Annotated in this window: 168 protein-coding genes, 1 tRNA gene, 5 other RNA genes, 27 pseudogenes and 1 riboswitch (1 of these 202 running past the window's edge); of the genes and pseudogenes, 86 read left to right on the forward strand and 115 right to left on the reverse strand. The window is 62.1% G+C overall.

The genetic code is table 11. From position 1 onward, the window contains the following. Window positions 1-665 carry the 3' portion of a 7-cyano-7-deazaguanine synthase QueC gene (queC, locus tag PD885_RS15785; protein ID WP_002812092.1) on the forward strand. The gene continues 10 nt to the left of window position 1, outside the view, so 665 of the gene's 675 nt are visible here — the last part of the coding sequence; its start codon lies beyond the left edge, outside the window; it ends in the stop codon at window positions 663-665. A 47-nt stretch (window positions 666-712) separates the two neighbouring features. Further along, window positions 713-788 (forward strand) — tRNA-Lys (locus PD885_RS15790). Between the two features lie 146 nt (window positions 789-934). Here the strand turns inward: PD885_RS15790 and PD885_RS15795 are convergent. Further along, window positions 935-1,453, reverse strand: a pseudogene (locus PD885_RS15795) (tyrosine-type recombinase/integrase); the annotation flags it as partial. 71 nt (window positions 1,454-1,524) lie between these two features. Between PD885_RS15795 and PD885_RS15800 the strand changes: the two are divergent. The 3 genes and pseudogenes from PD885_RS15800 (at window position 1,525) to PD885_RS15810 (ending at window position 3,859) form a co-directional block, all read left to right on the forward strand. Further along, a pseudogene (locus tag PD885_RS15800) lies at window positions 1,525-2,650 on the forward strand (IS3 family transposase). A 148-nt stretch (window positions 2,651-2,798) separates the two neighbouring features. Then, window positions 2,799-3,107 (forward strand): GIY-YIG nuclease family protein, encoded by a 309-nt coding sequence (locus PD885_RS15805; RefSeq protein ID WP_002812098.1) that lies wholly within the window; start codon window positions 2,799-2,801, stop codon window positions 3,105-3,107. A gap of 44 nt (window positions 3,108-3,151) precedes the next feature. Beyond that, complete coding sequence (locus PD885_RS15810; RefSeq protein WP_002812100.1) at window positions 3,152-3,859, forward strand: glutathione S-transferase; 708 nt, start codon at window positions 3,152-3,154, stop codon at window positions 3,857-3,859. Window positions 3,860-4,101: 242 nt separating this feature from the next. Here the strand turns inward: PD885_RS15810 and PD885_RS15820 are convergent, their stop codons facing one another. Next, on the reverse strand, window positions 4,102-5,700 hold the full coding sequence (locus tag PD885_RS15820) for a hypothetical protein (RefSeq protein WP_002812105.1): 1,599 nt from the start codon (window positions 5,698-5,700) through the stop codon (window positions 4,102-4,104). Between the two features lie 319 nt (window positions 5,701-6,019). Between PD885_RS15820 and PD885_RS15825 the strand changes: the two genes are divergently transcribed. Next, a complete protein-coding gene (locus PD885_RS15825) occupies window positions 6,020-7,228 on the forward strand; it encodes an aldose 1-epimerase family protein (protein WP_002812107.1) in 1,209 nt (402 codons plus the stop codon). A 168-nt stretch (window positions 7,229-7,396) separates the two neighbouring features. Here PD885_RS15825 and PD885_RS15830 read toward each other — a convergent pair whose 3' ends face one another. Further along, window positions 7,397-7,864, reverse strand: coding sequence for a DUF3574 domain-containing protein (locus PD885_RS15830; RefSeq protein ID WP_002812110.1), 468 nt, complete (start codon window positions 7,862-7,864; stop codon window positions 7,397-7,399). A 202-nt stretch (window positions 7,865-8,066) separates the two neighbouring features. Here PD885_RS15830 and PD885_RS15835 point away from each other — a divergent pair, with 202 nt between their 5' ends. The 4 genes from PD885_RS15835 to otsA all read left to right on the forward strand — a co-directional run bounded on the left by PD885_RS15835 (window position 8,067) and on the right by otsA (window position 14,577). Next, entirely contained in the window at window positions 8,067-10,502 is a 2,436-nt protein-coding gene (locus tag PD885_RS15835) for a TonB-dependent receptor plug domain-containing protein (protein WP_002812118.1), read from the forward strand. A 128-nt stretch (window positions 10,503-10,630) separates the two neighbouring features. Continuing rightward, window positions 10,631-11,389, forward strand: a complete 759-nt coding sequence (gene otsB, locus PD885_RS15840) for a trehalose-phosphatase (protein WP_002812125.1) — start codon at window positions 10,631-10,633, stop codon at window positions 11,387-11,389. Between the two features lie 45 nt (window positions 11,390-11,434). After that, on the forward strand, window positions 11,435-13,213 hold the full coding sequence (locus PD885_RS15845; protein ID WP_002812127.1) for a glycoside hydrolase family 15 protein: 1,779 nt from the start codon (window positions 11,435-11,437) through the stop codon (window positions 13,211-13,213). Further along, window positions 13,210-14,577, forward strand: coding sequence for an alpha,alpha-trehalose-phosphate synthase (UDP-forming) (gene otsA / locus PD885_RS15850; protein WP_002812130.1), 1,368 nt, complete (start codon window positions 13,210-13,212; stop codon window positions 14,575-14,577). Before PD885_RS15845 ends, otsA begins: the two co-directional genes overlap by 4 nt. Window positions 14,578-14,818: 241 nt before the next feature. Here the strand turns inward: otsA and PD885_RS15855 are convergent. Next, a pseudogene (locus PD885_RS15855) lies at window positions 14,819-15,016 on the reverse strand (IS5/IS1182 family transposase); the annotation flags it as partial. Between the two features lie 41 nt (window positions 15,017-15,057). Between PD885_RS15855 and PD885_RS15860 the strand changes: the two are divergent. Then, a protein-coding gene (locus PD885_RS15860; RefSeq protein WP_088056986.1) for an IS5 family transposase occupies window positions 15,058-15,856 on the forward strand; the annotation gives its coding sequence in 2 pieces (ribosomal slippage) (window positions 15,058-15,329 and window positions 15,328-15,856; 801 coding nt in all). Between the two features lie 6 nt (window positions 15,857-15,862). On the opposite strand, the pseudogene PD885_RS15865 reads toward PD885_RS15860, so the two are convergent. After that, a pseudogene (locus PD885_RS15865) lies at window positions 15,863-16,966 on the reverse strand (IS5 family transposase); the annotation flags it as partial. A 6-nt stretch (window positions 16,967-16,972) separates the two neighbouring features. Then, window positions 16,973-17,095, reverse strand: coding sequence for a hypothetical protein (locus PD885_RS22435; RefSeq protein ID WP_276526627.1), 123 nt, complete (start codon window positions 17,093-17,095; stop codon window positions 16,973-16,975). A gap of 78 nt (window positions 17,096-17,173) precedes the next feature. Here PD885_RS22435 and PD885_RS15870 point away from each other — a divergent pair, with 78 nt between their 5' ends. After that, the gene (locus tag PD885_RS15870; RefSeq protein ID WP_324993793.1) at window positions 17,174-19,231 is read left to right on the forward strand and encodes a membrane-bound PQQ-dependent dehydrogenase, glucose/quinate/shikimate family; all 2,058 of its coding nucleotides are present in this window, start codon (window positions 17,174-17,176) and stop codon (window positions 19,229-19,231) included. A 665-nt stretch (window positions 19,232-19,896) separates the two neighbouring features. Here PD885_RS15870 and PD885_RS22815 read toward each other — a convergent pair. The 3 genes and pseudogenes from PD885_RS22815 to rluD form a co-directional block, all read right to left on the reverse strand. Further along, window positions 19,897-19,994 (reverse strand): annotated as a pseudogene (locus PD885_RS22815) (DUF4166 domain-containing protein); the annotation flags it as partial. Next, window positions 19,993-20,805 carry a peptidoglycan editing factor PgeF gene (gene pgeF / locus PD885_RS15880; protein WP_040762951.1) on the reverse strand — a complete coding sequence of 271 codons (813 nt, stop codon included), beginning with the start codon at window positions 20,803-20,805 and terminating at the stop codon, window positions 19,993-19,995. The gene pgeF and the pseudogene PD885_RS22815, both read right to left, overlap by 2 nt. Before the next feature lies 1 nt (window position 20,806). After that, window positions 20,807-21,802: a 23S rRNA pseudouridine(1911/1915/1917) synthase RluD gene (gene rluD / locus PD885_RS15885; RefSeq protein WP_002812245.1), complete on the reverse strand. Its 996-nt coding sequence runs from the start codon at window positions 21,800-21,802 to the stop codon at window positions 20,807-20,809. A 120-nt stretch (window positions 21,803-21,922) separates the two neighbouring features. Between rluD and PD885_RS15890 the strand changes: the two genes are divergently transcribed. Beyond that, window positions 21,923-22,804, forward strand: a complete 882-nt coding sequence (locus tag PD885_RS15890) for an outer membrane protein assembly factor BamD (protein ID WP_002812248.1) — start codon at window positions 21,923-21,925, stop codon at window positions 22,802-22,804. 163 nt (window positions 22,805-22,967) lie between these two features. Here PD885_RS15890 and PD885_RS15895 read toward each other — a convergent pair whose 3' ends face one another. From PD885_RS15895 to sucC, 4 genes and pseudogenes are all read right to left on the reverse strand, one after another. Then, window positions 22,968-24,608 (reverse strand): NAD+ synthase, encoded by a 1,641-nt coding sequence (locus tag PD885_RS15895; RefSeq protein ID WP_002812249.1) that lies wholly within the window; start codon window positions 24,606-24,608, stop codon window positions 22,968-22,970. A gap of 1 nt (window position 24,609) precedes the next feature. Further along, window positions 24,610-24,810 (reverse strand): annotated as a pseudogene (locus tag PD885_RS15900) (DUF559 domain-containing protein); the annotation flags it as partial. Between the two features lie 353 nt (window positions 24,811-25,163). Then, window positions 25,164-26,039, reverse strand: coding sequence for a succinate--CoA ligase subunit alpha (gene sucD, locus PD885_RS15905; protein ID WP_002812253.1), 876 nt, complete (start codon window positions 26,037-26,039; stop codon window positions 25,164-25,166). A 177-nt stretch (window positions 26,040-26,216) separates the two neighbouring features. Then, window positions 26,217-27,386, reverse strand: a complete 1,170-nt coding sequence (sucC, locus tag PD885_RS15910) for an ADP-forming succinate--CoA ligase subunit beta (RefSeq protein WP_002812255.1) — start codon at window positions 27,384-27,386, stop codon at window positions 26,217-26,219. A 233-nt stretch (window positions 27,387-27,619) separates the two neighbouring features. Here sucC and PD885_RS15915 point away from each other — a divergent pair, with 233 nt between their 5' ends. The 4 genes from PD885_RS15915 to PD885_RS15930 all read left to right on the forward strand — a co-directional run bounded on the left by PD885_RS15915 (window position 27,620) and on the right by PD885_RS15930 (window position 31,928). After that, a complete protein-coding gene (locus PD885_RS15915; RefSeq protein WP_002812258.1) occupies window positions 27,620-29,230 on the forward strand; it encodes a sensor histidine kinase in 1,611 nt (536 codons plus the stop codon). 459 nt (window positions 29,231-29,689) lie between these two features. After that, window positions 29,690-31,078 carry a sigma-54-dependent transcriptional regulator gene (locus PD885_RS15920; RefSeq protein ID WP_002812259.1) on the forward strand — a complete coding sequence of 463 codons (1,389 nt, stop codon included), beginning with the start codon at window positions 29,690-29,692 and terminating at the stop codon, window positions 31,076-31,078. 73 nt (window positions 31,079-31,151) lie between these two features. Then, window positions 31,152-31,334: a YhfG family protein gene (locus PD885_RS15925; protein WP_002812262.1), complete on the forward strand. Its 183-nt coding sequence runs from the start codon at window positions 31,152-31,154 to the stop codon at window positions 31,332-31,334. Between the two features lie 96 nt (window positions 31,335-31,430). Next, window positions 31,431-31,928 (forward strand): Fic/DOC family protein, encoded by a 498-nt coding sequence (locus tag PD885_RS15930; RefSeq protein WP_231892748.1) that lies wholly within the window; start codon window positions 31,431-31,433, stop codon window positions 31,926-31,928. A gap of 70 nt (window positions 31,929-31,998) precedes the next feature. Here PD885_RS15930 and PD885_RS15935 read toward each other — a convergent pair. The 5 genes and pseudogenes from PD885_RS15935 to PD885_RS15955 form a co-directional block, all read right to left on the reverse strand. Continuing rightward, window positions 31,999-33,366 (reverse strand): annotated as a pseudogene (locus tag PD885_RS15935) (IS5 family transposase). A gap of 151 nt (window positions 33,367-33,517) precedes the next feature. Continuing rightward, window positions 33,518-33,582, reverse strand: a non-coding RNA gene (locus PD885_RS15940) — sX9 sRNA. Between the two features lie 61 nt (window positions 33,583-33,643). Beyond that, the gene (gene pilB, locus PD885_RS15945; RefSeq protein WP_002812268.1) at window positions 33,644-35,380 is read right to left on the reverse strand and encodes a type IV-A pilus assembly ATPase PilB; all 1,737 of its coding nucleotides are present in this window, start codon (window positions 35,378-35,380) and stop codon (window positions 33,644-33,646) included. 69 nt (window positions 35,381-35,449) lie between these two features. After that, window positions 35,450-35,881, reverse strand: coding sequence for a pilin (locus tag PD885_RS15950; protein WP_040762952.1), 432 nt, complete (start codon window positions 35,879-35,881; stop codon window positions 35,450-35,452). A gap of 81 nt (window positions 35,882-35,962) precedes the next feature. Then, window positions 35,963-36,379, reverse strand: a complete 417-nt coding sequence (locus PD885_RS15955; RefSeq protein ID WP_002812272.1) for a pilin — start codon at window positions 36,377-36,379, stop codon at window positions 35,963-35,965. A 350-nt stretch (window positions 36,380-36,729) separates the two neighbouring features. Here PD885_RS15955 and PD885_RS15960 point away from each other — a divergent pair, with 350 nt between their 5' ends. From PD885_RS15960 to coaE, 3 genes are read left to right on the forward strand one after another with little or no spacing between them, the layout of a single operon-like run. Beyond that, window positions 36,730-37,986 (forward strand): type II secretion system F family protein, encoded by a 1,257-nt coding sequence (locus PD885_RS15960; RefSeq protein WP_040762949.1) that lies wholly within the window; start codon window positions 36,730-36,732, stop codon window positions 37,984-37,986. Between the two features lie 6 nt (window positions 37,987-37,992). Further along, window positions 37,993-38,856: a prepilin peptidase gene (locus tag PD885_RS15965; RefSeq protein WP_002812278.1), complete on the forward strand. Its 864-nt coding sequence runs from the start codon at window positions 37,993-37,995 to the stop codon at window positions 38,854-38,856. A 13-nt stretch (window positions 38,857-38,869) separates the two neighbouring features. Beyond that, entirely contained in the window at window positions 38,870-39,481 is a 612-nt protein-coding gene (gene coaE, locus PD885_RS15970) for a dephospho-CoA kinase (RefSeq protein ID WP_002812280.1), read from the forward strand. A gap of 759 nt (window positions 39,482-40,240) precedes the next feature. Here the strand turns inward: coaE and PD885_RS15975 are convergent. Beyond that, window positions 40,241-41,366 (reverse strand): annotated as a pseudogene (locus PD885_RS15975) (IS3 family transposase). Between the two features lie 215 nt (window positions 41,367-41,581). Continuing rightward, window positions 41,582-42,970 (reverse strand): IS5 family transposase, encoded by a 1,389-nt coding sequence (locus tag PD885_RS15980; RefSeq protein WP_088056987.1) that lies wholly within the window; start codon window positions 42,968-42,970, stop codon window positions 41,582-41,584. A 333-nt stretch (window positions 42,971-43,303) separates the two neighbouring features. Between PD885_RS15980 and PD885_RS15985 the strand changes: the two genes are divergently transcribed. Both PD885_RS15985 and PD885_RS22190 read left to right on the forward strand, forming a co-directional pair. Continuing rightward, window positions 43,304-44,110, forward strand: coding sequence for an IS5 family transposase (locus tag PD885_RS15985; RefSeq protein WP_002802516.1), 807 nt, complete (start codon window positions 43,304-43,306; stop codon window positions 44,108-44,110). A gap of 506 nt (window positions 44,111-44,616) precedes the next feature. After that, window positions 44,617-45,279, forward strand: a complete 663-nt coding sequence (locus PD885_RS22190) for a Ulp1 family isopeptidase (protein WP_231892747.1) — start codon at window positions 44,617-44,619, stop codon at window positions 45,277-45,279. A 1,085-nt stretch (window positions 45,280-46,364) separates the two neighbouring features. Here PD885_RS22190 and PD885_RS16000 read toward each other — a convergent pair. Continuing rightward, complete coding sequence (locus PD885_RS16000) at window positions 46,365-47,342, reverse strand: NAD(P)H-quinone oxidoreductase (RefSeq protein ID WP_088056988.1); 978 nt, start codon at window positions 47,340-47,342, stop codon at window positions 46,365-46,367. A 324-nt stretch (window positions 47,343-47,666) separates the two neighbouring features. Further along, the gene (locus tag PD885_RS16005) at window positions 47,667-47,903 is read right to left on the reverse strand and encodes a hypothetical protein (RefSeq protein WP_002812342.1); all 237 of its coding nucleotides are present in this window, start codon (window positions 47,901-47,903) and stop codon (window positions 47,667-47,669) included. Between the two features lie 88 nt (window positions 47,904-47,991). On the opposite strand from PD885_RS16005, the gene PD885_RS22440 reads away from it, so the two are divergent. From PD885_RS22440 to PD885_RS16015, 3 genes are all read left to right on the forward strand, one after another. After that, window positions 47,992-48,126 (forward strand): hypothetical protein, encoded by a 135-nt coding sequence (locus PD885_RS22440; RefSeq protein ID WP_257784595.1) that lies wholly within the window; start codon window positions 47,992-47,994, stop codon window positions 48,124-48,126. A gap of 183 nt (window positions 48,127-48,309) precedes the next feature. Then, window positions 48,310-49,137, forward strand: a complete 828-nt coding sequence (gene metF, locus PD885_RS16010) for a methylenetetrahydrofolate reductase [NAD(P)H] (RefSeq protein ID WP_002812344.1) — start codon at window positions 48,310-48,312, stop codon at window positions 49,135-49,137. Window positions 49,138-49,286: 149 nt separating this feature from the next. Next, a complete protein-coding gene (locus PD885_RS16015) occupies window positions 49,287-49,874 on the forward strand; it encodes a hypothetical protein (protein WP_052032164.1) in 588 nt (195 codons plus the stop codon). 189 nt (window positions 49,875-50,063) lie between these two features. On the opposite strand, the gene PD885_RS16020 is transcribed toward PD885_RS16015, so the two are convergent. The 4 genes and pseudogenes from PD885_RS16020 to PD885_RS16035 form a co-directional block, all read right to left on the reverse strand. After that, entirely contained in the window at window positions 50,064-51,011 is a 948-nt protein-coding gene (locus PD885_RS16020) for a Nudix family hydrolase (RefSeq protein ID WP_002812350.1), read from the reverse strand. Between the two features lie 179 nt (window positions 51,012-51,190). Beyond that, window positions 51,191-51,564: pseudogene (locus tag PD885_RS16025) on the reverse strand (VOC family protein). Window positions 51,565-51,724: 160 nt separating this feature from the next. Continuing rightward, window positions 51,725-54,463: a preprotein translocase subunit SecA gene (gene secA, locus PD885_RS16030; protein ID WP_002812356.1), complete on the reverse strand. Its 2,739-nt coding sequence runs from the start codon at window positions 54,461-54,463 to the stop codon at window positions 51,725-51,727. A 156-nt stretch (window positions 54,464-54,619) separates the two neighbouring features. Beyond that, window positions 54,620-55,564, reverse strand: a complete 945-nt coding sequence (locus PD885_RS16035; protein WP_002812359.1) for a M23 family metallopeptidase — start codon at window positions 55,562-55,564, stop codon at window positions 54,620-54,622. On the opposite strand from PD885_RS16035, the gene PD885_RS16040 reads away from it, so the two are divergent. After that, a complete protein-coding gene (locus tag PD885_RS16040) occupies window positions 55,565-56,011 on the forward strand; it encodes a DciA family protein (RefSeq protein ID WP_002812360.1) in 447 nt (148 codons plus the stop codon). Window positions 56,012-56,197: 186 nt separating this feature from the next. Here the strand turns inward: PD885_RS16040 and lpxC are convergent, their stop codons facing one another. The 15 genes from lpxC to mraZ form a co-directional block, all read right to left on the reverse strand. Beyond that, on the reverse strand, window positions 56,198-57,109 hold the full coding sequence (gene lpxC, locus PD885_RS16045) for a UDP-3-O-acyl-N-acetylglucosamine deacetylase (protein ID WP_002812368.1): 912 nt from the start codon (window positions 57,107-57,109) through the stop codon (window positions 56,198-56,200). Window positions 57,110-57,340: 231 nt separating this feature from the next. Further along, window positions 57,341-58,585 (reverse strand): cell division protein FtsZ, encoded by a 1,245-nt coding sequence (ftsZ, locus tag PD885_RS16050; protein ID WP_002812370.1) that lies wholly within the window; start codon window positions 58,583-58,585, stop codon window positions 57,341-57,343. A gap of 278 nt (window positions 58,586-58,863) precedes the next feature. Then, on the reverse strand, window positions 58,864-60,099 hold the full coding sequence (gene ftsA, locus PD885_RS16055) for a cell division protein FtsA (protein ID WP_002812371.1): 1,236 nt from the start codon (window positions 60,097-60,099) through the stop codon (window positions 58,864-58,866). After that, complete coding sequence (locus tag PD885_RS16060) at window positions 60,096-60,932, reverse strand: cell division protein FtsQ/DivIB (RefSeq protein WP_002812373.1); 837 nt, start codon at window positions 60,930-60,932, stop codon at window positions 60,096-60,098. Before PD885_RS16060 ends, ftsA begins: the two co-directional genes overlap by 4 nt. 124 nt (window positions 60,933-61,056) lie before the next feature. Then, window positions 61,057-61,980: a D-alanine--D-alanine ligase gene (locus tag PD885_RS16065; RefSeq protein ID WP_040762962.1), complete on the reverse strand. Its 924-nt coding sequence runs from the start codon at window positions 61,978-61,980 to the stop codon at window positions 61,057-61,059. Window positions 61,981-62,108: 128 nt separating this feature from the next. Further along, on the reverse strand, window positions 62,109-63,542 hold the full coding sequence (gene murC, locus PD885_RS16070) for a UDP-N-acetylmuramate--L-alanine ligase (protein ID WP_002812377.1): 1,434 nt from the start codon (window positions 63,540-63,542) through the stop codon (window positions 62,109-62,111). Continuing rightward, entirely contained in the window at window positions 63,539-64,816 is a 1,278-nt protein-coding gene (gene murG / locus PD885_RS16075) for an undecaprenyldiphospho-muramoylpentapeptide beta-N-acetylglucosaminyltransferase (protein ID WP_040762955.1), read from the reverse strand. Before murG ends, murC begins: the two co-directional genes overlap by 4 nt. Then, on the reverse strand, window positions 64,813-66,177 hold the full coding sequence (gene ftsW / locus PD885_RS16080) for a putative lipid II flippase FtsW (RefSeq protein ID WP_002812384.1): 1,365 nt from the start codon (window positions 66,175-66,177) through the stop codon (window positions 64,813-64,815). Before ftsW ends, murG begins: the two co-directional genes overlap by 4 nt. Continuing rightward, window positions 66,177-67,262, reverse strand: a complete 1,086-nt coding sequence (mraY, locus tag PD885_RS16085) for a phospho-N-acetylmuramoyl-pentapeptide-transferase (RefSeq protein WP_002812385.1) — start codon at window positions 67,260-67,262, stop codon at window positions 66,177-66,179. Before mraY ends, ftsW begins: the two co-directional genes overlap by 1 nt. Further along, complete coding sequence (locus tag PD885_RS16090) at window positions 67,252-68,775, reverse strand: UDP-N-acetylmuramoyl-tripeptide--D-alanyl-D-alanine ligase (RefSeq protein ID WP_088056989.1); 1,524 nt, start codon at window positions 68,773-68,775, stop codon at window positions 67,252-67,254. Before PD885_RS16090 ends, mraY begins: the two co-directional genes overlap by 11 nt. Beyond that, window positions 68,772-70,247: a UDP-N-acetylmuramoyl-L-alanyl-D-glutamate--2,6-diaminopimelate ligase gene (locus PD885_RS16095; RefSeq protein ID WP_172404528.1), complete on the reverse strand. Its 1,476-nt coding sequence runs from the start codon at window positions 70,245-70,247 to the stop codon at window positions 68,772-68,774. The genes PD885_RS16090 and PD885_RS16095 overlap by 4 nt, the downstream gene beginning before the upstream one ends. An 8-nt stretch (window positions 70,248-70,255) precedes the next feature. Then, entirely contained in the window at window positions 70,256-72,124 is a 1,869-nt protein-coding gene (locus PD885_RS16100) for a peptidoglycan D,D-transpeptidase FtsI family protein (protein WP_002812388.1), read from the reverse strand. A gap of 67 nt (window positions 72,125-72,191) precedes the next feature. Then, window positions 72,192-72,455: a cell division protein FtsL gene (gene ftsL / locus PD885_RS16105; protein WP_002812389.1), complete on the reverse strand. Its 264-nt coding sequence runs from the start codon at window positions 72,453-72,455 to the stop codon at window positions 72,192-72,194. Beyond that, window positions 72,452-73,495 (reverse strand): 16S rRNA (cytosine(1402)-N(4))-methyltransferase RsmH, encoded by a 1,044-nt coding sequence (gene rsmH / locus PD885_RS16110; protein WP_040762956.1) that lies wholly within the window; start codon window positions 73,493-73,495, stop codon window positions 72,452-72,454. The genes ftsL and rsmH overlap by 4 nt, the downstream gene beginning before the upstream one ends. A gap of 14 nt (window positions 73,496-73,509) precedes the next feature. Further along, window positions 73,510-73,992: a division/cell wall cluster transcriptional repressor MraZ gene (gene mraZ, locus PD885_RS16115; RefSeq protein WP_087946506.1), complete on the reverse strand. Its 483-nt coding sequence runs from the start codon at window positions 73,990-73,992 to the stop codon at window positions 73,510-73,512. A gap of 290 nt (window positions 73,993-74,282) precedes the next feature. Here mraZ and PD885_RS16120 point away from each other — a divergent pair, with 290 nt between their 5' ends. The 3 genes from PD885_RS16120 to PD885_RS16130 are packed head-to-tail and all read left to right on the forward strand — an operon-like array spanning window position 74,283 to window position 75,653. Continuing rightward, entirely contained in the window at window positions 74,283-75,050 is a 768-nt protein-coding gene (locus PD885_RS16120) for an NRDE family protein (protein WP_002812392.1), read from the forward strand. Between the two features lie 37 nt (window positions 75,051-75,087). Next, the gene (locus PD885_RS16125; RefSeq protein WP_002812393.1) at window positions 75,088-75,339 is read left to right on the forward strand and encodes a type II toxin-antitoxin system CcdA family antitoxin; all 252 of its coding nucleotides are present in this window, start codon (window positions 75,088-75,090) and stop codon (window positions 75,337-75,339) included. Continuing rightward, window positions 75,336-75,653 (forward strand): CcdB family protein, encoded by a 318-nt coding sequence (locus PD885_RS16130; RefSeq protein ID WP_002812394.1) that lies wholly within the window; start codon window positions 75,336-75,338, stop codon window positions 75,651-75,653. The genes PD885_RS16125 and PD885_RS16130 overlap by 4 nt, the downstream gene beginning before the upstream one ends. 255 nt (window positions 75,654-75,908) lie before the next feature. Here PD885_RS16130 and rnpB read toward each other — a convergent pair. Both rnpB and rsmI read right to left on the reverse strand, forming a co-directional pair. After that, window positions 75,909-76,258, reverse strand: an RNA gene (gene rnpB / locus PD885_RS16135) — RNase P RNA component class A. Between the two features lie 371 nt (window positions 76,259-76,629). Next, the gene (gene rsmI, locus PD885_RS16145; protein ID WP_002812399.1) at window positions 76,630-77,457 is read right to left on the reverse strand and encodes a 16S rRNA (cytidine(1402)-2'-O)-methyltransferase; all 828 of its coding nucleotides are present in this window, start codon (window positions 77,455-77,457) and stop codon (window positions 76,630-76,632) included. 82 nt (window positions 77,458-77,539) lie between these two features. On the opposite strand from rsmI, the gene PD885_RS16150 reads away from it, so the two are divergent. Next, complete coding sequence (locus PD885_RS16150; RefSeq protein WP_002812401.1) at window positions 77,540-79,270, forward strand: penicillin-binding protein activator; 1,731 nt, start codon at window positions 77,540-77,542, stop codon at window positions 79,268-79,270. A gap of 4 nt (window positions 79,271-79,274) precedes the next feature. After that, entirely contained in the window at window positions 79,275-79,643 is a 369-nt protein-coding gene (locus PD885_RS16155; RefSeq protein ID WP_002812403.1) for a YraN family protein, read from the forward strand. Window positions 79,644-79,887: 244 nt separating this feature from the next. Here PD885_RS16155 and PD885_RS16160 read toward each other — a convergent pair whose 3' ends face one another. After that, window positions 79,888-80,856, reverse strand: a complete 969-nt coding sequence (locus tag PD885_RS16160) for an IS5 family transposase (RefSeq protein WP_088056992.1) — start codon at window positions 80,854-80,856, stop codon at window positions 79,888-79,890. A 108-nt stretch (window positions 80,857-80,964) separates the two neighbouring features. Here PD885_RS16160 and PD885_RS16165 point away from each other — a divergent pair, with 108 nt between their 5' ends. Next, the gene (locus tag PD885_RS16165) at window positions 80,965-81,771 is read left to right on the forward strand and encodes an IS5 family transposase (protein WP_002802516.1); all 807 of its coding nucleotides are present in this window, start codon (window positions 80,965-80,967) and stop codon (window positions 81,769-81,771) included. 30 nt (window positions 81,772-81,801) lie between these two features. On the opposite strand, the gene PD885_RS16170 is transcribed toward PD885_RS16165, so the two are convergent. The 9 genes and pseudogenes from PD885_RS16170 to PD885_RS16210 all read right to left on the reverse strand — a co-directional run bounded on the left by PD885_RS16170 (window position 81,802) and on the right by PD885_RS16210 (window position 91,569). Continuing rightward, a complete protein-coding gene (locus PD885_RS16170) occupies window positions 81,802-83,169 on the reverse strand; it encodes an IS5 family transposase (protein ID WP_088056993.1) in 1,368 nt (455 codons plus the stop codon). 130 nt (window positions 83,170-83,299) lie between these two features. After that, window positions 83,300-84,085 (reverse strand): annotated as a pseudogene (locus tag PD885_RS16175) (IS5 family transposase). A gap of 550 nt (window positions 84,086-84,635) precedes the next feature. Next, window positions 84,636-85,442, reverse strand: coding sequence for an IS5 family transposase (locus tag PD885_RS16180; RefSeq protein ID WP_002801519.1), 807 nt, complete (start codon window positions 85,440-85,442; stop codon window positions 84,636-84,638). A gap of 171 nt (window positions 85,443-85,613) precedes the next feature. Continuing rightward, window positions 85,614-86,582, reverse strand: a complete 969-nt coding sequence (locus PD885_RS16185) for an IS5 family transposase (RefSeq protein ID WP_065975077.1) — start codon at window positions 86,580-86,582, stop codon at window positions 85,614-85,616. Window positions 86,583-86,644: 62 nt separating this feature from the next. Continuing rightward, the gene (locus PD885_RS16190) at window positions 86,645-88,543 is read right to left on the reverse strand and encodes a type IV pilus secretin PilQ (RefSeq protein ID WP_002812406.1); all 1,899 of its coding nucleotides are present in this window, start codon (window positions 88,541-88,543) and stop codon (window positions 86,645-86,647) included. A 14-nt stretch (window positions 88,544-88,557) separates the two neighbouring features. Next, the gene (locus tag PD885_RS16195; RefSeq protein WP_002812407.1) at window positions 88,558-89,097 is read right to left on the reverse strand and encodes a pilus assembly protein PilP; all 540 of its coding nucleotides are present in this window, start codon (window positions 89,095-89,097) and stop codon (window positions 88,558-88,560) included. Beyond that, window positions 89,094-89,759, reverse strand: a complete 666-nt coding sequence (locus PD885_RS16200; RefSeq protein WP_002812408.1) for a type IV pilus inner membrane component PilO — start codon at window positions 89,757-89,759, stop codon at window positions 89,094-89,096. Before PD885_RS16200 ends, PD885_RS16195 begins: the two co-directional genes overlap by 4 nt. Further along, window positions 89,756-90,511, reverse strand: coding sequence for a PilN domain-containing protein (locus tag PD885_RS16205; protein ID WP_002812409.1), 756 nt, complete (start codon window positions 90,509-90,511; stop codon window positions 89,756-89,758). Before PD885_RS16205 ends, PD885_RS16200 begins: the two co-directional genes overlap by 4 nt. Further along, window positions 90,511-91,569, reverse strand: coding sequence for a pilus assembly protein PilM (locus PD885_RS16210; protein WP_002812410.1), 1,059 nt, complete (start codon window positions 91,567-91,569; stop codon window positions 90,511-90,513). Before PD885_RS16210 ends, PD885_RS16205 begins: the two co-directional genes overlap by 1 nt. Before the next feature lie 214 nt (window positions 91,570-91,783). On the opposite strand from PD885_RS16210, the gene PD885_RS16215 reads away from it, so the two are divergent. Next, window positions 91,784-94,210, forward strand: coding sequence for a penicillin-binding protein 1A (locus tag PD885_RS16215; protein WP_002812411.1), 2,427 nt, complete (start codon window positions 91,784-91,786; stop codon window positions 94,208-94,210). Window positions 94,211-94,405: 195 nt separating this feature from the next. Continuing rightward, a complete protein-coding gene (locus PD885_RS16220) occupies window positions 94,406-95,056 on the forward strand; it encodes a hypothetical protein (RefSeq protein WP_002812412.1) in 651 nt (216 codons plus the stop codon). A 112-nt stretch (window positions 95,057-95,168) separates the two neighbouring features. Here PD885_RS16220 and PD885_RS16225 read toward each other — a convergent pair whose 3' ends face one another. The 10 genes from PD885_RS16225 to PD885_RS16270 form a co-directional block, all read right to left on the reverse strand. Then, the gene (locus PD885_RS16225) at window positions 95,169-96,458 is read right to left on the reverse strand and encodes a citrate synthase (protein ID WP_002812413.1); all 1,290 of its coding nucleotides are present in this window, start codon (window positions 96,456-96,458) and stop codon (window positions 95,169-95,171) included. A 224-nt stretch (window positions 96,459-96,682) separates the two neighbouring features. Next, window positions 96,683-96,925 (reverse strand): type B 50S ribosomal protein L31, encoded by a 243-nt coding sequence (locus tag PD885_RS16230; RefSeq protein WP_002812414.1) that lies wholly within the window; start codon window positions 96,923-96,925, stop codon window positions 96,683-96,685. A 71-nt stretch (window positions 96,926-96,996) separates the two neighbouring features. Further along, window positions 96,997-97,935, reverse strand: a complete 939-nt coding sequence (locus PD885_RS16235) for a nucleoside hydrolase (protein WP_002812415.1) — start codon at window positions 97,933-97,935, stop codon at window positions 96,997-96,999. Window positions 97,936-98,030: 95 nt separating this feature from the next. Further along, window positions 98,031-98,829, reverse strand: a protein-coding gene (locus tag PD885_RS16240; protein ID WP_087946428.1) for an IS5 family transposase whose coding sequence is annotated in 2 segments (ribosomal slippage) — window positions 98,031-98,559 and window positions 98,558-98,829 — 801 coding nt in all. Because the reading frame shifts where the segments join, the coding sequence is not laid out codon by codon here. Between the two features lie 77 nt (window positions 98,830-98,906). Further along, window positions 98,907-101,051 (reverse strand): ATP-dependent DNA helicase RecG, encoded by a 2,145-nt coding sequence (gene recG, locus PD885_RS16245; protein WP_002812416.1) that lies wholly within the window; start codon window positions 101,049-101,051, stop codon window positions 98,907-98,909. Window positions 101,052-101,081: 30 nt separating this feature from the next. Beyond that, window positions 101,082-101,462: a RidA family protein gene (locus PD885_RS16250; RefSeq protein WP_002812417.1), complete on the reverse strand. Its 381-nt coding sequence runs from the start codon at window positions 101,460-101,462 to the stop codon at window positions 101,082-101,084. Window positions 101,463-101,681: 219 nt separating this feature from the next. After that, complete coding sequence (locus PD885_RS16255; protein WP_002812421.1) at window positions 101,682-103,853, reverse strand: RelA/SpoT family protein; 2,172 nt, start codon at window positions 103,851-103,853, stop codon at window positions 101,682-101,684. A 127-nt stretch (window positions 103,854-103,980) separates the two neighbouring features. Then, window positions 103,981-104,280, reverse strand: coding sequence for a DNA-directed RNA polymerase subunit omega (gene rpoZ, locus PD885_RS16260; RefSeq protein WP_002812428.1), 300 nt, complete (start codon window positions 104,278-104,280; stop codon window positions 103,981-103,983). 142 nt (window positions 104,281-104,422) lie between these two features. Further along, complete coding sequence (gmk, locus tag PD885_RS16265) at window positions 104,423-105,034, reverse strand: guanylate kinase (RefSeq protein WP_002812429.1); 612 nt, start codon at window positions 105,032-105,034, stop codon at window positions 104,423-104,425. Window positions 105,035-105,186: 152 nt separating this feature from the next. Continuing rightward, the gene (locus PD885_RS16270) at window positions 105,187-106,047 is read right to left on the reverse strand and encodes a YicC/YloC family endoribonuclease (protein ID WP_002812431.1); all 861 of its coding nucleotides are present in this window, start codon (window positions 106,045-106,047) and stop codon (window positions 105,187-105,189) included. 111 nt (window positions 106,048-106,158) lie between these two features. On the opposite strand from PD885_RS16270, the gene rph reads away from it, so the two are divergent. The 6 genes and pseudogenes from rph (at window position 106,159) to pepQ (ending at window position 110,719) form a co-directional block, all read left to right on the forward strand. Then, window positions 106,159-106,884 (forward strand): ribonuclease PH, encoded by a 726-nt coding sequence (rph, locus tag PD885_RS16275; RefSeq protein ID WP_002812434.1) that lies wholly within the window; start codon window positions 106,159-106,161, stop codon window positions 106,882-106,884. 23 nt (window positions 106,885-106,907) lie between these two features. Then, window positions 106,908-107,507 (forward strand): RdgB/HAM1 family non-canonical purine NTP pyrophosphatase, encoded by a 600-nt coding sequence (rdgB, locus tag PD885_RS16280; RefSeq protein WP_002812435.1) that lies wholly within the window; start codon window positions 106,908-106,910, stop codon window positions 107,505-107,507. A gap of 6 nt (window positions 107,508-107,513) precedes the next feature. Next, window positions 107,514-108,671 (forward strand): radical SAM family heme chaperone HemW, encoded by a 1,158-nt coding sequence (hemW, locus tag PD885_RS16285; RefSeq protein ID WP_002812438.1) that lies wholly within the window; start codon window positions 107,514-107,516, stop codon window positions 108,669-108,671. 61 nt (window positions 108,672-108,732) lie between these two features. Continuing rightward, a pseudogene (locus PD885_RS16290) lies at window positions 108,733-109,171 on the forward strand (DUF1631 family protein); the annotation flags it as partial. A gap of 10 nt (window positions 109,172-109,181) precedes the next feature. Next, a pseudogene (locus PD885_RS16295) lies at window positions 109,182-109,325 on the forward strand (PilZ domain-containing protein); the annotation flags it as partial. 65 nt (window positions 109,326-109,390) lie between these two features. Further along, window positions 109,391-110,719, forward strand: a complete 1,329-nt coding sequence (gene pepQ / locus PD885_RS16300; protein WP_002812447.1) for a Xaa-Pro dipeptidase — start codon at window positions 109,391-109,393, stop codon at window positions 110,717-110,719. A gap of 281 nt (window positions 110,720-111,000) precedes the next feature. Here pepQ and PD885_RS16305 read toward each other — a convergent pair whose 3' ends face one another. Further along, complete coding sequence (locus tag PD885_RS16305; protein WP_002812450.1) at window positions 111,001-112,344, reverse strand: aminopeptidase P N-terminal domain-containing protein; 1,344 nt, start codon at window positions 112,342-112,344, stop codon at window positions 111,001-111,003. Between the two features lie 13 nt (window positions 112,345-112,357). Then, window positions 112,358-112,900, reverse strand: a complete 543-nt coding sequence (locus tag PD885_RS16310) for a YecA/YgfB family protein (RefSeq protein ID WP_002812454.1) — start codon at window positions 112,898-112,900, stop codon at window positions 112,358-112,360. A gap of 236 nt (window positions 112,901-113,136) precedes the next feature. Between PD885_RS16310 and PD885_RS16315 the strand changes: the two genes are divergently transcribed. The 8 genes from PD885_RS16315 (at window position 113,137) to PD885_RS16350 (ending at window position 118,016) form a co-directional block, all read left to right on the forward strand. Then, window positions 113,137-113,358 carry a TIGR02449 family protein gene (locus PD885_RS16315; protein ID WP_002812462.1) on the forward strand — a complete coding sequence of 74 codons (222 nt, stop codon included), beginning with the start codon at window positions 113,137-113,139 and terminating at the stop codon, window positions 113,356-113,358. Next, complete coding sequence (locus PD885_RS16320; protein ID WP_002812465.1) at window positions 113,355-113,654, forward strand: cell division protein ZapA; 300 nt, start codon at window positions 113,355-113,357, stop codon at window positions 113,652-113,654. Before PD885_RS16315 ends, PD885_RS16320 begins: the two co-directional genes overlap by 4 nt. Window positions 113,655-113,748: 94 nt before the next feature. Next, window positions 113,749-113,932: non-coding RNA, 6S RNA (gene ssrS, locus PD885_RS16325), on the forward strand. Window positions 113,933-114,307: 375 nt separating this feature from the next. After that, on the forward strand, window positions 114,308-114,934 hold the full coding sequence (locus PD885_RS16330) for a 5-formyltetrahydrofolate cyclo-ligase (RefSeq protein ID WP_082244323.1): 627 nt from the start codon (window positions 114,308-114,310) through the stop codon (window positions 114,932-114,934). Further along, the gene (locus tag PD885_RS16335) at window positions 114,931-115,401 is read left to right on the forward strand and encodes an EVE domain-containing protein (protein ID WP_002812469.1); all 471 of its coding nucleotides are present in this window, start codon (window positions 114,931-114,933) and stop codon (window positions 115,399-115,401) included. Before PD885_RS16330 ends, PD885_RS16335 begins: the two co-directional genes overlap by 4 nt. Before the next feature lie 89 nt (window positions 115,402-115,490). After that, entirely contained in the window at window positions 115,491-116,138 is a 648-nt protein-coding gene (gene rpiA / locus PD885_RS16340; RefSeq protein ID WP_002812471.1) for a ribose-5-phosphate isomerase RpiA, read from the forward strand. Window positions 116,139-116,512: 374 nt separating this feature from the next. After that, complete coding sequence (locus PD885_RS16345; RefSeq protein WP_088056994.1) at window positions 116,513-116,962, forward strand: DUF192 domain-containing protein; 450 nt, start codon at window positions 116,513-116,515, stop codon at window positions 116,960-116,962. A gap of 172 nt (window positions 116,963-117,134) precedes the next feature. Continuing rightward, on the forward strand, window positions 117,135-118,016 hold the full coding sequence (locus PD885_RS16350; RefSeq protein ID WP_002812475.1) for a SirB1 family protein: 882 nt from the start codon (window positions 117,135-117,137) through the stop codon (window positions 118,014-118,016). Window positions 118,017-118,107: 91 nt separating this feature from the next. Here the strand turns inward: PD885_RS16350 and PD885_RS16355 are convergent, their stop codons facing one another. Next, on the reverse strand, window positions 118,108-118,347 hold the full coding sequence (locus PD885_RS16355) for a rubredoxin (protein WP_040762957.1): 240 nt from the start codon (window positions 118,345-118,347) through the stop codon (window positions 118,108-118,110). A 23-nt stretch (window positions 118,348-118,370) separates the two neighbouring features. Here PD885_RS16355 and thiE point away from each other — a divergent pair, with 23 nt between their 5' ends. Further along, complete coding sequence (gene thiE, locus PD885_RS16360) at window positions 118,371-118,991, forward strand: thiamine phosphate synthase (protein WP_002812486.1); 621 nt, start codon at window positions 118,371-118,373, stop codon at window positions 118,989-118,991. 153 nt (window positions 118,992-119,144) lie between these two features. On the opposite strand, the pseudogene PD885_RS16365 reads toward thiE, so the two are convergent. After that, window positions 119,145-119,441: pseudogene (locus tag PD885_RS16365) on the reverse strand (hypothetical protein); the annotation flags it as partial. 198 nt (window positions 119,442-119,639) lie between these two features. Between PD885_RS16365 and hemL the strand changes: the two are divergent. Continuing rightward, window positions 119,640-120,929, forward strand: a complete 1,290-nt coding sequence (hemL, locus tag PD885_RS16370) for a glutamate-1-semialdehyde 2,1-aminomutase (RefSeq protein WP_088056995.1) — start codon at window positions 119,640-119,642, stop codon at window positions 120,927-120,929. Between the two features lie 151 nt (window positions 120,930-121,080). On the opposite strand, the gene PD885_RS16375 is transcribed toward hemL, so the two are convergent. Further along, window positions 121,081-122,307, reverse strand: coding sequence for an acetylornithine transaminase (locus PD885_RS16375; RefSeq protein ID WP_002812488.1), 1,227 nt, complete (start codon window positions 122,305-122,307; stop codon window positions 121,081-121,083). Window positions 122,308-122,379: 72 nt separating this feature from the next. On the opposite strand from PD885_RS16375, the pseudogene PD885_RS16380 reads away from it, so the two are divergent. Beyond that, window positions 122,380-122,768: pseudogene (locus tag PD885_RS16380) on the forward strand (ion transporter); the annotation flags it as partial. 328 nt (window positions 122,769-123,096) lie between these two features. Here PD885_RS16380 and PD885_RS16385 read toward each other — a convergent pair. From PD885_RS16385 to PD885_RS16400, 4 genes are all read right to left on the reverse strand, one after another. Next, window positions 123,097-124,065: an IS5 family transposase gene (locus PD885_RS16385; protein ID WP_088056996.1), complete on the reverse strand. Its 969-nt coding sequence runs from the start codon at window positions 124,063-124,065 to the stop codon at window positions 123,097-123,099. 51 nt (window positions 124,066-124,116) lie between these two features. Further along, window positions 124,117-124,386 (reverse strand): DUF3829 domain-containing protein, encoded by a 270-nt coding sequence (locus PD885_RS16390; RefSeq protein WP_002812489.1) that lies wholly within the window; start codon window positions 124,384-124,386, stop codon window positions 124,117-124,119. Window positions 124,387-124,749: 363 nt separating this feature from the next. Continuing rightward, window positions 124,750-125,565, reverse strand: coding sequence for an SDR family oxidoreductase (locus PD885_RS16395; protein WP_002812494.1), 816 nt, complete (start codon window positions 125,563-125,565; stop codon window positions 124,750-124,752). Between the two features lie 165 nt (window positions 125,566-125,730). Then, window positions 125,731-126,390 carry a serine/threonine-protein kinase gene (locus PD885_RS16400; protein WP_002812500.1) on the reverse strand — a complete coding sequence of 220 codons (660 nt, stop codon included), beginning with the start codon at window positions 126,388-126,390 and terminating at the stop codon, window positions 125,731-125,733. A 145-nt stretch (window positions 126,391-126,535) separates the two neighbouring features. On the opposite strand from PD885_RS16400, the gene PD885_RS16405 reads away from it, so the two are divergent. Beyond that, window positions 126,536-128,680, forward strand: a complete 2,145-nt coding sequence (locus tag PD885_RS16405; protein WP_088057134.1) for a bifunctional DedA family/phosphatase PAP2 family protein — start codon at window positions 126,536-126,538, stop codon at window positions 128,678-128,680. Here PD885_RS16405 and PD885_RS16410 read toward each other — a convergent pair. The 4 genes from PD885_RS16410 to PD885_RS16425 all read right to left on the reverse strand — a co-directional run bounded on the left by PD885_RS16410 (window position 128,675) and on the right by PD885_RS16425 (window position 131,727). Beyond that, window positions 128,675-128,749: non-coding RNA, sX9 sRNA (locus PD885_RS16410), on the reverse strand. The genes PD885_RS16405 and PD885_RS16410 overlap by 6 nt on opposite strands. Window positions 128,750-128,866: 117 nt before the next feature. Next, window positions 128,867-129,463, reverse strand: coding sequence for an LON peptidase substrate-binding domain-containing protein (locus tag PD885_RS16415; RefSeq protein WP_002812506.1), 597 nt, complete (start codon window positions 129,461-129,463; stop codon window positions 128,867-128,869). Then, entirely contained in the window at window positions 129,463-130,830 is a 1,368-nt protein-coding gene (gene mpl, locus PD885_RS16420; protein WP_172404481.1) for a UDP-N-acetylmuramate:L-alanyl-gamma-D-glutamyl-meso-diaminopimelate ligase, read from the reverse strand. Before mpl ends, PD885_RS16415 begins: the two co-directional genes overlap by 1 nt. A 333-nt stretch (window positions 130,831-131,163) precedes the next feature. Further along, the gene (locus tag PD885_RS16425) at window positions 131,164-131,727 is read right to left on the reverse strand and encodes an adenylate kinase (protein WP_002812509.1); all 564 of its coding nucleotides are present in this window, start codon (window positions 131,725-131,727) and stop codon (window positions 131,164-131,166) included. Window positions 131,728-131,885: 158 nt separating this feature from the next. Here PD885_RS16425 and PD885_RS16430 point away from each other — a divergent pair, with 158 nt between their 5' ends. Continuing rightward, window positions 131,886-133,148, forward strand: coding sequence for a 6-phosphofructokinase (locus tag PD885_RS16430; protein WP_002812512.1), 1,263 nt, complete (start codon window positions 131,886-131,888; stop codon window positions 133,146-133,148). Between the two features lie 99 nt (window positions 133,149-133,247). On the opposite strand, the gene PD885_RS16435 is transcribed toward PD885_RS16430, so the two are convergent. Next, a non-coding RNA gene (locus PD885_RS16435) (sX9 sRNA) lies at window positions 133,248-133,313 on the reverse strand. Between the two features lie 151 nt (window positions 133,314-133,464). On the opposite strand from PD885_RS16435, the pseudogene PD885_RS16440 reads away from it, so the two are divergent. Further along, window positions 133,465-133,743, forward strand: a pseudogene (locus PD885_RS16440) (type IV secretion system protein); the annotation flags it as partial. Window positions 133,744-133,792: 49 nt separating this feature from the next. On the opposite strand, the gene PD885_RS16445 reads toward PD885_RS16440, so the two are convergent. Next, a complete protein-coding gene (locus PD885_RS16445) occupies window positions 133,793-134,317 on the reverse strand; it encodes a hypothetical protein (protein ID WP_002804922.1) in 525 nt (174 codons plus the stop codon). A gap of 250 nt (window positions 134,318-134,567) precedes the next feature. Here PD885_RS16445 and PD885_RS16450 point away from each other — a divergent pair. Next, window positions 134,568-136,586 (forward strand): annotated as a pseudogene (locus PD885_RS16450) (sodium-translocating pyrophosphatase); the annotation flags it as partial. Between the two features lie 139 nt (window positions 136,587-136,725). On the opposite strand, the gene PD885_RS16455 reads toward PD885_RS16450, so the two are convergent. Continuing rightward, window positions 136,726-137,208 carry a hypothetical protein gene (locus PD885_RS16455; protein ID WP_082244217.1) on the reverse strand — a complete coding sequence of 161 codons (483 nt, stop codon included), beginning with the start codon at window positions 137,206-137,208 and terminating at the stop codon, window positions 136,726-136,728. A gap of 196 nt (window positions 137,209-137,404) precedes the next feature. On the opposite strand from PD885_RS16455, the gene ppa reads away from it, so the two are divergent. Both ppa and PD885_RS16465 read left to right on the forward strand, forming a co-directional pair. Further along, entirely contained in the window at window positions 137,405-137,941 is a 537-nt protein-coding gene (gene ppa / locus PD885_RS16460) for an inorganic diphosphatase (protein WP_002804918.1), read from the forward strand. A gap of 113 nt (window positions 137,942-138,054) precedes the next feature. Then, entirely contained in the window at window positions 138,055-139,203 is a 1,149-nt protein-coding gene (locus tag PD885_RS16465) for an HDOD domain-containing protein (protein WP_162138780.1), read from the forward strand. 324 nt (window positions 139,204-139,527) lie between these two features. On the opposite strand, the gene PD885_RS16470 is transcribed toward PD885_RS16465, so the two are convergent. The 8 genes and pseudogenes from PD885_RS16470 to PD885_RS16505 form a co-directional block, all read right to left on the reverse strand. After that, the gene (locus PD885_RS16470) at window positions 139,528-142,416 is read right to left on the reverse strand and encodes a TonB-dependent receptor plug domain-containing protein (RefSeq protein ID WP_002804911.1); all 2,889 of its coding nucleotides are present in this window, start codon (window positions 142,414-142,416) and stop codon (window positions 139,528-139,530) included. A 49-nt stretch (window positions 142,417-142,465) separates the two neighbouring features. Further along, window positions 142,466-143,359 (reverse strand): helix-turn-helix domain-containing protein, encoded by an 894-nt coding sequence (locus tag PD885_RS16475; RefSeq protein ID WP_002804910.1) that lies wholly within the window; start codon window positions 143,357-143,359, stop codon window positions 142,466-142,468. A 288-nt stretch (window positions 143,360-143,647) separates the two neighbouring features. Further along, a complete protein-coding gene (locus PD885_RS16480; protein ID WP_002807946.1) occupies window positions 143,648-144,616 on the reverse strand; it encodes an IS5 family transposase in 969 nt (322 codons plus the stop codon). A 63-nt stretch (window positions 144,617-144,679) separates the two neighbouring features. Continuing rightward, window positions 144,680-145,839: pseudogene (locus PD885_RS16485) on the reverse strand (winged helix-turn-helix domain-containing protein); the annotation flags it as partial. A gap of 423 nt (window positions 145,840-146,262) precedes the next feature. After that, window positions 146,263-148,140, reverse strand: a complete 1,878-nt coding sequence (thiC, locus tag PD885_RS16490; protein WP_002804909.1) for a phosphomethylpyrimidine synthase ThiC — start codon at window positions 148,138-148,140, stop codon at window positions 146,263-146,265. Between the two features lie 114 nt (window positions 148,141-148,254). Then, window positions 148,255-148,353: riboswitch (TPP riboswitch) on the reverse strand. A gap of 460 nt (window positions 148,354-148,813) precedes the next feature. Next, complete coding sequence (gene xopF1, locus PD885_RS16495; RefSeq protein WP_145954043.1) at window positions 148,814-150,853, reverse strand: type III secretion system effector XopF1; 2,040 nt, start codon at window positions 150,851-150,853, stop codon at window positions 148,814-148,816. 89 nt (window positions 150,854-150,942) lie between these two features. Further along, complete coding sequence (gene hap3 / locus PD885_RS16500; protein WP_082244214.1) at window positions 150,943-151,398, reverse strand: Hpa3 family type III secretion system protein; 456 nt, start codon at window positions 151,396-151,398, stop codon at window positions 150,943-150,945. 652 nt (window positions 151,399-152,050) lie between these two features. Continuing rightward, a pseudogene (locus tag PD885_RS16505) lies at window positions 152,051-153,924 on the reverse strand (methyl-accepting chemotaxis protein). Between the two features lie 828 nt (window positions 153,925-154,752). Here PD885_RS16505 and PD885_RS22445 point away from each other — a divergent pair. The 6 genes from PD885_RS22445 to PD885_RS16530 all read left to right on the forward strand — a co-directional run bounded on the left by PD885_RS22445 (window position 154,753) and on the right by PD885_RS16530 (window position 160,687). Next, a complete protein-coding gene (locus tag PD885_RS22445; RefSeq protein WP_257784594.1) occupies window positions 154,753-154,875 on the forward strand; it encodes a hypothetical protein in 123 nt (40 codons plus the stop codon). Window positions 154,876-154,925: 50 nt separating this feature from the next. Then, window positions 154,926-155,927, forward strand: coding sequence for a ketol-acid reductoisomerase (gene ilvC / locus PD885_RS16510; protein WP_002804902.1), 1,002 nt, complete (start codon window positions 154,926-154,928; stop codon window positions 155,925-155,927). Window positions 155,928-155,971: 44 nt separating this feature from the next. Then, entirely contained in the window at window positions 155,972-157,693 is a 1,722-nt protein-coding gene (ilvG, locus tag PD885_RS16515) for an acetolactate synthase 2 catalytic subunit (protein WP_002804901.1), read from the forward strand. Further along, on the forward strand, window positions 157,677-157,934 hold the full coding sequence (locus PD885_RS16520; protein ID WP_002804899.1) for an ACT domain-containing protein: 258 nt from the start codon (window positions 157,677-157,679) through the stop codon (window positions 157,932-157,934). Before ilvG ends, PD885_RS16520 begins: the two co-directional genes overlap by 17 nt. Window positions 157,935-158,009: 75 nt before the next feature. Further along, the gene (locus PD885_RS16525; protein ID WP_040762423.1) at window positions 158,010-159,128 is read left to right on the forward strand and encodes a threonine dehydratase; all 1,119 of its coding nucleotides are present in this window, start codon (window positions 158,010-158,012) and stop codon (window positions 159,126-159,128) included. Further along, window positions 159,125-160,687 (forward strand): 2-isopropylmalate synthase, encoded by a 1,563-nt coding sequence (locus tag PD885_RS16530; protein ID WP_002804896.1) that lies wholly within the window; start codon window positions 159,125-159,127, stop codon window positions 160,685-160,687. Before PD885_RS16525 ends, PD885_RS16530 begins: the two co-directional genes overlap by 4 nt. 94 nt (window positions 160,688-160,781) lie before the next feature. Here PD885_RS16530 and PD885_RS16535 read toward each other — a convergent pair. From PD885_RS16535 to leuC, 5 genes and pseudogenes are all read right to left on the reverse strand, one after another. Then, window positions 160,782-162,148 (reverse strand): annotated as a pseudogene (locus PD885_RS16535) (IS5 family transposase). A gap of 221 nt (window positions 162,149-162,369) precedes the next feature. After that, window positions 162,370-165,165, reverse strand: a complete 2,796-nt coding sequence (locus PD885_RS16540; protein ID WP_088056997.1) for a TonB-dependent receptor plug domain-containing protein — start codon at window positions 165,163-165,165, stop codon at window positions 162,370-162,372. A gap of 473 nt (window positions 165,166-165,638) precedes the next feature. After that, window positions 165,639-166,712 (reverse strand): 3-isopropylmalate dehydrogenase, encoded by a 1,074-nt coding sequence (leuB, locus tag PD885_RS16545; RefSeq protein WP_002804890.1) that lies wholly within the window; start codon window positions 166,710-166,712, stop codon window positions 165,639-165,641. Between the two features lie 94 nt (window positions 166,713-166,806). Continuing rightward, a complete protein-coding gene (gene leuD / locus PD885_RS16550) occupies window positions 166,807-167,454 on the reverse strand; it encodes a 3-isopropylmalate dehydratase small subunit (protein ID WP_002804887.1) in 648 nt (215 codons plus the stop codon). A gap of 65 nt (window positions 167,455-167,519) precedes the next feature. After that, window positions 167,520-168,968 carry a 3-isopropylmalate dehydratase large subunit gene (gene leuC, locus PD885_RS16555; RefSeq protein ID WP_088056998.1) on the reverse strand — a complete coding sequence of 483 codons (1,449 nt, stop codon included), beginning with the start codon at window positions 168,966-168,968 and terminating at the stop codon, window positions 167,520-167,522. A gap of 122 nt (window positions 168,969-169,090) precedes the next feature. Here leuC and PD885_RS16560 point away from each other — a divergent pair. The 4 genes and pseudogenes from PD885_RS16560 to PD885_RS16575 form a co-directional block, all read left to right on the forward strand. Continuing rightward, a pseudogene (locus PD885_RS16560) lies at window positions 169,091-169,210 on the forward strand (LysR family transcriptional regulator); the annotation flags it as partial. 169 nt (window positions 169,211-169,379) lie between these two features. After that, window positions 169,380-170,039: a TetR/AcrR family transcriptional regulator gene (locus tag PD885_RS16565; protein ID WP_002804884.1), complete on the forward strand. Its 660-nt coding sequence runs from the start codon at window positions 169,380-169,382 to the stop codon at window positions 170,037-170,039. A gap of 128 nt (window positions 170,040-170,167) precedes the next feature. Next, window positions 170,168-170,824 carry a protein-L-isoaspartate O-methyltransferase family protein gene (locus PD885_RS16570; RefSeq protein ID WP_088056999.1) on the forward strand — a complete coding sequence of 219 codons (657 nt, stop codon included), beginning with the start codon at window positions 170,168-170,170 and terminating at the stop codon, window positions 170,822-170,824. A 20-nt stretch (window positions 170,825-170,844) separates the two neighbouring features. Further along, window positions 170,845-172,218: a TolC family outer membrane protein gene (locus PD885_RS16575; RefSeq protein WP_002804881.1), complete on the forward strand. Its 1,374-nt coding sequence runs from the start codon at window positions 170,845-170,847 to the stop codon at window positions 172,216-172,218. Window positions 172,219-172,438: 220 nt separating this feature from the next. Here PD885_RS16575 and waaA read toward each other — a convergent pair whose 3' ends face one another. Beyond that, window positions 172,439-173,755 (reverse strand): lipid IV(A) 3-deoxy-D-manno-octulosonic acid transferase, encoded by a 1,317-nt coding sequence (gene waaA / locus PD885_RS16580; RefSeq protein WP_002804880.1) that lies wholly within the window; start codon window positions 173,753-173,755, stop codon window positions 172,439-172,441. 134 nt (window positions 173,756-173,889) lie between these two features. On the opposite strand from waaA, the gene PD885_RS16585 reads away from it, so the two are divergent. Beyond that, window positions 173,890-174,810: an LpxL/LpxP family Kdo(2)-lipid IV(A) lauroyl/palmitoleoyl acyltransferase gene (locus PD885_RS16585; protein ID WP_002804879.1), complete on the forward strand. Its 921-nt coding sequence runs from the start codon at window positions 173,890-173,892 to the stop codon at window positions 174,808-174,810. A gap of 61 nt (window positions 174,811-174,871) precedes the next feature. On the opposite strand, the gene PD885_RS16590 is transcribed toward PD885_RS16585, so the two are convergent. Genes PD885_RS16590 through PD885_RS16600 form a run of 3 tightly spaced genes read right to left on the reverse strand, consistent with a single transcriptional unit; the run spans window position 174,872 to window position 177,507 of the window. Further along, window positions 174,872-176,206, reverse strand: a complete 1,335-nt coding sequence (locus PD885_RS16590) for an O-antigen ligase family protein (protein ID WP_088057000.1) — start codon at window positions 176,204-176,206, stop codon at window positions 174,872-174,874. After that, window positions 176,187-177,299 carry a glycosyltransferase gene (locus PD885_RS16595; RefSeq protein ID WP_002804877.1) on the reverse strand — a complete coding sequence of 371 codons (1,113 nt, stop codon included), beginning with the start codon at window positions 177,297-177,299 and terminating at the stop codon, window positions 176,187-176,189. The genes PD885_RS16590 and PD885_RS16595 overlap by 20 nt, the downstream gene beginning before the upstream one ends. Before the next feature lie 10 nt (window positions 177,300-177,309). Continuing rightward, window positions 177,310-177,507 (reverse strand): zinc-finger domain-containing protein, encoded by a 198-nt coding sequence (locus PD885_RS16600; protein ID WP_002804876.1) that lies wholly within the window; start codon window positions 177,505-177,507, stop codon window positions 177,310-177,312. A gap of 253 nt (window positions 177,508-177,760) precedes the next feature. Between PD885_RS16600 and PD885_RS16605 the strand changes: the two are divergent. After that, window positions 177,761-178,348: pseudogene (locus PD885_RS16605) on the forward strand (glycoside hydrolase domain-containing protein); the annotation flags it as partial. A 261-nt stretch (window positions 178,349-178,609) separates the two neighbouring features. Here PD885_RS16605 and PD885_RS16610 read toward each other — a convergent pair. After that, the gene (locus PD885_RS16610) at window positions 178,610-180,928 is read right to left on the reverse strand and encodes an NADP-dependent malic enzyme (RefSeq protein ID WP_002804873.1); all 2,319 of its coding nucleotides are present in this window, start codon (window positions 180,926-180,928) and stop codon (window positions 178,610-178,612) included. Between the two features lie 199 nt (window positions 180,929-181,127). Further along, window positions 181,128-182,474 carry a dicarboxylate/amino acid:cation symporter gene (locus tag PD885_RS16615; protein WP_002804870.1) on the reverse strand — a complete coding sequence of 449 codons (1,347 nt, stop codon included), beginning with the start codon at window positions 182,472-182,474 and terminating at the stop codon, window positions 181,128-181,130. A 284-nt stretch (window positions 182,475-182,758) separates the two neighbouring features. Here PD885_RS16615 and PD885_RS16620 point away from each other — a divergent pair, with 284 nt between their 5' ends. Together PD885_RS16620 and PD885_RS16625 are read left to right on the forward strand one after the other, a co-directional pair. After that, window positions 182,759-183,931, forward strand: a complete 1,173-nt coding sequence (locus PD885_RS16620) for an OprO/OprP family phosphate-selective porin (protein WP_002804865.1) — start codon at window positions 182,759-182,761, stop codon at window positions 183,929-183,931. Window positions 183,932-184,145: 214 nt separating this feature from the next. Then, window positions 184,146-186,791 (forward strand): hybrid sensor histidine kinase/response regulator, encoded by a 2,646-nt coding sequence (locus tag PD885_RS16625; RefSeq protein WP_002804864.1) that lies wholly within the window; start codon window positions 184,146-184,148, stop codon window positions 186,789-186,791. A 179-nt stretch (window positions 186,792-186,970) separates the two neighbouring features. On the opposite strand, the pseudogene PD885_RS16630 reads toward PD885_RS16625, so the two are convergent. Then, a pseudogene (locus PD885_RS16630) lies at window positions 186,971-187,774 on the reverse strand (IS3 family transposase); the annotation flags it as partial. 66 nt (window positions 187,775-187,840) lie between these two features. Here PD885_RS16630 and PD885_RS16635 point away from each other — a divergent pair. From PD885_RS16635 to PD885_RS16640, 3 genes and pseudogenes are all read left to right on the forward strand, one after another. Then, window positions 187,841-188,966: pseudogene (locus PD885_RS16635) on the forward strand (IS3 family transposase). A 199-nt stretch (window positions 188,967-189,165) separates the two neighbouring features. Further along, the gene (locus PD885_RS22450; RefSeq protein ID WP_276526628.1) at window positions 189,166-189,294 is read left to right on the forward strand and encodes a hypothetical protein; all 129 of its coding nucleotides are present in this window, start codon (window positions 189,166-189,168) and stop codon (window positions 189,292-189,294) included. Then, window positions 189,295-190,590 carry an IS5 family transposase gene (locus tag PD885_RS16640; protein WP_231895780.1) on the forward strand — a complete coding sequence of 432 codons (1,296 nt, stop codon included), beginning with the start codon at window positions 189,295-189,297 and terminating at the stop codon, window positions 190,588-190,590. Between the two features lie 22 nt (window positions 190,591-190,612). Here the strand turns inward: PD885_RS16640 and PD885_RS16645 are convergent. Next, window positions 190,613-190,855: pseudogene (locus PD885_RS16645) on the reverse strand (transposase); the annotation flags it as partial. Between the two features lie 81 nt (window positions 190,856-190,936). Between PD885_RS16645 and PD885_RS16650 the strand changes: the two are divergent. Next, a complete protein-coding gene (locus PD885_RS16650; protein ID WP_231892713.1) occupies window positions 190,937-191,680 on the forward strand; it encodes a DUF1460 domain-containing protein in 744 nt (247 codons plus the stop codon). Window positions 191,681-191,860: 180 nt separating this feature from the next. On the opposite strand, the gene PD885_RS16655 is transcribed toward PD885_RS16650, so the two are convergent. The 4 genes from PD885_RS16655 to PD885_RS16670 all read right to left on the reverse strand — a co-directional run bounded on the left by PD885_RS16655 (window position 191,861) and on the right by PD885_RS16670 (window position 196,148). Continuing rightward, on the reverse strand, window positions 191,861-192,499 hold the full coding sequence (locus tag PD885_RS16655) for a response regulator (RefSeq protein WP_002804860.1): 639 nt from the start codon (window positions 192,497-192,499) through the stop codon (window positions 191,861-191,863). Window positions 192,500-193,019: 520 nt separating this feature from the next. After that, window positions 193,020-194,069: an ABC transporter substrate-binding protein gene (locus tag PD885_RS16660; RefSeq protein ID WP_040762417.1), complete on the reverse strand. Its 1,050-nt coding sequence runs from the start codon at window positions 194,067-194,069 to the stop codon at window positions 193,020-193,022. Next, on the reverse strand, window positions 194,069-195,454 hold the full coding sequence (locus tag PD885_RS16665) for a sensor histidine kinase (protein ID WP_002804857.1): 1,386 nt from the start codon (window positions 195,452-195,454) through the stop codon (window positions 194,069-194,071). Before PD885_RS16665 ends, PD885_RS16660 begins: the two co-directional genes overlap by 1 nt. Continuing rightward, on the reverse strand, window positions 195,447-196,148 hold the full coding sequence (locus tag PD885_RS16670) for a response regulator (protein ID WP_002804855.1): 702 nt from the start codon (window positions 196,146-196,148) through the stop codon (window positions 195,447-195,449). Before PD885_RS16670 ends, PD885_RS16665 begins: the two co-directional genes overlap by 8 nt. A gap of 241 nt (window positions 196,149-196,389) precedes the next feature. Between PD885_RS16670 and PD885_RS16675 the strand changes: the two genes are divergently transcribed. The 4 genes from PD885_RS16675 to PD885_RS16690 all read left to right on the forward strand — a co-directional run bounded on the left by PD885_RS16675 (window position 196,390) and on the right by PD885_RS16690 (window position 201,016). Then, window positions 196,390-197,583, forward strand: a complete 1,194-nt coding sequence (locus PD885_RS16675; protein WP_002804852.1) for an OprO/OprP family phosphate-selective porin — start codon at window positions 196,390-196,392, stop codon at window positions 197,581-197,583. Window positions 197,584-197,688: 105 nt separating this feature from the next. Further along, complete coding sequence (locus PD885_RS16680) at window positions 197,689-199,017, forward strand: CitMHS family transporter (RefSeq protein WP_002804850.1); 1,329 nt, start codon at window positions 197,689-197,691, stop codon at window positions 199,015-199,017. A 103-nt stretch (window positions 199,018-199,120) separates the two neighbouring features. Continuing rightward, complete coding sequence (phbB, locus tag PD885_RS16685) at window positions 199,121-199,861, forward strand: acetoacetyl-CoA reductase (protein WP_002804848.1); 741 nt, start codon at window positions 199,121-199,123, stop codon at window positions 199,859-199,861. 123 nt (window positions 199,862-199,984) lie between these two features. After that, window positions 199,985-201,016 carry a LacI family DNA-binding transcriptional regulator gene (locus PD885_RS16690; RefSeq protein WP_002804846.1) on the forward strand — a complete coding sequence of 344 codons (1,032 nt, stop codon included), beginning with the start codon at window positions 199,985-199,987 and terminating at the stop codon, window positions 201,014-201,016. 79 nt (window positions 201,017-201,095) lie between these two features. On the opposite strand, the gene PD885_RS16695 is transcribed toward PD885_RS16690, so the two are convergent. Beyond that, complete coding sequence (locus tag PD885_RS16695; protein ID WP_002804845.1) at window positions 201,096-202,412, reverse strand: MFS transporter; 1,317 nt, start codon at window positions 202,410-202,412, stop codon at window positions 201,096-201,098. A gap of 271 nt (window positions 202,413-202,683) precedes the next feature. On the opposite strand from PD885_RS16695, the gene PD885_RS16700 reads away from it, so the two are divergent. Further along, window positions 202,684-205,146 (forward strand): TonB-dependent receptor, encoded by a 2,463-nt coding sequence (locus tag PD885_RS16700; RefSeq protein WP_002804843.1) that lies wholly within the window; start codon window positions 202,684-202,686, stop codon window positions 205,144-205,146. A 34-nt stretch (window positions 205,147-205,180) separates the two neighbouring features. Continuing rightward, on the forward strand, window positions 205,181-207,100 hold the full coding sequence (locus tag PD885_RS16705) for an amylosucrase (RefSeq protein ID WP_002804841.1): 1,920 nt from the start codon (window positions 205,181-205,183) through the stop codon (window positions 207,098-207,100). Between the two features lie 45 nt (window positions 207,101-207,145). On the opposite strand, the gene PD885_RS16710 is transcribed toward PD885_RS16705, so the two are convergent. Both PD885_RS16710 and rsgA read right to left on the reverse strand, forming a co-directional pair. Beyond that, window positions 207,146-208,408: a flavohemoglobin expression-modulating QEGLA motif protein gene (locus tag PD885_RS16710; protein WP_088057001.1), complete on the reverse strand. Its 1,263-nt coding sequence runs from the start codon at window positions 208,406-208,408 to the stop codon at window positions 207,146-207,148. After that, the gene (rsgA, locus tag PD885_RS16715) at window positions 208,408-209,499 is read right to left on the reverse strand and encodes a ribosome small subunit-dependent GTPase A (protein WP_088057002.1); all 1,092 of its coding nucleotides are present in this window, start codon (window positions 209,497-209,499) and stop codon (window positions 208,408-208,410) included. Before rsgA ends, PD885_RS16710 begins: the two co-directional genes overlap by 1 nt. Window positions 209,500-209,781: 282 nt before the next feature. Between rsgA and PD885_RS16720 the strand changes: the two genes are divergently transcribed. Then, window positions 209,782-210,588, forward strand: coding sequence for an IS5 family transposase (locus tag PD885_RS16720; RefSeq protein WP_002801519.1), 807 nt, complete (start codon window positions 209,782-209,784; stop codon window positions 210,586-210,588). On the opposite strand, the gene PD885_RS21750 is transcribed toward PD885_RS16720, so the two are convergent. The 5 genes from PD885_RS21750 to PD885_RS16745 all read right to left on the reverse strand — a co-directional run bounded on the left by PD885_RS21750 (window position 210,539) and on the right by PD885_RS16745 (window position 223,289). After that, the gene (locus tag PD885_RS21750) at window positions 210,539-217,996 is read right to left on the reverse strand and encodes a calcium-binding protein (protein ID WP_088057003.1); all 7,458 of its coding nucleotides are present in this window, start codon (window positions 217,994-217,996) and stop codon (window positions 210,539-210,541) included. The genes PD885_RS16720 and PD885_RS21750 overlap by 50 nt on opposite strands. Window positions 217,997-218,028: 32 nt before the next feature. After that, window positions 218,029-218,835: an IS5 family transposase gene (locus tag PD885_RS16730; protein WP_002801519.1), complete on the reverse strand. Its 807-nt coding sequence runs from the start codon at window positions 218,833-218,835 to the stop codon at window positions 218,029-218,031. Window positions 218,836-218,947: 112 nt separating this feature from the next. Further along, window positions 218,948-219,541: a hypothetical protein gene (locus PD885_RS16735; RefSeq protein WP_145954042.1), complete on the reverse strand. Its 594-nt coding sequence runs from the start codon at window positions 219,539-219,541 to the stop codon at window positions 218,948-218,950. A gap of 164 nt (window positions 219,542-219,705) precedes the next feature. Next, entirely contained in the window at window positions 219,706-221,127 is a 1,422-nt protein-coding gene (locus PD885_RS16740; RefSeq protein ID WP_002804836.1) for an HlyD family type I secretion periplasmic adaptor subunit, read from the reverse strand. Further along, complete coding sequence (locus PD885_RS16745; protein WP_002804835.1) at window positions 221,124-223,289, reverse strand: type I secretion system permease/ATPase; 2,166 nt, start codon at window positions 223,287-223,289, stop codon at window positions 221,124-221,126. The genes PD885_RS16740 and PD885_RS16745 overlap by 4 nt, the downstream gene beginning before the upstream one ends. A 287-nt stretch (window positions 223,290-223,576) precedes the next feature. On the opposite strand from PD885_RS16745, the gene PD885_RS16750 reads away from it, so the two are divergent. The 3 genes and pseudogenes from PD885_RS16750 (at window position 223,577) to PD885_RS16760 (ending at window position 226,457) form a co-directional block, all read left to right on the forward strand. Then, window positions 223,577-224,848: a pyridoxal phosphate-dependent aminotransferase gene (locus PD885_RS16750; RefSeq protein WP_002804834.1), complete on the forward strand. Its 1,272-nt coding sequence runs from the start codon at window positions 223,577-223,579 to the stop codon at window positions 224,846-224,848. Beyond that, window positions 224,845-225,492, forward strand: a pseudogene (locus PD885_RS16755) (SGNH/GDSL hydrolase family protein); the annotation flags it as partial. The gene PD885_RS16750 and the pseudogene PD885_RS16755, both read left to right, overlap by 4 nt. Before the next feature lie 293 nt (window positions 225,493-225,785). After that, window positions 225,786-226,457 carry a methyltransferase gene (locus PD885_RS16760; protein ID WP_002804830.1) on the forward strand — a complete coding sequence of 224 codons (672 nt, stop codon included), beginning with the start codon at window positions 225,786-225,788 and terminating at the stop codon, window positions 226,455-226,457. Between the two features lie 258 nt (window positions 226,458-226,715). On the opposite strand, the gene PD885_RS16765 is transcribed toward PD885_RS16760, so the two are convergent. After that, on the reverse strand, window positions 226,716-227,507 hold the full coding sequence (locus PD885_RS16765) for a polysaccharide deacetylase family protein (protein ID WP_172402134.1): 792 nt from the start codon (window positions 227,505-227,507) through the stop codon (window positions 226,716-226,718). A 45-nt stretch (window positions 227,508-227,552) separates the two neighbouring features. Here PD885_RS16765 and grxD point away from each other — a divergent pair, with 45 nt between their 5' ends. Next, a complete protein-coding gene (gene grxD, locus PD885_RS16770; protein ID WP_002804828.1) occupies window positions 227,553-228,479 on the forward strand; it encodes a Grx4 family monothiol glutaredoxin in 927 nt (308 codons plus the stop codon). Window positions 228,480-228,605: 126 nt separating this feature from the next. On the opposite strand, the pseudogene PD885_RS16775 reads toward grxD, so the two are convergent. Both PD885_RS16775 and PD885_RS16780 read right to left on the reverse strand, forming a co-directional pair. Beyond that, window positions 228,606-229,731 (reverse strand): annotated as a pseudogene (locus PD885_RS16775) (IS3 family transposase). 68 nt (window positions 229,732-229,799) lie between these two features. Continuing rightward, a pseudogene (locus tag PD885_RS16780) lies at window positions 229,800-230,354 on the reverse strand (transposase); the annotation flags it as partial. Window positions 230,355-230,686: the final 332 nt, after the last annotated feature.

The raw sequence follows: 230,686 nt of genomic DNA on the forward strand, positions 1-230,686 counted from the left end.
CCGTTGTTCTGTTGTCCGGTGGCATGGACTCCGCCGCCGTCATCGCGCTCGCGCAGGAGCAAGGCTTTGCCGTGTACGCCTTGAGCCTGCGCTACGGCCAGCGCCACACCTCCGAACTGGACGCAGCCGCACGCGTCGCTGCCGCGCAAGGCGTCATTACACACAAGGTGCTGGATGTGGACCTGCGCAGCATCGGCGGCTCGGCGTTGACCGACGATATCGAAGTACCAGAGGCCGGCGGCGACGGCATTCCGGTCACCTATGTGCCCGCGCGCAACACCATCATGTTGTCGCTGGCGCTCGGTTGGGCCGAGGTGATCGGTGCCAACGACCTGTTCTGTGGCGTCAATGCGGTCGACTATTCCGGCTACCCCGACTGCCGGCCAGAGTTCGTGCGCGCATTCGAAGTACTTGCCAACCTGGCCACCAAAGCAGGCGTGGAAGGCGCCGGACTGCGCGTGCATGCGCCACTGCAGTTCCTCAGCAAGGCCGACATCGTCCGCGAAGGAGTGCGCCTGGGCGTGGACTTCGGCCTGACCGTCTCCTGCTACCGCGCCGACGCCAACGGACGCGCCTGCGGCCACTGCGACGCCTGTCGCCTACGCGCCGCCGGCTTCGCCGACGCCGGCGTCCCGGACCCCACGCATTACGCCATTTCGTCTTGACGCCCGTGTAGGGTAGAATGCGGACCCCGACGCAATGTCGGGGCAGTGGGCCGTTAGCTCAGTTGGTAGAGCAGAAGACTTTTAATCTTTTGGTCGATGGTTCGAATCCATCACGGCCCACCAATCAAATCAGGAACTTAGATGGCACCGAAGGTGCCTTTTTTGTGCGATTGGAAAAATGATTGGAAAAATAAACCAGAATGTCGTTGTTCCACGGCCCCCTACAGGGTCGCGCTGCAGCCACCAGTTCGGCCACTGCAGCGCGGTTGTCACTGTTTTTTTGGCGGGCTTACGACAGGCACCTGCTGGTCGTAACGCTGAGTCATTTGAGGCGACTTGTGCCCAGCGGCATCTTGCTTGTCTGCACGGGTCCCGACCGTATCAGTGATGCCGCGATGTTTGAGACCATGCAGCGAGAAGCGCTGGTCTTCCCTGATTACCTTCTCTCGAATCGCCATCTGCATCATCCGCTGCCATGCACTGTCCAGCGCCCCTTTGCTGAGGGGTGTACCTGACTGATTGACCAAAAGGCGGCGCTTCTCGGGCTTCAGCTCCACGGGGCGGCCGCGCGCCGACATTGCCTCTTTCCGATAGCCGACCAGCCACTGCCAAGCCTCCCTCAATTCGTCATTCCACGTGGTGATGTTGTCCCGAGAACCTTTGCGCCGGTTGCTCCGGATCCCGACCTCGTCAGCATGTGCGTCAGTGAGTTCGGTGACCTCAACCCCACGAAGGCGCAGGTTGTAAGCCAATTGCATCACCGCATGTAAGTACGGAGAGACGCTGCCGAGCGACGTCCCCCCGATTTTGAGTAGCGCCTCAGTTTGGAGTCCAATTCCCTACCCCGAGGAGATTGGACGTGAAGAAGCGCTTTACCGAAGAGCAGATCATTGGCTTCCTGCGCGAAGCCGAAGCAGGCGTGGCGATCAAAGACCTGTGCTGGCGCCATGGCTTCAGTGAGGCCTCGTACTCCCTGTGGCGCAGCAAGTTCGGCGGAATGAGCGTGCCCGATGCCAAGCGACTCAAGGACCTTGAGTCCGAAAACGCGCGGCTGAAGAAGTTGCTGGCCGAGCAGCTGTTCGAGAACGACCTGATCAAGGATGCGCTGCGAAAAAAGTGGTGAGCGCACCCGCGCGTCGTGCGCTGGTGCGCGAGTGGATCGGGTGCGGTGCCAGCGAGCGTCGCGCCTTGGCGGCGATCGGCATGAGCGCCAGTGCGCTGCGCTACTGCCCGCGCGAAGACCGCAACGTTGAGCTACGCGAGCGCATTCTTGCGCTGGCGCATCGCCATCGCCGCTATGGCGTGGGGATGATCTATCTCAAACTGCGACAGGAAGGACGCGTCGTGAACTACAAGCGTGTGGAGCGGTTGTACCGCGAACAGCAGTTGCAGGTCCGGCGCCGCAGGCGCAAGAAGGTGCCGGTGGGCGAGCGCCAACCATTGTTGCGGCCATCGCAGGCCAACCAGGTGTGGTCGATGGACTTCGTGTTCGACCGCACCGCCGAAGGCCGGGTGATCAAGTGTCTGGTGATCGTGGACGACGCAACCCACGAAGCGGTCGCCATCGACGTGGAGCGCGCGATCTCGGGACACGGCGTTGCGCGCGTGCTGGACCGACTGGCACACAGCCGTGGCCTGCCGCAGGTGATCCGCACCGAGCGCGAAGCCTGCCCTCGGGGCACAACAGCAAGGAGTTTTGCGGCAGGGCGATGGTCGCCTGGGCGCACGCCCGTGGTGTGCAGCTACGGCTCATCCAGCCGGGCAAACCGAACCAGAACGCCTACGTCGAATCGTTCAACGGCCGACTACGCGACGAATGCCTCAACGAGCACTGGTTCCCAACACTGCTGCACGCGCGCACCGAGATCGAACGCTGGCGACGCGAATACAACGAGGACCGACCCAAGAAAGCAATCGGCGGCATGACGCCGGCCGCTTATGCCCAACATCTGACAAACACCGATATCATCAGGCCCGGACTCTAAACCCGGCCGCTACTCAGGGCGGGGGGACGTCGCAGCCGAATGTTGAGGTGGTTATTCACTCACGCGCTGGAGTGAACGCCCACGACCGCCGCCACCACTCTCGACGTCGGGCACCGCACAACCGTCAACCAGTGGCGATAATGGGCCGATGGAAGCACCCAAGCCCTGGCACCTTTACCTGCTGCTATGTCGCAACGGCAGCTATTACGCCGGCATCACCAACGACGTGGAGCGGCGCTTCCAGGCGCACCTGCGTGGCACTGGCGCGCGCTACACGCGGGCAAATCCGCCGCTGGGAATGCTTGCCAGCCGCACGTACCCAGACCGTGCCAGCGCCTCGCGCGCGGAATGGGCGCTCAAGCGTCAACCGCGTGCACGCAAGCTGGCCTGGTTGCTGGCCCAGCCGCACCACGGTACCGAGTCACAGCGCACTGACACACCGATCACGCCCGCCTAGCCGCTTGTTTTTTACGCTGAGGCGTCCTCGATCGGGAGCAGCGCATGCATTACCAGCTGTATTACTGGACCGGCCTGCAAGGCCGCGGCGAATTCGTGCGGCTGGCGTTGGAAGATGTCGGCGCCGTCTACACCGACGTTGCGCGTGTGGAAGGCGATGACGCGATGAATGCCTTTTTGGAGGGTAATGAAGCGGGTGCGCAGCCGTTCGCGCCGCCGTTTCTCAAAGCGGGCGATGTCGTGGTGGCGCAGGTCGCGGCGATCCTGCATTTCATCGGCCCGCAGTTGCAGCTGGTGCCCGAATCGGAGGCACAGCGTCTGCAGGCGCTGCAATTGCAGCTGACCATTGCCGATCTGGTCGCAGAGGTGCACGACACCCATCATCCGATCGCCACCGTGCTGTATTACGAAGATCAGAAGACCGAGGCGGCCAAGCGTGCCAAGGACCTGCGTGACAATCGCCTGCCCAAGTTCCTGGGCTATTTCGAACAAATGCTGCAACGGGCTGGCGGCACACATGTGCTCGGCGCGCATTCGTATGTGGACCTGTCGCTGTTCCAGCTGATCAGCGGCTTGGACTACATGTTTCCCAAGCGTATGACGACGTTGGCGGGCAACCTGCCAAGCCTCAAGTCACTGCAGCAGCGTGTGGCCGAGCGGCCGCGCATTGCGACCTATCTTGCTTCCGAGCGACGCGTCGCCTTCAACACCAACGGTATCTTCCGTCACTACCCGGAGCTGGATGCGGCGTAGGTGAGACCGGCGCGGGCGCCTGCGCCCGCGTTCCAGGCCTGAAGCTCGGCTTGTTCCGGCTCAGCAGCGGAGCTTGCGTTTAGAAAACCAAAGCACGCACGGCCGAACCCAGTGCGGTCGTGTCATCGCATCCGATCTGAAGCTCGGCGGCACTGCAAAGTAGCTGCGCACCAAAGCCTGCGCATCCACGCTGATGAATGCGGCAACCGCTGGCGCATAGCGCGCAGCGTTGGCATGCTCGATCACGCCATGCTCGTTGCATCCTTACGTGCAGGCAGCAACGAGAGCAGCAGTAAAGTCAGCGCCAGCGCGACATAGGCGCCCACAAACTGCCAGCTGATCAGCCGCGCCAATCCTTGCAGCGACCACGGCAGATAGATGCCGCCGCGCGGGTCCACCGAGTGGATGAGGCCGAACAGCGTCAAGCCGGCCGCCACCAACAGGAACACCGCACCGCGCCGCAACCGGCCGTCGATCATCGCCGCCACCGTGGCGATCCATAGCATCGCGGTGATGATGAAACCGTTGCCCAGCGCGAAGATCACCGCCAGCTCCGGCAAGCCATGGCCATCGAGCTTGGTAGTCAGTGCGATCAGCCGATCCGGCGCGATCCAGCCCGGCGCCTTGATGGTCAGCAAGTAAGCCACCGACGGCAGAAATCCCAGCACCATCGCGCCAGCGTGATGTTTTGGCGTGGCCTGAAACGCCTGCGTGGTGATGTCGATCGACACGTACACGATGATCGGCGCCAGCACCGCCAACGGCAGCCACTGCACCATCCCGCTGATCACACCCAGCATGCCGCCGATGCCGACGAACACGCCGGTCAGCAACGTATAGCCGGAGCGCGCGCCCATCTGCTTGTACGCAGGCTGGCCAATGTACGGCGTGGTTTGCGCCACGCCACCGCACACGCCGGCCACCAGCGTGGCGAAAGCTTCCACCAACAGAATGTCGCGGGTGCGGTAATCATCGCCGGCCGCGCGTGCGCTCTCGCTGACGTTGATGCCACCGACCACCATCAACAGGCCGAACGGCAGCAGCAACGGCAAATACGTCACCGTTGCCGGCAAGCCATCGATAAAGCCCAGGTTCGGCAGCGGCAGCACGATCTGCGGCGGCGTCCATTCCGGTACGGCAAAACCCGGCGCGCCCAGGCCCGCCAACCCCAACCCGTAGTACAACGCGGTGCCGATCACGAACGCCACCAGCACGCCAGGCAACTTGGTCGGCAGCCGGCCTTTGGCCAGCAGCACGTAAAGCAGCAGGCCCAAGGTGACCAAGCCGGCCACCGGCGAGCGCAACGTTTCCAGCAGCGGCAGCAAGCCCATCAGCACCAGCGCGATGCCGGCGATCGAGCCGAGTAAAGCCGCACGCGGCAGCGCGCAGGTGACCGCTTCGCCGACGAACGACAGCACCAGTTTGAGCAGGCCCATCACCACCAGCGAGGCCATGCCGAGTTTCCATGCGGCGATCGCGGCGGCCTGCGGGTCCAACCCGTGCGCCTTGAAGCCGGCAAACGCCGGGCCGAGCACCAGCAGCGCCATGCCGATGCTGGTGGGCGCATCCAGGCCCAGCGGCATTGCGGTGACGTCGTCGCGCCCGGTACGGGCAGCCAGCCGGCGTGCCATCAAGGTATAGAGCAGATTGCCCACCAGCACGCCGAACGCGGTGCCGGGGAACATACGCCCGAACACTATCTCGGCCGGGAACTGGAACATTCCGACCAGCGCCATCGCGATGAAGCCGAGGATGGAAAGATTGTCGACGACCAGGCCAAAGAAGCCATTGAGGTCGCCGGCGACGAACCAGCGGGGCGAAGCGGTAGAAGCGGCAGACATGGGCAAGCGACTGCATGGGGTCGGGCGATGGTACCCGGAAGCGCGCTCGCGCAGCGCAGCCTCGGCAATCCAACGCAGGCGATCTTTTTTTTGCACGAGCTGGTGTAGCGGCGCGGTCCTGCCGGGCAGCAACACTGCGACATGAAGAACCATCCACCTGCGCATTGAAACGAAAAAGGCATTCCAACCGCTGCAGACGAAAAAAGCGCTCGCCTAGCGTAGCGACGCACAACCTGAGCAGCCGGAGCCGGGCGAACGGCTACTCTGACCATCGAGTGCGTTTAAACACACACGGCCGCCCCTCAAAACGGAGACCCCCATGATTCCTGTTCGCTCGCTCGTTGGTTGCATCGTTGTCGTCGTCGCCCTGCCAGCCCATGCCGTGGACTACACACTCATCGCGCCGGACAAACCCATCCAGGACTGGAGCATCGGCAACGATCAGCTTGGTTTCCACGATGGCCCACCCTTCAAAGTCAGCTTGCGCGGCCTCAATGGCGGCCGCCAGGAAGGCAGCGCACTGATCGAGATCGATACCGGAGCCATGCAATTAACCGTGGTGCCCACCCGCGGCATGAACGTTCTGCGCGCTCAGGCCGGTGCGTTGCGCCTCGGCTGGGACTCGCCGGTCAGCGAGGTGGTCAATCCCGCTTTCGTCAATCTGGAAAGCCGCGGTGGCCTGGGCTGGCTGGAGGGTTTCAACGAATTGGTGGCGCGTTGCGGATTCGAATGGGTCGGCCACCCTGGCGAAGATCGGGGAGAACTCCTGACCCTGCATGGGCGCGCGTCCTATTTGCCCGCACGCACTGTCGTGCTCAGCATCGACGACCAGCCACCGCACCGAATCAGCCTGAAAGGCGTACTGAGCGAGCAAGCTTTCAAGAAAGTCGATTTTCAGATCGATGCCGAACTGATCACCGAGCCTGGCACGACCGCTTTCACGCTGCATGACCGGCTTACCAATCGAAGCGACCAGCCTGCCGAATATCAGGTTCTCTACCACAGCAACTTCGGCGCGCCATTACTCGGAGAGGGGGCCCGCTTTGCAATGCCGGCGCGTGAAGTTTCTCCATTCAATGCGCGAGCGCAGCAGGAACTCGCCAATTGGCAAACGTTCCGCGGCCCGACAGCCGGGTATGGCGAGACGGTGTACAACATTTATCCCCTCGGTGATGACAGCGGGCAGAGCCTGGCGGTTCTGCATGACAAGAGCGCCCAGCGAGGCGTCGCACTGGCCTTCAACGTCAAGCAGTTGCCGGTATTCTCCCTGTGGAAGAATACCGACAGCCAAACCACCGGCTATGTCGCGGGTCTGGAGCCGGGCACCAGCTTCTCGTATAACCGCAGTTTGCAACGCGATCTCGGCCTGGTCCCCACGATTGAAGCCCGCGGGACGCGCGATTTCGTTCTTCACTATCGGCTGCTTCCTAGTGCAGCAGCCGTGCGAACAGCACTGCAAGACATCACGACATTGCAAAACGGTCATCCAGCCAAGGTACGGCAGACACCGCTGGCACAGGAGCGCTAGCGCACGCGCCTGACTGGCAGTGGCGAGGCGATTGCGCAATGCCACTGAACAGTGCGATTGGAGGTGTCGATGGCGCTACGGCGCCATCGACACAGACGCCGCTGCATTTGCTTGGCGAAGACGAAAAAGCAGCGATTGCCTGACGGTGGACCGCATGACGGGCCTTGCTCAGAACGACACGTCTACCGCCTGCCGCGACCACAACACCGACTGCTGACCGGTCGCCTGCTTCCAGGCCAGACGGATCGCCTCGATATCGTTGCGCCGCTGCGGGGTGTCTTCATGCAGGATCACCAGCACCTTGGTGCCGAGCCGGTTCGGCTCCTTGGCGCCGCGAAACAGCCACTGGCCGTAGGCATCGAAGACGCTTAACCCGTCCGGGAAGCGCGGGGTGACTTCCTTGTCCAGAAAGGCACGCCATTGGGTTTCGTCGATGGTACGGGTCTGCGGGCGATCGGCCGGGCCGGTTTCCTCGCCCACGCCAAAATACAGCTCGCTGCGCACCCAGCCATGCGCCGCGGCCGGCCGTGCCGCATCGCCTTGCAGGCTGGCGGTGGCCGGCGTGCCGCCGGACGTGGTAGCGCAGGCGGACAAAGCCAACGTGGCGGCAATCAGGCAGGACGGCAACACCTTCATCGACTTCTCCATAACCGGTCTGTGGCGGGCGTATGCAGGCCCGGCATCAGCTGATGCCGGGGTGCACAATGTGCCATCTCGCGCTTGCCTGAACGACGCGATAATCTCTTCCTATTCGGGTGATGTGGACACTTGGACCCTTTAGCGTCCCGGCCCGGCCGGATGCCCACCGCGCGGCGCGTTTGCAATTGCAGGAGAGAGCATGACCCGCCCCACCCTCACGGCTATCGGAATGGCCATCGCCACCGTGTTGAGCGCCAACGCGCAGGCACAGCAGGCAGCCCCAGGCGCCACCACGCTGGACACCGTGATCGTCACCGGCACCCGTGCCAGCGACCGCACGTTGCTGGAATCGACCGTGCCGGTGGACGTGCTCACCGCCGAGGACATCCGCAAGGCCGGCGTGGTCAACGGCGAACTCGGCAGCGCGCTGCAGGCGCTGTTGCCGTCGTTCAATATCCCGCGCCAGTCCAACTCCGGCGGCGCCGACCACATCCGCGCCGCACAGTTGCGCGGACTCTCGCCCGATCAAGTGCTGGTGCTGGTCAACGGCAAGCGCCGGCATACCTCCGCGCTGGTCAATACCGACAGCAAGATCGGCAAAGGCACCACGCCGGTGGATTTCAATTCCATCCCGATCAACGCGATCAAGCGCATCGAAGTGCTGCGCGACGGCGCGGGTGCGCAGTACGGCTCGGATGCGATCGCAGGCGTCATCAACGTGATCCTGGACGACAACCCCGCACGCGGCGAGCTGGATGCCAGCTTCGGCGCCTACAACACCGATGTGGAGCCGATCAACCGCCGCGTCACCGATGGCCAGACCAGCTATGCCAGCGCCAAGGTCGGCACCCTGCTCGGCGATGACGGGAGCTTCTTCAAAGTGGGCCTGGAACTGAAGAGTCGCGAGGCGACCAACCGCGCCGGCCTCGATCGGATTCCGCCGTTCGAAGAGCAGACCCTGGCCAATCTGGCGCTGGCCGGCCAGCGCAATTACGTGCTCGGCGATGGCGCCACCAAGGGTCTGAATGCTTGGCTCAACACCAAGATTGCCTTCAGCGACAGCGGCGAGTTCTACGCGTTCGGCGCCTACAACCAGCGCGACACCGAAGGCGCCAACTACTTCCGTTACCCGGATGGCAGCGCCAACTGGCGCGAGATTTACCCCAACGGCTATCGCCCCATTTCAGAAGGCGAAAATCGCGATCTGCAGGTCGTGGCCGGTGCACGCGGGCAGTTGGGCAACTGGGAGTACGACGCCAGCGTCAATGATGGCCGCAACGACTTCACCTACCGGCTGCGCAATTCGCTCAACGCCTCGCTCGGCCCGGGCAGCACCACGCGCTTCAAGACCGGCGATTTTGCGTTTGCGCAGACCATGGGCAATCTGGATCTGACCCGCGTGTTCGCCGCAGCCGGCGCCACCCATACCTTCGGCACCGGCGCCGAATTCCGCCGTGAGCACTACCGCACCCATGCCGGCGACCCGGCCAGCGCCGCCGCCGGCCCCTTCACCGATCGCCCGACCGGTTCGCAGGCCGGCGGCGGCCTCACCCCGCAGGACGAAGCCGACCTGTCGCGCAATGTCGCCAGCGCCTACGCCAACGTCTCCAGCCAGTTCGGCGCCAAGTTCTCCACCGACCTGGCCGGTCGCTACGAGCATTACCAAGACTTCGGCAGCCAGTGGGCTGGCAAGCTGGCCGCGCGCTACGCCTTCGCACAGGCGTTCGCGCTGCGTGGTGCCGTCTCCAGCAACGTGCGTGCGCCCTCGCTCAGCCAGATCGGCTATGAAGCCACCTCCACCGGCTACGATGCGGCCGGTCGCCTCACCCAGGGCCGCCTACTGTCGGTCAACAACCCGATCGCGCGCGCGCTCGGCGCCACCGATCTGAAGCCGGAAACATCGCTCAACTACAGCCTGGGCTTCACCAGCCAGCTAGGCGATCACTTCGACCTGTCGCTGGACATCTTCCAGATCGATATCGACGACCGCATTGCGCTGTCTGAAGACATCACCGGCGACAGCCTCACCGACTTCGTCCAGCAGAACTTCGGCGTTACCGGCGTGCAGAGCGCCAGCTATTTCCTCAACGCTGCCGACACCCGCACCCACGGCGCCGAACTGGTCGCCAACTGGCGCCAATACGTCTTCGGCGGCGACCTGCTGCTGACCGGAACCTACAGCTACGCCAAGACCGAGTTAACGAACGTCATCGCCACCCCGGCGCAATTGCTCGCACTGGACCCGAAGTACGTGCTGTTCGGCGTCGAAGAGAGCAACACGCTCACCGATGCCACGCCGCGCGCGCGTGCGGCGTTGGCGGCCAACTGGAACAACGCACACTGGACGCTGCAGACCCGCCTCAACCGCTACGGCAGCTCCACGCGCGTGTTCGACTTCGGCGGCGGTTTCGTGCCGCGCCAGACCTACGGCGCGCAATGGCAGCTCGACCTGGAAGCCGAGTACCACCTGGGCAACCAATGGACGCTGGCGATTGGCGGGCAGAATATCCTGGACAACTATTCTGACCGCTCCATCGACGACATCGCCTACTTCGGCAACCTGCCCTATGACGTGCTCTCGCCGATCGGCAGCAACGGTGCGTACTGGTACGGGCGAGTGCGGTACGCGTTCTGAAGCCGGGATGGAGAGTCGCGAGTCGGGATTGGAAAGAGCGGGCTTTTCTGGCCAATCCCCACTCCAAGCTCCCCATTCCCTGCCGTTCCATAACCTGAATCTCACACTCAATTGCGCACACTGGCGCGATGGCAGACGTGCACTCCCCCCTTCCGTCGCCGCCATTGCTGGACGATGCCTGTGCATTGTTTCTGGACGTGGACGGCACTCTTATCGAATTCGCCGACAGCCCCGAGGCAGTGCGGCTATTGCCCGAGGTCCGCGAGGCCATCGGGCACTTGAGCGATCGCCTCAATGGCGCAGTCGCATTGGTCAGCGGACGACCGCTATCGCAACTGGACGCATTGTTCGCCCCCCTGCTGCTCCCAGCCGCAGGCTTGCATGGGCACGAACTGCGCAGCGATATCGCTGCACGTGCCGCGATGCCGCAAGACACCTCCGAGCGGCTGCATGGCTTGCATCAACGCGCCGCAGCGCTCGCGCACAAATACCCTGGCGTGCTGGTCGAAGACAAAGGCGTCAGCGTCGCACTGCATTGGCGCGCAAAACCGCACGCCGGCCCCGACGTCCTCGCCTTCGCGCAGCAGGAGATCGCTCAGCTCTCCGGCTATCGCCTGCAACCTGGCGATCACGTAGTCGAATTCGTCCCGGAAGGCAGCAACAAAGGTCTGGCGGTCGAACAACTGATGCAGCACGGCGCATTCGCCGGCCGCACGCCGGTGTTCGTCGGCGACGATCTCACCGACGAATTCGGCTTCGAAGCGGCAAATCGTCTCGGCGGTTGGAGTGTGCTGGTCGGCAATCGCGCACAGACCAGCGCACATTTCCGCGTCGATGGCACGGCGGATGTGCATGCATGGTTACAGCAAAACGAGCGCAGCCTTTGATCGCAGCGCGCTTCCTTTCGTCCTACACAGGATCGTCCGCACTCCATGACCAAGCCAAACCTGGATCTGGGCGTTATAGGCAACTGCAGCTTCGGCGCATTGGTCGATCGGCAGGCAAATGTGGTGTGGAGTTGCCTGCCGGCCTTTGACGGCGACCCGGCGTTCTGCTCGTTGCTTTCGCCCAAGGGCGAAGGTGGCGACTTCGCCGTGGAGCTGGAAGATTTCGTCGACAGCGAGCAACACTACCTACCCAATACCGCAGTGCTTCGCACCGTCTTGCGCGATCACCACGGTGGCGAAGTGGAAGTCATCGACTTCGCACCGCGCTGGCGCAATAACGGCCGTTTCTATCGGCCGGTGAGCATCATCCGGCAGATTCGCCCGCTGGCTGGCAACCCGCGCATCGTGGTGCGGGCACGCCCGCTGGCCGATTGGGGTGGCCGTACCCCCGATACCACCTGGGGCAGCAATCACATCCGTTGGGTGTTGCCGGAATTCACTCTGCGCCTGACCACCGATGTACCGGTGCGGTTCGTGCGTGACGGTTTGCCGTTCGTACTCAGCCACCCGGTGAATCTGGTGTTGGGCGTCGATGAATCACTGACTCGCTCGCTCAGCGGCTATGTGCAGGAAGCGCAGGAACGCACCGAAGAATATTGGCGCGAATGGGTGCGTTATCTGTCGATCCCCTTGGACTGGCAGGACGCTGTGATCCGCAGTGCGATCACGCTCAAGTTGTGCCAGTACGAAGACAGCGGCGCGATCATTGCCGCAATGACCACTTCGATTCCGGAAGCGCCCAATACGCCGCGCAATTGGGATTACCGTTATTGCTGGTTGCGCGATGCAGCGTTCGTGGTGCGTGCGCTCAACCGGCTCGGCGCCACGCGTACGATGGAGCAGTTCATCGGCTACATCTTCAATATCGCCACCAGCGACGGCACCCTACAGCCGCTGTACGGTATCGGTTTCGAATCGCAGCTGGAAGAGCACGAAGTCGACACGATGGAGGGCTATCGCGGTATGGGCCCGGTGCGGCGTGGCAACCTGGCCTGGATCCAGCAGCAGCACGACGTCTACGGCAGCGTGGTGCTTGCCTCCACGCAACTGTTCTTCGATCTGCGTTTGAAGGATCCGGGCGATGCGGACACCTTCCGCCGCCTGGAGCCATTGGGCGAGCGCGCTTACGCGCTGCACAACGTGCCCGATGCCGGCCTGTGGGAATTCCGCGGCCGCGCCGAAGTGCATACCTATACCGCCGCGATGTGCTGGGCGGCCTGCGATCGCCTGTCCAAGATCGCCGACCGGCTTGTCCTGCCCGAGCGCAGTGTGTATTGGCGCGAACGCGCCGACAGCATTCGCGAGCGCGTGTTGTCTGAAGCCTGGAGCGAAGAACACGGCCACTTCACCGATACGCTCGGTGGCCACCGCCTGGATGCATCGCTGCTGTTGCTGGCCGATATCGGCATCGTCGCCAACGACGACAGCCGCTTCATGCGCACCGTGGAGGCGGTCGGTTGCGTGCTCAAGCATGGCGATGCGCTGTATCGCTACATCGCGCCGGATGACTTCGGTGAGCCGGAAACCAGCTTCACCATCTGCACGTTCTGGTACATCGACGCGCTGGCCGCGATCGGTCGCAAGGACGAGGCGCGTGAATTGTTCGAGCGCATTCTCTTGCGCCGCAATCACCTCGGCTTGCTATCCGAGGATCTATCGTTTGAAGACGGCGAAGCCTGGGGGAATTTCCCTCAGACCTATTCGCATGTGGGGTTGATCATTGCAGCGATGCGCTTGTCGCGGAGCTGGCAGGAGGCGTCATGAGTCGTTTGGTGGTGGTATCCAATCGCGTTGCAGTGCCCGGCGAGAACCGTGCCGGCGGTCTGGCGGTTGGCTTGTTGGCAGCGCTCAAAGAGCGCGGCGGTATGTGGTTCGGCTGGAGTGGCAAGACCGTACGCGGCGATAGCGGCGGCATGCACGAGCAGACCGAAGGCGACATTAAGTTCGTCACCATGGACCTCAACAAGCGCGACATGGATTCGTACTACAACGGCTTCGCCAATCGTACGCTGTGGCCGCTGCTGCACTTCCGTCTGGATCTGGTCGATTACGACCGCGCCACCCGCGAAGGCTATATGCGCGTCAACCGGCTGTTCGCCGAGAAACTGGCGCCATTGCTCAAAGATAGCGACACGCTGTGGATCCACGATTACCACATGATTCCGCTGGGCACGATGCTGCGCGAGCTGGGTGTGGGCTGCAAGATGGGCTTCTTCCTGCACGTACCGATGCCCTCGGCCGACTTGATGCAGGCCATGCCCGATCATGCGCGCTTGTTCAGCACCTTCTACGCCTACGATCTGGTCGGCTTCCAGACCCAGCGCGATGCCGAGCGTTTCAAGGCGTATGTGCGTCTGTTCGGCGGTGGCCGCATTCTGGAAGGCGATCTCGTCGAAGGCCCGGGCGGGCGTCGTTTCAGCGCTGCGGCCTTTCCGATCGGCATCGATACCGATCTGATCGCCAATCAGGCAAAGGCATCGGTCGGCAAGCAGGCGGTGCGCGATCTACGCGAAAGTCTGCGTGGCCGGCAATTGGCGATCGGCGTGGACCGTCTGGATTATTCCAAAGGATTGCCGGAGCGCTTTCAGGGTTTCGAGCGCTATCTGGAGCGTTACCCGGATCAATCCGGCAGCCTGACCTATCTGCAGATCGCACCGGTGTCGCGCGGCGACGTCAACGAATATCGCCAACTACGCGGGCAGCTGGAGCAGATCGCCGGCCACATCAACGGTGGGCACGCCGAGCCGGATTGGACACCGCTGCGCTACGTCAATCAGAACTTCAGCCACGCTACATTGACCGGTTTTTATCGTGCGGCCGCAGTTGGCCTGGTGACGCCATTACGCGATGGCATGAATCTGGTCGCCAAGGAGTTCGTGGCCGCGCAGGATCCTGCAAATCCGGGCGTGCTGGTGCTCTCGCTGTTGGCAGGTGCGGCGGATGAAATGAAAGAGGCATTGCTGGTCAATCCGCACGACCTGGACGGCGTGGCCGATGCGATCGCCACAGCAGCGAGCATGCCGCTGGCGACGCGCATCGAGCGCTGGCGGGCGATGATGGATCACCTGCGCAAGAACAACATCAATCATTGGCGCCAGCGCTATCTGCAAGCGCTTGCAGATATATGAGTTGATGTCGACGGGTTGTTTGACGCAATCCAGCGCGATGAAGTCACACCGCGCACTAAGACATGCCCTTCTCCTACCGGGACAGTGGCTCATTCACGGGGCGAAGCTGGCGCGTCGCACCGGATGAGGGTACCGCTGCACGTGGTGGTGAGAAGTCTTCATCGTCTGCGCTCCGACACAAGCAGCAATTTCGCTCGTCCGTTCGGATTTTGGATATTTCGTCGTCCCTGAAAAATCCCCTTCAAGCGCCAAGTGCCGTCGGTGACAGCGGCACGGCACTCAAGGATGACCATCCCATCGCCCGCATCCAGGCACGCAAAAACGCGATCCAGCGCAGCAGCCAGCGCAGGTTGTAGCCGGCCGCGCAGCCGAGCACGTGCAGCGCATCGCCTTGGGCACCTTTCAGCCTACAGCGACGCAACCGGCAGTCGTCTTTCAGAACCTGTTCACGATCTTTCCTGATTGGTGCAGACTCTGCGGATGCGCCAAAAAACCTATCCGAGCGACATGAGCCGGGAGCGTTTCGAACACATCCTCCCGATCCTGGAACAAGCGCGCAAGCGCACCAAGCCACGCCGAGTGGATATGTATGAGGTGTGGTGCGCAGTGTTGTACGTGCTGCGAACCGGTTGCCAATGGCGAGCGCTACCCAGCGACTTTCCGAAGTGGCGGACCGTGCACTCGTACTTTGCCAAGTGGGGCGAGTGCGACGATGAAGGAGTGAGCCTGCTGGAGCGGGCGCTCAAAAAATCAGGTTGGCGTGGCCCGCCAGAAACAGGAGCGCAACATCTTCAGCAGGTTCTTGATCGTGGACGCGCAGAGCGTCAAGAACACGGACACAGCCGGGCAAAAGGGATATGACGCGGGCAAAAAGGTGTCGGGCATCAAGCGGCATATCGCTGTTGATACCCAGGGGTTGCCCCATGCCATCGCGGTGACGACGGCGGAGGTGACCGACCGCAAAGGTGCGCTGCAGGCGCTGGAGCGCTGTCAGTCAAACTTGACGCATGTACAAAGCCTGCTGTGCGACAGTGGTTACACCGGAGTACCGTTTGCCGAAGGCGTACGAGAGATTCTAGGCGAGCAGCTCACGGTGCAGATTGCCAAGCGCAGCGAACTGCACACCTTCAAGGTCATGCCCAAGCGCTGGATCGTCGAGCGCAGTTTTGCCTGGCTGGAGAAAAACCGAAGGCTGTGGAAGAACTGCGAGCGCAAACTCAACACCAGCTTGCAGTTCATCCATCTGGCCTTCTTGGCGCTTCTACTCAAAAGATCGTGAACAGGCTCTCAGATGTCCGATCACCGGCTCCACCGCCTGCCGTCGCTTGATCCAGCGCCATTGCCGTCGCGTCAGCGTCTTGGCCTTGCCGCGATGCAGGACCTGCACGCCATCGACCTCGCGCCCGCGATCGCCCAGGTCCACGATCGCCACCGTCGGTTCTACGCTCACATCCTGCAGCAACCCGCGTGTCTGCTCCAGCTGCTCGGCCAAGGTATCGCCGTCGTACGGGTTGCCCGGGAAGCTGCGCGCACCCAAGACTAATCCCTTGCAGGCGGTGACCGCAATGCCGACCTTGACGCCGAATTCGTACGCTTGACGCGCCTTGCCCTTGCCGATGCATTCCACTTCTGGGGCATGCAATGCGTAGAGTTTTTGTTTGTCCTTCGGACGCTGCGTGTACAGCCGTTGCGCACGTTCCAGCCAGACAGCGATGCGCTCGCGCACGCCGGTGTTTACCTGATCGAGTTTGCGTTGGATGTCGCGCACGAGCCGTCCCAGCACTGTGCGTTGACGTCGCAGGACGCGCCGCATCCGCTTGAACTGGCGCGCATGCGCATACCGACCTGCCTTGCGGCTCAGGGCCGGGCCTTGCCGCGCGTAGCTCTGCCGCAATCCGATGCCGTGCCGCTTGGCCAGTAACACCAGCTTCTTGCGTGCCACCTCCAGCAAACGGCTGTCGGTCGGATAGGCGATCGCCTTTTCCTGCGCCGTGGTGTCCACGATCACCCGCGACAACTCGCGTGCGTCTACCGCCTGCATCGCATGCGCGGCGTTGATGGTGTGCGCCAGCAGCTCTTCCATCCCGGCCTCACCCAGGCGCTACCGCCAGCGCGTCAGCGAGCTGGCATCGCACGGCAAACGCGTCTGGAACACGACCTCACCGGTGAAGAACTGCCAGTACGGATTCTCCAGCCAGCGCTCGCACACCGCTTCATCGGACAGGTCGTAGGCGTGTTTGAGGTAGAGCAAACCGGCAATCAGTCGCACCGGCAATGCCGGCCGACCGCCACCGGCCTGGGTGGCCGGCAAGCGCGATGAAAGTGCTTGCTCCAACGCCGTCCACGGCATCCGTTGGCTCAGCCGCGCCAGCGGATGACGCAGATCGATCTGGTTCTACAGCCGCGAACGAAACAACTCATCGGCAGGCATGTGCTCGGCAGCAGGACGGCGTGTACGCATGGGCGGAAACTGCCAGAAACCAGCCTTCAGCGTAGCGAACACTGGTAGTTCTGGCACGCCGGTGCAGACATCAAGGCCTTGCGGTCGTTGGGTGGTTGGGGTTTTTCAGGTGCGACAATTTCCGGTGTATCGGGCGTGCAGCTTGGAACGGTGCCGCGCAATGTCGAGCTGGCAGATGCCTCCAAGCTGCCGGCCGAGAACGCAACGCCATTCAGCCGCGCTGCTGTGCCAAGCCCGGGCGGCAGCGTCGCCGCCTATCACGATGCCAGCAATTGGACCGCGTATGCCGGCTCCAACCTGTCCAGCCACTACACCCCAGGCGCGCAAATCACTCCGGACAACGTCAAGCAGCTCAAGGTGGCGTGGGAATTCCACACTGGCGATCTGAAGCCGAAGGATTCCAAGCTGGGCTACGCGTTCCAGAACACCCCGCTCAAGGTCGGCGACCTGCTGTACATCTGCACCCCGACCCAGAAAGCAATCGCGGTGGAAGCGGCCAACGGCAAGCAGCGCTGGCGCTTCGACCCGCAGACCGACCCGAAGGCGATGGCCAGCGTTGCCGCTACCACTTGCCGCGGCGTGTCGTACTACCAGGCGCCGCAAGGCACCGCCGAGTGCCCGACGCGGATTTTCTGGCCGATGGTCGATGGCCGTCTCGGCGCACTGGATGCGCAGACCCGCAAGTTGTGCGCCAGCTTCGGCGCGCACGGTTATCTCGATCTGAATGCCGACACCGGCAACACCAAGCCAGGCTTCGTCGGCCCGACCTCGCCGCCGGTGGTCATACCCGGTGTGGTCATCCAGCCGACCGGCCAGGTGCGTGACGGTCAGGAAAGCGATGCGCCGTCCGGCGTGGTGCGTGGCTTCGATGCCTTCACCGGCCAGCTGCGCTGGGTCTGGGACCTGGGCAACCCGGCGATTACCGCCGAGCCGCCCGCTGGCCAGACCTATACCCGTTCAACTCCGAACATGTGGTCGCTGATGTCCGCCGACGATGAGCTGGGCCTGGTCTATCTGCCGACCGGCAACGCGTCCGGCGACTTCGCCGGCAAGGACCGCACCCCGCAGGAGGAGGAATACACCGCAGCGCTGGTCGCTGTGGAGGCAGCCACCGGCAAGGAGCGCTGGCACTTCCGCACCGTCCACCACGATCTGTGGGATTACCACATCGGCCCGCAGCCGAACCTGGTCAATTGGCCGGTCGCTGGCGGCGGCGCCCGTCCGGCGGTAATCCAGGCCACCAAATCCGGCCAAGTCTTCGTGCTGGAACGCGCTACCGGCGAGCCGATCATGCCGGTCGAGCAGATCCCGGTTCCGCAAGGCACCGATCACAGCGACTGGACCGCCGCCACGCAGCCGATTTCGCCGGGAATGCCCAATACCGTGGGCGCGCCGAGCTACGCGTTCGAAACCATCATCGAATCCGATGCCTGGGGCATGACCCCGTTCGACCAGCTGGCCTGCCGGATCCAGTTCAAGCAGCAGCGTTACGAAGGCGTGTTTACCCCGCCGACCCTGCAGGGCTCGCTGGCGTTCACCGGCAACCACGGCGGCATCCACTGGGGCGGCGTCTTGGTCGATCTGCAGCGCGGCATCATGGTGATGAACAGTAATCGCCTGCCGTACACCTTGCAGGTCTATACGCGCGATAAGAAGGACCAGCTGGGCATTTTTTCGGTGTTCGACGGCAAGAGCAAGACGCCCGGCTATATGGCGCAGAGGGGCCTGGCCGACGGCGCGCGCAAGGAGCCATGGATGTCCCCGCTCAACACGCCGTGCATTGCCCCGCCGTGGGGCTACATCGCTGGCGTCGATCTACGTACGCAGCAGGCACTTTGGCGCCGTCCGCTGGGCACCGGTTACGACCAGGGCCCGATGGGCATCCCGTTCAGGACCACGTTCGAGATCGGCACGCCGAACAACAGCGGCTCGCTGGCCACCGCAAGCGGCGTGACCTTCATCGGCGCGACCCTGGACAACTTCATGCGCGGCTTCGACACCCGCACTGGCAAGCAGGTCTGGGAGACCCGCGTCCCGGCCGGCCCGCAGGCTGCTCCGCTGAGCTATACCATCGACGGCAAGCAGTTCATCGTGGCAGCGGTAGGTGGACACGACCGCATGCAAACCAAGTCGGGCGATAGCGTTATCGCCGGGGCATTGCCGGACGATGTGCAGACCAAGCCGGCCAACTAAACGGCGGTGATTGAGGAGGCTGCGCGGCCGTCACGTCAGATGCGACGGCTGCGCCGAATCGGCGAGAATCAAGCAATACGCCGGTTTTTGCGCGCCGTATTTGGGCACTGCCCACCGCTGTCAGCCCGCACAGTCAACGTTGCGCTGGCTGACGCACTAAATCAAACCGGCCGTCGCGAGACGGTGGTTTTTTTGGTGAAAGTGGCTTTTACCGGAGCCGGGCGGAGGGGTCGGATCAGGTTGCGTGTACGTTCGGCCAGCCGCCGACAGGCCGCGTGCAGCCGAGCCGCATCGAAGACGCTCGGAACCCAGATCGTCGCGCGACTACCGGCTCCTTCAGCGCGTTTGTGTCAGGTCGTCGCAGCTCTTCCGTGCTGCCGGCGCTTGGCGTCACGTCAGGCCAAATGCCATACGACTTCGTTGGCCCAATGCACGCTCGCTTCCAGCGGATGGCCGAGATATTCCTCGAGCTACTGGGCTCGCTGACGCTGTAGGCGCCACGTGGGTACCCGTCGGCTTCTTAAGCGGTGTTGGACGCTTGCTGCCAGCCCTGCTGGTGCTGAGCGCGGCGCTCTGGTGGTAGGTGCGCTAACGCTGCGCCACGCAGTTGCGGCACGGTTGTGTCGATCAGCAAAGGCCGCTCCCAGCGTCTGGAAAGGTGTGGATCAACGCGGTTCAAGCCAGCCTCGCAGCGAATGAACCGGCCCGCTAGCGGCACATCCACATCGACCAGAAAGCCATAACGGCCGGTATCGGCGTGCTCAAGGCGCGATCCAGGCCAGTGTGGCCATGCGTCCGCTGCGGCGATCGCGGCGATGCGAGAAGAAGCGTTGTGGATCGGAAATGGTGCATAGGCCACCCCCGTGGATAGCGCTCAGCGGCACACCGGCATGCTGCAAACGCTGACGTGCCAGCGCATACAAATCCACTAACCAATGCCCCGGACAGGTCGCGACAAACGCAGTTTGCGCTTGCGCATCGTGCGCGACGAAAGCGTTGAACACGTCCTCGCCGATTTCGTACACCTGCGGCCCCGCTGCCGGCCCTAACCACGCCACCACGTGCTGCGGCGGCGTGCGCATGGCGGCGACGCTGCGCTCCAGCATGCCATCGGCCAACCCACGCCAACCGGCGTGCGCGGCGGCTACCTCGCTGCCATCGATTGCGGCGAGCACCACCGGCAGACAATCGGCGGTAAGGATCGCCAGTACTACACCGGGCACATCAGCTACGGCCGCATCGGCGACAGGTTCTTGCGCATCCAGCGCGACATTTCTCACGCCATCACGTGTGCAGGCGGCAACTGGTGGTGCCTCGACGCGCACCACCTCCACACCATGCACCTGACGCAGCCAATGTGGCGTGCTCGGCAGTGCCAACGCTTGGACCAGCAGCGCTCGGTTACGCGCCACCCGCGCGGGCACGTCACCCTCTGCACTACTGCGGTTACCGAGGTTGAGCGTATCGAACGGCGCCAGCGATTCGCCCAAGCCGTAGCGCAGCGTGGTCAGGGCGCGGATACGCGGCGGCGCCGGCCAGTTGGCCGGAAGGATGAAAGGCGCGGCGACCGTCACCTCAGCGGCGCGCCAGCTCGGCTGCGCGCGCACTGTCCTCGCGCAGCGCGGTCATCAGCCGTTGCAGGTCGGCAGGCACCGGCGCGCTGGCGCGCACCGGCTCGCCGCTCACCGGATGCAGGAACTCCAGCGTTTCGGCATGCAGCGCCTGACGCTTGAAGGTGCGCAGCTCGTGCACCAGTTCGTCGGTGGCGCCCTTGGGCAGCTTGAGCGCGCCACCGTACAGCGGGTCGCCGACAATCGGCGATTTCAGGTGCGCCATATGCACGCGGATCTGATGGGTACGCCCAGTTTCCAGGCGGCATTCCAGCGCAGTGTGCGCGCGGAAGCGCTCGCGCAGGCGGTAATGGGTGACTGCATCGCGGCCATCATCGCGCACTGCCATCTTCAAGCGATCGCGCGGGTGGCGGTCGATCGGCGCATTGGCGGTGCCACCGGACACCAGCGCGCCCACCACGACTGCCAGATACTGGCGATGCACGTCGCGTGCGGACAGCTGCTCCACCAGCGCGGTCTGCGCCTGCAGGGTGCGCGCGACCACCATCACCCCGCTGGTGTCCTTGTCCAGGCGATGAACCACGCCAGCGCGCGGCACGGCCGCCAGCGCCGGGTCGCGGAACAGCAAGGCGTTGACCAGGGTGCCGTCCGGATTGCCGGCGCCCGGATGCACCACCAGGCCCGCGGGCTTGTCGATCACCAGCACTTGGTCGTCTTCGTACAACACGTTCAGCGGGATGTCCTGCGGCGCGGCGTGAGTCTGGGTTTCCAGCACCACCTGCACCTGTACGCTCTCGCCGCCGCGCAAGGTGTCGCGCGGACGCGCCATTTCGCCATCCAACAGCGCATCGCCGGACTTGATCCACTCCGACAGCCGCGAGCGCGAGAATTCGGGGAACAGCTCGGCCAGCACCGCGTCGAAACGGCGTCCTGCGGCGCTGTCGGGCACGATGGCCTGGCGGGTGGACGGGTCGAGGGATTCGGCAGATGGGTCGTACATGGACAAGGACACTCAGGCAAAAGCGGGAATTTGGCGGTCCGGGCGGCGGAAGTCAGTCGCCGGACAGGCCACTAGGCTATCATCGAGCTCTCGTTTTCCTGATGCGTCCTGCCCAGACCCATGATCCGACGGTCCACGTTTTCCGCGCCTGCGCGCCTCATTGCCCTCATGCTGGTCATCGCGTTCGTCGTCACCGGCTGCCACCGCGGTACCAAGGACAAAAATCCCGACGAGGGCATGCCGGTCGAGCAGCTCTACAGCAAGGGCCATGGGTTGATGGAGAAAGGCAACTGGGCCGGTGCCGAAGCCAGCTTCAAGCGCCTGATCGCCCAGTACCCCTATGGCCCATACACCGAGCAGGCGATGATCGAAACCGCCTACGCCCAGTACAAGGCCGGCAAGCACGACGATACGGTGTCCAGCGTCGATCGCTTCATCCGTACTTACCCAACCCATCGCAACATCTCGTATCTGTACTACCTGCGTGGGCTGGCCAACAGCAACCGCGACACGGTGTTCCTGCGCCGCGTGTGGTCGCTGGATCCGAGCCGCCGCGACCTGTCGTCACCGCAGCAGGCCTACAACGACTTCAACACCGTCACCGACCGCTATCCCAACAGCCGTTACGCGGCCGATGCGCGCAAGCGGATGATTGAGCTACGCGACATCTTCGCCCAGCACGAACTGGACAACGCGCTGTACTACCTACGTCGCGATGCATGGGTATCGGCAGCCGGCCGTGCCAACTACTTGCTGGAAACCTACCCGCAGAGCGCGTACCAGTACGACGCCGTCGCCGTGCTGGCCGAGGCCTACACGCGCCTGGGCAACAAGACCCTGGCCGCAGACGCACGCCGCGTGCTGGAGCTCAATAGCCCGCAGCACCCTTGGCTGACTGGCAACTGGCCGAAGTACCCGTGGGCGCTGCGCAAGCTCAACCCGTTTGCTGGCGAGAAATCTGCCGCGAGCGGCCAGCGCAATGCGCAGATGAATCGCGACTGAGATTTCAGTCGACGCTGAACACACAAAGGGGCCGAAAGGCCCCTTTTTTATTTCGTGACTGTGGATGTTCGGCGCGAGCTCGGCGGTGCAGGCGTTGCCTGGAGGACGCGATCCAATGTCGTTGCGCCGATGCCGTGTGTCTGTCGCTTCAACTTCTCTTGCGCTACTGGCCACGATACCCATTGGTGATCGGATAACGCCGCTCGCGACCGAATGCACGTCGCGACACCTTGGGTCCCGGTGCGGACTGATGGCGCTTCCACTCGTTGAGCCGTACCAGCCGCAGTACCTGCTCGACCGTGTCGGCCGCGTAGCCGGCCGCGACGATGTCCTCGCGCGACTGCTCCTGATCGACATAGCGATACAAAATTCCGTCGAGCACATCGTACGGCGGCAGCGAATCCTGGTCGGTCTGGTTGTCGCGCAACTCGGCGGAGGGCGCGCGCGCGATGACTGCAGGCGGAATCACCGGCGCGCCGCCCACGGTGTTGCGCCACTTGGCCAGGCCGAACACCTCTGTCTTGTACAAGTCCTTGAGCGGTGCGTAGCCACCGCACATATCGCCGTAGATGGTGGCGTAGCCCACCGCGTACTCGCTCTTGTTGCCGGTGGTCAGCAGCAGCCCGCCGAACTTGTTGGACAGCGCCATCAAAATCACGCCACGGCTGCGCGACTGCAGGTTTTCTTCGGTGATGTCCGGCTGGGTGCCATCGAACATCGGCCCCAGCGCGGCGAGCAACCCGTCAAAGGCCGGCTCGATCGCGATGGTTTCCAGCTTGACCCCTAGCGCGCGACATTGCTCGTCGGCCAGATCGTTGGACAAGTCTGCGGTGTAACGCGATGGCAGGCGCACGGCGGTGACGTTGTCGCCACCCAGCGCATCGACTGCCATCGCCAGCACCAGCGCCGAGTCGATTCCGCCGGACAAACCCAGCCAGACCTTGCTGAAGCCGTTCTTTCGGCAATAGTCCTGCAGCCCGCGCACCACCGCGCGCCAAGCCAGCGCGTCCGTGCTCTCATCGCCATCGTCCACCCACATCACCGGCGTGAAGCTGCGCTCGCCGGCAGCGTAGTCCACCACCAGCCACTGGTCCACAAACGCCGAGGCGGCCGGATGCACGGTGCCGTCGCCATCGGCCACCACCGATGCACCATCGAACACCAATGCATCCTGCCCGCCGACCACGTTGAGATAGGCGATTGCCGCCCCGCTCGCGCGCGTGCGCTCGGCCAGCAAGGCATCGCGTTGCGCATGCTTGCCGCGCTCGTACGGCGAGGCGTTAGGCACGAGCACCAGCTCGGCGCCGGCCTGCACGGTCCTGGCTAGTGGCTCGGCAAACCACAGGTCTTCGCAGATCACCACGCCCACCTGCACGCCCTTGATCGTGACCACACAGCTCTTGCCATCCAGATCGACGTCGAAATAGCGGCGCTCGTCGAACACCGCGTAATTGGGCAGTTCGCGCTTGCGGTAGGTGACCTCGATGCGCCCGTCGCGCAATACGCTGGCCGCGTTATAGACCACGCTGGCGGCGCTCTGCGGCCAACCGACCACCGCGACAATGCCGCGCGTGCTGGCCGCGATGCGCGCCAGTGCTTCTTCGCAATGCGCGAGAAAACCAGGCCGCAGCAGCAGATCTTCCGGCGGATAGCCACTAATGGCCAACTCGGGAAACAGCACGATGTCCGCGTCGAACTCGTTACGCGCCGCCGCAATGAACGCGATGATGCGATCGGTATTGTGCGCCACGGCGCCGACTGGGAAGTCGAACTGAGCCATGGCGATGCGGAGGGTTTGGGACATATCAGCGGCCTTTTGCAGGTTCCTGCTGGATGCCGGCAGGAGAGAAAGAAAAGCGGGCAACGCACCGACGTCGCGCAATTGCGTCATGCACGACGTCGGTGCGCATCAGCACGTCATTATTCCAGAAGCGCAGCAACGCAAAGCCTTCCCGGCGCAGGTAGACCGTGCGCGCGGCATCGGAGCGGACATCTAGGTGCTGACTGCTATGCGTAGCTCGGCGAGCTTGAGAGAGCTGCCAGCATCCCGCTGGCACGCGAGTCCAGCTATCGGCGGTGTGCTTTTTGAGTTGGCAGGACAGCCACCCTCAGCCCTACCCCGCAAGCGGGAGAGGGGAAATCAATAGCCGGACCTTTCTGGAGGCAGCGCCTCAACGCGCTCATGCACAACTGCTGCTGTTGTTGCTGTTGCTCGAACGCGACATCACAACTCACGCGCACCATCTCTTCTCCTGCCTGCGGGAGAAGCTGCCCCAAGGGTGGAGAGGACAACGCGAGCCCAAAAAAAGGCCGCCAGAAGGCGGCCTCTCCTACGCACACGCTTGCGCGCGATGCATGCTTACTTCACCAGCGCAGCAATCGCGGCACCCAGATCGCCCGGCGAACGGACGGTCTTGACGCCAGCGGCTTCCATCGCAGCAAACTTGCCTTCGGCAGTGCCCTTGCCGCCCGATGCGATCGCACCGGCATGGCCCATGCGCTTGCCGGCCGGAGCCGAGGCGCCGGCAATGAAACCGACAACCGGCTTCTTCACGAACTGTTTGATGTACTCGGCACCGGCTTCCTCGGCATCGCCGCCGATTTCGCCGACCATGATGATGCCTTCGGTCTGCGGGTCTTCGTTGAACAGCTTGAGGCAGTCGACGAAGTTCAGGCCACTGATCGGGTCGCCACCGATACCAATGCACGTTGACTGGCCCAGACCGACTTCGGTGGTCTGCTTGACCGCTTCATAAGTCAGCGTGCCCGAGCGCGACACGATGCCGATCTTGCCCGGCTTGTGGATGTGGCCCGGCATGATGCCGATCTTGCACTCGCCCGGGGTGATCACGCCGGGGCAGTTCGGCCCGATCAGCACGGTCTGCGGATGCGAACGGGTCAGCACGTTCTTGACGCGCAGCATGTCAAGCACCGGGATGCCCTCGGTGATGCACACGATGACCTTAATACCGGCCGCAGCCGCTTCCAGGATCGCATCGGCCGCATACGGCGGCGGCACGTAGATCACCGATGCATCGGCGCCGGTGCTCTGCACGGCATCGGCCACAGTGTTGAACACCGGCAGGTCGATATGCGTGGTGCCGCCCTTGCCCGGCGTCACGCCGCCGACGACCTGGGTGCCGTACTCGATCATCTGAGTGGCGTGGAAGGTGCCCTGCTGGCCAGTAAAGCCCTGCACGATCACCTTGGTGTTCTTGTTAATCAAAACGGACATTTCGTTGAGTCCTTCGTAATGTGTTGGGCCGGCTTCGGACGCATCGGAACCGGCGTGAGCCGATGTCCGCGCTGCGCTCCTCCAGAACCCCCGTCCCTCCGCTGCGCGGAGTGCCTGCCCCCTTTGAGGCAAGGTAGCGACAGCGGCGGCCTGTCGGCGATCCGAGGCCGGGGAGAATCAGGCGGCGTTCTTGACAGCTTCAACGACCTTCTTGGCGCCGTCGTTGATGTTGTCAGCCGGGATGATGGCCATGCCGCTATCGCGCAGCAGCTGCTTGCCTTCTTCCACGTTGGTGCCTTCCAGGCGCACCACGACCGGAACCTTGACGCCCACTTCCTTGACTGCCGCGATGATGCCTTCGGCAATCATGTCGCAGCGGACAATGCCGCCGAAGATGTTGACGAAGATGCCTTCGACCTTGTCCGAAGACAGGATCAGTTTGAACGCTTCGATGACGCGCTGCTTGTTGGCACCGCCGCCTACGTCCAGGAAGTTCGCCGGCTCGCCGCCATTGAGCTTGATGACGTCCATGGTGGCCATGGCCAGGCCTGCGCCGTTGACCATGCAACCGATGTTGCCGTCCATGGTGACGTAGTTGATGTCCAACTCCGACGCGGTCACTTCGGTCTCGTCTTCCTGCGTCTTGTCGCGCATGGCGATCAGCTGCTTCTGACGGAATGCAGAGTTATCGTCGCTGTCGAACTTGCCGTCCAGCGCGTACAGGTTGCCATCGTCCAGGATCGCCAGCGGGTTGATTTCAACCAGCGCCAGATCCTTTTCGTTGAACAGGCGATACAGGTTGACCATGATGCTGGCGAACTGCCCGGCCTGCTTGGCGTTGAGGCCGAGCTTGAAGCCGAAATCGCGGCCGTGGTAGCCCTGCACGCCTTCGACGAAATCGACATTGAGCGAATGGATCAGCTCCGGCGTCTCGGCGGCGACCTGTTCGATCTCCACACCACCCTCGGACGAGGCGATGTAGGTGATGGTCTTGGTGCCACGGTCGACCAGGATCGACAGGTACAGCTCCTTGACGATCTCACCGGCGGTGGTCACCAGCACCAGGTTGATCGGCAGCTCCACGCCGGCGGTCTGGTAGGTGGACATCTTGGTGCCGAGCATCTTGGCTGCCGCGGCCTTCACCTCGTCGGTGGTCTTGCAGAACTTGACGCCGCCAGCCTTACCGCGGCCGCCCGCGTGGATCTGCGCTTTCACCATCCAGGGGCCCTTGCCCAGGGAGTTGGCGACTTCAACCGCTTCGTCCGGGGTCGCTGCGACCTTGCCGGCCGGGACGGGGATGCCGTACTCGGCAAGCAGCTGTTTTGACTGGTATTCGTGGAAATTCATGCGTCACCGTGGGAAAAGGAAACGACCGCTACGTGCAACGCAGACCGCCTAGGCGGCGCGTCATGAGACGCGAACGGGCCACCTATTGTGGCCGACCACGTCGTGCGGCGCAAAAGCCGACCGGATTGGTCGCCAGATCGCCGCGCTTGCGCAGCGCCGGACACTGCGCACGCGCGCGGCGGATGCGCGCCGTACCTGCCTATACTCGCGGCTTGTTCCAGCGGGGAATCGGTTTGGCATCCAGCACATCGCTTATCGACCGGATCCAGTCCGCGCCGCAGCGCGAGCTGTATTTCTTCTCGCTGTACCGGCTGTTGGTGGCCGGCCTGATCGCCGCGTTGGTGTTCAGCCCGTTGTCCGATGCCATTCCCGACCCGCGTTATCCGCGCCTGGCCGCCGGGGTCGCGATCGGCTACCTATGCATGGCTGTGCCGCTGCTGTTCTGGGGCCGCAGCGAGCGTCGGCTGACCACCACCGTATTCTGTTCGGTGCTGGCCGACATCCTCGCCGCCACCCTGGCCACGCACGCCCTGCCCGGCGCCAGCGCAGGCATCGCGATGATGCTGCTGTTCAATGTCGCCGCTGCCTCGATCCTGCTGCGGCTGCGCTACGGCATGAGCATTGCGGTGCTCGCCAGCGCCGCCATCGTGCTCGAATACCTGTGGACCCTGCTTGAGGGCGGCACCACCCGCCCACTGGCCGAGCTGGCGATGTTCGCCACCAGCTATGTGGCAGTGGCCTACTTTTGCCAGCAGATCGCCTCACGCGCGCGCAACAATCAGGTGCTGGCCGAACAACGCGGGGCGCAAGTCGCCAATCTGTACGAGATCAACGAGTTGATCATCCGCCGCCTGCGTACCGGCGTGCTGGTGGTCGATACGCACAACACCATCACCCTGGCCAACGAAGCGGCACTGGCACTGCTCGGCGATGGCGACCAGCGCAACGCCCCGGCAGACCTGTCGCTGGCCGCTCTCACGCCGGAACTGGCGCTGCGCCTGCAACGCTGGCGCAGCGGCTGGCACCAGGAAGAAGCTCCGCTGCAACTCGGTGCCGACCGCCCGGAAGTGCAACCACGTTTCGTGCGCCTGTTGGCCGACAGCGACCTGGTGCTGGTATTTCTGGACGACGCCACCGTGGTCTCGCGCCGCGCTGAATCACTGACCCTGTCGGCGATGGGCCGCTTCTCGGCCAGCTTGGCGCACGAGATCCGCAACCCGCTGGCCGCGATCAGTTACGCCTCGCAGCTGCTGGAAGAATCGCCGGACATCTTCGATGCCGACCGCCGCCTGCTGCAGATCATCAACCAGCAATGCCAGCGCACCAACGGCATCGTCGAGAGCGTGCTCGGGCTGGCCCGCCGCGAGCGCGCGAGCCCGGAGAATCTGGATCTGGCCGCGTTCGTACGTCGCTTCGTGGTCGAATATCGGCAGACCCTGTCGATGGAGACAGACATTCTGGAAGCCAGCATCCAGGGCAGCTCGGTGCATGCTTTGATCGACCCCAAGCATCTCCATCAAATCCTGACTGCGCTGGTCCACAACGCGCTCAAATATGGCCGGGGCATGGACGAGCCGGCGCGGGTGAAGCTACGTGTCGAATATCAGGAGCGCATGGCGGTGATCGATGTGGTCGACCGCGGCCCCGGCATTCCGGAGACGGTGGCCGCACAACTGTTCCGCCCGTTCTACACCACCTCCGAGCATGGCACCGGACTGGGCCTGTATATCGCTCAGGAGCTGTGCCGTGCCAACCAGGCGCAACTGGATTACGTCTCGGTGCCTGGGGGCGGTGCGTGTTTCCGGATCGTGTTGCAACGACCGAATGGGTTGCTTGGGAACTGAGTGTTTCATCTGTGCTGCATGGCCTGGACAGGCAGACCCTACAGCTGGCGCGGTGCGCCGAAGAACGAACGGTGTTGCGCCGACCCCGCGTGCAGATGACAGTGCAGATGACAGCGCAGCTGCACATCGCTTCAAGACGGCGATAGCGCTACCGCAAGTCGCTATCCCGTAGCAGTAGGCGCTGCCCCCAACAACACGTGACGCCACAGGTCTTCTGCCCAGGGCGATACCCCGTAAGCATGCACCGATCTGCATCTCGTTGACCCCAGCCGAGCGCAGTGCGATGCAACGCCGCGCGCTGTTCTCCTCACGCCTCGCGGCAAAGGCGTGCCGCCGACAAGTGCGTAACCTGCTACAGCGCCGCCCTGTTGACGCGCTGGCGACCGAGTGAAGCGTTGCGCCCGAACCCGACCGACAATTAATTGTCCACTGTCGTCACGCTGGGCTATCGTGCGCAACATGAGCGAACCCAAAAGTGCCCTGGTTGTCGATGACGAGCGTGATATCCGCGAGTTGCTTGTTCTCACCCTCGGCCGCATGGGCTTGCGTATCAGCACCGCCGCCAACCTGGCCGAAGCGCGCGAGCTGCTGGCCAACAATCCCTACGACCTGTGCCTGACCGACATGCGTCTGCCCGACGGCAACGGGATCGAACTGGTCACCGAGATCGCCAAGCACTATCCGCAGACTCCGGTGGCGATGATCACCGCGTTCGGCAGCATGGATCTGGCAGTGGAAGCCTTGAAGGCCGGCGCGTTCGACTTCGTCAGCAAGCCGGTGGACATCAGCGTGCTGCGCGGCCTGGTCAAGCACGCGCTGGAATTGAACAACCGCGACCGCCCCGCCCCGCCACCGCCTGAACAGGCCAGCCGCCTGCTCGGCGACTCCAGCGCGATGGAAAGCCTGCGCGCCACCATCGGCAAGGTCGCCCGCAGCCAGGCACCGGTCTACATCGTCGGCGAATCGGGCGTTGGCAAGGAACTGGTCGCACGCACCATCCACGAACAAGGAGCGCGCGCGGCCGGGCCGTTCGTCCCGGTCAACTGCGGCGCCATTCCCGCCGAACTGATGGAGAGCGAATTCTTCGGCCACAAGAAGGGCAGCTTCACCGGGGCGCATGCCGACACGCCGGGCCTGTTCCAGGCCGCGCATGGCGGCACGCTGTTTCTGGACGAAGTGGCCGAGCTGCCGCTGCAGATGCAGGTCAAACTGCTGCGCGCGATCCAGGAAAAATCGGTGCGCCCGGTCGGCGCATCCAGCGAAATGCTGGTGGACGTGCGCATCCTCTCGGCCACGCACAAGGATCTCGGCGAGCTGGTCTCCAACGGCCGTTTTCGTCACGACCTGTACTACCGCATCAACGTCATCGAACTGCGGGTCCCACCGCTGCGCGAACGCGGTGGCGACCTCCCGCAACTGGCCGCCGCCATCATCGCGCGCCTGGCGCATAGCCATGGCCGCCCGATTCCGCTACTGACCCAATCCGCACTCGATGCGCTCGACCACTACAGCTTCCCCGGCAACGTCCGCGAGCTGGAAAACATCCTCGAACGCGCCCTGGCACTGGCCGAAGCCGACCAGATCAGCACCAGCGACCTGCGCCTGCCCGCCCACGGCGGCCACCGTCTCGCCGCCCCCTCCGGCAGCGCCGCTGTCGAACCGCCCGAAGCCGTCGTCGACATCGACCCCGCCTCTTCCGCGCTACCGTCCTACATCGAGCAACTGGAACGCGCCGCGATCAAGAAAGCCCTAGAAGAAAATCGCTGGAACAAGACCAAGACCGCCGCGCAGCTGGGCATTACGTTCCGCGCGCTGCGCTACAAGCTCAAGAAGCTGGGGATGGAGTGAGGGTGGAGTACAACAAATCTCGCCCTAGCCCGTCCGGGTATAATTGGGATAGCCACGTGTCAGAGCAGTCGTCATGAAAAAGTCCAGGCTTGAGACCGTTGTCGAGCACTATCGCGCCACCCGCAGGGACAACTTTGCCGCCAGTCAACGATTGGAAGGCATTAAAACCACCGCAACGGCCGCAAGCAGTCAGGCTCTGTTGCCCAGCAAAGAAACACTGCGTAAGAAGTACATGGCCTCCTCGCGCCAAGGATGAAAGGCAAGTGCGCGGTCCCTGCCGACCCCACGTGTTATCCCGGCACCGCCGTCCTAAAAAAACAAGCTCAACATTGTTGACCCTGATACTTTGGAAGTGGCGGAAGCGGACTTCGCCGCAACTGCAGTGGAATCCATAGAGATTGGCGCACCGCCTTTCGATCTCGATTACCTGCGTAACCTGCATCGCCAACTGTTCGACGAAGTCTACGATTGGGCTGGGTGCCTCAGAACCGTGGATATCGCCAAAGGCGCCACGCGATTCTGCATCGCTAGCCGCATAGAGCCCGAAGCAAATCAATTATTCAACAAGTTGAACTCCACCGATCTAGCCGCTCTGCCGCGCTCGGCACAGATGCGCCTGATCGCGGAGCTCTACGGCGAGCTCAATATGATTCACCCGTTCCGCGAAGGTAACGGCCGCACACAGCGGCTTTTCTTCGAACACTGGTTACTGCTCAACGGGCTGGCAGTCTCCTGGAAGCGCGTCTACGTCGAACCATGGATCGCAGCCTGCATCGCAGCTGTTTCATGTGACTACAGCCCGCTAACCCACCTGTTCGATACGTGCGTCAGTGAGATCGAAGAGCTCTAATGAGACCGAAGAGCTCTTGGTCGATCACACTGACAACTGAGGCGACTTAGTCGTCCCTGAAAAATCCCCTTCAAGCGCCAAGTGCCGTCGGTGACAGCGGCGCGGTACTCAAGGATGACCATCCCATCGCCCGCATCCAGGTACGCAAAAACGCGATCCAGCGCAGCAGCCAGCGCAGGTTGTAGCCGGCCGCGCAGCCGAGCACGTGCAGCGCATCGCCTTGGGCACCTTTCAGCCTGCAGCGACGCAACCGGCAGTCGTCTTTCAGATGTCCGATCACCGGCTCCACCGCCTGCCGTCGCTTGATCCAGCGCCATTGCCGTCGCGTCAGCGTCTTGGCCTTGCCGCGATGCAGGACCTGCACGCCATCGACCTCGCGCCCGCGATCGCCCAGGTCCACGATCGCCACCGTCGGTTCTACGCTCACATCCTGCAGCAACCCGCGTGTCTGCTCCAGCTGCTCGGCCAAGGTATCGCCGTCGTACGGGTTGCCCGGGAAGCTGCGTGCACCCACGACCAATCCCTTGCAGGCAGTGACTGCAATGCCGACCTTGACGCCGAATTCGTACGCTTGACGCGCCTTGCCCTTGCCGATGCATTCCACTTCCGGGGCATGCAATGCGTACAGTTTTTGTTTGTCCTTCGGACGCTGCGTGTACAGCCGTTGCGTACGTTCCAGCCAGACAGCGATGCGCTCGCGCACGCCGGGTTCCACCTGGTCCAGCTTGCGCTCGATATCGCGCAACACCCGCCCCAATACCGTGCGTTGACGTCGCAGGATGCGCCGCATCCGCTTGAACTGGCGCGCATGCGCATACCGATCTGCCTTGCGGCTCAGGGCCGGGCCTTGCCGCGCGTAGCTCTGCCGCAATCCGATGCCGTACCGCTTGGCCAGTAACACCAGCTTCTTGCGTGCCACCTCCAGCAAACGGCTGTCGGTCGGATAGGCGATCGCCTTTTCCTGCACCGTGGTGTCCACGATCACCCGCGACAACTCGCGTGCGTCCACCGCCTGCATCGCATGCGCGGCGTTGATGGTGTGCGCTAACAGCTCTTCCATCCCGGCCTCACCCAGGCGCTACCGCCAGCGCGTCAGCGAGCTGGCATCGCTCGGCAAGCGCGTCTGGAACACGACCTCACCGGTGAAGAACTGCCAGTACGGATTCTCCAGCCAGCGCTCGCACACCGCTTCATCGGACAGGTCGTAGGCGTGTTTGAGGTAGAGCAAACCGGCAATCAGCCGCACCGGCAATGCCGGCCGACCGCCACCGGCCTGGGTGGCCGGCAAGCGCGATGAAAGTGCTTGCTCCAACGCCGTCCACGGCATCTGTTGGCTCAGCCGCGCCAGCGGATGACGCAGATCGATCTGGTTCTCCAGCCGCGAACGAAACAACTCATCGGCAGGCATCTCTTCGGCAGCAGGACGGCGTGTACGCATGGGCGGAAATTGCAAGAAACCAGCCTTCAGCGTAGCGAACACCGGTAGTTTTGGCACGCCGGTGCAGACATCAAGGCCTTGCGGTCGTTGGGTGGTTGGGGTTTTTCAGGGGCGACTCAATATCGATCGCACGCCTGCAGAAATTAAGAGTGGCTCACAAAACGTAGCGAGCAGTCGCCAGGTGGACGCAGCAACCGCAGCGTACGAGGGGTACATGCCGATTCCGAGCGCGGCCCGCGCCCGCCTGGCGGCTGCGCAGCCGTTTTGTTAGCCACTCTTAATCCTTCGTCACACGATTGATCTCAGCCAAGCTCGTCACCCCATGCGCCGCCTTGATCAGCGCCGACTGCCGCAGATCTTTGATACCGATACTCTGCGCCGCCTCGGCGATCTGCATCGCGTTACCGCCTTCCAGCACGATCGCGCCGATCTCGTCGGTCATCGGCATCACCTGGTAGATACCGGTACGGCCCTTATAGCCTTCGGTGCACTCGTCGCAGCCGACCGCTTCGTATAGCTCGATACCGGCAGCGAGCTGCTCTGCAGTGAACCCTTCCGCCAGCAACGCATGCTCGGGCAAGGTCGATTTGCGCTTGCAGTTGCTGCACAACCGCCGCGCCAGGCGCTGCGCAATCACCAAAGTCACCGATGAGGTGATGTTGTAGGGCGCAATGCCCATGTTCATCAAACGCGCGATGGTCTGCGGCGCATCATTGGTGTGCAGCGTCGACAACACCATGTGACCGGTCTGCGCCGCCTTGATCGCAATCTCGGCCGTCTCCAGGTCGCGGATTTCGCCGACCATGATGATGTCCGGATCCTGGCGCAGGAACGAGCGTAGCGCAGCGGCGAAGGTCATGCCGCGCTTGTTGTTCTGCTGCACCTGGTTGACGCCAGGCAGACGGATCTCCACCGGATCCTCGGCCGTGGAGATATTGCGCGTCTCGTCGTTGAGGATGCCCAGCGCCGTATACAACGACACCGTCTTGCCCGAACCGGTCGGCCCGGTCACCAGCACCATCCCGTACGGTTTGTGGATCGCCTCCAGGAACAGCTTCTGCTGGTCCGCCTCATAGCCCAGCTTCTCGATGCCCAGCTTGGCCGCGCTGCCGTCAAGGATACGCAGCACCACCTTCTCGCCGAACAACGTCGGCAAGGTGCTCACACGGAAGTCGATCTGCTTGGTCTTGGACAGGTTGAGCTTGATACGCCCGTCCTGCGGCACCCGCTTCTCGGCGATATCCAGCTGCGACATCACCTTCAGGCGTGCCGCGATGCGCTGGCTCAGTTTCACCGGCGCCTTGGCCACGTTCTTCAGCAGCCCATCGATGCGCAAGCGCACCCGATAGTCGTCCTCATAGGGCTCGAAATGGATGTCGGAGGCTCCCCGCCGGATCGCATCCACCAGCACCTTGTTGACGAACTTCACCACCGGCGTGTCGTCGCCCTTGGCATCGACCCCGGCATCCCCGCCGGCGCCCATGTCCTCGTCACCGGCCGACACGTCCAGGTCGCCCATCCCCTCATCGTCGTCACCGAGCGACGAGCCAAGCGCCGCATTGCTGGCTTGCCACTGCTCCAGGGTGCGACGGATCTGGTCCTCGTCGACCAGGATCGGCTCGACCACCAGGTTGGTATGGAACTTGATGTCGTCCAGCGCCCGGGTCTGGGTCGGGTTGCTCACCCCCACAAACAATCGGTTGCCGCGCTTGAACAGAGGCAGCACCTGGTACTTCTGGAGCAACTCCTCGCTGACCAGCTTGATGGCGTTCTGGCTGGCGTCGAACACCGACACATCCATCAACGGCATACCGAACTCGACTGCGTTGGCGGCAGCGAGCTGGGATGCGGAGACTAATTTTTTCTCGGAGAACCATTGCGGCAGGGGAATCTTGGCTGCCGCAGCCTGGTCCATCGCCGCACGCGCAACAGCTTCCTCAAGTGCGCCATCCTGCACCAAGCGACGCGCGATGCCGGTGATTCCAACCAGATTTGCAGTCGCAATCGCGTTCATCATCCAATTCCGGATATGGCTTGTAGCCTACATTACAACTTACAGATGCGCTTTGAGCTATGCGGACACTTAGCGGCAAGTCGCTGACGAAAAGCGTTCTTTGTCCAGCGCGGGTAAATCGGTACTGCAAGACCAAATGCCATCCGTACTTCTAGCCCATGTGATTTTGAAGCCGTTAATACGGGGGTTCCCGCGTATAGTGCAGTCGATAGCGTGAGCCTGGGAGCCGTCGGAGCCCGGCGCAAGCACACTGATAGCGCTGCAACGACTTGTCGACGTCACTGTTAATCCAATGATCGAGGCAGATGTTAGTGAGCCTCCCTCACCATCATTGATAAGAATTTCGTAACGCGTCTTACCCGGATTAACTTCCGCAAGCCCTGCAGCCAGCTGAGATCGCGCGACATAGATTTGATATCGCGGAGTTGCAATTGCAGCAAGTACTGCAATGATAGCTACTGAAACCATCAACTCCACCAATGTAAAACCTTGCGCACGCATCTCATTCCCCAGCAAACGGTCCTGAGCAAATAAACTCCTAACAACAAAGCCCCGCAATGCGGGGCTTTGTTGAAAACAAAATTAACCCTGGCAGGTTGCCGGTGCATACTTGGGCTTGTCAGTGGCGCTCAAAGTGGTCGAGCAAGTCCACGTACCATCTGCAGCACGCGTCCAAGAGATGCTCTGACCAGCAACCTTAGGACTTGTGTTCAGCAGAGCGCAGGTGATTGCACCAGTCTCGCTCGGGCTCGGAGTGCTAATCGTGCAGCGGGTGGACGTCTTCAGACCGATAAGATCAGGAGTAATCGTGGAAGCCTTACCTTCGTTGACCATGACTTCATACTGAGTTTTACCAGGAGTGATTTCCGCCAGACCTGCAGCGACCTGCGACTTGGCAACATAATTCTGATAAGCAGGGAGAGCAATTGCTGCCAGGATGGCAATGATGGCAACCACGATCATCAGTTCAATCAACGTAAAGCCTTGTTGCTTCTTCATAGGTGTCCCCTAAAATTGTTGAGTTTCGCTCACAAGACCAGCCCCTGTGAGCGCCGCGTAGCGTTTGCCACGTGCAAGGTGCTTAGTAGCAGAATGCGTGCCAAACCTTCAATCCACTACCAAAAGTCCCTCTACCTATGATGCCGGATGTTGGGTTTAAGCAGGAGAAGATATGCACAGAATTGGGACCCGCTCCCAAACGAACCTCCGAAGGTCACTACGTGACGCAATACGTCACCTACTAACAACGCCACTATAGTCATTGGGCTGAAGAGACGGATGCCAGGTATCGCAGAACGGGGTACCATCGCCTTAAGTATCCGCCTGGGGATGGTGGACGGGGATCTCACATGTCAGCAGTGCGTAGTGCAGTCAAGACTAAACCCTCTGTTAAGGCAGAGCAAATGAGCCCGTTTGTATGGGAGGGGACAGACAAACGTGGTGTGAAGATGAAAGGAGAGCAGACTGCCCGAAATGCAAATTTGCTTAAGGCAGAGCTGCGCCGCCAAGGCATCACCCCGCTCGTGGTCAAACCCCGACCCAAGCCTCTGTTCGGCGCGGCGGGCAAGAAGGTCACTCCCAAGGATATTGCCTTTTTCAGTAGACAAATGGCGACGATGATGAAGTCTGGCGTGCCCATTGTTGGTGCGCTGGAGATCATTGGCAGCGGCCAGAAAAATCCACGCATGCGGAATATGGTCGGTCAAGTCCGCACCGACATTGAGGGCGGCTCTTCACTGCATGAAGCCATCAGCAGGCACCCCGTCCAATTCGATGAGCTATATCGAAACCTTGTCAAGGCTGGTGAAGGTGCTGGCGTCTTGGAAACGGTGCTCGATACCATCGCCTCTTACAAAGAGAACATCGAAGCACTGAAAGGTAAGATCAAAAAGGCATTGTTTTATCCTGCTATGGTCATGGCAGTAGCATTGCTTGTCAGCTCCATCCTTTTGATTTGGGTAGTTCCGCAGTTTGAGGATGTCTTTAAAGGATTCGGCGCAGAGCTTCCAGCCTTTACTCAGCTGATCGTGAATGCATCACGCTTCATGGTGGCGTGGTGGTGGGCGCTCTTGGTTGTAGTGGTTGGAGCGATCGCAAGTTTTATTTACGCCTACAAACGCTCTCCCGCAATGCAACACGGCATGGACAGACTGATTCTTAAAGTGCCGATCATCGGTCAAATCATGCACAACAGCGCCATTGCACGTTTTGCGCGGACTACTGCAGTGACGTTCAAAGCCGGCGTACCGCTTGTCGAAGCATTGAGCATTGTGGCTGGCGCAACCGGCAATTCGGTTTATGAGGCTGCTGTGCTTCGCATGCGCGACGACGTCTCAGTAGGCTACCCAGTCAACGTAGCGATGAAGCAGGTCAACCTGTTTCCCCACATGGTGGTGCAGATGACCGCCATCGGCGAAGAGGCCGGCGCCTTGGATGCCATGTTGTTCAAAGTTGCCGAATACTTCGAGCAAGAGGTCAACAACGCCGTCGATGCTCTGAGCAGCCTGATCGAACCCCTGATCATGGTGTTCATTGGTACGATCGTTGGCGGCATGGTCATCGGCATGTACCTGCCCATCTTCAAGCTCGCTTCGGTGGTTGGATAAAACGTAATGGCATTTCTCGACCAGCATCCCGGTCTCGGCTTTCCCGCCGCGGCCGGACTGGGACTGCTGATCGGCAGCTTCCTGAACGTGGTGATCCTGCGCTTGCCCAAGCGCATGGAGTGGCAGTGGCGGCGCGATGCGCGCGAGATCCTGGAGCTGCCGGACATCTACGAGCCGCCGCCGCCAGGAATCGTGGTGGAGCCTTCGCACGACCCAGTCACCGGCGACAAGCTCAAGTGGTGGGAGAACATCCCGCTCTTTAGCTGGCTGATGCTGCGCGGCAAGTCGCGCTACAGCGGCAAGCCGATCTCACTTCAGTACCCATTGGTGGAGTTGCTGACCTCGATCCTGTGCGTGGCCAGCGTCTGGCGGTTCGGCTTCGGCTGGCAGGGCTTTGGCGCGATCGTACTGAGTTGCTTCCTGGTGGCGATGTCGGGCATCGACCTGCGCCACAAGCTGCTGCCGGACCAGCTGACCCTGCCATTGATGTGGCTAGGCTTGGTCGGTTCGATGGACAACCTCTACATGCCGGCCAAGCCCGCCCTGCTGGGCGCCGCGGTGGGCTATGTCTCGCTGTGGACGGTGTGGTGGCTGTTCAAGCAGCTCACCGGCAAGGAAGGCATGGGCCACGGCGACTTCAAGCTGCTGGCTGCGCTCGGCGCCTGGTGCGGGCTGAAAGGCATCCTGCCAATCATCCTGATCTCCTCGCTGGTCGGCGCCATCCTCGGCTCAATCTGGCTGGTGGCCAAGGGCCGCGACCGCGCCACCCCGATCCCGTTCGGCCCTTACCTGGCCATCGCCGGCTGGGTGGTGTTCTTCTGGGGCAACGACCTGGTGGACGGCTACCTGCACTTTGCAGGACTGCGTTGACCGGGGCACGGCAATGAGCGACTTCATCGTCGGCCTCACCGGCGGCATCGCCTCCGGCAAGAGCGCCCTCGCCGCTGAATTCGAAAAGCTGGGCGTGCCGGTCATCGATGCCGATGTCGTTGCGCGGCAGGTGGTGGAGCCCGGGCCAACCCTAGACGCAATAGCCGAGTATTTCGGCAATCAAATCCTGCTTCCGGATGGGACACTGGATCGCCGAGCACTACGCCAACTCATTTTTACCGATACGACGCAGCGGCTAGCACTCGAAGCAATTACTCATCCAGCCATTCGCGCCAAATTGCAAAGTGCGGCGCTCGCTGCGACCGGCCTCTACGCTATTGTGGCAATTCCACTCCTAGCCGAAGCAGGCGGACTGGCAAGCTATCCCTGGCTGGACCGCATCCTCGTCGTTGATGTACCGGTTGCGATGCAACATGCTCGCTTGATGCAACGCGACGGCAGCACACCAGCACTTGCTGATCGGATGATTGCCGCGCAGGCCTCGCGCGAACAGCGCTTGGCCATTGCAGATGATGTCGTGAGCAATTGCGATCAGCTAGAGCTACTGGCAGTGGAAGCACGAAGATTAAATATGCAATTTCGAACGGCAGCGTTAGGAAATTGAATCTTCCACCTTAGAATCCTGACGCAGAATCATGCAGAAAAAATATAAATATATTCGAACTAAAACCAATGTATACTACCGCATTGACCAATCTCTTAGTTAAGAAAAACAAACAGCATCACACTAAACAAACAGCAAGATATCATTACAAGGATGAAGTTGTGCAAAATTCAGAAGGGGCCATCGCACACTTTTTTAGACTCAAGAAGCCTCTCTCAACCCATCACTTACGCTCAGTGATTGTCGCGACTTTCTTGCTTGATTGCTCTTTCCGTATTTTCTGCAAATGCTTCTGCTGCCTACACTCAAGAGGTTTACTCATTATTTCCCGATTCTAACACTCACTATGTTTATGAGGGACACTGTGCAACATGCAGCGAAGCATTTGCGACTTGCGCCGCATTGGCTAACAAGCATGGCTACACGTCTGACCATTGTGGGCATAGTGGCGGCAATACTGCGACGACTGAAGGTCGACTTGGCGGAGGTTGGTTTTGGGAGCAAAACACAATCAAGGCTTTTCCATTCCATCTTTCGATTTTAACATTTGGCGGCGCTGAGCCTCCGCCAAAGCGAAAATCACTTGGAACGCCAGGATGCCCAGAGCAATGCCTAGGGAAGGTCTGAACAACGCACCAGACCTCTAAAATTCGAGCCTGCTGCGTGCCAATAGCGCACAGAGTTGATGCGTACGATACGATTTCTACGGTTTCTTGCGACGTTGGCTCGACGTCCCCCCGCTCTGAGTAGCGGCCGGGTTTAGAGTCCGGGCCTGATGATATCGGTGTTTGTCAGATGTTGGGCATAAGCGGCCGGCGTCATGCCGCCGATTGCTTTTTTGGGTCGGTCCTCGTTGTATTCGCGTCGCCAACGTTCGATCTCGGTGCGTGCATGCAGCAGTGTTGGGAACCAGTGCTCGTTGAGGCATTCGTTGCGTAGTCGGCCGTTGAACGATTCGACGTAGGCGTTCTGGTTCGGTTTGCCCGGCTGGATGAGCCGTAGCTGCACACCACGGGCGTGCGCCCAGGCGACCATCGCCCTGCCGCAAAACTCCTTGCCGTTGTGCCTCGAGGGCAGGCTTCGCGCTCAGTGCGGATCATCTGCGGCAGGCCACGGCTGTGTGCCAGTCGGTCCAGCACGCGCGCAACGCCGTGTCCCGAGATCGCGCGCTCCACGTCGATGGCGACCGCTTCGTGGGTTGCGTCTTCCACGATCACCAGACACTTGGTCACCCGGCCTTCGGCGGTGCGGTCGAACACGAAGTCCATCGACCACACCTGGTTGGCCTGCGATGGCCGCAGCAGCGGTTGACGCTCGCCCACCGGTACTTTTTTGCGCCTGCGGCGCCGGACCTGCAGCTGCTGCTCGCGATACAACCGCTCCACGCGCTTGTAGTTCACGATGCGTCCTTCCTGACGAAGTTTGAGATAGATCATCCCCACGCCATAGCGGCGATGGCGATGCGCCAGCGCAAGAATGCGCTCGCGTAGCTCAACGTTGCGGTCTTCGCACGGGCGATAGCGCAGCGCACTGGCGCTCATGCCGATCGCCGCCAAGGCGCGACGCTCGCTGGCACCGCACCCGATCCACTCGCGCACCAGCGCACGACGCGCCGGTGCGCTCACCACTTTTTTCGCAGCGCATCCTTGATCAGGTCGTTCTCGAACAGCTGCTCGGCCAGCAACTTCTTCAGCCGCGCGTTTTCGGACTCAAGGTCCTTGAGTCGCTTGGCATCGGGCACGCTCATCCCGCCGAACTTGCTGCGCCACAGGTAGTACGAGGCCTCACTGAAGCCATGGCGCCGGCACAGGTCTTTGATCGCCACGCCTGCTTCGGCCTCACGCAGGAAGCCAATGATCTGCTCTTCGGTAAAGCGCTTCTTCACGTCCAATCTCCTCGGGGTAGGGAATTGGACTCCAAACTGAGGCGCTACTCAAAATTGGGGGGACGTCGCCACCGGCGAGACAAGATTCAATGGGTTTTGTTAGACGCTCTTATTCAAAGCGCTTGAGCGCTATGGCAACGGCAAAAAATTTCATAATCTGCAGCGGGAATTTTTGAGTATAGGAGCCTATCTTAGTCGTCCCTGAAAAATCCCCTTCAAGCGCCAAGTGCCGTCGGTGACAGCGGCACGGCGCTCAAGGATGACCATCCCATCGCCCGCATCCAGGCACGCAAAAACGCGATCCAGCGCAGCAGCCAACGCAGGTTGTAGCCGGCCACGCAGCCGAGCACGTGCAGCGCATCGCCTTGGGCACCTTTCAGCCTGCAGCGACGCAACCGGCAGTCGTCTTTCAGATGTCCGATCACCGGCTCCACCGCCTGCCGTCGCTTGATCCAGCGCCATTGCCGTCGCGTCAGCGTCTTGTGCCGTCGCGTCAGCGTCTTAGCCTTGCCGCGATGCAGGACCTGCACGCCATCGACCTCGCGCCCGCGATCGCCCAGGTCCACGATCGCCACCGTCGGTTCTACGCTCACATCCTGCAGCAACCCGCGTGTCTGCTCCAGCTGCTCGGCCAAGGTATCGCCGTCGTACGGGTTGCCCGGGAAGCTGCGCGCACCCACGACCAATCCCTTGCAGGCGGTGACCGCAATGCCGACCTTGACGCCAAATTCGTACGCTTGACGCGCCTTGCCCTTGCCGATGCATTCCACTTCCGGGGCATGCAATGCGTAGAGTTTTTGTTTGTCCTTCGGACGCTGCGTGTACAGCCGTTGCGCACGTTCCAGCCAGACAGCGATGCGCTCGCGCACGCCGATGTTTACCTGATCGAGTTTGCGTTGGATGTCGCGCACGAGCCGTCCCAGCACTGTGCGTTGACGTCGCAGGACGCGCCGCATCCGCTTGAACTGGCACGCATGCGCATACCGACCTGCCTTGCGGCTCAGGGCCGGGCCTTGCCGCGCGTAGCTCTGCCGCAATCCGATGCCGTGCCGCTTGGCCAGTAACACCAGCTTCTTGCGTGCCACCTCCAGCAAACGGCTGTCGGTCGGATAGGCGATCGCCTTTTCCTGCACCGTGGTGTCCACGATCACCCGCGACAACTCGCGTGCGTCCACCGCATGCATAGCATGCGCGGCGTTGATGGTGTGCGCCAGCAGCTCTTCCATCCCGGCCTCACCCAGGCGCTGCCGCCAGCGCGTCAGCGAGCTGGCATCGCACGGCAAGCGCGTCTGGAACACGACCTCACCGGTGAAGAACTGCCAGTACGGATTCTCCAGCCAGCGCTCGCACACCGCTTCATCGGACAGGTCGTAGGCGTGTTTGAGGTAGAGCAAACCGGCAATCAGCCGCACCGGCAATGCCGGCCGACCGCCACCGGCCTGGGTGGCCGGCAAGCGCGATGAAAGTGCTTGCTCCAACGCCGCCCACGGCATCTGTTGGCTCAGTCGCGCCAGCGGATGACGCAGATCGATCTGGTTCTCCAGCCGCGAACGAAACAACTCGTCGGCGGGTCTGTCTTCGGCAGCAGGACGGCGTGTACGCATGGGCGGAAATTGCAAGAAACCAGCCTTCAGCGTAGCGAACACTGGTAGTTCTGGCACGCCGGTGCAGACATCAAGGCCTTGCGGTCGTTGGGTGGTTGGGGGTTTTCAGGGGCGACTATTTAAATTCTCCACTTCTGGACAGAGAAAAATAGTCGAACGCGCAATGAGAAACCGCCGACGATCCTGCGTCGGCAGTCGATTAAAAACCGTCTTCAATTCATTGAAATCAGGAGTGATTGAAACCCTTTATAAAAACCCAGACTTGCTATTGGACATGGCAAAAAAACTTAGAGCGTGTTATGAACTTTGCCCTTGTCACGCTAACGTATACGGATGAAGCCTCGTAAGCCTTATTCCACCGATATTTCCGACGAAGAATGGGCCTTTGCGGCTCCCTATTTGACGCTGATGGACGTGCAGGCACCGCAGCGCAAGTATGAGCTACGCGCGATGTTCAACGCACTGCGGTGGATCGCGCGCGCCGGCGCACCATGGCGATTGCTTCCCAACGATTTTCCGCCCTGGGAAGCGGTGTATCAACAAACACAGCGCTGGCTGCAAGCGGGCTGCTTTGAGGCCATGGTCAGTGATCTGCGCTCACTCTTGCGTGTGGCGCAAGGGAAAAAAGGCCAGCCGAGCGCGGTCATTTTCGATGCTCGCACGCTGCAGTCCACCTGCGAAAGCGGGCCGCGTGCTGGATACGATGGCTATAAACGCAAGAAAGGCAGCAAGGTACACATGGCCGTCGATACGCTTGGACATCTGCTCGCTGTCCAGGTGACGCCGGCTAATGAGCAGGAGCGCGCGCAAGTCCGATCGTTGGCACAAGAGGTACAACACGTGACCGGTGAAACGGTCAAGATCGCCTTTGTTGATCAGGGCTACACCGGTCAAGAACCGGCGCAGGCGGCCACGGAAGAAGGCATTGAGTTGCAAGTGATCAAGCTGCAAGAAGCGAAAAAAGGCTTTGTCTTGCTGCCGCGCCGTTGGGTTGTCGAGCGCAGCTTCGGATGGGCCAATCGTTTCAGACGGCTGGCACGCGACTACGAGCGATTGCCGGAAACCTTGGCCGGTTTGCACTTCGTCGTCTTCACGATCCTGATGCTTGGAAATGCAGCCACCCTCTTTCAAAGTTCATAACACGCTCTAGCGACAACACTCTCGGCGTCAAAGTTGCAACCAATGGTCAGATAACCGAAAAAATTCTTGCGCAATTAGTCGACGAGACAAATGGCGACCTTACTGCCCTTGGCGAAAAAGTTATTTCGGCTGCCAATGCATCCATACAGACGGCAATCCGTTTCAATTTAAAACGACGTTATCAGCCATCGGCCCCACCCGCCAACAGCCCTCCTGAATTGATCCAACAGGAACAAAATTCGCCGAACGCATCATTCTTCTCGGGTGTCAGCACGCTATGGTGCGATATGGGCTACGAAGGGGAGCCCTCCACGCCGCACTCTCCCCCTAAAAGTACGGCTTCGACCTTCAGCGGCCACTCTTCTCTGAATGGCCGCGAATTCGGCCTCAATATACCTTTGGAAGTCGAGCAGCCGTGCACCCCCCATCGCTATGACGCCATGCACGCAGCTGTGGAGCAGTCGCTCACACCTGCCATGAGCCCCGGCAGGATCGATGTGGACGATATGCCCACGCCCCAGTCCACAGAAGGCAGCGGACTTCAGGGACTGACGCACACTTCCTGGCTGGGGGACGAACATTTGTATGCCTATACCCAAGCCCTCGCCCACCGATTGGAAGGAAAGCCTAATGCCCAGTTACTCAACTTTGCCGACCCGCTGCAGGTCGCCCTGCTGATCTCGGGGGACGATAGACAAAAGCACGATGTGCTGCGCCATCTCGCTGGAGCCGATACCCCGCCCATCGTGTTCCTGCCGATCAACAATCCAGAGTTCCATTGGTCGCTGCTGGTCATCGACTGGCGTACCGGCGAGGCTTTGCACTACGCTTCCTCGCTGAATCCCGAGCACGCCAAATACGCTACTACGACAGCGCAGTACAGATTGGCCAGCGAGGCGGCCCAAGCCATGGGCATCCGCCCCTCTTCTGTCAGGCCAATGCCCATAGCGCAGCAACAGAACAGTCATTCCTGTGGCGACCACGTACTGACTGGAATCGAGGTGTTGGCGCATAGCGTGATAAAGGGCACGTTTGAAGTAGGACTTGGCAAGGACCTGCGCAACATCGCGCCGGACCGTGGCCGCATCGCCGACCTGCTGACGGGCGCCGAGCAATTCCGAACGGAAAGCCTTGCCAGAAAAGCCCCCGAGTCGCCGGTCGAACAATAGAATTAAGAAAAGCAAATGGTGAAGATGATGGGCGTTCCACGTCGACGTTCGGCACACCCGCTACGCCTTCGCCATCTGCGCACCGGGTGTGCGATCGATAGATCACGACGAGTGATGCTTGAGAGCTGGATCGGCAGCGCTTCGACCAGATGAGAAGCCAAGCTCATCATTGGCGCTGATGCGCGAGAGCTGGCAGTGTTCAGCGGATATCCCTGAGCCGCATCAGCTTAACCAGATCCAGGAAAGAGTCGTCTTTTTCATTATGAAGCAGAGCGAAAAAAATGCGGAGCACATAGAGCAGCAATCGTCGGACGCATACCCAGAGCACCTACCAAAGCGCGCAAGAGCAGGCGACTGGCCGGCCGGCGAGTCCGGGCGCCGTTGCGCCCGGAATATCGTCGCCCTCAGGACCTTCTGGCGTCCTAAGGATGCACTGGATAAAGCGGATGGTTCGACGCAGGCGCTTCCACGCGTCTGGGGGTCTCGATACGCCCGCCGCGGAGGTGATGGGACCTTCGTGGTCAGCCCAGCACGAGGCGTCGAGTTTCAGCTCTGCATTCGACTGGCATGCACTGCATCCAGCAGTTACAGGGCCGCAGCACACCACCGCTATGTCGCAAGCGTCAATACTGACCTTCGACGAAGGTGACACCGGGCCCGAATGGCTATTGCAGCGCGGGGTTTGCGATCGGCAGATCGTTATTACCCGCAACGTGGCCTATCACGTCGTCACCAGACAGTGCAAGGTCAGCGGGTTGGACCAGTCCCAACTTTATCTCAATCCATTATTCCCTTGAGAGGTACCTGAACGATTTGCCGTATGCGTGTGGGCACATCGCACGACGCATCGCCGATGCAGTGCGCTGACATCCCGCTCAGAGCGGCTAACAAAACCCAGGAAGTAGCCGTCAGCAGATAATGGAGCAAGCGAGCGCAACGCCAGGTGGATAGCGCTACGACATTCCAAGCGGATGCGCAGCTTGCTCCTGCCTGCAAACCAGCCGTGGGTGCGCTCGACGCCTCAACGATCCGGCAGTCACCTGTCTGGCATGCAATCGCGCCGCCAGACCGGTGATCGATCGCAGTCACATTTCCAGCACGACCTTGCCCAGATGACTGCCTTGTTCCAGATAGTGATGTGCGGCAGCGGCTTCGCTCAACGTAAAGCGCTTATCGAGCAGTACGCGGATCTTGCCTTGCGCGATCCACGGCCACACCACGCGCTCCACTTCCGCTGCCAGCCGCGCTTTCTCATCGGCACTGCGCGGGCGCAGCGTCGAGCCGGTGAGGATCGCCTGCTTGCGCATCAGTAGCGGAATCGGCACCTCGATTTTCGAACCAGCCTGCGACGCGATATAGACGATGCGTCCGCGTGGATTGAGTGCTTCCAAGGTGTCGGCGAAGACCGCAGCGCCAACCATGTCGAGCGCCACATCTACACCGCCGTGTGCCTTGGCCACATCGACAAACGAGTCGGTGGTGGAATCGATCGCCACATCGGCACCCAGCTCGCGCGCCTGCGTCGCCTTGCCGGCCGAACGTGCGGTGGCCAGCACGTGCGCGCCAGCCGCTTTGGCCATCTGGATCGAGGTGACGCCGATTCCGGAAGTGGCGCCGTGTAACAACAGCCACTCGCCGGCCGCCAACCGGCCATGCTCGAACAGATTGGTGTAGACGGTGAAGGTGGTTTCCGGCAGCGCCGCGGCGTGCGCCAGATCCATGCCGGCAGGAATCGGCAGCACGTGCCGCGCATCGACTGCGGCGTACTGTGCGTAACCGCCACCGCCTAGCAGTGCGCACACGCGGTCGCCAATCTTCCAGCGACCGGCCGGCTCCACGATCTCGCCGGCGACTTCCAGTCCCAGCGTTTCCGGCGCACCGGGCGGTGGCGGATAGTGGCCAGCACGCTGCAGCAGATCAGGCCGATTGATGCCGGCTGCATGTACGCGGATCAGCACGTGCCCCGACGCAGCACGCGGGCGCGCTTGCTCGCTGGCATACAGCGCATCGGCATCGCCCTTGCCATCGCGGATGGCGATGGCGGTCATGGTGGTGTCGCTCATGGAGGCACTCCGTAGAAAGTGCGTCAAGTGTAGGCATGCGTCCGTCAACGCTTGGCGCAGGCGCAATGTTGATGCTCCGCCGACGGAAAACGACACGGATATCAACCCGCTCGAACCGTGTGGAATCTACCGCGTATGCGCGACGCGTCACCGCTGTTGAATCAAGGGACCGCACACACAGCCAGCCCACGACGCGCTTGATGGTGATCAATACGCCGACGCGTGGGACGCACGCTGGGCCGGCAGGCCGCGCACAAGACACGACGCCTGGTACTGCACGTGACCCACGCGCGCCTGCACTCGACAGACGCGCGGGGCAGGACCTCACTCTTCGCTGGGAGCGGGGTCCCGATCGATGTACTGACGAATCGCCTCGAAGACTTTCGAGGTGCCGTCATCCTGGCCCAAGGGCAAGCGTGCCGCAAAATCGCTCAGCAGCTTGTTGCCATCCACGCCGGGCTGTTCGGCCAGTGCAAGCGCCAGATCGCCGACGCTGCGCGCCAACGCGACCCAGATGCGGCCCAACGATTCGGCGATTACTTCCAGTTCCTCTTCTTGCATGTCGCGCTCCGATCAAGTGGCGTGGGGGTGACTGAAGCTTACCGCGTGCGCCGCGCGTTGACGCGCGCGAGCGCAAGCAGCCCCGACCATGAAGGGGGTGCGCTCATGTGTGCACACTCGCATCGGCGGCGCCCCGGAAACGCTGCCGTCCGCCATCGATGTCGGCCTGCGGGTCGGTGAGGACGGCAGTGCACGATTCACCGCACCAGCGCCCGGCCAGTAACGTCCGTTGGTGGAAGTGCACGACACCAAGGGCCACGCCGGCTACGCCAAGCTGCCTTTCCAGGTGCGTGTCCGTAGCACCTCGATGGCCGGGAGCCTCACGCAATCGAGACGCTCGCAACCAAATATGCATTCATCGCGATGAAGCGATATTATGCCCGCACGATCCGCCGGACCTGCCGCGATGACGCATCTCAGTTTCGAGTTCTACCCGCCCAAAAACGACGACCAGCGCGCGCAGTTGGACCGCACCTCAGCCAAGTTGAAGGGCTACGCGCCGGAGTACGTGTCGTGCACCTTCGGCGCTGGCGGCTCCACGCTCAGCTACACTTCTGAGACAGTGCGCCACCTCAAGCAGAAGCACGGTTTCGACGCCGCACCCCATCTGTCTTGCGTGGGTGGCAGCCGCCAGGAAATCCGCGAGCTGCTCAAGCTCTACCGTGCGCTCGGCTGTAGGCGCATCGTCGCGCTGCGAGGGGATCTGCCCTCCGGCATGGGCCATCCGGGCGATCTGCGTTACGCCTCGGACCTGATCGCCTTCATCCGCGCCGAGCACGGCGACGCCTTTCGTATCGAAGTGGGTGCCTATCCGGAAACCCATCCGCAGGCGGTCGATGCGCTGAGCGATCTGCGCTATTTCAAGGCCAAGGTAGACGCGGGCGCGGATGCAGCGATTACCCAGTATTTCTACAACGCCGATGCGTACTTTCATTTCCGCGATGCGGTGCAGCGCATGGGCGTGGAGGTTCCGATCATTCCGGGCATTATGCCGATCTCCAACTTCTCGCAGCTGCGGCGTTTTTCCGAGCAGTGCGGCGCGGAGATTCCGCGCTGGATCGGCAAGAAGATGCAGTCCTACGGCGACGACGCCGATGCGGTGCGCACCTTCGGTGCGGAAGTGGTGGCCACCTTGTGCGAGCGCCTGATCACAGGCGGCGCACCGGCGCTACACTTCTACACGCTCAATCTGACCAAACCGACCACGCAGGTGCTGCAGTTGCTGGGGCGCTGAGCGACACCGTTGAAGACACGTTCTTCGCTGGCATGTCTGTCGCAAGCACATCCCTTGCAAGCACGCGCGTGAGTAGCGGGCGCCGGGCAAGCGTGCGTGGTCCCGGCGCGTTGCTCGCCGGCTCACGCGCGCACCGCTACGCTGCGCCGATGCCTCGCCTCCTGCCTCTGTTGTTGTTGCTCTGCTTCTATCACGCCGCGCGCGTGCAGGCGCAGGAAATCCATCGCTGCGTCTCGCCGGACGGGCAAGCCATGTTCACCGACCGGCGCTGTGAAGATGTCGACGTCGCGCCTCGCGCGCCACCGTCCACGCGCGCGCAGGGCGACACCGGCTTGTATCGCTACGGCTGCCCGCGGCGGCTGAGCGAGCTGGTGTCGTTGCTGCAGGCGGCGGTGGACAGCCGCGACGTCAACCGCCTGTCCAGCCTGTATCTGTGGAGCGGCCAGTCCGACGCAGACGCCGATCAGGTGTTAAGCCGCCTGGAGGCCATCGTGCAACGCCCGTTGCTGGACATCGCGCCGATGTACCCGCAAAGCGACACGCCGACCTTGGACGCCGATAGCACCGCACCTACGCCATCGCTGGATGGCAGCGCGATCGATGCGCCACTTCCCGCACCTCCCAGCCGCCCACGACCGTGGGGCCTACGACTGGAACAGAACCAATCCAGCGGCATGCCCGCGCGCAGCGTGTTGCGACTACGCCGGCAATACAACTGCTTCTGGGTGACGTTTTAGGCCGGCAAAACGACTGCGCAATCGCCAGACGGGTGCAGCCGGTGCTTCAACCTTCGCGCAACCTTGTTGTGGGCACGGTTGTCCGCACCGACCTGACAGCGCTCGCTACGCCCCGTTGGCAACGCCAAGAACAGCAGCATCGCCGCACGCGATTACCCAGCGAGGCAGCCACCCACCAACAAGTTGCTGTCATTGCGGCCAAAGCGAGCGAATCGCCGCGATGCCCTGCGCGCCATGCGAACGCGCCTCGCGCAGGTCATCGACCTGCATGCCGCCGAGCGCGTAGATCGGCAGCGAGACCTGCTCACGCAAGGTCTCAAACCCGTTCCATCCCAGCGGTGCCGCACCCGGATGCGACGCGGTGGCCTGCACCGGACCCAGTACCGCGAAATCGCAGCCGATCCGCTGCGCGTGGCGCAGATCCTCCAACCCATGACAGGAGGCGGCGACCAACTGTTCGGCCGGCACCGGACGTTCCTGCAATCCTGCCAATTGCTCCGAGCCCAGATGCACACCGATGCCGAGTTCACTGGCCAGTGCGATATCGCGGTTGAGCAGCAACTGAGCACGTGCCCGACCTCGTAGACTCATCACCTGTTGCAGCAAGGCCTTCCAGCGCACGGCCTCGGCGTGCCGCGCGCGCAACTGGATGCGCATGATCCCGCCCTGCAGTGCGCGCTCCAGACCTTCCAGCCACAGCGCATCGTCGTCGGGTTCGGGGGTGATCAGATAGCGGTCGGGCTGGCGCAGCACGCCGACCACCGGCACATCGGCTGGCGGCATCGAATAGCGGGCCAACTTGTCTGCGGCCACCCAGGTCATCGCCTGGCCTTCGCGACCGCGTGGGCTGCCTTTCCAGGCGGTGATATGGCGCACTTCCAGGCGCAGGCGCTTGTCGGGATACAGCTGCGGCACATCCATCAGCCACTCGCCAACCTGGGCGTCGATGCCGAGCTCCTCGTTGAGCTCGCGTACAAGTGCTTGTTCAGAGGTCTCGCCAAGCTCCCGCTTGCCGCCCGGGAATTCCCACAGGCCAGGCATGTCGCGGGTTTCGGTGCGGCGGGTCAGCAGGATGCGGCCGCGGGGGTCGGTGATCACGCCAGCAACGACGTGAATGGATCTAAGAGAATCAGGCATGCTGCAAGAGTGCCGCGAGTGAGCGGTTCAGCGCAATCGGGATGGCGGCTCGAACGTCCGTCGGCCGCGCTCCATTGGGCGTCTGCGCCACCGCTCAGCACCGGACCGGGAACATATGGAATTCGCAACTGCCGACTTCGGATCTGGCTCCAGCCAACCTCCAATGCCGAATCCAGGTCTTACAACGGATGTCCGATCCGCCACAGCACACTGCTGGGATCGTGCAAGGTGAAATCGCGTGCGCGCCATGGTCGATCTTCCGGCGCACTGCAGGTCACCCCGAAGTGCTCGTCCAGACCGGTGTCGTGCACGTGATGCCACCAGCCATCGTCATCGTCATCGTCAACCCAAAGGTGCAGCATCAGATTCTCGGCCAATTCGCGCAGATAGAAATCCTGCAGTAAAAACGCGTGATGCGCGCCATGCCGGAAGCAGCTCACGCTGCCTACCTCGTCTTCTCTGCACGAAGCCCGGCGCACGATAGAAGCGCTGCGACAACGCATAGTCGCGCAGGCACGAATACCTTCAGTTGCTGGCTGGACAGCAGCGTCATGACCGCACTCCACGCAGGATGCGGCCTAGCGCAGACGCCCCGCAGTCGCGTAAGTAGAGCCCCCTTGGTAAGGGGGCGCGAAAAGGCGCGGGGACCAAAGGCAAAGACCGTGCACCCAGCAAGGCTGGGCTGCTCCACGGTCGACTTGACTCAGCTCAGCTCAGCTCAGTTGACCGTGGCAGTGCTTGTACTTCTTACCGCTGCCGCAGGGGCAAGGATCGTTGCGGCCGACCTTGGGCTCATCGCGGATGACCTGCGACACCGGCACCGGCGCTTTGCCGCCCTGCATCTGCTCTACTTCCTCGTCGGCAGCGTAGCCGCCGACATCCTGGTGCTGGAACTGCGAGGCCATCAAGCGCGCTTGCGCCTGAAGACGCTCCTGCTCTTCCAGCTCGGCCACTTCTTCTTCGCTGCGGATACGCACGCGCGCCAGCAAGTTGATCACTTCGCGCTTGACGTTCTCCAGCATCTCGGAGAACAGCTCGAACGCCTCCTTCTTGTATTCCTGCTTGGGCTGCTTCTGCGCATACCCGCGCAGATAAATGCCCTGACGCAGGTAATCCATTTTGGCCAGATGCTCTTTCCAGCCCTGGTCGAGCATTGTCAGCATCACGTGCTTTTCGAGCGAGCGCATGGTGTCGTTGCCCACCGCCGCTTCCTTCTCGGCAAAGTGCGCATCCACCGCCGCCTGCACCTTGGCCGTCATCTGCTCGGCGTCCAGTTCTTCCTGCGTGTGTGCCATCTCGCTCAGCGCAAGCGACATGCCCAACTCGGATTCCAGCGTGGCTTCCAGGCCCTTGAGGTCCCACTGCTCGTCCACCGAATTGGGCGGCACGAAACGCGCAACCAGGTCGTAAATCACATCTCCACGGATGCCATCGACGTTGTCCTTGATCGATTCTGCATCCAGCAATTCGTCGCGCTGGGCGTAGATCGCCTTGCGCTGATCGTTGTTGACGTCGTCGAAGTCCAGCAAGTTCTTACGGATGTCGAAGTTGTGCGCTTCTACCTTGCGCTGCGCTTTTTCGATCTGCCGGCTGACCAGGCGATCTTCGATGACGTCGTCCTCCTTCATACCCATCATGCGCATCGCCTTCTGCACCCAGTCCGAGGCGAAGATGCGCATCAGATTGTCTTCCAGCGACAGATAGAAGCGCGACGAACCCGGGTCACCCTGACGCCCGGCACGGCCGCGCAGCTGGTTGTCGATACGACGCGACTCATGCCGCTCGGTGCCGATGATGTGCAGGCCACCAGCCGCCTTGACCGCATCGTGACGACGCTGCCATTCAGCCTTTGCAGCAGAGCGCTGCGCGTCGCTGATGTCCTCGCCTATGCCATGTAGCTCGGTTTCCAGCGAACCGCCCAGCACGATGTCGGTACCGCGACCGGCCATGTTGGTGGCGATGGTGACTGCGCCCGGCTGGCCGGCGTTGGCCACGATCGTGGCTTCGCGCTCGTGCTGCTTGGCGTTGAGCACTTCGTGCTTCACGCCGGCCTTGCGCAGATGCTCGGACAACATCTCCGAGGTCTCGATCGAGGTGGTACCCACCAGCACCGGCTGGCCGCGCTTGGCGCAGTCTTCGATGTCGGCCAGCACCGCGTTGAACTTGCCCTTGCGATTGAGGAACACCTGATCCGGATGGTCCTTGCGCACGGTCGGGCGGTTGGTCGGAATCACCACTACTTCCAGGCCATAGATGCTCTGGAATTCGTAGGCTTCGGTGTCGGCCGTACCAGTCATGCCGGACAGCTTTTTGTACATGCGGAACAGGTTCTGGAAGGTGATGCTGGCCAGCGTCTGATTCTCGCGCTGCACCGGCACGCCTTCCTTCGCCTCGACCGCCTGATGCAGGCCGTCGGACCAGCGGCGCCCGGAAAGCGTACGGCCGGTGAATTCGTCGACGATCACCACTTCACCATCGCGCACGATGTAGTCCACATCGCGCTGATAGATCGCATGCGCACGCAGCGCGGCATTGAGGTGATGCACCACGCTCAGGTTCTGCGCGGCGTACAGGCCGTCTTCGGCATTTTCGAGGATGCCGGCCTGCATCAGCAGTTCTTCGGCGTGTCCCATGCCCGCCTCGGACAGATGCACCTGCTTGCCCTTTTCGTCGATCCAGTAATCGCCCTCGCCTTCTTCGCTTTCCTGCTTGGTCAGCTGCGGCACGATGCGGTTGACGCGGATGTACAGCTCCGGCGATTCGTCGGCCGGGCCGGAAATGATCAGCGGGGTGCGTGCTTCATCGATCAGGATCGAGTCGACTTCGTCGACGATCGCGTAATGCAGATTGCGTTGGTAACGGTCGGCCCGCGACAGCGCCATGTTGTCGCGCAGGTAATCGAAGCCGAACTCGTTGTTGGTACCGTAGGTGATATCGCTGCCGTAGGCTTCGCGCTTGTCGCTATGCGGCATGCCTGGATACACCACGCCCACGCTCAGGCCCAACCAGTTGTACAACTTGCCCATCTGCGCGGCATCGCGGCGCGCCAGATAATCGTTCACCGTGACCACGTGCACGCCCTCGCCCTGCAGCGCGTTGAGGTACACCGGCAGCGTGGCCACCAGGGTCTTGCCTTCACCGGTGCGCATCTCGGCGATCTTGCCCAGATGCAGCACCATGCCGCCGATCAGTTGCACGTCGTAGTGGCGCATGCCGAGCACGCGCCGGCTAGCCTCGCGGCACACTGCAAACGCCTCGGGAAGCATCTTGTCCAGTGGCTCGCCGGCGGCAAGCCGCTGCTTGAATTCCGGGGTCTTGGCTTGCAGCTCGGCATCGGAAAGCTTCTCGGTCGTCGGCTCCAGTGCATTGATCTGGATGACAAGGCGGTCGAGCTGGCGCAGCTGGCGTTCGTTACGACTGCCAAAGACACGGGTAAGCAGACTGTTGATCATTGAAGAAACCGGTTGAAAAGGAACGGTTTGACCGACGCCGGTCCCCACAGACCCGACCGCCGTAAACAAAACAGGGCGCACTGCGCCCTGTCGATGGCAACGCCCTATTGTAGCTTGGGGCGGGCCTTCACGAATCAAGCACCGCCCACGCCTGCGTCAACCGCGCCCTCGACGCCCTACCGGCGTGTTGGTATCACCCAGGAACTTGCGCGGATTGACCACACGCCCGTCCGCCCAAACCTCGAAATGCACGTGCGCGCCAGTGGAACGGCCACTGGAGCCAGCCTTGGCGACTTGCTGGCCTGCGCGCACCAGATCGCCCACCTTCACCACCAGCCGCGAGTTGTGCGCGTAGCGAGTCACGTAACCGTTGCCGTGGTCCACTTCGACCACGTTGCCATAGCCGCCGCGCACGCCAGCGTAGCTGACCACACCATCGGCGACCGACATCACCGGGTCGCCCACGTTGGCGTGGAAGTCCACACCTTTATGAAAGCCCGAGCCACCATCGAACGGATCGGCGCGGCCGCCGAAGCCCGAGGTGATGTAGGTATTGCGAATCGGCATCCGCGAGGGCACCGAATTCTGTTCGAGCTGATGATCGAACATCAGCGAGGCAAGCACGTTCAATTGCTGGCCGGAGGCGGAAAACTTTTGTTCGACTTGCCCTAGCGTCTCCTTGAGTGATTCGATCGGCATGTCGCTGACCGGCTCAGTGCCGCCACCGACGCCGACCGGCTCGTCGAAGTCGAACTCGCCGTCCTTCAACTTGCCCATTTCGGTTAGCCGCTCGCCCAATGCATTGAGGCGGGTGGCCTGCGCCTGCAGCTCGCCCAGGCGGGCGGCCAATGCGTTGACCTGTGCCTGCGAGGCGCGCTGCACCTGTGCAAGCTCGGCCTGCTGCTGGGCGACCTTGGCCTTCAGCGTGGAATTGGTCATCATGCCGGTGGCGGTGCTCGCACCGACGCCGATCAACATGCCCAGACCCAATACTGCGCCGAGCACTATCATTGGTCGATCCGCAGCGAAGCCCTGGAACTTCCGGGCCACACGCTGCACCCGGGTCTCGCGAGATTTGATTACAACTTTCTTCAACGCCATATGAGTGTTATGTCCAAGCCCAAGTCCAACGCACGCACCGCTTCCACTCCAAAGCAGGCCATCGAGGCCGCGTTGGGGGAAAAGGCTGGCGACCCCTTGCGCCGTGCCTTGTGGCTCGATGCGCTGGACCGGCAGTTGCGCCCCGTGTTACCGCCCCATTTGTCCACCCGTTGCCGGTTGGCCAATGTCCGAGGCGAACAACTCGTTTTTTTAGTTGATTCACCGGTCTGGCATGCCAGGTTGCGGCTTGCCGAGACCCAAATCCTTGATGCCGCCCGATCCATCGGACTGAAGGCCACAGCAGTGACCGTCAAGACCACAACTACCGCACTGCATTCCCCAACGCAGCAGAACCGCGAGCGTTCACAACCCGTGTCCGAGGCGACGCACAAAGGCTTGCGCGACGCATTGGCTTCCTTGCAGGACGTCGTACCGACCAAGCAGTAGGGTCCTCGCCGCTCTTCCGAAGCGGCCACCAGTGCATGAAGAGATTGCGAAGACCACAGATAGCCCGACGCATCCTAGCGGGCATAGGGCCCGCAGGAGTTAGGGAGATCTTAAATAAACGTTAATAATGAGCCGGAGATCCCACGGAGGTCGCACTTCCAACGCCGCCTGCGGCATTTCCTGACCTCAGGCGTAGACAGGACTGGCGTAGGTCACCGGCGGTTGCTCGGTGCCTTCCGAGAAGCTGACCCATTCCCAGGCGGCCTGATCGGCGAGCAGCGCACGCACCAGCTTGTTGTTGAGTGCATGGCCGGATTTGAAGCCTTCGTAGGCGCCAAGGATGGCGCCGCCGGCCAGATACAGGTCGCCGATGGCGTCCAGGATCTTGTGGCGCACAAATTCGTTGGTGTAACGCAGGCCGTCCTCGTTGAGCACGCGGAACTCGTCCAGCACGATGGCGTTGTCCATCGAGCCGCCCAGGCCCAGATTGCGTTCGCGCATGTACTCAAGGTCGCGCATGAAGCCGAAGGTGCGAGCGCGCGAGATTTCCTTGACGTAAGCCGAGGTGGAAAACTCGATTTCCTGGCGCGACTGCTTGGCAGGGATCATCGGGTGATTGAATTCGATGGTGAAACCGAGCTTGTAGCCCTCGTACGGCTCGAAGCGCGCCATCTTGTCGCCTTCGCGCACTTCTACCTTCTGCTTGATGCGGATGAAGCGCTTGGCCTTGTGCTGCTCGACGATGCCTGCCGACTGCAGCAGGAACACGAACGGGCCGGACGAACCATCCATGATCGGCAACTCGGCCGAGGACAGTTCGACGATGACATTGTCGACACCCAGACCGGCCAGCGCGGACATCAGATGTTCGACGGTCTGGATCTTGGCGCCGTTGCAGGTCAAGCCGGTACACAGCGTGGTTTCAGTGACCAGCTCGGCATTGGCGGGGACTTCGACGACCGGTTCCAGATCCACACGCCGGAACACCACGCCATGATCGACCGGAGCCGGTCGTAGCGTCATATACACCTTGTCGCCGCTGTGCAGGCCGACGCCGGTGGCGCGAATGGTGTTTTTGAGAGTGCGTTGCTGGGTCATATGCGAAGTCTGGATGAACGATGCAGACAGACGCTGAACCGGCCGCCTAATCCGTTGAAATTATCCGAATCTTAACAAGTTACGCGTGATGGAAACTGTCATGCCTGGTCATTCCACTGCAAAAGCTGCCGGATCGCGAACGATCCGGCAGAAAACGACATTGCATTGTGACCCCGAAGCGAACGTCGGGGCAGAACGGGCTGTGCCACCGTGGCGGCGTAGCCGCCGCCCTTAGTCGGCCTGGCGGCGCAGGAACGCCGGGATGTCCAGGTAGTCGTTGGGCAGGTCTGCAGCCGGCAGAGTGGAGCCGCTGCCGCTGCCATTGCTGTCGCTGCTGCCGACCGAGTCACTGCTCGGACGACGCAAGCCCAGACCCATGCTGCCGCCGACCGCCTTGGACACTGCATCGCCGCCGCTGGTCTCGAAATCGCCGAACTCTGGCTGGCCGGTGGTGGCGTTGCGCACCAACTTGATCGGCGCGCGTTGGTCCGAACGCTGGGTCTGACGTGCAACCGCACGGTTCAAGCCAGTGGCCACGACGGTGACGCGCACTTCGTCCTGCATGTCCGGGTCAAGCACGGTACCGACGACCACGGTCGCATCTTCCGAGGCAAACGCTTCGATGGTGCGGCCGATTTCGTCGAACTCGGACATGGTGAAGTCCGGGCCGGCGGTGATGTTGACCAGGATGCCGTTGGCACCGGCCAGGTTGACGTCGTCCAGCAGCGGGTTCTGGATGGCGGCTTCGGCAGCGGCCTGCGCGCGATCGTCGCCGCGTGCCGAACCGGTTCCCATCATGGCCAGGCCCATTTCCGACATCACGGTGCGCACGTCGGCAAAGTCGACATTGATCAGACCCGGACGCACGATCAGATCGGCAATGCCCTGTACGGCGCCCTGCAGCACGTCGTTGGCAGCGCGGAAGGCCTGGATCATGGTGGCGTTGCGGCCGAGCACTGTAATCAGCTTTTCGTTGGGAATGGTGATCAGCGAGTCGCAATGCTGGCTCAGTTCCTCGATGCCCTTCAGCGCGACCTGCATCCGGCGACGGCCTTCGAACGGGAACGGCTTGGTGACGACGGCAACGGTCAGGATGCCCATCTCCTTGGCCAGCTGCGCAACGACCGGTGCTGCACCAGTGCCGGTGCCGCCGCCCATGCCGGCGGTAATGAACACCATGTCCGCACCCTGCAGCGCGTCCATGATGCGTTCGCGATCTTCCAGCGCGGCCTGACGGCCGACTTCCGGATTCGCGCCTGCGCCCAGGCCCTTGGTCACGTTGGTGCCGAGCTGCAGCTGCAACTTGGCGCCGCAGTTCTTGATCGCCTGCGAGTCGGTATTGGCGGTGATGAATTCCACGCCATCGACGTTGGTGTTGACCATGTGGGCGACGGCATTGCCACCGCCGCCGCCCACGCCAACGACCTTGATTACCGCGTTGGGAGCCATCTTTTCGATCAGTTCAAAATGTGCCATGTCAGTGTCCTCTTGAGCCGGGATTCGGGAGTTGGGATGGGGGGTTCGGAAGTACTCCGGTACCTGTCCCATCTCTCCGTCCGGCGAGTGTTGTTGTTTGAAAGTCGGGACTCGGGAGTCAAACCGTGACGCGCTACTGCGCTCCAAGATCTACCTCACCTACTCCTCGACCGGAATGCCTGCAAAAAATTATCGCCTGCCCGCTCTCCGCTCATACCGCTTGTCGCTAATGCTCTTGCTGCTGCTTCTTACCAATGCCAAATCCCGAATCCCGGCCCTCAGAACTCCCCGCGGTACCAGTTCTTCAATTTCTTAAACAAACTCCCCGCACGTCCGGTCGGGATCGATGGGCGGCGTGGGTGATCAATTTGACTGCCCATCAACAACAGGCCCACGCCGGAGGCGTGTACCGGGTTGCCGACGACTTCACCCAAACCGGTGACGTGCTGCGGAATGCCCACGCGCACCGGCATCTGCAACATTTCTTCGGCCAGCTCCACCACGCCTTCCATCTTCGAGGCGCCACCGGTGAGCACCATGCCGGCGCGCACCATTTCTTCGAAACCGGAGCGGCGCAGTTCGGCCTGCACCATTTCGAAAATTTCTTCGTAGCGACCCTGCACGGCCTGCGCGAGCGCGTGCCGTGGCATGCGACGCGGCGGGCGATCGCCGACCGACGGCACCTGGATGCTTTCTTCGGCGGTGGCCAGCTGCGCCAGCGCGCAGGCGTAACGCACCTTGATCTGCTCGGCTTCCGGGGTTGGCGTGCGCAGCATGTGCGCGATGTCGTTGGTGACATGGTCACCCGCGATCGGCAAGGATGCGGTGTGGCAGATCGCCCCTTGCACATAGACTGCCAGGTCGGTGGTGCCGGCGCCGATATCCACCAGCACCACGCCTAGCTCGCGCTCGTCGGCAGTCAATACCGCTACTGAAGATGCCAGCGACGACAGCACCAGGTCGTCGACCTGCAAACCGCACTTTTGCACACACTTGGTAATGTTGGCCGCAGCCGATTGCGCGCACACCACCAAGTGCGCGTGCACCTCAAGACGCACACCGGTCATGCCGACCGGATTGCGGATGCCTTCCTGCGAATCGTCCAGGACATATTCGCGCGGAATCGCGTGCAGGATGCGCTGGTCGGCAGGAATGGCCACGGCCTTGGCCGCATCCAACACGCGTTCCAGATCGCTCCAGGTCACCTCGCCATCGCGGATCGGCACGATGCCCGGCGAGTTCTTGCACTGCACATGGTTACCGGAAATTGAGGCGTAGACCGAACGGATTTCGCAGCCGGCCATCAGCTCGGCCTCTTCCACCGCGCGCTGAATCGACTGTACGGTGGATTCGATATCCACCACGACGCCGCGCTTGAGGCCGCGCGATTCGTGCGAACCGATGCCGATCACTTCGATCGGATTGCCGGGCGAGTACTCGCCGACCAGCGCGACGACCTTGGAGGTGCCTATGTCCAGTCCAACGATGAGGGATTTGTCGCCTTTGCGGTTCATGTCTTAAAGCCGGGAATAGGAAATAGCGAATGGGGAATGGTCAGAAACAGTGCACGGTTACTCGGAGAATTCAGCACTAGTTTGTGATGCGCGGCAGGCGACGCGGGTTTAGGCTTTTTATCCATTCCCGATTCCCCATTCTCCATTCTTCGTTCGACCGTGAAACCGTTTGTGTAGCGCAGGTCGGCACGCGCAATCGGGCGCTGCGGGTCAGCTAGCTGCGGCAGCACGCGTGCGAACCGTTGCAAGCGTGCGCGCGCATCGTCGCGACCGATCACGATCTGTACGCCGTTACTCAAACCCAACGACCAGCTTCCGCGCGCGTCCATTTCCAGACGTTCCACATTCAAGCCAGTTGGCGCGAACAACGCGCGCGATTCGTTGTATAGCGCCACCACTTCCTGGGTCTTGCTGTCCGGGCCACCGAGTTGCGGTAACTTGAAATCCTTCAACAATGGCGGAGTGCGGAACAGCTGCCCTTGCTCGGACAACATGCGATCGGTGCCCCAGCGCGCGAACGGCTCGTACTCGGTGACATGCACCTCCAGCACGTCCGGCCAGCGCTTGCGCACCTGCGCACTTTCCACCCACGGCAAGCGCCCGATGGCGTCCTGCGCCTCCTGCAACTTCACCGCAAAAAAGCCCGAACGCGCATACGGCAGCACCACCGCTCGCAACTCTTCGGCCGGTACCCGCTTGAAATCGCCGGACACCCGCAACCTCGCCAACGGCCAGCGCTCGGCACCGACCCAGCCATTGAGCACAGCCACCACCGGCAACGCGACCAACGTCACCGCGATCAACCAGGCAAGAATGCGCAAGGTGGCGTTCATGAGCGCACTCCGCGTGCCGGTTGAGCGATTTGGGATCGGTGATTCGCAACGGCAGCAGCAAGCGCAGCGACGCGTGCGGCGCCGCCGTCGACTAAACCCCAGTTGCAAATCACCAATCCCTGTATCACAGCGTCTGCTCCAATACGCGCCAGACCAGTTCTTCGAAATCGATGCCGAGCTGGCGGGCTGCCTTGGGCACCAGCGAGTGGCTGGTCATGCCGGGGGCGGTATTCACTTCAAGCAGATATAGCTGGCCGCTACTGCGGTCACGCATCACATCTACGCGGCCCCAGCCGCGGGCGCCGGCGGCGCGGAAGGCATCCAGTGCAAGTTGGCGGATCTGCACTTCGGCATCGCCTTCCAGGCCCGGGCACAGATACTGGGTGTCGTCGGCCACGTACTTGGCGTTGTAGTCGTACCACTGGCCCTTGGGCACGATGCGGATCGACGGCAACGCGGTGTCGCCGAGCACCGCCACGGTGAGTTCGTCGCCTTCGATCAGCTGCTCCATCAGCAACGCGCCGTCGTAGCGCGCAGCCAGCACCACGGCTTCTTCGAGCTGGGCTTGGTCGAACACGCGGCTGATGCCGACGCTGGAGCCTTCGTTGGCCGGCTTGACGATCACCGGCAAGCCGATCTGTTGTGCGGCCGCATGAATTTCATTGGCGCTTGCACCAGCTGCCAGACGCGCATAACGCGGCGTGGACAGGCCCAACGACAACCACACCTGCTTGGTGCGGATCTTGTCCATGCTCAACGCAGAACCGAGCACGTTGGAGCCGGTATACGGCACCTTGAAGGCTTCCATCAGGCCTTGCACGATGCCGTCTTCGCCGCCGCCGTTATGCCCGTGCAGCACGTTGAAAACGCGATCGAAACGCTGCTCCACCAAAGCCTGCGCCAAGGCCGGAATACCGTCGACCGGCTGTGCATCGACACCGCGCGCGAGCAGTGCCTCCAGCACATTGCTGCCGGAATTCAGCGACACCTCGCGCTCGGACGAAGTGCCACCGAGCAGCACGGCCACACGGCCGAAAGCGGCCGGGATGGATGCCCGAAAAGACGCGGGATCGGGGACCGGGGACCGGGGACCGGGAACAGCCGACCGCGGTGCCGACTCGGCTTGCGCCTTGCCTGTCCGCGGCCCTCGGTTCCCGGTCCCGCCAGAGCTCACGCTCATGCCGACTCTCCGGTAAAGCCATTATTGATGATGTGCTGAGCCACGTAACCGATATCGCCTGCACCCATCATCAGCAACAGATCGCCGTCTTGCAGGACGTCGGGCAACACTTCGGCTAGACCTCCAATCTGGCTCACGACCACCGGTTCGCTGCGACCGCGCGCACGGATGGCGCGCGCCAGTGCGCGCGAATCGGCGCCGGGAATCGGCGCTTCGCCGGCCGGATAGACCTCGCTCAGCACCAGCGCATCGACGGTGCTCAGCACTGCGGCGAAGGCATCGAACTGATCGCGGGTACGGCTATAGCGATGCGGCTGGAACGCCACTATCAGACGTTTGTCGGGCCAGCCACCGCGAGCGGCGGCGAACACGGCTTCGAGCTCGCGCGGATGGTGGCCGTAATCGTCGACCACACGCACACGTGCACCGGTACTGGTGGTGACTTCGCCCAGATCGTTGAAGCGGCGGCCGATGCCGGCGAAGTTCTCCAGCGCACGCGCAATGGTTTCCGGTGCCACGCCCAGCTGCCAGCCGATCGCGGCAGCAGCCAGTGCGTTGAGCACGTTGTGACGGCCCGGCAGTGCCAACGTCACCGGTGTGGTGGTGCCTTCGGGCAAACGTAGGTTGAAACGCATACGCGGGCCGTCCTGCACCACATCTTCGGCGCGCACGTCGGCGTTTTCGCTCATGCCATAGCTCATCACGTGACGCGGGGTCTTGCCGGCCAATGCGGCCACTTCCGGATCATCGATGCACAGCAGTGCAAGGCCGTAGAACGGCAGACGCTGCAGGAATTCGGCGAATGCGGCCTGCACACGGGCAAAGTCGTTGCCGTAGTTTTCCAGGTGATCCGAATCGATGTTGGTGATTACCGCCATCAACGGATTGAGGCGCAGAAAGCTGCCATCGCTCTCGTCGGCCTCGGCAACCAACCACTGGCCACCACCGAGCTTGGCGTTGGCACCGGCTGCCAGCAGCTGCCCACCGATGACGAAGGTCGGATCCAGACCGCCTTCGCTCAGTACGGCCGCAGCCAAACTGGTGGTGGTGGTCTTGCCATGCGTGCCGGCCACCGCGATACCGCGACGGAAGCGCATCAACTCAGCCAGCATCGCCGCGCGCGGCATGATCGGAATGCGCTGGCTGCGCGCTTCCATCAGCTCGGGATTGTCTTCGCGGATCGCGCTGGACACCACCACGCAATCGGCGCCAAGCACATTGGCCGCCGAATGCCCGCGCATCACCCGTGCACCCAGCTTGGCCAAGCGCCGTGTCGCCACGTTGTCGGCGTTGTCGGAACCAGAGACTTCATAGCCCAGCGTCAGCATCACCTCGGCGATGCCACTCATGCCGGTGCCGCCGATGCCAACGAAATGCACGCGCGGAAACGCACGTACCAGATCTCCACTGTCTTGCAGACGGCGCATCACAGGGCATCTCCGGTGAAGGCGCCAAGATTGCAAATTTGGGATTGGGGATTGCTGGCAACGGCGGCGATCGATCGCACCGAAAATTCGCCATTTACGGATTTCTGCATGCTGTCCTGCTTGTGCTGTTGCGCTTTACCAATCCCCAATCCCGAATCTCCACTTCCGGCCTCTTGAAGAATGATGTCGGCGATGTGTTCGGCGGCATCCGGTTTGGCCAGGGTGCGGGCGGCGTTTGCCATCGACAGGCGGCGGGCGGGACCGGTAAGCAGGGTCTGCAGAACCTGCTGCAGACGCTCGGCCAGGGTGTCGTCCTGTTTGAGCAGGACGGCGGCATCGGCACCGACCAAGTACTCGGCATTGCGGGTCTGGTGGTCGTCGACAGCGGCGGCGAAGGGCACCAGCACGCTGCCGATGCCGGCGGCGCACAGCTCGGCCAGAGTGGATGCGCCAGCGCGGCAAACGACCAGATCGGCCCATTCGTAGGCGGCCGCCATGTCGGCGATGAAGGGTTCGACGCTGGCATTGACTCCAGCCTGCGCATACGAAGCTTCGGCTTCGGCACGCAGCTTTTCACCGCACTGGTGACGCACTTCAACGTCAGGGCGGCCGAGTGCCGCCAACGCCGCCGGCACAGCTTGATTCAATGCGCGTGCGCCCTGGCTGCCACCGAGCACCAGCACACGCACGGGGCCATCGCGGCCGACCAGACGCGCGGCCGGTGCAGGAAGCGCGGCGATTTCTGCACGCACAGGATTGCCCACCGCCTCTTCGCCAGCAAAGCTGCCAGGAAAACCGGTCAACACGCGGCGTGCGAAACGTGACAACACCTTATTGGTCATGCCGGGTGCGCGATTTTGTTCGTGCACCAGCAACGGCACGCCGAGCAGACGTGCAGCCAGCCCACCCGGGCCGGCCGCAAAGCCACCGAAGCTGATCACCGCACGCGGCTGACGCTTGCGCAACACAAAGCCGGCGGCGCGCACTGCGCGCATCACCCGCACCGGCGCGCCGAGTAACTTCACGATACCCTTGCCACGCAGGCCGGTGATGGCCAGCGTGTCGAGTTGAACGTCGTGCTGCGGCACCAGACGGGTTTCCATTGCGCCGTCGGCACCCAACCAGGTCACCGGCACGCCACGCGCACGCAGCACCTTGGCCACCGCAAGACCCGGGAAGATATGCCCACCGGTTCCGCCAGCAAGAATCATCACTGGCCGAACCACAGCAGACTGCGCGCACGCCTGTGAGGCATTCGCATACCCACCAACGCTCATGCAATCCTCCCGAACGTCGGTTCCACACGCGGCTGCATCCGGCTGGTGCCGCGCAAGATGGTCGATGCCGGCGCAACCGACACCGGTGCGACCGGTGCGGCGGCAGCAACGGTGTCGCGCTGCGGCTTGTGCGCTGGCGCAGAAGTCGGCGGCACAGAATCGACCATCGGCTTGGCCAGCTCAGCCGACGGTGCGCCTGCACCCTGCGGCGACAACTTGCTGCGCAAGCGCTCGGCACGATCCATTTCGTAGGACACGCGCAGCAACAGACCCATCGCTAGGCACGTCATCAGCACCGACGAACCGCCGGAGGAAATCAGCGGCAGGGTCAGGCCCTTGGTCGGCAAGATGCCCAGATTCACGCCCACTGAAACGAAGCTCTGCAGGCTGATCCACAGACCGATACCAAAAGCGATGTAGCCGGAGAAGTGACGCTTCATTTCCACGCAGCTCATGCCCAACCAGAACGCGCGGCCGACCAGCAATGCATACAGCGAAACCACCCCGCACACGCCGACAAACCCCAGCTCTTCGGCAATCACTGAAAAGATGAAGTCGGTATGCGCTTCGGGCAGGTAGTTGAGCTTCTGCACCGACGCGCCCAGGCCCACGCCGGTCCACTGGCCACGCCCCACCGCCATCAAGGCATTCGACAACTGATAACCGGAGCCCAGCTGATCGGCCCACGGATCCAGGAACGAGGTGATGCGGCGCAGGCGGTACGGCTCCAGGATTGCGATGAAGGCGAACACTGGCAGACCGAACACGATCGGCATCGACATACGCGGCAGATTCACCCCACCCAGCACCAACATGCCTGCGGTGATCGCCAGCAATAACGTCGACGAGCCGAAGTCCGGCTGCATCAGCAACAGGCCGACCAGCGCGATCGCCACACCCAGCGGCTTGAGCATCGCCGGCCAGGTTGCGTTGACCTCATCGCGAAAGCGCACCAGATAGCTGGACAGCCACACGATGTAGAGCACCTTGACCGCTTCCACCGTCTGGAATTTCGACACCCCCAGATTAATCCAGCGCTTGGCGCCGTTGACGCTGCTGCCCAGGCCTGGCACGAACACCACCATCAGCAAGCCGAAGCACGCCAGCAACAACAACTGGTTGTATTGCTCGATGGTCTTGAGCTCGGTGCGCATCGCCCAGAACGCCAGGCCAATGCCGATGCCCAGGAACAGCAGATGACGCGTCAGATAATAAAATGGGTTCTCGGACAGCTCGATCGAGCTGGACGCAACCATCACCACGCCCAGCGAGGCGAGCGTAGCCGCGGCCCCGAGCAGCCACGGGTCGTAGCGGCCGCCGATGGCGTCCAGTCGCGTCGCTTGGCGGGACATGTCGTTCATCAGCGCACCTTCAGCGTGGCGAGGCCGATCAGCACCAGCACCACTGAAATGATCCAAAAGCGCACGATCACGCGCGGCTCCGGCCAGCCCTTGAGTTCGAAGTGGTGATGGATCGGCGCCATCCGGAACACGCGCTTGCCGGTCAGCTTGAAGCTGGCGACCTGGATCATCACCGACAGCGTTTCGATCACGAACACGCCACCCATGATTACCAGCACCATTTCCTGGCGCACGATCACTGCAATGGTGCCCAGCACCGCACCCAACGACAGCGCGCCGATGTCGCCCATGAACACCATTGCCGGATAGGTGTTGAACCACAGAAAACCCAGACCTGCCCCGGCGATCGCAGAGCAGATGATGATCAGCTCGCCGGCCCCTGGAATCAGCGGGATTTTCAGGTAGTCGGCAAACACCACGTTGCCCGAGGCGTAAGCGAACACGCCCAGCGCGCAGGCCACCAGCACGGTCGGCATGATCGCCAGACCATCCAGGCCATCGGTCAGGTTCACCGCGTTGGAAAAGCCGACGATCCAGAAGTAGGCGATCACCACAAAGCTCACGCCGGCCAACGGCAGCGCGATCGACTTGAACATCGGAATGTAGAAGGTGATCGCCGCCGGCACGTCAGCGGTGTAATAAAGAAACAGACCGGCAGCCAGACCTAAGACCGACTGCAGCAGATATTTCCAGCGCGACTTCAGCCCGTTTGGATCGCGCCGCACGATCTTGATCCAGTCGTCGTACCAGCCGATCGCACCGAAGCAGATCATCACCGCCAGCACCAACCACACATAACGGTTACGCAGGTCGCCCCACAGCAGCACCGACAAGGTCACCGTCAGCAGGATCAGCGAGCCTCCCATGGTCGGTGTGCCGGCCTTGGAAAAATGCGACTGCGGGCCGTCCTGGCGGATCGGCTGGCCGCCCTTGAACTGGCCAAGCTTGCGGATCACCGCCGGGCCCATCCACAACGACAGAAACAGCGACGTCAGCGCTGCGAGGATGCCGCGGAAGGTCAGATAGTTGAACAGCCTGAACAGGCTTTCCAGTTGCTGTAGCCAGCGTGCCAACTCAAGCAGCATGGGATGCGTCCTCTGCCGGTGCGAGCAACGCGGCGACGATGCGGTCCATGGCACTGCCACGGGAGCCTTTCACGAGAATCGTCGGGGAGCCTGGACCCGGGATGGCTTCCGAGGATTGCTGCTGATCGTGAATCAATGCGTGTTCCTGCGTGTTTTCCAACATTCGTGTTTGCTCTTCCCTGGTCCCTGGTCCCTGGTTCCCGGTTCCGACTTCAGCCAGATCCGCCTGCAGCGCGGCGACCAGCGCGGCATGGGTGGCGAACACGCGGCCGCCATCGCCGAACGCCTGCGCGGCGGCGGCACTGAGCTCGCCCAACGCGTACAGGCGCTGCAGCTTGGCCGCGCGTGCGCGACGCCCGGCGGCGGCATGCAACGCCGAACCCTCCGGGCCGAGTTCGCGCATGTCGCCGAGCACGAGCCAACCTTCGCCCGGCGCAGCAGCCAGGGTGTCGATGGCAGCATCCAGCGAACCGGGATTGGCGTTATAGCTGTCGTCGATCAACACCGCGCCGCTCGGTAAGGTGTGAGCGATCTGCCGACCGGCCACAGGGCGCGCCTGCGCCAGGCCGGCAGCAATCGCCGGCAATGCGATGCCCGCGCCCAACGCCAACCCGGCGGCAGCCAGCGCATTGAGCACGTTGTGGCGACCCGGCAACGGCAGCGCGATGTACGCGTCACCTTGCGGGGTCACCAGCGTGAACTGTGCACGGCCTGCATGCAGCCGCAGCTGACGTGCGGTGATGTCGGCACTGGCCTGCAAGCCGTAGCGCAACACGCGGCGGCCCTGCACCGACTGCGCATGCAATTGCTGCTCGAACCATGCACCGAAGGCATCGTCGGCGTTGATCACCGCCACGCCATCGGCCGGCAGAGCGGTGTAAATGGCGCCCTTGGTGCGGGCAACGCCGAGCAGGCTGCCCAGGCGCTCCAGGTGTGCGGGGGCGATATTGTTGACCAGCGCGACGTGCGGCTGCGCGATCTCGGTGAGATAGGCGATATCGCCCGGCTTGCCGGCACCCATTTCGTAGATCGCAAAATCCGCGTCGTCCGGCGCAGCGATCACCGCCAGCGGCAGACCAATCTCGTTATTGCGGTTGCCCGGCGTGGCGTACACGGTGGTGCCGTCGATACGCCCGGCTTCCTGCAGGATCGACAACAGCAATGCCTTGACGCTGGTCTTGCCGTTGGAACCGGTCAGCGCGATCACCCGCGTGGCGCGATCGCGCTGCATGCCGGTGGCGATGCGCGCCAGGGCAAGCTCGGAATTTTCCGCCAGTACCTGCGGCACGCTCAACGCCGGCAGCAGGCGTTCCACCAGCAAACCGCTGGCACCGCGCGCAACCGCGTCTGCGGCAAAATCGTGCCCATCGAAGCGCTCACCGCGCAACGCAACGTACAGGCTGCCGTTGGCGAGCGTACGCGTGTCGTTGCCGACCGCGTCGATCATCGCGTCGTCGCCGTGCAGTTCGCCACCTGCCCAGTGGGCAATCAACGACAATGGAGTGAGCTTCATGCGCGCATCTCCAGCACGCTGCGTGGCAACAACGCCTGCGCTGCCACCAAGGCGTCGTCGAAGGCATGCCGCACACCGGCGACTTCCTGATACGGCTCGTGGCCTTTACCTGCAATCAACACGATGTCGGACGCGCCGGCCATGCCGATGGCCTGATGGATCGCGGCAGCGCGATCGCGCTGCACGATGGCGGCATCCGGGCGAGCAAAGCCACGCAGGATGTCGGCCACGATCACCTCGCCATCTTCGCAACGCGGGTTGTCGTCGGTGACGATCGCCACATCGGCATTGATCTCGGCGATCGCCGCCATCTGCGGACGCTTGCCGGTATCGCGTTCGCCGCCGCAACCGAACACGCAGATCACCTTGCCCTGCGCATGCGAGCGCAAGCTGGTCAGCGCTTGCTCCAGCGCATCGGGCGTGTGTGCGTAATCGACCACTACCAGCGGTGCGCCATGCGCGCCACCGAGCCGATTCATGCGGCCGTGGATCGGCTGCAGCTGGCCCAGCACCTCGGCAATCTGCGGCGGCGCAACGTCCAGCGTATACAACACGCCGGCTACGGCCAGCACGTTGTCCACGTTGAAGCGACCCAGCAACGGCGAGTGCACCGGGTGCACGTGGCCGTCGATGTGCAGCGCGAAATTGATGCCGTTATGGTCCAGTTGCAGCGCCTGCGCACGCACCGCGGCATCGGCGTGCGCGCGCGAACTCACACCGATCACACGCAGCGCGGGGTCGAGCGAAGCGAATAGGCTGCGGCCGAATGCATCGTCCAGATTCACCACCGCGGCCTTCAATCCAGCGCGCGTGAACAGCTTGGCCTTGGCCGCGCCGTACTGCGCCATGTCGCCGTGGTAATCGAAGTGATCGCGGGTGAGATTGGTGAATACCGCCACATCGAACTGCACCGCATCGACGCGGCCCTGGTCGAGCGCGTGCGAACTCACTTCCATCGCCACGGCCTGCGCGCCTTCATCGCGCAACTGCGCCAATAGCGCATGCGTCTGCAGCACCAGCGGCGTGGTGAAACCGGTCGGCACGGCGGTGCCATACAGACCGACACCCAAGGTGCCAAGAGTGCCGGTGGGAGTGCCGAGCAGCGTCAACGCCTGCGCCAGCAACTGCACGGTGGAGGTCTTGCCGTTGGTACCGGTCACGCCAACCATGCGCATTGCATGCGAAGGCTGACCGTGGAACCGATTGGCCATCACGCCAAGGCGGGCGCGCAAGCCAGGCACTGCGATCGCATCGGCCGGTGCCGGCAGATCAGCGGGCGCTGGCGGTTCGAACAACACCACAGCTGCACCGTTGACGCGCGCCTGCTCGACGAAGTCCAAACCGTGCGCACCGAAGCCGGCGATCGCCACGAAGGCATCGCCCGGACTTACCGCACGGCTGTCCATCACCAGGCCGGACACCTGCACGTCATGCGCAAGCGTCACCTCGGGCAGCAGCTGCGACAGCGGCATGGAGCGGCTCACTGGCGGCTCTCCCGCGGCGGTGCCGGCTGAGCCGGCGCCGACATGGCAGGCGGTGCGGCGGCGGTCGGAATACCGGCAGACACTTCGTCCACCGGGTCCGGTACCAGCGCCGGGTCCAGATCGACCGGCTGCGGCTTGACGACCGGCTGCCCGGTCTTGCCGGCGGCCTGCGCGGCCAGCCACGACTGGATGTCATCCGGCGGTACGTCCATCAGCCGCAAGGCGCCTTCCATCACCCGATGGAACACCGGCGCCGACACCAGGCCGCCGTAATACACCTTGCCCTGCGGATCGTTGATCACGATGACGGTGGCAAGCCGCGGACGCGTTGCCGGCACCAGGCCGGCGAACAGCGCGTTGTAATGCCCGCGCTCGTAGCCGTTGGCGCCATTCTTGCGCGCGGTACCGGTCTTGCCGGCCACGTGATAGCCCAAAATCGCCGCGCCCTTGGCGCCGCCCTGAGTGACCACGGTTTCCATCATGTCGATGACTTGGCGTGCCACTTCCGGCGTGACCACCTGGCGGGTTTCGTTGTGCTGGCCGCGTACGAAGGTCGGCGGGGTCAGCTTGCCGCCGTTGCCCAGGGTGGCGTACGCCTGCGCAATTTGCAGTGGCGTCACCGACAGGCCATAGCCGTAGGACATCGTGGTCTTGGACGGGCCGCTCCAACGGGCCGGCTGCAGCACAACACCGGTCGATTCGCCAGGGAACCCGCTGTGCGGTGCCGTGCCGTAACCGAAATTGCGGATCGACTGATAGAAGGTCTGATCCGGCACCTTGGCCGCGATCTTGGCCGCGCCGATGTTCGAGCTGCGGGTGATCACGCCGGTGACGTTAAGCACGCCGTTGTTGTGCGGCACATCGCGAATGGTGAAACGCCCTACGGCCATGTAGCCGGGGTTGGTGTCGATGATGGTGTCCTTGGTCACCACGCCCGCGGTCAATGCTGTGGCCACCGTGAGCGGCTTCATCGTCGAACCCGGCTCGACCAGATCGGTGACCGCGCGATTGCGGCGCGCCGACGGGTTGATACCGGTAACCGCGTTGGAGTTGTAGGTCGGCAGATTGACCATCGCCAGCACTTCGCCGGTGGCCACATCCATCACCACCATCGAACCGCCAGCGGCGTTGTTCTCGACCAGCGCGTTACGCAGTTCCTTATAGGCCAGGAACTGGATGCGACGGTCGATGCTCAGCGTCAGGTCCTTGCCCGGTTGCGCCGGACGCACCAGATCCACGCTCTCCACGATCGCGCCGCGCGCATCGCGCACCACCTTCTTGGAACCCGGCTTGCCGCGCAGCCATTCGTCGAAGGCAAGCTCCAGGCCTTCCTGGCCGCGGTCGTCGATGTTGGTGAAGCCCAGCACATGGGCCATCGCCTCGCCTTGCGGATAGAAACGACGGAACTCGCGTTGCGAGAACACGCCAGGAATCTTTAAATCGACAATTGCATGCGCCTTATCCGGGTTGATCCGGCGCTGCAGGTACATGAATTCCTTGCCGGCCTTCTGCGCCAGCTTGGCGTTCAACTCGTCCAGCGGTTGGCCGAGCGCCTTGGCCAGCTCGGCAATACGGTCCGGGTTGCGCAGCAGTTCCTGCGGATTGACCCAGATCGACTCCACCGGCGTGGACACTGCCAGCGGCTCGCCGTTGCGGTCGGTGATCATGCCGCGCGAGGTGGCGATCGGCAGTTCGCGCAGATAGCGCGCTTCGCCCTGACGCTGATAGAAATCACGATTGACCAGCTGCACGAAGGCCGCGCGGCCGATCAACGTCACCGAGCACAGACCCAGCACGATGCCAACCAGGGTCAGGCGACCGCGCAGGTTGAAGTTGCTGCGGGGGCGGTTGCGGCCGGCTTTCATGGCGCACCTTCTTGTGCGCCACCCTGCGGGCGGCTTCGCCGTGCAAAACGGCTGTCCTGCCGCTTTGTCATGGACGCACCACCACGATGTCGTTGGTCTCGGGGAACTTCATCCCGATGCGCACACGTGCGACCTGATCGACCCGATTGCTTTCCGCCCAGGTGGCCTGCTCCAGCTGCAGCCGGCCGAATTCGATATTCAACTCATCACGCGTGTGCTCGAGCTTGGACAACTGCACGAACAGCTTGCGATGCATGTGACGCATGTACACGACACCGATCGCCGAGGCGATGCTGCAGGCGAGCAGCACGATGAGCAGCAGACGGCTCATCGTGCGTCTCCTTGAGACGCCGGAATTGCAGAGTTGGGATTGGGGATTGGCTTGGAGCGCTCTTCCAATCCCGAATCCCAAGTCCCGAATCCCAGCTTCTCGGCCACCCTCAGCACCGCGCTGCGGGCGCGTGGGTTGACGCTCAGTTCGTCGAAGTCGGCTTTGATGGCGCCGCTGACCAGTTGCAGCGTCGGCACGAAAGGGTGCGCTTCGGGCAGGCGGCGGTTGCTGGGCGGCGCCTTGGCGTAGCGGGCTATGAATTGTTTGACGATACGGTCTTCCAACGAGTGGAAGCTGATCACCGCCAGACGACCGCCCGGCTTGAGCGCGCCCAGGGCGGCGTCCAGACCGTCTTCCAGATCGTCTAGCTCGCGGTTGATGTAGATGCGGATCGCCTGGAAGCTGCGCGTGGCCGGGTGGGTCTTGCTGTCGCCGCGCGGCATCACCGAGGCGATCAGGTCGGCCAGCTGCGCGGTGCGCAGCAGCGGCTGGTCGGCACGCCGCGCCACGATGGCGCGCGCAATGCGGCGGCTCTGGCGTTCTTCGCCATAGGTCCACAGCACATCGGCGATCTCGCGGTCGGTGGCATGCGCCAACCACTCGGCCGCGCTCTGCCCGGCGTCCGGGTCCATGCGCATATCCAGCGGGCCGTCCTTGCCGAAACTGAAACCGCGACCGGCCACATCCAACTGCGGCGAGGACACGCCCAGATCCAGCAGGATGCCATCAAGGGTTGCGGCGGCGACCACCTGGCCGAGGCCGGCAAAACTGCCGCGATGGATAGACACGCGCGCATCGCCACCGAACGACTGTTCGGCCACCGCGATCGCTTCAGGGTCCTTGTCCATCACCAGCAGTCGACCTCCCGGGCCAAGGTGTTGCAGCACGCCACGAGCGTGTCCGCCACGCCCGAACGTGCCATCGAGATAGGTTCCATTTTCGGTCACTTGCAGGCCATCCAGAACCTGCGTGTACAGCACCGGCACATGAGCCGCCGGCGGCTGCGACACCGGGTGACCGGGCTGCGCTTCACCGCGCATCCGGGCACCCCGGCTCACAACCTGAGATCGAGCAATTCATCGCCCAGATCCCCGTCAGACAATGTCTGCTGGATCAGTGCGCGATGTGCCTGCTCGCTCCACAGTTCGAATTTGTCGCCCATGCCGAGCAGCACGGCTTTTTTCTCGATGCCAACCGCGTTGCGGTGGCTGGCCGGAATGCTCAGACGGCCATTGGCGTCCAGCTCGAGTACGGCCGAAGAACCTACCAATTTCTGCTGCAGCGCGCGGACCACGCGCTGGGTGTTGGGCTTGGACATCACATCGTCGCGCACCCGCTCCCACTCTTTTTCCGCATACAGCCACAGGCATCCGGCTTCGAACGGGTTGTAGGTGAGGACCAGGCGATTGCCGCTGACACGCGTGACGAGGTCGCGGTACGCGGTTGGCACCGCCATCCGCCCCTTGTCGTCCACTGTGATGGCAGTCTCGCCCTGAAACACCGAATGCGGCCTCGAATACTCGCTTGGGAGAACCATTGAACCACGAAAAACCACAAAACACCTGGTTTTCCCTCCTTTGCCCACCTTAGCAGTGCGTCAAAGCTTGTCAACAGTTTTCAAGGTCGCAAATCGCCAGCTGCATCAATGAGTTGCAGCACTCTTTAGAGACTTGTTCAAAGGTTATCCACAAGTTGCTGTTTCGTCTCAGATTTTGAGATTGAACAGAAATTCAGGGGCGTGAAGGCCATGTAAGCTGGACCGTTGTCTCACTTCCCTTTGCGCCAGTTGCATGCCTCCAATTGCGCAAACCGGCGACAATCGATGCCATGTGCCTAGTCGCTCTCGCCTGGAAAGCCCACCCGCGCTGGCGTTTGCTGCTGGCGGGCAACCGCGACGAACTTCACGGGCGCCCGGCCGCGCCGCTTGCGCGCTGGGCAGCACCGGCCGACAGCGTGCTGGCCGGCCGCGACCTACGCTCGGGCGGAAGCTGGGTGGGCCTGGGCAGCGACGGCCGCGCCGCAGTGGTGACCAACGTGCGCGACCCGCTCGCCACCGCCTCCGGCCGCTCGCGCGGACATCTGATCGCCGACTACCTGGCCGGCAGTCTGGATGCGAGGGCTTACGCACATGATCTGGCGACCGCCGCAGATGAGTTCCCACCATTCAATCTACTGCTATGCGACGACCAACGTTGCGAACACCTCAGTAACCACCCGCCATTGGCACGCATGTTGGCTCCGGGCATCCACGGCATGTCCAACGGTCCGCTGGATGCGCACTGGCCCAAGACCGCTGCACTGACCATGGTTCTGCGCGACTGGTGCGCTGCGGACAGCGGCGACCTGCAACCGCTGTGGACTGCCCTGGGCAACCCGGCCACCGCACCCGACGCACAGCTACCGCACACCGGCATAGACCTGTCCTCCGAACGCCTGCTTGCCGCCGCTTTCATCAAAGGCACCAACTACGGCACCCGCGCCAGCACCCTCATCGCGGTGGACCATCAAGGTCACGGTCTAATCCACGAGCGCCGCTTCGGCCCAAATGGGGTGTTCCAGGGCGAAACCCGGCTGGAGATCTCAGGCGCACATTGACAACCCGGATTCATGCGCATGAATCCGGGAGTTCGCGATGACCCGCTATTACGATAGCTCTGCGCAAAAGAAGCCGCTCAATCCGACCATCAACTCGGACTTGGCCGCGCAGGCCCGAGCGATGACCGGCAACCTGTCGGCAAAGGTCGAGGAGCTGCTGGCCGAATACGTCACCAAGGAGCGCGACAGCCACAGCGCCAGAGCGATGGAGCTGCAGCGCGCCGCGAGCGAATGGAAGGCCTTCACCGAAGCGCACGGCTCCTTCGCTGACGAGTTTTCCACGCTATGACCGACCAGTTCGATGTCTACGCGAAAGTCGGCCAGAACAAGAACATTCCTTATGTGGTCGTGGTCCAGTCGAAGATCTTCGACCCCTCCCCTCGCCGCGTCGTCGTGCCCCTGGTCCGAAAGTCCAACCACTCTCCAACTCCGTCCCGCTTCACTCCCGAACTTACCGTGGCCGGCAGCAGCCTCATCCTGCAACCCCTGGAAATGACCTCAGTGCCACTGGCAGTACTCAGCAAACCCGCCGGCACCCTGAAAGACCAGGGCCAACGCATCATCGACGCCCTGGACGAGCTATTCACCCGCTCGTTCGGATAAGTGCCAAACGCTGCCGCAGCTGCTAGTGCAAAGCCCAAGCCAAGCAACAAAGATCCAAGCAACCCTAAATCGCAGGGATCGCGACCAACCCAACGCTCCAGCAATGCACCCAAGTGCAAGCCCTCTTAAGTCAAGGGGGGCGGCGACAGCCGCGGGGTTCTGGCATGCCCGGAGCGGGACCCGCGTTTTTTACCGCCACCGGCGGTACGCAGCGTGGGCACCTTTCCTGAGAGGGGCAAGGCCCGGAAAGGAAAGTGGCGGAGTCGGCCGATAAGCCGGGTTCTGTCGTGGACAGTCATTCGTCTAGGCGCCGCGTCACCGCGGCGCTCAAGCAACCTACCCGGATCCAGCGCGGGCCACGCCAATGGATCCCTATTTGGTCTTGCTCCAGGTGGGGTTTGCCGTGCCGGTCCGTTACCGGACTCGCGGTGCGCTCTTACCGCACCATTTCACCCTTACCGGCTCCTCGAAAGGAACGTAGGCGGTATCTTTCTGTTGCACTTTCCGTCGGCTTGCGCCGCCCAGGCGTTACCTGGCACCTTGCCCTAGGGAGCCCGGACTTTCCTCGGCACTCTTGCGAGTGACGCGACTGTCTGGCCGACTCCGCCAGGGCGCACTATACGCTATCGCCAGACCATACACCGCCCGTCGCTGTCTTCGGCGTAGAGAACAACGCGTTCGAAATCATGGTCAAACGACCGCCGTGCGATATCTGCAGAACTCCCTACGAGGTTTCAGTGCAGCAAGCAATTTCTCACGCGCCCGAACGAATACCTGGCCATCTGCACGCAGCAGTTGGGTCATCTCAACGGCGTAACGCGCCGCATCAGCAAGACGAAAGCAAATGTCCGCCGCAGGCTCCCTGGGTTGTTCGATATTTCCGATCGGGGGTTGAAACGCGTCTGGCCAAGTCCTCAAGACCCACTCGAACCGACCTGGCTCCAACGCCTTCTTTCTGATTTCAGCAGCGCTTGCCTCAGCCATTGCCGCCATACAACGCCCTACGAGGCGCACCGGTCAGTTCGGCAGCCAGCTTGGCGGCGGTGGATGGGGACAGATGTTCGGCGAGTTTGGCGTAGACGCGGCGACCTTCGGCCAGTTGGCCTTCGGCAGCGTCGGCGGCGCCGCGCACCATCACCACGAACTCGCCCTTGCGCTGGTTGTCGTCGGCTTCGACCTTGGCCTGCAGCTCGGCCAAGGTGCCGTCGAGCACGGTTTCGAACAGTTTGGTCAGCTCACGGGCGATCACCGCGGGGCGGTCGTCGCCGAAGGCGCCGCGCAAGGCGGCCAGCGACTCGACGATGCGGTGCGATGATTCGTAGAACACCAGGGTGCGGGTCTCGCCGGCCAGGTGCGCAAGACGCTCGCGGCGAGCGGCGCTCTTGGCCGGCAGGAAACCCTCGAAACTGAAGCGGTCGCTCGGCAGGCCGGCCACGCTGAGCGCCGCGATGGCGGCGCAGGCGCCCGGCACCGGGCTGACCCGGATCCCGGAGGCGCGTGCGGCGCGTACAAGTTTAAAGCCGGGGTCGCTGACCAGCGGGGTGCCGGCGTCGCTGACGATGGCCAGCGATTCGCCTTCGCGCAGGCGCGCCACGATGCGCTCGGACATCGCGTCTTCGTTATGGTCGTGCAGGGCCAGCAACGGGCGGTCGATGCCGAAATGGCCGAGCAATTGGCGAGTGTGGCGGGTATCTTCGGCGCAGATCGCGGCCACGCCACGCAGCACCTCCTGCGCACGCGGCGACAGGTCGGCCAAGTTGCCGATCGGCGTAGCGACCACGTGCAAGGTTCCGTGGGGCGTCATCGACGGTATTCCGTAGGGCGAAGGGTAGAATCGTAGCGTTTTTAACGGTCCGCCCCGGCGGGCCCCGTCCAATGGATCTGAAATGAACAAGCACATTACAAGGATTTCCGCCCTCTCGCTGATGGTGATGCTGGCCGCCGGTTGCGCCACCAGCAGCATCACGCAGACCGCGTCGCCGACGCAGAGCGCCGCGCTGGCATTGCTGGACCAAGGCAAGCCGCGCCAAGCCGCACAGCAGTTAGAATCCGAGGCCGCCGGTGTCAGTGGTGTGCAGCGCAGCCGTTTACTGGCCACGGCCGCGTTCGGCTGGCACGACGCCGGCGATGACGCACGTACACGCTCGCTGATGGCGCAGGTCAATCCGCGCCATCTGAGCGGCGAAGAGCGCGCCCGTTTCGGGCTGTTGAACGGCGAGTTGGCGGTGATCGACAAACAGGCGGCGCAGGCTCTGCAGGCCCTGGGCGACGGCCCGCAGAGCCTGAGCCAGCCGCTGCAGACGCGCTGGCTGGCGGCACACGCCGCCGCACTAGAAGCTACCGGCGATCTGTTCGGCGCCGCTGCCGACCGTGCGCACGCCGACGCCAGCCTGACCGGCACTGCGCACAGCGAGAACCAGCGCGCGATCGTACGCCTGCTCGCGGCGCTCGACGACGCCACGCTCAAGGGTCGCACCGCCGCGCTGCCGGCCGGCGATCCGCTGTACAACTTCGCCGGGCGCGCCTTGATCAGCCGCGGACTGGCATTGCCGCGCGCGTTCGAAAACGATGCGCAATGGGGCTTTGACACCAGCAAGCGTCCGCCCGCCGAGCGCGACGGTTATCGCCCGCCCGTCAAGCTGGGGGTGCTGCTGCCGCTCACCGGCAATCTGGCTACTGTCGCCGCGCCGGTCCGCGACGGTCTGCTCGCAGGCTATTACGCCGAAACCCGCCGCCGCCCGGAAGTGCAGTTTTTCGACACCGCCGCAACTGCGGCCGGTGCCAATGCCGCCTATGACAAAGCAGTGAGCGCCGGGGTTGACTACGTAGTCGGCCCGCTCGGACGCGACGAGGTAAGTGCGCTGTTCGCACGCGGGCAGTTGGCGGTACCGGTGCTGGCGCTCAACCGCCCCACCGACAACAAGGCCCCGCCCAGCGGCAGCGCCGGGTTCTCGCTGGCGCCGGAAGACGACGGCATCATGGCCGCCGAATATCTGCTCTCGCGCGAGCGCCGCAACGTGCTGATCGTCGGCACCAGCGACGACAACGGCAAACGCACCATCAAGGCGTTCGGCGACCGTTTCAGCGAGCGCGGCGGCACCGTTGTCGGCAGCATCAGCGTCGCCGATGCGCCGGGCGATATCAGCGCGCAGCTGCGCAATTACGGCACCGCCGATGCGGTATTCCTGGCGGTGCGCGGTAACACGGCACGTGCGCTGGCACCGCAGCTGGCATTGGCCGGATTCGCCGGCAAGTCGCGCGTGGGCACCTCGCAGTTGGTGTCCGGCACCGGCAAGGTTGAAGACGATCTGGCGCTGGACGGCATCATCTACCCGAGCGAAACCTGGACCGCACTCGGCGTGTCAGGGCTGCCGGCGGCCAGCCAGGTCGCCAGCACCCTGCCCAGCGCACGTGGCCCCGGCGCACGCTTGTTCGCGTTCGGCTACGACGCCTGGAAGATCAGCGCGTATCTGGAAAAACTCGTCACCGGCAGCGATGGCGGCCTGCGCGGCGCCACCGGCACGTTGCATCTGGATGGCTTCGGCAACGTACTGCGTACTCCGGCCTGGTCCACCTTCAACGGTGGCCGCCCGGTGCCGATCGCCGACGGCCGTTGACGCCATGTCGGCGGCGCGTCGACAGCGCGGTGCGGCAGTCGAAGCGGCCGCACGCGCGCTGCTGGAACAGGCCGGCTTGCGGCTGGTGGTCGGCAATGCCAACTACCGGGGCGGCGAACTCGATCTGGTGATGCGCGACGGGCAATCGCTGGTGTTCGTGGAAGTACGTTATCGCCGCGACGACCGCTTCGGCGGCGGCGCGGCATCGGTGGACCGGCGCAAGCGCAGCAAGCTGGTGCTGGCCGCGCAATTGTTGCTTGTCTCCTACCCCGCACTGGCGGCGCTGCCGTGTCGCTTCGACGTGGTCGAAGCCAGCGGCGAACCGCCGATCTTGAACTGGATACGCGACGCGTTCCGCGCCGACGATTGCTAAAGCGTGTCAGCCCTCATGAACATCATCATTGGCCATGCTGGCAACATGCTCGGCGTCTTATCTATATCCGTTGCAATCGCTTCACTGGGCTTTGTCTTTCACTCGTGGCGCCAAGTTAAGGAAGGTCTGAACAACGCACCAGACCTCTAAAATTCGAGCCTGCTGCGTGCCAATAGCGCACAGAGTTGATGCGTACGATACGATTTCCACGGTTTCTTGCGGCGTTGGCTGGCGCCAGACAGCATTATCCCCTGGCCGGCAGCAACTGCCGGCGCACCATCCACAGATTGGATAGTGCGAACAGGGTCAGCACATGCGCGGTGTTCTTGGCCAGGCCGCGATAGCGGACCTTGGTGTAGCCAAACTGGCGTTTGATCACGCGGAATGGATGCTCCACCTTCGCACGCACACTTGCTTTGAAGTATTCCCAACGTTCTTCCTGGCGGCGCTCGCGTTTGTTGCCAATGGCTTGAATCGTCGAACGCTTGGCGGCAATGAAAAAACCAGCCTTGCAGGTCTGCAGTTCTTCGCGTTTGTCCGCACCGGTGTAGCCGCTGTCGCCGAACACACTGTCTTCTTTGCCGTGCAGCAATGCGTGGGTCACCGTGACATCGGCCACATTGGCAGCCGTACAACGGACGTGGTGCACCAGCCCGGAAAACTCATCCACGCCGATGGGTGCCTTCATCCCGAAATACCACTGATTGCCTTTCTTGGTCTGATGCATTTCAGGGTCGCGCGCGCGGTCGGTGTTCTTGGTCGAACTGGGCGCAGCGATCAGGGTTGCATCGACGATCGTGCCGGACCGCAGGCTCTGACCCTTGCGCACCAGATCCGCGTTGACGGCCTCCAGCATCCGCGCTGCAAGGCCATGGGTTTCCAGCAAGCGGCGAAAGTTGAGAATCGTGGTCTCGTCGGGAACATTGTCCAAACCGCCGAGCCGGGCAAAACGGCGCAAGGTCGGGATCTGGTGCAACGCTTCTTCCATCGCCGGATCGCTCAACGCATACCACTGCTGCTGCAAATGAATCCGCAACATCGTCGCCAGTGCGTACGGCTGTCGACCAGGCCGCCCCGACACCGGATAGTGCGGCGCGATCAGTCCGAGCAAATGCCTCCACGGAACCACCTGCTCCATCTCGGCCAGGAAGATCTCGCGGCGAGTCTGCTTGCGCTTGCCCAAACCTTCAGCGTCACCGAACGTCAGTTGCATGGATGACTCCTCAACGTAGGTGTGTAGTGTCGCGCATTTGAAGTGCGTTGTTCAGAGGTTCCTTAGAGCGTGTTATGAACTTTGCCCTTGTCACGCTAACGTATACGGATGAAGCCTCGTAAGCCTTATTCCACCGATATTTCCGACGAAGAATGGGCCTTTGCGGCTCCCTATTTGACGCTGATGGACGTGCAGGCACCGCAGCGCAAGTATGAGCTACGCGCGATGTTCAACGCACTGCGGTGGATCGCGCGCGCCGGCGCACCATGGCGATTGCTTCCCAACGATTTTCCGCCCTGGGAAGCGGTGTATCAGCAAACACAGCGCTGGCTGCAAGCGGGCTGCTTTGAGGCCATGGTCAGTGATCTGCGCTCACTCTTGCGTGTGGCGCAAGGGAAAAAAGGCCAGCCGAGCGCGGTCATTTTCGATGCTCGCACGCTGCAGTCCACCTGCGAAAGCGGGCCGCGTGCTGGATACGATGGCTATAAACGCAAGAAAGGCAGCAAGGTACACATGGCCGTCGATACGCTTGGACATCTGCTCGCTGTCCAGGTGACGCCGGCTAATGAGCAGGAGCGCGCGCAAGTCCGATCGTTGGCACAAGAGGTACAACACGTGACCGGTGAAACGGTCAAGATCGCCTTTGTTGATCAGGGCTACACCGGTCAAGAACCGGCGCAGGCGGCCACGGAAGAAGGCATTGAGTTGCAAGTGATCAAGCTGCAAGAAGCGAAAAAAGGCTTTGTCTTGCTGCCGCGCCGTTGGGTTGTCGAGCGCAGCTTCGGATGGGCCAATCGTTTCAGACGGCTGGCACGCGACTACGAGCGATTGCCGGAAACCTTGGCCGGTTTGCACTTCGTCGTCTTCACGATCCTGATGCTTGGAAATGCAGCCACCCTCTTTCAAAGTTCATAACACGCTCTAGTCGTCCCTGAAAAATCCCCTTCAAGCGCCAAGTGCCGTCGGTGACAGCGGCACGGCGCTCAAGGATGACCATCCCATCGCCCGCATCCAGGCACGCAAAAACGCGATCCAGCGCAGCAGCCAGCGCAGGTTGTAGCCGGCGGTGCAGCCGAGCACGTGCAGCGCATCGCCTTGGGCACCTTTCAGCCTGCAGCGACGCAACCTGCAGTCGTCTTTCAGATGTCCGATCACCGGCTCCACCGCCTGCCGTCGCTTGATCCAGCGCCATTGCCGTCGCGTCAGCGTCTTGGCCTTGCCGCGATGCAGGACCTGCACGCCATCGACTTCGCGCCCGCGATCGCCCAGGTCCACGATCGCCACCGTCGGTTCTACGCTCACATCCTGCAGCAACCCGCGTGTCTGCTCCAGCTGCTCGGCCAAGGTATCGCCGTCGTACGGGTTGCCCGGGAAGCTGCGCGCACCCACGACCAATCCCTTGCAGGCAGTGACTGCAATGCCGACCTTGACGCCGAATTCGTACGCTTGACGCGCCTTGCCCTTGCCGATGCATTCCACTTCCGGGGCATGCAATGCGTACAGTTTTTGTTTGTCCTTCGGACGCTGCGTGTACAGCCGTTGCGCACGTTCCAGCCAGACAACGATGCGCTCGCGCACGCCGGGTTCCACCTGGTCCAGCTTGCGCTCGATATCGCGCAACACCCGCCCCAATACCGTGCGTTGACGTCGCAGCACGCGCTGCATGCGCTTGAACTGGCGCGCATGCGCATACCGACCTGCCTTGCGGCTCAGGGCCGGGCCTTGCCGCGCGTAGCTCTGCCGCACTCCGATGCCGTGCCGCTTGGCCAGTAACACCAGCTTCTTGCGTGCCACCTCCAGCAAACGGCTGTCGGTCGGATAGGCGATCGCCTTTTCCTGCACCGTGGTGTCCACGATCACCCGCGACAACTCGTGTGCGTCCACCGCCTGCATCGCATGCGCGGCGTTGATGGTGTGCGCCAGTAGCTCTTCCATCCCGGCCTCACCCAGGCGCTGCCGCCAGCGCGTCAGCGAGCTGGCATCGCACGGCAAACGCGTCTGGAACACGACCTCACCGGTGAAGAACTGCCAGTACGGATTCTCCAGCCAACGCTCGCACACCGCTTCATCGGACAGGTCGTAGGCGTGTTTGAGGTAGAGCAAACCGGCAATCAGCCGCACCGGCAATGCCGGCCGACCGCCACCGGCCTGGGTGGCCGGCAAGCGCGATGAAAGTGCTTGCTCCAATGCCGCCCACGGCATCCGTTGGCTCAGCCGCGCCAGCGGATGACGCAGATCGATCTGGTTCTCCAGCCGCGAACGAAACAACTCGTCGGCAGGCATGTGCTCGGCAGCAGGACGGCGTGTACGCATGAGTGAAAATTGCCAGAAACCAGCCTTCAGCGTAGCGAACACTGGTAGTTCTGGCACGCCGGTGCAGACATCAAGGCCTTGCGGTCGTTGGGTGGTTGGGGTTTTTCAGGGGCGACTCCTTAGAGCCTGTTCACGATCTTTTGAGTAGAAGCGCCAAGAAGGCCAGATGGATGAACTGCAAGCTGGTGTTGAGTTTGCGCTCGCAGTTCTTCCACAGCCTTCGGTTTTTCTCCACTGCGCTCGACGATCCAGCGCTTGGGCATGACCTTGAAGGTGTGCAGTTCGCTGCGCTTGGCAATCTGCACCGTGAGCTGCTCGCCTAGAATCTCTCGTACGCCTTCGGCAAACGGTACTCCGGTGTAACCACTGTCGCACAGCAGGCTTTGTACATGCGTCAAGTTTGACTGACAGCGCTCCAGCGCCCGCAGCGCACCTTTGCGGTCGGTCACCTCCGCCGTCGTCACCGCGATGGCATAGGGCACCCTGGGTATCAACAGCGATATGCCGCTTGATGCCCGACACCTTTTTGCCCGCGTCATATCCCTTTTGCCCGGCTGTGTCCGTGTTCTTGACGCTCTGCGCGTCCACGATCAAGAACCTGCTGAAGATGTTGCGCTCCTGTTTCTGGCGGGCCACGCCAACCTGATTTTTTGAGCGCCCGCTCCAGCAGGCTCACTCCTTCATCGTCGCACTCGCCCCACTTGGCAAAGTACGCGTGCACGGTCCGCCACTTCGGAAAGTCGCTGGGTAGCGCTCGCCATTGGCAACCGGTTCGCAGCACGTACAACACTGCGCACCACACCTCATACATATCCACTCGGCGTGGCTTGGTGCGCTTGCGCGCTTGTTCTAGGATCGGGAGGATGTGTTCGAAACGCTCCCGGCTCATGTCGCTCGGATAGGTTTTTTGGCGCATCCGCAGAGTCTGCACCAATCAGGAAAGATCGTGAACAGGTTCTTAGAAGTACCATTCAGTGAGTGACACACTTTATGATAATGGCTTTTTTGATAACAAGCACCATGCTGCCGCGCACGGCTCTCGGACACCACGCATCGGGATTACGTTAGAGGGAGCCCGCAGGTTCCCTTTTACTACTCCGCACCCCGCACCACCTGCCACCCATTTATCAGGGGCAAGCCTGACTAACCTTCGCAAAGCGAGATAATCCACCCCATTCGGTGAATACTGTCCGCCGCAACCTAGGCCCACAGTTCCTGCGCGGCATGTCGCCTGGATATACGTAATCGATGACAAAGTCCCAATGGATGAAGCGCCCTGAGTAGCTTCCCCGTCGTGCGCGGTTGACGTGATAGTGTTACTTGAATGCAATGGCTGCATTTAAGAAAAAAGAAAAATCATACATCCAGAAGAAAAAAATCGATTTATTTTTCACGATTTACCCCTGAGAAAAAGACCGCTGTCCGCGGCCTTTCTCTTTTCATGCATGAGAGCGTATTAGAGCGTGTTATGAACTTTGAAAGAGGGTGGCTGCATTTCCAAGCATCAGGATCGTGAAGACGACGAAGTGCAAACCGGCCAAGGTTTCCGGCAATCGCTCGTAGTCGCGTGCCAGCCGTCTGAAACGATTGGCCCATCCGAAGCTGCGCTCGACAACCCAACGGCGCGGCAGCAAGACAAAGCCTTTTTTCGCTTCTTGCAGCTTGATCACGTGCAACTCAATGCCTTCTTCCGTGGCCGCCTGCGCCGGTTCTTGACCGGTGTAGCCCTGATCAACAAAGGCGATCTTGACCGTTTCACCGGTCACGTGTTGTACCTCTTGTGCCAACGATCGGACTTGCGCGCGCTCCTGCTCATTAGCCGGCGTCACCTGGACAGCGAGCAGATGTCCAAGCGTATCGACGGCCATGTGTACCTTGCTGCCTTTCTTGCGTTTATAGCCATCGTATCCAGCACGCGGCCCGCTTTCGCAGGTGGACTGCAGCGTGCGAGCATCGAAAATGACCGCGCTCGGCTGGCCTTTTTTCCCTTGCGCCACACGCAAGAGTGAGCGCAGATCACTGACCATGGCCTCAAAGCAGCCCGCTTGCAGCCAGCGCTGTGTTTGCTGATACACCGCTTCCCAGGGCGGAAAATCGTTGGGAAGCAATCGCCATGGTGCGCCGGCGCGCGCGATCCACCGCAGTGCGTTGAACATCGCGCGTAGCTCATACTTGCGCTGCGGTGCCTGCACGTCCATCAGCGTCAAATAGGGAGCCGCAAAGGCCCATTCTTCGTCGGAAATATCGGTGGAATAAGGCTTACGAGGCTTCATCCGTATACGTTAGCGTGACAAGGGCAAAGTTCATAACACGCTCTAGGGAAGGTCTGAACAACGCACCAGACCTCTAAAATTCGAGCCTGCTGCGTGCCAATAGCGCACAGAGTTGATGCGTACGATACGATTTCTACGGTTTCTTGCGGCGTTGGCTGGCGCCAGACAGCATTATCCCCTGGCCGGCAGCAACTGCCGGCGCACCATCCACAGATTGGATAGTGCGAACAGGGTCAGCACATGCGCGGTGTTCTTGGCCAGGCCGCGATAGCGGACCTTGGTGTAGCCAAACTGGCGTTTGATCACCCGGAATGGATGCTCCACCTTCGCACGCACACTTGCTTTGAAGTATTCCCAACGTTCTTCCTGGCGGCGCTCGCGTTTGTTGCCAATGGCTTGAATCGTCGAACGCTTGGCGGCAATGAAAAAACCAGCCTTGCAGGTCTGCAGTTCTTCGCGTTTGTCCGCACCGGTGTAGCCGCTGTCGCCGAACACACTGTCTTCTTTGCCGTGCAGCAATGCGTGGGTCACCGTGACATCGGCCAAATTGGCAGCCGTACAACGGACGTGGTGCACCAGCCCGGAAAACTCATCCACGCCGATGGGTGCCTTCATCCCGAAATACCACTGATTGCCTTTCTTGGTCTGATGCATTTCAGGGTCGCGCGCGCAGTCGGTATTCTTGGTCGAACTGGGCGCAGCGATCAGGGTTGCATCGACGATCGTGCCGGACCGCAGGCTCTGACCCTTGCGCACCAGATCCGCGTTGACGGCCTCCAGCATCCGCGCTGCAAGGCCATGGGTTTCCAGCAAGCGGCGAAAGTTGAGAATCGTGGTCTCGTCGGGAACATTGTCCAAACCACCGAGCCGGGCAAAACGGCGCAAGGTCCGGATCTCGTGCAACGCTTCTTCCATCGCCGGATCGCTCAACGCATACCACTGCTGCAGCAAATGAATCCGCAACATCGTCGCCAGTGCGTACGGCTGTCGACCAGGCCGCCCCGACACCGGATAGTGCGGCGCGATCAGTCCGAGCAAGTGCCTCCACGGAACCACCTGCTCCATCTCGGCCAGGAAGATCTCGCAGCGAGTCTGCTTGCGCTTGCCCAAACCTTCAGCGTCACCGAACGTCAGTTGCATGGATGACTCCTCAACGTAGGTGTGTAGTGTCGCGCATTTGAAGTGCGTTGTTCAGAGGTTCCTTAGCGCGTGGCGCTAGCCACACGCAGCACCTTCGGCGTCACGAACACCAGCAACTCAGCCTTCTCTTTGCTCCTGCCACGCTTTTTGAACAAATTGCCAAGGAACGGAATGTCGCCCAGAAATGGTACCTTGGAAAGGCTTTCGCGATCGGTAAATTCGTAGACGCCGCCGATCACAACAGTCTCACCATCTCCCACCAGAACGGCGGTATTGATCTCCCGACGATTAATCTCGGGCACGGTGCCATACAGCGGCAAATCGATGAGCCGTGCAATTTCATCCTTCTTGACATTCATGTTAAGAAAAACGCGATTGTCGTTGGTAATGGTTGGCGTCACCTTGAGTTCAAGCAGAACTTCTTTGAACTGCACATTGGCCTGCGAACCGCCACCGCCAGCACCACTGCCGCTGATGGTCACGTAGCCGATTTCGCGCCCCTGCTTGATAACGCCCTCGCGCTGATTGGCAGTTACGATGCGCGGATTGGAAACAACCTCGCCTCGACCCTCTTGCTGCATCGCGGACAGCTCGATATCCAGATTGAAATTCGACCCTAGCAAGGTGTAGGCGAGGCTGCCAGGCGTGCTGCTGGTAAATCCGCCCGCTGCACCGAGATTGACATTGAGTCCTGACGGGAACAAATGCGCCGAGCTGTTCAAATAGTTAAGGTTGCTCTCCAGCGAGCCGCTGAGGATTCCGCGCCCAGTTGCCCCAGTAACACCAAAACGCGCGCCTAGATCACGCGCAAATGTATCTGTCGCGATAACAATACGGCTTTCAATCAAAACCTGATCTACCGGACGATCGATATGCGAGATCAATTCCCGCATCTGCGCGACCTTCTTCGGAATATCGCTGATCATCAATGTATTGGTACGTTCGTCCGGAACCAGGCGACCGCGGGGCGATAAAAACCCATTGTCCTGCTGCCCCGCGCCACCACCACCTTGGCCGCCCTGGCTACCACCGCCGCCGCCAATTCCCTTGGCTTCTGTCAGTGCCTTAAAAATCAACGACGCGCTGTGGTAATTGATCTGCACATAATCGGTGATCAAATCCTCGCGATTTTCAATTGCGATGCGGGCGTCTTCCTTGTCCTGCTCGAACTTGGCCAGCTCCGGCTGCGGTGCGACCCACACCACGCCGCCATCGCGGCGCTTGTCCAGACCCTTGGCGCGCAGCACGATGTCCAGCGCCTGGTCCCACGGCACGTTCATCAGGCGCAGGGTGACATTGCCCTGCACGGTGTCCGACGCCACGATATTGAGGTTCGACTCTTCAGCGATCAGCTGCAGCACGGTGCGCACTGGCACGTCCTGGAAGTTGAACGTCACCGGGCGGCCGCTGTAGCCACGCGCAGCAATTTGCGCTGCGGCCTGGGTGACCGCCGCGGCGCTCACACCGCCTGCTGCCGGCTGGCCCTTACGCGGAGTGATTTCGACCACGTATTCGTTGCCGGTCTGGTAGGCCAGCGAGTCGAATGCTCCCTTGGTCGACAGCACCAGCTGCGAGCCAGAACCGGACGGCTTGGCCTCGACACGCTGCACCGGCGTTGCGAAGTCGGTGACGTTGAGCGGGCGCTGCAGTTCGGCAGGCAGCCGGGCGTTGCCGATGTCGACCAGCACGTTATCGCCCTGCGTACGCAGGTCCAGGCTGGCGCCCTGCCCGTCGAACTGCAGGATCAGACGGCCTGCGCCGTCTTCACCGCGTTTGAAATCGATCTTGGACACCGCCAAGCTCGCAGGAGCGACCTTGGCAGGATCCTGCGCCGGCTGATTCAGCGCCGCCGCTGCGAGTGTGCTGCCGCCTGCCAGTGCCAACACGAACCCCAACGTGCAGGCCTGGACTATCGCGTGGCGTCGCACCGGACGCAGCCGCTGGGCATTGGAAAACGTCATCGTGCTATCCCCTATCACTTTATTTGATCATCCAATGCGAGTGCGGCCGGCCGTTCAAGCCATCCACCCGCACCGTCCGGCACAAGTTCAATCAGCTCGATGCGGTCTTCGTAGACCCCGGTGACCCGGCCATCGCTCTGTCCCAGATACACACCCGGCCGCACCCGGTAGGTCACCTTGTCGGGCGCCATCACCAGAGCGATCAGGCCCGACCCGCCTCCAATGGTCCCCACCATGTCGAGGGCGTCGAGCGGGAAAGCTTCCAACGGTTCCTTGCGCCGGTTCGGATCCGGACGCGTACCATTGCCACCTTCGGCGCCGACCCAGGCATCGCTGAACGGATCCCGCATCGCCTGCGCCGCATATTCGAAGGTTTCGAACTGCTGCATCACCGGCAGCGGTTCCAGCGGCGGCGCAGGACGCGCACGCACTTCGGCCACCCACGCTTCCAGGTTCGGCGCATCGCCCGGCGTGCTGGTGACGCCGCGGCTGCACGCCGGCAGTACAGCGATTAACGCCACGCAGGACAGGATTTTGAGCAGTCTCATGTTCATTGGCCGCCCTTCTTGGCAGCGTCGGCCGTAGCCTTCTCCTGCTCGGCCATTTCCTCGTCGTCCAGATAACGATAGGTCTTGACCGTGCCGGACAGTTCCAGCGCCCCGCGCGGCGTAATGCCGGCCTTGGGTTCCTTCGGCTTGAGGTTGATGTCGTGCATGGTCAGGATCACCACGCGCGGCAGGGAGGCTACGCCGCCGACGAAGGCACCGAACTGGTGGTAACTACCCACCATGCGTAGCGCAATCGGCTTCTCGGCGTAGAACTCCTTGGGCGATTCCGGACCCGGCTGGAACAACTCGTTGGACAAGCCACTGGACAGCGCGGTCTGCGAGATATCAATGATCAGATCCGGCATTTCCGTCTTGCTGGGCAGCTGACGCAACATCTGCTGCAGCACCTGCTCCATCTGCGCAAGCTGCTGCTTGAGTGGCTCCAGATTTACCGCGCGGCCCTGCTGGGTCTCGAACTCGGTGCGCAATTGCGTTTCGGTGGCTTCCAGTCCTTCCAATGCATCGCGCTTGCTGCTGATCAGCAGGAACCAGGCCAACACCAGGATGAAAAGGCCGACCACCATGCAGAACACGATACGTGCTTGCTGCGGCCACCCGCCGATGTTGTTGAAATCCAGATCGCTGAGCTTGAATGATTTCTTACTCATGACGCCGCGCCCTCCTGCGGCCGATTGACTGGCGCCGGCGGCGCCTGCATAGGTACAGGCGCAGCCGCTGCAGGTGTCGCCGCTGGCGCGCCCGCAGGTGCCGCACCGGCCGGTTTTCCGGCCGGCGCTTGCGCGTCGACCGCTGCTGGCGTGGCGCCGTTCTTGTCCGCCTCGTTCGGATTGGCCAGCTTGACCTTGAGCGTGAACACATACGGCAGCGCCTTGGTGTCCATCGACGATGCAGCGGGTTGCCCGGCCTTGTCCTGGCTCTTGGCCTCGATGATCGACAGATCCGGATTGGTCATCCAACCCGAGCCTTCAAGATTGCGCATGTACGCACTGACGCGGGCATTGGACTGCGAGCGCCCTTCCAGGGTCAGGATGTCGCCGTCCTGCTTGATATTGGTCAGCACCACGCCATCGGGAATGGTGCGCACCAGCGAATCGAACAGATGCACCATCTGCGACCGATTAGCCTGCAGTTCCTCGATCACCTTCTTACGGGCAAGCAGGCGGTCCTTCTTTTTATCGAGTTCCTTGATCTTTTCGTTCTGAGCCTTGACCTTGTCGATCTCGGTGGTCAGGAACGCGTTGCGCTCGGTCTGGCCACTGATCTGCACGTCGTAGTAGAACCAGATCAACCCAGACAGCAGAACGCCGCCGAGCGCGGCAAAGCCCAGCATCGAGTAGAACTCGCGCTCGCGCGCCTTCCGGCGCTCGGCGCGCCAGGGCATTAGATTGATTCTTGCCATCAGTCAAAGCTCCTCAGGGCCAGGCCGGTGGCGATCATCAATGCAGGCGCATCCAGCGCCAGCGCGTGGGCCTGAACCTTCGGGCCCAGGGTCATCTGGGCAAGCGGATTGGCGACCACGGTGGTCACGCCGAGCTGCTCTTCCACCATCTCCGGCAGGCGCGAAAGCGCGGCGCAACCGCCGGCCAGCACGATGCAGTCGACGCGGTTGAATTCGCTGCCCGCATAGAAGAACTGCAGCAAACGGCTGATCTGCTGCACCGTTGCTTCCTTGAACGGCTCCAGCACCTCGACCTCGTAGCTCTCCGGCAAACCGCCCTGACGCTTGGCCAGCCCGGCTTCTTCGTAGGTCAATCCATAACGGCGCATCACTTCATCGGTCAGTTGCTTGCCGCCGAACATCTGTTCGCGGCTATACAGACTGCGACCGGAGCGCAGCACGCTCAGCGTAGTCATGGTGGCGCCGATGTCCACCAGCGCGACCACCGCATCGGCGGCGACCGGCAGTTCGCTGGCGATCAGGGCAAACGCGTTTTCGACCGCAAAAGCCTCCACGTCCATCACCTTGGCGGTCAGGCCGCCAAGTTCCAGCGCCGACTGGCGCAGTTCCACATTCTCCGAACGTGACGCCGCCAGCAGCACCTGGACCATGTCCGGACTGTTGGGCAGCGGGCCAAGCACCTCGAAGTCGAGGTTCACTTCCTCGATCGGGTACGGGATGTAATTGGTGGCTTCCAGCTCGACCTGAGCTTCCAGATCGCCGTCGTCCAGATCAGCCGGCATCGGGATCAATTTGGTGATCACTGCCGACCCGGCCACGGCTGCGGCCGCGTTCTTGGCCTTACTGCCGGAACGGTTCATGGCGCGGCGAATGGCTTCGCCGACCGCCTCCACTTCGACGATGTTCTTTTCAACGACCGCATTCGGCGGCAATGGTTCCACTGCGTAATGATCCACGCGAAAACGATTCCCGCTGCGCGACAGCTGCAAAAGCTTGACCGCAGTGGAACTGATATCGACACCGATAAGTGGCGATTGACTCTTGCGTAGAAGCCCCACGGAAACTCCCCTGCCGACGGGCACATGGGCGAATGGCTGTGCCCTCGTATTAATAATCGAATCTTAACAGTTGACAACTCCCTCACGCGCGAGGCAATCGCCCCGAAACATGCCCCCAGTGTTGTCTGCTGCGATCCCCAGAGTTCGGCCCCAGCCCAACTCAACGTCATCTATACTCTGTGACCAAGAAATCCGCAATTGGAATCTCTCTTACATGCCCCGTATTCGCCGTTGGCTGGGCTGGATCCTGGCCATGATCGTGGTGCTCGCACTGCTTGGCGCTGTTGCTGCCGGCGGCCTGTATTACGCCATTTCCTCGAAGTTGCCGGACGTGCAGTCGCTCAAGCAGGTCGAGCTGCAAGAGCCGATGTACGTCTATTCCAGCGACGGTCGCCTAATGGCCGTCTATGGCGAGACCCGGCGCTATCCCATCCAGATGAAGAACGTGCCACTGCGCCTCAAGCAGGCCTTCCTGGCGACCGAGGACGCGCGCTTCTACGAGCACGGGGGCGTGGACTACAAGGGCATTGCCCGCGCGGTCTGGCTGCTGGCCAGCACCGACGCCAAGCGCGTGCCGGGTGGTTCGACCATCACACAGCAGGTGGCGCGCCAGTTCTTCCTGAGTTCCGAGTACAGCTACACGCGCAAGCTCGCCGAGATCCTGTTGGCGCGCAAGATCGAGAGTGAACTGAGCAAGGACGAGATCTTCGAGCTGTATCTCAACAAGAGCTTCTTCGGTAACCGTGCCTACGGCGTAGGCGCTGCCGCCGAGTACTACTACGGCAAGAAAATGAGTGAGTTGAGCCTGGACGAGATGGCCTCGCTTGCTGGCATTCCCAAGTTCCCGTCCAGCGGCAATCCGATCAGCAACCCAGAGCGTGCGCAGGAACGTCGCGACTATTACGTGCTGCAACGCATGGCCGATCTGGGCTTCGTCAGTCAGGCAGAAGCCGATGCTGCGAAGGCGGTGCCGATGCATGCAAAGCAGCACGAGCCGCCGGTCGAGGTGTATGCACCGTACGTGGCCGAGCTGGTGCGTCAGGAGATGATCGCCAAGTACGGCGGCGATGTGCTTAACAAGGGCTACCATGTCACCACCACCATCGACGCCACGCTACAGAGCGGTGCCGACGCGGCGGTTGCCGAAGGCCTGCGCCTGTACGACCACCGGCATGGCTGGCACGGCGTGGAGCAGCACTTCGACGTGGCCGCCGATGCCGACGCGCTGGCATTGGCCAAGCATTTGTCGGGCGTGTTCACCCAGGGCGGCTTGCGCGCGGTGATCGTGGCGCGCACCAATGCCGATGGCGGCGTCACCGTGGTGCAGAGCGACAAAACCGAACTGACCTTGCCGGCAACTGCCAGCCACTGGACCAACAAAACGCCGGCCAAGCTACTGACCCGCGGTGACCTGACCCGCATCCGTGCCGGCGAAAAGGACGGCGAGTGGATCATCGACCAGTTGCCGCTCGGCCAGGCCGCGCTGGTGTCGCTGGACGCCAATAGCGGGGCCCTGCGGGCTTTGATCGGCGGTTTCAGTTTTGCCGGCAACAAGTTCAATCGCGCCACCCAGGCACGGCGTCAGCCAGGGTCGAGCTTCAAACCGTTCGTGTATGCGGCCGCATTCGAGAAGGGCTTCAATCCCGCTTCGATCGTGCTGGATGCGCCAGTGGTATTTCGCGATCGTCGCGGCAAGACCTGGTCGCCGCAGAACGACGGCGGCGGTTTCCGTGGCCCGATGCGCTTGCGCGAAGCCCTGGTGCAATCGCGCAACTTGGTGTCGGTGCGCTTGTTGGACGCGATCAGCGTCGATTTCGCACGCAAATACATCAGCCAGTTCGGTTTCCAGGAAGCGGAATTGCCGCCCAATCTGTCGATGTCGCTGGGCACCGCGTCGCTGACGCCACTATCGGTTGCGCGGGGCTATGCAGTGTTTGCCAACGGCGGCTCGCGAGTGGAGACCTGGATCGTCGATGAGGTCAAAGACCGCGACGGCAATGTCATCTTCAAGGAAGTGCCGGCGGTGGCCTGCCGCACCTGCGCGTTGCAAGGCGGCACCGCCGCACCGGTGAGTCAGGTCGTGGACGGCTTCAACTTCGGCGCTCAGGCACCTGCCGCACTGCCAGCACCCGCAGCCGATGCAGCACCGGCGCCTGCACAAACCGCGCCGGCCGCCATTGCCGAAACCAGGATCGCACCGCGCGCCATCGATGCGCGCACTGCGTATCAGCTGGTGTCGATGATGCGCGATGTCGTCCAGCGTGGCACGGGCACCGCAGCCAAGGTGCTGGGGCGTGAGGACGTCGGCGGCAAGACCGGTTCGACCAACGATCACCGCGACGCCTGGTTCTCCGGCTTCGGTGGACCCTACGCCACCACGGTGTGGGTGGGTCGCGATGATTTCCGCTCGCTCGGTTATCGCGAGTACGGTGGCAAGGCGGCGTTGCCGATCTGGATCGACTACATGCGCGTGGCGTTGAAAGACATGCCGATCGCAGCCAACGACCCGCCTGAAGGCATGATCCAGGCCACCATCAATGGCGCAGTCGAATGGGTGAAGACCGAAGATCTGGATCGCCTGCAGGACTACGATTACGGTCTGCAGCAACAGCAGGACGAGAAGGCCTTCGATATCTTTTGAGTGCTGGGGATTTGAGATGGCTTCGCCCACCTGGGTCTCCGATCGGTTTAGCAGTACCGGCATGCACACTCGCAGAGAAAGCACCGGGGCAATCACCATTGCGTGATTGCCCCTTCAGAGACGGCATGAAGCGTTCGCCGAGTCTTCATGCCGCTGTTGTAGAGTCGAGTCCAGGTTCATGAGGGGAGCCCGGTCATGCATCACGCACGCGAGCACGCCAACACACACACCCGCGAACGTCGCCATCGGTTGGCGCACGAAGCCGCACGCTTGATGGCCGAAGGTGGCATCCGCGATTTTCATCAAGCCAAGCTCAAGGCCGCCAGCCGGCTTGGCATCCACGACGACGCATCGCTGCCGCGCAATCGCGAGATTGAAGATGCGTTGCGCGAATATCAGCGCCTGTTTGCAGGGCCTGTACACGGCGTGCGTTTGCGCCAACGCCGCGAGGCTGCGTTGCGGGCACTGGAATTTCTCAGCCCATTCCAGCCGCGACTCACCGGCATGGTGCTCGACGGTACCGCCGATGCCAATGCGCCAGTGCAGTTGCAGTTGCATAGCGACGATGCCGACGCAGTGCAACGCTTCCTGGAGGAGCACCGCATTCCGGCCAAATCGCGCATCCGCCGATTGCGCCTGGATCGCGAGCGCAACGGTGATTTCCCGGTGTGGCTGTTCGACGCCGAGGAACTTACCTTCGACCTGACCGTGCTGCCTTACGACGCGCTGCGTCAGGCCCCGCTATCGCAGCTCGACGAGAAGCCGATGACCCGCGCATCGGCCGCACAGGTACGTCAGTTATTGGCCGAAGATGACGGCAACGACGCCGTACAACAGTTGCGCTGATTCGCAGCCGCGTCAGCATCCGCCAGCAAGGCTGCGATGCGCACTTGAGTTCCGCCCAACAGCAAACGCCCCGCAATGCGGGGCGTTCGTTCAAACAGATAACCACAAGCGCTTAGCGCTGGCCGGCGTCCTTGTAATCTCGATTGTCATAGCCGGTGTAGATCTGGCGCGGACGGCCGATCTTCATTTCAGGGTCGACCTGTTGCTCCAGCCAATGCGACACCCAACCGGCGGTGCGTGCGATGGCAAACATCACGGTGAACATTTCCACCGGAATGTTGAGCGCCTTGTAGATCAGACCCGAGTAGAAGTCGACGTTCGGGTACAGCTTTCGCTGCACGAAGTAGTCGTCCTTCAACGCGGCTTCTTCCAGTTTCAGCGCAACTTCCAGAAGCGGATCGTTGACGCCCAGCTCGCCCAGCACCTTGTGGGTCATTTCGCGGATGATCTTGGCGCGCGGATCGAAGTTCTTGTAGACGCGGTGACCGAAGCCCATCAGACGGAACGAGGAGTTCTTGTCCTTGGCCTTGGCAACAGCGGATTCGACGTTGTCGGCGGTGCCGATCTCTTCCAGCATCTTCAGCACGGCTTCGTTGGCGCCACCGTGTGCCGGGCCCCACAGCGCGGTGATACCCGCGGCAACCGAGGCGTAGGGATTCGCACCGGTCGAACCGACCAGACGCACGGTCGAGGTCGAGGCGTTTTGCTCGTGATCGGCGTGCAGGATAAACAGCAGATCCAGCGCCTTGGCGACGACCGGATTGATCTCCAGCGGCTCGCTCGGCACTTCGAACATCATGTGCAGGAAACGGTCGACGTAGTTGAGATTGTTGCGCGGGTAGCGGATCGGCCAGCCGATCGAATAGCGGTACGCAGCAGCAGCCAGGGTGGGCACTTTGGCGATCAGACGGATGGCAGCCTGACGGCGCTGTTCCGGGTCGTTGAGGTCCAGGGTGTCGTGATAGAAGGCCGACAACGACGCGACCGAACCGGCCAGCATGGCCATCGGATGCGCGTCATGGCGGAATCCACCGAGAAAGTTCTTCAGCGACTCGTGCATCATCGTGTGATGCGTCACCTCGTGGTCGAACTTCTCGAATTCGTCCGCCGTCGGCAGCTCGCCGTTCATCAGCAGATACGAGACTTCGAGGAAGCTGGACTTCTCGGCCAACTGTTCAATCGGGTAGCCGCGATACAACAACACGCCGTTGTCGCCATCGATGTAGGTGATGGCCGACTTGCAACTGGCGGTGGCGGTGAAGCCCGAGTCGTAGGTGAACAGACCGGTTTCTTTGGTCAGCTTGGAAATATCGACGCAATCATTGCCAAGCGTGGGCTTGAGAACCGGCAGAACAACCGACTTGTCGCCGGCGTTGAGCGTGACCTGATCAAGATCGGACACTGTGTACGCTCCTTCAGTGGAAGGCGCCTGCACTCGAACGGGCAGGCGCGTGATGGAAGTCCAGGGCATCGCCCGGATCACGTTATTATCGCACAGCAGCATTTTGGTCGTCGCTTGGACAGAAGTCGTAGACGAAGCCGTCAGGAAGGCGAAGACGGACTCAGTAACACCAAAAAAAGGCCGCGCAATGCGCGGCCTTTGCCGGTACAGCCCGTTCTACAAGTTCAGCGCGCGTAGCGCTTCTGGAACTTGTCGATACGCCCACCGGTGTCGATCACCTTCTGCTTGCCTGTATAGAACGGGTGCGATGCAGAGGAAATTTCCACCTTGATGAGCGGATATTCCTGGCCGTCTTCCCACTTCACTGTCTCTTTCGAGCCCATGGTGGAACGGGTCAGAATCTTGAAATCAGACGTCACGTCGTGGAAGACGACGTCTTTGTAGCTGGGATGAACGTTATCTTTCATAGACTTGGCGCCGGGCTGCCTGGGTAAGCGAGAAATTATAGCTGTCTGCAGACAGCCCGCGCAAGATCGCCTTACCCTGCCACCAAGGCGGCCCCGACCAGGCCGTAGAACTGCTGACGGTCGTACTCCAGCAGCAGGTTGGCGTTGTCGGGCGCCCCGCCCTGGCTATTCCAATCCACCAAGGTCATGCCGCGGGTATGCGTGCCGGACAGCTCGATATGGACCGGGCGCTGCTCCAAGCGGTGTGCGCCTTCCGGGTGCAGGGCGAAGGCCATCGCCAGCGCGTCGGCGGCATACCAATACTCGCCGCGGCTGTCTGCCGACCACAAGCGGGTCTTGCGCGAAATTTCCTCATAGAACCTGGCATAGGCCGAGTCCGCTGCCAGCCACTGCTCCACATCCCGATGCAGCAGGCCATGCACGATGGTCGCTTCCCAATCGGCAACGTCGAACCGCGGGAAACCGCGGAACACGATATGCGCCGCTTCCGGGTCGAAGCCGATATTGAATTCGGCCACTGCGGTGATGTTGCCGTGCCCGGTCAACGCCCCGCCCATCACCACCAGCCGCGCCACGCGCTGCGGCAGGGTCGGATCCAGGGTGAGCGCAAGGACCAGATTGGTCAGCGGGCCGAGTGCGACCAGCAGAAGCTGGCCGGCATGTTCGTGCGACAAGCGCAAGATAGCGAGCGCGGCATGCTCTGCGTCGGCAGTACGCTTGGCCGGCGCAAGACCGACATCACCGAAGCCATCGATGCCATGCACATGCGCCGCGTCCACCGACGGATGCAGCAACGGCTGCGGACAGCCCGCATAGACCGGCACATCGTCACGACCGGCGATCTGGCAGACCTTCAAGGCATTGCGCACGGTGTGCTCCAGACCCACGTTGCCGACGGCGATGGTCAGGCCGACAACCTCGTGACGGGTGTCGTTGAAGGCCATCAGCAATGCCAGCGCGTCGTCGACGCCCGGGTCGGTCTCGATCAGCAGCGGTATCTGCTTGGTCATGGGATCCGGAATTCGGGATTCGATGCGGCATCTTCGCAAGGATCGGCCGGCCAAGCGAATCACCAGCACGCAGCAGCCTGGCTCTTAGAGCCTGTTCACGATCTTTTGAGTAGAAGCGCCAAGAAGGCCAGATGGATGAACTGCAAGCTGGTGTTGAGTTTGCGCTCGCAGTTCTTCCACAGCCTTCGGTTTTTCTCCAGCCAGGCAAAACTGCGCTCGACGATCCAGCGCTTGGGCATGACCTTGAAGGTGTGCAGTTCGCTGCGCTTGGCAATCTGCACCGTGAGCTGCTCGCCTAGAATCTCTCGCACGCCTTCGGCAAACGGTACTCCGGTGTAACCACTGTCGCACAGCAGGCTTTGTACATGCGTCAAGTTTGACTGACAGCGCTCCAGCGCCCGCAGCGCACCTTTGCGGTCGGTCACCTCCGCCGTCGTCACCGCGATGGCATGGGGCAACCCCTGGGTATCAACAGCGATATGCCGCTTGATGCCCGACACCTTTTTGCCCGCATCATATCCCTTTTGCCCGGCTGTGTCCGTGTTCTTGACGCTCTGCGCGTCCACGATCAAGAACCTGCTGAAGATGTTGCGCTCCTGTTTCTGGCGGGCCACGCCAACCTGATTTTTTGAGCGCCCGCTCCAGCAGGCTCACTCCTTCATCGTCGCACTCGCTCCACTTGGCAAAGTACGCGTGCACGGTCCGCCACTTCGGAAAGTCGCTGGGTAGCGCTCGCCATTGGCAACCGGTTCGCAGCACGTACAACACTGCGCACCACACCTCATACATATCCACTCGGCGTGGCTTGGTGCGCTTGCGCGCTTGTTCCAGGATCGGGAGGATGTGTTCGAAACGCTCCCGGCTCATGTCGCTCGGATAGGTTTTTTGGCGCATCCGCAGAGTCTGCACCAATCAGGAAAGATCGTGAACAGGCTCTTAGGAATCCCCAATCCCGCATGCCCAATCCAGACCTACGCCGCGGCGTAACGCACCGCGCTACCTATCCAACGCGCGACGACACGGTCGGCGATCTCCGGCGCTTCATCCAGCAAACGTTCGGCGAGCATTTGCACGCGCGGCAGCAGCCCGGCGTCACGGGCGAGATCGGCGATGCGGAAACTGGCCAAACCGGTCTGCCGGGTGCCTAGCAATTCGCCCGGACCGCGCAGCTCCAGATCCTTTTCCGCAATCACGAAGCCATCGTTGGTTTGCCGCATGGTTTCCAGGCGTTGCCGCGCCATCATCGACAACGGCGCTTGATACAGCAACACGCAGCTGGATGCCGCCGCGCCGCGCCCGACCCGGCCGCGTAACTGGTGTAACTGGGCAAGGCCCAAGCGCTCGGCATTTTCGATAATCATCAACGAGGCGTTGGGCACGTCCACGCCGACTTCGATCACCGTGGTCGCGACCAGCAGATCGCTGTGGCCTTGCTTGAAATCCAGCATGGCCTTCTGCTTTTCGGCCGGCTTCATGCGGCCGTGCACCAACGCCACGCGCACGCCCGGCAGTTGCGCGGATAGCGCAGCGAAGGTGACTTCCGCGGCCTGCGCTTCGATGCGTGGCGGCCCGTTTTGTGCGCCCTTCTCGGGCTCTTCGCTTTCTTCGATCAAGGTGCACACCCAGTACGCCTGACGCCCTTCGGCGCAGGCGGCGCGGATGCGCTCGACCAGGTCAGGCCGACGTTCTGCGCTCAAGACAATCGTCTGCACCGGCGTGCGGCCGGGCGGCAGTTCATCGATGGCCGAGACATCCAGATCGGCATAGGTGGACATCGCCAAGGTGCGAGGAATTGGCGTGGCGGTCATCACCAACTGATGCGGCACGCTACCGGTGGCCGCGCCTTTGTCGCGCAATGCCAGACGCTGATGCACGCCGAAGCGGTGTTGCTCGTCGATGATGGCCAGCGCGAGGTCGTGGAAGACCACTGCCTCCTGCATCAATGCATGCGTGCCGACCACCACCTGCGCATGACCGGAGGAGACCTCGGCCATCGCAGCAGCGCGCGCCTTGCCGGTGACCTTGCCAGCCAGCCAAACGATGCGCACGCCCAACGGCTCCAGCCAGTCACGCAGATTGTTGAGATGCTGCTCGGCCAGCAGTTCAGTCGGAGCGGCAAGTGCAACCTGCTTGCCTTGCTCCACAGCAAGCATCGCCGCCAACGCGGCGATCACGGTTTTGCCGCTGCCGACATCGCCCTGCACCAGGCGCAGCATCGGCGATGGTTTGGCCAGATCCTGCGCGATCTGTTCGAACACGCGCTGCTGCGCGCCAGTGAGCTGGAACGGCAATGCGGCGCGCAGTTGCTGCACCAAATCGCCATCGCCAGACAGCATCGGCGCATGGAAGCGCTGCAAGGCGATGCGTTGCCGGCGCAGGCTCAATTGATGCGCCAGCAGTTCTTCAATCGCCAAGCGCTGCTGAGCCGGATGACCGCCCGCGAGCAATTGCTGCGGGTCGGTGTTCACCGGTGGGCGATGCATGGTCAACAACGCCTCGCGCAACGAAGGTAGCTGCTCGTCCTGCAACCAGTGCGGCGGCAGCAGTTCCAGCGCTGCTTCGGGTGGCAGCCGCTCCAACGCTTGGCCGATGAGTTTGCGCAGCGTGGCCGGGCCGACACCTTCCAGCACCGGATACACAGGGTCCAGACTATCGCCTAGCCCGGCATCCTCGCCAGGTGCGAGCACACGGTAACTGGGATGCACAATCTCCCAGCCGTGTTGACCGGGTTTTGGCGTGCCGAATACACGCAGCCGCGTGCCCGGTGCGAATTGCGCCACTTGCGCGGCGCGAAAATGGAAAAAGCGCAGCACCACGGTGCCGTGCGAATCATCCGACACCGCCACGCGCAGCATCGGCCGATAACGGAAACCGCGCTCGACCGCATCCACACGCCCTTCGATCTGCGCCGGTACACCGCCCTGCAGCTGCGCGATCGTGGTCAAACGCGTACGGTCTTCGTAGCGCAGCGGCAGGTGCAGCCACAAGTCCTGCACCGTGAGAATGCCGCGCGCAGTGAATCTCTCGGCCACTTTCGGGCCGACACCGGGCAAGCTGGAAAGCGACGCCTGGCCTGCAACGGCCAGGCTCGGTGTAACGGTATGCGCGCGCGGCACGGTAGATCGAGTCGGATCAGTCGAACTGAATCAGTCGAGCACCATCACCGCATCGACTTCGAACCCGGCGCCCTTGGGCAGACCAGAGACTTCAATGGTCGAACGTGCGGGGAACGGGGCCTGGAAATACTCCTGCATCACCGCGTTGACCGCAGCGAACTGGCCGAGGTCGGTCAGATACAGGCCCAGGCGCACGATCTTGTCGAGCGAGCCGCCGGCCGCTTCGGCCACTGCCTTAAGGTTGTCGAATGCGCGGCGTGCCTGCGCGCCGATGTCACCGGGCACAATCTCGCCGGTGGCCGGATCCAAGGGGATCTGCCCGGAGAAATACACCGTGTTGCCGGCACGCACGGCCTGCGAGTACGGGCCAATGGCGGCGGGCGCCCGGTCGGTATGGATGATCTGGGACATGAAAACTCCACTACAAAGATGTGCACAGCAGTTTAGGCGTTTGTGCGGATTTGCTCGACTGTTCTGCGAGGCAGCGCACGACGGCGCAGCAGGTGTTCAACCTGAAGCGAGCCGAAACGGCGCCATCGCACGCGGTGGCGGTCGCAATCGCGCCAACGGGATGCCGCACGCGAGACTGCAGATCGTCCTGGGCGCCCGCCCTGACGAGCATACCGCGCGCTACTGCCGCCCGACGCTCTGCACCACATGCAGACGCCGCAACCGGCGCATCACTTCGGCAAGATGGCGACGATCGCGCACCTGGATATTGAAGCGCAGCACCGCCGCATTGAAATCACGATCCAGGTAATCCACACGCTCGATATTGGACTGGCTCTGCGCAATCGCTGCGGCAAGTTGGGCCAGCACGCCGGTGCGGTTTTCCACTTCCACCACCAGCGCGGTGTCGTAATCGCCGGTGACGCCGGAATCCCAATCGATCGGCACCCAGCGCTCGGGCGATTTGCGCAGCTCGGCCAGGTTCGGGCAGTCCAGACGGTGCACCACGATGCCCTTGCCGGCGGTGTGATACCCCATGATTTCGTCGCCGGGAATCGGCTGACAACAGTTGGCGAAGCTGATCACGCCACGCTCGCTGCCGTCGATCAGGATCTTTTCGTGCGAATGCTTGGACTGGCCTGCGCCGCGCAATTCGGCGTAGGCCATCAACGCCTGCGCCGCCTGATTGGGCATCCAGTTACCGAGCGCCACATCGGCCAGCAAGGCTTCCAGACGCGGGTAACGATGCTCGTTGAGGAAGGCATCCAGCCGCCCCTTAGGCAACCGCTCCAGCGAGCTGTCCATCGCTTCCAGCGCGCGATCGAGCATGCGATGGCCAAGCTGCACGGCATCTTCGTGTTCGAGTTGCTTGAGCTGGTGGCGGATCGCGGTACGCGCCTTGCTGCTGACCACAAATTCCAGCCACTGCGGCTTGGGCGTGGCCGAACGCGCAGTAATGATCTCCACCGCCTGGCCACTGACCAGCTTGGTGCGCAGCGGCACCAGCTTTTTGTCCACGCGCGAGGCAACCGCGCGATTGCCCACGTCGGTGTGCACTGCATAGGCGAAATCCAGCGTGGTGGAATTGCGCGGCAACGCCAGAATCTTCCCCTTGGGCGTGAACAGATAGACCTCGTCCGGAAACAGGTCGACCTTGACGTTGTCCAGAAACTCCAGCGATGAGCCGGCGGCGCGCTGCGAATCGATCAACTCCACGATCCAGTCGTGCGCGCGACTCTGCGCGCTATTCGGCGATGCCGAGCCGACCTTGTAGGTCCAGTGCGCGGCCACACCGCGCTCGGCGATCAGGTCCATTTCTTCGGTGCGGATCTGCACTTCGATCGGCGATCCGTAAGGGCCAAACAACACGGTGTGCAACGACTGGTAACCATTAGCCTTGGGAATGGCGATGAAATCGCGAAAACGCCCATCCAGCGGCTTAAAGCTCGCATGCACCGCGCCTAGCGCGTGATAGCAATCGGCCACCGAGCGCACCACCAGACGGAAGCCGAACACATCCATCACCTGGTCGAAGGATTTGTTCTCTTCGTGCATCTTGGAATAGATGCTCCAGGGCGTCTTGATGCGGCTGACCAGCCGATGCTCCAGCCCTTCCTTGGCCAGCCGTTGCGACAACTGCACTTCCACCTGCGCCATCGATTCGCGACGCACCACAGGCTGGCTGCGAATGTGTTTTTCGATAATGGCGTGACGCCACGGATACAGCGCGCAAAAGCCCAGATTCTGCAGCTCGGACTTAATCAGGCTCATGCCCAGGCGCTGCGCGATGGGTGCGTAGATTTCCAGAGTTTCGCGTGCGATGCGGCTGCGCGCTTCGCTGCTCTGCGCGCCCAGCGTGCGCATGTTATGCAGACGGTCGGCGAGCTTGATCATGATCACGCGCAAATCGCGCGACATCGCCAGCAGCATCTTTCGGAAACTTTCCGCCGCCGCTTCCTGGCGGTCGCGGAACTTGAGCTTGTCCAGCTTGGTGACACCGTCGACCAACTCGGCCACCGCTTCGCCGAACTCCGACGCCAGCTCTTCGCGGGTCAGCGGGGTGTCTTCGATGGTGTCGTGCAGGATCGCGGCAATCAGCGATTCCATGTCCAGGCCAAGCTCGGCGAGCACGCCGGCAACGGCAACCGGATGCGTGATGTAGGGCTCGCCAGATTTGCGGGTCTGGCCGGCATGCGCAGTGGCACCGACTTGCCAGGCACGGCGCAGGATCGGCAGCTGCTCCTTGGGAAGGTAGCTAGCCGCGCGTTCGAGGTGCAGGACGTAGTCGGGGATGGCCTGGTCGGAAGACGGAGACGTCACGACGGTCGCCTGGGCAGTGGGGCCTGGGTTCATGACGGAAGACTATTCCAGCAACGCAGTCGCGGCAAACGTTTGCGCGCCATACAGCACAGATGAGGCATCAAACGCAAACAGCCCGCATTGGGCGGGCTGTTCTGATCGATCAAAGTGATGCGAACAATCAATCGTCGTTCTTGGACATGTCTTCGTCGGCAACCACTTCGGCAGCAGCCCACTCCAGCGCTTCGCGCTCAGCACGCTCGCGCTCGGCCTTCTCGACTTCATCGATCAGCGCGTTGTCGATCCGGCGTGCGGCGATTTCGCGCAGTGCCATCACGGTGGGCTTGTCGCTGGCGTCTGCGTTCTCGATCAGCGGCTGCACGCCGTTGGCGAGCTGACGGGCACGCTTGGAGGCCATCATGACCAGCTCGAAACGGTTGTTCACGACTTCCAGGCAATCTTCTACGGTAATGCGGGCCATGCGGGCTCCCGGCGACCAGCAACGGCCGCTCATCGAATGAGGGAAAGGGACCGGAGTGTACGCCCGGACTAGCGCCCAGGCAATCGCCGCCGACCCAGTTTCCTTTGGAATCAGGCATTTGGGCCAAAAGAAGGCGTGAAACTCAGTCCAGCAGCGCCTGAATCAGCCCGGCGTGCCGCTGCTGCTGTGCCTTGCGACGCAAGCGGCTGGCGGTGAAGATCGCGCACATCTCCGAGACAGCGGTGTCGAAGGTCTCGTTGATGATGACGTAATCGAATTCTTCGAAATGGAGCATCTCTTCGCGTGCGGCGGCTAGGCGCTGCGCCATTACATCCTCGCTGTCCTGCCCGCGCTTGCGCATGCGCTCGTCCAAGGCCTGACGCGACGGCGGCAAGATGAACACGCTGACCGCATCCGGCACCTTCTGGCGCACCTGATGCGCGCCCTGCCAGTCAATTTCCAGCAGCACGTCGTGGCCGGCGGCCAGCTGCGGCTCGACCGACTGCCGCGCGGTGCCCTTCCAGTCGCCATGCACCAGCGCGTATTCGAAGAAGTCGCCTGCTTCGATCATGCTCTGAAACTCGTCGGCGGAAACGAAATGGTAGTGCTCGGCATGCCGTTCGCCCGGCCGTGGCGCGCGCGATGTGAACGAGATCGACAAGGCGATCTTGGGATCACGCGCCAGAGTGGCGTTGACGATGCTGCTCTTGCCGGCGCCCGAGGGGGCCGCAACGATGTAGAGGGTGCCGCGCATAGGGTCAGGGATTCGGGAGTCGGAGTTGGGGAGTCGGAATTCGCGAACGGACTGCGGACCGGTACCGCCAGGGTCGACATGCTACCGGGATTGGCCGCTGCCCGCCCAAGCCAGGGATTTGCGGTCGCCCAAGCCCGAATTCCCACTCCCGGTTACTCAATGTTCTGCACCTGCTCGCGGATCTGGTCGATCAATACTTTCAAATCGACCGCGGCGTTGGAGGTGCGGCTGTCGACCGACTTGGAACCGAGGGTATTGGCTTCGCGGTTGAATTCCTGCAACAGGAAGTCCAGGCGGCGGCCGACCGGCTCGCGCTGCTTTAGCACGCGGCGGATCTCGGAAATATGGCTGGACAGGCGGTCGAGTTCTTCGTCCACGTCGAGCTTCTGCAGCCACAGCACCAGTTCCTGCTCGGCGCGGCCGGGATCGACCGGATGCGGCAGATCGGCCAGGCGTGCGGCAAGTTTGGCGCGCTGACCTTCCCGGATGGCCGGGATCAAGGTGCGCACGGTGGCGGCGATGCGTTCTATCGCATCGACCCGCTCGCTGATCGCTTCGGCCAGCTTGGCGCCTTCGCGCTCGCGCGCAGCGACAAAACTGCCCACCACCTCGTCTAGCAATGCCAGGGTCTGCGCCTGCAGCGCAGGGGCGTCCACGTCCTGCACCTGCAACACGCCCGGCAGCTGCAGCAGATCGGTGAAGCCGACCTGCAGCTTGGGAAACATCCCGTCCAGCCGTGTGGCCAACGCGCCCAGTTCCCACAGCAGCGATTCGTTGACGGCCAGCGTCTGCGCGTTGTCAGGCGCGCGCAGACGCAGCGCCAGATCCAACTTGCCGCGGCTGTTTTTTGCCGCCACGCGCTCACGCAGCATCGGCTCCAGCGCACGCAATTCTTCGGGCAGACGCACGCCCACTTCCAGAAAGCGGTGGTTGACCGAGCGCAGCTCGCAACCGAGCGTGCCCCAGGGCGTGATGCGTTCGCCGCCAGCAAACGCGGTCATGCTTCGAATCATCGTCAAATCCCGTACCTTCAAAGCGCGAATGGTACCCTAGCGGCCCTTGCCGGCTGCCTGCACGCTGCGCACTGGCGTCTAGACCCATCTCCCGACTTTCGGACTCATCGCATGACCTTTTCCCGTCCCAGCGGCCGCACGGCCGACCAGCTGCGCCCTGTGCGCATCGAACGCGCCTTCACCCGTCACGCCGAAGGCTCGGTGCTGGTCAGCTTCGGCGACACCCGCGTGCTGTGCACCGCCAGCGTTGAAAACCGCGTGCCGAACTTCCTGCGCGGCAAGGGCGAAGGATGGTTGACCGCCGAATACGGCATGTTGCCACGCTCCACCCACACCCGTTCCGATCGCGAAGCCGCACGCGGCAAGCAAGGCGGCCGCACATTGGAAATCCAGCGTCTGATCGGCCGCGCCCTGCGCGCCTGCGTGGATCGCAATGCATTGGGTGAGCGCACCATCACCCTGGACTGCGACGTGTTGCAGGCCGATGGCGGCACCCGTACTGCGGCGATCACCGGCGCCTATGTGGCGTTGGCCGATGCGGTGAACCTGCTGCAGAAGCGTGGCGACATCAAGAAGCACCCGCTGATCGGCGCGGTGGCCGCGGTGTCGGTGGGTATTTATCGCGGCGAGCCGGTGCTGGATCTGGATTACCCGGAAGACAGCGACTGCGATACCGACATGAATGTCGTGATGAACGACGGCGGCGGTTTTATCGAGCTGCAGGGCACCGCTGAAGGTCATGCGTTCCGCCGTGACGAACTCAACGCATTGCTCGCACTGGCCGAAAAAGGCATGGGCGAACTATTCGCACTGCAACGCGACGCGCTGGCCGGATGAGTCGTCACATCGCCCAGATCGCAATGACACAACTGGTCCTGGCCAGCGGTAACGCCGGCAAGCTGGAAGAGCTGAGCGCCATGCTCGCGGCGCTGCCGCTACGCATCGTCGCGCAAGGCGAACTTGGCGTGAAGGATGTACCGGAAACCGGCCTGACCTTCGTCGAGAACGCCTTGATCAAGGCACGTCATGCAAGCGCAATAACCGGTTTGCCGGCACTGGCCGACGACTCTGGCCTGATCGTCGATGCCCTGGGTGGGGCGCCCGGCTTGTACAGCGCGCACTACGCCGGCAGCCCGACCAACGCGCAGGCCAACAACGCCAAGTTGCTCGATGCGATGCGCGATGTACCGGCCGAGCGCCGCAGCGCGCGGTTTTATGCAGTGATCGTGTTACTACGGCACCCGGAAGATCCGCAACCGTTGATCGCCGAAGGCAGCTGGGAAGGTGTGATCACCACAGCGCCGCGCGGCGATGGCGGTTTTGGCTACAACCCGGTGTTTCTGGACCCGCTGTACGGCCAGACCGCTGCGGAAATGGACAGCGACTTGAAGAACCGCTTGAGCCATCGTGCGGTAGCCCTGGCCACGCTGCAGCATAAGCTGCACGCATTGTCGCTTTAAACGACAGTGTCTGACCTGATCCCACCTCCGCTCTCGCTGTACGTGCACCTACCCTGGTGCCTGCGCAAATGCCCGTACTGCGATTTCAATTCGCATGCGGCCAAGGGCGCGTTGCCGTTCGAGGAATATGTGGATGCGTTGATCCGCGACCTGGACGCGGACCTGCCGTTGGTGTGGGGCCGTGTGGTGCATTCGGTGTTCTTCGGCGGCGGCACGCCGAGCCTGTTTCCGCCCGAAGCGATCGACCGATTCTTGCAGGCCGCAGCCGCGCGACTGCGCTTTGCGCCGAATCTCGAGATCACCCTGGAAACCAATCCAGGCACGGCCGAGCATGGCCGTTTCGACCGCTACCGCGCCGCCGGCGTGAACCGCCTGAGCTTCGGCGTGCAGACTTTCGACGAGGCGGCGCTGCAGCTGCTCGGTCGCATCCACGACAGTGCCGAAGCCGAGCGCGCGATAAAGCTTGCGCAGGACGCCGGCTACGACAATTTCAATATTGATTTGATGTACGCGTTGCCGGAGCAGACGCTGACGCAAGCTGAGCACGATCTGGAACGCGCGTTCGCGCTGCAGCCCACGCACCTGTCGCATTACCAGCTCACGCTGGAACCGAACACGGTATTCTTCGCGCGGCCGCCCCAGGGCATTCCCGACGACGATGCGGCCTGCGACATCCAGCAACATTGCCAGCAGTTGCTTGCCGAGGCCGGCTACGCGCACTACGAAGTCAGCACGTATGCCAAGCCCGGGCGGCAATGCGCGCACAACCTCAATTACTGGCGTTTCGGCGATTATCTGGGCATTGGCGCAGGCGCGCACGGGAAGATCAGTTCCGGCGCCCAGCAGCATGTGCTGCGGCGCTGGAAGCACAAGCATCCGCAAAGTTATCTGGTCAGCGCCGGCACTGCGGCGTCGATCGGTGGCGATGAGATCGTGCCGCGCGAGCGGTTGCCGTTCGAATACATGCTCAACCTGCTGCGTCTGCACGAAGGCTTCCGTTCGAGCGATTTCGAGGCCCGCACCGGTTTGGCCGCGTCTGTCATCGAAACATCGGTGGCGCGTGCGGTTGCACAAGGTTGGATGACCCGGCACGACGGACGCGTGATGCCGACCGAGCTGGGCCGTCGATTCACCAATGACGTGGTCGAGTTGTTTCTGGTCTGAGTCGCAATCGCCTATCGCTTGGTAGTCGGTTTCACGGGCGCAGCGCATCGCCTGCACGACGATCGCGCGGCGCCTGTCCACGCCCGGCGGCGAGGACGAGGTGACCTCGCGCACCAAGCTCGCCGCCAAGCTCAAGACGCGCACGCGGCTCGGCGACCAGGGCGACAACGCCACTCGCAAGCCAATTTCCATGCCGGGCACATCTGCCGAAGAGGCGTGCTACGCCCAGGTGCGCAGCCTGCCGCTCGGCGCCTGGTTTGAATTCGCGAGCAACCAGCAGGCGATCTGCGCCGGCAACGGCTGTCCTGGTATAGCCCGACGACAGGCAACGCATTGTTCGTGAATCGGCGCTGGCAAAAAGTCGGCGAGCAGTCTGTCGCGGCTAATGCCCGGCGGACAAACGCGTTTGCTGATCGAAGAAAAATCGCGACTGATCGATCGCTTGGCATGCCACCATGCGCGCGCTGCGCAGCCTGGCCGGCCAGTCGCCCGTTGCAGATGACAGCCACTATCGATGTCGGCGCGCATCTGCTGTGGACCGAAGCTGCGCACGCTCCCGTTCAAGCATGGGCGGGCTTTCGCTTTCCAACCATGCCCGAGCCGCATCGACAACGCCTGGGCGCCTGGATCGCCGAAGAACAGATGCTCAGCTGACGCAGGCCGCCGGGATTGCGGCAAAATTACGCATTGCTTGCCTTGCATTGCCGATCGAGCCCCGCATGACCCAGCCCTCCCTGAGCAGCCTGTATTCCGATCACCTGCGAACGCTCACCGCGCGCGCCGACCAGGCGTTGCAGCGTGGCGGCTTCGATCATCTGGTCGTGCCCAGCGGGACAACGCACTATCAGTTATTCGACGACCGCGATTACACATACGCGGTCAACCCGCAGTTCAAGGCATGGGTGCCGCTGACGCGGGTGCCGAACAGCTGGCTGATCTACACGCCTGGCAAGCTCCCGACGGTGATCTTTTACCAGCCCTTCGACTATTGGCATGTGGTGCCCGACGCGCCCAGCGGCTGGTGGGTGGAGCATTGTGACATCCACATCATCCGCATCCCGGACGAGGCGCTGGCGCTGCTGCCCAAGCAGCCCGAACGTTGCGCGATTCTCGGTGAAGCGCAAAGCGCGCTCGGCGCGTACGTGCCGAACAACCCACAGCCGGTGATCGATTACCTGGAATACCAACGCGCGTTCAAAACGCCGTACGAACTGGCACTGCTGAGCATCGCGCAGCAGTTGGCGGTGCGCGGGCATCGCGCGGCCGAAGCGGCGTTCCGTGCTGGCCAAAGCGAATTCGGCATCCACATGGCCTATTGCACGGCGGTGGGCCAGGATGCAAATGCGCTGCCGTACGGCAACATCATCGCGCTCAACGAACACGCTGCGGTGCTGCACTACACCGAGCTCGGCCAGCAACCCCCACAGCCGCTGCGCAGCTTTCTCATCGATGCGGGTGCTTCGGCCTATGGCTATGCCAGCGACATCACCCGTACCTACGCTGCCGACCCCGGTAACGAATTCCAGGCGCTGATCGATGCGGTGGATGCCGCGCAACAGTGCATGGGCCAAAGCGTTCGCGCAGGCGTGGATTACAAGCAGCTGCACATAGACGCGCATCTGGCATTGATGTGCATCCTCAAAGACTTCGGCATCCTCACCGTATCGCCGGAAGCCGCATTGGCCACCGGCGTCAGCGCCGCGTTCTTCCCGCACGGGCTAGGCCATCTGATCGGCCTGCAGGTGCACGATGTAGCGGGCTTGGCGGCCAACGACTGCGGCGGGCGTATCGAGCGGCCGGCCGGCCATCCGTATCTACGCCTGACCCGCGTGCTCGAACCGGGCATGGTGGTCACCATCGAGCCAGGTCTGTACTTCATCGACATGTTGCTGGACGAAGTGAAGAACAACGGCCACGCCGCCAGCATCGATTGGGCGCGCGTGGCACAGTTCAAACCCTATGGCGGCATCCGCGTCGAAGACGAAGTGGTCTGCACCGATGGCGATCCGGAGAATTTGACTCGCTCGGCGCTCGCTGCATCGACTTGAGTTCCTATGGAAAAAAGGGATAGCGCGGCTGGACTCAGCGGATTCGCTTGGTCAGGAATTCTGTAGACAACTCCAATAGCTTTTCACCATGTAATTTCCCTTGGTATCAGCACTGATCGTGTCGAAGCCGTTCAGTCTCACGGAATCAATGGAAATATGTCTCTCTGTGCATTGGTTGCATGCAGGTTTCAAGTGGCCGAGCTTTACCTGATCTTTGCTGATTGACTTGTTTGGGTCTACCGAGTCGATCCACGCTCCGTGACTGTCTAGCAGACGCTAATTCAGCCGAGCGCGCGCGATGCGCTATCAGCCATCTCAGCTTCAATCTCGTCGGCGCTGCGCACCAATGCATCGGTCAATACGCGATGGCCATCGGCGGTGATCAGCACATCATCTTCGGTGCGGATGCCGATACCGCGCCACTTGGCCTCCACCGTGGTGTCGTCGGCACAGATGTAGAGCCCCGGTTCGATGGTGAACACCATGCCGGCCTCGAGCATGCGCGAATCACCGGCCAGCCGATAGTCGCCGACATCGTGCACATCCAGGCCCAGCCAATGGCCGGTCTTGTGCCGATAAAAGCGCTTGTAATGACCGTCGGCGATGTTGCGTTCCAGCTTGCCTTTGAGCAGACCTAGGCGCAGCAGTCCTTCGGTCAAGGTTTCCACCGCGGCCAGATGCCCGGCTTCGTAGGCCACACCAGGATGCGCCTGTGCGAGCGCGGCGGCCTGCGCGGCGCCGACCAGATCGTGCAGCTCACGCTGTGCCGGCGTGAAACGGCCATTGATCGGGAAAGTACGAGTGATATCGGCCGCATAGCCGCGGTATTCGGCGCCGGCATCGATGAGCACCAGTTCGCCATCGCGGCTGCGTGCGTTATTGTCGCGGTAATGCAGCACGCAGGCATTGCTGCCGGTACCGACGATGCTGCCGTACGCCGGCCATGCATCTGCGGCGCGGAATTCGCGCTCGACCTCGGCCTGCAGTTCGTATTCGTGCACGCCTGGCCGCGCCAGCCGCATCGCCGCACGATGCGCACGCACGCTGATGTCGGCGGCGTGCTGCATCAACGCGATTTCGTCGCGCGATTTGAACAGACGCTGCTCGTGCAGCAGATGCCCGAGTTCGAGGAATTCGTGCGGCGACTGCGCACCGTGGCGCACCTGCTCGCGCACACGTTTGAGCCAGCCGATCAACTTGAGATCGAAATCGACGTCGCGCCCGAAGTGGTAATAGACGCGGCTACGCCCCTCCAGCAGGCCCGGCAGAATCTCGTCGACATCGTCGATGGGGTATGCATCGTCCATGCCGTAACGCTCCACCGCGCCCTCCTGACCTTCGCGCGGACCATCCCAGGCTTCGCGTTCGGCATCGCGCTCGCGACAGAACAAGATCGCCTCGCCATGCTTGCGCCCGGGCACCAGCACCAAAACCGCTTCCGGCTCCGGAAACCCACTCAAATACCAGACATCCGAATCCTGGCGATATGGGTAATGGGTGTCGTGGCTGCGCACGCGCTCGGTCGCGGCCGGCAGGATCAAGATGGCTTGATCGCCGGCCATCTGCATCAGCTGCTTGCGCCGGCGCGCGTATTCGGCCTGGCCGATCCCGGTGCGCTTCTTCATGGCGGTTGCGAGGTCAGTTCAGACGTTGACGGAAGCGCGGGCCCATAACGCAGTCGCCATGCAGCAACAGCACCGCCACACGCACGAACTCTTCGATTTCGGCCAGCGCGGTGTCGTCTTCTTCGGCCGCATCGAAATCGTCGCTGGAGGCCTGCGCCAGACGCGCCAGATCCTGCAGCGCCTCCTCGCCCTCTTCGGTCAGCGCCGGGCGCTGCTGCGCAGCCAGGCCGAACCCGCCCAAAAAGGCGCGACACCAGTCGAACAAAGCATCAGTGCGCGCCGGCAGCGGGGCGCTGTCTTCGACCAGCATTAGCTCGAACACGAAATCGCGGTCTTCGAGCTGCGCCACGGTGGCTTGGCGCATCTGGTCCAGCGCGCCGCCCTGCGTGGGCGCCACCTGTGCGGTGTCGGCAAGGACGTACGCCAGCCAGTCGCCGCTGTCGGCGCCACCACCGCAGAGCCACCCGCACAGCCCGCCATGCAACTCCGCCGCTGAGGACACCAGCGCGAGCTGACGACTTTCGTTTTGCACAGCGGTTACCTCGGGCAGATCCATCAGGTCATCCAAGCTTGATAACAAAAGGCGCCGCCGATCAGATCGGCGATCAGACTTCCAAGTATATCAAGGCGCCCCGAGTCGGCCGCTACAGTGACATTCCATGCAGCGTTCGCGCACACGATGCCGGCCTGTCTCGATCTTGCGCCAAGCCTTGTGGTGGTTGGCCTGAGGCTGTCCGATCGGGCTATGAGCGGCGCTTGACCGCTGCGCGCACGCACCCCTATCGTGAGCGCATGGACAACGCTTCCGCCCTCGCTCAAATCCGCGCACTTGCCGCCCGCGTGGAGGCATTGGTCGAGCGCACCCAACGGCTAACCGACGAGAACCGTAGCTTGCGTCATCAACAAGAGCAGTTGATCGGCGAGCGATCGCAACTGTTGACCAAGAACGAACAGGCGCGCTCGCGCGTGGAAGCGATGATCGTGCGGTTGAAGTCACTGGAGCAGCACACGTGAGCAACAACGAGCCAGTCAGCGTGCGTATTCTGGATCGTGAATACACGGTCGGCGTGACTGCAGACGAGCGCGAGAGCCTTACTGCAGCGGCGCGGCTGCTGGATCTGCGCATGCGCGAGATTCGCGGCAGCAATCGCATGGCGGCCGTCGATCGTGTCGCGGTGCTGGCTGCGCTCAACCTTGCGCATGAATTGCAGCAGCTGCGCGAGCAGCAGGCACTCTACGATCGTGAATTGGCCAACACGCTGGAAACCTTGAATCGTCGGCTCGACAGCATTACCGATACCCCACGTTGAGGCATACGTCGCACTGCCATCGCAAAGATGAATCTTCAAGTGCTGGCCGACGAATGGGCTAGTCATTGCGCAGCAGAGGTCTATACTTCACCTGCGTTCTCTGCTGTAAACGACAGCGTGCAAAACATTCGCCTTGTCCCTTAATTACGACCACGGGGGCGCGACGAAGTCGGGTGTGCAAGTCCGCCTTGTAGCGGGAAGCCCGATGGCCTCACAGCGTCCCCACTTGAACCCCGGGTTCAAGGTCGTTTCGCCCGCATCGTCATGGTGGAGAATGCAAATCTGAAACGGCGCCTTCGGGCGTCGTTTCTTTTTGTGCGGCCAAAACGCCTGCGCTCACGGCTCCTGACTACGGTGATGCTGACGTGATGGGTTTTTTCCCATCGTCGGCTTCTGCACGAGCGCGCTTGCGCACGCTGCAGCGCGATCTCAGCACTCCCCTTGCGATCATGGGCGCGCTTTCGCGGAACACGCGTTGTCACTCCCCGCACGTAATGCATGCCAATTCCGAGCACCGGCCGCGTCCGCCTGGCGACTACGCAGTCGTTTTGTTAGCCGCTCTGAGTCGGCTCGGTGCCACCTCACATGATCTGCAAAAGTGCACAGGCTGCAATTGCACCCCCAGCTAGGCACGCGCACGCATGCCGTCGACAATGCGCAACACCCTTCGATGCGAGACACCGATGACCGACGACCGAGCCGCGTTGCGCCAGCAGTTGCGTGCGCAGCGCCGCAGCCTGCCGGCCTCGCAGCGCTTGGCCGCCGCCGATGCCTTGGCCGAGCGCTTGCTGGCGCTGCCGTTCGCGCCGCAGACCGGCGCGGTGGCCGGGTACTGGGCGATGGATGGCGAAATCGCGCTGCACCTGCCCCGTTGGCAACTTAGCCTGCCGGATGGCGTGCGCTACTGCCTGCCGGTGCTGGACGGGCGGGTGTTGCGCTTTGCGCCGTGGCAACCCGGCCAGGGCCTAGTCAGCAATCGCTACGGTATCCCGGAGCCAGACGTGGACCGTGCCGATACGCTTGCGCCCGAACAGATGACGCTGGTGCTCACACCGTTGACCGGGTTTGACGCGGCGTGCCGCCGGCTGGGCATGGGAGGCGGCTGGTATGATCGCAGCTTCGCGTTCCGGCATCGCCAAGCGCCGCCGCCCTGGCTGGTCGGCGTCGGTTTCGCCATGCAACAGGTCGCCGCCTTGCCCACCGAATCGTGGGATGTGGCGGTGGATGCCATCTGCACCGAACACGCCACCTTCCTGAAAGACGACGCCGTTTCTGTATGACTGCCCGCAAGCGCTACTGGTTGATGAAGTCCGAGCCGGACACGTTTTCCATCGATGACCTGGAGCGTGTCGGCACCGAGCCTTGGAATGGCGTGCGCAATTATCAGGCGCGCAACTTCATGCGCGACGGCATGCATGTCGGCGACGGCGTGTTCTTCTATCACTCCAATTGCAAAGTGCCGGGCATTGTCGGCATTGCCAAGGTTGCAAGCGCAGCCTACCCGGACGATACCCAGTTCGATCCAACATCCGATTACCACGACCCCAAGGCCACGCGCGAAGACCCGCGCTGGGTACTGGTGGACGTTGCATTCGAACGCAAACTCAAACGCACGATTTCGCTGGACGCAATCAAGCAACAGGCCGACGCACTTGGCGAAGGCTTCCCCCTGATCGCCCGCGGCAACCGCCTGTCGATCCTGTCGGTAACCGCCGCACAGTGGAAGCTGCTTCTAGCGATGGAGTAGCTGGGATTGGGGATCTGCCAATACCCGCCGCCCGCTCCACACCGCGCTTACCCATCCCAAATTCCCAATCACAAACCACGAGCCCACACATGTCTGAAGCAAAACGCCTGGCCGCTGAAAAAGCGATCGATTCCGTAGAGGACGGCATGATCGTCGGCGTGGGCACCGGTTCGACGGTGGCGTATTTCATCGACGCACTGGGCCGCATTGGCCATCGCATCAAGGGGGCAGTGTCCAGTTCCGAGCAAAGCAGCGCGCAGCTCAAACGTCACGGCATCGAGGTGCTGGATCTCAACCACACCGGCAATCTGTCGCTGTATGTGGATGGCGCCGACGAATGCGACCCGAACCGTTGCCTGATCAAGGGCGGCGGCGCAGCGTTGACACGCGAGAAGATCATCGCCGAAGCCAGCGAGCGCTTCATCTGCATCGTCGATCCGAGCAAGCAGGTGCCGGTGCTGGGCAAGTTCCCGCTGCCGGTCGAAGTGATTCCGATGGCGCGCAGCCTGGTCGCCCGACAGATTCTGGCCCTCATCGGCGGCCAGCCGGTGTGGCGCGATGGCGTGGTCACCGATAATGGCAACGTGTTGTTGGACGTGCACAATCTGCAGATCACCGACCCGGTGGCGTTGGAGCGCGCTTTGAATCAGATCCCGGGCGTCGTGTGCGTAGGCTTGTTTGCGCGTCGACCGGCCGATGTGGTGATCGTCGGCGGCGAACCGCCGCGCGTGATCTAACCGACCGCGCGCTTGGTTCGCTCGCCTATCGACGCGCGAACGACCGCTGCCCGACAGCCGAAGTTGAGCGACAACGACACGCCGCGAACAGTCATCGCGCGAGTGTGGGTAAAGACCTACCCTTTTCCGCGTCGACTGCCGGGGAGCCGATTCGCGCGACACGCCTGGGTCGCTGACGATGAGCGGGCAGCGCAGTGCCGCGTTGCGGCAAGATGCAGCCGGCGTGGACGCGCCGGTTGCGCGCAGTCACCGCTGGCCTGCCGCCATGCAGTCGGTCGATCGGTCGATCGGTCGCTCCCGGTGAGCATCGGCGGCTTGACGCACACCAGCGCTTGGCAGAAGGTGCGCCATCCCCCCGCCCGCTGGTACGCCGCATGCGCCATCTTCGCTTCCTCGCCCTCGCCTGTCTGATCCTGCTCAGCGGCTGCGCCAGCGCCCGCAGCTCCTGGGTGGAACTGGCCGGCACGCGCTATCAGGTGGAATTGGCGCAGAACGACGCCGACCGTGCGCAAGGCCTGATGTTCCGCGACGCCATGGAGGAGGATCGGGGCATGCTGTTCATCCATGACCGCCAGGAGCCGCTGGCGTATTGGATGAAGAACACCAAGATCGCCCTGGACATCCTGTATTTCGACAACCAGCGCCGGTTGGTGTCGCAGCAGCGCGATGTACCGCCCTGCTCGGCCGGCGATGCCTGCCCACCCTACCCCAGCAAGCAGCCGGCGCGTTACGTGCTGGAGCTCAATGCCGGCCAGGCCGCCAAGCTCAAGCTGAAAGATGGCGCCACGCTGACCTTCAGCCCCGGCATCCCGAGGCTCAAGTAAAAGAGCTGCTACACGCCTGAGCGAGCTGTTGTCCGGTAGGCGCACCGCAGGCAGGAACTGCAGCGCTTGCGCGATTCATTCCGAATCCACGGCAAGATCCCACAGGCGGTACAACTGCCTTGAAGGCCACGCGGCTTCACGCCATGCGCGCCCCTGTCAGGAAGTACCGGACTTGAACCCGGCGCCGCTTGCCGACACTCTTGGCAGCATGGTAGATATGCTCCCACTCCCCCATTGGACCGCGCTCGCCAGCCTGGACGACGATGCGGTGCCGTTGATGTCCACCGCGCTGCTGATCGCCCGCGACGAGTATCCGCAGCTAGATGCCGAGCTCTATGACACGCTGGTGCAAAACCATGTCGAGCATCTGCGCCGGGAAGTCGAGGCGATCGACCTGTGGCAGTTGAAGATGGCGGCGGTGAACCGCTACCTGTTCGACGAGCTGGGGTATTCGGGCAATCACGACGAATACTACGACCCGCGTAACAGCTACCTCAATCAGGTGCTCGAACGCCGGCTGGGCAATCCGATTTCACTGGCAATGGTGCAGATCGAAGTGGCACGCCGGCTGGGCATTCCGTTGGCAGGGGTGTCGTTTCCCGGTCATTTTTTGGTGCGCCTGCCGGTGGATGATGGCGTGCTAGTGATGGACCCGTTCAATGGCGGACGCCCGCTGGATGTGGATGAGTTACGCGAGCGCGCACGTCCGCACCTGGGCGGTGAGATTCCCGACGACCGCGCCTTGGCGCAGATTCTCGACCCGGCCCCGCATCGCGCGATCCTGATCCGCATCCTGCGCAATCTGCACGGCGTGTACGCCGATGCCGAGCACTGGGACCGTGCCGCACGCAGCGCCGACCGCATCTTGAAGCTAGTGTCCGATCAACCCGAAGCCCTGCGTGATCGCGGCATGGCCTATCTGCATCTGGGTCATCGCAACGGCGCCCGTCGCGACCTGTCGCGCTACCTGCAGCTTCACCCCAGCGCGCAGGATGCAGCCAGCCTGCATGAGCACTTGGTCGAGTTGAACAGCCAGCGCGCACGCGCGCACTGACGTGACGGCGATTGCTCATGGAGATCTGCGCGCTGGCAATGCACCGCAGGCGCCCACCTGCCGATAAGCGCAGTAGTTTTGATCGCCACGCTCAGCCGATCTCCACCATCTCGAAATCCTCCTTGGTCACGCCGCAATCGGGGCAGGTCCAGCTGTCGGGCACATCTTTCCAGCGTGTGCCCGGGGCGATGCCTTCTTCGGGCATGCCGTCGGCCTCGTGGTAGAGAAACCCGCAGACGACGCACATCCAGGTGCGGTAGGTGGTCGTGGATGTCTCGCTCATCGGATAATCGCGGTTACGCAACGGTGGGGCTGCATTGTCCCATCCCACCTACCGCTTTCGGAAGCGCTGCCATGCCCGACCTTCACAACGCCCGCGGCGTCTACCTCATTACGCACGACGAACCCGACACTGCAAGGCTGCTCGCCCTTACGGCGCCGTTGCTGGCGGGCATCACCTTGCTGCAATACCGCAACAAGCAGGCCGATGCGGCGCTGCGGCTGCAGCAGGCCAGCGCATTGCGCGAAGCCTGCACGGCACACGGCGTGCCTTTGATCATCAACGACGATGCGCAACTGGCATTGCAGGTGGGCGCACACGGTGTGCATCTGGGCGAAGACGATGGAGAGGTCGCCGCAGCGCGCGCGCTGTTGGGCGAGCAGGCCATCATCGGGGTGTCGTGCTATGACGAGATTGCGCGTGCACAGGCGGCGGCTGTGGCCAGTGCGAGCTATGTGGCCTTCGGTGCCTTCTTCCCCACCACGACCAAGGCGACGACACGGCACGCCACGCCCGCGTTGCTGCAACAGGCCGCGTCGCTGGGGCTGCCGCGGGTAGCGATCGGCGGCATCGCCCCGATACATGTGCCGGACCTCGTCGCTGCAGGTGCCGATCTGATCGCAGTGGTCAGCGGCGTCTATGCCGCGACGGATCCAGTCGCAGCATTGCAGGCGTATCGGGCGGGTTTTGCGTAGCCGGCATAGTGCCTGCCTGCAACGGCAATGCCAGCAGACAGGCCATGCGGCGCATCCAACACATCTGCGAATAAGACGGTCGGCGATGCCTCAATGGGCTGCGTACGGATGGCACTGCCAACCAAAAGCGCAGGCCTTCGTAGCCCGCCCCCGGACGTTGGTCGCGGGCCTGCGCGTTAGTGATTTGAACCCGTCGAAACGCAGCGCCAGCTCGCCGCCAGCGAACGCAGGTTTGTCGGTCACACCCGTGTCGAGCTGCATAATCCAGCACAGGCGCCCTTGTGAACCCCAAGCTGATGCCACGCCGGTGCCGGTTTCGAGGGTGTAGCAGTAGTGGTACGGGCCGCCGGTGATTGCACTGCCGCCGCAGCCGACCGGGTCTCAACCGGTGCAGGTGTCGCCGTAGTAGTTGCCCAGGCAATGATGCGGGGCGCCCGACATCTGGCTGAATTGGCCGATGCACTCCTAGATGCACCCCTAGGTATCAATTGGTGGCGGGCGGTGACGATGAGGCCCTGCCCATCGGCTCCGATGGGTAGGCAAGCACATAGCGGGTAGGCGCGCGCGGCTCCAAGCCTGACAATGGCCGGTGCGGCGCTCGCTGTCGGGCATCGCCGCCCCCACTCGGTATCACTCAAGGATCTGCGTATGAATCACTCTCGCTCCCACGCCCTGTTTGCCCAGGCGCAGACCCTGCTGCCCGGCGGCGTCAACTCACCGGTGCGGGCGTTCAAGTCGGTCGGCGGCCAACCGTTCTTCGTGGCGCGGGCCGATGGCCCGTATCTGTATGACGTCGACGACAACCGCTACATCGACTACGTGGGCTCGTGGGGCCCGATGATCGCCGGCCATAACCACCCGGCGGTGCGTGAAGCGGTAGCGCGCGCGATCCGCGATGGCTTGTCGTTTGGTGCGCCGTGCGCGGCCGAGGTCACCATGGCCGAGACCATCAACCGGCTGGTGCCGTCCTGCGAGATGGTGCGCATGGTCAATTCCGGCACCGAAGCGACACTGTCGGCAGTGCGATTGGCGCGCGGCGCAACCGGGCGTAACCGCATCATAAAGTTCGAAGGCTGTTATCACGGCCATGGCGACTCGTTCCTGGTCAAGGCCGGCAGCGGCATGCTAACCCTGGGCATGCCCACCTCTCCGGGCGTACCGGCCGGTTTGAGCGAGCTGACCGCCACACTCAGCTTCAACGACTTTGAAGGCGCCACCGCACTGTTCGACGAGATCGGCGCCGATGTGGCGGCGGTGATCATCGAACCGGTGGTGGGCAACGCCAACTGCATTCCGCCGCAGGCCGGCTACCTGCAGCATCTGCGCACGCTGTGCACGCGGCATGGCGCACTGCTGATCTTCGACGAAGTGATGACCGGCTTCCGCGTCGCACTCGGCGGAGCGCAAGCGCACTACGGAGTGACCCCGGACCTGAGCACGTTCGGCAAGATCATCGGCGGCGGCATGCCGGTGGGCGCGTATGGCGGCCGGCGCGCGCTGATGGATCAAATCGCCCCGGTCGGCCCGATCTATCAGGCCGGCACCTTGTCCGGCAATCCGGTAGCAATGGCTGCCGGCCTGGCGATGCTGGAACTGGTGCAGGAACCGGGTTTCCACGCACGCCTGAGCGATGCCACCAGCGTGCTATGCGAAGGGCTCGAAGATGCTGCGCGCGCAGCTGGCATTGCAGTCACCACCAACCAGGTTGGGGGCATGTTCGGGCTGTTCTTTACTGATGAAATCGTGGAGAGCTACGCACAGGCGACGGCCTGCGACATCACCACCTTCAATCGTTTCTTCCACGCAATGCTACGGCGGGGCGTGTATCTGGCGCCGTCGGCGTACGAAGCCGGCTTCATGTCGAGCGCACACGATGAAGCGGTGATCGAAGCGACGCTTGCAGCCGCGCGCGAAGCGTTTGCGGAAGTGGCGCGCTGAGGCGTATTCGCCCGGTTCACCACGCACAGTCTGCGCGGTGAACGCCGCAGACTTCGCTTTTGTCTTGTGGCCGTCATACCTTTCTGGAAAGTGTGCATGGATGGGCATGAGTGGGGCCTTCGAAGCGGCTGATAGAAGACGCAGGCCCCGATCACTGCTGCGCTGCGTAATCGGCAATCGCCAGACGCAGGCGTGCAAGACCATCGGCCAGTTCGGCATCGGTCAGGTTCAGCGCCGGTACGAAGCGCAACACATCCGGCCCGGCCTGCAACAGCAGCAAGCCGTGCTTGGCCGCAAGATCCAGGATCGCCCCAGCCTCCCCGGCATGCGCCGGCGCCAGCACTGCACCCAGCATCAGGCCGCGTCCACGAATTTTCGCAAACAGGCCGAATTGGGCATTAAGCGCTTCCAGACCATCGCGCAATGCCGCCGACTGCCGCGCCACGTTCTCGGCGATCTGCGGCGAGGCCAGCTTGCGCAGCGCCACACGCGCCACTGCCGCAGCCAACGGATTGCCGCCGAAGGTGGTGCCGTGAGCCCCGAACTGCATGGTCTCGGCGACCTTGGGGCCGGCCAGCATCGCGCCGATCGGAAAGCCGCCACCCAGCGCCTTGGCCAGCGTTACGATGTCCGGCGTTACCTGCTCCTGCCAATGCGCGAACAGCGTGCCGGTGCGGCCCATGCCGCACTGAATCTCGTCCAGCACCAGCAATGCATCGTGCTGATCGCACAGCGCGCGCACGCGGCTCAAAAAGCCCGACTCGGCCGGCATCACTCCGCCCTCGCCCTGAATTGGCTCGAGCATCACCGCTGCCACATCACCCGAGACCATTGCCGCTTCCAGCGCCGCCACATCGTTGAAATCCACATAGCGAAAGCCGCCGGGCAGCGGCTCATAACCTTCCTGATACTTGGGCTGCGCGGTCGCGGTAACCGACGCCAGGGTGCGTCCATGGAAGCTGCCGCGGAAGGTCACGATGACGCGCTTGTCGCCCGGGCGGCCCTGGCTACTGGCCCACTTGCGTACCAGCTTGATCGCCGCCTCGTTGGCTTCGGTGCCGGAATTGCACAGAAACACTTTCTGCGCGAAGCGCGAGGCGGTGACCAATTCTTCGGCCAGCTTCAATGGCGGCGCACTGTAGAACACGTTGCTGGTGTGCCACAGCTTGCCAGCCTGCTCGGTCAGCGCGGCCATCAGGTCGGGGTCGTTATGGCCCAGCCCGCTGACTGCGATGCCCGACGACAGATCCAGATATTCGCGGCCCTGGTCATCCCAGACGCGACTGCCCTGTCCACGCTCCAGTACCACTTGGCGCGGGCGATACACCGGAAGGTAGTAGTGCGCCAGGGACAGGGGCGAATCGGCAGCGGTGCTCATGATTGGGGGTCGCAGAAGCGGAGGGAGAATTCGCATTCTCGCGCATTCGCCGACCTGCGGCACACTGCGCGCATGCGCCCTTCTTCCGATCCTCAGCTCACTCCCGCCGCCACTGACGGCTGGCGCCGGCAATGGTTTGACATCATTTGTCGGCACGACACTCGCCTATCGCGCAATTTCGACCTGATGCTGGTGGTCGCGATCCTGGCAAGCGTGGTGGTGGTCATGGTCGACAGCGTGCCGCGCATCCATTCGCACCCGGCGCATTGGCTGGCGCCGCTGGAATGGGCGTTCACGGTGATTTTACAGTCGAATACGCACTGCGCCTGGCGGTGGTGCGACGCCCGCTGCGCTATGCGCTCAGCGCGTGGGGCGTGATCGATCTGCTCTCGATCCTGCCGAGTTACCTGTCGCTGTTCGTGCCAGGCGCGCAACCGCTGCTGGTGGTGCGCGTGCTGCGGACTGCAAAGCCACACATAGGATGCACGCTATTGCCGGCAATGCGCCGGGCCGCTGCCGGAGATCCCCGACGGCTGATGCGGCACAGAGAATTCGGATGTCGGTTGCTATCGGACATCAGCGCGTTGCAGGTGTTGAGCAACTTGCTCGGCGGACAATCCGGTGCCAGCGATGGGCTGCGAGCCAGCATTGTTCGATGCGCTAAGGAAGGTCTGAACAACGCACCAGACCTCTAAAATTCGAGCCTGCTGCGTGCCAATAGCGCACAGAGTTGATGCGTACGATACGATTTCTACGGTTTCTTGCGGCGTTGGCTGGCGCCAGACAGCATTATCCCCTGGCCGGCAGCAACTGCCGGCGCACCATCCACAGATTGGATAGTGCGAACAGGGTCAGCACATGCGCGGTGTTCTTGGCCAAGCCGCGATAGCGGACCTTGGTGTAGCCAAACTGGCGTTTGGTCACGCGGAATGGATGCTCCACCTTCGCACGCACACTTGCTTTGAAGTATTCCCAACGTTCTTCCTGGCGGCGCTCGCGTTTGTTGCCAATGGCTTGAATCGTCGAACGCTTGGCGGCAATGAAAAAACCAGCCTTGCAGGTCTGCAGTTCTTCGCGTTTGTCCGCACCGGTGTAGCCGCTGTCGCCGAACACACTGTCTTCTTTGCCGTGCAGCAATGCGTGGGTCACCGTGACATCGGCCACATTGGCAGCCGTACAACGGACGTGGCGCACCAGCCCGGAAAACTCATCCACGCCGATGGGTGCCTTCATCCCGAAATACCACTGATTGCCTTTCTTGGTCTGATGCATTTCAGGGTCGCGCGCGCGGTCGGTGTTCTTGGTCGAACTGGGCGCAGCGATCAGGGTTGCATCGACGATCGTGCCGGACCGCAGGCTCTGACCCTTGCGCACCAGATCCGCGTTGACGGCCTCCAGCATCCGCGCTGCAAGGCCATGGGTTTCCAGCAAGCGGCGAAAGTTGAGAATCGTGGTCTCGTCGGGAACATTGTCCAAACCGCCGAGCCGGGCAAAACGGCGCAAGGTCGGGATCTCGTGCAACGCTTCTTCCATCGCCGGATCGCTCAACGCATACCACTGCTGCAGCAAATGAATCCGCAACATCGTCGCCAGTGCGTACGGCTGTCGACCAGGCCGCCCCGACACCGGATAGTGCGGCGCGATCAGTCCGAGCAAATGCCTCCACGGAACCACCTGCTCCATCTCGGCCAGGAAGATCTCGCGGCGAGTCTGCTTGCGCTTGCCCAAACCTTCAGCGTCACCGAACGTCAGTTGCATGGATGACTCCTCAACGTAGGTGTGTAGTGTCGCGCATTTGAAGTGCGTTGTTCAGAGGTTCCCTAATGCGTCGTGATCGCGCCACGCTGCCGCATCCAGTTTCGGCAACGATGGGTCCGCTGCAACGGCGGCACTGGCCAGTGCGTCGCACTCCTTCATGGCGCAGTCGTCGATATCGTACGGACAGGTCATGCCGGACTCGCGACCGGCCGAACCCACAACTGGATCGTCCATACCGCAGGCGCAGTGCTTGGCGCCGGTATGCACCTGCGCATCGACACAGTTGAAGCAATCGATATAGGCGCCGAGTTTGGCCTCCACGCTTTGCTGCGCATCGCGCCGTTTTTCAGCAGTTCGGGGCGCTGCCTCGTTTGCAGGTTGCTGTGATTTGTCGCCTCAAACAGTTGCAAGAACGGACACGGAAACAGCAAGCGCAAGTACGCGAAAGATCGGAGAGTGAGCACATCACAGTTGGGAACCTTTTCAGCCGCGCACGATAGCAAACTGGGCTATGAACTCTTTTTGTGCTCACCGGAACAACGTGCATGAAGCGACCAACCCCTGCATCGCCGCGATCAGGGTCGCGAACGGCACACGGAAACGGTAGCCATGCACCTGCCATTCGACTCGATCACGGCCAACAAGCGCCCAGATGGCACCCACTCAACAATGTTGTCCGCCGCCTCAGTCAAGGAACAGATCCGGCAACAACGCACGCGATGAATCGACTGCATAGCCGCTCAAATCGGTAATGCCGGCCTGGGCCAACACCTCGTCATCGATCAGAAACTGGCCATGAAAGCCGGCCGCCTCACGACTCAACACCGCGTGCGCGGCATCAGCCATGATTTCGGGCCGACGACACGCGGCCGCATCCACACCGGCAATCATGTTGATCGCATCGGTCGCGATCACGGTACGCGGCCACAGTGCATTGATCGCCACACCCTGCGGGCCGAATTCGGCTGCCAACCCCAGGGTTACCAGACTCATACCCATCTTGGCCAGCGTGTAGCCGGTGTGTGCGCCCCACCACGCCGGGTTCAACGACGGCGGTGGCGCCAGGGTGAGAATATGCGGATTGGACGCCTGCAACAGGTGTGGCAAGCACGCCTGCGCGCACAGAAAACTGCCGCGCGCGTTGACCTGCTGCATCAGATCGAAGCGCTTCATCGGCGTGTCCAACGCACCGCGCAACCAGATCGCACTGGCGTTGTTGACCAGGATATCGATCCCGCCGAACGTCTCCACCGTGGCGGCCACCGCCGCACGCACCTGCTCTTCTTGACGGATATCGCACTTGAGGGCCAGCGCCTGCCCGCCGGCTGCATGTACCGCTGCGGCTGCGCTATGGATGGTGCCCGGCAACTTGGGATTGGTCACTGCAGATTTGGCCGCGATGGCCACATTGGCCCCGTCACGCGCTGCCCGCAACGCAATCGCCAAGCCAATCCCGCGCGAGGCACCGGTGATGAAAAGGGTTTTGCCCGATAACGTCATGGGAGTGGGAAGTGGGAAGTGGGGATTCGGAAAAGCTTACAGCCCGAGCAAAAACGTCACGGGACTCGGAACTCCGGTTTCGCAAAAGCTTATCGCCTTCACCACCGCCATCGACAAACCCGCAGCCCAAGCCATGCGCTCGTGCGAATCACCAACCCCGGCAATTCAGGGCTTTGGCCCCTGCCCTTCGTTGTCTTCCCAATACATCACGCGGCGGGTCACGAAACGGTAGACCGGTTTTCCGGTGGCGAACCACAGTTCGCGCAGCCAGGACGTGCGCTTGAGCACGCGACGTTCCACCGGGGTGATCGCGGCGGGGCAATACATGCGCTTGTGCTTGAGCAGGTGACGCAGGTCTTCGCGCGCAAGCAGACGCATCCAGCGCGCGCGTGGGTTGCCGCGCACCGCGAGTTGGAAATCGATCACTGCCGGGCTGCCGTCGTCCTGCACCAACCAATTGGCTTCCTTGGCCAGGTCGTTGTGCGCGACGCCGCAGCGATGCAGTTGCTGCAACAACTTGCGCGCGGTGCGGAAGTAGGCCACATCGCCACGCGGCGGGCGCTGGTACATCGCATCGCCAGCCAGATAGCTGCGATCCAGATGGCGCCCATCCCAGTGCAACAGGCGCGGCGTGCGCGGCAATCCATCCAGCTGACGCAAGGCCTGGGCCTCGCGTCGCGCCAACCACCAGGCCACGCCACGCAACAGCCAGGGCGCCACGCTCAGGTCGCGGCGCACAAATACGCGGCCGGCCTCGCGGATCAAGAGGATGCGCCCGAATGTATCGGACTTCAGCGGCAGATTGCCGGCGGGATCATGACTCATTCCACATTGTAGGCGGCCCGTCTGCATCGCCACACCACGCAAGGTCCGCATATGTGTCATGCGCGCTCGCGACCTCAGGTAAAGCGGACAGGCCGATGTGAGGACGCGCAAGTCGGTCGCCGCCGCGCCCGCCTATAATTCGGGCATGAACTCATGGATCGACGCCACGCTGGAGTGGATCGGACACCACACCACCTTGGCTGGCGTGGTGATCTTTGCCATCGCATTTTGTGATGCGGTGATCGTGCTCGGTGCCATCGTGCCCGCGCTGCCGTTGCTGTTCGCCATCGGCGTGCTGATCGGGCTTGGGCAGATCAACGGCCCGTATGCGGTGATCTGTGCCACGCTTGGGGCGTTCGTCGGCGATGCGTTGAGCTTCTGGGTCGGCCATCGCTGGGGCCACCAGTTGCATACCTACTGGCCGTTTCGCCGCTATCCGCAATTGCTGGAACGCGGCGAGCTGCTGTTCCGACGCAACGCCTTCAAGAGCATTTTGATCGCACGCTATGTGGGCGCGGTGCGGTCGTTCGTGCCGGCGATCGCCGGCATGTCGCGCATGCCATTCAAACGTTATGTGGTCGCCAGCGGTTTGGCCTGCATCTCGTGGGCGTTGCTGTTCCTGGTGCCCGGTTGGGTGCTGGGCACGGCCTACGATGCGGTCGCCGCGGTGGCCGGGCGCTTGTTCGTGGTGGTCACGCTGCTGGTTGCGGTGATCGCGCTGGCTTGGGCGGTGGTGTTGTATTCGTATCGCTGGTCCGCCGGCCATCTGGATGCGCTGCTGGCGCGGTTGCTGGAGTGGTCGCATCGGCATCCGGTGCTGGGCAACTGGTCGGTCAGCGTGTTCGACCCGCGCCGTCGCGAGTCGGTGCCGCTGGCGATGATGGCGTTGATGCTGCTGTTGCTGGGCTGGGGCTGGTTCGTGCTGTTGATGGTGGTGTTGGCGCACGGCGAGCCGCTGCGCGTAGACCTGGCCGTGCACGATCTGATGCTGGCACTGCGCAACCCGCTGACCGACTACCCGATGGTGGCGCTGGCCTCGCTAGGCGACTGGCAGGTGCTGTTGCCAGCGATCGCTGCGGCGATGGGCTATCTGGCCTGGCGCCGCCGCTGGATGGCCGTGGCGCATTGGGTGATCGCGCTTGCGTTCGGGCTTGCGTTGACACAGTGGCTGGGCGCCACCGTTCAAGTGGTGCGCCCGCCTGCGGCCAGCAGTGGTTTCGGCTTCCCGTCGGTGGCGGTCACCATGGCTACGATCGGCTTCGGTTTCTTCGCACTACTGATCGCGCGCGAGCTGCCTGGCCGGCGTCGGGTGTGGCCTTATCTGGTCAGCGGCGCGATCGTCTCGCTGATTGGATTTGCGCGGTTGTATCTGGGCGCGCACTGGCTCAGCGACGTGGTCGGCGGCATGTTGTTAGGCATCTTCTGGCTGCTGGTGCTGGGCATCGCTTATCGCCGCCGCGCCACGCGTGCGTTCTGGGTCAAGCCGGTGTCGTGGATCTTCTACGGCGTGGTCCTGGCCTGCGCGATTGTGTTTGCACCGCGCAATCTTGAGGCCAAGCTGGCCAAGTTCGAACCGCCGCCGCCGTTGCTGCTGGAGCTGCCGGCCAACGACTGGTGGAACGGGCAATGGCGCTTGCTGCCCGCGCGTCGCAACGAATTCGACGACGACCAACGCTGGCCGCTGGACGTGCAACTCGCCGGCCCGCTTGCACCGTTGCAGCGTCAGCTCGAAGCGCGCGGCTGGCGGGCACAACCGCAGGCCGGCTGGGAACAGGCGCTGCATCTGCTCGATGTCAGCGGCCACCCGGACGAGGTGCCGATTCTGCCGGCCACGCTGGATACGCAGGTCGAGGCCTTGTTAATGATGCGTCCCGCTGCGCCCGGCCATGTGCATGTGCTGCGTCTGTGGCCAGCGGCCGCACGCTTGCAGCCGGATGCACAACCGCTCTGGGTGGGCAGCACGCAGACATTGCGCTATAGCCGCCACTTCAGCCTGATCGGGCTGTGGTACCCGCTGCGTGGTGTGGACCCGGCATTGAGCGCATTGCGCGAAGCGCTCGGCCCGTTGCCCTATCGACTGCAACAACGTCGCCGCTCGCAAGTGCCGGTGATGCTGATCGACAGCACCTCGGGTGACACGGTTCGAGGCGAGGACAAGGACAAGGACAAGGACAAGGACAAGGACAAGGACGACGATAATGCACCGCAAGCAGCGACTGCGATAGGCGCGGTGACCGCATCCAATCCGGCCGCCTCCGATCCCACAACACTACGCCGTTGGTGTGACTGACAAAACCTAGCGAGCAGTCGTCAGGTGGCTGCGGACAGCGCGAAGTAACGCAGCGTACGCCCAGTACATGCCAATTCGGAGCACCGACCGCGCCCGCCTGGCGACTGCGCAGTCGTTTTGTTAGCCACTTTTAGTCGATCGCTGCAAACATGGCGGTGGACTGATCGATAGACCGGCATGACCGCGTCACCGCATCCATGCGAGCAATTGATCCAGGCGCCGATGTGGGCAGTCCTGCTGCAACAGCGACAAACGTCGCTGTTCGGTTAGCGGCAATAGCTCGGCCAGCCGCCAGCCCACCCACGCGGCCTGATCCAACAAGCCTGGCCCGGCCGATGCGAATTCGCCGCCTACCTGTTCGAGCATCCGCTCGAGTACGGTTGCCAGTAGGCTGTGCTCGGGCCGCAATTCGTCGTCGTTGTCGAGCTCGCACCAACTCACCTCGCCCACCACCAAGCCGTTGTCGCAGATGCGCGAGCGCTGTACGTGGAAGCGGCGCATACCGCGCAGGCGCAGCACCAGCACGCCATCGGCGCCGACATCGAAATCCTCGATGCGCACTTCGGTGCCGAACGCGGCCGGCCGTGCCGGTGCGCCGACTTCGTTGCCATCCAGGATCAGGCACACACCGAAGCTGGTGCCATTGCGGCCGCTCTCGCGCACCAGGTCAAGATAGCGTCGCTCGAACACGCGCAAGCCCATCGCCGCGCCTGGCAGCAGCACGTTGTGTAACGGAAACAGCGGCAAGGCGCTGGTGTCGGCGGTGGTGGTGATGTTCGCCATTAGGATAGCTGCGCCAGGAAGCGACGCGGCGCGCCGTCGAAGCCGCCATTGGACATGAACACCACATGATCGCCCGGCCGCGCGATCTCGCCCAGTGTCTGCAGCAGTGCGTCTACGTCATGCGCCACGCGCGCATCGCCGCGCACCTGCGCAATGATCGGTGCCGCATCCCACGCCAATTCCGACCGGTGCAAAAACACCACCGCGTCGGCATCCTGCAGCGACGGCGCCAACGCCTGCGCATGCGCGCCCAACCGCATCGAGTTGCTACGCGGTTCCATCACCACCAGCACGCGCGCCGCACCGACCTTCGCACGCAAACCCTGCAGGGTGGTCGCAATCGCGGTGGGATGGTGTGCGAAGTCGTCGTAAACCGTGATGTCGCGCGCCCGCCCCAGCATCTCCAACCGCCGCTTGACGCTCTGAAAGCGCGCCAGCGCCGGCATCACCATCGCCGGATCCACGCCCACCGCATGCACCGCTGCCAGCGCGGCAAGACCGTTGAGCACGTTATGCCGCCCGACCAGCGGCCACTGCACCTGGCCGATCTCCACACCCCGATGCAGCACCGCAAACGTGCTGCCATCAACGGCCGTCAGGCGTGCGCTCCACTCAAGCCCCGCATTGAAACCGAAGCGCTCCACCGGCGTCCAGTAACCCATCGCCAGTACTTCGGCCAGGCGCGGATCTTCGCCGTTGACGATCAGGCGCCCGCGCGCTGGCACCGTACGCACCAGATGATGGAACTGACGCTGGATCGCGGCCACGTCCGGAAAAATATCGGCATGGTCGTATTCGAGGTTGTTGAGGACCGCCACCAGTGGCCGGTAGTGCACGAACTTGCTGCGCTTGTCGAAAAATGCGGTGTCGTACTCGTCGGCTTCCACCACGAACTCGCGCCCCTGGCCCAGTCGCGCCGACACACCGAAGTCTTCGGCCACGCCACCGATCAAAAACCCCGGCGCACGCCCGGCCGCCTCGAGCAGATAGCTGAGGATGGTAGTGGTGGTGGTCTTGCCATGGGTGCCGGCGACCGCCAGCGTGTCGCGGCCCGGCAGCACCTGTTCGGCCAGCCACTGCGCACCGGAGGTGTAGCGACGGCCGGCGTCGAGCACCGCCTCCACCGCAGGATTGCCGCGCGACAAGGCATTGCCGACGACCACATCGGTGGCGTCTGCCGAAATATTGGAAGGCGCGTAGCCCTGCCCCAGCGCGATGCCGAGCGTTTCCAGCTGGGTGGACATCGGCGGGTAGATCGCCTGGTCGCTGCCTTCCACCTGCCAGCCCAGTTCGCGCGCCAGAGCGGCTACGCCGCCCATGAAGGTCCCGGCGATGCCGAGGATGTGGAGTTTGGTCATGCCGCACATTGTCGCCGATCGCCGGAGTTGCGGGACATTCCAATCCACCGCCTGCCCAGGTGTCAGGAAAATCCTACCGTACTGCCAGCAATTTCCCGATATGCAGACTCCGTCACATCAGCCGCAATGCTGGAAACGAGTGGTCGCTCTCCTTTGGTTCTACTTCCCAAGAAGCCTAATCCCCAGCGAACTCATGCTGTAGGGCTCTGAGCAGGCCCATTAATAGGGTCATTCCGCCCCGGCCGTCGTGTACGGCCAGGGGTTTTCCTTTGAGCATCAGATCAGCGCTGAAAGACTGCGCGCTACTGTATTGACCAAGCATTGCGCCCGGCCCCACCTGACTCAGCGACCGAGCGCCTTGCCGATGCGCTCGAGCACTTGGTCCAGCGAACCCACGCCATCTACGCGCGCCAGCTTGCCGCGCTGCTCGTAAAAGCCGATCACCGGTGCGGTGGACTCGGTATAGACCTGGAGACGCTTGCGTACCGATTCCGGATTGTCGTCCTCACGGCCTTCGGCCTTGGCACGACCGGCGATGCGCTCGACCAGCAACTCACTAGCGACATCCAGCTGCACCACCGCATCCAACGGCTGACCGATCTTGCTGAGCAGCCCGTCCAGCGCATTGGCCTGCGCCACGTTACGCGGGTAGCCATCGAGGATGAAACCTTTGGCCACATCGGCCTGACCGAGGCGCACCTCGAGCATGCCGAGCAGGATCCCGTCGGACACCAGGTCGCCGCGTGCCATGACTTCCTTGGCCTTCAGGCCCAGCGGTGAGCCGGCGGCCACTTCGGCGCGCAGCAGGTCGCCGGTGGAAATATGCGGAATTTCAAACTTGTCTTTGAGACGTGTCGCCTGGGTGCCCTTGCCCGAACCGGGCGGTCCCAACAGAACCAATCGCATCAGTGGACTCCACTTTCGAATAAAACGCGTTGCGGTTGGCGGCGTTAGACTCAAGCCTTCGCCAGCGCTGACCGTATGGTCGTGCAGCTTACCGCATCCGGGGAATGTCCCGGCACTGTCCCCCGCGCCATGTCCCCATGTAAGGAGCCTGTTCCCCGATGACCATTGGCAACTTGTTGTATGCCCAATCCGGCGGCGTCACCGCCGTCATCAACGCCACCGCTGCCGGTGTCATCACCGAAGCGCGCGCCCGCAAGATCAAAGTGCTGGCCGCACGCAACGGCATCCTGGGCGCATTGCGCGAGGAGCTGATCGACACATCGAAAGAATCGGCCACCGCGATCGCCGCGCTGGCGCAGACGCCAGGCGGCGCGTTCGGCTCGTGCCGCTACAAGCTCAAGTCGCTGGAAGAAGATAGCGCCAAATACGAGCGCCTGCTGGATGTGCTGCGTGCGCATGATGTGCGCTGGTTCCTCTACAACGGCGGCAACGATTCGGCCGATACCGCATGGAAGGTCTCGCAGCTGGCCAAAGCCTATGGCTACCCGCTGCACTGCATCGGCGTGCCCAAAACCATAGACAACGACCTTGCAGTCACCGACACCTGCCCCGGCTTCGGCTCGGCGGCCAAATACACCGCGGTGTCGGTGCGCGAGGCCGCATTGGATGTCGCCGCAGTGGCCGACACTTCAACCAAGGTTTTCATCTACGAAACGATGGGCCGTCACGCTGGCTGGCTGGCTGCTGCAGCAGGCTTGGCCGGTCAAGGTCAGGACGACGCGCCGCAGATCATCCTGCTGCCCGAGCGTGCCTACGATCAGGCCGCGTTCCTGGCCAAGGTCAAACAGGTGGTGGAAAAGGTGGGCTGGTGTGTGGTGGTGGCCAGCGAAGGCATCCAGGACGCACACGGCAAATTCGTCACCGATGCAGGCGGCGCGACCGACTCGTTCGGCCACGCACAACTCGGCGGAGTCGCCTCGTTCCTCGCCGCGCAGGTCAAACAGGAACTCGGCTATAAAGTGCACTGGACGCTGCCCGATTATCTGCAACGCTCCGCACGCCACCTGGCCTCCAAGACCGACTGGGAGCAGGCGCAGGCCGTCGGCAAGGCCGCGGTGCAGTACGCGCTCAACGGCATGAATGCAGTGATCCCGGTGATCGAACGCGTCAGTGATGCTCCGTATCGCTGGAAGATCGTACCCGCCCCACTGCACAAGGTAGCCAACCACGAAAAGAAGATGCCCCCCAGCTTCCTGCGCAAGGACGGCTTCGGTATCACCGAACGCGCACGCCGCTACCTCGCTCCGTTGATTAAGGGCGAAGCTCCATTGGCCTACGGCGGCGATGGTCTGCCGAAGTATGTGACGTTGAAGAACGTCGCTGTGCCCAAGAAATTGCCGGCTTGGGAGGGTGAATCATAATGTGGCGATCCCTTGAGAAAGATAATGGCCCAGCAGGTGACTATCGTCGCGAAGCCGGCGGCCAATCGTTCGCAGGTATGCGTTTGTATGAATAAGAGTGTCTACCAAAATGTAGCGAGCAGTCGCCAGGTCGGCGCGGAGGCACGCAGTGCACGCGTGGCACATGCCGATTCCGAGCACCGGCCGCGCCCGCCTGGCGGTGAGCGCAGTCGTTTTGCGACACGCTCAAGCAGTATCAGCAACAGCTTGACCGCTCTCAGCGGCAACTCATCCAATTGCAGCAGCCGCAGTTTCGCAAGCCCGACCTGGGCGACAAATTCGTTCTGCCGAGGCCAGACTGACGAGCTGGCTGCAGCCCATTGCGGACGCCAAACTCGGGGACTTCGTTTTCTTCAAACTGGTCAACGACTACTTCAACACCGAGATTCAAGCGTTCGGCCTGAAGCTCATAAGCCGCTCCATGGGCTGGGTCTGCACCGTCGCGCTGACGGTGACCACGCTATGGGTGCTGATCCTGAGCTACCGCATCGCCACCGGGCAACCGCGTGAGAGTGCGATGGCAACGATGATCAAGGCCGGCAACGTCGGCATGATCGCCAGGTCCCAGTGTCCACGGCGCGTCGAAAGTCCGAAGCGCTGAAATTTCAATTGCAAGCCTTGCCCTCCACCGTCATCTGCGCAGCGAACATTGGCACCTGCGGAATCTTTCCGGCCGTGGCTTGTTGCTTGGCGTCTTCCAGATAGATGCGCGACTGCCCCTGTCCATCGAGTTGCGGCCTGACATCCAACGGCTTGCGCCAGACGCGCACTACCGCCTGCTGTGCCGGGCAGGCTGCGCTCGGGACGCGGATCACGTCGTTGAAGATCCATCCCGATGCAGCACTGGGCGCGACCTTGGCGAAATCCACGAAGCGTGCGCGCGGTTGGCAGGTGGGGCTGCTGCGTACCACCGAGAAGGTGTACGGCTGGGTTGCATTTCCGGTGAACACACCTTCGAGGCGGGCACAGGCTTCGGGGATCTGACGCAAGGTGTGCACGGCACCGACCGCTTGTGCGGTGCCGGGTGCGCGCTGTTTTAGTTCAGGCGTTGGTTCGGCCCCAAACGCGTGGGTGGTGAGCATCAGCGCTGCAATCATCACAGCATATTTGGACGCAGCATAGTTGGACATAGACACTCCTGGATTAACCGAATTACGTTGGCCGCAGGCTGTCATGCCGCGACTGAACGAGGCGCCAAAGCTGCAGTGGTGGCAGCTCCGCAAGGTGCGGCGCATACTCGATTACAATCCGGCCACATGAACATCGCGACGCGCATTACGGTCCTTGCGGCCGTCGAGTCCGTATTCGCCGTTCCACTCGTCGCGTGCATCGCCTTTGGTTCTTCCCGACCGGACAACGTCCATTCTCTTGGGAGGGGTCATGCTGGAACACTACGGGTTACCGCTTGCGCTGGGTTGTGCGGTCTTGGCACTCATCTATGGGATTGTGTCGGCACGCTGGGTAATCGCGCAGCCGGGAGGCAATGCACGAATGCAGGAGATCGCCGCCGCGATCCAGGAAGGCGCGCGTGCCTATCTCAACAGGCAATACCTCACCATTTCGATTGCCGGCGGCGTGCTGTTCGTGCTGGTTGGGCTGTTCTGGAGCTGGTACACAGCGATCGGCTTCGCGATCGGCGCAGTGTTGTCGGGACTGGCCGGCTATATCGGCATGAATGTCTCGGTGCGCGCCAACGTGCGTACTGCCGAGGCCGCACGGCATGGCATCGGCAAGGCGATGGATGTGGCGTTCCGTGGCGGCACCATCACCGGCATGTTGGTGGTGGGCCTTGGCCTGCTCGGCGTGGCCGGTTACTACGCGGTACTGCAAGCGATGGGCTTGCCACTGGAAGAGAACCTGCATGCGCTGGTTGGATTGGCGTTCGGGTCGTCGTTGATTTCGATCTTCGCGCGTTTGGGTGGTGGTATTTTCACCAAGGGCGCAGACGTAGGCGCGGATCTGGTCGGCAAGATCGAAGCCGGCATTCCCGAGGACGACCCGCGTAATCCGGCGGTGATCGCGGACAATGTCGGCGACAACGTCGGCGACTGCGCGAGCATGGCGGCGGATCTGTTCGAAACCTATGCGGTCACCGTGATCGCTACCATGCTGCTCGGCAATTTGACGCTTACCGAAACCGGGCCACACGCGGTGCTGTATCCGCTGGTACTCGGTGGTGTGTCGATCATCGCCTCGATCGTCGGCGCGGCCCTCGTCGAGGTCGCAGCAGGTGGCTCGATCATGGGCGCGCTTTACAAAGGCGTGATCGTTTCCGGCGTGCTTACTGCGCTCGCCTATTGGCCGATCACCCAGTCGCTGATGCGCGACAACAGCCACGGCGCCACGTCGTTGTATGCCTGCGCATTGATCGGCCTGGTGCTCACCGGCTTGATCGTGTGGATCACCGAGTATTACACCGGCACCCAATACAAGCCGGTGCAGCATGTTGCAGCAGCGAGCACCACCGGTCATGGCACCAACATCATTGCCGGCTTGGGCGTCTCGATGAAATCCACTGCGCTGCCTGTCATCGCAGTGTGTGCCGCGATATGGGGCGCATTCCACTTTGGCGGGTTGTACGGCATTGCGATCGCTGCAACAGCGATGTTGTCGATGGCCGGCATGATCGTTGCGCTGGACGCCTACGGGCCGATCACCGACAACGCCGGCGGTATTGCCGAAATGGCCGAGTTGCCGCCAGAAGTACGCAACATCACCGACCCGCTGGATGCGGTGGGAAACACCACCAAAGCAGTGACCAAGGGCTATGCGATGGGCTCGGCAGCGCTGGCTGCACTGGTGCTGTTTGCCGACTACACCCACAACCTGCAGGCGGCCAATCCCAACGTAGCGTTCACGTTTGATTTGTCCAACCACACGGTGATCATCGGCTTGTTGATCGGCGGACTGATCCCGTATCTGTTCGGGGCGATGGCGATGGAAGCGGTGGGCCGCGCGGCAGGGGCAGTGGTCGAGGAAGTGCGTCGCCAGTTCCGCGAGATCCCCGGCATCATGGCCGGCACCGCCAAACCGCAATACGACCGCGCGGTGGACATGCTGACCCGCTCGGCAATCCGCGAAATGATCGTGCCTTCGCTACTGCCGCTCGTCGCTCCCGTCGTGGTCGGGCCGCTGCTCGGCCCACGCGCACTGGGTGGCTTGCTGATCGGCAGAATCGTGACCGGCTTGTTCCTGGCGATTTCCATGACCACTGGCGGCGGTGCCTGGGACAACGCCAAGAAGTACATCGAAGACGGCCACTTCGGCGGCAAGGGCAGCGAGGCACACAAAGCTGCAATCACTGGCGACACGGTCGGTGACCCGTACAAGGACACTGCCGGGCCTGCGATCAATCCGCTGATCAAGATCATCAATATCGTGGCTTTGCTGTTGGTCCCAGACGTACGCACTGTTTGGAGCCAACCCAACGCTGTGGTTAACGCCGCAATCGCACTTACCCACCGACCAAGCGCGCCCCATGAATTAGCTGGAGGGCGCGAAAGGCTGCACGACCATGTGCAGCCCTCTAACATCAGGCTCAAAGGCAACCGATCAATCCGTCGTAGATCGGCGACGCGCCGTTCGGCAGCGGCTCGAACAGCGGATTGTTTACCCCAAGCGTGCGATACATCTCGTCCAGGCGGGTCCCATCCTTCAATGGCGCCGTGCAGCGCCAGACCCGGCTATCCGAGTGTAGGAACCCGCTGCGGGGATCGACGCTGAGCTCGCTGGCACCAAATGTCCAGATGCAGCTGCGCACCACCCCGGTCACACGATGCACCGAGCAACGGAAGCGCAGCGGCTGATAGTCGCTGAACTCGCCGCCGCAAAAGGTGTCGCCGCAAATCTGGTCGAAGTCGTGATCCAGACGCTGTTCCAGATCGATGAACGCCTCCCAGCCTTCGCCATTGGCCGGCCAGTCCACCGCGTCCACGAAGGTCGGCGGTGGCGTTTCCGCGGCGGCAAGCTGTGCGATGAGGGACAGCAGCAATACGACGAGCAAACGCGCGAGCCTGGACATGGCGATTCCCGAACAATGGATGAGCCTGTAGCGTGCACCGCAGTGTTGGTTGTAATGATCGGCGACCTCCTCGCGATGAACGCGGGCTATGCCGCGCTCGACCGTCAGAACATTGCCCATTCAGTATCGCTGCAGCGCAACAGCCGAACGCGTAGAATCGTGTTCCACACACAGCTGACGCCTCGGAGCTACCCGCATGGGCCTTGAACTGGTCACCTCTGGCAAAAATCTGCCGGAAGAAATCAACGTCGTCATCGAGATCCCGAAGGATTCCGAGCCGGTCAAGTACGAAGTGGACAAGGCCAGCGGCGCGATCTTCGTCGACCGCATCCTGTCGACCCCGATGCGCTATCCCTGCAATTACGGCTACGTGCCCAACACCCTGTGCGGCGACGGCGACCCGGCCGATGTGCTGGTGGTGTTGCCGCTGCCGCTGGTTCCGGGCTCGGTGGTGCGTTGCCGTCCGGTAGGCGTGCTGCGTATGAGCGACGAGGCCGGCAGCGACGAAAAGATCCTAGCCGTGCCGATCGAGAAGATTTTCTCCGGCTACGCGCACATCGAAGACATCGACCAGGTGTCCAGCCACTGGATGGAACGTATTGGCCATTTCTTTGAGCATTACAAGGATTTGGAGAAGGGCAAGTGGGTCAAGCTGGACGGTTGGGGCGGCGCGGCCGAGGCCAAGCGCATTCTGGTGGAGTCGGTAGAGCGCTATAATTCCGACGCCCCCTGATCCATCAACCGTGATGCACACCAGCAGACGCGAAGCGATCGGGATCACGCTTCTGGCGTGATCCCGATGACCGCCGTCGGCAGATTGGGTACATTGCCGGCAGCGTCTGGCCGGTGCCTGTCACCGGTGACTCTTGGGGAAGCGCCTTGCGTATTCTGTTTGTTGGGGACGAAGCAAGTCTTCCGTCCGACCTTATCGACTATGTTGCCGATATCGGCGACCAGTGGCAGACACAGCAGGTGGCCGACGGAAATTCGGCGATTGAAGCTACCGTACTGTCGCCGTTCGATGCGGTCATCGTCGCCCCCGTGTTGGCGGACCTCACTGCCGCCACATTGCTGGGGCAGATTCGTACGCTGCGCCCGGACACCATTCGCATCGCCTTGATCGATGGGCAAGACGGCCAGCGCACGCCGCCCGCCCGCATCATCGGCGTGGCGCATCGCTTCCTGCCGATGCCGTTGGCGCCGGAAGTGCTGCTCGAAGCGGTCATCAGCCTGGAAGAGTTGCGCGATCTGCTCAGCAACCCGCGTCTGCGCGCAGCGATCGGACGTATCGAAAAACTGCCGTCGCCACCACACCTTTATCTGAGTCTGATGCACGCGCTGGAAGAAGACGATGGCGCCGATGCGGCGGACATTGCCAAGCTGATCGCCGGCGACCCGGCGATCGCGGCCAAGGTGTTGCAGCTGTGCAATTCGGCCTTCTTTTCCGGCGGCAGCAGCATCACCGATCTGCGCACGGCAGTGACCCGCCTGGGCGTGGCGACATTGCGCGATCTGGTGCTGGCCAGCGAAGTATTCTCGGTGCAGACCCTCGCTCCGGCCGAGCGCAGCGCAATGCAGCGCCGCGCCCTGCTCTCCTCGCGCTTGGCGGCCAAGATACTGCCGCCAACCAGTGCAGAACTCGGCTCCACCGCCGCGCTTCTGGCCGATATCGGCCTGTTGCTGCCTGGAGTTCGCGACGAGCGCGGACCGCCGCTGGAAGGGGGCGACGAGCGCCCTGGTCACACCGAAGCCGGTGCGTACCTGCTCGGTCTATGGGGCCTGCCGATGCCGATCATCGAAGCGGTGGCCTTCTATCGCAACCCTCAGCGCTCCAGCCTGCGCAGTTTCTGGGTGACCGGTGCGGTGCATGTTGCAACGGCACTGGCCAGCGGCGAAACTGTGGACGAAGAGTATCTGACCAAGGTAGGCGTCATCACCCGCTTGCCGGTCTGGCGCGAGCAGGCTGATACGTTATTGGGGCTTGCCGATGCGTGAGTGGATGGTAATGCGGTTGATGAACAAAAAAGGCGCGACATGGTCGCGCCCTTTTTCTTTGAGTTCTTTCGAGGCGTTCTTTCGACTGCACTGTACAGATGCATATGCAGCGCTCCGGTGTGCACCTCAGCAAGCATGGAGGCAATCGATATGTACCGATATCGATGATTCCGTAGGATGCCGAAAAAGCGCGCTTAACAAGGCACGCCTCTTGGCAATGACCCCGCCATATCTCGCACGCAATCACACGCGACTTTAAGCGAACCACAGAAAAAGCGGGCCTTTCGGCCCGCTTTTCTTTAAAACCTTACGACGCTTAGATGATCAGAAGCGCTGGTTGTACTGCATGAACAGGAATCGGTCGTAATCGAGCATCGGATCGATCGCAGCGGTGCTGCTGTTGGTGATCGAGTAGGTGATCGGCGGCTTCTTGTTCCACACGTTGCGTGCGCCGATGGTCACGCTGCCGTTCCATGGAGCCTGCCAGCTGACAGAGGCGTCCTGATAGGAGATCGAGCCCTTCTTGTTGGCTCCGTTACCGCCGCCCCATGCCGGGTTGGACGTCTGGTAGCTGGGGTCGTTGCACTCGATACCAGCCGCGGCATCCCAGCAGTAGTCACGGAAGCCACCGTAGTAACGCAGATCCCAGCTGGCCGACAACGCATCACGCGACCAACCCACACCCAACGTAGCTCGCACGCGCGGGTAGTTCCAATAACCGGCATAGTTCTGCCACTCGGCACCAGACTCGGCCTGAGATTTGTAAGTGGTCAGGTAGTTGGTGTCGAGGTTGACGACGAACTTGCCGATACCCATTTCAGGCAAACGGTAACGCACGCCGAAGTTATAGCCTTCGGTTTCCAGACGACCCAGGTTGACGTTGCCACGGCTCAGCGTTGTGACCTGACCGGTCACCGCATCGCGACCGAAGTCGGCGCAGTAGCTTTCCAGATTATTGAGGTAGCAATTGTTCAACACATCATCGGCCGACAACAACGTAATGATGTTGGAGATCGAGATCCGGTACCAATCTAGCGAGAAGTCCAGACCCTGCACCCAGTGCGGGCTATAGACCATGCCGACGGTGCGGGTAATGCTGCGTTCCGGCTCCAGCTCGGCATTGCCGACGCCAGAATTGAAAGGCGCATTGCCCTGTACATCGCGACGGGCCACCGGGTTGCCAGCACTATCGGTCTGACGGAAGTCAGCTGGCAGGCCTGCGCCAGCGCAGCGTGCTGCCACCCCGCTGTTGCCCAACGAACCGAAGGTCGCATCGCACGGATCGGTGAAGGTGTCGAACGTCTGCGAGCCACCACCGAAGGTGTCGGCCAGCGTCGGCGCCCGGAAGCCGGTGCCGTAGGTACCACGCACCAGCAGGTCGTCGATCGGCTTCCAGGTGAAGCTGAACTTGCTGTTGGTGGTATCGCCGAAGCGGCTGTAGTTGCTGTAACGCGCAGCGACGTCGAACGACAGTTGCTTGGCGCCCGGCAGATCCTTCAGTACCGGAATCAAGAACTCCAGATAGGCTTCGTTAGTCTGGTAGCTACCTTCGGTTGCCTGTGCGGCCAGATCGGTGGTGTAACCGGCGCTGGACAGCATGTCCGGATAATCGTAGCCGCTGATTTCACGGTGTTCGACACCGGCAGCGAAGCCCAGCTCACCTGCCGGCAAATCGAATAGGCCACCGGTGATGTTGGCATTCCACTGCTTGCTCAGGCTCTGCTGCGTTGCCTGACCCAGCGCATTGATGTACTGCAGGGCGTCCGGGGTGGAGGCCGACGGGCCGCCCAGGACGTTGAACGGGGTGCACTGGCCCAGCGCATTGCTGGTGCCCAGCGGTAGCGGGCTGGCCGCAGTACCGCACTGCACCTGGCCCTGTGCATTGAGGAACGACGGACCGATCGCCTTCTGCAACGCCAACAGGTTGATGTTGCCGCGCGAGACCTGAGTCACGTCGTATTTGTTGTAGTTGAAACCGACGTCCCAGTTCCAGCCGTGACTGCCGACATCGAGCACGCCTTCCAGCGCTGCATCGAGGTGGGTGGACTTGACGTTGCTCTCGGTGGTGCGCGGCAACTCGACGATACGGCGGAACCAGCTGTTGATGTCTTGGCCGACCGGGTTGTAGTAGCTGCTGCCGCTGATCGCCACCGGGAACTGCGGCTGCGATGCGGCCTGCAGAGGATAGCCGGCAATCTGACGGTTTGACTCGCGCTCGGAATACATCGCCGTCGACTTGAAGGTGATGCTGTCGGTGATGTTGTAGCTGCCGCTTGTGAAGACCGACTTGTTCTTGCTGGACTGCTGCAACATCATCTGGTTGACGCTGTTGTAGTAATCGTCGGTGGTGATCTCGTTGTGGTAGTTGGCAAGGTTGCGCGAGTCTGCGCCGACGCCGCTACCATCGAACGAGCCGGTGTGGTTGAGGATGTAGGTTTGGTCGTCGGAGGTGAAACGGCCCCACGGGCCGGTCGCGCTCAGGCTTTCTTCGATGTGGTTCGGGCCAGACGAGTAACGAGTCAGCGCGCGAGCCCTGGCCCACACTGGATCCTCCTGGGTGTAGTTGACGCCAAACACCAGTGACGAACGCTCGTTGGTGGTACCTGCGGTGAAGGAATACTGCTCCTTGGAACCATCACCACGGCCGTTCTGGCCGAAGTACGCCGACGCTTCTGCGCCGTCGTAATTGTGGCGCAGGATGATGTTGACTACACCGGCCACTGCGTCGGAACCATAGATCGCCGAAGCGCCGTCCTTCAAGACTTCGATGCGCTCGATCAGCGCGCTCGGAATCGTGGACATGTCGCTCAGGCCAGACAGGCTGCTGGTCCAACGCTTGCCGTTCACCAGCACCAGGGTACGGTTCTCACCCAGGTTATACAGGTTGACGTACTGGCCGCCCTGTTCCGGATCGGAGGTCAGCACTGATGCCTTGCTGTAGGTCTGCGTACCAGCAATCGACAAGTTCTGGAGGATGTCGCCAACGCTGACAAGGCCCGACTTCTGAATGTCCTGCTGGGTGACGGTAAACACCGGCTGTGCGGTTTCCACGTCAACCGAGCGGATGCGCGAGCCGGTAATTTCAATGCGGTCCAACGTCGTGGTCGACGGTGCGGACTGCTCTTGTGCATTGGCAGCGAATGCCGGCGTCAACGCGATCGCAATACCGGCGGGCAACAAGCCCAGCCGCACTGCGGAAGTGCGAAGGTTCATCAATCTCTCCAAGGATTCGTTAGTGGCACGTTAAGCGCCTCCGTCCAAGTTACGATTGCGTAAACACCGTGGCTTTGCGCGTCGCGTTCCGTGGCTTTGCCGAATCTGGCGAATTTTCCGTTTGATCGCGGTAGTGCGATGCGCAGACACCAAAGCGCGCACGAAAGGCACGCGCGAAGCTGCAGCAATTGTCGAAGCCGCTAGCGGCCGCAACCTCGCCGATCATCATCGAGGTATCACGCAATAGGTCGGATGCACGCTCCAGACGCAAACGCGCCGACAAAGCCTGCGGACTCTCTTCATACAAACTTTGAAAGGTCTTGGAGACATACCAACTGGAAAAGTTGGTCAGCTGCGCCAGCTCGCTGATACGCACCACGCGGTCGCTATTGCCTTCCAGATACAGTCGCGCACGCTGCATGCGACCGAACACCTGACGACGGCGGCTACGCGAGCGACCTGGGCAACGTTGTTCTTGCTCGATAAAGTCGCGTTGCATTGCGGCCAAGTGAAGCAACAACGGGCGTGCCGATGCGCTGCCGCTCTGTGCAGCGGCATGACGCCACAAACGCAACGCGATCCGCAGATCGCTACGCGATAGCTGGCTGCGGCCCGGATACAGCGTGGCGTCGGTCAATGCGGCCAGCGATTGCAAGCTGTCGCCATCGAGGCTGACGCCAACGCACAGCGCGCTGCGGTCTGTCTGCACAGTGGGATGCGAATCCTTGTCGAAGGCGATCCAGTCGCTGGTGCGCAGACGAAAACGCCCTTCCTTGGATTCCACCCAGGCTCGACCGCGCAACTGCACCCACAGCGTGAATGTCGAAGCAACGGTCCGGATGCTGCCCAGACGCGAGGCTGCCAGACAGGTGGTCGAGGCCAACTCGCTGGCACCATCCAATGAAAGTGCAAGTCCGCGATCTGCGGTGATGACCTGTTGCATATTGGCAGTGCCTTGTAAAAAAGATGGCGTGAGTCAGTAAGTTCCGACGAAGATGTGCCGAGATTGACACGAAGCCTTTCCGAAGAACTTACGAAATTATTTTTCTCAACACGGACAACAGGTTGGAGATGAATCCTATGCTGACGGAAGAACACTCCGCTAGGGAAGGTCTGAACAACGCACCAGACCTCTAAAATTCGAGCCTGCTGCGTGCCAATAGCGCACAGAGTTGATGCGTACGATACGATTTCTACGGTTTCTTGCGGCGTTGGCTGGCGCCAGACAGCATTATCCCCTGGCCGGCAGCAACTGCCGGCGCACCATCCACAGATTGGATAGTGCGAACAGGGTCAGCACATGCGCGGTGTTCTTGGCCAGGCCGCGATAGCGGACCTTGGTGTAGCCAAACTGGCGTTTGATCACGCGGAATGGATGCTCCACCTTCGCACGCACACTTGCTTTGAAGTATTCCCAACGTTCTTCCTGGCGGCGCTCGCGTTTGTTGCCAATGGCTTGAATCGTCGAACGCTTGGCGGCAATGAAAAAACCAGCCTTGCAGGTCTGCAGTTCTTCGCGTTTGTCCGCACCGGTGTAGCCGCTGTCGCCGAACACACTGTCTTCTTTGCCGTGCAGCAATGCGTGGGTCACCGTGACATCGGCCACATTGGCAGCCGTACAACGGACGTGGTGCACCAGCCCGGAAAACTCATCCACGCCGATGGGTGCCTTCATCCCGAAATACCACTGATTGCCTTTCTTGGTCTGATGCATTTCAGGGTCGCGCGCGCGGTCGGTGTTCTTGGTCGAACTGGGCGCAGCGATCAGGGTTGCATCGACGATCGTGCCGGACCGCAGGCTCTGACCCTTGCGCACCAGATCCGCGTTGACGGCCTCCAGCATCCGCGCTGCAAGGCCATGGGTTTCCAGCAAGCGGCGAAAGTTGAGAATCGTGGTCTCGTCGGGAACATTGTCCAAACCGCCGAGCCGGGCAAAACGGCGCAAGGTCCGGATCTCGTGCAACGCTTCTTCCATCGCCGGATCGCTCAACGCATACCACTGCTGCAGCAAATGAATCCGCAACATCGTCGCCAGTGCGTACGGCTGTCGACCAGGCCGCCCCGACACCGGATAGTGCGGCGCGATCAGTCCGAGCAAATGCCTCCACGGAACCACCTGCTCCATCTCGGCCAGGAAGATCTCGCGGCGAGTCTGCTTGCGCTTGCCCAAACCTTCAGCGTCACCGAACGTCAGTTGCATGGATGACTCCTCAACGTAGGTGTGTAGTGTCGCGCATTTGAAGTGCGTTGTTCAGAGGTTCCTTAGCGGCATATAGGCAATCGAACTGCCATCTTCTTCTGCTAGCGCTACATACCGCGCGCCGTTGTTCTGATCCAGGCTGAAACCGTTGATCGTGGTGAATTTCGCCACATCCAGACACTGCCCATGACCACCGCGCAACTCGCTGTCATACATGGCACAGGTGTCGCTGGATAACAGGTAACGCAGCCGACCAATAAATTCCGGCGCCCACTAGGATCGAGAAGGTGGGTCGCCTGCGATGGTCGCGGTTGCGGCACCGGCAGTCGCACTGCCTTGCCGGTGCTCGCTGCCTTGCCAGTGCTAGGGGGCGCTTCGAACAGTGCCGCATGCCCGTCCGCATCGCTGCCGCTGACAAGCACGCGCTGCGAGTCGGCGGACCAGTCTGCGGCCTGACGCGCATCCGCTCGCAGCCCTTCGATCAAACGCACCGAGGCGGGTTCACTCTCCCCCACATCCGGCGACAGGCTGGGCGTGAGATCGAAACCGCCGCCTGCCGTGATGACCTGATACTGCCGCTTGGGGCTGCCCAACAGCGCGGACGAAGCCGTGGCGTCCGTCGAAGGGCCGCGCAAGCACAGCGAGCGTGCAGCCAAGCCGAGCACCACCAATAACGCCACGCTGGAGACTGCCAAGGCCATCCAGCGACGCTGACGCAACGATGTTGACGCAGCGGGCGACGGCCGCGCAGGCTGTTTGGGTGCGCCATGAGCTGTCGGCGTCGCAGTGCTGACTTTGCGGGACGCACGCAGCGCGCCGTTATCGGGTTGCAACTGATTAGGCGGTCCTGATTGAGACGCACCCTGAGCGATCGGTGTCAGTGTCTCCAACTGCGTTTCCCACTTCACCGGCGCCATCAAGCGATACCTGGTCTTGGCGATCGTCTCGATGTGCTCGGAGCGTGGCCCGTCACTGCTGGCGAGTGCCTTGCGCAGTTGAGTGACCACCTGGGTCACCACATCGTTGGTCGGCAAGATGTCGGGCCACCCCTCGGCAAGCAGTTGCGCGCGCGTGACCACATGCCCTGGCTGTTGTATCGGAGTCAGCAACACCGCCAAGGATTTGGGCGCCAAGCGCAGCGCACGCCTCGCATAAAGAGCACCAATTTCGCACAATGCAGCATCAGCCACGCACTGACCGATTCGTAGCCGGCCCGATGGGATTGCATTAGCGGGAGGAACACTCATTGGCAAGAGCACGCATCGGCATGCAAGGACTACGGAGAACGCATTGCGTGTTTCGCGCGAAACGCCAAATTCAGCAAAGGACGACGGCCAACTATGTCATACATCTATTTAGTACAAAACTTTACTCTATTTTTCGTTGCTTCCTACAACAGGCAGCGACGTCAGGCTCTCTCTCTCGCCGACGCATTCAAATAATTACGACGTATCCTTCGCGCCTTCTGGCGCGATTTTTTATCTACGGTTCAGGTAAAATCGCTCGAAATCCTCGTCGGTCGTAAACGCTCGCAACTCGACCGCACCACGACACTTGCAAGCCGTGGTGCGATCTGCAAAGGATGAAGCTGAATTCTCCCTAAGCAGCCGCTGCACTGCGCGCGCAGAAATCAATCCCGCACCCTGTCACGAAGCGCGATACACCTGCGCGCCTTGCGCCAGAAATTGCGCCGACTTTTCGTCCATTCCCGCCGATAGCGCGTGCTCTTCGTCCATGCCGTGCTCGGCTGCGTAATCGCGTACGTCCTGGGTAATTTTCATCGAACAGAAGTGCGGCCCGCACATCGAACAGAAGTGCGCCAGTTTGTGCGCGTCCTTGGGCAGAGTCTGGTCGTGGAACTCCTTGGCCTTTTCCGGATCCAGGCCGAGATGGAATTGGTCGTCCCAACGGAATTCGAAACGCGCCTTGCTCAAGGCGTTGTCGCGCACCTGCGCGCCCGGATGCCCCTTGGCGAGGTCGGCGGCATGCGCGGCGATCTTATAGGCCATGATGCCGTCACGTACGTCCTGCCGGTTAGGCAGGCCCAAGTGCTCCTTCGGCGTGACATAGCAGAGCATCGCGGTACCGAACCAACCGATCATCGCCGCGCCGATCGCGCTGGTGATGTGGTCGTAGCCGGGGGCGATATCGGTGGTCAACGGCCCCAAGGTATAGAACGGTGCTTCGCCGCATTCGCGCAGCTGCTTGTCCATGTTTTCCTTGATCAACTGCATCGGCACATGGCCAGGACCTTCGATCATGGTTTGCACATCGTGCTTCCACGCGATCTTGGTCAGCTCGCCCAGCGTTTCCAGCTCGCCGAACTGCGCCGCGTCGTTGGCATCGGCGATGCAGCCTGGGCGCAAACCATCGCCCAGCGAGAACGCCACGTCGTAGGCCTTCATGATCTGGCAGATGTCTTCAAAATGGGTGTAGAGAAAGTTTTCCTTGTGATGCGCCAAGCACCACTTGGCCAGGATCGAGCCACCACGCGAGACGATGCCGGTGACGCGTTTGGCGGTAAGCGGCACGTAGCGCAACAACACGCCGGCGTGGATGGTGAAGTAGTCCACGCCTTGTTCGGCCTGCTCGATCAAGGTGTCGCGAAAGATTTCCCAGGTAAGCTCCTCGGCGCGGCCATCGACCTTTTCCAGCGCCTGATAGATCGGCACCGTGCCGATCGGCACAGGCGAGTTGCGGATGATCCACTCGCGCGTTTCATGGATGTGCTTGCCGGTGGACAGATCCATCACCGTGTCGCCGCCCCAGCGGATCGACCACACCAGCTTTTCGACTTCTTCGGCAATGCCCGAGGACACCGCACTATTGCCGATGTTGGCGTTGATCTTGGTCAGAAAATTGCGGCCGATGATCATCGGCTCGCTTTCCGGATGATTGATGTTGTTGGGCAGGATCGCGCGACCGCGCGCAATCTCGTCGCGCACGAACTCCGGCGTGATGCGTTGTTGGATCGCCGCACCGAAGGCTTCGCCCGGATGTTGCTTGCGCAGCATCGCGTCGGTCACCGCCTCCAGGCGCTGGTTTTCGCGAATTGCGACGAACTCCATCTCGGGGGTGATGATGCCGCGGCGTGCGTAGTGCATCTGGGTGACGTTGGCACCGTCGCGCGCCACCCGCGGCAAGCGCCGTGCGGGGAAGCGCACCGCATCCAGCCGTACATCGTGCTCGCGGCCGCGCCCGAAGTTCGAACTCAGCCCGTCCAGCGCCACAGTATCGCCACGCTCGGCGATCCAGCCAGCGCGCAGCGGATCCAGGCCAGCGACAAGGTCGATTGCAGCATGCGGGTCGGTGTACGGCCCGGAGGTGTCGTAGACACTGAGCGGCGGGTTGTCTTCGCCACCGAACAATGTGGGGGTGCGGGTCAGTGCGATTTCGCGCATGGGCACCTGTAGATCGGCGCGCGAGCCTTGCACGAAGATCTTGCGGGAACCGGGAATCGGCTGGGTCACAGCCTCGGACAACGACTGGGCTTGTTGCTGCAAAACGGTGGGCGCGGCATTCATGGCATTCGTCCTGTGTGCTGGAAAACCAGCACCAACGGCGCTGGGTCTGCGAAGGATTCGCAGTGGGGACGAAGCGGCGGCGCTCAACACAGACTGCCCGTGCAGGTACGGACCATCGCATTTAACGAAGCTTCCCTACGCCGGTATCAGCCGGATCAGGTTCGAAGGGACTATCTCAACCGCGGCTAGACCGAGGTACCCCCACTTCGCCGCTAATTACACCACATCACCGCAGCGGCAGCATGTGCTTAATGCACTCACAGGTATGGCCACCGACGCACAAGCGGCGCTCACATGGGGCAATGCATCAACACAACAGATGGCCGCGGCTCTTTTTGGCTGACGCATTCGCAGTTGCGAACGTGTCCTTACACCCACCACGTGCATGCGCGGATTTTTCTGGTAGCGGTACCTTCTTTCGGTTCAGCGCATGTTGCAGGTCAGCGATACCGTGGGCGGGCGCAATGCTGGCGGCTGATGGCGCAGAGCAACTGGCTCACGAGTGGCCATGAGCATATCCAAACAAAAACGCGGTGTCGCGAGCGGCATAGTCGCGCCGTCGCGCGCATAGTGCCGTGCCGTATCAAGATCGATCGTGGCTCCCAAAACTGACACGGGCAATTTCCAAGCCAGTCGGCACACATCGCAACATCAATCTGAAAGACATCCACTCTCAGCTACGCCCCTGCTCCCATCGCTTTAGCTGCTGACGCTGGCTTATGGCCTGCTGGAGAGTACCCAACTGGTCAACAAGCGTGGTCACAGCGGCAGCATCGGCGATACTCTCCGAGCTATTCTTCGATGGGATGCAGCTATTGAAAAAATCCTTTTCTTCACGCCAAAGATTGTAGGCAGCGTCAACCTTCTCCAGCGGCACATCTTGCATATCGATCTCCAGATTCAGCTGCTCAAGCACGCGGAATAGGGCCTGCAAATGGGACGGTTGAAGACGTTGACGTGAAGGGCTTCCCTCTTCCATCGCGCGCGCTGGGTCCAGCGCTTCATACACGGACCTGATCGAGTCCACTAGCGCCCGCGTCGTTTCTGTGATCGTCAGGTCGTGCCTGGCCGCCTCGACAGCACGCGCTTGGTCCAAGCGTGTCGCGTTTGCAGTGTAGGAACCGTTCTTGGACTTGACGGCATTCCAGACCATGTCATTGGTGGCCGTGGCCGCACCCTGTCCGAACAGTACCGCGGGCGCGTTGACGGCTTCATTTGGCGGAGCTGTATACCTGCCACCACGCCAAAGCGAGGCGATAAACCTGCCTACGCTGGTAGAGGCGAACGTGGCCAGCATATTGGCTGACACATGACGGAACAGCACATCGTTCACCGCGTCCGTGACCGCGCCGGCGGTGTTCCAGGCATGCTTGGCCAACGCCATCCCCTCCTTGCCGGTCTCCAGCAAATAGCGTGGAAAATGGATCGCATCGGACCATTGCGTGGGTGGACGCGCCGTATCCGGCAAGGACAACAAGAAGGTATTAAGACGCTGGTGCCCACCCACCAGGTCTGGAACACTCGCCTGACCAGTGCAGGCAAGGGCTTTACCGGTCTCCAGAATGGCCTGATGCGCAATCCCCCAACTACCGATGGCGAGCGCGGCCATCGCCGTCTGACCAATGGGCGTATGTGCCGGCCCGCTGGGGATCCGGCGCGCACCGTTGACCACCGCATTTACCCCTGGCTTGAACAGAAAGGTGCGGACCGACCTTTCTTCCAGCACCGCTTGCCATTCACTGATCCGCTTGCGGCTCTCGTAGACATCCGCCTTCTCCTGTGCCGTCGCGAGGTCCCGCCCGCCACGGACACTGAAGCGCTTTTTGCCGTGGGTGGATATCTCCAGAGCGACCGGCGGCGGGTCGGGCACCAGTACCTTTGGATCGATCGCTTTGAATCTTGGCAAATTTGCCACGCGCGCGCGCCGGTCCATCGCCGGCACCAGAAACGTATCGCAAACGTAAGACCCTGCCGAGGAACCAAGTGCCGCTACGGCCGCCATACTCACGGGTTCCGATCCAGGAATTCTGTGTTTATCGTAGGTGGTGCCCGTGAACACGCCCAATGGTTGACGCGTTGTTACGATCATGAGCTTCCTCAAGCACTCGTAAGCGATCGGCAACGTGGCCTTGGCTCCTATCGCTGCCATATCGCCGCCGATCTGATATCCGGCGTCTGGCCCGAATGCCGCCACGCGCTCCTGCAAGCGTGCGTCCGCCCACTGCAGATACTGATTCTCCAGATCTCTCTGGGTAGTCGATTCCTCTTCAAAACGAATACCCCTCAGGTGCGAACGTAGCGTGTTCTTCAACGTTTCCAGCGCCTGTGCGCTGCTATTGGCTAGAGGCTCTGACACTTGGGGCTCTGACATATCGGGCGTGATCGACATCTGCAAGTCGGGTGGCATAAAGTCCGTATGCGCACTTCTAAACGACAACTCGGACGCTTCGGAGGCACCAAAGGATCCGAAATTTCTTGATCCGGTTTCGAACATAAGCTCGGACGCATCAGAGGCCGGCAAGAATTCGGAACGGCTTGGTACGTATTGGAACGAGAACCCGGACGCATCAGAGGAACGCCCGGATTCGGTAAAGCTTAGTGTGCCCTCTGACGCCAACTTGGACGCATCAGAGTTTTTGAACGACATGCGGCGCGAAGGATGCCTCAGCCCCTTTAATAACTCGGATTGCGTTGATGTTGAGGTTTCTTCCATAACCTCGCCTTGGTTCGTTTGCTCGCTATCACCCTGGGGGACGCACTGTTGCGGGGTCCTCCAAGAGCTTCCTATCTGTGCGGGAGACTTCATGACACCACCGCCGCGGATTCGTCGGTCTGTGCTACCAACACTTCCAGCGCTAACCGCGCGATCGTCTGGCCACGGTCCAAGACCGCCGCCACATCTTCGGCGCTGTGCGCAGCGATCAACGGACAGACACACAGCAGGCCCAGATTCGATAGCGTGAGCCGCCAACCGTATTCTGTCAGCAAGTGCTCCTGCAGCGCGAGTAGCTTCACCACATCGTCTCCGCCTAGTTCGCGTGCCGCTATCGGCAGAATCACCTCAGGAAACGCGGCCAATGTATCTGCGTGCTTGTGCGGCTGCATATGTACACGGCAGAGCATCCCTGCCGGCCCAAGCACCGCCTCGCCAGCAGCGATCCGTTGTACAAGGTCATCGGGCAAACCTAGGCTGACGCCAAGATTGATGAAGAAATTGGTAGGCGCGTGTTGATTGATTTGAATATGAGTCGTGGTCACCTTAAATATCTCCGGTAGAGAAATACAATCGTCTAGCTGCGGCAGGCAAATCCTCTACCTCTCATGTAATACCTCAAAAATTTATCGCGAAGAAAAAGAGCGATGCACGAAGTGCTGCGAAGCAGCATATGCATAGTCAGAGATTCTTAGCGAAAAAATAATGAGCGGCGGTCATGGCCGCATCAACCGTTCAGCGTCCGCGCTGACACTGGAATATACCAAACTTACAATAAATTAATATATCATTAACTCAATCAAGGAAAACGCCTCAAACTTCTACTCCCTGAATACAGGGTTCATATTGCCGTCACCACGCGCAAATTTTCTTTATCAAAGCAGTGCTTTAACCCTAAAGGACTCGGATTGCATGGGGTAATCTACAAGAATGTGCTGGCCACTTTCGCGTGGCTACTATTCGAATTTTCCGTGGCAGTTATGCAGGCGACTGAATGGGTAGCCCAAACGCTGGCGTACGATGCCAACGACGACTCGCAATACTTGCCTCGATTATTATAAGGACGGGGTCACTGCGCGCCATCCCCAGACCGCCTTGCACCATCACTATCCGCTTGTAGCCGATGTGCAGCGGCTTTTTAGCGGTATATGCAGCACGTTCAAGATTGGCGCTTTACTCAAGTTCTGCTGCACAGTGTCATTCCAGCCTATACCCTACCCGCAGACCGCCCCAGTGTTTGCGCCCGACGAAGATTGGTGCAGACAGGTCGAACATGATCTGGCCGGTGTCGCGACGGTAAACCTGCAGGCGATATGGGTCGGTATGCGCACCCACACTACGGCCGACACGGTCGGCAAACTTGCGCTTGGTACGGTTGCCGAGCAAATCGCGCTTGGGATCGCCGGTCAGCGGCTGGGTGAAGCGCAGATTGTGGGTTGGAACGTAGCCATCGGGATTAGCGCAGATCGCGAACACGATCCACGGATGCGCATCCAGCGGCGGCTCCTGCAACGCCGGCAATACGTCGTCGCAGACCGCATCGAAGTCGGTGCTGAATTTATGCGGCTCCACGCCGCCAATCGGTGTATAGGTGCGCGCAAACAGGTGTGCTTCGGCGATGGTGTGCTTCGGCGATCTGGCCGCGTGCAATTGCCTGCGTCAATGCGGTGCCGATTTTGCTCGCGGTCGCCACGGCGAGCTCCTTAACGCGCGCGTGCCTGTGCACCTGCAGCGGGTCGGCAGGCAAACGAAACAAGCCCACACAATCGCGCAGGGTTTCGGTACCGCGCTCCAGCGCTTCGCTGCGTTCGGCCACATGCGCGGCGTGTTGCAGATTGCTGCGCCCCAACGCGACCACACCGTCCACGGCACGCTCGATGCCACGAATCTCACCGTCTTGCGCCTGGATGCGCCCGGCCACATTGGTCATCGCGCGACTAGCCTGCCCGAGCACGCGGGTGATGCCATCGAGCACCGCTTCGGTGCCGCGAGCGGACGCGGCGCCCTCGCCTATCACGGCGCTGGTTTCGGCCAGGATCGCGCGTACGTCGCGCGCCGCAGCTGCGGCACGTTCGGCCAAACGGCGGATTCGGTGGCGACCACCGCAAAGCCGCGCACGGCATGGTCGGCATGGTCGGTATGCGCAGCTTCGATGCTGGCGTTGATCGACAGGATATTGGTCTGAAATGCCACCGCGTCAATGACTTCGATGACCTCTCCGGCACGTGCCCCGCGGCGCTCCACTTCGTGCATTGCCTAGCCCAGCACGTGTGCCGCGGCCACACCTTGGCGCGCGCTTTCATCGGCACTGTTGGTCAGCGCAATGACCTGCACCAGCTCGGCATTGACGTCCTGCAGGCTCGACGACAGACGCTCCGCCGCAGCGCGCGCGCCATCGAGTGCCTCAGTCTGCGCCTGCGCCTGCGACTGACGACGCACCAGCTCGTCGTTCTCGGCCACCAACGGCGGCACCTCGGCGGCGATCTGCACCGACAGCGCAACGGCTTGCCGGATCGCTTCAGCCAGATTGCCGAAGCCCGCCTGTAGCCGGCGGCCCATCTCGGTCTCTGCCAAACCGAGCGGCAGCAGCAACTCCTGTTCGCAGCCGGCCAGTGCCTGCGCGGTACGTTCGAGCACCGTGCGGTCTTCGTGCTCGGCTTGCAGCCGCGCAACCAAGGGCTGCAACAGAGGCGAGATTGGCACCGGCCGGCTGTCTTCAGCCAAGCGGGTGGCTTCGCGCAATATGACCGCGGTCTCCACGTGCGGCAGCGACGGCATTCAACCGCCGTGCTCGCGGTCGCGCAGATAGCGCACGCGCCGTGCCGGGTCGTCGCCCGGAGCGACCCAGACGCCGTCTTCGCCGACCAGATCGGCCGCGCTCAGTCCCCACAGCAGCGCTGCCGGTGCACCTTGCAGCTCGCTGGCGGTCTTGCCTAGCACGTCCAGGCCGGCGCGGTTGCAGGCGCCACCAAGCGGGCCTCTGCCGACAGCCGCAGCAAGGCGGCCGGCGCATCGGGAAGTACGGCCGCATGCGTTTACGACGGCGGATCAGGCTGTTGCATCGAACTCATGAGAATTCCTAATCAATCGAAGCAATTAATCGAAGCCATTAGGAATGGAATTGAGCAGCGCGCTCATCCGCGCGGGCTTGCTCAGTTACCGGCCATCTGCCCGTCCTTGCGGCTTTACGAGGCGCCGCACGCTTGCCGACTCACGCGCGATCGCCTGGTAACCGCCATACCGGACGTCGGCAAAGATCACCCGAATGTTGAGCATCGGCAACTCGGCAATGCCCTGACTGTTAGGCGGCAGCTCCCACACATCGTAGCAACGGTAGTTAGACTTTCTAATAAAACTACTGCGCAGTCGCGAGACGGGCGCGGCCGGTGCTCGGAATCGAGCATGTGCCCCAGGTTCGCAACGCATGACAGGAGGTTACCGTGCCACAACGAATGCATCGCCAACCAGACCTGCGGGTCATGCTGGGTGGTTCGATGCGCACGCCACGTTGACCCTGAATACCGCGCAATTAGGGATCGGGATTGGCGATTCCTGCGCTGCGTCGATCAAGTTTCATAAGTAACCATGCTGCTGCCGCGAGGCTTTGCAAGCCGCGTCACACATAGATACGGCCGTTTCAGCCGCAAGGGTTGACACCATACCTACGGCAATGGTTATCTCAGGCATATGCAGGATCGCCGCACCACCTCGAACGCTTTGATGTCCGCGCCCTTCGGCGCGTCGGCCGTCTCGCTTCTCGTGCTCGTACTTATTACCTTGCCAACCGGTGCGGGACGGGACTTCGTGTAGGCAACAGACACACAAGGCTTCGATCAGACCCCGCACCGGCAACGGCGCGGGGTTTCGCGTTTCAGGGACCACCAAAAGTTTCGAATGACATGAACGACATCACTGAAATCGCCGCAACGTCTTCCACCCGCGCCCGCAACGGCACTGGTGCATGCGTCGGCACGGACAGTGCCATCGTCCATCCCCTCTTTGCTCAGCCGGCCAGCCTCTGACGCTGCCGGCTGACCTTATTTCTCACTGCCAACTCGCTAAGGACTTATTCATGAGCAACAACATCCAACCGACAATCGCGATCATCGGCTACGGCAGCCAGGGCCGCGCGCATGCGCTGAATCTGCGCGATTCCGGCTTCGAGGTCACCATCGGGCTGCGTCCCGGTGGCCCGACCGAGTCCAAGGCGCAAGCCAATGGCTTCACCGTCGTGGCGCCGGCCGAAGCAGTGAAGGGCGCCGATCTGGTTGCGATCCTGACCCCGGACATGGTGCAGAAGAAGCTGTACGAAGAGGTCATCGCGCCGAACATGAAGCAGGGCGCCTGCCTGCTGTTCGCACATGGTCTGAACGTGCATTTCGACATGATCAAGCCGCGCGCAGATCTGGACGTGGTGCTGGTCGCGCCGAAGGGCCCGGGCGCGCTGGTGCGTCGCGAATATGAAATCGGCCGTGGCGTACCGTGCATCTATGCGGTGTATCAGGACACCAGCGGCAAGGCGGAGCAGTTTGCGCTGACTTATGCCGGCGGTCTGGGCGGCGCGCGCGCCAACATCATCAAGACCACCTTCAAGGAAGAAACCGAAACCGATCTGTTCGGCGAGCAGGCCGTACTGTGCGGCGGCGCCTCCTCGCTGGTGCAGGCAGGTTTTGAAGTATTGGTGGAAGCCGGCTACCAGCCTGAAATCGCGTACTACGAAGTGCTGCACGAACTGAAGTTGATCGTGGACCTGTTTTACGAAGGCGGCATCACCCGCATGTTGGAATTTGTCTCTGAAACCGCGCAATACGGCGACTATGTCAGCGGACCGCGCGTCATCGACGCCAGTACCAAGGCGCGCATGAAGGATGTGCTGACCGACATCCAGAACGGCACTTTCACCAAGAATTGGGTGGCCGAATACGAAGCTGGCCTGCCGAACTACACCAAGTTCAAGCAGGCCGATCTGGAACATCCGATCGAGGAGGTAGGCAAGAAGCTGCGCGCCAAGATGGTGTGGCTCAACGGCGAACAGCAAGCCGCCACCACACCTGCGAATCAACAAGCGGCGTAACGCCGCCGCATCCCCCACCGCTTAACACCGAAGGTCCGCAACGCATGAACACCTCCGCACACAGCACGCCCCGCAACGGCGCGCGCTGGCTGACGCAGGCCCTGGAAGCCGAGGGCGTGGAAACGCTGTTCGGTTATCCGGGCGGCACCATCATGCCGTTCTACGACGCCCTGGTGGACTCCAGGCTCAAGCACATCCTGGTTCGTCACGAGCAGGGCGCCGCACTCGCCGCCAACGGCTACGCCCGTGCCAGCGGTCGGGTCGGCGTGTGCGTGGCCACCTCCGGCCCAGGCGCGTCCAATCTGGTCACCGGCATCGCCGACGCGATGCTTGATTCGGTCCCGATGGTGTGCCTTACCGGCCAGGTCGCCACATCGTTGCTGGGCACCGATGCGTTCCAGGAACTGGACGTGTTTGGCATGACCATGCCGATCGTCAAGCACAGCTTTCTGGTGCGGCGTGTGGAGGATCTTCCGGAAATGGTGCGCGAGGCCTTTCGCATCGCGCGCGAAGGACGTCCTGGGCCGGTCCTGATCGACCTGCCCAAGGACGTGCAGATCGCCGATGCCTCGCAGTTGCCCGATCACGTGCCGGCGGCGGTGCTGCCGCCTCCGGCGCCGGAAGACGCCAAGTTGGCAGAAGCATTGGCAGCCATTGCCGGTGCCGAACGCCCGGTGGTGTACGGCGGTGGCGGAATCGCGTTGGCTGGTGCGGTGGAGGCGTTTCGGCGCTTTGTCGAAGCCACCGGCATCCCGACCGCGCTGACCTTGCGCGGCCTGGGTGCGTTGCCGCATGCGCATCCGGATTACCTGGGGATGCTGGGCATGCACGGCACGCGTGCGGCCAACATGGCAATCCAGGAATGCGATCTGTTAGTGGTGGTGGGCGCGCGTTTCGACGACCGTGCCACCGGCAAGTTGAGCGAGTTCGCACCGTTCGCGCGCGTCATCCATCTGGATGCCGATGCGTATGAAATTTCCAAGCTGCGCACTGCCGACATCGCAGTGCCTGGCGATGTGTCCGTGAGTCTGAAAGCCTTGAGCGCGGCACGTGGCAACTGTCAGGCATGGCGCACGCGTTGCTTTGCGAATCGCGAAAAATTCGGTGCGCGTTACGACGCGCCCGGTACCGATATCTATGCACCAGCGCTGCTCAAGCGCCTGAGCGAAGTGGCCCCGGTCGACACCATCATCGCCTGCGATGTGGGTCAGCATCAGATGTGGGTGGCCCAGCATTGCCGCTTCAACGATCCGCGCAACCATCTCACCAGCGGCGCGTTGGGCACGATGGGCTTCGGCCTGCCGGCGGCGATGGGCGCGCAGTTTGCCTGCCCCGACCGCACCGTGGTGCTGGTTTCAGGCGATGGCAGCTTCATGATGAATGTCCAAGAGCTGGTTACCATCGCGCGTTGCAAGCTGCCGGTGAAAATCGTGCTGCTGGACAACAGTTCGCTGGGCATGGTGCGGCAGTGGCAGGAGCTGTTTTTCGCCGAGCGCTACAGCGAGATCGATTTGTCCGACAACCCGGATTTCGCCGCGTTAGCGCAGGTGTTTGGTATTCCGGCCAAGCGCATCATCGCGCGCGGCGATGTGGATGCGGCGCTGGCCGAACTGCTGGCGCAACCGGGCCCGGGCCTGCTGCATGTCGCCATCGATGCACGCGCCAACGTGTGGCCGCTGGTGCCGCCCAACACTGCCAACAGCACCATGCTGGACAGCAATCCCGCACTCGCCGTCAAGGAGACATCGCATGCGTTACCGGCTTGATCTGGTGCTGAAGTCGGCCGAAGGCGCGCTGGTGCGCGTGATCGGCATGACCGAGCGCCGCGGCTTCCGCCCATGCGCCATCCAAGGCGCATCCGCTGTGGACGATGCCGGCCGTTGGCATCTGCAATTGGACGTGGACAGCATCCGTCCGCCGGAAACGCTGCGCCTGCAGTTGGAAAAGGTCTACGACTGCGAATCGGTGGCGATCACTGCAGTCGACTCGGTCGAGGCCGCCGCATGAACGATCAAACCTCACGTGATCATCAGACCGCTGTCCGGAGGTGTCTTCTTCCGGATCGGTCGCGCGCGTGCTGCAATGCCTGATTCCGGCCGCCCCTCTACGCAGGAGCCAGACGTAAGCGACGTAGCCGTCAGCGTGGCAGACGTGCTTGCCGCACAGGCACGTCTGCGCAAGTACCTGTCGCCCACGCCGCTGCATTACGCCGAGCGCTTCGGTGTGTGGTTGAAGCTGGAAAACTTGCAGCGCACTGGCTCTTACAAAGTGCGCGGTGCATTGAATGCACTGTTGGCCGGGCTGGAACGCGGCGACGAGCGTCCGGTGATCTGCGCCTCGGCCGGCAACCATGCGCAAGGGCTTGCGTGGTCGGCGTATCGGCTGGGCGTGCAGGCCATCACGGTGATGCCATATGGCGCGCCGCAGACCAAGATCTCCGGTGTCGCGCATTGGGGCGCCACCGTACGCCAACACGGCAACAGCTACGACGAGGCGTTTGCGTTTGCGCGCGAGCTGGCCGACCAGAATAGCTACCGCTTTCTGTCGGCCTTCGACGACCCGGACGTGATCGCCGGCCAAGGCACCGTGGGCATCGAACTGGCCGCGCATGCGCCGGATGTGGTGATCGTGCCGATCGGCGGCGGCGGGCTGGCTTCCGGCGTGGCGCTGGCACTGAAATCGCAAGGCGTGCGCGTTGTCGGCGCGCAGGTGGAAGGCGTGGATTCGATGGCCCGCGCAGTGCGGGGCGATCTGCGCGAAATCACCCCGGTCCCCACGCTGGCCGACGGCGTGAAGGTCAAGATTCCCGGCTTCCTCACCCGCCGCCTATGCTCGAGCTTGCTCGACGATGTCGTGATCGTGCGCGAGGCCGAATTACGCGAAACTTTGGTGCGTTTGGCGCTGGAAGAACACGTCATCGCCGAAGGCGCTGGTGCCCTGGCATTGGCCGCTGGTCGCCGCGTTGCGGGCAAATGCAAATGTGCGGTGGTCTCTGGCGGTAATATCGACGCAACTGTTCTGGCCGCGCTCTTGTCCGAGGTGCGGCCGCGGCCGCCACGCAAACCGCGTCGTCGCAATACCGAACGACTTCGCAACGAACGCAGCGCCAAACCAGCTTCCAAAGCACACGTTCTTTCCCGCCCATCCGCAGTCGCTTCAACGCCTGTCATCGCCATCGCCGTAGAGGAGTCTTCCAGGTGAACACGACCGTATCCAACCAGACCCCGCGTATCCGAATTTTCGACACCACCCTTCGCGACGGCGAGCAATCCCCCGGCTGCAGCATGACGTCCCAGCAAAAGCTGGTCATGGCGCGTGCGCTGGACGAACTCGGCGTGGACATTATCGAAACCGGCTTCCCGGCCAGCTCGCATTCCGACCGCGAAGCCGTCGCGATGATCGGCCGCGAGTTGCGTCGCCCCACGCTGGCGGTTTTGTCACGCTGCCTCCAGGCGGATATCGAGACCTCGGCACGTTCGCTGGAAGCAGCCGCCAACCCGCGCTTGCATGTCTTCTTGTCCACCAGCCCGCTACATCGTGAGCACAAGCTGCGCATGAGCCGTGAACAGGTCCTGGAATCGGTACACAAGCATGTGACGCTGGCGCGCGGCTATATTGATGACATCGAGTTTTCCGCCGAAGACGCCACGCGCACCGAAGAAGATTTCCTGGCCGAGGTGGCGCGCGTGGCGATCGCGGCCGGTGCCACGACGATCAATCTGCCGGACACGGTGGGCTTTACCACGCCAGAAGAAATCCGCGCCATGTTTTCGCGCCTGATCGTTAGCGTGGAAGGCGCCGACAAGGTGATCTTCAGCGCACATTGCCACAACGATCTAGGCTTGGCCGTGGCCAACTCGCTGGCTGCGATCGAAGGCGGCGCGCGGCAGGTCGAGTGCACCATCAACGGCATCGGCGAGCGTGCGGGCAACTGCGCGCTGGAAGAAATCATCATGGCACTGAAGGTGCGCGGTGCGTTCTACAACATCGACTCGGCCGTCAACACGCCGCGCATCGTCTCCACTTCGCAGCTACTGCAACGCCTTGTCGGCATGCCGATACAACGCAACAAGGCAGTGGTCGGTGGCAACGCGTTCGCACACGAATCGGGTATCCATCAGCACGGCATGCTGCGCCATCGCGGCACGTACGAAATCATGCGTCCGGAAGATGTGGGATGGGAGTCCTCGCAGATGGTGCTGGGCCGCCACAGCGGGCGTGCGGCAGTCGAGCAGCGCCTGCGCGCGTTGGGCTATCTGTTGGAAGAAGAAGAGGTCAAGCTGGTCTTCGAGCAGTTCAAGGCATTGTGCGAAAAGCAGCGCGTGCTCACCGACGCCGATCTGCAGGCGTTGATGCAGGATGCCACCGTGCAGGAAGGCTATCGCCTGGCCTCGATGACCATCAGTGATGTCGGCAGCCGCGCGAACGCGCTGGTTGAATTGTCAGATCCGGAAGGCAATCGCGTCGCTGAAACCGCTCAAGGTAATGGCCCGGTGGATGCGCTATTCGGCGCGCTTGCTTCGGCCACCGGTGTGAAGCTGGAATTGGACAGCTACCAGGTACACAGCGTCGGCATCGGCGCAGACGCGCGTGGCGAAGCCAGCCTGAGCGTGCGCCACGACGGCGTGGAATACGAAGGCACCGGCACCAGCAAGGACATCATCGAAGCCAGCGCACTGGCGTGGCTGGATGTAGCCAACCGCCTGTTGCGCCATCGCGCGCGTGGTGTGGTCGCCGGCAAGACGGCTGCGGTGGCGTAACGCGCCGCACAGCGATCTACCGATCCAATCCTGACGGCCAGCAGAGCGATCTGCTGGCCGTTTTGGTTTTTTAGTCGTCCCTGAAAAATCCCCTTCAAGCGCCAAGTGCCGTCGGTGACAGCGGCACGGTGCTCAAGGATGACCATCTCATCGCCCGCATCCAGGCACGCAAAAACGCGATCCAGCGCAGCAGCCAACGCAGGTTGTAGCCGGCCGCGCAGCCGAGCACGTGCAGCGCATCGCCTTGGGCACCTTTCAGCCTGCAGCGACGCAACCGGCAGTCGTCTTTCAGATGTCCGATCACCGGCTCCACCGCCTGCCGTCGCTTGATCCAGCGCCATTGCCGTCGCGTCAGCGTCTTGGCCTTGCCGCGATGCAGGACCTGCACGCCATCGACTTCGCGCCCGCGATCGCCCAGGTCCACGATCGCCACCGTCGGTTCTACGCTCACATCCTGCAGCAACCCGCGTGTCTGCTCCAGCTGCTCGGCCAAGGTATCGCCGTCGTACGGGTTGCCCGGGAAGCTGCGCGCACCCACGACCAATCCCTTGCAGGCGGTGACCGCAATGCCGACCTTGACGCCGAATTCGTACGCTTGACGCGCCTTGCCCTTGCCGACGCATTCCACTTCCGGGGCATGCAATGCGTAGAGTTTTTGTTTGTCCTTCGGACGCTGCGTGCACAGCCGTTGCGCACGTTCCAGCCAGATAGCGATGTGCTCGCGCACGCCGGTGTTTACCTGATCGAGTTTGCGTTGGATGTCGCGCACGAGCCGTCCCAGCACTGTGCGTTGACGTCGCAGGACGCGCCGCATCCGCTTGAACTGGCGCGCATGCGCATACCGACCTGCCTTGCGGCTCAGGGCCGGGCCTTGCCGCGCGTAGCTCTGCCGCAATCCGATGCCGTGCCGCTTGGCCAGTAACACCAGCTTCTTGCGTGCCACCTCCAGCAAACGGCTGTCGGTCGGATAGGCGATCGCCTTTTCCTGCACCGTGGTGTCCACGATCACCCGCGACAACTCGCGTGCGTCCACCGCCTGCATAGCATGCGCGGCGTTGATGGTGTGCGCCAGCAGCTCTTCCATCCCGGCCTCACCCAGGCGCTGCCGCCAGCGCGTCAGCGAGCTGGCATCGCACGGCAAACGCGTCTGGAACACGACCTCGCCAGTGAAGAACTGCCAGTACGGATTCTCCAGCCAACGCTCGCACACCGTTTCATCGGACAGGTCGTAGGCGTGTTTGAGGTAGAGCAAACCGGCAATCAGCCGCACCGGCAATGCCGGCCGACCGCCACCGGCCTGGGTGGCCGGCAAGCGCGATGAAAGTGCTTGCTCCAACGCCGTCCACGGCATCCGTTGGCTCAGCCGCGTCAGCGGATGACGCAGATCGATCTGGTTCTCCAGCCGCGAACGAAACAACTCATCGGCGGGTCTGTCTCGGCAGCAGGACGGCGTGTACGCATGGGCGGAAATTGCAAGAAACCAGCCTTCAGCGTAGCGAACACTGGTAGTTTTGGCACGCCGGTGCAGACATCAAGGCCTTGCGGTCGTTGGGGTTTTTCAGGGGCGACTTTTTAGCCTGGGCGTAGGGATTGGCAGGGAATCGTGATGGCGCTATCCGGCTTCTGCCACGCCAGTGCGGCAAGCTGCTGGAGCGAACCCTGTGGCGCAGCGCATGCGCACCTCAAAATTTGTAGGTGAAGTTGGCGTACAACTGCCGCCCGATCGCGCTGTACACGCGCGGGAAGTACGGCCATGAGATGTAGGTGTCGTCGCGCGGGTGGATCCTGTCGAACACGTTCAACACACTGAGGCCGAGCGTGGCCTTGTGGGTGATCTGCTTGGCGATGTCCGCATTCCAGACCACGTACTGCGCCACGCGTCCGCTCTCGGCGTAGTTCGGGCGCGAGCCGTAGCGGTAGCCGTACAGGCTGGTGGACCAGTTGCCGATGCTCCAGTTCAGACGCCAGTTGCTGCGCGTGCGGAACGCCAGGTAGTCGACGTCGTTCATCGCGTCCACCGGCTTGGCCCCGGCGAACTGCGCCACTTCCATCTTCAGCACGTGGGTATAGCCGGCCTGCAGGCCGAACGCGCCCCGATCGCCGAGGTCGACGCTGTAGCGCAGATTCGCATCGATACCATCGGTGCGCATCAGCGACTGGTTGATCGGGAAGGTCTCGAATGCGGTGATCCGGCCTTCGGCGGTCAGGTCGGTGCCGGGGCTGCGGGTCACCGACTGGATATAGAACTGGCAGGCCGCCGACGCGGTATCGACCGCATTGCCGGCGCGGTCGCTGCCGAGCAGGCAGTTGGCGTTGTTCTCCAGCAGTGTCTCGCTGGAGATCGACTCCACTCGCCCTTCCAGTTCGATCCGGTAGTAATCCGCGCTCAGCGACAACGTCGGCAGCACGTCCCATACGAAGCCCAGCGTGGTCGACTTGCCCTTCTCTTCCTCCAGCAGCGGATTGGACGACTGGGTGGAGAAGGTCTGGTACTCGTACGCGGCCGAACAGGCGTCCGACAGCGGATCCAGGCCATCGCGGCGGCACAGGTATTCGTCGGTGACGAAGGGATGGTTGGCGCTGGTGTCGGCGTAGATCCACAGCAGGTCCGGCGCGCGAAAACTGGTGGCGTGGCTGCCGCGCAGCAGCAGGCTATCGAACGGCCGCCATTCCAGCCCGGCATGCCAGGTGGTGGCATCGTCGACCGAGGTGATGTCGTTGTACTTGTCGTAGCGCCCGGCAAGCGTGGCGCTGAGCCGGCTGAAGATCGGCACGCGCAACTCCAGCCCGGCGGCGTAGCGGTCGCGCGGGCCGCCGCCCGGGGTCTGGGTCAGGTTGTAGATGCGCTCGCTACCGGTGTAGTCCACGGTGACGCGCGGATCCGGATCCAGGTCGTACTTCTGCCGCGCCGCCTCAAGCACGGTGGCCATCTGCAGCATGCCGGCCGGCAGCGCAAACAGGTCGCCGCTGAACACGAACTGGGCCTGGTCGGTGCTGGATTCGCCGCGGCTCACCACCTCGGTGGTGAGCTGGTTATACAGCGACTCACTGCCCGGCGCGAACAGCCTGTCTGCGTAGAACTCGCGGATCTCGGTGCCATCGGGCCGATAGCCAAGCGCCGGCCCCATGTAGTGGTCGCGCACCGCATTGGTGAGGAAGCGCCGACGTCGCGTGGTGATGTCGTAGCGCGACATCGACACGCTCGCATCCCAATCGAAGCGGCCGTCGAACAGCTTGCCGCGCACGCCAGCGTTGAGGTTCCAGGACTTCTCGTCGTATTCGATGTTCTTGATCCCGCCCACTTCCGAGGGCAGGAAGATGCGCTGCGCGGTAACCAGGCCCAGGTCCGGGTCGTAGACGGTGAGCGCGCCCTCGCCGATGTAGTAGTGGGTTTGGCTGGAGCTTTCGTCCTTGGAGCGATTGGCCAGCACCTGCGCATAGCCGGTGACCTCATCGCTGACATCGAAACTGCCGGACAGGTAGGCAGAGGTCTTGCCGTAGCCGTTCTGCACCGAGCGGCCTTCGTAGTAGCCGAACGCGCCGCAGCGGTTGGGCGCGGCCAGGCTGTCGGCGGTCTTGTAGGGCACGAACGCCGGGTTGGTCGCCGCGCAGGCCGCGTCCAGCGCGCCGGCCGAGGTCGACAACGTGCCGCTACTCGTCGGCCACAGGTAGGTATCGCCGCGGCGCAGGTAGACTCCTGAAATCGACGCGTTGGGGCTGGACGGATCTGCCTTGTTGCCGGGATGGTCATCGTACGAATCCAGGAAGTCGCGTTGGTTGGCGACGATCGCTTCGCGGTCCAGCCGCTCGAACGCGTAGGTCAGGCTCCAACGGTCGCCGCTGCGTCCGCCGCTCCATTGCAACTGGCCGCTGCCGCCGCCGCCGCGCGTGGTGCCGCCGCCGCGCAGGCGCAGCGTGTCACCGTTGAAATCGCGCTTGGTGATGATGTTGACCACGCCGGCCACCGCATCGGAGCCGTAGATCGCCGAAGCGCCGCCGCTCATCACCTCGATGCGCTCTACCGCCGCGGCGGGAATGCTGCCTAGGCTAACCGCCGTACCGTTGGCGCCGTAGGACTGCGGGTAATCGGCCATGCGCTTGCCGTTGAGCAGGATCAGCTGGTAGCCCGGGCCGAGGCCGCGCAGGTTGAGATACTGGCCATTAGGCGAACTGCCGGTCTGGTCGCTTTCGTTGAAGGCGCTGCCGCTGAACTGGGTCAGTGTGCCGAGCGATTCCCACACCGTGCTGAAGCCCTGCTTCCGAATGTCTTCGGCAGTGATGACGGTCACCGGCGCCGGACCCTCCACCTGCGCACGCGCGATGCGCGAGCCGGTGACGGTGACCTTGTCCAGGTCACGCGTGGCGGTTGATGTTTCCTGCGCCGCTGCAAGAGGCGGCGGCGCGAACCCCGCCAGCAGCGCAAGCGCCAGGCGGGATGGTCGTAGGTGGAAACGGGAACGCAAGACTCGGATGGACATGCGGATCTCTCCTGCAATTGACGAGGAACGATGACGACGGCGCCGGGAGTCGACGCGAGGCCAGAAGGCGACTTCATTCCCAAGGCTACAAGCGAACAACATCGCAGACCGCAGTGAATTGCATGACCTTGCCGACCGAACTTTGGTGTCGATTGCGAGTGCTTAGGTTGGCAGGCCATCGTGCAGACGTCGGGAGGCTGCCCGCCGGGACGAACCGGAGCACTCGCACGCGTACCTGCATGGGACACGCCGCAAGTCCTTCCGAGCAGGCGCTTATGCGGCATCGATGCCGCATAAGCGCCCACGCCGACACGCGCGCAAGCACCACCAGTGGTTAGCGACGGCGAGAAGAAAAGCGGAACATGGTTGACTGATCGTTTAGCTGATCGATCAACCAGCCAAACGAAAGTGACCATCGTCCACCAGAACGATAGCCACCAGGACAGCCACAACTGTTCAAGCAAGAAGAGCTTTTACAGCGCAGCCACCACCGCATCCCCCATCGCCACGGTACCGACCTCGGTGGTGCCTTCCGACCAGATGTCAGCGGTGCGCAGGCCTTGATCGAGCACCTTGCCGACAGCGTGTTCGATCGCATCCGCTGCAGCAGATTGCGCAAACGTGTAACGCAACATCATCGCCACCGAAAGGATGGTCGCCAACGGATTGGCAATGCCCTTGCCTGCGATGTCCGGCGCCGAGCCATGACACGGCTCGTACATGCCTTTGCTGTTTGCATCCAGCGAAGCCGAGGGCAGCATACCGATCGAGCCGGTGAGCATCGATGCCTGGTCGGACAGGATGTCGCCGAACATATTGTCGGTCACGATCACGTCGAACTGCTTCGGCGCACGTACCAGCTGCATGGCCGCGTTGTCGACGTACATGTGCGACAGCGCGATGTCCGGATAATCCTTGGCAACCTCTTCCACCACCGCACGCCACAACTGGCTCGATGCCAACACGTTCGCCTTGTCAACCGAGCACAATTTCTTGCCGCGCAGACGTGCCATGTCGAAGCCGGCTTTTGCAATCCGTCGGATCTCGCTTTCGCTGTACGGCAAAGTGTCGTATGCCTGGCGCTCACCATTTTCTAGCGTGCGTGTGCCGCGCGGCTGACCGAAGTAAATGCCACCAGTGAGCTCACGCAGAATCAGCAGATCTAGTCCGGAGACGACCTCCGGCTTGACCGTGGAGGCATCGGCCAACTGCGGATACAACAGCGCCGGACGCAAGTTGGCGAACAAGCCAAGCTGCGAGCGGATCTTGAGCAAACCGCGCTCCGGACGCAGCGATGGGTCGACGGTGTCCCATTGCGGTCCACCCACTGCGCCCAGCAGCACTGCATCGGCAGCACGTGCGCGCTCCAGGGTTTCGTCGGCCAGCGGGCTGCCATACTTGTCGTAAGCCGCGCCACCCAGCTCGTCGTATACCAGGGTGAAACCCAGGCCATGTTGCGCATCGATCCGCGTCAACACCTTGACCGCTTCGGCCATGATCTCCGGGCCGATACCGTCACCAGGAAGAATCAAAATCTGCTTGCTCATGCAATCCTCGTGAGTTGGCGCCGCATCGCCTTTGAAATCAACCCAACGCAGCGCGCGCTTGGCGTCACCAAATTGGAGAAACCAACTGTCGCATTCACTGCAGCGCGCCGAACAACCACGGTTGGCGCGTGCGATGGCCTTGTTCGAAGCGACCTATGGCATCGGCTTCCTGCAAGGTCAAGCCGATGTCGTCCAACCCATTGAGCAGGCAGTGTTTGCGGAACGCATCGATGTCGAAGCTATATTCCACACCATCGGGGCGAAGCACGCGCTGTGCGGCAAGATCCACAGTGAGTTGGTATCCCTCTGTGACCAGGCATTGCTCGAACAAGGCGTCGACTTCCGGTCCGGCCAACACGATCGGCAGCAGGCCGTTCTTGAAACTGTTGTTGAAGAAGATGTCGGCAAAGCTCGGTGCGATCACCGCGCGAAAACCGTATTCATCCAGTGCCCACGGCGCATGTTCGCGCGAGGAACCGCAACCGAAGTTTTCGCGTGCCAGCAACACGCTGGCGCCTTGGTAACGCGGGAAATTGAGCACGAATTCCGGGTTGATCGGACGCTGACTGTTATCGCGACCAGGCTCACCGATATCCAGATAACGCCACTCGTCGAACAGGTTCGGCCCGAAGCCGGTGCGCTTGATCGACTTGAGAAATTGCTTGGGGATGATCTGGTCGGTATCGACATTGGCGCGATCCAGCGGCGCCACCAGTCCGGTGTGTTGGGTGAAAGGTTTCATAGGGAGGCCGGGATTATGAATTGAGAATTGGGGATTCGAAAAGGCTGAAATACACGAGCCGGCTGTTACGCATCCGGAATCCTCAAACTCGTATCTGCAAGTTCACGCACATCGACAAAGTGACCGTTGACCGCCGCTGCGGCTGCCATCGCCGGGCTGACCAAGTGCGTGCGGCCGCCGGCGCCTTGGCGACCTTCGAAATTGCGGTTGGAGGTGGACGCACAGTGTTCGCCGCTGCCCAGCTTGTCCGGGTTCATCGCCAGACACATCGAACAACCCGGCTCGCGCCATTCGAAGCCGGCCTCCAAAAATACCTTGTCCAGACCCTCCGCCTCGGCCTGCGCCTTGACCAGGCCAGAACCGGGTACCACCAGCGCTTGCTTGATGGTTGGCGCGACCTTGCGCCCCTTGGCCACCGCAGCGGCCGCGCGCAGATCTTCGATGCGCGAGTTGGTGCACGAGCCGATGAACACGCGATCCAGGCGGATTTCAGTCATCGGCTGATTTGCCCGAAGGCCCATGTATTTCAGCGCACGCTCGATCGAGTCGCGCTTGGTCGGATCCTGCTCGGTCGCCGGGTCCGGCACCTGCTGATCCACCGCCAGCACCATTTCCGGCGAGGTGCCCCAACTGACCTGCGGCTTGATGTCTTCGGCACGCAGCTCCATCACCGTGTCGAAATGTGCGTCCGGATCGGAGACCAATGTGCGCCACAGCGCGACCGCCGCATCCCAGTCGGCGCCCTTGGGCGCGAACGGGCGACCTTTGACGTATGCAATGGTTTTTTCATCCACTGCCACCATGCCCACGCGCGCACCGGCTTCGATGGACATGTTGCAGATGGTCATGCGCCCTTCCATCGATAGGTCGCCGATCGCGCTGCCGGCAAATTCGAGCGCATGGCCGTTGCCGCCAGCGGTGCCGATCTTGCCGATCACTGCCAGCACGATGTCTTTGGCGGTCACGCCAAACGGCAGCGTGCCTTCCACGCGCACCTGCATGTTCTTCATCTTTTTGGCGATCAGGCATTGCGTGGCCAGCACATGCTCGACCTCGGAGGTGCCGATGCCGTGCGCCAGCGCGCCGAATGCGCCATGCGTGGAGGTGTGCGAATCGCCGCAGACCACGGTCATGCCCGGCAAGGTGGCGCCCTGCTCCGGACCGACCACATGCACGATGCCCTGGCGCGCGTCGTTCATCTTGAACTCGAGGATGCCGAAGTCGTCGCAGTTCTCGTCCAGCGTCTGCACCTGCAGACGCGAGACTTCATCGGAGATCGATTCCAGCCCGCCCTGACGCTCGGCGCGCGTGGTCGGCACATTGTGGTCGGGCGTGGCGATGTTGGCGTCGATGCGCCATGGTTTGCGCCCGGCTAGGCGCAGGCCTTCGAAGGCTTGCGGCGAAGTCACTTCGTGCAGGATATGGCGGTCGATGTAGATCAACGACGAGCCGTCGTCACGGTGTGTGACCTCGTGCAGTTCCCACAACTTGTCGTACAGCGTCTTGGCAGTCATCGCGGCAATCCGATTGGCGTAACGGTGGGTGGCTCCCACTTGGCTGAGTTCGATGCTAGGAGCTTGCCCTGGATAAGGCAAATTCATCTTTTTTGTTCGAAAAATGAATTTTAGGGATGGCAATGGATCTGTCGAGCCTGAGCGTATTCGTGGCGATTGCCGAAAATGGAAGCTTCTCGGCCGGCGAAGCGCTGCACCTGACCCAGCCTGCCGTGAGCAAACGCATTGCGTTGCTGGAATCGCTTGGGGGCAAGGCAACGCGCGTCGCCACCACGGCGGGACCAGTGCGAGGGTGAATTCCCTACAGCTGCCGGGAGGACCATGACACCGAGAGTCACTTAGATGAAACCATTAACGTAACCCAGCACTGCCGAGTATAAATATAGAACCCGATGGTATAGTATTGACAGTATGTCGAGCTTGCCCCCTCTCAAGTCCAAAGCCAGGAGCAATAGCCCTGGACGTCCCAAGGATCTTGGGAAACGCGCCGCTATTTTGGGCGCCGCCCGCACCATGTTCATGGAACAAGGCTATGCCGGGGTCAGCATGGATGGGATCGCTGCGCAGGCCGGCGTTTCCAAACTGACCGTCTACAGCCACTTTGGCGACAAAGAAAGCTTGTTTTCCCAGGCGATACGCGAGCAATGCCAGCACATGATGCCGGAGGACCTGTTCGATCACGCCCCAAAAGGTGCGCTGCGCGACCAGCTGATCGAGATCGCCCACGCGTTCTTCGCTGTGGTCAGCACCGACTCGGCCATCTCCACCCACCGCATGATGATGGCTCCTGGCACCGGCGATGTGCATGTGCATGTGCGTGAGATGTTCTGGGATGCCGGCCCCAGGCGGACCCAGCAAGCACTGGCGGATTTTCTCTCGGCGCGTGTGGCCGATGGCCAGCTGGAAATCTCCGATCTGGCGCGCGCGGCCTCGCAGTTCTTCTGCCTGCTCAAGGGCGAGCTGTATGCGCTGATGATGTGCGGCCTGCACGGCCAGCCGACGCGCGCGCAGGTAGACGAGCACATCCAGTCCAGCGTCGACTTCTTTTTGAGAGCCTATGCGCCCCGTTGATCGCCCCCGGACGTTGGTGGCGATGACTTTCGGCACTGCGCCGGTTGGCAGCACGCGGCGATGTTGGATGCACCAGGCGCCCCACGCACCGGTAAAATGTTTGCCCCACCGCGTTGGATAACCGCACCATGACGATCGATTTCTCCCAAGCCCGCGAAAAGATGGTCGAACAACAGATCCGGCCGTGGGACGTGCTGGATCTGCGCGTGCTCGACGTGCTGGCGCGCATGCCGCGCGAAGCTTTCGTGCCGGAGGCCTACAAGACGCTGGCTTATGTCGATGTGGAAATCCCGCTGTCGGCCGGGCAAAAGATGATGAAGCCGGTGGTCGAAGGCCGCATGTTGCAGGCGCTGGATCTGCAGCCGGGCGAAGACGTGCTGGAAGTCGGCACCGGTAGCGGCTTTGCCACGGTCTGTCTGGCCGCGCTCGCTCGCGAAGTGGTGAGCCTGGAGATCGACCCGACCCTCGCTGCTGCGGCGCGCGCCAATCTGGACAGCACCGGTCTGGGCAGCAACGTGCGTGTCGAAATCGCCGATGTGTTCGGCTGGCAGAGCGAGCGTCGTTTCGATGCCATCTGCGTGACCGGCGCGGTCGATGCGCTGGCGATCCAGTGGCTGCAGTGGTTGCGCCCGAGCGGCCGGCTGTTTGTCGTGCGCGGTCACGAACCGGCGATGGAAGCAGTGCTGGTGCGTGGCGACGTCAACGCCCCGCGCATCGAATCGTTGTTCGAAACCGACCTCGCCTATCTTCAGGGCGCCGCACCGACACCCCGATTCCAATTCTGACTTCCAAGGAAGCTTCCACGATGATCCGCCGATTCCTCGTTCTGTCCATGGCCACCGCCCTGTCTCCGATGGCTGCGCAGGCCACCGACCTGCTGCAGGTCTACGAAATGGCCCGCAACGGCGATCCGCAGCTGGCAGTAGCCGAGTCCACACGCCTGGTGAATCGGGAAGGTCAAGTGCAGGCGCGTGCGGCGTTGTTGCCGCAGCTCAACGGCGCTTACGACTACAGCAAATCGCACCGCAAAATCGAGGGTCAGGATGTTCGCGCTACGACCTCGTCGCGTTCCAGTCAGATCCAGGGCTCACAAACGATCTTCAACTGGACTCAGTTCTCCAACCTGCGCGCCCAACGCGAAATAGCCAAAGCAGCCGAGTTCACGCTGGCGTCGGCCAATAATGATCTGATCACTCGTACGTCGGCAGCGTATTTCCAGGTGCTGGTGGGCATCGAATCGCTCGCCGCGGCGGAGACCAACGAAGCAGCGGCCAAGAAGCAGTTCGACTATGCGGACAAGCGCCTGGAAGTGGGCCTGGCACCGATCACCGACGTGCACGAAGCGCGTGCCCAGTATGACCAGGCACGTGCCGACACCATCACTGCCCGCAATACGCTGAAGGATTACTACCAAGCGCTGACCGAGCTCACCGGCCAGCCGGTTGTCGGCCTGCGTGCGTTGCCCGAAGAGTTCCGCCCGGAAGTGCCTGCGGCTTACAGCAATGTCGATCAACTGGTGGCCACTGCCATCGCCGACAACCCGGCATTGAGGGCGCAGCAACTACAGGTCAGCGCCGCCGAAGCCAGCATCACGGCAGCACGCGCAGGTCATTTACCAACAGTCAGCCTGACCAGTAGTCTGGGACGTAGTAATAGCTGGGGTGCCTCAGCTGTCGAGAGCGGCGTGCTGAGTACCCAGGGCCGTAACATCGACACCGACGCGATCGGCGTCACCGTGTCGATCCCGATCTTCGCTGGCGGCGCAACGCAGTCGGCGGTGCGTCAGGCGCTCTCGCAGCGCGATATCCAGCAGGACACTTACGAACAGCAGAAGCGCGCGCTGGATCGCAACACACGCAACGCCTATCAGACCGTGGTGGCCGGCATCAGCGAAGTGGAAGCCCGCCGTCTGGCAGTGGTCTCCGCGCAGGCTGCATACGACGCCTCTCAGGTCGGTTTGGAAGTCGGCACGCGCACCGTGCTGGACGTGGTGCAGAACCAGCGCACGCTGTTCCAGGCGCAGCTGAACTACGCTCAGTCGCGCTACAACTTCCTGCAGAACCGTCTGCTATTGGGCCAAGCCATCGGCAAGCTCGACATCACTGACCTGCAGGATGTCAACCGCCTACTGTCGCAGGATGCAGAGTCCAAGCTGCAGGGCAGTGGTTCGTTGCAGTAAGAGTAGCTAACAGGTAACTCAGAAAAGCGGGCTTAGGGGCGCGCCATTTTGGGGCGTCATGCAAACGCGTCTACGTGGCTGCGTGCGATAGCTGCGATGACTACCGCATTGCGTGACTGAAGTGACTGCGATGACAGCCACAACTACAGCGACTTGATGACGTGCGTTAGCACGACTGCGACAAGCTCTAATTCACCGGTGCGGCAAGCACGCGCGCCCTTCAGGGCGCCGTACCATCACTCACCACTGGCGGTAGATCCGGCGCAATCTGCATCAGCGTGCGCGCCACCGCGCCCTTGCCATTGGCAACCAGCGCCAACCCATTGGCTGCCATCGTCTCGCGCCGCGCCTGGTCGCCGAGCAGGCGTGCCAGATCCTGATACACGCAATCGGCGTTCTCGCAGATGGCGACCGCATCGGCCTCGTGCATGCGCCGAGAAATCTCGGAGAAATTATGCAGATGCGGGCCGGTCACCGCCGGAGTGCCGACCGCAGCCGGCTCCAGCAGATTGTGCCCGCCGATCGGCTGCAGGCTGCCGCCGACGAAGGCGACCTGCCCACAGGCATAGAAACTCATCAGCTCGCCTAACGTATCGATGACAAACACCTTATCGCGCGCCTGCGGCCATTGCTGGGCCTTGCGCGTGGCCAAACTCCAGCCACGTTCGCGCGCCAGCGCTTCGACCCTGGCAAAACGCTCGGGATGGCGCGGCGCCCACAACATCAACAGGTCTGGAAACTGCAGCAACAAGCGCGCGTGGATATCGGCTACCGCGGCCTCTTCGCCTTCGTGCGTGCTGGCCGCGATCCACACCGGGCGCGTGGCCGGCACCTGCCTACGAAACTGCTCGACCACCGCCTGCAACTGTACAGGCGCTGCGATATCGAACTTGAGATTGCCCAGCGCGATCACTTGATCGGGCCGCGCGCCGAGGGTGATGAAACGTTCGGCATCGTCGTGCGACTGCGCCGCCACACAGGTGACTGTGCGCAACGCGCGGCTGATCAGCGGTGCCAACAGGCGATAGCCGCGCAGCGAACGCGCCGACAAGCGCGCGTTGAGGATGTACACCGGAATCTGCCGGTCGCGGCACCCGAACAGCATGTTCGGCCACAGCTCGGTTTCCAGGATCAGTGCCAAGCGCGGGCGGAAATGCTCCAGGAACCGGCCCACGCTGCCGGGCACATCGTACGGCAGATACACATGGTCTACCGCATCGCCCCACACCGCGCGCACCCGCTCGGAGCCGGTCGGGGTGATGGTGGTGATGACCCAGCGGACATCGGGGCGCTGCGCACGCAACGCATTGACCAGCGGCGCAGCGGCGTTGACCTCGCCCACCGACACCGCATGCACCCACACGCGTGGGCGACCGCAGGCATGCGTGTACGACGCATAGCGCTCGTTCCAGCGATTGAAGTATTCGCGCACACGAAAACCACGCCACACTAGGTGGTACACCGTTACCGGCAGCAACAGGTACAACAGCGCCGAGTACAGCCCGCGCAACAGCCATTCGATCGGGTCTTTCCGCATCGATGCAGGATACGGGAGCGTCCGTGCGTGCGCATGTGCACGCTGCCCGATGCGTGCGATCCCTTGCGCGTGTCATGCCATTTACGGCCGACGCATCTCATCTCAAAAGGCAGAACACGCACTAGAATTGGCACATGCCCGAGTCCGCCAACGTCGCCGTCCGCCCTTCCCTGCGCAACCCAAAGTACTGGCCGATGTATCTGGGCCTTGCCGTGATGGTGCTGGCTGGACGCCTGCCCTGGATGCTGCAGCGCGCGCTGGGCCGCGGTGCCGGCTGGATCGCGATGCGTCTGTCGGGCACGCGTCGACGTGCTGCCGAGGTCAACCTCAAGCTGTGTTTCCCCGAACAGGATGATGCATGGCGAGCGCGGCTGTTGCGCGATAGTTTCGATGCGCTGGGCGTGGGCCTGTTCGAATTCGCGCGCGCCTGGTGGGGCAGCATCGATGCCATTCGCCCCGGCGTCCAGATCGACGGCCTGGAACATCTGCAGCGTCTGCAGGAACAAAAGCGCGGCGGGTTGCTGGTGTCCGGCCACTTCATGACGTTGGAAATGGGCGGGCGGCTGCTGTGCGATCACCTGCCGCTGGCCGGCATGTACCGCAAGCACCGAAATCCGGTGTTCGAGTGGGCGGTCAAGCGCGGACGGCTGCGCTACGCCACGCACATGTTCGCCAACGAAGATCTGCGCGCCACCATCAAGCATCTCAAGCGCGGCGGTTTTCTGTGGTACGCGCCGGATCAAGACATGCGCGGCAAGGACACCGTGTTCGTACCGTTTTTCGGACACCCGGCCTCCACCATCACCGCCACGCATCAGCTGGCGCGCCTGACCGGTTGCGCAGTGGTGCCGTACTTCCATCGTCGCGAAGGTGGCCGCTACATCCTCAAGATCGCGCCGCCACTGGCAGACATTCCATCCGACGATGTGATCGCCGACACCGCGCAGGTCAATGCGGTGATCGAGGACATGGTGCGCGAGGCACCGGACCAATACTTGTGGATCCATCGGCGCTTCAAACGCCAGCCGGGCGGGCGTAGCGATTTCTATCGGTGATTGCGGTTCATCGGATGCATGCGACGCGCATGCGCAGCGCCGCTTCAGACAGTGAAGCGCGTTACCGCGGCGGCGTTTGATCCGCATCGTCGTTGAGCAAGGCGCCAGCGTACAACCCGGCCAGCATCAGGCTCAGGCCACCCCAGAAGCTGGAATAGAACGCCAGGTGCGTGTTGAGCGGGAAGACGGTTGCCACCAGCGCGATCATCGCCGGCCTCGCCTGCTCGCGTGCCGCCAGGCTGGAATAACGCCATGCGCGCCATGCCTGCGCCGCACCGGCCAGCCACAGCAGCAAACCGATCACCCCGGTTTCGGCCAGAATTTCCAGCACGATCTGATGCGCATGGAAGGCAGGCCCATCGCCCCACGCCGGCGCCTGTTCGGGTGCCGGATTACAAGCCGGATACGCCTGACGGAACCCGCGCGCGCCCACGCCGTTGAGCGGGTGCTCGCGGATCATGCACAGCGCCGCGCCCCAGATCTGTGCGCGTCCGGACAAGGCTTGGTCGACGCCTTGTTCGCCATTTCGGAAAGCCAGCATGGTGCGCTGAATCCGCTCGCGTGCCTGGGGCGCCACGGCCACCACCCCGCCTGCCAACAGCGCACCGACCACCGCAGCGGCAAGCAAACGACGGCTGCCCAGTAGCTGCCAACCGGACAGCAGCACGATCACACCGTAGGTGATCCAGGATGCACGCGAACCAGCCAGCACCAACACCACGCCGACTGCAGCCGCAGCGCCTGCCCAGGCCCAGGCATTGCGTCGTCCCAGTGCCAGCAAGAGGAACGGCGACAGGCTGGCCAGGGTCTGCCCGAATTTGAGATTGCACGGGCCCAGTGCACCGCTGAGGCGATCGACCAAGGCCAGCTCTTGCGCCGTGCACAGGCTGTGGCCGCTGACCAGTTGTTTGATTTGATCCATGCCGAAGAACAACGCGCTGGTACCGAATGCGGCCTGTAGCAACGCGTCCAGCGTCCACGCCCCACCGATCACTGCCAGGCCGGTGAAGGTGCGACGGCGCCGCTGCGCGTTGGCCACCGCAATCGCGCACAACCACATGAAAGGCAGATAGCGCAGATCGGTGGCCAACTTGCGCAGCGCCACCCCCACGTCAACCGCATCGAACGCCGACAGCATTTGCGGCAACCAATACGCGAAGAACAACACGCTGGTCAGGGCCCAGGCCGCGCCACTGAGCAACCGCGTGCCGCCGCGAAAGCGCGCGTCCAGCAAGCGATACGCCGCAAAGACCGCACCTAGCGACAACACCGTCTCGGCCAGCCCGGGCGTGGGCCACAGCGCCACGAACAAGATCACCCATAGCGGTGCCCAGCGACCTGCGTCGGGCGTCAACACGAGCGCGTGCGTAATGGCCTCAGCGGTGGAGTTCGTCATAGACCTTCAGGGTGGCCGATTGCATGGCCTGCAACGTGTAGCCGCGCACGGCCGGCGGTGTTGGCGCCTGCTGCAACAGATGGAGTGCCTGCCTGCGCAGGGCCTGGGCATCGAAAGCGGGAACCGCGCCACTGGGCTGCAACTCGGCCAGCAATTCGCCGACCCCGCCATGCGCCCAGCCTAGCACCGGCCGGCCCACCGACAGTGCCTCGACCACGGTACGACCGAAGGCTTCCGGTTTGCGCGACAGCTGCAGCACCAGATCGCTGGCGGCGTAGGCCTCGGCGATGCGCGCGGTGGGCTCAGTGAAGGCAACAGCGTCAGCCACGCCCAGCATGGCGGCCTTGGCCTCCAGTTCGCGCACATAGGCTTCGCGTCCCGGCTCGCGTGCGCCCGGCAGCCACAGCCAGGCAGGCACCCCGGCGGCACGTAGGCCGGCGAGCAGTTGCAGACCGTCGGCATGGCCTTTCAGTCGTGTGCCGCGACCGGGCAGCAACAGCAATGGCACGTCGGCGGGCAAGCCTGGCAGCAGGCTCTGTGCCCACTTGCGCGCGCGGCGATCAGGATGCGGCCGACGCGGGAACTGCGCGGTATCGACACCGCGCGCAATGGTGCGCAAGCGCGCAGTGTCGGCCTGCGGATAGTGCATGCAAACATACTGGCGCACCGTCTGCGAGACACAAATGACCCGCTCGCCATATGTCATCACCGCGCTGTAGCGGCTGGGCGAATTAAGCCCATGCACAGTGGTGACAAAGCGCGGCCGCGTGGCCTTCGGCATGCCACGCAACGCGTACCATCCCAGCCATGCGGGAAGGCGCGAGCGCGCATGCACGATGTCGGCACCGAGTTCGGCAAACAGCCTGCGCAGGCTCACCACATGACGCAGTGTCAGCAGCGACTTGCGGCCGATTTCCACAGTGAGATGCTCACCGCCCACCTCCAGCAGCGGCTGGACCAGACGACCGCCCGCCGACACGACCACGGCGCGGTGGCCGGCGCGCACTAGCGCGGCGGCGATTTCCAGGGTGGAGCGCTCCACGCCGCCGGACTGCAGCGCCGGCAGCAGTTGCACCACGGTCAGGCGGTGCATCCGGCGAAGATCAGTCGGCGAGCACGAACAGCGCGCCGCAATACGGGCACTTGGCTTCGCTGTTGGGCTCGTCTTCGATCGGCAGGTAGACGCGTGGATGCGAGTTCCACAGCGCCATCTGCGGCGTCGGGCAGCTCAGCGGCAAATCGCCGCGGTGCACGGTGTAGCGCGTTTGGGCATTGGCGGGCGCGGTGGCGGTCTGGCGCATGGCGTAAATCGCTAAGGAGAACTGACCGCATTCTAGCAGCGGTAGACGCTGCAGGAGCGGCCGCCTCGCCAGGGGACAACACAGCACGCGGCCTTGCGCCTCAGTCGTGCTACTTGCCGAAATTCGAACTTATCAGATTCGCACGCACGCCGGAGGACGCCGCAATTGCTGAACAATCCGACCTTGCTCGAGCACGACCACGCGGTCGGCATTGGCGTTGTCTGCGAGGCTGCCGACAACTGATTGGTCGTCCTGGAAAACGCTGCAGCTGACCCGTGAGGCACTTGCGCGCCTGTATCTGGGCAGCGAAATTTGCCAGGGCTAAGCGGGCGACGAAGATAATGGCGAGATGTCAGCATGGTGTCTGTTAGCTGCGCTCGGGTTATATCCGTTGTGTATGTGCACGCTGGAGTATGTGACCGGTAAGCGCTCTGCCCCACTACAGGATCTGCTCGGTGAAGGCGCACGCATCGCGCCGGCAGATGGTGGTGATGTGGCTGCGTTGCATGACGACGATGCGGGCACGGTTGCTGCGGAGCCGTCTGCGTTTGCGCCGACCTTGAAGGGTCTTGAGCACGGCGCTGCGACCCTCTATGCATACACCCATGGCAATGCGGCGATTGCTGCCAGTGGTTGGACGTTGGAGGCACGGGCGGCTGGTGGCGCCTGGAAGGTCGTCGATCAGCGTCGCGAGAAAGCCTTTGAATGGCCGCTGCAGACCCGGCCTTTCCGTATCGCTACGCCTAGTGTGTATGCAGCGTATCGGCTCCGGTTGAACGCACCTGAGAAAGTGCAGTTGGCGCAGATCGAGTTGCTTGGTGTAGCGGCTGCGACGCGTTGAGGCGGGATGTTGTCCAGAGCGACAGTCGCAAGTTTTGCTTGAGAATACGGTAGTTGCAAAAGACCGCCGTTATGCAATCGAGCTCCGCTGCATCAAACGTCCAACGCAATGTCACGTAGGCAATTCTGGTGAACTGTCTCGTGTCACCCCCGCTCCGCGCCCCGGCCCGCGCTTGCGGCGCGGGCGCTCCAAGGAACGCGCGCCAGTGGCGCGCAGACAGTGCTTTCTCGTCCCGAGGGGAAAGGAGCTTTAAGGCAACATCTAGCAACCTCCGCTGCTGCTCTTTTCAGCAGCGCTCTTCTCGGCATCGCGCTGCTTGCGGATCTGCGCGTCTACCGCGGCGATGGCGGTCATGTTCATCACCCGGCGTGAGGTGGCGCTGGTGGTGAGGATGTGCACCGGTTTGGAGATTCCCATCAGGATCGGGCCGATCGCTACGCCATCGGTAAACACGCGCACCAGGTTGTAGGCGATGTTGGCCGCTTCCAGATTCGGCAGCACGAACAGGTTGGCGCGGCCCTTCAAGGTGCTATTTGGCATGATTTGCTTGCGCAGCGCTTCGTCCCAGGCAGTGTCGCCCTGCATTTCGCCGTCGATGTTGAGCTCTGGCTTGCGTTTGAGCAGGGCCTCGCGCACCTGGCGCATCTTCAGCGCGTCGCGCGAGTCGTGGCTGCCGAAGTTGGAATGCGACAGCAGGGCGATATTGGGCTCGATGCCGAACAACTTGAGGCGATAGGCGGCCTGCAAGGTCGCCTCCACCACTTGCTCCACGGTCGGGTCTTCCTGCACGTGCGTATCTAGGAAGAAGAACACGCCCAATTGGTTGATCACGCCGGTCATCGCCGAGGTGGAACTCACGCGCGGTTCCAGCGGAATCACGCTGCGTGCGTAACCCAGCTTCTTGTGGAAGCGGCCGACCACGCCCGAAAGCATCGCATCGGCTTCGCCGCGCGCCACCATCACCGCGGCAATCAGTGTCGGACGCGAGCGCATCAGCTCCTTGGCGGCGGTGACGGTCACGCCGCGCCGCTCGGTGAGCGCGTGGTAGTACTGCCAGTATTCGTTGAAGCGCGGGTCGTCGAGGATGTTGGTGATTTCGAAGTCCACCCCCGCGGTCAGGCGCAGGCCCATGCGCTCGATACGCGCTTCGATGACGTCCGGGCGGCCGATCAGGATCGGGAAGGCCAAGCCTTCGTCGACCACGTTCTGCACCGCGCGCAGCACCACTTCTTCTTCGCCTTCGGCATACACCACGCGCTGCTTGTCGGCGCGCGCGCGGTCGTAGACCGGCTTCATCATCAGGCTGGTGCGGTAGACGAACTGGCCAAGCTTGTCGCGGTAGGCCTCCATGTCGGCGATCGGGCGCGTGGCCACGCCCGAATCCATCGCGGCCTGCGCAACGGCGGAGGACAACTCCACCAACAGACGCGGGTCCAGCGGCCGCGGAATCAGGTAGTCTGGGCCGAAACTCGGAGTTTCGCCACCGTAGGCTGCGCCCAGGTCGGAGGCCTCGCGGCGCGCCATCGCGGCAATCGCCTTGACGCAGGCGATCTTCATTTCTTCGTTGATGCCGGTAGCGCCCACGTCCAGCGCACCACGGAACAGATACGGGAAACACAGCACGTTGTTGATCTGGTTCGGATAGTCAGACCGACCAGTGCCGATGATGCAATCCGGACGCACCGCCTTGGCCACTTCCGGGGTGATCTCCGGGTTGGGATTGGCCAGTGCGAAGATCACCGGCTGGCGCGCCATGGTGGCGACCATTTCCGGCTTGAGGATACCGGCCGCCGACAGACCCAGGAAGATGTCCGCGCCTTCGACGATTTCGGCCAGCGTGCGCTTGTCGGTGTCGCGTGCGTAGCGCTGCTTGTCGGGATCCAGATCGGTGCGGCCGGCGTGGATCACGCCGTCGCGGTCCAGCGCCAGGATGTTCTCCGGCTTCAAGCCCAGCGAGACCAACATGTTGACGCAGGAGATTCCGGCTGCGCCCATGCCGGTGGTGGCCAGCTTGACCTCTTCGATCTTCTTGCCGGTGACCACCAGCGCGTTGAGCACCGCCGCGCCGACGATGATTGCGGTGCCGTGTTGGTCGTCATGGAACACCGGAATATTCATGCGCTCGCGCAGCTTGCGCTCGACGATGAAGCATTCCGGCGCCTTGATGTCTTCCAGATTGATGCCGCCGAATGTCGGCTCCAGGCTGGCGATGATGTCGACCAGCTTGTCCGGGTCGTTCTCGTTGATCTCGATATCGAAGACATCGATGCCGGCGAACTTCTGGAACAGCACGCCCTTGCCTTCCATCACCGGCTTGGAGGCCAGCGGGCCGATGTTGCCCAAGCCCAGCACGGCGGTGCCGTTGGTGATCACCGCCACCAGATTGCCGCGTGCGGTGAGCTCGCTGGCCTGGGTGGGTTCTTCGACGATCGCCTCGCAGGCGAAGGCCACGCCCGGCGAATACGCCAGCGACAGGTCGCGCTGGGTCAGCATCGGCTTGGTCGCAGTGACTCGGAGCTTGCCGGCCGGCTGCTGGCGGTGGTATTCGAGGGCGGCCTGTTTGAAGTCGTCGTTGGACATCGGCTGTGTGGTTCTCAAAGGCGCAGAAGGACTGGATTCTACCCTCCTGCCTGAACAAGGGACTGTCACGCAGCTGTCAGCGCGACAGGGAGATCGCATCCTGCCGCGCATCGCGCGGTGCGGCCAAGGGCGTGATCAATACGAAAACGGACGTACATCCCGCCGACATCACCGACGGGACACAGGGCCGTAGGAACCATCAGCGCACGCTGATCGGTGCGACGATGTCGCGCGAGGCCACCGGTGCCTGCAGCGACGGCGAGCCACCGTCCAGCACCCGCTTGAGCTGGTCGCGGTCCAGCGCATTTTCCCAGCGCGACACCACCACCGTCGCCACCGCATTACCGATGAAGTTGGTCAGCGAGCGGCACTCGCTCATGAAGCGGTCCACGCCCAGAATCAGCGCCATACCGGCCACCGGCACGTCCGGCACCACCGACAGCGTGGCGGCCAGGGTGATGAAGCCGGCGCCGGTCACGCCCGCCGCACCCTTGGAGCTAAGCATCGCCACCGCCAACAAGGTGATCTGCTGACCCAGGGTTAGGTCAACGTTGGTGGCCTGGGCGATGAACAGCGCGGCCAGGCTCATGTAGATGTTGGTGCCATCCAGATTGAACGAGTAGCCGGTCGGCACCACCAGGCCCACCACCGACTTCTCACAGCCGGCCTTTTCCATCTTTTCCATCAGCGACGGCAATGCCGACTCCGACGAAGAAGTTCCCAGCACAAGCAACAACTCGGCCTTGAGGTAGCGAATCAGTTTGAGCACCGAAAAGCCGCAAAACCGGCAGACCAGGCCCAGGATCACCAGCACGAAGAACAGCGATGTCAGGTAAAACGAGCCCACCAGCCAAGCCAGGTTGATCAGCGATTCCACGCCATATTTGCCGATGGTGAAGGCGATGGCGCCGAACGCACCTATCGGCGCGGCCTTCATCAGCATATGCACAAGGCGGAACACCGGGGCGGTCAACGCTTCCAGGAAGCTCAGCACCGGGCGACCACGCTCGCCGACCAGGGCCAGCGCGATACCGAACAACACCGCCACGAACAGCACCTGCAGGATGTTGCCGTCGACGAACGCGCCGATCAGCGTGACCGGGATAATGTCCATCAAAAAGCCGACCAGGCTCAGCTCGTGTGACTTCTGCACGTAGGTGTTGACTGCACTCTGATCCAGCTCGGCCGGGTTGATGTTCATGCCGGCGCCGGGCTGCACCACGTGCGCCACGATCATCCCCACGATCAACGCCAGCGTGGAAAAGAACAGGAAGTAGGCCATCGACTTGACGAAGACCCGGCCCACTGTCTTGAGGTGGGTCATACCGGCGATGCCGGTGACGATGGTCAGGAAGATCACCGGGGCGATGATCATCTTCACCAGCTTGATGAAGGCGTCGCCCAGCGGCTTGAGGCTTTCGGCGAAGGCCGGCTCGAAGTGGCCCAGCAGGGCACCCAGAACGATCGCCACCACCACCTGGAAGTACAGCTGGCGGTAGAAGGGGACGGACGCCGGCAGGGGGCCGGCAGGCTTGCTGATGTGCATGACATCACTCCGAGTGAACACAATAAGGCGCCTGAGCAGGCACCCGGTGCATGTATTCTGGCCGGACGTTGCAGCTGGGGCCGATAGCCCATTGGTACTATTCATTGCCCACCGGCTGAACGTCGGCTTACACTTCAGCCGCGCCGCTGCCGGCCGTTGATCCCGTTCAACGCAGACACCGATTCTGCACCGTCGTCGTCTGGACCTGCGCGCTTGCTGAAGTCATTCATTGCGACGGCCATGGCAGGATGCCCGGCCCCTTCTCATTGCCGAAGAATATTCCTATGCGCATCAATCCGCTCCTTCTTGCGTTGGCCATCACCGCCGCGCCCGCTGCCGCCAACGCAGCCACCTCGCTCGAAAACTGGCCAACCAAGTACACCTTCGATGATGGCACCGAAGTTGGCGTGTTCGGCACGTTCGCCTACGACGACAACAACTTCTACAATGATGACCGCCTGGAAGACCGTACCGACTTTCGCCGAAAGGAATTGGGAGCCACCATCAAGAAAAAGGGCGTCTACGACGCCATGGTGAATTTCGACTTCGAAACCAAGCTGTGGCTGGACGTGTTCTTCCGCGTCGAGACCAAGGCGCTGCTGGGCCAGGATTACGGCCGCGTACGTCTGGGCTACATGAAGGTGCCGGTGGGTCTGGAAGCGGTGCAGAGCTCGCGCGTCGGCAGTTTCATGGAACTGGGCCTGCCGGTGCAGGCTGTGTACCAGGGCCGCCGTACCGGCATGGAATGGACCCTGGAACGCCAGGAGTACCTGCTGCAGGCCGGCGCCTACGGCGGCAAGGATCTGCAGGGTGACAATCCGGGCACCACCCAGGCCGTGCATACGGTGTGGACCCCGATCAAGGCCGAAGGCGAGGTGTTGCATCTAGGTATCGCCGGCTCGGTCGAGAACCCGCGCGGCTTCAGTGACGGCCGCGGCGTGTCCTTCAGCCCGCGTGTACGCCTGCGTGCCCGCCCGGAAGCCGGGCTGACCGACGTGCGTTTGATCGACACCGGCACCATTGTCGATGTGGACCACGTAGTCCGCACCGGCCTGGAAGCGGTCTGGATCCACGGCCCGTTCTCGCTGCAGAGCGAAGCACTGCGCGCCGAAGTGGCGCGTAACGAAGGACTGCCGCACTTCATCGCACAGGGCCAGTACGTTTATGGCACCTGGACGCTGACCGGCGAGTCGCGCACCTACACCAGCGGCTTACCGGGCAACATCAAGCCGGCGCACGACTACGGCGCGGTCGAGCTGACCGCCCGCTACAGCCGCCTGAATCTGGAAGACAACAACGTCCATGGTGGCCGTCAGCACGACACCACCATCGGCGCCAATTGGTATCTCACCAGCCACTTCAAGTTCCAGGCCAACTACAGCTGGGTGGATGCCTCGCGCAATGGCGTCCATGAGACCCCGCACGTGATGGAACTGCGTGCGCAGGTGCAGTTCTAGGCGTCGCTAATGGCGATGCACTGCGCGGCTGACGCCGCCCAGTGTCTGCGCCCGCTGCAACGTGGTAACGCACACCAGCGCGTGTGCCCATGCGGCCGCATCCTCGCTGAGAGTGCGGCCGCAGTCGTTTGTGGCGGTTGTCTGTGATGACTGATGCGATGGTTGGCAAGCCGAGAGCTGCGCGATGCCGGGGCAGACCGCCATACTTGTCGATATGTACGCCTCGCAACGCCGCCGCCTGCTGCTCACCTCGACAATAGTGCTGGGCGGAATGTTCGTGGCCATGCTCGCGGCCGGGCACTTCGTCGAACAAAGTGCCTTGCACGACGAAAGCGCCACCGTGCGGCGTCAGCTACGCTTGTATGCGCAGGCGCTGCAGCAGCGCATCGATCGCTATCGCACGCTGCCGCAGATTCTAGCGCTGGACCCGGAGCTACGCGCTGCGGTCTCGGTCCCGTTGTCGCCCGAGCAGGTGGAACAGCTCAATCGCAAACTGAAGCGTGCCAACAACGTCACTCAGTCCTCCACGCTGACACTGATCAACCACGATGGCATTGCATTGGCGGCCAGCAACTGGCAGGCCGCACGCAGCAACGTGGGGGTGGACTACGCATTCCGTCCGTATTATCAGCAGGCGTTGGCCACCGGCAGCGGCAGTTTCTACGGCATCGGCATGACCACAAGCGAGCCGGGCTATTTCCTGTCGCAGGCCATCGCCGATTCCGCAGGCAAGGTGCAAGGCGTGGTGGTGATCAAGATCGCGCTGGCTGCACTGGAGCGCGAATGGCTGCAGACACCGGATATCGTGCTGGCTTCCGATGCGCACGATGTGGTGTTTCTGGCCAGCCGCCCCGGGTGGCGCTACCGCATGCTCGCCCCGCTGAACCAACGCGATCGCAGCGAATTGCAGAGCACACGTCAGTACGCCGATCAGGGCTTGCTGCCGCTGCGGCGTCGGCTGATCGAGCAGACCGGCTTCGGCGGTGTGCTGGCCGAAATCCGCGACCCGCCGCTCAGCGCGCCTGTGCTGTGGCAGACCCTGGACGTGCCGGAAAGCGGCTGGCGCCTGCATCTGTTGCACGACACCCGCGCCAGTGTCGCCGCCGGGCGCGCCGCCGCGATTGCCGCTGCAGGTGCCTGGTTGGCGCTGGCCTTGTTGTGGTTGTTCGTGCAGCAGCAGCGGCGGCTGTCGGCGTTGCGCCAGCGCAGCCGGCATGAACTGGAAACCTTGTTGCAACAACACGCCGAAGAACTGCGCACTGCACAGGACCGGGTGGTCACCGCCGCGCAACAGGCCAATTCCGGCCTGAGCCGCAGCCTGGAACATCTGCCGCAAGGCGTGGTGGTGATCGACGATGCGCTCAATCTGGTGGCGTGGAATTCGCGCTATGTGGAGCTGTTCCGCTTCCCGCCCGAGCTGCTCAAGATCGGCCGCCCGATCGAGGATCTGTTCCGCTTCAATGCACGCCGCGGCCTGCTCGGGCCGGGGCCGATCGAAGCGGCCATCGAACGCCGTCTCAACCATCTGCGTAGCGGCAAACCGCATATGCGCGAAAGCGAGAAAGAAGACGGCACGGTGCTGGAAATCCGTGGCAATCCGCTGCCCGATGGCGGATTCGTCACCAGCTACGCCGACATCACCAGCTACAAGAACGCCGCACGCGAACTGCGCTCATTGGCCGACGCATTGGAACATCGCGTCGCCGAACGCACCCGCGATCTGGCCGCGGCCAAGCGCGAAGCAGAAAGCGCCAACCGCTACAAGACCCGCTTCGTCGCCTCGGCCGTGCACGATCTGCTGCAGCCGCTCAACGCCGCACGCATGTTCGTCTCCGTGTTGCGTGGGCACGTGCATGAAGCGGGCAGCGCACGCGTGGTAGACAACATCGAAAGTGCGCTGGCTGCGCAGGACGCCATCCTCAACAGCCTGCTGGACATCTCGCGCCTGGAAGCCGGCAGCCTGAAAACGCAGGTGCGCGATTTCGCAATCTCCCCGTTGCTGGAAACGTTGGCGCGCGAGTTCGGCATCCTCGCCGAAGACCGCGGCCTGGTGCTGGATTGGGTGCCGACCTCCGCAGTGGTGCTGAGCGATGAAAATCTGCTGCGTCGCATCCTGCAGAACTTTCTGTCTAACGCCATTCGCTACACGCCGCGTGGGCGCGTACTGATCGGCTGCCGTCGCCGCGGTGGCTGGCTGCGTATCGAAGTGCACGACCAAGGACCCGGCATTCCCGACGCCTTGCAACATGAAATCTTCGAGGAATTCCGCCGCCTGGACGACGGTGTGGCCAACGATCGCGGCGCAGGCCTGGGACTGGCCATCGTCGAACGCATCGGCCGCTTGCTCGGCCACCGCATCGGCCTGCGCTCTACCCTGGGTGGCGGCAGCGTGTTTTCGGTCACCGTGCCGCTGGGCGAACGCGCCGCGATCGCTGCGCGGTTGCCGCCGCCTGCCACCAATGCAGAGCACGGCAACGACCCCATCCTGCACGGTTGCCGGGTGTGGTGTGTGGACGACGACCCGCGTGTCTGCGAGGCCACCCGCGCGCTGCTGGAACGCTGGGAATGCCGCGTGGATTTCGCTGGCGGCCCCGACGATGCATTGGTCAGCGCCAACGCCGACGACGTGCCGGAATTGCTTTTGCTGGATGTGCGCATGGGCGAGCACTACGGCCCCATGCTGCTGCCGCAGCTGATGGAACGCTGGCAGCGCGAGCCCCGCATCATCCTGGTGACTGCGGAGCCCGATCCGGCCTTGCGCGTACACGCACAGGAATTGGGATGGGGCTTTTTGTCCAAGCCGGTCCGCCCACCCGCACTACGTGCGCTAATAACGCAGATGCTGCTGTGGCGTAGGTGATGCGGCAGGCTGCGCGTGCTGTCAGGATCGCGATGAAAGCGGTTGGCCGATTTTTCTCCCCCCGAAAAATGGGAGTTACCATGTTCAAACACACCTATCTGATTTTGATCTTGTTGCCGGTTGCAGCCTGCGCGTTAGGCTTTACCGCGCAGGTGATACGCCCAGGGTTCCGTAGACACTCAAGACCCTCGTTGCGCGTAGCGCCGTTCAAACTCTACAGGGGACAGGTCGCCAGTTGAACCGTGGCGGCGGTTGGGGTTGTAGAACATTTCGATGTAGTCGAATACCTCGGCGCGAGCGGCGTCCTTGGTGGGATAGATCCGCCGCCTGATCCGCTCGCGTTTGAGCAGGCCGAAGAAGCTCTCCACGGGTGCGTTGTCGTGGCAGTTGCCACGCCGACTCATGCTGCACACCACGCCATGGGACGCCAGGAAACTGCGCCAGTCATCGCTGGTGTAGACAGACCCTTGGTCCGAATGAACCAGGCAACCAGCGTTGGGTTTGCGCCGCCACACCGCAGACAACAAGGCCTGCACGACCAACTCGGTGTCGGCCCGATCGCGCATCGCCCAGCCGACGACCTGCCGGGAAAACAGATCGATCACAACAGCCAGGTACATCCAGCCTTCATGCGTGCGGATGAAGGTGAAATCGCTCGCCCAGGCCGTGTCCGGCTCAGTCACGTCGAACTGTCGGTCAAGCAGGTTGGCCGCCGCCTTGCACTGCATTCCTCCATGGAAGCGCGGTTTGCGACCATAGCCCACCTGGGCACGCAGTCCCTCGGTGCGCATCAGCCGATGCACCCGATGGCGACTGCAACGCTCACCCAGATCGCGCAGATCCCTGGTGATCTTGCGATGCCCATAGACACTGCCGCTGGCCAGCCAGTGGTGCTTGATCAGTCCAAGCAAGCGCTCATCTTCCTTGGCGCGCTCACTGTTGGGCGAGCACAACCAGGCGTAATAGCCCGACCGGTTGACCCGACGTCCCCCCAATTTTGAGTAGCGCCTCAGTTTGGAGTCCAATTCCCTACCCCGAGGAGATTGGACGTGAAGAAGCGTTTTACCGAAGAGCAGATAATTGGCTTCCTGCGCGAAGCCGAAGCAGGCGTGGCGATCAAAGACCTGTGCCGGCGCCATGGCTTCAGTGAGGCCTCGTACTCCCTGTGGCGCAGCAAGTTCGGCGGGATGAGCGTGCCCGATGCCAAGCGACTCAAGGACCTTGAGTCCGAAAACGCGCGGCTGAAGAAGTTGCTGGCCGAGCAGCTGTTCGAGAACGACCTGATCAAGGATGCGCTGCGAAAAAAGTGGTGAGCGCACCGGCGCGTCGTGCGCTGGTGCGCGAGTGGATCGGGTGCGGTGCCAGCGAGCGTCGCGCCTTGGCGGCGATCGGCATGAGCGCCAGTGCGCTGCGCTATCGCCCGTGCGAAGACCGCAACGTTGAGCTACGCGAGCGCATTCTTGCGCTGGCGCATCGCCATCGCCGCTATGGCGTGGGGATGATCTATCTCAAACTTCGTCAGGAAGGACGCGTCGTGAACTACAAGCGTGTGGAGCGGTTGTACCGCGAACAGCAGTTGCAGGTCCGGCGCCGCAGGCGCAAGAAGGTGCCGGTGGGCGAGCGCCAACCATTGTTGCGGCCATTGCAGGCCAACCAGGTGTGGTCGATGGACTTCGTGTTCGACCGCACTGTGGAAGGTCGGGTGATCAAGTGTCTGGTGATCGTGGACGACGCAACCCACGAAGCGGTCGCCATCGACGTGGAGCGCGCGATCTCGGGACACGGCGTTGCGCGCGTGCTGGACCGACTGGCACACAGCCGTGGCCTGCCGCAGGTGATCCGCACCGAGCGCGAAGCCTGCCCTCGGGGCACAACAGCAAGGAGTTTTGCGGCAGGGCGATGGTCGCCTGGGCGCACGCCCGTGGTGTGCAGCTACGGCTCATCCAGCCGGGCAAACCGAACCAGAACGCCTACGTCGAATCGTTCAACGGCCGACTACGCGACGAATGCCTCAACGAGCACTGGTTCCCAACACTGCTGCACGCGCGCACCGAGATCGAACGCTGGCGACGCGAATACAACGAGGACCGACCCAAGAAAGCAATCGGCGGCATGACGCCGGCCGCTTATGCCCAACATCTGACAAACACCGATATCATCAGGCCCGGACTCTAAACCCGGCCGCTACTCAGGGCGGGGGGACGTCGGTCCCGCAATACCCGGCACATCGCACACACCCTGAATTCCCCACAGTGGGCTTGCATGAAGGCGTACTTTGCCCTTACCCCTTGGCAAAGTACGCGGCGGCCTTTTTAGTCGCCCCTGAAAAACCCCAACCACCCAACGACCGCAAGGCCTTGATGTCTGCACCGGCGTGCCAAAACTACCAGTGTTCGCTACGCTGAAGGCTGGTTTCTTGCAATTTGCGCCCATGCGTACACGCCGTCCTGCTGCCGAAGACAGACCCGCCGACGAGTTGTTTCGTTCGCGGCTGGAGAACTAGATCGATCTGCGTCATCCGCTGGCGCGGCTGAGCCAACGGATGCCGTGGACGGCGTTGGAGCAAGCACTTTCATCGCGCTTGCCGGCCACCCAGGCCGGTGGCGGTCGGCCGGCATTGCCGGTGCGGCTGATTGCCGGTTTGCTCTACCTCAAACACGCTTACGACCTGTCCGATGAAGCGGTGTGCGAGCGCTGGCTGGAGAATCCGTACTGGCAGTTCTTCACCGGCGAGGTCGTGTTCCAGACGCGTTTGCCGTGCGATGCCAGCTCGCTGACGCGCTGGCGGCAGCGCCTGGGTGAGGCCGGGATGGAAGAGCTGCTGGCGCACACCATCAACGCCGCGCACGCGATGCAGGCGGTGGACGCACGCGAGTTGTCGCGGGTGATCGTGGACACCACGGTGCAGGAAAAGGCGATCGCCTATCCGACCGACAGCCGTTTGCTGGAGGTGGCACGCAAGAAGCTGGTGTTACTGGCCAAGCGGCACAGCATCGGATTGCGGCAGAGCTACGCGCGGCAAGGCCCGGCCCTGAGCCGCAAGGCAGGTCGGTATGCGCATGCGCGCCAGTTCAAGCGGATGCGGCGCGTCCTGCGACGTCAACGCACAGTGCTGGGACGGCTCGTGCGCGACATCCAACGCAAACTCGATCAGGTAAACACCGGCGTGCGCGAGCGCATCGCTGTCTGGCTGGAACGTGCGCAACGGCTGTGCACGCAGCGTCCGAAGGACAAACAAAAACCCTACGCATTGCATGCCCCGGAAGTGGAATGCATCGGCAAGGGCAAGGCGCGTCAAGCGTACGAATTCGGCGTCAAGGTCGGCATTGCGGTCACCGCCTGCAAGGGATTGGTCGTGGGTGCGCGCAGCTTCCCGGGCAACCCGTACGACGGCGATACCTTGGCCGAGCAGCTGGAGCAGACACGCGGGTTGCTGCAGGATGTGAGCGTAGAACCGACGGTGGCGATCGTGGACCTGGGCGATCGCGGGCGCGAAGTCGATGGCGTGCAGGTCCTGCATCGCGGCAAGGCCAAGACGCTGACGCGACGGCAATGGCGCTGGATCAAGCGACGGCAGGCGGTGGAGCCGGTGATCGGACATCTGAAAGACGACTGCCGGTTGCGTCGCTGCAGGCTGAAAGGTGCCCAAGGCGATGCGCTGCACGTGCTCGGCTGCGCGGCCGGCTACAACCTGCGCTGGCTGCTGCGCTGGATCGCGTTTTTGCGTACCTGGATGCGGGCGATGGGATGGTCATCCTTGAGTACCGCGCCGCTGTCACCGACGGCACTTGGCGCTTGAAGGGGATTTTTCAGGGACGACTTTTTAGGATGTCGCGCTCCTCGGTCACTCGACGCAACTCTGCCTTCAGCCGCCGAACCTCGGCGCTCTGGTCCACCTCGGCGCGCTGCACCACGCCAGGCTTGCCGAACTTGCGCAGCCAGGCGTAGAGGCTGTGCGTGGTGACACCCAGTCGCTCCGCGACTTCTGCCACCTTGAAACCACGATTGGTCACTTGCCGGACCGCCTCGATCTTGAATTCATCCGTATACCGCTTGCTGCTCATAGACACCTCCGAATCGACCATTTTCGATGGCCTTGAGATGTCTAGGAAACCCTGGGCGTATCAGCAACGCCTGCCGACTCCGTGCAGCCCTCCGGGCCGGTCCGCGCCGACATGGATCCCTATACGGTCAATAGGTTGAACAACGTGCTGAACCAGGTCTCAAAGCATCGCGGCCTGAGCGCAGGGCATCTGATCGACGTGATTTCTGCAGAATTTCTCGACACGCCTTACCGAAGCCATATGTTGCAGGGTTCGGCCACGACGCCGGAGAAACTGATCATCGACTTCACCGGTCTGGATTGCTTCACCTATCTGGACTACGTCGAAGCTGCACGCAGCGCGTATTCCCAGCAAGATTTCATCAGTCGACTGATACTCACCCGCTACGTCAACAGCATCGTCGGCTTTACGTATCGCAAGCATTTGTTTTCGGATTGGGTCAACCGACCATACGAACTCGCCAACGACATCACCGCAACAATCAGCCCCGATGCGGTCAGTGTGGTCAAAATGCTCAACTTGAAGGCAGACGGCGGCAATTATCTGCCCGGGTTGCCGGTCGTGCAGAGGACCATCACCTACATCCCCACCGAACACATCGGCCGTAACGTCGTCCGACAGCTTCGCACCGGCGACTACATTGGCATCTACACGCACGAAACTGGGCTGGATGTCACCCATGTCGGCTTTTTCGTCAGGACCAACAGGGGTCCGATGTTGCGCAATGCCTCATCGCAGGCGGAAAACCAAAAAGTCGTGGACTCACCACTTATGGAATACCTCGCACGGGCACCCGGCATCATCATCTATAGGGCCAAGCAATAAGAGCGGCTGGAAAATCGCGGCAAGCTGTCGGCGGGTCGTGGTAGCCTTCGAAAACAGTCTGACTGATTGCAGCTCCTGATTCACCGGTTCGCATCGCACCCCTGCACGGGGCCGCATGCGGTCGCTACCCAGCTGCACTGCTGCCGACCGCGATACGCGGCGCACACTGGACGGGATCGATCAGACCTCGCCTTCTGGCTCCAGCGCCTTGACCAGCACCGCCGCTTGCGTGCGGCTGTAGCAGTCGAGCTTTTTCAGGATCGCGGTGACGTGGACCTTGACGGTGTTTTCGGCAAGGCCCAGTTCGTGCGCGATCTGCTTGTTGAGCAGGCCATCGGCCAGGCTCAGCAGCACGCGAAATTGTTGCGGGGTGAGCTGGGCGAGCCTGGCCGCCAGTTGCGCATCGGCCTCCGAGCGCTCGGCGGTCATCGGCGGGAACCAAGTACCACCATCCAGCACACTGGCCACCGCGGTGCCGATCGATTCGGCCGGCGTGGATTTGGGAATGAAGCCGGCCGCGCCGAACTGCTGCGCACGACGGATCACGCGTGGGTGATCGTTGGAGGAGATCACCACCACCGGAATGTCCGGGTGCTCGCCACGCACATGCAGCAGCGCCGAGAAGCCGCGTGCACCCGGCATGGCCAGATCCAGCAGCACCAGCTCGGCCTGGGGATGCGACCGCAGCATCGCGCTCAACGTGGCGGCGCTGGAAGCCTCAACCACATTGGCCTGCGGAAGGGTGTGCTGCAGCACGTGGATCACGGCGGCACGGAACAGCGGGTGGTCGTCGGCGACGAGAATGGTGAGAGCGGCCATGCGCCAAGTCTGGCACATGGCTGTGTCGGTTTATCGCATCCATGTGCGACTAGATGACGCCAAGCAGCAGGTGCTGCATGGGCGCGCCGGATGCTGGCGCGTTTGGGAAGACCGCCGACCTGCGCACCGTCGGGACCCGCTGGCGGAATTGCAGACCCATCGCCGCAAGGCCTAACTTGCGCGAGGGCGAAGCTGGCATGGCGATCAAGCACTTGTGCCGGCGGCTGTGTGTGCCACCTTCACTCGCACGCTGGTTTTGAGTGTTAGCAACGTTGCTCTCGGCGACACACACACCGTTGTTGCCTATGGCTTGAGCCGTCGAGAATTTAACGGCAATGAAAAATCTGGCCTCGCAGGACTCAAGTCATTTGCGTTTGTACGCACCGCTGTCGCCCACATCGGCGCGTGAAACGCGCATTCCCTGCCTGATCGCTCAACGTCACCAAACATCAGCTGCACGATGTCTCTTCACTCTGAGTCGATCGTGTCGCGTATCTGCGGGGCGTCGTTTGAAAGTCCGCTAACGCGGCGGCTGCGTACTCGCCCGCCAGGCTTCCAGAAACTGGCGGCGCTTGAGTTTGTCCAGATACACCAGCAGGCCGGGGCCGAGTGGAATCGGGCGGAACGGTGGCTGCGCCGAGTCGCCACGTCCACCGGCGGCTGGCAGGATCGGCATCAGCCGCGCCTCGCGCGAGAGCACCTGCTGGCCGCGTGGCGACAGCAGATAGTCGAGAAATCTGCGTGCTTCGGGCGCATGTGGCGCAGTCTTGGGGATCACCGCAGTACGCAGCGCCACCAGCGTGTAGTCCTGCGGCTGCACGATACCCAGCGCTGCGCCAGCATCGATGCGCGCCTGCGCATACGAGCCGAGCACGTTGTAGGCCAACAACAGCTCGCCGCGGCTGACGCGGTCGAGCAAGGTGCCGGTACGCTCTTCCAGTGCGACGTGGTTTGCCCCCAACGCAGCCAGCAGCGCGCCGGCGATGCTGCCCACCTGCCCGTCCTGGGTGGCGAACAGATAGCCCACTCCGCTGCGTTCGACGTCGTAGGTGCCCACTCGCCCGCGCAACGGTGCGTCGGGCGCGCGCAACAAGGCCAGCAATTGGCGACGCGTGCGTGGCACGCGTGCGGCATCCAACTTGCGCGTGTTGTAGACGATGGCCACCGGCTCGTAGCTGATGCCGAACACTTCGTGCCGCCATTGCGCCCAGGCAGGCAGCGCTTCGGTCTGTGCCGAGCGATGCGCGAGCGCGTAACCGTCATTCACCAGTTTGGTCTGCAGATCCATACCGGCGCTGATAAACATGTCCGCAGCATGCGTGCCTGCGCCTGGATGCAGATAGTGGTCATAAATGTCCCAGGCGATCACGTCTTCGTAAATCACCTCGGTACCCGGATGCAGGCGCTGGTAGTCCTGGATGACCGCACCGAACACTTCCAGATCGGTAGAGCCTTGCACGCGCAATTGCGCCCGCAGCGGGCCCTGCGCGGGAAAGCGCCGCACATTGCCGGGTGCGGCGTGAACAACGCTGTGGGCCAGTAGCAAGAGCATCGCGCACACCAGACGCATCACGTGGCACCTCCTGGAAAATGCAGCGCGGCGATCAGCCCGCCGCCGATGCGGTTGGCCAGATCGATGTGCCCCCCATGCGCTTCGACCACGCGCTTGACGATGGCAAGCCCCAGCCCTGCGCCACCGGCCGGAGCATCGGGCCCACGCACGAAGCGCTCGAACACGCGTTCGGCTTCGGCTGCCGGAATGCCCGGGCCGTGATCGGCGATGGTCAGCACGTGATGGCTCCCATCGCTGGTGAGCGCCACCTGCAGCGGTGCACCGGCGCTGTATTTGCAGGCGTTGTCGATCAGGTTCTTCAGCGCCTCGCGCAGCAGCAACGCATCGCCGCGCAGCAGCGCCGGTTGCGGGTCGATCGCCAGTTGCACGCGTGGCGCGCCATCGCCGCGTGGCAGCGCTTCGTGCAAGGCCTGGTGCAACACCTCGGCAAGATCCACGGTGGCGAAGCGCTGAAGATTGGCGAGATGGATCACGCTGGCATCGCTGAGCAATTGGTTGAGCAGCCGGCTCATATGGCTGGCGTTGCGCTCGATCGCCACCAGGCTGCGTTGCATGTCGCGCGGGTCGTCGTCGTCCATCGCCAGCTGCGCCTGCGCACGCAAGGCCGCCAGCGGCGTGCGCATCTGGTGCGCGGCATCGGCCATAAATGCGCGCAAGGTATCGTTGCTGGACGACAGCCGCGCCATGAAACGGTTGAGTGCGGTAACCATCAACTGCATTTCCTGCGGTGCCGGCACGCTGAGCGGTTTGAGATCAGACGGCTCGCGCCGCGACAGATCGCGCTCGATACGCTGCAATGGACGCAGGGCGCGATACACACCCAGCCACACCAGACCCAGCGCAAGCAGCGACAGCACGCCGATCGCCACCAACGCATTGAGCACCACATCGCGCGCCACCGCATCGCGCGCACGCCGGGTCTGGCCTACCTGCACCCGCACCTCGCCCTGCCCGGACGCCGATGCCACCCGGTGCATCACCACCGCAAAACGCACCGGCTCGCCGCTGTACTGCGCATCGAACAACAACGGGCGCTCATCGCGGAGCGAGCGTGGTGGCAGCGGCAGATTGTCTTCGCCGGTGATGGTGTGCCCCTGCGCATCGAACACGCGATAGAACACGCGATCCTCCGGTGCCATGCCGAGCAGATCCAGCGAAGCGTACGGCAGATCCACCTGCCAGTCGCCACCGACCAACGCCACGCTGTCGACGATGGACAGCGCCGAGGACACCAGCAGATGATCGTAGGAGCGATTGGCCGCACGCGCGCCGTAATTGCGCGCGGCAAAGAACAGCACCACTGCGCCCAGCAGCGACAAACTGCCCAGATACAGCAGCAAGGTGCGCCGGATCGACGGCGCCACCGTCAGCGTCTCAGCCATCGACACTTGGCTCCACCGGTGCATGCGGGTCGGCTTCTTCGAGCTTGTAGCCAGCACCGCGTACCGTGACGATGCGCAACGGCGCACCTGCCAACTTGCGACGTAGCCGCCCAACATACAGCTCGATGGCATTGGGCCCGGCATCGTCGTCGAAGCCGAACAATCCGTTGCCGATCTCGTCCTTGCCCACCACGTGACCCAGACGACCGATCAGGATTTCGAACAGCCGATATTCGCGATTGGGCAGTTCGATCGGCGCGCCCTCCAGCATCAGCGTGTGTGCGGCGTTGTCGAACACGAAGCCACCGATCTGCACCACCTCGCTGGCCTGGCCGCGATTGCGCCGTAGCAGCACGCGGCAACGCGCCTCCAACTCGCGAAAGTCGAACGGCTTACCCAGGTAATCGTCCGCACCGACATCCAATGCCTGTACGCGGTCCTCGATACCATCGCGCGCCGTCAGCATCAGCACCGGCGTGGTGTCGCCACGCTCGCGCATCCCGGCCAGCACACGCAAGCCATTCAGCTTGGGCAAACCAATATCCAGCACCACCAGATCGAAGCTCTGATAGCGCAACACGCTCGCCGCCGCCAAGCCATCGGACTGCCAATCCACCGCATGCCCGCTACGGCGCATACGCCGTACGATGGCATCGGCGAGGTCGGCGTTGTCTTCTACAAGCAGCAGGCGCATGGACGGGATCGGGGAGTCGGGATTGGGGATTTGCTACAACGGTTCCTTGCGGCCGGAAGGTAACAGGCCGCGCAAACAAAAGCTTCTTTATGCGCTTGCGAATCCCCATTTCCAACTCCCCACTCCCTGCCCCAACGACAGGTCCCTGACAGCTTCGCCGGACTAGGCTGCTGCCAACGCATCCGCGGCGGCTTTGCGGCGCATCCCTGAACGTGATTCACACATGCACCTGGGAGGGTCAGTGAGCAAAGATAACTTGCGTCTGCGCGCGTTCACTTCCTGCGCTGCGATCTGCCTGGCACCTGCGGCGCATGCCGCCCATGACGAGGGTCCGTTCACCGCCGAGGTAGGTGGGCGTGTGCATTGGGACTTCACCATGTTCGACAACGACGAACGCGGCACGCCCGAGCGTAACGACACCCAGTTTCGTCGCGTCTGGCTGGAGGTGGCGGGCACGTTCTATGGATTCAATTACAAGGCCGAAGCGGAATTTGCCGGCCTGCAGTACGAAGCCGGTAGCCGCGGCATCCTTGCGCGCGATGTCTATATCGCCAAGAAGTTTTCCGCCGGTACTCTGACCGTGGGCCAGTTCAAGCAATACTTCTCGCTGGACGATCGCACTGGCTCCAACTACGGCCCGTTCCTGGAACGCGGCTACGCAGCGACCACATTGGCGCCGATCTATCGCAAGGCGATCTCCTGGCAGGCCAATCGCCTCGATGCGACGTGGTCCACTGCGGCCTACAGCCTTGAAAGCATCGACAACTCGTCCACCAAGGGCGGTGCGCTCGGAACGCGCCTGACCTTCGCGCCGGAGATGGGCCAAGCACGTCTGCGCCATCTGGGCGTGTCGCTGGCGCACGAGCGCTATTCGCATCCTGGCAGCGGCGACGCAGCCTCATTGCTGATCCGTCCGCGGCCGGAAAACGATCTGGCCAACAACAGCCGCATCACGCTGGCGCGCTTTGCCGATGGCCGCAATACCGATTTCGACAAATGGTCGTTGGAATATGCCGAAGTGCTCGGCCCGTGGTCGTGGCAGAGCGAATTCAGCGGCGGCCTGCTCGACGACGGTGCGCAGCAAGCCAAGGTGATGGCGTCGTACGGCCTGGTCAGCTGGTTCGTCACCGGCGAGTCGCGCGGCTACGACCGCAAGACGGGGCGTTTCAGCCGCATCAAGACGCCTAATTATCCTCGCGGCGCGTTCGAGCTGGCATTGCGCTACGACTACATGTGCGGCGACCAGCATCTGGATGGCCAGCCCAGCTTCATCGACGCCAGCACGCAGTCGTGGACGCTGGGCGGCAACTGGTATTTCAAGCCGAATCTGCGCGTGATGCTCAATGTGATCGACAGCCGTAACCGCGACCGCATGGTCGATGCGCTGGTCGATCACACGCTGGCGTTGACCGGCCGATTTCAGTATGACTTCTGACGCTCTTAGATGACTTTCCACCTGTAATGCGTTACCGCGGCCGCGCTCATACGCAGCAGCGCGCTCCACCCTCCCCTTGCTGCACGCCTCAAAGGATTTGCCCGCATGCTGACCGCACTCGGTTTCGGAATGGTGATCACCTTCATGTACCTGATTATGAGCAAGCGGCTGTCGCCGCTGGTGGCTCTGATCACGGTGCCGATCGTGTTCGCGTTGCTGGACGGCTTCGGCACCGGCATCAACGAGATGATGCTCGAGGGCATCAAAAAAATCGCGCCGACCGGCGTGATGTTGATGTTCGCCATTCTCTACTTCGGGGTGATGATCGATGCCGGGCTGTTCGACCCTTTGGTCGGCCGTATCCTGCGTTTGGTCAAGGGCGACCCGCTGAAGATCATGATGGGCACGGCAATCCTGGCAATGCTGATTTCGCTCGACGGCGATGGTTCCACCACCTACATGATCACCGTGTCGGCGATGTTGCCGCTGTATCAGCGCCTGGGCATGAACGCGCTCAACCTTACCTGCGTCACCATCCTGGCCAGCGGCGTGATGAATCTGACCCCCTGGGGCGGCCCCACCGCACGTGCCGCCACCGCCTTGCATGTAGATCCGGCCGACGTGTTCGTGCCGCTGGTGCCGGCAATGGCAATGGCGATCGCAGGCATCATCGCGCTGGCGTGGTTGTTGGGCATGCGCGAGCGTCGTCGCATGGGTGTAGTGCGCATGCCCGCCGACGGCAACTGGCTGGACATCAGCATTCCCGAAGACAACAACGCACTGCCGCGCGTGGAAGACACCGAGGACATGAAGCGTCCCAAGCTGCTGTGGGTGAATTTGATATTGACACTGGCACTGATAGCCGCGTTGGTGGTCGGCGTGATGCCAATGGCGGTGCTGTTCATGATCGGCTTTGCGCTGGCGCTGATGATCAATTACCCCAACCTGGCCGAGCAGCGCCGTCGGCTGGTCAGTCACGCTGGCAATGTGTTGTCGGTGGTTTCGCTGATTTTTGCAGCGGGCATCTTCACCGGCATCCTGTCCGATACCGGCATGGTCGAAGCGATGTCGCGCAGCTTTCTGGCAGTGATCCCCAACAGCTGGGGCCCGTATCTGGCAGTGATCACCGCGATCGTCAGCATGCCGTTTACGTTCTTCATGTCCAACGATGCGTTCTACTTCGGCGTGCTGCCTATCCTGTCCGAAGCCGCCAGCCACTACGGCATCACCCCGGTGGAGATGGCCCGCGCCTCGCTCGCCGGCCAACCGGTGCATCTGCTCAGCCCGTTGGTGCCATCGACGTATTTGCTGGTCGGCCTGGCCAAGGTTGACTTCGCCGACCATCAACGCTTCACCCTGAAGTGGGCGGTGTTGATTTCGTTGTTGATGCTCGCCGGCGGATTGTTGTTCGGTGTATTTCCTTTGGCGCGTTGACCGCACGCCGGGATTGGGGTTTCGCTAAAGCGAAAGCCAACGCCCGCCTTTGCCAATCCCATCCTACTCATTCCCGAATCCCAACTCCGAAGGAGTTCGAAACATGACGCTTCGTATCGCATACGTCACCAGTGGCATGGGCAGTGTTGGTACCGCGATCTGCCAGAAGCTGGCTCGCAGCGGGCATACCGTGATCGCCGGTTGCGGGCCCAATTCGCCGCGTAAATCCTCGTGGCTGCGCGAGCAGCGCGAGCAAGGTTTCGACTTCGCTGCCTCCGAAGGCAATGCCGCCGATTGGGAGTCAACCGTGGCCGCGTTCGCCAAGGTCAAGGCCGAAGTGGGCGAGATCGATGTGTTGGTCAACAATGCAGGCGGTAGCCGTGACACCTTGTTCCGGCAGATGACGCGCGACGACTGGAATGCGGTGATCGCCAGCAACCTGCATTCGTTGTTCAACATCACCAAGCAGGTGGTTGATGGCATGACCTCGCGCGGCTGGGGGCGCATCGTCAACATCGGCTCGGTCAGCGCACACAAGGGGCAGATCGGGCAAATCAATTTCGCCACCGCCAAGGCAGCGATGCATGGCTTCAGTCGCGCGTTGGCGCAAGAGGTCGCCTCGCGTGGTGTCACCGTCAACACCATTTCGCCGGGTTACATCGCCAGCGCGTCGATCAGCAGCTTTCCGCCCGACGTGCTCGACCGCTTGGCCACCTCGGTGCCGGTGCGCCGGCTCGGCAAACCGGTTGAGGTCGCCGGCCTGTGCGCATGGCTGGCATCCGATGAGGCCGCCTATGTGACCGGCGCCGACTACGCTGTGAATGGCGGGCTCTACATGGGCTAGATTGGCTTAATACACATGTGCGTGATTGCGTTTCGCGCACACGTGCAAGCAGACTCCACTGCGCTGATCGATCCGTCTTTAGTGCGAACTGATTACACTTGGGTTTTTCCGCAGTGCGCTGCCATGGCCAAACCTTCAGAACGCGCCACGCTGGGTTCCCGCCCGCAGATGGCCGACATCGCCCGCATGGCGGGCGTGTCCGAATCCACTGTGTCGCGTGCATTGGCCGGCAGCCCGGTGGTGGCCGAACGTACCCGTGCCTACATCAAACAGATTGCGGCCGATGCCGGTTATCAGGTTGATCCGATCGCGCGCAGTCTGCGTGCAAAGCGCTCCAATACGGTAAGCGTTGCGGTGCCGATGATGCATGCGCTGGATCAGCCGCTGTCGGACCCCTTCATGATGACCATGCTGGCGCTGCTGGCCGAAGAACTCACCGGGCGCGGCTACAGCATGCTGCTGTCCAAGCTGGACCGGCACCAGGACGGTTGGGTGGAACAAATTGCGCGCGGCAGCCGCTCCGATGGCGTTATCGTGCTCGGGCAGAGTTCTGAACATGCAGCGCTGGATGAAGCCGCACGCGACGGGTTACCGATGGCAGTGTGGGGCAGCCGCATCCACGGGCAGTCCTACATCAGCGTGGGCAGCGATAACTTCCAGGGTGGCACGCTCGCCACCGAACACCTGATCGCCAACGGCCGTCGCCGTATCGCCTTCTTGGGCGACGATCAACTTCCCGAGGTTGCACCGCGCTTTGCCGGCTATCGCCATGCACTCGAGCGACACAGGCTGGAGTTCGATACGCGGCTACATGCATGCAGCCACTTCCTCAGCGAAGACGCCTACCGCCTCACCCGCGCCATGCTCAAAAAAACCGACCCGCCGGACGGGCTGTTCGCCGCCTCCGACGTGATTGCGGTCGGCGCGATCCGCGCTCTGGTCGAGGCCGGTCATCGCGTGCCGCAAGATATTTCGCTGGTCGGCTTCGACGATATTCCGATGGCCGCTCACAGCCAACCGCCGCTGACCACGGTGCGGCAGGATTTGGGGCTGGCCGCGCGGCTGCTGGTGGATCGGTTGTTGGCACTGGTCAGCGGCGAGGCAGTGCAATCAGTTGAGATGCCGGTGAAGCTGGTGGTGCGCGAGTCGGCCTGAGGCCGGGATTGGGGATGGTTGATTGAAAATTCGCAAGTCGCCGGCAATCCGAATTGTTCGCCGGCGACTGCAACAATCGCTACACCACCACGGCAGGCTTGCGCACCCGCACACACAGCATCGCCACCGCCGCGGCCAGCATCAGCGCGCCGGCAAGGCGGATCACGTTGCGCGGGTCGCCGTGCAGCAGCCGCTCGTAATACAGCGGCAAGGTCACGATCTGGATCAGCATCGGCAGCACGATGAACAGATTGAACAAACCCATGTACACGCCGGTGCGTTCGGGCGGAATGCTGTCGGCCAGCATCAGATACGGGTTGCCCATCATGCTGGCCCAAGCCAGGCCAATGCCGATCATCGGCAGCAGCAGCAACCAGCGGTCCTGGATGCCCGGCAACATCCACATGCCGATGCCGGCCACGACCAGACATGCCGCGTGCGTGTATTTGGGGCCGAAACGACGCACCACCGGCACCATTGCAAATGCGGCCAGAAACGCGATGAAATTGTAGAACCCACCGATCTGCCCGTTGACCAAACCGGCTTGGCGAAAGCCATGCGAATTGGCTTCGGTAGTGCCGAACAATGTGGTCGACAGCGACAGCACGATGTACTGCCAATAGCAAAAGATCGCGTACCACTGGAACAGCATTACCGGCGCCAGCTGACGCATGGTCGGCGGCATCGCACGCAATGCACTGGCGATCTCGCGCACGGTAGCGCCCAGGCCGGAACCGGCCTGGCGCATCCGCGCGATCTCTGCCGGCGAGATCACCGGTTCGCGCACGCTGCGCGCAGTAAGCAGGATCGACGCCGCAGAAAATCCCGCACCAATCACGAAGGCGGTAATGGTGACGTACGGAATGTGGTGCGCGTTGGCAGCATCCTGATTCATGCCCATCCACACCAGCAGCGGCGGGGTGAGATAGGCCAGCGTCTGCGCCAGACCAGTAAAGGCGCTCTGGGTGAGATACCCCAACGGCCTCTGCGGCGGCGCGAGCACATCGCTCACCAGCGCACGGTAAGGCTCCATCGCTACGTTATTGGCAGCATCCAATATCCACAGCAGGCACACCGCCATCCACAGCGCGGTACTGAACGGCATTGCCAGCAGGCACAGGCTGCACACCAGCGCCCCCAGCACCATATACGGCATGCGCCGGCCCCAACGCGTCACCGAGCGGTCGCTCCACGCACCCACGAACGGCTGCAGCACCAGCCCGGTGATCGGCCCGGCCAGCCACAGGTACGGCAGGCTGGCGTGGTCCGCACCCAAGTAGTTGTAGATCGGGCTCATGTTGCTCTGCTGCAGCCCGAAGCTGTATTGCACGCCAAAAAAACCGGCGTTGAGCGCCAGGATGCGCGCGAAGGAAAACGGAGGAACGGTCGACGGCATACGGGATCCAGGCAGCGGTGCGACTCCCAATGGCCGCAACGGGCTCTACCTTGAAATCTTTGCAATCGATTGTAACGCTGCGCCGCAGCATATTTCTTTTCTTGAATAAATTTCTTTAAAAAAATGGTCAAATTGTGCCGCGGCGTGCGCTTGCAATCGATTGTATTGCGGCGTATTACTGAGCTCGCTCTGCAAGCCATACGGCCATTCCCTGTGGGGGAGGATGCAGGCGTTGACACACCACCATCCGTGAGAGAGAGAGAGAATCGCGATGCCCACGTTGTATACCCTGCGCCTGCACGCTCTGGCCTGCGCTGTCGCTTCCTGCCTCTGCGTGCCTGCTGCGCTGGCACAAGACGCTCCTGCTCCTGCTCCCGCACCCACCACCCCGCCGGCCGCCGACAGCGCCGCGGTGAATCTGGATTCGGTGTTCGTCACCGGCACCTCCACTGCCACCACCAAGTTGAAGTCCAGCGTGTCGGTCAGCACTGTCGGGGCCGAGGCGATCGAACAATCGGCGCCGCGCAGCACTGCAGAAATCTTCCGCAATATCCCCGGCATTCGCTCCGAATCCAGTGGCGGCGAAGGTAATGCCAACATCGCCGTGCGCGGCCTCCCCGTCGCCTCCGGTGGCGCCAAGTTCCTGCAGCTGCAGGAAGACGGTCTGCCGGTGATGGAGTTCGGCGACATCGCCTTCGGCAACTCCGACATCTTCCTGCGCTCGGATTTCACGCTGGATCGCATCGAAGCCATCCGCGGCGGCTCGGCCTCCACGTTCACCAGCAATGCGCCCGGCGGCATCATCAACTTCATCAGCAAAACCGGCGACACCCAGGGCGGTAGCGTCGGTGTGAGCCGCGGCCTGGATTACGACAACACGCGTGTGGACTTCAACTACGGCGCGCCGTTTGCCGGGCAGTGGCAGTTCAACATCGGCGGCTTCTTCCGCCAGGGCGATGGCGTGCGCGATGCAGGCTATACCACCGACAAGGGCGGCCAACTCAAGGCCAACCTCACCCGCCTGTTCGAAAACGGTTATGTGCGCCTGTACGGCAAATATCTCAACGACCGCGCCGCCGGCTATCTGCCGGCGCCGGTCTCAGTGCGCGGCCGCGATGGCTCACCGGACCTGGGCGGCTTCGCCGGCTTTGATCCCGGCAACGACACGCTCTACAGCCGCAACTTCCGCACCGATGTTGGCCTGGACGGCAATAACCAACCGCGTCGCACCGACCTGGGCGACGGCATGCATCCGATCTCGCGCACCATCGGCGCCGAGGCGGGGTTGGACCTGGGCAGCGGCTGGAACCTGAGCGAGAAATTCCGCATCGCCGACAACAGCGGCCGCTTCGTCAGCCCGTTCCCGGCCGAAGTCACCGATGCCGCCTCGCTAGCATCCTCCATCGGCGGCGCCGGCGCGCAACTGGTGCAGGCCAGCGGCCCGGACGCCGGTCAGATTTACACCGGCAATGCGATCCGCACGCATCTTTTTAACGTGGCGATCAACGACCTGGGCAACGTCACCAACGACCTCAGCGTCTCGCGCGAATTCGGCGGCGACGGCCGCACGCTCAATCTGCGCATGGGCTACTACACCTCACGCCAGACCATCGACATGGACTGGACCTGGAACTCCTACGTACAGAGCCTGGGCCGCAATTCGCGCCTGCTCAACGTGGTCGATGCCAGCGGCGTTTCGCGCTCGCAAAATGGCCTGTACGCCTACGGCACACCGTTCTGGGGCGACTGCTGCATCACCCGTAGCTACGACGTGCGTTACGACGTCAACGCGCCGTACGTCGCGCTCACCTTCGACAGCGGCAAGTTCAGCATCGACGGCAGCTTGCGTTACGACATGGGCGATGCGCGCGGCAGCTATTCCGGCACCGCAATGGCACAGAACCTGGACGTCAACGGCGATGGCGTGATCCAGCCGGTGGAACAGCGCGTCGCCACGGTCGACACCGCCAACGCACGGCCGGTGGATTACGACTGGAATTACCTGTCGTATTCGTTGGGCAGCAATTACCTGATCAACGACAATCTGGGCGCGTTTGCGCGCATCAGCCGCGGCGCACGCGCCAATGCCGACCGCCTACTGTTCGGCGTGATCCGCGACGACGGCTCGGTGTCTTCCGATGAAGGCGTCAACGTGGTCCGCCAGGCCGAAGCCGGTCTGAAGTGGCGTCGCGACGGCTTGAGCCTGTTTGCTACCGCGTTCTCCGCACGCACCGAAGAACAGAACTACGAAATCACCAGCCAGCGCTTTTTCAACCGCAGCTACCAGGCCCACGGCATCGAGCTGGAAGCCAGCTATCGCTACGAAGGCTTCACCCTCAACGGCGGCCTGACCTGGACCGACGCAGAGATTTCAAAGGACCAGATCACTCCGGAAAACACCGGCAATGTGCCGCGTCGTCAGGCCGATGTGGTGTGGCAGCTCACCCCGAGCTATCGCGGCGATGGCTACCAATTTGGCGTGAACCTGATCGGCACCACCGATGCCTACACCCAGGATTCCAACCAGCTGAAGATCCCAGGCTATACGCAGGTGAACCTGTTTGGCGATTACCGCGTGACCGACGCACTCACCGTCGCGCTCAACGTCAATAACCTGTTCAACACGTTCGGTATGACCGAAGCCGAAGAAGCCACCATTCCGGCCAACGGCATCATCCGCGCGCGTTCGATTTCCGGCCGAACCACCAGCATCAGCCTGCGTTACGACTTCTAAGGACCCCTCGCCGGGTCCGTCCCGGCGCTTTCCAATGAGCACCTCCACCACCGGTTTCACTGCACTGCGTGCGGCCTTTGCCGCGCCATTGGACGCACAAGGTGCAGACGTGCTTTTGTCGCGCTTCGATCAGCATGCACCGCGCCTGCTGGATGCATTGCAGGCGTTGTATGGGCAGTGTCCCGACTATACGTGCTGGTTGACGCAGTGGTTGGGCGCGCTCGGCGCCAACGCACAGCAACGTCCGCAGGCATTGCGGCAGCTCGACACACTCCGCCAACCCGGCTGGTTCGGCGAGCAACACATGCTGGGCTATAGCGCTTATGTGGACCGCTTCGCCGGCACGCTGCAAGGCGTGGCCGAGCGGGTGCCATACCTGCAGGAACTGGGCGTGCGCTATCTGCATCTGCTGCCGTTCCTGCGCGCACGCGCCGGCGACAACGATGGCGGCTTTGCAGTCAGCGACTATGGGCAAGTGGAACCTAGCCTAGGTAACAACGACGATCTCATCGTGCTCACCACGCGCCTGCGCGAAGCCGGCATCAGCCTGTGCGCGGATTTCGTACTCAACCACACCGCCGACGATCACGCCTGGGCACAAGCTGCGCGGGCGGGCGATGCACACTATCTCGACTACTACCATCACTTTTCCGATCGCACCCTGCCCGACCAGTACGAAGCCACAATGGGGCAAGTGTTCCCGCATACCGCACCCGGCAACTTCACCTGGGTGGACGACACCGCGCACTGGATGTGGACCACGTTCTATCCTTATCAGTGGGATTTGAACTGGAGCAACCCGGCGGTGTTCGGGGAGATGGCGCTGGCGATGTTGCAGCTCGCCAATCTGGGTGTCGAAGCCTTCCGCCTGGATTCCACCGCGTATTTGTGGAAGCGCATCGGCACTGATTGCATGAATCAACCCGAGGCGCACACCTTGCTGGTGGCGCTGCGCGCAGTCACCGACATCGTCGCGCCCTCTGTGGTGATGAAGGCAGAAGCCATCGTGCCGATGACGCAACTGCCGCCCTACTTCGGCAGTGGTGCGGACCAGGGTCACGAATGCCACCTTGCCTATCACAGCACGCTGATGGCGGCCAATTGGTCGGCGTTGGCGCTGCAGCGCGGCGACATCCTGCACAACGTCATCGCGCACAGTCCACCGTTGCCGTCCAACTGTGCGTGGCTGAGCTATGTGCGCTGCCACGACGATATCGGCTGGAACGTGTTGCAGCATGAAGCTGCCGGCAACACAGCGCAGCCGCCATTTTCGTTGCGCGATGTCGCACGTTTCTACGCCAACGCTGTGCCGGGTAGTTATGCACGCGGCGAAAGTTTCCAGAGCAGCGGCGACGGCGTGCATGGCACCAATGGCATGGCCGCTGCGCTTGCAGGTATTCAGGCTGCGCACGACGCGGGTGATGCTGCGGCATTGGCTATCGCTGTAGATCGGCTGGTGCTGCTTTACGCAATCGCACTGGCAATGCCGGGCGTGCCGTTAATTTACATGGGCGACGAACTCGCCTTGCCAAACGACACCAGCTACCGCAACGACCCGCAACGTCAACACGAAGGCCGCTGGTTGCATCGCCCCGCGATGGATTGGCAGATTGCAGCGCAGCGCAATGATGACGATAGTTTGAGTGGAAAGGTCTATCGGCGGCTGCATGCATTGATCCAGCAACGCGCTGCACTTCCCGCACTTGCTGCCGATCGATCGTTAGGAAGCGTTGCGTTAAGCGATCCGCGACTATTTGCATTGACGCGTGGCGACAGCTTCATGGCCGTGCATAACTTCAGCGACCAGCCGCGAAAGATGGAGCTTGCGGCGATCGGGAAGGGGCGATGGAAGATATTGACTGATGGCGGTGACGCAGCTATCGAATCGCTGAGCGATGACATGCGCCTGGTGCTTCCAGCTTATGCAGTGCGCTGGCTGGAATGTATTGATTGAAGGAACCAGCGGCCACCTTGTGCACTTGCATTTTTGAGACCACGCTCAAACATCCATCGCGGGGGATTGCAGCTGATCCATGCGGATGCGATTGGCGAACAACGAAAACGCCAGCATGCCTGCCAGTCCGCTGACACGTCTGACCCACGGCGGCAACCAACGCGGCGCGACCAGCACGCCGCTGTCGAACAACGGCGCAAAGCGCGCCACATCGCCGAGCGCCATCTTGCCGGCGAACAGATACCGGCACAGCTGCAGCTGATCGCATTGCAAAGAGTGCCGGAAGAACGTGTGCACTGCCACCAGGCCACGCAGATACACGGTGTCCTTAGTGAAGGCACCACCACCCGAGGTGGGCACGCCGCGGAACACACGCTGCGCCGAGGAAAAACTCTCCGCCGCGCTCTGCCCGCCGTCGGTGAAATAGCGGAACACATCGATGAAATCCGCACCCGAACGCGCCATCGCGATCGCTTCGATGCGCAGGCTGATGCGCTTCATGCGTTCGATATCGATACTGCCGGTGATCTGCTCAGCAAACGTCGCCAGCCCTTCCTGCGTCGCCGTCGTGCGCGGCGAAGAGATCCCCAGGCTGGGCAGATGCACCTGCGCGCGCCCGTTGAGCGCGGTCAGCGAATGCACCAGCGCTTCGTGATGAAACAACTGCGCGCGGTCGTAATCGCTGAAGGTGGCGCCGCTGCGCAGGCGGATGCGGTGCGCGCCTGCGGCGGCCTTGGCGAGCAGATCGGGATCCAGCGTGACGGTGATGACGCGCCCTTCGAAAAACGCATCCAGATCGTTCTGCAACTGCATGCGCAAGGCCGTCGCCGACACCGGCACCTGTTCTTCGGGCGCCAGCAGTTCGCGGTCCAGTTCCTGCGCGATCTGGATGAAGTGTCGCGCCGCCTCGCGCGTGGTCGGGCCGTTACCCGGCATCGGGTCGTCGGGCACGCCGAACAGCTGCGCAGAGTAATCGCTGACCGCCGTGGTGCCCAGCGATTCCAGCAAGCCGGCCGCCAGGCCCCAGCTATGCGCCGAGTCGATCAGATACGCGCCCAGTGGATGATGCGGATCGGCCGCTTTTGCAATGGCCGACAGTTTGCGCCGGGTGTCGCCGAAGTCCAGCACCGGATACTCCACCTGCGGCAATGCCGGCTGCCCGCGCGCCACGCTCTGCAGGAACGGCTCCTGCAGCGAACGCGGCCAGCTCGCCAGCGCGAGCAGGCGCACGCCGCGCACCGCCTTGACCAGGCGCGCATCCAGCGCCGCGTGATGGACGATGTCCGGCGGCCCCTTGCGCGATGGCATCAGCGCCGTCCGGTGCGGTCGACGCTGGCAGGCCGCCTGCCCGAGCCCTTGCCGCGATTGTTCTGCGCGACGCGGGTGGCAAGTTTTTCGGCAGCAGCGGCCACTTCCACCCGTAGCTTCATGTAGTTGGCGACGCGCTCCGGATCCAGCGTATCGGCCTCGATCGCCGCACGCACCGCGCAGCCGGGCTCGGCGATATGCGCGCAATCGTTGAAACGGCACTGCGCTGCCAGCGCCTCCACATCGGAAAAACCGCCTTCGGCCAGATCCTCTTCGCCGGTGGGCTTGAGCTCGCGCATGCCCGGCGTATCGATCAGGCACGCACCCGACGGCAGCGGAATCAACGCGCGATGCGTGGTGGTATGCCTGCCGCGCGAATCGTTTTCGCGCACCGCATTGGTCTTCATCTTCTGCGTGCCGAGCAAGGTGTTGGTCAGCGTCGACTTGCCCGCGCCCGACGACCCCACCAGCACCGCCGTACGCCCATCGCCCAGCCACGGCCGCAACGCCGCCACGCTCTCGGGATCCTTGGCATTGACCGCGCGCAAGGGGATGTTCTGCGCCGCCAGCTCTTCCAGCACCGCCACCGCGTCTTCGGCGTATTCGGTCTGGTCGGCCTTGGTTAGTACTACCACTGGTTCCGCACCGCCACCGCCGACCAGCAGCAGATAGCGCTCGATGCGACGCGGATTGAAGTCCGCATCCAGCCCGCACACGATGAACACCGTATCGATGTTGGCCGCGATCACCTGCTGGTGGTAATGCTCGCCGGCCGCACCGCGCTTGATCGAGGTCCGCCGCGGCAACAAGGCCACGATGCGCTTGCCCTCCATCAGCACCCAATCGCCCACCGCTGCCCGCTCATGGCTGGGAAACCGCGGCCGCTGCCACTCCGGCAACGACTCCGCCTTGAGACCGGCCTCCGGCGTATCGGCCACCACATACCCGGTGCGGTGCTGCTCCACCACCCGCGCCGGCATGGCCTGCGGATGCGCGGCAAAGACCGCCTGCCAGGACGGGTCCTCAGGAGGGCCGGGCCAGGGCCAGCCGATGGACTGGAGGGTGGGGTAATCGGGGGGTGCGTTGCTCATGGAGCGATTCTAATCTGAATCGCTGCATCCCTACCTAGCCACCTTAGATACAGACTGGTGCAGCACCACAATCAAAGCTATCAAACTATAAACACGTCAACTGCCATTTATTCATGTGATTTCGGGATGAAATAATAAAAATCTCAAACTGCCATAAAAAAGCCCCACATGAGCGGGGCTTTTTGTTTACCAGCTAGCAACAATCACTGGAACTAGCTTTTCGTACTCTGGCGATCCTAGAGCGTGTTATGAACTTTGCCCTTGTCACGCTAACGTATACGGATGAAGCCTCGTAAGCCTTATTCCACCGATATTTCCGACGAAGAATGGGCCTTTGCGGCTCCCTATTTGACGCTGATGGACGTGCAGGCACCGCAGCGCAAGTATGAGCTACGCGCGATGTTCAACGCACTGCGGTGGATCGCGCGCGCCGGCGCACCATGGCGATTGCTTCCCAACGATTTTCCGCCCTGGGAAGCGGTGTATCAGCAAACACAGCGCTGGCTGCAAGCGGGCTGCTTTGAGGCCATGGTCAGTGATCTGCGCTCACTCTTGCGTGTGGCGCAAGGGAAAAAAGGCCAGCCGAGCGCGGTCATTTTCGATGCTCGCACGCTGCAGTCCACCTGCGAAAGCGGGCCGCGTGCTGGATACGATGGCTATAAACGCAAGAAAGGCAGCAAGGTACACATGGCCGTCGATACGCTTGGACATCTGCTCGCTGTCCAGGTGACGCCGGCTAATGAGCAGGAGCGCGCGCAAGTCCGATCGTTGGCACAAGAGGTACAACACGTGACCGGTGAAACGGTCAAGATCGCCTTTGTTGATCAGGGCTACACCGGTCAAGAACCGGCGCAGGCGGCCACGGAAGAAGGCATTGAGTTGCACGTGATCAAGCTGCAAGAAGCGAAAAAAGGCTTTGTCTTGCTGCCGCGCCGTTGGGTTGTCGAGCGCAGCTTCGGATGGGCCAATCGTTTCAGACGGCTGGCACGCGACTACGAGCGATTGCCGGAAACCTTGGCCGGTTTGCACTTCGTCGTCTTCACGATCCTGATGCTTGGAAATGCAGCCACCCTCTTTCAAAGTTCATAACACGCTCTAGTGTCATCTGCCCACCAACTGGCGCATTGTAACTAGACATCGCCGCCACCAGATTCGTCAGTTCGCTTGCATCAAGTATTTTTCCATCAGCCGTCTGCAACTGATCTACCTGATAACCAGAGTCATCGAACCAGTTTGCGATGGATAATTGATCGTTCGTCCCTGCAATTGAAAGAACAAGATCATTACCGGAACGCGCCAGCCAGATTTGATCGATAGCGACCCCACCTCCAAAGACGACCTTGTCATTGCTAGAAGAGTAGTCGTAGCTAGAAATACGATCGCTGCCAGACGCACGACCAAAGCGATATACATCGTTGCCATAGCCGCCATCGAGCGTGTCGTTGCCCGCGCCGCCATCCAGCACATCGTCGCCATCCTCGCCAAACAAACTGTCATTGCCGACACCACCAAGCAACAGGTCATTGCCTGTGCCACCGTTGAGCCGATCGTTCTGGTCGCCACCATCGAGCGTATCGTTACCCGCATCAGCAGACAACGTGTCGGCGCCGATCCCGCCTTGGAGGACATCATCACCCTCACGGCCGGACAAGGAGTCATCACCCAGACCACCGTTGAGCGTATCGGCACCGGCATAGCCGGTCAGTGCATCGTTGCCGTCTGTGGCCACCTGGACCAGCGCCTTGATTGCAGCGATATCCCAGGTCGTGCCGTCCGCAAAGCGGACCTCTTCCACCTGGTAGCCGTACGTGGCATCAGCGTAGAAGTAGCTGTTGACGCGCACGGTGTCAGACGTGCCCTTGAGATTCAGCACCAGCGTATCGCCATCCCGTGCTACCGCTACATCACCGGCAGAGATCCCTTCACCCATGACGATCGCATCGCGCTTGCCTGCAGTCCAATCGTAGTTGACGATGAGGTCGCTACCAGAGCCACGTCCGAATATGTAGACATCGTTGCCGAAGCCACCGTCAAGGGTATCGTTGCCTGCGCCACCATCTACCAGGTCGTCGCCATTCTCGCCAGACAAACTATCATTGCCAACGCCGCCAAGCAGCAGATCGTTCCCGCTGCCGCCGTAAAGGCGATCGTTCTGATCACCGCCATCAAGTGTGTCATCGCCCTCATTGCCATAGAGCGTGTCGGCACCGATTCCACCTAGGAGACCATCGTTTCCACCCATGCCGGACAAATTATCCTCACCCAGCCCGCCGCTAAGTGAATCGGCACTCGCATATCCTACCAATGTGTCGTTGCCATCCGTTGCCACCTGGACCAGCGCCTTGATTGCAGCGATATCCCAGATCGTGCCGTCCGCAAAGCGGACCTCTTCCACCTGATAGCCGTAGGTGGCATCTGCATAGAAGTAGCTGCTGACACGGACACTGTCCGAGGTGCCCTTGATGCTCAACACCAGGCTGTCGCCGTCCCGTGCTACTGAAACATCTCCGGTAGAGATACCTTCGCCCATGACGATCGCATCGCGCTTGCCTGCGGTCCAATCGTTATTTGTGATGATGTCGTTGCCGGAGCCACGACCAAAGCGATACACGTCGTTGCCGTATCCACCGTCGATCGTATCGTTGCCGGCCCCGCCATCCAGCACATCGTCTCCGCCGCACCCATATACATTATCAAGCGACGACGTACCCTGGAGGATATCTGATTCGGCCGTGCCATAAATGTAGCTCTGCGTAGCTGGTTGCTGCATTACTAAATTAAGTACGTCCGCATAGGCCCAAGAAGTTCCATCAGCAAAATTGATCTTTCCGACTGTGTAGGAAGTGCTTCCAGATTCATAGAAATAGCTACCCACTGTGATCTGCGCATTTGTCCCCTTAATTGCTATTATCAGGTCGTTGCTATAACGCCAAACCATAAGGTCAGCCACAGCAACATCCGCAGCCAGCTCCAGCACGTCAGTGGAGCCACTGTCATAGCTGTAGTTGCTAATCGTGTCCTGCCCAGAGGTGCGACCAAACACATAGGTGTCACCTCCGACGTCTCCGCTCAGGTAGTCATTGCCGGCGCCGCCATCTAGACGGTCATTGCCTTCTCCACCGTACAGCCTATCGTTTTGGGCACCACCGAGCAGCAAGTCATTGCCGGCTTCACCATAAAGGCTATCCGAGCCCTCACCGCCATCGAGTAGATCGTCTCCACCTTGGCCGTTGAGGGTGTCATCGCCACGCCCCCCAGAAAGGCTATCACTGCCCTGGTAACCGATTAGCTGATCATCCCCTGCTGTAGAGGCCTGTACCAACGCTCTGATCTGTGTGGCATCCCACACCGTTCCATCGGCAAAACGCACCTGGTTGATCGCATACAACTCTCTACCATCATTGTAAAAATGACTTCCAACCCGAATCTGCGCATCAGTTCCTTTGATAGCCAGCACGAGATCATTGCTGTAGCGCCAGATGGTGACATCTTCCACAGCAACATCCGCAGCTAGCTCAATGACGTCAGTAGACGTAGTTTCATAGCTATAGTTGCTGATCGTATCTTGGCCTGAGGCGCGACCGAATACATAAGTGTCGCTTCCGGCATCCCCGCTCAGATAGTCATTACCGGAACCACCCTCAAGACGATCATTGCCTCCACCGCCATACAGGATGTCGTTGTTCGCTCCACCATCCAGCTGATCATCGCCCTCGCCGCCGTAGAGCGTATCGCCCTGTGCGCCACCGAACAGTCGATCGTCACCCGCCTCACCGAATAGATTGTCGGCACCCTCACCACCGTCAAGTAGGTCGTCTCCGCCTCGTCCGTTGACGCTATCGTCACCACGCCCACCATAAAGACTGTCATTCCCTTGATAGCCGGTCAGCTGATCATTCCCGGCCGTAGAGGCCTGCACCAGTGACTTGATCTGTGCAGTATCCCAGATCGTTCCATCGGCAAAACGTATCTGATTGAGCGTATACGGACCATTGGCGTCGTTGTAGAAGTGACTGCTAACCGTAACGCGCGCCTCCGTATCCTTGATCGCAAGCACAAGATCATCACTAGAACGCCAGACCGTCACGTCTGAGACGGCAACGCCAGCAGCCAACTCCAGTACGTCAGTCGACATATTGTCGTAGATGTAGTTGAAGATCGTGTCCTGACCGGAGGTTCGGCCAAAAACATAGGTATCGCTTCCGACGTCTCCGCTTAAATAGTCATTTCCGCTATCGCCATCCAAACGATCATTACCGCCACCACCGTATAGCGTGTCGTTATTTGCCCCTCCGTCAAGTCGATCATCGCCCTCACCACCATAAAGCGTGTCGTTTTGTGTACCACCAAACAATTGATCGTTGCCCGCTTCCCCGGAAAGGTTGTCAGCACCTTCGCCGCCATCAAGCAGATCGTCTCCGCCTTGCCCACTGATGGTGTCATCGCCACGTCCACCGGAAAGACTGTCATTGCCTTCATAGCCGGTCAGCTGATCATTCCCGGCCGTCGAGGTCTGCACCAATGACTTGATCTGTGCAGCATCCCAAACCGTTCCGTCGGCAAAACGCACTTGAGCGAGCGCGTATGGCCCATTGGCATTGTTGTAGAAGTGGCTGCTTACCGTGACGCGAGCATCCGAGCCCTTGATCGCCAGCACCAAGTCGTCGCTATAGCGCCAAATCGTCACATCTGAGACGGCAACATCCGCTGCCAACTCCAACACGTCAGTGGAACCACTGTCATAGGTATAGTTGCTGATCGTATCCTGCCCAGAAGTGCGACCAAAGACGTAGATGTCGCTTCCTGCATCCCCGCTCAAGTAGTCGTTGCCGGTGCCGCCCTCCAGGCGGTCATTGCCGCCGCCACCATAGAGCGTGTCGTTGTTTGTCCCGCCATCCAGCTGATCATCGCCCTCGCCACCGGAGAGCATGTCGTTCTGCGCGCCACCGAACAGCATGTCATTACCCGCGTCGCCTGACAGGCTATCACCACCCTCGCCACCCTGAAGCAGGTCGTCTCCGGCTTGGCCATAGATAGTGTCATCCCCACGTCCACCCGAAAGGCTATCGTTGCCTTGGTAGCCGGTCAGCTGATCATTCCCGGCCGTCGAGGCCTGAACCAATAATTTGATCTGTGCAGCATCCCAAACCGTCCCATCAGCAAAACGCACCTGATTGAGCGCATATGGACCGTTAGCATCGTTGTAGAAGTAGCTACTGACAGTAACGCGAGCATCCGTCCCATTGATCGTCAGCACCAAGTCATCGCCATAGCGCCAAACCGTCACATCTGACACGGCAACATCCGCAGCCAACTCCAACACATCAGTGGAACCACCGTCATAGGTGTAGTTGCTGATCGTGTCCTGTCCGGACGCGCGACCAAACAGGTAGATGTCGCTTCCTGCGTCCCCGCTCAAGTAGTCGTTGCCGGCGCCGCCCTCCAGGCGGTCATTGCCACTGCCACCATAGAGCGTGTCATTGTTCGCTCCGCCATCGAGCTGGTCGTCACCCTCACCACCATAGAGCGTATCGTTCTGCGTACCACCGAATAGGCGATCATTGCCAGCCTCGCCAGACAAGCTATCGCCCCCCTCACCACCCTCAAGCAGATCGTCTCCACCTTGTCCGTTGATGGTGTCGTCACCGCGCCCACCAAAAAGGCTGTCGTTGCCTTGGTAGCCGGTCAATTGATCACTTCCGTCACCTGCGACCTGCATCATTTCCCTGAGCTTTGCAACGTCCCAAATTGTACCGTCGGCGAATCGAATCTCTTTTACCGAGTAAGGACCGTTTCCATCATTGTAAAAATAGTTCGATACGGCCAGGCGGTCGTTGGTTCCAGCTATCTCAATGATGAGATCGTCACTGTAGCGGGATACCTTGATATCAACTGCAGACAAATCGTCTGCAATCAAAATCCGATCCTCCTCGCCTGCTGAGTGGTAGTTGGATACGGTATCCCTACCAGAACCTCGGCCGAATAGGTAAACGTCACTACCAGCATCGCCACTTAGGTAGTCGTCACCCGCACCACCGTCAAGAAGGTCCGTACCAGCACCACCGTACAGCGTGTCGTTTCCGACCCCACCATCCAGCAAGTCATTGCCTTCCCCACCGAATAGCACATCATTGCCATCTCCGCCGAACAACTTATCGCTTCCGGCCTCGCCGTAAAGCGAATCATTGCCAGGTTCACCGACAATGAGGTCGTCCCCAAGTCCTCCTCGCAAATCATCGCCGCCAGCACTTCCCCAGATAATGTCATCGCGTGACCCCAGCTGCGCGACCGCAAACACGAGGTTAATATCCGAGCTTACCAGTGCAGCAAGTCCTTCTGGCGAAACTTTGGCTTGAGCGATCATTGCCCGAAGAGCATCGACACCGTTCCAGCCTGTGTCCGCAAGAAAACCTCCGCCGTAGCGATACAAATCGATAGCGTCTTGCAGAGCCTCGCTCTTACTTTCTTGCCACTTATCCGAAAGCTTGGCTGTCAATCCAAGGACATCGAACCTGAATTCACCATCCACGAGCTTAATGCTAACGCCGTCCAAATAACTTTTCAGACGCGTCTCCATCACCAAGCCTGCATACACCGACTCTTTTAAGCTGGCATAGGCAGCTCTGAGCGCTTCGACCTGCTCGGGCTGCAATAAAATACTCATAGAAAAAAGCTTAGTTCCGTCCAACTTGGACAACTCGCTCCATGAATAGGAACTGCCCCCGGTCGACGCTTGATCATAACGATAGCTGATCAGACTGGAGCCATTGAATTTTTCCAAGATGGCAATCATTGGACCAAGCTCTGCATGCTGCTGCTTGATCCAAGCATCTATAGCTTCGGCGCTTTGGGCCGCGACATCGGATGGGAGAACGCCACGATAATGAAGCTCGCGCGCTCCCCCGACAGATTCAAGCATCTCTTCACTGCTTTGCATTGTGGAGGTCGCCGCCCATTGGGCAAGAATCGTGTCGAGCAAAGCCCTCATCGAATCACGAGATGTTCCGGGAGATATCACTTGTACAGAAGCGAGCAATTCTGAAGACAGGCTCGCAGCCTCTTTCAAATCCCGCACTGCTCCGCTGCCCTTTAGACTTGGCAATACATCCGCCTCATCAGTTACTTCAATGGGACTTAATGACCCACTAAAATCACGGAAAAAATTGTTCATAGCCAACTGCAGATCGCCGGCCAAGCCCTTACTCCCATCAACCTGGGTATAAGATCCACGATTGTCAACAACGTTACCGTTACCGAGATCGAGATCATCTGCAGTGGAAGGGGTAAGCTCAATTGATGCGACCCCAACACTCTCCAGAGTGGATAGCTCTACCGCCTGAGAAATACCGTCTTGATTGAGATCGCGCCAGATTCTTACTTGCGAAAAACTCGAATCAAATCTGTTAAATACCCCATCTCCATTGGAGTCGAGGCCACGCAACGCTTCAAATCCTGACGTTGCTTTTTGTCCATTAGCGAGCACAGTGTCTGCACCGAACAATTCACCACCATTATCTATGACGCCATTTCCATTTCTATCTAAAACCAAAAGCCCGTCGTGCGAAGATACCCAGCCGGTACCAGTTTTTACTCCATCGCCATCATGATCAAAAAGTACGCCATAACTTGCTGCAAGGGTCTCGATCCCATCCCCATCCAAATCAAGTGTCAGCGGATCTCTTCGCGGGATAAATTTCGCCGCATCATTAAATTTGTCATTGACATTACCTGGAACGCCTTCTGGATTAGGATGTAGCAAATCATAAAGCTCAGAACCCAGCCAACCACCAAATTCACCGAGACCTTGAATGAATGCGCCGAGGCCATTATCCATAGCCTTTTCCATCAAATAATCTAAACCAATCCACTTTGTAATGCCGCTATCATAGAGCACGTTACCGATTACGCCACCTACGAAGCCGGCAGCAACGACCGCCGCTCCTGCTGCAACTCCAGCAGTAACAGCCCCGTAACCCGCAGCCGTTAAGGATGCAGCTATTGCAGGTGCTAGATAAGCCTCAGCTAAAGCAGCCGCCCCTAGACCTGCAGCTATGTTGGCACCACCTTTTCCGGCCCCTTGCAATCCATCGCTTACGCCATTCATTGCCAACCCATACAAGCTGGCAGCAGCACCCACTGCACCACCTATCGCCTTTAGCGACTTTGCAGTAGCTCCACTTTCCAACGCGCTTCCAATATAGGTATTTGCCTGCCCTAAAAAAGCATCTGCACGACGGAGATTATTAATTATCATAGCCTCTTGAGTTGTTGAGGCTCCACCTGTCTGCGAAACCGCATCAGCCATACTATTCGCTAATCGACGCATAAAGGCAGCTGACTCGGCATTCTGGGCAGCCATCTGGGACCAGCGTGCCTTTTCAGCTAAAGCGGCCTGCTCGGATGGGAGTAGTGATGCCTGGACAAGTGAAGCAGCCCCGTCGACGTATGAGTCTTGAATTTGTTTTTTTATGTAATTATTTAGCTCCTCAGCGTTCATATCTTGTGGCGGCTTTGGATCTCTAGAGCGTGTTATGAACTTTGAAAGAGGGTGGCTGCATTTCCAAGCATCAGGATCGTGAAGACGACGAAGTGCAAACCGGCCAAGGTTTCCGGCAATCGCTCGTAGTCGCGTGCCAGCCGTCTGAAACGATTGGCCCATCCGAAGCTGCGCTCGACAACCCAACGGCGCGGCAGCAAGACAAAGCCTTTTTTCGCTTCTTGCAGCTTGATCACGTGCAACTCAATGCCTTCTTCCGTGGCCGCCTGCGCCGGTTCTTGACCGGTGTAGCCCTGATCAACAAAGGCGATCTTGACCGTTTCACCGGTCACGTGTTGTACCTCTTGTGCCAACGATCGGACTTGCGCGCGCTCCTGCTCATTAGCCGGCGTCACCTGGACAGCGAGCAGATGTCCAAGCGTATCGACGGCCATGTGTACCTTGCTGCCTTTCTTGCGTTTATAGCCATCGTATCCAGCACGCGGCCCGCTTTCGCAGGTGGACTGCAGCGTGCGAGCATCGAAAATGACCGCGCTCGGCTGGCCTTTTTTCCCTTGCGCCACACGCAAGAGTGAGCGCAGATCACTGACCATGGCCTCAAAGCAGCCCGCTTGCAGCCAGCGCTGTGTTTGCTGATACACCGCTTCCCAGGGCGGAAAATCGTTGGGAAGCAATCGCCATGGTGCGCCGGCGCGCGCGATCCACCGCAGTGCGTTGAACATCGCGCGTAGCTCATACTTGCGCTGCGGTGCCTGCACGTCCATCAGCGTCAAATAGGGAGCCGCAAAGGCCCATTCTTCGTCGGAAATATCGGTGGAATAAGGCTTACGAGGCTTCATCCGTATACGTTAGCGTGACAAGGGCAAAGTTCATAACACGCTCTAGCAGGCAACCTTTCTGACTCCAAAACAATTGCACTATATATTCCATCTCTCACGGGAGTAGTCGAAGTCATTTCATCTTCCTTAATTTTGAGTAGGCCATGCCCCAGACAAAGATGCATAAGCTAGAGGCGTAGATAAGACAGAAAATTGCAATGCGCGAAATTACAAATATGATAGGGTTTTCAGATATACACATTCCTCCGTTACAGAAAATAGCCATATCTACAGGCCCTCCAATAACCACAGCCAATGAGATGACTGAGGTAATCAAGGGGGCCAATAGGCCAGAAAACCTATAAGGCATTCCTTCTTTATGTAGAGACACCATAATGGTGTCTTTAAATATAGCCAACTTAACAAGCGATATTCGAGAAACGGCAACATACAAAGGAACATACGAGATCAGCAGAGCTAGAAGCCCGGAAATAGTCAGTACAAAGGCACTTTCCGGAAAGCTAGTTTCCAGAGCCCGCAACCAGATAAGGTTATTTGAGCCAGCCATGCTGGATGCAATGGAGTTGCTATAAAAACCCGATATTGAGAAACCCACCATTGGTAGAAAACAGTTAATTAGCGCCCCAAGTGATATCAACCGAGCAGAGCTTATTTTTTCAGAGCCCCCATGGCCACCACGCCTATTTTTATCTAATTTAATATTCACAATACATTCCCCCGAAATTATTCACGTATGCATTTCACAAAAAAAGCACTTCACAATAACTCAGTCCAAAATCACTTGCGTAACCGGATGAGATTTATTTAAACCAATAATTATGCAGGCAGCCACCCAATCCAAGCATTAGAATTACTTGCAATAGATATTTTTCAGCGCTCCCTCAAAGACTCCGATCCGTGCTGATGCAAAGGACTCAACAAATAATCAATCACCCGCCGCTTCCCCGTCTTCACTTCCGCACTCAAGCTCATCCCGGCACTCATCCGCACCTTGACCCCATCGATCTCCAGCGTGCTGCCGTTCAATTTGATGCGCGCGGGGAATACCAGGCCCAGCTTTTCGTCCTGCGCGGCATCATGGGAGACGCTGGCGACCGTGCCGGTCAGATAGCCGTAGCGGGTGTAGGGGAAGCTGTCGACCTTGACGGTCACCGATTGGCCCGGGCGCATGAAGCCGATGTCCTTGTTGAGGACAGTCACCTCGACCTCCAGTGCTTCTTCGGCTGGCACCACGACGAGTAACGGCTGTGCGGGCGTGACTACACCGCCTACGGTGTGGACGGCCAGTTGCTGGATGGTGCCGTCGACGGGCGCGTGCAGGGCCATCAGCTTGTCGCGCTGCCCGGTCTTGGCAACGTCCTGGGTCAGCTGGCCGGCTTGCTCGCTTGCCTGGCGCAAGGCATCCAGTGCCTGCTGGCGTGTGTCGGTGACAAGCACGCGCAATTCCTCTTGCGCCGCGCTGATCGCGGAGCGGATTTCCTGCAAGCGATTGCGTTGGGTGGCGAGCTGGCTTTCTGCGGCGATGCGCTCCTGTTCGCGTAATAGATAGTCGTGACGGCCGACGTATTTGCCTTCGACAAGACGACCGTAGTCTTCTGCGCGCACTTTGGAGATGCGTGCGGATTCGGCCAGCGGTTCGATCGCGTCCTGGGTGGTCTGCAACTCGGCCTGGCGCTGGGCGATGCTGGCTTGCAAGTTATGTCGGCGCGCCTGGAAGGCGTCGAATTGGCTGCTGACCAGTTGCTGCTCGTTGGCGACGCGCTCTGCGGGTAGATCCGGTGCCGCCCCCAGCTGCGGTGGCTGACCCGTGGAGATAGCGGTTGCCAGTGCGGCCTGACGCAGCGCGGCGAGCCGTGCATTGACCAGGGCGTCGCCGGCCTGGGCGAATTCGGCGCCGGTGGCCGTGGCATCGAGTTCGACCAGCAACTGACCTTTCTTCACCGCCTGGCCGTCGCGCACCAGGATCCTGCGTACCACCGCGGTTTCTGCGGTCTGCACCACCTTGGTCCGCGAATCGACCACAGTCTTGCCCGGTGCCACGGCGACGATGTCGAGCTTGCCCAGGCATGCCCACAGCAGCGCGACACAGAAGAAGCCGATGATGATGCGCATCGTCCAGCGCGCGGTGGGCGAGACAGGCGTTTCGGTCAGCTCAAGATGCGCGGGCAGGAACGCACGCTCGTCGGCGCTGCGCGCGGGCGGGTCGAGCTGGCGGCGCACCGCCCAGGCCGATTTGAAGATCTTGAAATAGCGGAGAAAGAAATCGCGCCATCCCTGGAGCAGGTGCTTCATGGTGTCCCCTGTTGCAGTCTGTATAGATGCGCGTACTGGCCTTCCGGCCGGTCGACCAGCTCGGCATGCGAGCCGCTCTCGATGATGCGTCCCTTCTCCACCACGACGATGCGATTTGCCTGCCGCACTGTGGAAAGGCGGTGCGCGATGATCAGCACGGTGCGCCCCTTGCAGATGGCGCGCATGTTGCTCATCACTGCATGTTCCGATTCGTAATCCAGGGCGCTGGTCGCTTCGTCCAGAATCAGGATGCGTGGATCGCCGATCAGCGCGCGCGCGATCGCGATGCGCTGCCGCTGCCCGCCAGACAGACCAGTCCCGTGCTCGCCAACCTTGGTGTCGTAGCCTTCTGGCAGTTCCAGAATGAAGTCGTGCGCACCTGCCAGCTTGGCCGCATGGATCACCCGCTCCAGCGGCATGCCGGGATCGGTCAACGCGATGTTCTCGCGTACGCTGCGATTGAACAGGAAGTTTTCCTGCAACACCACGCCCAGCTGCCGGCGTAGCCAGGCCGGATCGGCCAGCGCCAAGTCCTGGCCATCGATCAGCACACGCCCGCGCTCGGGCGTGTAGAGCCGCTGCACCAGCTTGGTCAGCGTGCTCTTGCCGGAGCCCGAACGGCCGACGATGCCGATGATCTCTCCCGGGCGGATATCCAGCTCGATCCCGTTGAGCACCTCGGGCGCGTCCGGCCGGTAGCGGAACGTGACCCGCTCGAACGTCACCTGCCCGCGAATCGGCGGCAATGCGAGGCGGCTGCCCGGCACCTCGGTACGGGTATTGAGGATGTCGCCCAACCGCTCGACCGAGATACCGACCTGCTGGAAGTCCTGCCACAACTGAGCCAGCCGGATGATGGGCGCGGTGACCTGACCGGACAGCATGTTGAAGGCGATCAGCTGGCCGATCGACAGCTTGCCTTCCATCACCAACTTGGCGCCCCAGAACAGCACCGCCACGGCGGTGAGTTTCTGCACCAGTTGCACGCCTTGCTGGCCCAGCGTGGCGATGCGGGTGACGTTGAAACCGGCGCTGACGTAGCCGGCCAGCTGGTTGTCCCAGGTGCGGGTCACACGCGGATCCACCGCCATCGCCTTGACCGTGCCGATGCCGCTGACCGTCTCGACCAGGAAGGACTGGTTGTCGGCGCCACGCGCAAACTTGTCGTTCAAGCGCTTGCGCAGCACCGGGGTGATCAGTCCAGAGATCGTGGCGTACAGCAGCAAGGACAGCACCACGATCAGGGTCAGCCAGCCGCTGTACCAGAACATCACCGATAGAAAGACCACCGTAAAGAACAGGTCCAGTACCGAGGTCAGCGCCTGCCCGGTGAGGAAGTTGCGGATGTTCTCCAGCTCGCGGACGCGCGCGATGGTGTCGCCGACCCGCCGCGATTCAAAATACGCCAACGGCAGCGACAGCACATGCCGGAACAAACGCGCGCCGAGCTCCACATCGATCTTGCTGGTGGTGTGTGCGAACACATAGGTGCGTAGACCCGACAGCAGCACGTCAAACACCGCCATCGAGACCAGCCCGATCGCGATCACGTCCAGCGTGGTCAGGCCGTTGTGCACCAGCACCTTGTCCATCACCACTTGATAGAACAGCGGTGTGATCAGCGCGAACAGCTGGATGAAGAACGAGACGATAAAGACCTCGAGCATCAACTTGCGGTACTTCACCACCGCAGGAATGAACCAGCTGAAGTCGAACTTGGCCAGGTCGCCAAGCACCGAAGCCCGCGAGGCCACCTGCAGCAACCGCCCCTGGTAACGTGCTTCGAACTCGGCGGGAGAGATGGAGCGCGGCCGCTTTTCGACCAGATCGTGGATCAGGATCTGGTCCGCCCCGACCTTGGCGACGATAAACGCGTCGCCATCCGGCACCAGGGCCAGGGCCGGTAACGCCGCCATGCCGATCCGTGCGGCCGGCTGGGCCACGACTTTGGCTTTTAGCCCCAGTTGCTTGGCTGCCAGCAGCAGCGTGGTTTCGTCGAACGGCTCGCCGCCACGGCCGAATCCGTGTGCCAGTTGTGTCGCATCGGCAGCAACACCATGAAATTGCGCTAGCAGAACCAACCCCTGCAGCCCCAGATCCGGTCGGTCTTGCACCGACGGGCCGCCCTCGAGCAACGAGAGCGACGCACTTCCCCCTGACATAACGCGATCCTTGCTGAGAGCCGGCAGGCTTAAGTGACGGAATAGAATCTGGGAATGTTAAGAAACAGTCAATCAGTCAATCCCCCGACGACGATCAATTTTCTCAATCGCGCGTCTCTCAGGCTGAGACGCCATCACTCACTCGGGTGCAGGGTGTCCAGAATTTGGCACTTCCCACCAGACGGTGAAGATCTGCCAGCGGCTTGACATCGTTGCCGATGCAAGCATGCCCGCCTGTCATATTTCCGCTACCATGCCAAGTCTCACGCCTACAAACGGCCCGCCGCATGTCCACTGCCCCGCAAAAGCCGCTCGCCATCCGCGAGCGTCTGTCCGAAGTCCGCTACGAAATTCGCGGCGAGCTGGCGCGGCGAGCGCGGGAGTTGGAGGCGCAGGGGCGCAAGTTGATCAAGCTCAATATCGGCAACCCGGGTGCGTTCGGGTTCCGTGCGCCGGAGCATCTGCAGCGCGCGATCGCCGACGACATGGGCCGCACCGATCCGTACACCCATCAGCAAGGCCTGCCCGAAGCGCGCGAGGCGATCGCGTCGGCGTATTCGCGGCGCCAGCATCCAGATGCGCATCCAGACCGCATCTTCATCGGTAATGGTGTCAGCGAGCTGATCGATCTGTCGCTGCGCGCGTTGCTCAATCCCGGCGACGAAGTGCTGGTGCCCTCGCCCGACTACCCGCTGTGGTCGGCGGCGACCATCCTCAACGACGGCCGCCCGGTGTATTACCGCTGCGCGCCGGAGAATGGCTTCCAACCGGACCCGGTGGAAATCGAGACGCTGGTGTCCTCGCGCACCCGCGCCATCGTGCTGATCAACCCGAACAACCCCAGCGGCGCCAGTTATTCGCGCGAGTTGCTGGAGCGCATCGTGGCGACCGCCACCAAACACAACCTGTTGCTAATGGTCGATGAGATCTACGACCAAGTGCTGTACGACGATGCCGGGTTCGTGCCGGTCGCGCCGCTATCGGGTGCGCATCCATGCATTACCTTCAGTGGCCTGAGCAAAGTGCATCGCGCCTGCGGTTGGCGCGTGGGTTGGGCGCTGCTGTCTGGCGAGCAGTCGCGCATCAACGATCTGCGCAACGCGATGGATCTGTTAGGCGCCTTACGCCTGTGCGCCAACGTGCCGGGCCAGTACGCCATCGATGCGGCAGTGAACGGGCCGGACACCATCTCGGCACTGTGCGCACCCGGTGGCCGCTTGTACGAAACCCGCCGCGCGGTGATCGACGCTTGTGAGGCCAGCGCGCATCTGTCGCTGGTGGCCCCGGCCGGGGCGCTGTACGCGTTTCCTGCGGTAGTCGGCCCGGCGGCACGCAATTTCGACGACCATGCATTTGCGCTCGACCTGATGAATGAGGAAGGCGTGTTGGTGGTGCCCGGCTCCAGTTTCAACGTGCCGTATCGCCACCACTTCCGCGTGACCTTGCTGCCGGAAGCGTCGGTAATGCGCGATGTATTCGCACGTATCGACCGCGCACTGGCACGGCGCGCCGACGCGGTGACCAAGGTGGTGCCGCTCAAGTCGCGCAGCGTGGCGTGACGGCGGCGCTCGGCACGCCGCTGCGCTATCTGGCGCTCGGCGATTCCTACACCATCGGCGAAGGCGTTGCGCTGTCGCAACGCTGGCCCGCGCAATTGGTCGATGGCTTGCGTGCCCACGGTTGGAACGTTGCGCCGCCGCAGATCATTGCCTCCACCGGCTGGACCATCGACGAGTTGCAGGCCGGCATCGATACGGCTGCACCGCACGGGCCGTTCGATCTGGTGAGTTTGCTGATCGGTGTCAACAATCAATACCGTGGGCGCTCGCTGGACGAGTACCGCAGCCAGTTCGATAACGTGTTGCAGCGCGCGATCGCGTTCGCAGGTGGCCACGCAGCGCGCGTGTTCGTGTTGTCGATGCCCGATTGGGGGCTGACGCCGTTTGCGCGTGCGCAAAGCGCCGATGAGGCGCTGATCGCCGCGCAGATCGATGCCTTCAACAGCGTGGCTGCCGACCGCTGCGCCGAACGTGCCGTGCGCTTTGTCGACATTACCGCTACCAGTCGCGATGGCGGCGACGCGGCGGATATGTTGGTCGACGACGGCCTGCATCCTTCCGGTGCGATGTACGCACGTTGGGCAACGCTGGCACTGCCTGCGGCGCGCGATGCGCTAGGGGCTGTGAGAACTGTGGACACGATTGCGCGAACCGCGGCAGTGCCAGTCCGCACGATGCATGCCACCTTGCCTGGCTCCGACGTGGCTAGCGAGACCGGATCCCGCAGGTACAGCGCAGACGTCGATCGCGCGACACTTGGACGTCGCAACACGCACGATTTCGGAACAACGGCAAAGAGCAGCACTGTTGCCTGCGCATCATCGCACTGCAAAACAGCCAACCGGGCCTAGCCCAATCGTGTCATCAGGCCCTAAGCTAGCCGCGCTCTACGCCTCACTGCCAAGGAACGACACTGCACAGCACCGCCACCCAACCCATGAGCCGCGCGCAGGCGCTGGCAATCGCGCGCGCGTTTTTGCCACCGCATCCGTTGGGCAATCGCTACGACTATTACTACACGCAGGCCAAGCTGCGCACCGACCCGCTGTATCCGGGCGTGTTGGCCGAGCTACGTGGTACTTCTGCACCGGTGCTGGATCTGGGCTGCGGGCTGGGCCTGCTCGCGCATGCATTACGCGCCGATGGGCAAACGCTGGAGTATTGCGGGGTGGATGTGGATGCATCCAAGATCCGCCGCGCGCAACACATCGCGCAGCGTTCGGCGCTGGGTAACACGCAATTCGCCGTGGTCGACCTGAGTGTGGCGTGGCCGCAGCATCGCGGCAGCGTGACCATCCTGGACGTGCTGCAATATCTGCAAGCCGACAGGCAGGCTAGTCTGCTGCGCAGCGTGGCGGCCATGCTGACGCCGGGGGCCAAGCTGGTGATGCGGAGTGCATTAGGCGATACCAGCAACCGCGGTCGCACCAGCCGGGTGACCGACGTGTTAGCGCACCTGAGCGGCTGGATGCAACGTATGCCGCGCAGCTATCCCACCCGCGACAGTCTGCAATCACACCTGGATGCCGCTGGTTTGCGTGCTACGTTTGCGCCGCTGTATGGCAATACGCCGTTCAACAATTGGTTGATTGTGGCCGAACCGCGTTAAAGCGTACGTGCAACGTGTTTACGTCGATCTAGAGCGATAGAAAACGGCTGCGCATCACTAGGGAGGCTCTGGACAATTCTTCCATGAGCTTTCAATCAAAAAATGAGGCGATCGCCGCTATGCGTAATTGCCTGATTTTCAGCATGGACGATCGTCGCGTTTGAGCAAAATTCCAAGAGCGGCTAACAATAGATCTGTGCGCCACGCACGCTGCTGACGGCGGCAATTGGCGTCTGTTTGGTCGCTTTGTCGGCGTTTTCAGTCCGGCCGCCGCCCCATCAACCCGCGCGTCTGCATCGCTTCCAGCACGCCGCGCAAGATTGAGAGTGTGTGGCCGTGCGCGGCGCCTTCGTGTAACAGCACGATCGCGCCGGGGCGCAGGTCGCGCACGATGCGTGCCACGGTGGCATCCGGCTCGCAGCGCACGCCGTCGAAACCGCGCGCGCTCCACGCCACGCGGGTCAGCCCATGCGCACGCAGCGGCGAGGCGACGAAGGGATTGGTCATGCCGACCACCGAGCGATATAGCCGTGGCGCTTGCCCGGTGATGGTCGCCAGCAAGCGCTGCGCCTGGCCGATTTCCTGCGCCATGCGGCGCGGCCCCAACGCCCAGAACCAGGCTTGCGGATGCGTGTGGCTGTGGTTGCCGACGCCATGCCCGCGACGCATGATCTCGCGCACCAGTTCGGGCCGCTGCTCGGCGCGTACGCCGACCACGAAGAACGTCGCCTTGGCGTCATAGGCGTCCAGCAGCTCGAGGATGGCCAACGTGTCGTCAGAGGGGCCATCGTCGATGGTCAGCCACACCTGCGGCGCGCTGCCCGGCAGGCGTGCCAGCACCGGCGCGTACAGACGCGCACGCGGCAGGAACACCGGCACCACAAACAGCACATGCGACAACAGCAGCGCTGGTACGCCCCAGACCCAGCCTGACTGCCACCACAGCAGCGCGACCGCTACCTGCGAGAGGGCCAGCAGGCCGACCCAACGGTACGGGTGCGAGGGGGTGCGATACAGCGTTTCCAGCGTGGTCATGCCGCATGATGCCATGCGGCGTAGAATGCTCGGACTCCACGATCTGACCAAAGTGCTGCCATGTCCCTTGATCCCGCCCTGCGTTCCCGCATCGATACGCTGCTGCAATCCAGCCGCGTGGTGCTCTTCATGAAAGGCCAGCCCGGCATGCCGCAGTGCGGTTTTTCGGCCAAGGCGGTCGGCGTGCTGGATGGTCTGGGCATCGACTATGCCCACGTCAACGTGCTGGCCGACCAGGAAATCCGCGAGGGCATCAAGGCTTACGGCGACTGGCCGACCATTCCGCAGCTGTATGTGGACGGCGAGCTGATTGGCGGCAGCGACATCATCCTGCAGATGGCCGACAGCGGCGAGTTGAGCGGCATGCTCGGCCTGCAGGCGCCAGATCGCAGCCCGCCCAAGATCACCATCACTCCGGCGGCGATCGAGATGCTCAAGGGCGCATTGGCCGAGGCGCCGGATGCTTCGCTGACGTTGGCCATCGATGCCAATTTCCAGCCGAACTTCCAGCTGGCACCGACCAACCCCAACGCCATCGCGGCTGAAACCAACGGTCTGCGCGTGCAGTTCGATCTGGCCAGCGCGCGCCGCGCCGACGGCATCACCATCGATTGGGTGGACGACATCCGTGGCCGCGGCTTGTCCATCGACAACCCCAATGCGCCCAAGCCAGTGCAGGAGCTGTCGGTGCGCGATGCCGACGACCGCCTCAAGGCCGGCACGCTGACCCTGGTGGATGTGCGCCCGGCCGACGAGCGCGCACTGGCCACGGTCGCTGCACCCTTCCGCACGCTGGACGCACACGAACGCGCTGCCATCGAACAGTTGCCCAAGGACACCCCGCTGGCGTTTCTGTGCCACCTCGGCGGCCGCAGCCTGCAGGCGGCCGAGCACTTCCGCGGGCTGGGCTTCAGCAACGTCTACAACGTCACCGGCGGCATCGACGCGTGGTCGGACGAGGTGGACAACGGGGTCGCAAAGTACTGAGCAAAAACGCACCGCACCGGTGTCACCAGCGTGGCGACGTTGAAACGGGCGCTCCAGTGAGCGCTCGTTTTTTTGTTGCACACGTTTCTTGTTGCGACGTCCCCCCGCCCTGAGTAGCGGCCGGGTTTAGAGTCCGGGCCTGATGATATCGGTGTTTGCCAGATGTTGGGCATAAGCGGCCGGCGTCATGCCGCCGATTGCTTTCTTGGGTCGGTCCTCGTTGTATTCGCATCGCCAACGTTCGATCTCGGTGCGTGCATGCAGCAGTGTTGGGAACCAGTGCTCGTTGAGGCATTCGTCGCCTAGTCGGCCGTTGAACGATTCGACGTAGGCGTTCTGGTTCGGTTTGCCCGGCTGGATGAGCCGTAGCTGCACACCACGGGCGTGCGCCCAGGCGACCATCGCCCTGCCGCAAAACTCCTTGCCGTTGTGCCCCGAGGGCAGGCTTCGCGCTCAGTGCGGATCACCTGCGGCAAACCGCGACTGTGTGCCAGTCGGTCCAGCACGCGCGCAACGCCGCGTCCCGAGATCGCGCGCTCCACGTCGATGGCGACCGCTTCGTGGGTTGCGTCTTCCACGATCACCAGACACTTGGTCACCCGGCCTTCGGCGGTGCGGTCGAACACGAAGTCCATCGACCACACCTGGTTGGCCTGCGATGGCCGCAACAATGGTTGGCGCTCGCCCACCGGCACCTTCTTGCGCCTGCGGCGCCGGACCTGCAGCTGCTGTTCGCGGTACAACCGCTCCACACGCTTTTAGTTCACGACGCGTCCTTCCTGACGAAGTTTGAGATAGATCATCCCCACGCCATAGCGGCGATGGCAATGCGCCAGCGCAAGAATGCGCTCGCGTAGCTCAACGTTGCGGTCTTCGCGCGGGCGATAGCGCAGCGCACTGGCGCTCATGCCGATCGCCGCCAAGGCGCGACGCTCGCTGGCACCGCACCCGATCCACTCGCGCACCAGCGCACGACGCGCCAGTGCGCTCACCACTTTTTTCGCAGTGCATCCTTGATCAGGTCGTTTTCGAACAGCTGCTCGGCCAACAACTTCTTCAGCCGCGCGTTTTCGGACTCAAGGTCCTTGAGTCGCTTGGCATCGGGCACGCTCATCCCGCCGAACTTGCTGCGCCACAGGTAGTACGAGGCCTCACTGAAGCCATGGCGCCGGCACAGGTCTTTGATCGCCACGCCTGCTTCGGCCTCACGCAGGAAGCCAATGATCTGCTCTTCGGTAAAGCGCTTCTTCACGTCCAATCTCCTCGGGGTAGGGAATTGGACTCCAAACTGAGGCGCTACTCAAAATTGGGGGGACGTCGCCGCTTGGCCAGTAACACCAGCTTCTTGCGTGCCACCTCCAGCAAACGGCTGTCGGTCGGATAGGCGATCGCCTTTTCCTGCACCGTGGTGTCCACGATAACCCGCGACAACTCGCGTGCGTCCACCGCCTGCATGGCATGTGCGGCGTTGATGGTGTGCGCCAGCAGCTCTTCCATCCCGGCCTCACCCAGGCGCTGCCGCCAGCGCGTCAGCGAGCTGGCATCGCACGGCAAACGCGTCTGGAACACGACCTCACCGGTGAAGAACTGCCAGTACGGATTCTCCAGCCAACGCTCGCACACCGCTTCATCGGACAGGTCGTAGGCGTGTTTGAGGTAGAGCAAACCGGCAATCAGCCGCACCGGCAATGCCGGCCGACCGCCACCGGCCTGGGTGGCCGGCAAGCGCGATGAAAGTGCTTGCTCCAATGCCGTCCACGGCATCCGTTGGCTCAGCCGCGCCAGCGGATGACGCAGATCGATCTGGTTCTCCAGCCGCGAACGAAACAACTCGTCGGCAGGCATGTGCTCGGCAGCAGGACGGCGTGTACGCATGGGCGGAAATTGCAAGAAACCAGCCTTCAGCGTAGCGAACACTGGTAGTTCTGGCACGCCGGTGCAGACATCAAGGCCTTGCGGTCGTTGGGTGGTTGGGGTTTTTCAGGGGCGACTCTTTATTCACGGAGCACAGTAGCGCCGATATTTGAAATCCCATATCGGTGGGAATCTACGGTTGCCGGCCCCGGGACCATTGGTTGCTCAACCCGGGGGCGCCTGAGCAGCGCCAGGCCGGCATCACTTGAGCGCGCAGCAGGCTATCAGGTTGCCACCGATGTGACGCCTGTCCGGCAATGACGGACGAGTTTATCCATAATCCGATTTTTGCC

Source organism: Xanthomonas fragariae (assembly GCF_900183975.1).
GTDB lineage: Bacteria > Pseudomonadota > Gammaproteobacteria > Xanthomonadales > Xanthomonadaceae > Xanthomonas > Xanthomonas fragariae.

Bases quoted from the DNA above. Each gene is read 5' to 3' on its own strand.
- PD885_RS16195 (WP_002812407.1), bottom strand. From the start codon at position 89,097: ATGAACATGAGACTGCTCAAAATCCTGTCCTGCGTGGCGTTAATCGCT.
- pepQ (WP_002812447.1), top strand. From the start codon at position 109,391: ATGACCCAGCCCTCCCTGAGCAGCCTGTATTCCGATCACCTGCGAACG.
- PD885_RS16595 (WP_002804877.1), bottom strand. From the start codon at position 177,299: ATGCACCGCCTGACCGTGGTGCAACTGCTGCCGGCGCTGCAGTCCGGC.
- PD885_RS16120 (WP_002812392.1), top strand. From the start codon at position 74,283: ATGTGCCTAGTCGCTCTCGCCTGGAAAGCCCACCCGCGCTGGCGTTTG.
- PD885_RS16445 (WP_002804922.1), bottom strand. From the start codon at position 134,317: ATGTCCAACTATGCTGCGTCCAAATATGCTGTGATGATTGCAGCGCTG.
- grxD (WP_002804828.1), top strand. From the start codon at position 227,553: ATGTCCCTTGATCCCGCCCTGCGTTCCCGCATCGATACGCTGCTGCAA.
- PD885_RS16095 (WP_172404528.1), bottom strand. From the start codon at position 70,247: ATGCCGCTGTCGCAGCTGCTGCCCGAGGTGACGCTTGCGCATGACGTG.
- rsmI (WP_002812399.1), bottom strand. From the start codon at position 77,457: ATGACGCCCCACGGAACCTTGCACGTGGTCGCTACGCCGATCGGCAAC.
- rdgB (WP_002812435.1), top strand. From the start codon at position 106,908: ATGACACAACTGGTCCTGGCCAGCGGTAACGCCGGCAAGCTGGAAGAG.
- PD885_RS16130 (WP_002812394.1), top strand. From the start codon at position 75,336: ATGACCGACCAGTTCGATGTCTACGCGAAAGTCGGCCAGAACAAGAAC.
- PD885_RS16160 (WP_088056992.1), bottom strand. From the start codon at position 80,856: ATGCAACTGACGTTCGGTGACGCTGAAGGTTTGGGCAAGCGCAAGCAG.
- PD885_RS16125 (WP_002812393.1), top strand. From the start codon at position 75,088: ATGACCCGCTATTACGATAGCTCTGCGCAAAAGAAGCCGCTCAATCCG.
- sucD (WP_002812253.1), bottom strand. From the start codon at position 26,039: ATGTCCGTTTTGATTAACAAGAACACCAAGGTGATCGTGCAGGGCTTT.
- PD885_RS16610 (WP_002804873.1), bottom strand. From the start codon at position 180,928: ATGTCCAACGACGACTTCAAACAGGCCGCCCTCGAATACCACCGCCAG.
- PD885_RS16165 (WP_002802516.1), top strand. From the start codon at position 80,965: ATGAAGCCTCGTAAGCCTTATTCCACCGATATTTCCGACGAAGAATGG.
- PD885_RS16180 (WP_002801519.1), bottom strand. From the start codon at position 85,442: ATGAAGCCTCGTAAGCCTTATTCCACCGATATTTCCGACGAAGAATGG.
- PD885_RS16185 (WP_065975077.1), bottom strand. From the start codon at position 86,582: ATGCAACTGACGTTCGGTGACGCTGAAGGTTTGGGCAAGCGCAAGCAG.
- PD885_RS16310 (WP_002812454.1), bottom strand. From the start codon at position 112,900: ATGGATCTGCCCGAGGTAACCGCTGTGCAAAACGAAAGTCGTCAGCTC.
- PD885_RS16395 (WP_002812494.1), bottom strand. From the start codon at position 125,565: ATGACGTTATCGGGCAAAACCCTTTTCATCACCGGTGCCTCGCGCGGG.
- PD885_RS16170 (WP_088056993.1), bottom strand. From the start codon at position 83,169: ATGCGTACACGCCGTCCTGCTGCCGAGCACATGCCTGCCGACGAGTTG.
- ilvC (WP_002804902.1), top strand. From the start codon at position 154,926: ATGAGCAACAACATCCAACCGACAATCGCGATCATCGGCTACGGCAGC.
- thiE (WP_002812486.1), top strand. From the start codon at position 118,371: ATGCCCGACCTTCACAACGCCCGCGGCGTCTACCTCATTACGCACGAC.
- PD885_RS16150 (WP_002812401.1), top strand. From the start codon at position 77,540: ATGAACAAGCACATTACAAGGATTTCCGCCCTCTCGCTGATGGTGATG.
- PD885_RS16020 (WP_002812350.1), bottom strand. From the start codon at position 51,011: ATGCCTGATTCTCTTAGATCCATTCACGTCGTTGCTGGCGTGATCACC.
- waaA (WP_002804880.1), bottom strand. From the start codon at position 173,755: ATGCGGAAAGACCCGATCGAATGGCTGTTGCGCGGGCTGTACTCGGCG.
- PD885_RS15950 (WP_040762952.1), bottom strand. From the start codon at position 35,881: ATGCGTGCGCAAGGTTTTACATTGGTGGAGTTGATGGTTTCAGTAGCT.
- PD885_RS15895 (WP_002812249.1), bottom strand. From the start codon at position 24,608: ATGTCCCAAACCCTCCGCATCGCCATGGCTCAGTTCGACTTCCCAGTC.
- PD885_RS16615 (WP_002804870.1), bottom strand. From the start codon at position 182,474: ATGCACATCAGCAAGCCTGCCGGCCCCCTGCCGGCGTCCGTCCCCTTC.
- PD885_RS16205 (WP_002812409.1), bottom strand. From the start codon at position 90,511: ATGGCAAGAATCAATCTAATGCCCTGGCGCGCCGAGCGCCGGAAGGCG.
- PD885_RS15960 (WP_040762949.1), top strand. From the start codon at position 36,730: ATGTCAGCAGTGCGTAGTGCAGTCAAGACTAAACCCTCTGTTAAGGCA.
- PD885_RS16575 (WP_002804881.1), top strand. From the start codon at position 170,845: ATGATCCGCCGATTCCTCGTTCTGTCCATGGCCACCGCCCTGTCTCCG.
- PD885_RS16270 (WP_002812431.1), bottom strand. From the start codon at position 106,047: ATGATTCGAAGCATGACCGCGTTTGCTGGCGGCGAACGCATCACGCCC.
- PD885_RS16570 (WP_088056999.1), top strand. From the start codon at position 170,168: ATGACGATCGATTTCTCCCAAGCCCGCGAAAAGATGGTCGAACAACAG.
- ftsL (WP_002812389.1), bottom strand. From the start codon at position 72,455: ATGAGCCGTCTGCTGCTCATCGTGCTGCTCGCCTGCAGCATCGCCTCG.
- PD885_RS16695 (WP_002804845.1), bottom strand. From the start codon at position 202,412: ATGCCGTCGACCGTTCCTCCGTTTTCCTTCGCGCGCATCCTGGCGCTC.
- coaE (WP_002812280.1), top strand. From the start codon at position 38,870: ATGAGCGACTTCATCGTCGGCCTCACCGGCGGCATCGCCTCCGGCAAG.
- PD885_RS16315 (WP_002812462.1), top strand. From the start codon at position 113,137: ATGGACAACGCTTCCGCCCTCGCTCAAATCCGCGCACTTGCCGCCCGC.
- PD885_RS16345 (WP_088056994.1), top strand. From the start codon at position 116,513: ATGCGCCATCTTCGCTTCCTCGCCCTCGCCTGTCTGATCCTGCTCAGC.
- otsA (WP_002812130.1), top strand. From the start codon at position 13,210: ATGAGTCGTTTGGTGGTGGTATCCAATCGCGTTGCAGTGCCCGGCGAG.
- leuC (WP_088056998.1), bottom strand. From the start codon at position 168,968: ATGACTGCCAAGACGCTGTACGACAAGTTGTGGGAACTGCACGAGGTC.
- PD885_RS16305 (WP_002812450.1), bottom strand. From the start codon at position 112,344: ATGAAGAAGCGCACCGGGATCGGCCAGGCCGAATACGCGCGCCGGCGC.
- secA (WP_002812356.1), bottom strand. From the start codon at position 54,463: ATGATCAACAGTCTGCTTACCCGTGTCTTTGGCAGTCGTAACGAACGC.
- PD885_RS16690 (WP_002804846.1), top strand. From the start codon at position 199,985: ATGGCCAAACCTTCAGAACGCGCCACGCTGGGTTCCCGCCCGCAGATG.
- PD885_RS16215 (WP_002812411.1), top strand. From the start codon at position 91,784: ATGCCCCGTATTCGCCGTTGGCTGGGCTGGATCCTGGCCATGATCGTG.
- PD885_RS16425 (WP_002812509.1), bottom strand. From the start codon at position 131,727: ATGCGATTGGTTCTGTTGGGACCGCCCGGTTCGGGCAAGGGCACCCAG.
- PD885_RS15830 (WP_002812110.1), bottom strand. From the start codon at position 7,864: ATGAAGGTGTTGCCGTCCTGCCTGATTGCCGCCACGTTGGCTTTGTCC.
- PD885_RS16060 (WP_002812373.1), bottom strand. From the start codon at position 60,932: ATGAACGCCACCTTGCGCATTCTTGCCTGGTTGATCGCGGTGACGTTG.
- PD885_RS15965 (WP_002812278.1), top strand. From the start codon at position 37,993: ATGGCATTTCTCGACCAGCATCCCGGTCTCGGCTTTCCCGCCGCGGCC.
- PD885_RS16565 (WP_002804884.1), top strand. From the start codon at position 169,380: ATGTCGAGCTTGCCCCCTCTCAAGTCCAAAGCCAGGAGCAATAGCCCT.
- PD885_RS16745 (WP_002804835.1), bottom strand. From the start codon at position 223,289: ATGTCAGGGGGAAGTGCGTCGCTCTCGTTGCTCGAGGGCGGCCCGTCG.
- PD885_RS16000 (WP_088056988.1), bottom strand. From the start codon at position 47,342: ATGAGCGACACCACCATGACCGCCATCGCCATCCGCGATGGCAAGGGC.
- metF (WP_002812344.1), top strand. From the start codon at position 48,310: ATGACGCATCTCAGTTTCGAGTTCTACCCGCCCAAAAACGACGACCAG.
- PD885_RS15955 (WP_002812272.1), bottom strand. From the start codon at position 36,379: ATGAAGAAGCAACAAGGCTTTACGTTGATTGAACTGATGATCGTGGTT.
- leuD (WP_002804887.1), bottom strand. From the start codon at position 167,454: ATGAAACCTTTCACCCAACACACCGGACTGGTGGCGCCGCTGGATCGC.
- PD885_RS16760 (WP_002804830.1), top strand. From the start codon at position 225,786: ATGAGCCGCGCGCAGGCGCTGGCAATCGCGCGCGCGTTTTTGCCACCG.
- PD885_RS16090 (WP_088056989.1), bottom strand. From the start codon at position 68,775: ATGAAGCTCACTCCATTGTCGTTGATTGCCCACTGGGCAGGTGGCGAA.
- PD885_RS16590 (WP_088057000.1), bottom strand. From the start codon at position 176,206: ATGACGAACTCCACCGCTGAGGCCATTACGCACGCGCTCGTGTTGACG.
- rpoZ (WP_002812428.1), bottom strand. From the start codon at position 104,280: ATGGCCCGCATTACCGTAGAAGATTGCCTGGAAGTCGTGAACAACCGT.
- PD885_RS16255 (WP_002812421.1), bottom strand. From the start codon at position 103,853: ATGAACCCAGGCCCCACTGCCCAGGCGACCGTCGTGACGTCTCCGTCT.
- PD885_RS16625 (WP_002804864.1), top strand. From the start codon at position 184,146: ATGTACGCCTCGCAACGCCGCCGCCTGCTGCTCACCTCGACAATAGTG.
- PD885_RS21750 (WP_088057003.1), bottom strand. From the start codon at position 217,996: ATGAACGCTGAGGAGCTAAATAATTACATAAAAAAACAAATTCAAGAC.
- phbB (WP_002804848.1), top strand. From the start codon at position 199,121: ATGACGCTTCGTATCGCATACGTCACCAGTGGCATGGGCAGTGTTGGT.
- xopF1 (WP_145954043.1), bottom strand. From the start codon at position 150,853: ATGGAAGAAACCTCAACATCAACGCAATCCGAGTTATTAAAGGGGCTG.
- PD885_RS16680 (WP_002804850.1), top strand. From the start codon at position 197,689: ATGCTGACCGCACTCGGTTTCGGAATGGTGATCACCTTCATGTACCTG.
- PD885_RS16705 (WP_002804841.1), top strand. From the start codon at position 205,181: ATGAGCACCTCCACCACCGGTTTCACTGCACTGCGTGCGGCCTTTGCC.
- PD885_RS16250 (WP_002812417.1), bottom strand. From the start codon at position 101,462: ATGTCCCAGATCATCCATACCGACCGGGCGCCCGCCGCCATTGGCCCG.
- PD885_RS16375 (WP_002812488.1), bottom strand. From the start codon at position 122,307: ATGAGCACCGCTGCCGATTCGCCCCTGTCCCTGGCGCACTACTACCTT.
- PD885_RS15845 (WP_002812127.1), top strand. From the start codon at position 11,435: ATGACCAAGCCAAACCTGGATCTGGGCGTTATAGGCAACTGCAGCTTC.
- PD885_RS16100 (WP_002812388.1), bottom strand. From the start codon at position 72,124: ATGAAAGCCGGCCGCAACCGCCCCCGCAGCAACTTCAACCTGCGCGGT.
- PD885_RS16540 (WP_088056997.1), bottom strand. From the start codon at position 165,165: ATGTCCATCCGAGTCTTGCGTTCCCGTTTCCACCTACGACCATCCCGC.
- PD885_RS22190 (WP_231892747.1), top strand. From the start codon at position 44,617: ATGCCCACGCCCCAGTCCACAGAAGGCAGCGGACTTCAGGGACTGACG.
- ftsA (WP_002812371.1), bottom strand. From the start codon at position 60,099: ATGAACCGCAAAGGCGACAAATCCCTCATCGTTGGACTGGACATAGGC.
- PD885_RS16035 (WP_002812359.1), bottom strand. From the start codon at position 55,564: ATGGCGTTGAAGAAAGTTGTAATCAAATCTCGCGAGACCCGGGTGCAG.
- rph (WP_002812434.1), top strand. From the start codon at position 106,159: ATGACCTTTTCCCGTCCCAGCGGCCGCACGGCCGACCAGCTGCGCCCT.
- PD885_RS16765 (WP_172402134.1), bottom strand. From the start codon at position 227,507: ATGGCATCATGCGGCATGACCACGCTGGAAACGCTGTATCGCACCCCC.
- PD885_RS16660 (WP_040762417.1), bottom strand. From the start codon at position 194,069: ATGCGTCTGGTGTGCGCGATGCTCTTGCTACTGGCCCACAGCGTTGTT.
- PD885_RS16335 (WP_002812469.1), top strand. From the start codon at position 114,931: ATGACTGCCCGCAAGCGCTACTGGTTGATGAAGTCCGAGCCGGACACG.
- ftsZ (WP_002812370.1), bottom strand. From the start codon at position 58,585: ATGGCACATTTTGAACTGATCGAAAAGATGGCTCCCAACGCGGTAATC.
- sucC (WP_002812255.1), bottom strand. From the start codon at position 27,386: ATGAATTTCCACGAATACCAGTCAAAACAGCTGCTTGCCGAGTACGGC.
- lpxC (WP_002812368.1), bottom strand. From the start codon at position 57,109: ATGACCCAGCAACGCACTCTCAAAAACACCATTCGCGCCACCGGCGTC.
- PD885_RS15825 (WP_002812107.1), top strand. From the start codon at position 6,020: ATGATTCCTGTTCGCTCGCTCGTTGGTTGCATCGTTGTCGTCGTCGCC.
- PD885_RS16230 (WP_002812414.1), bottom strand. From the start codon at position 96,925: ATGAAAGATAACGTTCATCCCAGCTACAAAGACGTCGTCTTCCACGAC.
- PD885_RS15925 (WP_002812262.1), top strand. From the start codon at position 31,152: ATGAAAAAGTCCAGGCTTGAGACCGTTGTCGAGCACTATCGCGCCACC.
- PD885_RS16670 (WP_002804855.1), bottom strand. From the start codon at position 196,148: ATGCGCCTGCTGCTTGTAGAAGACAACGCCGACCTCGCCGATGCCATC.
- PD885_RS16620 (WP_002804865.1), top strand. From the start codon at position 182,759: ATGCGCATCAATCCGCTCCTTCTTGCGTTGGCCATCACCGCCGCGCCC.
- PD885_RS16740 (WP_002804836.1), bottom strand. From the start codon at position 221,127: ATGAAGCACCTGCTCCAGGGATGGCGCGATTTCTTTCTCCGCTATTTC.
- PD885_RS16400 (WP_002812500.1), bottom strand. From the start codon at position 126,390: ATGAGTCATGATCCCGCCGGCAATCTGCCGCTGAAGTCCGATACATTC.
- mpl (WP_172404481.1), bottom strand. From the start codon at position 130,830: ATGTGCGGCATGACCAAACTCCACATCCTCGGCATCGCCGGGACCTTC.
- PD885_RS16600 (WP_002804876.1), bottom strand. From the start codon at position 177,507: ATGCGCCAGACCGCCACCGCGCCCGCCAATGCCCAAACGCGCTACACC.
- mraZ (WP_087946506.1), bottom strand. From the start codon at position 73,992: ATGGTTCTCCCAAGCGAGTATTCGAGGCCGCATTCGGTGTTTCAGGGC.
- PD885_RS16235 (WP_002812415.1), bottom strand. From the start codon at position 97,935: ATGACCAAGCAGATACCGCTGCTGATCGAGACCGACCCGGGCGTCGAC.
- PD885_RS16190 (WP_002812406.1), bottom strand. From the start codon at position 88,543: ATGACGTTTTCCAATGCCCAGCGGCTGCGTCCGGTGCGACGCCACGCG.
- rsmH (WP_040762956.1), bottom strand. From the start codon at position 73,495: ATGCGCGGTGAAGCGCAGCCCGGTCACCCGGTGTCGCAGCCGCCGGCG.
- PD885_RS22440 (WP_257784595.1), top strand. From the start codon at position 47,992: ATGAAGGGGGTGCGCTCATGTGTGCACACTCGCATCGGCGGCGCCCCG.
- rluD (WP_002812245.1), bottom strand. From the start codon at position 21,802: ATGTACGACCCATCTGCCGAATCCCTCGACCCGTCCACCCGCCAGGCC.
- PD885_RS22445 (WP_257784594.1), top strand. From the start codon at position 154,753: ATGAACGACATCACTGAAATCGCCGCAACGTCTTCCACCCGCGCCCGC.
- PD885_RS16720 (WP_002801519.1), top strand. From the start codon at position 209,782: ATGAAGCCTCGTAAGCCTTATTCCACCGATATTTCCGACGAAGAATGG.
- PD885_RS16200 (WP_002812408.1), bottom strand. From the start codon at position 89,759: ATGAGTAAGAAATCATTCAAGCTCAGCGATCTGGATTTCAACAACATC.
- PD885_RS16220 (WP_002812412.1), top strand. From the start codon at position 94,406: ATGCATCACGCACGCGAGCACGCCAACACACACACCCGCGAACGTCGC.
- PD885_RS16750 (WP_002804834.1), top strand. From the start codon at position 223,577: ATGTCCACTGCCCCGCAAAAGCCGCTCGCCATCCGCGAGCGTCTGTCC.
- PD885_RS16470 (WP_002804911.1), bottom strand. From the start codon at position 142,416: ATGAACCTTCGCACTTCCGCAGTGCGGCTGGGCTTGTTGCCCGCCGGT.
- PD885_RS16665 (WP_002804857.1), bottom strand. From the start codon at position 195,454: ATGGCTGAGACGCTGACGGTGGCGCCGTCGATCCGGCGCACCTTGCTG.
- PD885_RS15810 (WP_002812100.1), top strand. From the start codon at position 3,152: ATGCATTACCAGCTGTATTACTGGACCGGCCTGCAAGGCCGCGGCGAA.
- PD885_RS15980 (WP_088056987.1), bottom strand. From the start codon at position 42,970: ATGCGTACACGCCGTCCTGCTGCCGAAGACAGACCCGCCGACGAGTTG.
- PD885_RS16385 (WP_088056996.1), bottom strand. From the start codon at position 124,065: ATGCAACTGACGTTCGGTGACGCTGAAGGTTTGGGCAAGCGCAAGCAG.
- PD885_RS16655 (WP_002804860.1), bottom strand. From the start codon at position 192,499: ATGGCCGCTCTCACCATTCTCGTCGCCGACGACCACCCGCTGTTCCGT.
- PD885_RS16710 (WP_088057001.1), bottom strand. From the start codon at position 208,408: ATGCCATCGCGCAAGGGGCCGCCGGACATCGTCCATCACGCGGCGCTG.
- PD885_RS16700 (WP_002804843.1), top strand. From the start codon at position 202,684: ATGCCCACGTTGTATACCCTGCGCCTGCACGCTCTGGCCTGCGCTGTC.
- PD885_RS15820 (WP_002812105.1), bottom strand. From the start codon at position 5,700: ATGTCTGCCGCTTCTACCGCTTCGCCCCGCTGGTTCGTCGCCGGCGAC.
- ppa (WP_002804918.1), top strand. From the start codon at position 137,405: ATGGGCCTTGAACTGGTCACCTCTGGCAAAAATCTGCCGGAAGAAATC.
- mraY (WP_002812385.1), bottom strand. From the start codon at position 67,262: ATGCTGCTTGAGTTGGCACGCTGGCTACAGCAACTGGAAAGCCTGTTC.
- PD885_RS16040 (WP_002812360.1), top strand. From the start codon at position 55,565: ATGAGTGTTATGTCCAAGCCCAAGTCCAACGCACGCACCGCTTCCACT.
- PD885_RS16520 (WP_002804899.1), top strand. From the start codon at position 157,677: ATGCGTTACCGGCTTGATCTGGTGCTGAAGTCGGCCGAAGGCGCGCTG.
- PD885_RS16475 (WP_002804910.1), bottom strand. From the start codon at position 143,359: ATGCAACAGGTCATCACCGCAGATCGCGGACTTGCACTTTCATTGGAT.
- rpiA (WP_002812471.1), top strand. From the start codon at position 115,491: ATGTCTGAAGCAAAACGCCTGGCCGCTGAAAAAGCGATCGATTCCGTA.
- PD885_RS16525 (WP_040762423.1), top strand. From the start codon at position 158,010: ATGCCTGATTCCGGCCGCCCCTCTACGCAGGAGCCAGACGTAAGCGAC.
- PD885_RS16405 (WP_088057134.1), top strand. From the start codon at position 126,536: ATGAACTCATGGATCGACGCCACGCTGGAGTGGATCGGACACCACACC.
- PD885_RS16005 (WP_002812342.1), bottom strand. From the start codon at position 47,903: ATGCAAGAAGAGGAACTGGAAGTAATCGCCGAATCGTTGGGCCGCATC.
- thiC (WP_002804909.1), bottom strand. From the start codon at position 148,140: ATGAATGCCGCGCCCACCGTTTTGCAGCAACAAGCCCAGTCGTTGTCC.
- PD885_RS15805 (WP_002812098.1), top strand. From the start codon at position 2,799: ATGGAAGCACCCAAGCCCTGGCACCTTTACCTGCTGCTATGTCGCAAC.
- otsB (WP_002812125.1), top strand. From the start codon at position 10,631: ATGGCAGACGTGCACTCCCCCCTTCCGTCGCCGCCATTGCTGGACGAT.
- murG (WP_040762955.1), bottom strand. From the start codon at position 64,816: ATGAGCGTTGGTGGGTATGCGAATGCCTCACAGGCGTGCGCGCAGTCT.
- PD885_RS16585 (WP_002804879.1), top strand. From the start codon at position 173,890: ATGCCCGAGTCCGCCAACGTCGCCGTCCGCCCTTCCCTGCGCAACCCA.
- ilvG (WP_002804901.1), top strand. From the start codon at position 155,972: ATGAACACCTCCGCACACAGCACGCCCCGCAACGGCGCGCGCTGGCTG.
- PD885_RS15920 (WP_002812259.1), top strand. From the start codon at position 29,690: ATGAGCGAACCCAAAAGTGCCCTGGTTGTCGATGACGAGCGTGATATC.
- PD885_RS16155 (WP_002812403.1), top strand. From the start codon at position 79,275: ATGTCGGCGGCGCGTCGACAGCGCGGTGCGGCAGTCGAAGCGGCCGCA.
- ftsW (WP_002812384.1), bottom strand. From the start codon at position 66,177: ATGAACGACATGTCCCGCCAAGCGACGCGACTGGACGCCATCGGCGGC.
- PD885_RS16430 (WP_002812512.1), top strand. From the start codon at position 131,886: ATGACCATTGGCAACTTGTTGTATGCCCAATCCGGCGGCGTCACCGCC.
- gmk (WP_002812429.1), bottom strand. From the start codon at position 105,034: ATGCGCGGCACCCTCTACATCGTTGCGGCCCCCTCGGGCGCCGGCAAG.
- PD885_RS16415 (WP_002812506.1), bottom strand. From the start codon at position 129,463: ATGGCGAACATCACCACCACCGCCGACACCAGCGCCTTGCCGCTGTTT.
- leuB (WP_002804890.1), bottom strand. From the start codon at position 166,712: ATGAGCAAGCAGATTTTGATTCTTCCTGGTGACGGTATCGGCCCGGAG.
- PD885_RS15835 (WP_002812118.1), top strand. From the start codon at position 8,067: ATGACCCGCCCCACCCTCACGGCTATCGGAATGGCCATCGCCACCGTG.
- PD885_RS15985 (WP_002802516.1), top strand. From the start codon at position 43,304: ATGAAGCCTCGTAAGCCTTATTCCACCGATATTTCCGACGAAGAATGG.
- pilB (WP_002812268.1), bottom strand. From the start codon at position 35,380: ATGAACGCGATTGCGACTGCAAATCTGGTTGGAATCACCGGCATCGCG.
- PD885_RS16015 (WP_052032164.1), top strand. From the start codon at position 49,287: ATGCCTCGCCTCCTGCCTCTGTTGTTGTTGCTCTGCTTCTATCACGCC.
- PD885_RS16480 (WP_002807946.1), bottom strand. From the start codon at position 144,616: ATGCAACTGACGTTCGGTGACGCTGAAGGTTTGGGCAAGCGCAAGCAG.
- PD885_RS16730 (WP_002801519.1), bottom strand. From the start codon at position 218,835: ATGAAGCCTCGTAAGCCTTATTCCACCGATATTTCCGACGAAGAATGG.
- PD885_RS16455 (WP_082244217.1), bottom strand. From the start codon at position 137,208: ATGTCCAGGCTCGCGCGTTTGCTCGTCGTATTGCTGCTGTCCCTCATC.
- rsgA (WP_088057002.1), bottom strand. From the start codon at position 209,499: ATGAGCAACGCACCCCCCGATTACCCCACCCTCCAGTCCATCGGCTGG.
- PD885_RS16330 (WP_082244323.1), top strand. From the start codon at position 114,308: ATGCGCAACACCCTTCGATGCGAGACACCGATGACCGACGACCGAGCC.
- hemL (WP_088056995.1), top strand. From the start codon at position 119,640: ATGAATCACTCTCGCTCCCACGCCCTGTTTGCCCAGGCGCAGACCCTG.
- PD885_RS15890 (WP_002812248.1), top strand. From the start codon at position 21,923: ATGATCCGACGGTCCACGTTTTCCGCGCCTGCGCGCCTCATTGCCCTC.